Here is a 230,686-nt window from a genome sequence, read left to right as displayed (position 1 = left end):
GGTTGAGGTCGTCTCCGTCACGAAGACGAATGTCGGCGACTTCACCAAGTGAATGACATTGCCGGCACGGTCGTCGTCGTCGGGTCGATCAACGTCGACCAGCTGATCACCATCGAACGCCACCCGCTGCCCGGTGAGACCCTCATCGGAACGTCGATGGAGTTCCTCCCCGGAGGGAAAGGGGCCAACCAAGCCGTCGCGGCCGCCCAGCTGGGCGCCACGGTGCGCATGGTCGGCCTCGTGGGCCGGGACCCGCAGGCCGAGGTCGCGACCGCGATCCTCACCCGCGCCGGAGTGGACCTCTCGCACGTGCACGCGGTGGACGGCCCGACCGGGCTGGCACTGGTCACCGTGGACGCCGGCGGGGAGAACACCATCGTGATCATCCCCGGCGCCAACGCCCAGCTGGGCGCGGAGGCCGTTGAGGCCGGCGCGTCCGTCATCGCCGAAGCCGCCGTCGTGGTGCTGCAGGGTGAGATCCCCGCAGCCGGCATCGTGGCGGCCATGCGGCTGGCCACGGGCCGCGTGGTGCTGAACCTGGCACCCGTGATCGAACTGGATGCCGCGAGCATCCGTCGTGCCGACCCGCTGGTCGTCAACGAGCACGAGGCTGCCCTCGTGCTCGCCCAGCTGACCCCGAACACCGTCATCCCCACCGAGGACGCCGAGCTCGTCGCCCGGCTCCTCGAAGCGGGGATTCCCTCCGTCGTGCTCACCCGCGGCGCGAAGGGCGCCATCTGCGCCGACCGGGACGGCACGCACAGCGTGGCGTCGCCCCGGGTCGTCGCGGTGGACAGCTCGGGGGCCGGGGACGCGTTCGTCGGTGCCCTCAGCGCGCAGCTGGCGGCCGGGTCGAGCCTTTCCGAGGCCGTGCGCCGAGCCGTGCGCGTCGGCGCCTTCGCGGTGCAGGGGCGTGGAACGCAGACGTCGTATCCGTCCCTGGCCGACGAACTGCCGCAGGTGCACGCATGAAGCGCCGCGGCATCCTGAACGCCGACCTCTCCGGCGCTCTGGCCCGCCTCGGGCACACGGATGTCGTTCTCCTCGCGGATTGCGGCATGCCGATCCCGGCCGGCGTGCCCGTGATCGACCTGGCGCTGGTGCACGGTGTGCCGCGCTTCGAGCAGGTGCTCGACGCCCTGCTCGAGGAGATGGTGTTCCAGCATTGCGTGGCCGCGGAGGAGGCGAAGACCGCCCCCGCGGGCACGTGGCTGGCCGACCGGTTCGACGCGATCGAATACATCAGCCACTCCGAACTGAAACAGCTCTCGGCCTCGGCCAAGCTGTTCATCCGCTCGGGTGAGGCGACGCCGTTCGCGAACGCGGCGCTGGTCTGCGGCGTTTCGTTCTAGTCGCCTGGTTCTCGAACGGACCCGGCGCCGCTAGGGGTGACGGATGCCGTTGCCCGCCAACACGGCCCGGTAGCCTTCGCGGTAGGTCGGGTAGCGGAACGTGAACCCCGTGTCGAGTAACAGCCGGTTGCGGAGGCGCTTGTCGCCTCCGCGCCGGCTTTCGCGCGTTGCGGCGGATGCTCCCGCGGCCGCCGCGGCCTCCTCCGCCGGTGTCGCCTCCGCCGCCGGGGCCGGCAGGCCGAGCTCCCCGGCCAGGAAGACCAGCACCTCGTTGCTGCGCACTGGAGCGCTGTCGACGCCCAGATAGAGGGGAGCGGGCTCCTCCGCGCGCAGCATCAGGTGCACGATCGCCGCCGCGGCGTCGTCACGGTGGATTCGGTTCGTGTGCCGGGCCGAGGCTGACAGGGTGGCGCGGCCGCCCCGCACCTGGGCGATCAGCCGCTCCCGGCCGGGGCCGTAGATGCCCGACAGCCGGAAAATGACGGCCTGGGGGAGTCGGGCGTGCAGCAGCTGTTCGGCTTCGAGCAGGATGGCGTCGGTGCCCGGCTTCGGGTTCGCCGTCGTCTGCTCGTCGACCCAGCTTGCGTCGGACACGTCGTAGACGGCGGTCGATGACACCAGGAGCACCCGGCGGGGGGTGACGCGGGCCTCGTCGAGGGCGTCGAGGAGGTTCCGGAGGCCGTCGACGTAGGCCGCCCGGTAAGCCGCGGGGTCAGGGTTGCCGGGCGCGATGGCCACGACCACGATCTCGGTGTCGACCGGCACGGCCGGTTTCTGCGCGCTGAGGTCGACGGACTGCCCCTCGATTTCGGCGGGGAGCACGGCCGCGTTGCGGCGCAGTCCCACCACGTGGTGGCCGAGTGCCGCGAAGCGCAGGCCGACTTCCGTGCCGAGGTCGCCGCATCCTGCAATGAGTACCGTCATCTCGCTCCTTCGTTTGCCTGCAACGCTAGCGGCCCTCACTGAATGCGAGCAGCGTCGCCCGGTAGGCTCACACCGTGAGCGAAACATTCCGCAGCATGCTGCGTTCCCTGCCGGATTTCCCCGCGGATCTTCCGGTTTTCGACCCGGCCTCGGCCCCGGAAGACCCGGCCGAGTTGTTCCGGGTCTGGCTCGACGAGGCCCTCGCGGCCGGAGTCCCCCAGCCGCACTCCTTCAGTCTCGCGACCGTTGGCGCCGAGGGAATGCCGTCGTCGCGCATGCTCATCCTCAAGAACCTCGACGCCGAGGGCTGGCACTTCGCCTCCTCACGGCTGTCACGCAAGGGCCGGGAGCTGACGGAGCATCCGGTGGCCGCGATGAATTTCTTTTGGTCGGCGCTCGGCCGTCAGGTTCGCGTGGTCGGCCCGGTCGTCGAATTGTCGGCGGATGCCTCGGCAGCCGACTGGTCCGAGCGGCCCAGCACCGACGGAACACCCAACCCCACCTGGCAGCTCTACGCCCTGCGCCCGGTCGAGGTCGAGTTCTGGCAGGCCGACCCCGGCCGTAAGCACGTGCGGCACCGCTACCTGATTCCCGCCGAGGGCTGAACCCCGGCGTCGGCGCGCGCCTACTTCCAGCGGCGCGCGGATCCGGCGAGGAACTGCACGTAGCCGACCAGCGAGGCGTAGGAGCACAGCACCTGGTAACCGAGCAGGAACGTCAGATAGCCGAATCGGTTGCGGCGCACGTGCAGTCCGAGCGGGCCGAACACGCGATTGCTCTGGAAAGCGCGCAGGCTTCCGTAGATCACCAGCGTGATCGGGAGCACGGCCAGCGCCCAGACCGAGACGACGGCCGTGTTGCCGACGGCGACGAACAGCACCAGGCCGGGCGCCCAGATCAGCCCGTAGCCGATGTCGAGCAGCGGGATCAGGTAGTCGATGCCGCTGATGGTTCCGGCCAGACGGTGCTTCTGACGCCACGGCGGCACCGCGCGCAGACCCTCGAACATGCCGCGAGCCCAGCGGGCGCGCTGCCGCATGAAGTGCAGGACGGTGGTCGGCGCCTCGGTGAACGCCACAGCGGTAGGTTCGAACAGCACCCGTCCGCCCTGCTCCAGCAGCTTCCAGGTCACCACGATGTCCTCGCCGATGGCATCCGGCCAGCCGCCGATGGCCGTGACATTCGCGGTGCGGTAGACCGAGAATGCGCCCTGGGCCACGAGGGTGGACCGGTACAGCCCCTGCATCCGCTTCACCGCGGCGATGCCGAGGTAGTAGTCCCACTCCTGCATGCGGGTGAGCAGATTGACACGGGAGTTGCGCACGAGCACCGCGCCGGCCACGGCCACCGTATCGGCCGGTGACGATTCGAGCCGGGAGATCAGGCGACGCAGAGCCTCACGGTGCAGCAGCGTGTCCGCGTCGACGGTGATCACATACGGCGTGGTGACCTGGCGGAGTGCCGTGTTCAGCGCATGTGACTTGCCGGGTGCCGGTTCCCGCGCGACCAGCAGTGCCACGTCGGCTTCGGCTGCTGCGAGCTCGGCGAACCGGGCCGTGGCGTCCTCGGAGCCGTTGTCGGCGAGGATCACCGTCACGGGCCCGGCGTAGTCGCTGCCTCCGATGCAGCGGATGGTCTCGCGGATGCCGTCCTGTTCGTTGCGGGCCGCCACAATGATGGTCAGCGGGGTGACCGGGTTGCTCACCCGGAACGGCGGCTGGCGATCCAGCAGCAGCGACAGGCTCAACAGCGCGACCACGAAGCCCGGCAGGAAGGCGACCAGGGAGACGATGATCCACGCCGCCGGGTCGCCGGTCAGGCGAGACAAATCCGTGATCCACGGCAACGAGATCCAAACGGATGCACCGGTCCAGCTGAGTGCGAACAGAACGGACAGCACGAATTTCACGGTGACGGACAGGTAGAACCGGTGTCCAGGCGCTCGGTGCGGCGAGGGCGAGGTTCGTGGTGTCGGCGGTGGCGCCGGGTCGTCGCCCCGGCGCGGGTGGAGCGCGGTCATGTGTGCCCCAGGTGCGGGACGTGTGAGTCACGGCTGCTGCACCTGGCCCCCAGGTGGTTAGGTCAAATCTACGCCGCGGCGGGTGCGGCGCGGAGGCTCCGAAGACACCAGTTCAGGGGTGATCGAGTCGGCTTAGAAGTCCTCGTAGGTGAAGGCCTCATCGGAGAGGAGCTGCGTCCAGGGCTCCGGTCGTGGTTCCGGGAGATGGACCCGCTGCACTGTGACGGTCGAGTTCGGAGTGATCAGCAGGGAAGTCAGGAATCCGGCGGAATTGGTCACATCGATGAATCCGCCGCCGCGCTGCACGGCGGCGGCGACGGAGGTCTTCCATGCCGCCAGGTCATCGATTGTGTCGACCACGTAGCGGTCGCCATTCACGGTCAGACGGTACTCGTTCATCGATGCAGACCTGTCTCTCAGCGAACACCGAGGCGCTACGGGTGGCCCGGCAGAGTTCGGATGATGCCGTAGGGAATTGGCGTCGGGGCTTAATCTATAGCCATTAGTTTGGATTTCAAACTATTCCAAGTTCGTGATATTCCATGTTGGAAGAACAGTGCAGTCATCGCTAGGGTAGAGGCGGATTCGCCGGGGCTCCGGTTGTATTCGCGTCGTCGCTGTCGGGAGAAACCATGTTCAAGGAAAGCGGCTCCGTCCAGGTGCTCGAGGGTGTCACCGCCGCGGTGATAGTCCTGCTCCGGGCGTTGGACAAGACCCGTGCGGGGATGGCGGCGGAAGCCGGCTTGACGGGGTCGGAGATTCGAGTGCTCTTTCGGATTTCGGAGGCAGGCCGGGTGACACCGAAGACGTTGGCTGGGTCCACAGGCCTGTCAATGGGCGCGGTCACGGCGATCTGTGACCGACTGGTTGCCCGGAACGTGGTGCGTCGAGTTGCCAACCCGGCAGACCGGCGCAGCCTGTTTCTGGAACTGACGCTGGCGGGCGAGACGCTGATGGACAGCATTTACGGCGATTTTCGTGCACGGGTCGGCACAGTCCAGGGCCAAATGTCGGACGAAGAGCAGTCGCTGCTCGCGGCGCAGTTGCTCAGTATCGCTGCGGCGCTCGGCTACGACCTGGAGGACGGCCTTGCCGGAACGCAGATTCCAGCAGTCAGGAGCGCCTGACGGATGGTGCAGAATCTTCCGATTCGCCATCGGCGGAGTACGTTCGGACTATGACGTGGGCAGGTCTCAATCGAAGCAGAAATCGGAAGCGCAGGTACGAGTGCCATGCGTGATCGATTTGAAGCCACCGAAGGCGCGTTGACCGCATTGGCGGGAGATGAGTCGCGGCTGTATGAGCCCTTGCTGGGGGTGCTGCCGGTGGACGGGTTGTCCATTTCGACGTTCGGCGACTTCCTGCCTGCCGAAACGGTCTCGGCCAGCGACGCGCAATCGATACGACTGGACGAGTTGCAATTGGATCTGGGCGAAGGCCCCTGTTGGGATGCGCTGGCGACCCGGGCCCCGATTCTCGAGCCCGACATCCGTCACAGGCCGACACGGGTGTGGCCGGTCTTCTCGGAGGCCATCATCGATGACGACCTGGGTGCCCTGTTCGCCTTTCCCCTGCTGCTGGGGCCCCTGCGAATCGGGGCGATCGACCTGTACACGACCAGGCCGGGACACCTCAGCGATCTGAACATCCGGCAGACCTCCGGGCTCGCGACCGTTGTCAGCCGCCTCGTGCTCGCTCGAGCCATCCGGCTGGCCGAGGGCGACATCGAGGGCGGTGCAGAATCCAGCCGACAGTTCTCCCGGCGCGAGGTGCATCAGGCCACGGGCATGGTGCTGGCGCAACTGGGGATTGCCGCCACAGACGCTCTGCTGGTCATCCAGGGCCATGCATTCGCCGCCGGCCGGCCGATGCAGGAGATCGCGCAGGAGATCATCGACCGGCGACTGAGTTTTGCGGTGAATGAGAATCAGATCGAGGGCTCTCATGATTGAGGCAACGAGAGAAGACCGCCTGATCGAGACGTTCGCGACCCTGGCGGACACCCTGGTCGCCGGTTACGACGTGGTGGATCTCCTGCAAACCCTGGTGGAAAGCTGCGCCGACCTCCTGGACATTGCGGCGGCGGGCATCCTCCTGGCCGACGCAGACGGTGAGCTCGAGGTCGTCGCCTCGACCAGCGAAGCCAGCCGGCTGGTCGAGGTCATGCAGCTGAGCGCCCGGGCAGGTCCGTGCGTGCAGTGCTTCACCACGGGCACGGTCGTGTCGCTTCCGGATGTGGAGGACAGCCCGCCGGCGTGGCTGCGCTTTCGGGACAGCGCCAGGGAGCAGGGTTTCGCTGCGGTCACGGCGATTCCGTTGCGGTTGCGGGAGACGACGATCGGCGCTCTCAACCTGCTGTCCACGGTTCCCGGGGCCCTGCGGCAGCAGGATGTGCGGGCAGCCCAGGCGTTGGCCGATGTGGCCACGATCGGGATTCTGCAGGAACGCACGCTCCGAGAGAGCAATTCGGTGCGGGAGCAACTGACGAGCGCGTTGACGTCCCGAGTCGTGATCGAACAAGCCAAAGGTGTGATTTCGCATTCGCGCGGAGTCTCGATGGAGGAAGCGTTCGTTCTGCTCCGCACCTACGCTCGCAGCAACCGCGTGATGCTGTCCCAGGTTGCCCAGGGGCTCGTGGATCAGACGCTCGTCATCTGACCCCGGGGTGGGTGTTCTTCTCTTGAGAACACTCGATCCGGCGCGTACGATTGATGTTCAAATCTTTGGACAGGTCCTTATGTTTGATAGTGACGAATCCTCATGTCAATGCGGACGTGTTGGCGTGACCGTGACCGAGGTCAGCTCGTGAGCTCGCCGGATCAGGAATCCCCAACCGAAGAATCGGAGCAACCCGAGTCCGATCCGGCTCATCCCTGGCTGACCGCAGCTCCGACCATCGTGCCGCCTGCCACGACGGCACGATTCAGTCGGGGACCGACGGACACCTTCGGCTACTATCTGCGGAAAATCGGCAGAGTGGCCCTTCTCACCGCGGAGGAAGAGGTCGACCTGGCCCGGCGGATGGAGGTCGGCCTGTTCGCGGCAGAGAGACTCTCCCGGGGTGCCACGGAACCGGATCTGACCCGGGAGTTGGAGTGGCTGGCCCGAGACGGTGACCGGGCGAAGTGCCGGTTCATCGAGGCGAACCTGCGTCTGGTGGTCAGCGTTGCCAAGCACTACTCCGGCCACGGGATTCCCATTATGGATCTCGTTCAGGACGGCAACATCGGGCTGCTGCGGGCGGTGGAGAAATTCGATTTCACCACCGGATACAAGTTTTCCACCTACGGAATCTGGTGGATCCGGCAGTCCATTCACCGCGGCATGGTCGGCACCGCCCGAACGATTCGGATCCCGGTGCACACCGTGGAAAAGCTCAACAGGCTCAAGCGCCTTCGCCGTGACCTCACCGGCATCCTGCGTCGCGAGCCCACCCTGGCGGAGTTGGCCGAGGAGAGCCGGATTCCCGTGGCCGACGTGCGCGCCTTGCTCGACTGGGACAGTGAGCCGATCTCGTATCAGACCCCGCTCGGCGAGGGTCTGGCCGATATCTCCGAGCTGATCATGGACGGCGACCTGCCGCAGCCCGACGAATACGCAGAACTGGCTCTGCGCCGGTCTGATATCACCTTCCATCTCGATGCGCTGCCGACCCGGGAGCGCATGATCCTGGAAGCCCGCTTCGGGTTCAACGGCGATCAACCCCGAACGCTCGACCAAATCGCCGCCCGGGAGGGCGTGACCCGGGAACGAATCCGGCAGATCGAGAAGCGGGCCCTGGCGATGATGCGGGTACCGGCACTCGAGCTCTATCTCAGAGAGTAGAACTCGTCGGCGAACCCGCACCCCGTTGCCGGGAATCTGCTTACGACCCCGAAATTCCTTGCCTGATCCTGTGACGAACGTCGTCCGAGATACGACTACGTCATAAGAGATCAGTAGAGGAGCACTCACCATGGCGACACACGACTCATCCGGTTCACCGATCAATTCCGGTTCACCGATCAATTCCGATTCACATATCAATGGCGGCACACCGATCAATCGAAACGTCGATGACCACGGTTCCGGCGCTGCGGTGTCCGCGGGCGCCGGGGCGACCACCCGCGACGAGGTCGGTGGCCGCGAACAGGTCGTCGTCCGCGACGAGACCCGCTTCGGCGGGATCCAGTGGGGATCGGCCTTCTTCGGTTGGCTGACAGCCACCGGGACCGCAGTCATCCTGACCGCCCTGTTCGCCGCAGCCGGAGCCGCAGTCGGCCTGGGTGGGTCGGATTCCGCTGACCAGGCAGCCGGAAACGTTGCCGAGAACGCCGATACCATCGCACTGGTCGGTGCCATTGTGCTGGCCGTCGTGGTGTTCGTGGCCTACCTGTGCGGCGGCTACGTTGCCGGTCGCATGGCCCGCTTCAGCGGCGTCAAGCAGGGAATCGCGGTCTGGGTGTGGGCGATCGTGATCGCTGCCGTGGCCGGAATCATCGGTGTCATCGCCGGGGGTGAGCTCAACGTTCTCGGGAATCTGAACAGCCTGCCGAGCATCCCGCTCAATTCGGGAGACCTCACCGCGGGCAGCATCATCACCGCGCTCGTCATCGTTCTGGTCAGCCTCCTCGGCGCGATCGTCGGCGGACTCGCCGGGATGCGTTTCCACCGTCGCGTGGACCGCGCAGTCCTCGGCCGCTGACTCCAGGATGGGCGGGCTGCTCGGCCACGCCGCTTCCGCACGTTCGCTCGCACATCATCAAACGAAAAGAGATCGTCATGGCACGACTGCTCAAGTACATCCCCGTTGTTCTGACCCTGGTCGTCAAGTATCTGCGCAGCCCGCAGGGGAAAGCGGCGATTCAGAAGGCGCGGTCGTCGCGGCGCCGACCGAGGACCGCCGGCGCCACCCGTCCGAGGTCCTGAGAAAGTCGCCGAGGGCGCGGAGTAGTGGGCTCTTCCAAGGATGGGCGCGTAATGTCGTTTAAGGAGTTCGGTGAATCGGGGCTCGCCACACCCGCCGATGTCGCTTCGACGTCGCAAGGCATCCCGAACTCGTCATCACCTAAGGACGCACCACAATGACATCCACCCTTTCCCTCGACTCCGCATCGTCCCTCGACGCCGCCACTGTCGCCCGATACATCGACCACACTCTTCTGAAGCCCGAGGCCACCGACGCCGACGTGGCGGCGCTGATCGCCGAGGCCGCCGAGCTCGGAACCTACTCGATCTGTGTCTCCCCTTCGATGCTGCCGCTCCGCATCCCCGCCGGCGCCGACGTCAAGGTCGCGGTTGTCTGCGGTTTCCCCAGCGGTAAGCACCACAGCGTCATCAAGGCCGCCGAGGCCGCCCTGGCCATTGAGCAGGGCGCGGACGAGGTCGACATGGTCATCGACATCGGCGCGGCCAAGGCCGGCCGGTTCGACGACGTGCAGGCCGACATCGCGGCCGTGCGGGCCGCGATCCCGGCTCCGCTGGTGCTCAAGGTGATCATCGAGTCCGCAGCGCTGACGGATGCCGAGATCGTCGGCGTGTGCCAGGCATCCGTTGCTGCCGGTGCCGACTTCGTCAAGACCTCCACCGGCTTCCACCCGGCCGGCGGCGCGACCGTGCACGCCGTGCGTCTGATGAAGCAGACCGTAGGCGACCGGGCAGAGGTCAAGGCATCCGGCGGAGTTCGCAGCTTCGACGACGCACTGGCCCTGATCGAGGCCGGCGCAACCCGACTCGGCGTCTCCGGTAGCGCAGCACTGCTCTCCGGTGCCACTCCGGCCGGCGCGGCCGGCAGCTACTAACCGCCTCGGACCACCGGTGCCGCGCCCGCGTTCGCATGCGGGCGCTGACACTGGCACGCTTGACCCATGACTCACACCATGACTGCGGCCGTTCTGACGAAGTTCGGTGGCCCCGAGGTGCTGGAGCTGCACCACGAGTGGCCCCGTCCACAGCCCTTGGATCACCAGGTTCTGGTCAGGGTGAGCGCGGCCGCGGTCAACAACACCGACATCTGGACCCGCCAGGGAGCCTACGGCCTGCCGGAGGACCCCGCCGCGCAGGCCGGCTGGCTGGGGTCGTTCGACTTCCCGCGCATCCAGGGTGGGGATATCACCGGTGTCGTCGTCGAGGTCGGGCGGAATGTCACGGGGGAGCTGATCGGCCGCCGGGTTCTTGTGGACCCTGCCCTCTACGGATCCGAGGACGAGAACGCGTCACCGGTGGGATACCTGGGCAGCGAGGCCGATGGCGGGTTCGCGCAGTATGTCGCCGTGGACGCGTCCCACGCCCATGACGTGCAGGAGTCCCCGCTGTCTGACGAGCAGCTGGCGTGCCTGCCCGTGGCCTTTGGCACGGCGATCGGCATGCTTGAACGCGCGCACGTGCAGGGTGGCGAGACCGTGCTGGTGACGGGAGCGTCCGGGGGTGTCGGTCTCGCTCTCGTTCAGCTCGCAGCGGCCCGGGGCGCGCGCGTTCTGGCGATCACCAGTGGGTCCAAGGGGACGGCGGTGCTCGCGAACGGGGCAACCCAGGTGTTCAACCGGGATGCACCGGACATGCTCGCCGAGATCGCCGCCGCCGCTCCGGCGGGGTTGGACGTGGTCGCGGACATCGCCGGCGGCCCGGGGCTCTCGGCCCTGATGCCGCTGCTTCGGGACAACGGGCGATGGGTGATCGCGGGGGCCGTGGCCGGGCCGGTGATCGAGTTCGACCTTCGTCGCCTCTACCTGCACAACGTGCAGTTGATCGGCTCCTCCATGCACACCCGGGTTCACTTCCGCCGGCTGGTCGAGCTCGCCCGGGCCGGGGATGTCCGCCCCCAGGTCAGCAGCACGTTCGCCCTGACCGAGATAGCAGACGCCCAGCGGGAGTTCTCCGCCCGGCGCCACATCGGCAAGATCGTCATCCTCCCGACCCACCCCTCGTAGAGCCGCCCGCGGCGGGTTGGCCGCAGCCCCGGGACAGGTCAGGCCTCGGTCACCTGGCCGTTGTCGACCTGCCAGTGCCGGTCCGTGTGCACGTTGGCCAGCATCCGTCGGTCGTGGGTGACCAGCAGCAGTGTGCCCTCGTAGGACTCGAGGGCCTGCTCGAGCTGCTCGATGGCGGCCAGGTCCAGGTGGTTCGTGGGCTCGTCGAGCACGAGCAGGTTGATGCCGCGGGCCTGCAACAGCGCCAGGCCGGCGCGGGTGCGCTCGCCGGGGGAGAGGTCGGCGGCGGGGCGGTTGACGTGGTCGGCTTTGAGCCCGAACTTCGCGAGCAGGGTGCGCACCTCGGCCGTGGACAGGTCGGGCACAAGCTCCTCGAAACTGATGGCGAGGGGCCGGGTGCCGCCCAGCTGGGCCCGGGCCTGGTCGATTTCGCCGATACTCACGCTGGCCCCGAGGTCGGCCGTGCCCTCATCCGGAACCTGCCGCCCCAGCAGCGCGCGCAGCAGTGTGGACTTTCCGGCGCCGTTGGGGCCGGTGATGCCGATGCGCTCGCCCGCGTTGACCTGCAGGGACACCGGGCCGAGGGTGAAATCGCCCTGGCGGAGAACCGCGTTGCTCAGCGTGGACACCACCGAGCTCGACCGCGGCGCTGCGCCGATCGTGAATTCGAGCTGCCACTCCTTGCGCGGCTCGTCGACCTCCTCGAGGCGCGCGATGCGGCTCTCCATCTGCCGCACCTTCTGCGCCTGCTTCTCACTGGACTCGGCGGATGCCTTGCGCCGGATCTTGTCGTTGTCGGGTGCCTTCTTCAGGGCGTTCCGCACGCCCTGGCTCGACCATTCCCGCTGGGTGCGGGCCCGGCCCACGAGGTCGGCCTTCTTCTCCGCGAACTCGTCGTAGTGCTCGCGCTTGTGCCGGCGGTCCGTCTCGCGCTCCTCCAGGTAGGAGTCGTAACCGCCGCCGAACACCCGGTTCGCGCCCTGCGCGAGGTCGAGTTCGAGCACGCGCGTCACGCACCGGGCCAGGAACTCACGGTCATGGCTGACGAGCACGACCCCGCCGCGCAGGCCCGTGACGAAGGACTCCAGCCGTGCCAGGCCGTCGAGGTCGAGGTCGTTGGTGGGCTCGTCGAGCAGCACGACGTCGAAGCGGGACAGCAGCAGGGCAGCGAGCCCGACCCGCGCGGCCTGACCGCCGGAAAGGGACGTCATCAGGGTGGCGTCGGCGGCGCCGAGGGTGAGGCCGAGCTCGGCGAGCACCACGGGCATCCGCTCATCAAGGTCGGCGGCGCCGCTGGCCAGCCACCGTTCCAGGGCGGCGGAGTAGACGTCGGCGGGATCGAGGCCGTCCGGGCGCGGGGCAGGCGAGAGATCACCGAGAGCGGATGCCGCGGCATCCATCTCGAGGGTCGCCTGGGCGCAGCCGGTGCGCCGGGCCACGTAGCCGGCCACGGTCTCGCCGGGAACACGCTCGTGCTCCTGCGGCAGCCAGCCGACGAAGGCGTCGGCCGGCGCGAGGCTCACGGTGCCGGCCTGAGGCTCGGCCAGGCCCGCGAGCAGGCTCAGCAGGGTGGACTTGCCCGATCCGTTCACGCCGACGACGCCGACGACGTCGCCGGGCGCCACGGTGAGGTCGAGCGACTCGAAGAGTGTGCGGTGCGCGTACCCGCCGGCCAGGCCCTTGGCCACGAGTGTTGCGGTCATCCGTCTATTTTCTCAGACTCCCGCCGTGCCCGCGTGCCCGCGTGCCCGCCGTGTCGTCCGCCGGGGGTTCGAGGTCGCGGCGCACCCTGTGGAAGTGGGCGCATGCTCTATCGTGCGCCAGCCTCCACAACCTGCGCCGCGAGCCCCGGTCAGGCAGGCACCGGTTGCGCCTGCCGGCGTGCGCGCGTGGGGGCCGGTCCGCGGGGACTGAGGGCAGGAGCGGGCACGGGGCTTGCAGCAGGAGCCGCAGCAGGGTCGGACGCCCGAGCGGGTGCAGCAACGGACCGGCGTGCGGGCGTTGGCAGCGCGAGGGTGAGGATGCGCTCCAGGAGCACGGGGGCCGCGTTGCGCCGGAAGGACAGCACGACCCGGGCCTCGTGCGGGTTCTGCCCGGCACGCCCGGCAAGGTGTGCCGCGCCAGCGGCCCGAACCTGCCCGGCCGCCGGGCGACCAGCGCCACCCACCGGGCCGTCCGGCTCCGCCAGCTTGGCGAAGTGGGTCTGGCCGCGGCGCGGTCCGGCGCTCAGGTCCACGCAGACGCGCAGGGTCGGCGCGCGCTCCGAGTCGAGATCGCCGGTCGCGAACGCGACGGCGAGCGAGTTGGGCAGGGCGAAGTGCCGGGTGCTGAACTGCTTGCCGCACTGCGTCAGGCAGGTTCCGAGCATGGCGGCCAGCGCCTGCTGGGTCAGTCCCGACGACGAGGCCAATTCGCGGCGGTGGGTTTCGTCGAAGGAGTGCGGGGCGGTCGCGTCGAGCGGAACGAGGGTGACCGGCCAGCTGGCCGCGAACACGTCAGCGGCGGCCGTGGGATCGGCGGCGATGTTGGCCTCCGCGAACTTGCCCGCGTTGCCGGGAGCGAAGACGGCGCCGCCCATGATGGTCACCCGGCGCACGAGCCGGGGCAGTTCCGGGTCGAGGTAGAGCGCTTCGGCGAGGTTCGTCAGCGGGCCGACCGTGATGACCTCGAGCCGCCCCGCGTGCTCGTGCGCCAGCCGGATCAGCAGTTCCGTCGCCGATTCCTCCACCGGACTCCGCCGTGACCGGGGCAGCAGGACGTCTCCGATTCCGTTGCGGCCGTGCATGTGGGTGGCCCCGCGCCGGGACACCCCGCTCACCGGCTCGTACGCTCCGATCGCCACCGGAACGTCATCGCGTCCGGCGGTCGCGAGCAGGCTCAGGGTGTTCGCCGCGGCGACGGCCGGGTTGACGCATCCGTTCACCGTGCCGATTCCGACCAGACGGATGCCCGGCGTCGCGAGCAGGAAAGCGAGCGCCAGCGCGTCGTCGATCCCGGTGTCGCAATCGAGGTAGATCGGGCGGGGCTGGGGAGCCAGTGTGGGAGTCATCGTCGACCATCCGTCTCATCGTTCGTGTGCGGGAGAGAAGTGCAGGGGTTCATGCGCCGATCCTCGCGGCAGGGCGCAGAACGAGGGAGGCCAGGAACGAGGCCAGCGTGAGGCCCACGGAGATCCACAGGGCCGTCCGGAATCCGGTGACGGTTCCCGCAGCCACGACCGGGGCGACGAGGGCGATGCCGACCCCGATCCCGATTCCGAAGCAGGCGCCGTTCAGGCCCGGGAGGGCCCCCCGGGCCTCGGCCGGGGAGTTGAGCACGGAGACACCGTTGACCGAACTCTGGAACAGGCCGAGGTAGAAGACGCCCATCACGATCAGCAGGCCGAAGATCGCCCAGCGATCCATCGCGAACACGGCGATGGCCACCGAGATCAGCGCGATGACGCCGCTGCTCAGTCGCAGGGACGTGATCCAGCCGATCCGCACGGCGACCCAGCCGGAGAAGATCGCCGCGGTGACGCCGAAGAAGGCGGTGGGGGTGAGGTAGAGCAGGGCCGACATCGACGCGGACAGCCCGTAGCCGACCTGCGTGTTCTGGCTGAGCAGGACCAGGGTGAAGTTGACCGCGGAGTAGACGCCGGCGAGGGTGAAGACGGTGGAGAGCAGGAGCGGCCACACCTGGCGCGAGCGCAGCGCGTGCACGGGGATGAGCGGGTGCCGGGTGCGGGCTTCGATCATCACGAAGACGACGGCGCTCACCATCGCCCCGAGGAGGTACGCGATCGTCAGCGGGTCGGACCAGCCGGCGGCGGAGATCTGCGCGATCAGGCTCGTCAGCAGGACCAGGAAGAGGGACAGGATGCCGGCGCCCCACCAGTCCATCGACCCCTGCTGGGTGCGCGGCTCATCCTGCGGCACGAAGAAGGCGACGCAGCTGATCGCGACCAGCCCGAGGGTGAGGGTGATCACGAACAGGAACCGCCAGCCGATGGTGTCGGTCACGAACCCGCCGACGAACCCGTCGACGCCGAACAGTCCGCCGTTGACGGAGGTGATGATGCCCACCGAGATTCCGAACAGGCGGCTGTTCAGCCGTTCCGACAGCAGGAGGAAGGAAATGGTGAAGGTGGCGTTGGCGGCACCCTGCAGCACCCGGCCGATCAGCAACATCGGCAGGCTTGGGGCGAGGGCGCAGATCACCGTGCCGATCAGCACCATCGTCAGCACGATCACGAGACTGCGCTTGCGACCGAGGAAGTCGCTCCAGCGGGAGAAGACCATGCTGAAGACCGCGCCGGCGAGGAAGAACACCGACTGCACGCGGGCGATGTCCTGCATGCTCTCGCCCAGCTGCCGACCGACGGCCGGCAGCGCGGCGGAGAGCAGCGTGGCGTTCAGCTGGAAGGTCAGGATCGCCAGGACCAGGGTGCCGATCAAGACCCCGGCAGACCGGGGAGCCCGCGCACGCACCGCGACCGGAGCTACTTCGGGGGAACGTACGAGCATGAAAAGACTCCTTCATTGGAGCAACCACAAGGTCGACACGCTCAGTGTACATGCTTGTTATACAAGATCGTGAGATGGCGCGATATGCTCGGAGAAACGACCGGGGGAGACACATGGATCGACGCACCGAGGCGGCCCTGGCGGGTCCGCTTGAGACCGCTGGAAGCCTGCCGCTGCGGGTGGCCGTGTACTCCCGCATCACCGAGGCGATCCGCGACGGATCCCTCCCGGTTGCCTCCCTGCTTCCCTCGGAGTCCGAGCTCGGCACGGCCATGGGGGTCAGCCGCACCGTCGTGCGGGAAGCCCTCATGCTGCTGGAGGAGGACCGCTTCGTGCGCTCGCGCCGGGGGATCGGGCGCTTCGTCGCCGACCGGATGCCGCACCTCGGGTTGCAGAAGATCCGCCCGATCGAGGAACTCCTGCGCGAGACCGGCCCGGCCGTTCTCGTGCGCCGCACCCAGAACGCGCTGCAGTCCGAGTCGCCCGCGTTCACCGCCGACGCCATCGGCATCCGTCCCGACGAGCCGTCGTGGTTCCTGGAGAGCGTCATCTCACGGGACGGCGCCCCCATCGCTCTGATCCAGGAGCACGTTCCGGCCGCACGGCTGACCGAACTCGGCGAGGCCGCGGTGGCGGCGATCGCCCAGGGAGGCGCCGATGCGGGGGTCGGCGGCGCGGCCGATGCGGGAGTCGATGACGGAACAGCGGATGAGGTGAGCGCCGAGCGCAGCGCGCTCGCCGCGCTCATCGCGGTGCTCGGCCCCACCTTCGGACCCGGCGAGACCGACATCACACTCGGCGTGCCCGGCAGCACCCGGGGCAAGCTCCTCGGACTGCCAGCCGGCAGCCCCGTGCTCATCCTCACCCAGACCCTCGAACTGCACGGCCAGCCGTTCTACCTCTCCAAGGCCCTGATCAATCCCGACTTCGTGCAGCTCACGATCAGCCACACCGCACAGTCCTGAGCCGACGGCCGGAATCCGGTGCCGGCCCGCGCCGGTGCTACCGTAGCGCCGACACGTTCAGCGCGATCGCCTTGAAGTTCGCGATCCGCTGCTCGTAGCGGGCGGCGAGAACGATCAGCAGGATCCCCCCGGCACCCAGCCACAGCCACCACGGCACAGCGCCGTAGGCGAGCGAGATCCACGGCCACAGCTGCGCCACGCCGTGGATCAGGAGCACCACGGCCCCGATCACGAACGGCGCCTGCAGCTTGCGCACCAGCCCGACCACGATCACGACGGTGGCGACCACGCCCAGCAGAACGATCCGCCAGAGTGCGCTCTCGGTGACGTCCTGCAGCATCGAGGGCACCAGGAGCACCAGCAGGCCGGGGGCGAGCCAGGGCCAGCTGCGGGCGCGCGGCACCGCGTCGAGGTGCAGCCATCCGCTGGTCAGCAGGGCGATCGCGAGCGGCACGGTCACGATTTCGATCGTGTCCGGTGTGCTCCAGGCCGCGCCGGCAACCACGGCCGCCGCGCCGGCCCCGATGGACACCCAGGCCACCACGCGGCCGGGCCGGCTGTCGTCGAACCAGAAGGCCGCGACGTGCAGGGCGGAGAAGGTGAAGACGAGCAGGATCACCCGGATGGTCGCCAGCGGCGCGAAGCCGAGCGCGACCACCTCGGCCGCGAGGGTGGCCACGATCGCCAGAACGATCAGGCCGTAGCCGCAGCGGAGGGCGGCATCCGTCGACGGTGCGGGGTCGTCGTGCTCGGCGCGGCGTGCGGCGGTCACCAGGCAGGCGGCCGCGGCGACCACGATGAGCAGGGTGGGAAGCAGCCAGGCCTCGAGGCGGGCATCCGGGCCACGGGGCGACTCCTGCAGCAGCGGCAGGATGCGGGCCGCAGCCGTGATGCCCACGGCGGCCAGTCCCATCCCGACGGCCGGCCAGGCGGCGGCGTTCCAGCGCGGTTGCCGCACCAGGACGGCGCCGGCCACGGCCAGGGCGCCGCCGAGACCGAGCACGAGGATCGGCCGGAGCAGGTCGGAGCTCGTGCCGCCGGCTGTGGCGATCGCGCTCGGCAGCAGGGCGAGGGCGAGTCCGGCGGTGACCCAGAGCGAGGCCGTCCGTCCGGTTGCCACGGACGCCGCGCTCGCAGGCCCGCTCGCCTGCGCGCCCGGCTTCGCTGGCGCGGGAAGCAGTCGCCCGAGCACGAGCGCCACGCCCACCGGCACGGTCGCCAGCTCGAAGGGGTCAGGCGCGGACAGGGTCCAGCCCGCGAGGACGGTCAGACCGGCGGCGCCGATGCAGACCCAGCCGAGCATCCGGCCCCCTGGGCTCAGGTCCGAGCGCAGCACAACCAGGTGCAGAGCGGCGAAGACCGAGGCGAGAACGGTCACCCGGATCGCGGCGAGCGGTTCGTGGCCGAGGGCGGACACCTCGGTCAGGAGGACGCCGCCGATCGCGAGGATCAGCAGCCCGTAGCCGAGGCGGGTGGCGGCGGCATCCGTCGGCTGGTCCGGCGCTCGGTCGGCCGCTCGGCGGGTGACGACCGTGAGGGACGTGCCGACGGCGGCGACGAGCAGGGCGGCGGGCAGCAGCCAGGCCTCGAGCAGCAGGGTCGGGCCGGCGGGCACCTGGCCGAGCAGGACCAGGATGCGCGTGGCGGTAACGATGGCCACCGCGGCCAGACCCACGAGCACGGTCGGCCGCGCCACCAGGCTCCACCGCGGGTGCTGCACCAGGAGCGCCCCCGCCACGGCGAGGGCGCCGCCGAGGCCGATCACGAGGATCGGCCGGAGCAGGTCGCCGGCAGCCGTCCCGGTGCCGACGCTGACCGCGCTCGGCAGCAGGCCCAGGGCCAGACCCAGGGCGATCCACCACGAACCAGGCTGAACGCCGGCGACGGATGCCCCGGCCGCCCGGTCGCGCACGGCCAGCAGTCGGCCGAGCACGAGGGCGACGCCGACCGGCACGGTGACGAGTTCGATCGGCTCGGGGCCGACCGCGGCCAGCGCGGCGAGCACGGCGACACCGGCGGCGCCGATGGCGACCCAGCCGAGGGCGCGGCCCTCGACGCTCCGGTCGAAGCGCACCACGGCGACGTGCACGGCGGCGAAGATCCAGGCCAGCAGGATCACGCGGGGCTCGGCCAGCGGTGCGTAGTCGAGGGCGAGCAGCTCGGTGAGGAGGCCCGCGACGAGGGCGAACATGAGCACGCCGTAACCGAATCGGCGCCCGCGGGCTGCGGTTGTTCCGGGTGCCGGCGGTGCGGGTGCCGGTGCAGGTGCACGTGCCGCCGTCGCTGCCTCCTTCGCCACCGCCGCGATGGCGCCCGCGCCGATGCCGAGCAGCAGCAACACGGCGGGAAGCAGCCAGGCCTCGAGCCGGGTGTCCGGGCCGAGCGGGCCCGTTCCGAACAGCGACGTGAGGCGCGCCCCGGCAGCGAGCACGACCGTGAGCGAGCCCACGCCGAGCGCGGGCCAGGCCAGGCGGGCCCTCTTCGGGCGGGACAGCAGGAATGCTCCGCCGAGGCCCAGGGCCCCGCCGAGGGTCAGGGTGAGGATCGGACGCAGGAGGTCCTCGTTCGTTCCGCCGACGAGCGCGCTGGGCAGCAGGGCGAGGGCGAGCCCGGCGGTGATGCGCCGCGCCGCCGCGGAGCCCCGGTGTTCTCCGGGCACGGCAGGGGCACCGGGCACGGCAGGGGCGCCGGGCAGGGCGGGGGTGCCGGGCGCAGGCCGCCCGGCAAGCACCTGGCCGACGACCACAGCGAGGGCGAGCGGAACGGTCACGAGCTCGAACGGCTCGGTGGCCCCAGTCAGAACCGAGCTCAGCGCGGCCACGGCGGCGAGGCCGGCGGCGGCCCAGCCGACGCCCGCCGTGAGCGGGGCACGCGGTCGCCAGAGGGCGAGCACGTGCGTCAGGGACAGCGCCAGCACGAGCACGGATGCCCGCACGCCGGTCACGCCGTCGACACCGTTCCCGGCCCCGGCGAGGGCGCTGATCTCGGCGATGGTCACCAGCGTGAGGGCGAGAACCAGCAGGGCGCCCGTGGCGAGCCGCCGGGGTCGCCGGGTGGCGGCATCCGTCTGCCGGGCCAGCAGGAATGACCCGGCGATGACCGTCGCGAGCGGCAGGAGCCAGGCTTCCAGCCCGGCGTCGGGCACGCCGGGGTCGCCGAGCACGGTGGCGGCCTGCACGATGCTGGACAGCACGAGTCCGGTGGCGCCGGCTGCGGCAGCGGCGGCAAGGTAGGCCGAGCGCGGCGGCGTCCAGCGCAGCAGGCCGGCCCCGAGCAGCAGGACGGCGGAGATCGACGCCACCGATACCGCGCGGAGGGGTGCTTCGGTTGCCGCGGCCAGCGCGAGCGGCGCGATCGCCACGAGGAGACCGGCCAGGGTGAGCAGCGCGGCCACCGGGCTGGCTGCCGCAGTGCGGTCGACCCGGCCGTACCGGCGGATCAGCACGGCCAGCAGCAGGAGCATGCCCGCGACCGGCAGTACGAACGGTTCCGGTGCCTGGGTTCCGGCCCGGGCCAGGCCCAGCCAGAGACCGGCGATGCCGAGCGTGAGGGCCACCCAGCCCAGATGGCGGCGGGGAGACCGGGAACCGAACAGGCCGTCCGGGGCGATGGCGGTGAGGAGGGCGGTCACGCCGGCCAGGAGCAGCATCAACCAGCCGAGCGGATGCGCCACCCCGAGTGCCCACATCGTGCCGGGCACGAGAATGAGCGCGGCTCCGGACTCCAGCCCGATGCGGTCGCGGTTCCGGCCGCTGAGCACGCCCAGCGCGAGGGCGAGGCCGCAGCCGAAGAGCGCGGCCGTGGGAACGAGGAGGAGGGGGGCATCCGTCGTCGTCGTGAGGGCACGGGCGATGCTCCAAAGCAGGAGCAGCAGCACCGGAGCCACACCGACGGCGGCAAACATGCGCGGGACGGCCAGGATCTCGCGGGTGGTGGTGGTGGTGGTGGGTGTGTCGGCCGTGGCCGTGGCCGTGAAAACCGCGCCGGTCGCGCGGTTGCCGCGCAGCAGCAGCCAGAGCAGGAGTGCGGCGAACAGCACGGCCGTGTGCACGATGCCGGCCGTCGGCGCACCCTGGAGCAGCGTGGCGCGCTCGGCCGCGGACAGGTCCTCGGCGATCGCCGTGATCGGCAGGCTGAACGCCACCACGGTCGGGGCGAGCAGGGTGAAGAAGGCCCAGTGGCGGTCGGGCCGGGTGAACAGGCGGAGCGGGAGTGCCACGAGCAACTGCAACAGGCCGGTGGCCAGGGTGAGGGCACGTGCACCGTCCACCAGAACGCCGGAGACGGAGCGCGCCTCACCCCGGGTCAGCATGTCGGGCAGGGCGACGGCCGCGATCAGGGTGAGTACGATCGCCCCGGCCAGGAGGAGGCCGCGGGCAGAGGTCGCGTCGGCAGCGGTGGTGCGGGCGATGAGCAGCCGGGATCCCAGGAGCACGGCGATCGCCGCCACGGACCCGATCCACCAGATGCTGCTGCTCTGCCAGCTGATCAGGTAGCCGAGGCCGATGGCGACCACCAGGAACGATCGCACCACCACTCGGAACCGGCCGAGCGAGACTCGGCCGCGATGCTCGAGCAGGAGCACCCCGAGCGAGAGGAACCCGAGCAGAACGTAGATCAGGGTGACCGGCAGCGTCGCGCCGGCGAACGGCACGGCGAGCACCGCGATGGCCAGGAACAGCCAGGCCAGAACCCGGCGGCGTGCGGGCAGGATGCCGCCGACCTTCCAGGCGAGTCCCAGCAGGAGTCCGACGGCGGACAGGGTGCCGATCGCCCAGGCGCTGGTCGCCTCGACCGGGGGCAGCGCTGCCTCGCTTGCGATACCGCGGGCGAGCGAGACGAGAAGAGGGAGGGCGGCGAAGGAGACGACGAACATGCCGAGGACGGCGGCGCTGAGCGCGGCGGTGCCGCCGCCCACGATGAGCGCGGTGCGCGCCGGGCCGGCGCTGCGGCGCCGGGCGAGGAACTCCGCGCCGAGAGGGACCAGGGTCGCGACCACGAGCGGAACGGTGATCATCAGAGTCAGATCGCCGGCGCGGGAGGCCACCAGGGGAACGATCGCGGTGACGGTCAGGGCGGCGAGGCTGGCAGAGAAGTACGCGAAGGCAGCGTAGGCCGGACCGGTGTCCGCGCGGCGCAGCACGAGGAGCAGGTGCACCACGGCCGTGACCGTGACGGTACCGAGGGTGAGGAACGGGGCGACGGTCGAGTCCGGGCTGACGAACGCGCTCGTGAGGGTGGCGAGCACGAGTGAGACACCGCCGAGGCTGAGCACGGTGACGCGTTCGGGCACGCGGTCGGCCGATGGCCAGAAGCGGCGCGCGGTGGGGTCGCCGGCGGGTGTGGGTGCGGTTGGGGTAGCGGTAGCGGATGCGGTCGGGGTAGCCGGCGCCGGAGCGGCGTTCGCCGCGGTCGGAAGGGGGTCGGCGGCATCCGTAACGGCGGAGTTTTTCGCGACCGGCGGCATCCACTGCCCCGGGATGCGGCGTGTCGCCGAATTCTCCTCAGTTGCGTCGTCCGCGGGGCCGCTGGCGGCACCGGCGGGGGTGCTCGCGGAGGGGCCGGAACCCGGCCTTGCCAGGGTGAGCGGATGCAGCAGCGCTCCAACGGCGGCGCCGAGGAAGCCGACGAAGAGGCGCAGCGGCTCGTCCTGACCGGAGGCAAGCCCGGCGGCCAGCAGTCCGAGGCCCGGTGCCGCGGCGGCGAACCCGGCGACGCTGGCGACCCGCAGCCCGGACAGGGCGTGCCAGAGGAGGAACAGAGCCGTGCAGGCCACCAGAGTCGTGCCCCAGTAGATGGGCCAGTCGGCGGAACCGAGGCCGAACAGATCGTTCTGCCGCAGGGCCCAGGCGTCGAGAAGCACGAGCACCACGGCCAGCACGCCGATGCCCTCGGCGGTGGCGACGAGGCGTTTGCGGCGCAGCACGCCGCCTGTGATGAGCGCGGCGATGGTGGCTGCGGCGATGATCGCCGAGCGCACCTCGAGTCCGGCGAAGATCCAGGTCACCGTGAGGAAGAAGATCGCCGCCACGGAAACCAGGGTGACGCCGACGAGAAGGAGCAGCACCTGCACGCTCGACCGCCTGGGTGCTCCGGGAACGGATGCCGCAGCCGCCGGCCGCGCAGCCGCCGGAGGCTGCGCAGGCGGGAACCCGGGCCGGGACGCTGCGGGCACGGTGGCCGGTATCGCAGCCGGCGCGGCCGGCGGCCAGGCTGCTGTCGACCGGGGAGGAGCGGGTGGCAGTGGTGCTGCGGTCGACGTTGGGGACACTGCTGGAGCTGGAGCTGGAGCTGGAGCTGCAGCCGCAGCCGGAGTCGGAGTCGGAGCCGGACTCGGTGCGGCAACCGCGGTGGGCGCAGGCGCTGCCGGCGCCGTCATCGCAGGCGGCGCTGCGGGTGCCTCGACCGGAGGTGTCACACGCCGCGCCGCCATCTGAGCTTCGGCGACGTCGAAACGGATGCGCCCGATCAGCTCCCGGCGGCGGTCGAGGGAGGCGGCGGCATCCGTGGACGCGGTCAGCAGAAGCGCCGAGGCCGGGTGTCGCAGGTCGAGCCCGCACGTCGAGCAGACGGCGGAGCGCAGCAGGGCGCGGCAGGCAGGGCACCGCGTGGTGTCGGTGAGCTCGGCGGCGCTGCGCGGCCAGATGACGTTGCCGGCGAACTCCGCATAGGAATCGCCTGAATCGCCTGAATCTGTTCGTGACATCGTGGCCCCTCGCTGGATGTGAACGTCCCCAAGGCTACTGGGTAGTCGTCCATTCCCTGCCCGCAGGGTCAGTCGGCGGAATACGCGGCCGCACGTGCCCGCGCACAAGCCGGCCGGCCTGCCTCCGCGGGGCCCGTGCCTGCCTCAGTCAGAGCCGGTGCTCAGCCAGCCAGTCCACGAGCACGCGCTCGAACTCCTTCGGTCGTTCGAGGTTCGGCAGGTGCGCAGTGTCGCGGAATGTGCAGCCAGTGACGGACGGGAGCGTCGACAGAAGGTACTCGTATTCGGCCAGGTGCGGGGTGAGGTCGAACTCGCCGACCGTGGCGAGCACCGGCACCTCGATATCGCTGACCTGGTCGAAGGCGGGCGGCTCGAGCGGAATCGGCGTCGGGGACTCCTCCGAGTGCGAGGCGTTGACGCGGCCCAGCGCATAGGCCGTGGCCGTGAATTCGGCGTCGAGGTCGGCCTCCTTGCGCAGCGGGCCGAACGCCCAGAGCGCCACCTCGAGGCGTGCGAGCTTGTGCCAGTCCTGGGCGTCGAACGCGGCATCCATCTCGTCGAACCGGGTGTCTTCGAGGTCGGTCAGTTCGATTTCGGGGAACCCGCTGGGCCCTGCTCCCACGGTCACCAGGCCGTTCACGCGGTCGGGACTCTCCGTCGCCAGGTCGATGGCGGTGCATCCACCCCGCGAGCATCCGATCAGCGTCGCCGATGCCACTCCGAGGTGGTCGAGAACCGCGCGGGCGTCATCGCGGGCGGAGAATTCCACGTCCTCGCTGGTCGTCTGGCCGCATCCGCGGCTATCGAAACGGATGACGAAGTGGCCGGCGGCCAGCGCGTCGATCTGCGGGTCCCACATCCGCAGGTTCGCGATGCCGGCGTGCAGCAGAAGGAGAGCTGGTGACGATACGTGGCCTGCCGTCTCGTAGTAGAGCGACGCGCCGGGAACGGTGAGGTGAGGCATGCTTCAGCGTAGGCGTGCGGTGGGTGCCGCGGCAAGGGAATGCTGCGTCCGGCAGCCCTGGGTCACGTCGTCACGTCCGCGAGCATCCTTTCACGTCTGCAGCGGGCCGGAACGGATGCGGGGCGAGGCACAGTTTTGCCGAGACTGCGTGGATCCGATTGCCTAGGGTTCATGGGACTTGAGTGGTCGACACGACCGAGCAGCGGATCAGACGCCGGTTGGATGGCCGAGCTCCGAGCCAGGGTCATGCGACCGGACCTCGAACGGCTGGGGCTCTGGGACACCGGACGGGTGCGAACACGTTTCCTGGATGCGTTCGCCCCGGCGCACACGGTTGTCATCCAAGTCAACGGTGACGATGTCGGATTGATCGCCGTCCGGCCCGAAATCGACGCGCACTGGATTGAGCATTTCTACCTGGAGCCTGAGCATCAGGGGCAGGGGATCGGCGGCGCCGTTCTCCGTCAGGTGATGGACCGGCACCGGGACCACCGCCCCTTCCGATTGAACGTGTTGCAGGCCAGCCCGGCGCGAGTCCTCTATGAACGGCACGGTTTCGTCTTCGACCACGAGGATGCGGTCGACGTCTTCTTGGTGGCACCGGGTTCACGGTGAGGGAACAGCACTGATCCCGGTCAGAACGGCGCGGGTTCGGATGCAGCGTCGGAGTCGGGCTCCGTGGGTGGTGGCGCCGGAGCCGGCGTCGGGTTCGCGGCCGTCGATGCCGAGTGGATGATCGTGGCCGGCTCGCTCACGAACGTGCGGCCGGTCGGCGATGTCCACTCCAGCAGCCCGTCGCCGAGATGCTTCACCCGCCACCCGGTCTCGCTCTTGAGCGCATGACACGCCCGGCACAGGTGCGCGAGGTTGTCGTGCGCGGTCACACCGTCGAACTGCCAATCCACGGAATGGTCTAAATCGCAGTGCGCGGCCGATTTGTTGCAGCCCGGGAACCGACACGTTTTGTCGCGCACCCGCAGCAACCGTTTCAGGTCTTTCGGCACCTTGTACCGGTCCCGGCCGACGGAGAGCACGGCGCCTGTCTCGGGGTGCACCAGGATGCGGGTGAAGCTCGGCGCCCCGGCCGCGATCTGCCGGGCCGTGTCCGGGTCGATCGGCCCATAGCCCTCCAGGAACCCCGGCTCGTCACTGAGCCCCATCAACGTGAGCATCGGAACGGTCACATTCACCGCGCCCCGGATGCCCTTGCCGATTCCGGACGGGGTGACCCCGTCGAGGATCACGTCGGCGAACACATCGGCCGTCAACTGCGTCAGCGTGCGTTCCTCGCCCGCGCCCTGCAGGCTCAACGCGGCCAGCGTGACCCGTTCGAACGCCCCGGCGACCTTCTCCGCACTGTCATAGAGCGTCAGTGACGCCATGCCGTCGGGTTCGGGCTCGAAGAACACCGCCCGGTCCCGCACCGACTTCTGGTGCCGGGCCCTGATCGTCTCCGGGTGCAGTCGTTCCCGCAGCAACCTCGCCCGGTACTTCAGCTTCGACGCCGTCACCGTGCCCGCCGCACGCAGCACCGCCGCCTCGAACGCCGGCTTCGCCTCCTCGGGCACCGACCAGGCCTGATTGATCACCGCCCGCGCATGCTGATAACTGATCTCCCCGGCAGCCAACGCGACCCGGGTCGCGGGGAGCTCGACGGCCAGGGCCCGGCTCTCCGCGATCAGGTTCTCCGCCGTGCGCCGCGGCACCCGGATCGTGCACGCCAACTCACTCACGAACTCCCGCTCCGCGACCTCCGCCGCGTCCCACCGCGACCCCGGCAGCCGCACGGCCGCGTTCGCCCGCGACTGCCCGAACCGCCGGCCTGCCTCGACCAGCTCCGCCCGCCGCGCAAAGGCCTGCGCGATGGCCCGCTCGGCCTCCGCGATCGCTTCGAAATGCGCCGCGAGAGCCTCCTGCTCGGCAATGAATGTGGGCTTCATGAGACACACGCTACGGGCACCCACCGACATTCCCCGCGGCATCCGCCCGGCTCCGAGCGCACTGTGGATAACCCGATCAGACCCGCATTGTGGAGGAAGGGCCGGGCGCTGAATCGCGCCGAGAGACGGTGCCGGGCACGCGTCTCAGGAGCGAACGCCCTGAGCCAGAGCCGGTTGCGCCCAGGCTCCTGTGTCGAGGGTGCGGGCGATGGCGTGGATGGCCTCAGGCACGACGCGGTAGTGCACGCTCATCCCGTGACGCTCCTTGGTGAGGATGCCGCTGGCCTGCAGTTTCTTGAGGTGGTGACTGACGGTGGGCTCCGACAGTTTCACGACCGGGGCCAGGTCGCAGGTACAGGCCTCCTGGTTCGGCTGGGCCAGGAGGTAGGCCAGCAGCTGCAGGCGCACCGGGTCGGCCAGGGCCTTCAGGCGCACCGCGAGGGCGATCGCATCATCCAGGTCGAGGGTGGCACTGTTCCCCAGCGTGCCGCAAGAGATCGGCGTTACGTCATCGAGCAGCGGAAGCGTTTTGGGCATAAGAACAGTCTGGCACCTTCTTGACAGATATCAAAGAGGTCGCCATACTTTGAATTAGATGAACGTCGAATGATTCAAGGAGCAGTTGTGAGTATCGCCGAACGGATACCGGTCACCACGCGTGGCCGGGTCGGAATCCTGGCCGCAGGGGCGGGCCTGTGGGCACTGGCCTACTGGGTCAACGAATGGCTCTGGGACGTGGTGCTCTACGACGCGTTCGGTATGGATCCCGAGAGCCGGATCACCGAGACCATCCACTTCTTCATCTACGACTCGCTGAAGATCCTGCTGCTGCTGGCCATCATCATCTTCGCCTCCACCGTGCTCCGCTCCTTCATGAGCGTCGAGCGCACCCGCACCTTCCTCGGCGGCAAACGCGAAGGGGTCGGCAACATCCTCGCCGCGGGCCTCGGCGTGATCACCCCGTTCTGCTCCTGCAGCGCCGTGCCGGCCTTCATCGGGTTCGTCGCCGCCGGCGTGCCGATCGGCGTCACGATGAGCTTCCTGATCGCCAGCCCCCTGGTCAACGAGATCGCCATCGGCCTGCTGCTGACCCTCTTCGGCTGGCAGATCACCGCCCTCTATGTGGTGTCGGGCCTCACGATCGCGATCGTGTCCGGCTGGATCCTCGGCCGCCTGCACGTCGAAAAATGGGTGGAACCCTTCGTCTTCGACGTGAAACTCGGCGGCGAGCTGATCGACCCCTCCCTCGGTCTCACTTTCGGGCAGCGGATGCAAATGGGCGTCGAAGAGGTCAAATCCATCATCAGGAAGATCTGGATCTACCTGCTGGTCGGCATCGGCCTCGGCGCCCTCATCCATGGCTGGGCGCCCGCCGAGTTCTTCACCACCTACGCCGGCCCCGACAACCCCTTCGGCGTTCTGATCGCGGTCTTCATCGGCATCCCGCTCTACTCCAACGCCGCCGGCATCATGCCGCTCGTCGCCGCCCTCTACGACAAGGGCCTCCCGATGGGAACCCTGCTCGCCTTCATGATGGCCGTCGTCGCCCTGTCACTGCCGGAAATGATCCTGCTGCGCCGAGTGCTCAAGCCCCAACTGCTCGCGATCTTCATCACGACCACCGGCCTCGGCATCATCGCCGTCGGCTACCTCTTCAACGCCATCCTCGCCTGACCCACCACCCCTGAAAGGAACCAATCCCATGATCATCAAGATCCTCGGCCCCGGCTGCGCCAACTGCATCAACCTCACCAAAGCCGCCACCACCGCCGTCACAGAACTCGGCCTCGACGCCACCATCGAAAAGGTCGAAGACTACGCAACCATCGTCGGCTACGGCGTGATGAGCACCCCCGCCCTCGTGATCAACGAGAAGGTCGTCGTCTCCGGCCGTGTACCGAACGTGGCCGAGGTGCGCACCCTCCTCACCGCAGCGAGCCGGTAGCACCACCGAGAACTCCTCCGGGGCAGGATGCGCATCGCACCCTGCCTCGGCACCACCAGTCCTCAAACTCCCCTTGGAGGCGATCAGAAGCTGTACATGTATTGACAGGGTCACGTTAACCGTTGTTCACCGCGCGTTCATACAGGCCGACTTCTATGAGTGAAGTCGTCCGACGGTCGGCAATCACACAGTTCACGTTCGGCGGCACGAGCCGCTAAGGAAAGGACCACGAAAGTGTCCCTGCTTTCTTTCAAGACCGCGAGTATCAGCGCAAGTGTTCTTGCCGCAACCCTGCTCCTCACCGCCTGTGGCGGCCAGTCCGCCGAAACCGGAACCGACTCGGGAGCCGGCCTGTCCGGCTCCGTCACCATCGACGGCTCCTCGACGGTTGCACCACTGAGTGAAGCCGCCGCGACCCTGTTCCGTGAGGTCGAGCCCGACGTCAACGTCACCGTCGCCACCTCCGGCACCGGCGGCGGCTTCAAGGCGTTCTGCGCCGGCGAAACCGACATCTCCGATGCCTCCCGCCCGATCAAGGACGAGGAAATCGCCGCTTGTGAAGAGGCCGGTATCGAGTACACCGAGATCGTCATCGCCAACGACGGCCTGTCCGTCGTCGTCAACCCGGAGAACGACTGGGCCAAGTGCCTGACCGTCGAGCAGCTCAAGACCATCTGGGGCCCCGACTCCGAAGGCAAGATCACCAACTGGAACCAGGTTGACCCGGCATTCCCCGACGAGAAGCTGTCCCTCTTCGGTGCTGGCACCGACTCGGGCACCTTCGACTACTTCACTGAGGCCATCAACGGCGAAGAGGGTGCCATTCGCACCGACTACAGCCCGTCCGAGGACGACAACATCACCGTGCAGGGCGTTTCGGGCAGCGCGGGAGCCATGGGCTTCTTCGGTCTGAGCTATGTCGAAGAGAATGAAGGCGTCATCCAGGCTGTTGAGATCGACGGCGGCGAAGGCTGCGTTTCCGCGACGCCCGAGACCGTGCAGGACGGCAGCTACCAGCCGCTCGGCCGCGAGCTGTTCATCTACGTGAACAACGCCGCTTACTCGGAGAAGGAGCAGCTGCGCACCTTCGTCGACTTCTACCTGGAGAACGAAGCAGACGTCGCTGAGGCGGCCCTCTTCGTCGGCCTGACCGATGAGCAGCGGACCACGGCACAGGACGAGCTCGCCTCACTCGGCTAGTCACACCCGCACATCAGCCATATCTGATCAATAGATTCAAGAAGGAGAGAGTGCGTTCATGAGCACACTCACCCCCGTTGGCGGCCCGGCTATCCAGCCGGGCCGCCCCGCGGTGTCCCTGCAGACCACTCGCCCCCGCTACGGCGAAGCTGTCGTTCGCGTGCTGCTGCGCGTCGCCGCGATCCTGACCGTTCTGGTCACGGCCGGCATCCTCGTAGCCCTCCTGGTTCCCTCGCTCGAGTTCTTCCGCTCGGTTTCCGTGACTGACTTCCTCTTCGGAGACCGGTGGGCACCTCGGTTCGCGGATGCCTCGTTCGGTGTGCTCCCGCTGGTCTCCGCAACCCTGTGGACCTCCGGCATCGCATTGCTCGTCGCCATCCCGCTCGGCCTCGGTGCGGCGGTCTTCCTCTCTGAGTATGCTCGACCGAGTCTTCGAAAGACGCTCAAGCCCATCCTGGAGATCCTTGCCGGTATCCCCACGGTCGTCTTCGGCCTGTTCGCCCTGCAGTTCGTTCAGGCGACAGTGTTCCGCGAGTGGTTCGACCTCAACACCGGCGCGTTCAGTGTGCTTGCCGCCGGGCTGGTGATGGGGGTGATGATCGTCCCGACTATCGCCTCGATCAGCGAGGACGCCATGTCCGCCGTTCCACTGGGAATGCGCCAGGGGTCCGCAGCACTCGGCGCGAACCGCATGCAGACCACCGTCCGGGTCGTCTTCCCCGCCGCTCTGTCCGGCATCATCGCGGCCATCGTTCTCGGCGTGTCCCGTGCCGTTGGAGAGACGATGATCGTCGCGATCGCCGCCGGCGGCCAGGCGCGAATGGTGACCGGCCCGCTCGAACAGGGTCAGACCATGACGGGGTTCATCGCCAACGCGGCACTGGGAGATTCCCGGGTCGGTTCCCTCGAGTACGACACGCTCTTCGCCGTCGGCCTCCTCCTGTTCCTCGTCACGCTGCTGTTCAACTTCATCAGTATTCGTTTCGTCAGTCGCTTCCGGGAGATCTACTAATGACGCTTTTGACAACCGGTCTCGGTGCGCACATCCGCAGCGCCAGCATCAAGGGCAAGGTCAAAGGCGGCGAGAACAGTGCCCGCTCGATTCTGTTTCTGATCGTCTTGTGGCTGAGCCTGTTCGTCTCGTTCGGTGTGCTCCTGACCCTGATTATCACCACGCTCATCGACGGTGCCGGCCGGATCGATTCTCGGTTGCTCACTGAGTACCCCTCCTCCACACCGGACAAAGCGGGTCTTCGCCCGGCGATCCTCGGCTCGATCTGGGTCATCGGGGTGACCGCCCTGCTCACCATTCCCCTCGGAGTGGCCGCGGCTATCCACCTGGAAGAATTCGCGGACCGCAAGAAGTGGTTCAACCGCATGATCGAGCTCAACGTGCAGAACCTCGCGGCTGTTCCGTCGATTGTCTACGGTCTCCTCGCCCTGGGGTTCCTTGCCCTGCTGGGTGTGCAGAACAAGAACATCGTCATCGGTGGCGCCCTCGCCCTGGGGCTGCTCGTGCTCCCCGTCATCATCATCTCCACCCGTGAGGCGCTCCGGTCCGTGCCGGTCGAGATCCGTCAGGGGTCGCTGGCACTGGGCGCGACACCCCTGCAAACCGTGTGGCGGCAGACCCTGCCCGCTTCCGTGCCGGGCATTGCGACCGGAGCCATCCTCGGCCTCTCCCGCGCGCTCGGCGAGGCAGCCCCGCTTCTTGTTCTGGGGGCTCTGGTCTTCGTCAGCTTCGACCCCAACGGTCTGCTCAGCGGCTACACGACGATGCCCATCCAGATCTTCAACTGGACCTCGCGCCCGCAGGTCGAGTTCCACGAACTGGCTTCCGCAGCGAGCATCCTGCTGTTGGGAATCCTGATCGCCATGAACGGCCTCGCCATCTTTATTCGTAACCGCTACCAGCAGCGCTGGTAATCGCCAGACAGGACCCAGTGATGACCAGCAACTCCCGCTCCGCGAGCTACTCGACCAACGCCGACGACAAGCCGGCTATCCACCTCACCCCGCAGAATGGGCGCCGTGGTGGGCTCCTGCCCGATGTTCCGACCCCGATCCTGGAATGCAAGGACGTGAACGTGTTCTACGGCGACTTCCGTGCCGTGACCGGAGTCAACCTGGCCTTCGGCCAGAACGAGATCACCGCCATGATCGGCCCGTCGGGCTGCGGCAAGTCCACCCTGCTGCGATCCCTGAACCGGATGAACGACCTCATTGTCGGTGCCCGCGTTGAAGGCTCCGTCACCTTTCAGAGCGAAGATATCTATGCCAAGGATGTCGACGCCATCGAGGTCCGTCGCCGCATCGGAATGGTCTTCCAGAAGCCCAATCCCTTTCCGAAGTCCATCTACGACAACATCGCCTACGGGCCGCGTGTGATCGGCATGAAGGCATCGAACATGGACGACCTGGTCGAGGAGGCCCTGACCCGGGCAGCCCTGTGGAACGAAGTCAAGGACAAGCTGAAACAGTCCGCTTTCGGGCTCTCCGGCGGACAGCAGCAGCGTCTGTGCATTGCTCGCACGATCGCCGTGAAACCTGACGTGATCCTGATGGACGAGCCGTGCTCGTCGCTCGACCCGATCGCCACGAACAAGATCGAAGACCTCATGTTCGAGCTACGTGAGGACTACACCATCGTCATCGTGACTCACAACATGCAACAGGCCGCGAGAGTCGCCGACCGCACGGCATTCTTCACCGCCCTTGCCAGTGAGGAAACCGGCGACCGAACCGGATTACTGGTTGAGTTCGACAGGACCGAGAAGATCTTCGAGTCCCCGTCGGACCAGCGCACCGAGGACTACATCTCCGGTCGGTTCGGGTGATTCTCATCAGGCCGGAAAAAGCCAGTGACAAGGCCGCGCCGCTGCAACGGGCCGCAGCCCGGCAGGTGCCCAGCGCCGTTCGCTGGCCCATCCGTGTCCTGATGATCGGCTCCGACGCGAACCTGGGCCAGGAATCCAGCGCCGATCTACTGCGACAGGGCATTGAACTGCATCCCTACTCGGAGGGTGCGGCCGCGCTGCTCGGCCTGAGCCAGGAGGAGCCGGCAGCGATCATCGCGCCGACCGATATGCGCGGCGTGGAGATCCTCCGTTTCATCGATGCCGTCAGCGCCTGGGCGGATGTGCCGGTCATCGTGGGCGTGGCCGGCGGAACAGAGTCTTACGAAGTGGCGTTTCACGCCCTCGAACATGGCGCCCGCGCCCTGCTTGCCCTGCCCTTCAGCGCCCAGAGCCTGGCCGACACGCTCCACCAGTTGGGTGCGTACGGTCCGCGTTTGGGGGATCCGGCGCTCACCCTGACGGTTGGGCCCATCATTCTGGAACCCCAAGCATTTCGTGTCAAAGTCGACGGCAAATTCGTTGCGCTCACCCCCCGGGAGTTCCAGCTCCTGAAATATCTGATGAATGAGACGCCGCGGGTCGTGACCGCCGAAGAACTCACCGCGGGCCATGGGATCTACGATGACGGCAGCGTGGCGGGCACCCGGGTCGCTCTGGGACGGCTGCGCAAGAAACTTCTGACGGCGTCGCCTGAGGCCGCTGCCGTACTGGAAACCGTTCGAGGGCTCGGCTATCGGGTCGCCGAAACGTCCTAACTCTCCGAAGCGACGATGCCGAGGCTGCGCATCAGCGTCTCGACACGCTCCTGGATCTCGTCACGGATGATCCTGACCTCTTCGATTGAACGGCCGGCGGGGTCAGGGATGGGCCAATCCATGTAGCGGCGGCCCGGATAGATCGGACAGGCGTCGCCGCAACCCATCGTGATGACGATGTCGGCTGCCTGCACCACCTCATCGGTGAGCGGTTTGGGAAACTCCGCCAGTGTCGGCACACCGATCTCGTCCAGCGCGGTGACGACCATGTCGTCCAGGACCGGTGCCGGCTGGGATCCGGCCGTGCGCACATGGACCCGAGGTCCAGCGATATGGCGAAGCAGGCCGGCAGCCATCTGTGAGCGACCGGCGTTCTGCACGCACACGAAAAGCACCTTGGGCGTCCCGGACAGGTGAGGCCCTTGCGATGCCGCCAGAGCAGATAGCCGGTCGGTAACGATGCGGCTCGTCATCGAGGGCAAGTGACGGGTGACTTTGGCGCGTTCCTGGACGAGCGCGTAGCTTTCGGCCACATAGCGCTGAACGGTCTCCTTGGAGAAGTACGAGCTGAATCGGTACGCCAGACGATTAGAGATCTGTTGGATCACGGGAGGCAGGCTGGTCTCGGCAACCGCAGCCATTGTGGTCATCGCGGAGGGAGACCGCACGAGAGCAGGAACCAGCAACCGACCAAACCGGATCCACGCATCCGGCGACGGAATGTAGGCCGGGCCGTCCTGGGCCGGATTCGTCGTGGCGAGCCCGGCGTCGAGAAGAACCTGCAGGTGCGCGGTAGCGTCCGGACGATCGATTCCCAGCGTCAACCCGACGGAGCCGGCCGTGTGCACCCCATCCGGGTCGCTGACCAGGGCGCTGAGGACGCGCAGCCGCGCCGGGTCCACGAGGGCTGCAACCTGGCGTGCGCGTTCAGCCGCGGCGGCCGGGTCCAACGGCGGGAAAGCGGGACGGTGAGTCATGCCGACCTGGCTCAGCAGGACCGCGAACGCCGACCGGCGATCCGGGGAAATGGCGTACCCGACATTGCGACCGCTCTGGCCAGGACCTCGGCGGCATCTCGATCCAGAACCGATCGGGCAGGCTCGGGGGCGTTCTGCCCGAAACGCGTTGCCACCATACTGACAAGCCTATTCGACGGTCGGCCGGGACTTGATGCTCGGAGCACCTACACGGTGGTGGCGTCGTCGACCTGGCCGACGAGTTCCTCGATGATGTCCTCGAGGAACAGAACGCCGGTGGCGACGCCCTCGGAGTCGTACGACGTGGCGACATGCGCGCCGAGGCGACGCATCGAGGCCAGGGCGTCTTCGAGCTCGCTGTCCCGGAACACGGTCGCCAGGCGGCGGATGCGCTTGGCCGGCACCGGCTGCGTGAACCTGTTCCCCGAGGTGAGGTCCATCACATCCTTCAGGTGCAGGTAGCCGGTCGGCTCGCCATCCCTGTCGGTGAGAATGTAGCGGGAGTACCCGTGGCGGGCGACCGCCTGCTGGATGTCGGCGGGCGACGCGGACGCCGGCAGGCAGACCATGTCGGTTATCGGCACCTCCACGTCGGACACTCGCTTCGAGGTGAACTCGAATGCGGCGGAGAGGGTGCCCGAGGCATCCGACAGCATGCCCTCGCGGGTGGACTGCTCCACGATGCCGGCCACCTCGTCGAGGGTGAATGCGCTGGTCGCCTCATTCTTCGGCTGCACCTTGAACAGGCGCAGCACCCCGTTCGCAAGCCAGTTCAGGCTGACGATCACGGGGCTGAAGATGCGGGCCACGAGCACGAGCGGCGGCGCCAGGATGAGCGCGGCCCGGTCGGGCACGGAGAAGGAGATGTTTTTGGGCACCATCTCGCCGAACACCACGTGCAGGAATGTCACCAGGGCGAGGGCGATTCCGAAGGCGACCACGCTGATCGCGCCCTCGGACAGCCCGGTCAGGGCGAGCGGGTACTCCAGCAGCCCGTGGATGGCCGGTTCGGAGACGTTCAGGATGAGCAGCGAACACACGGTGATGCCCAGCTGGCTGGTCGCCAGCATCAGGGTCGCGTGTTCCATCGCCCAGAGGGTCGTTTTCGCGGCCTTGCTGCCGCGCTCGGCGAGCGGCTCGATCTGGGACCGGCGGGCCGAGATCACGGCGAACTCTGCGCCGACGAAGAACGCGTTGACGATCAACAGCACGACGAGCCAGATCAGGCCCGGCCAGTACTCACTCATGGATCAGGTCCTTCTGGATTCGGGTGACGATTCGGTCGTGCCTGGTGGCCAGGCTCGGGTCATGCTCCGGGTCTGAGGGGGTGTAGCGCACGCGCTGAACCTGCACGCCATCGACCCGGTCGATGCGCAGGATGCCCCCGTCGACGGGCACCTCGTCGCCCAGTTCGGGAATGCGGTCGAGTTGGTCGGCGATGAAACCGCCGACGCTCTCGTAGTCGCCGTCCTCGGGCACGGTGACACCCGTGCGATCGAAGAGTTCGTCCGGACGCCATGCAGCGTCGAACACCACGGAACGACCCGTTCGGATGGCTCCGGCCCTGGCCCGGTCGTGCTCGTCTTCCAGTTCACCCACAAGTTCCTCGACGAGGTCCTCGAGAGTGACGATGCCGGCCGTTCCGCCGTATTCGTCGGCGACGACCGCGATCTGATAGCCCTGCTTACGCAACATCCCGAGGAGCGTGTCGACGGCCATCGACTCGGGCACGCGCAGCGCCTCCACCTTCAGCTCGTCCGCCGTGACCCGGTCACGTTCGGCAAGCGCGACAGCGAAGGCCGCCTTGACGTGCAGCACCCCGACGATGTCGTCGGAATCCCTGTCGATCACCGGGAAACGCGAGTAGCCGGTGGCCGTGGACAGCGCCACGATGCTTGCGGCGGTGTCGGTGATCTTGACCGACGACATCCGCACCCGGGGGGTCATCACGTCGTCGACGGTGTGGTCGGCGAACCGGAGGGTGCGGTGCAGCATCGCCGCGTGGTCGTTGTCGAGCACGCCCTCGAGGGCCGATCGGCGCACGAGGAAGCTGAGCTCCTCGGCGCTGCGGGCGCCGGAGAGCTCCTCCTTCGGCTCGATACCGACCAGACGGATCAGGGCGTTGGCGGTGTTGTTGAAGAGCAGGATGACGGGCTTGAACACCGTGGTGAACGCCGCTTGCAGTGGCACGACGAGTTTGGCGGTGGCCAGGGGAACGGCCAGGGCGAAGTTCTTCGGCACGAGCTCACCGATCACCATGGAGAACAGTGTCGCCACCGAAATCGCGATGACGGCGCCGAGCACCGGAACGAGGCCCTCGGGCACGCCGGCGCCCTCGAGGGGCCCGGTCAGCAACGAGGTGATGGCGGGCTCGAAGGTGAACCCGGTCAGCAGGGTGGTCAGGGTGATGCCGAGCTGCGCGCTGGACAGGTGCGTCGAGGTGATCTTCAGCGCCTTGATGGTCGGGCCGAGTCGTTTCTCGCCGCGCTCCCGCCGGGCCTCGAGCTCGTTGCGGTCGAGGGTGACCAGGGAGAACTCGGCGGCGACGAAGATGCCCGTGCCGACGGTGAGGAGCAGGCCGACCCCCACCATGGCCCACTCAAACAGCATGGGGCCCTCTCAGATTCGGGGGCAGGATGTCGAGGTGGGGCTGGATGGGCGAGGGTTTATCAGGGTCCATTGTGCTTTCAGAGTATCGGGCGGCCCGTGACCGTGGCTGGGAAACCGTCGGTGCCGGTCGCGCCGCCGGTCGTCGTCAGGTGGCCGTGATGCCGGTGGTTGCCGGCTGCGTGCCTGTGCCCGAGCCCCGAGCGGCGTTACTCTGTCGGCATGAACGAGGACACTGGTGCCCACGGGCATGGCCTGGGCGCCCGCTATGTGCACTTCATCGAGTGGATGAACGGCAAGCTGGTGCGCGCGATGGGCCCGGCGAATCTGGGGCCGTACAACGACGTCGTGACGAGTATCGGGGCGGCGGTGTGCCCGGTGTGCGGTCGGCCGATGGCCGAGCACAGCATCGATCACACCACCCCGAACGCGATTCTGCACTGCCCGGCAGGGCATCAGCCGGAGCCGCGGGAGGAGCCGGTCAACGAGCTCGGGATGTCCAAACCGCCCGGCTGATGCCCCAGCGCGCTACCGGGTGCGCGTTGCCCCGCTCTCCGCTGCCTGGGGTGCCTCGGGCGCCCGGTAATCGTCATGGGCCTGGGCCACGGCGGCGTCGAATTCGGCGTCGATCTCAGTGGACGGCTTGTGGGTGAGCAGGGAGACGACCACGGCGACCAGCAGGCTGGCGATGAAGCCCGGGACGATCTCGTACAGGGTGGCGCTCAGCGGCGAGTTGCCCCACGCGAAGACGACGACGGCGCCGGTGACCATGGAGGCCAGGGCGCCCCACGTGGAAAGCTTCTTCCAGTACAGGGAGAGCAGCACCACGGGACCGAAAGCCGCGCCGAACCCGGCCCAGGCGAAGCCGACCAGCTCGAGGATGGTCGCATCCCGGCCCAGGGCGATCAGACCGGCGACGAGCGCGACGAGCAGCACGCCGAGGCGCCCGAGCATGATCAGCTGCTTCGGCGAGGCGTCTTTCTTGCCGACGATCTTGTACAGGTCCTCCACCAGTGCCGAGGAGCAGACGATCAGCTGCGACGAGATCGTGCTCATGATGGCGGCGAGCACGGCGGCCAGCACGAGACCGGCGACGAACGGGTGGAACAGGATCTGCGAGAGCAGAAGGAAGACCGTTTCCGGGTTCTCCAGGGTCAGCTCGGGGTTCTGCTGGAAGTAGGCGATGCCGATCAGCCCGGTGGCGACGGCACCGAGGGCGGTCAGGATCATCCAACCGATGCCGATCCGGCGCCCGGCCTTGGCGTCCTGCGGGCTGCGCAGCGCCATGAAGCGCACGATGATGTGCGGCTGGCCGACGTAGCCGAGGCCCCAGGCCGCGGCGGAGATGACGCCCAGGACGGAGCCACCGGCGGTCAGGGAGAGCAGGTCGGGGTTGACGACGCGGAGGGAGTCGAGGGTGGCCGTCACGCCGCCGGTGGCGCCCAGGGCAACCAGAGGCACGACGACGAGCGCGACGAGCATCAGGATGCCCTGGGCGACATCGGTGAGAGTGGCGCCGAGGAACCCGCCGAACAGCGTGTAGAGCAGCGTGACCCCGGCGACGATCAGCATGCCGGTCAGGAAGGTGGAGCCGAAGGAGTTCTCAAAGAACACACCGCCGGCCACCATGCCGGAGGACACGTAGAACGTGAAGAACACCAGGATGATCACGCCGGAGACCGAGCGCAGCAGGCGCGAGGTGTCCTTGAGCCGGTTCTCGAAGAAGCTCGGGATGGTGATGGAGTTGTTGGCAACGTGCGTGTACGAACGCAGCCGTGGGGCCACGAACTTCCAGTTCAGCCAGGCACCGATGGTCAGGCCGATGGCGATCCACGCCTCCACCAGACCGGACACGTAGATGGCGCCCGGGAGGCCGAGGAGGAGCCAGCCGGACATGTCCGACGCGCCCGCGCTCAGCGCCGCGGTTCCGGGCTTCAGGCCGCGGCCCGCGAGCATGTAGTCGTCGAGATCCTTGGTCTGCCGGAAGGCGAACCATCCGATCGCGATCATGGCGGCGAGATACAAAGTAATCGCTACGAGCTGGAAGGTCTGATCCGTCATTGGAGTCCTTTATTCGGATGCCCGGGGTGCGGGCATACGGATGCCCGGAGTGCGGGCGGGGCAGTGGCCAAGTATCACAGACAAATGCACCCCCCTTAAACGGGGCGTCAGGGTCGGGAGGCGGGCCGCCGCATCAGCCAGGGGCGCAGCATCCGGGTGATCTGGGGCATCACCAGGAAGGTCATGGCCGGCGCCATCACGAACGTGGTGACCAGGATCTTGGGCAGGATGTCCACGTCGTGCCAGCCCGGGATGAGCCACGTTGCGAGCAGGGTGAAGGTCAGGTTGGCGGGGAAGAAGCCCATCCCGATGCTCACGGCCTGCTTCCAGCGCGGCACCTGGAACGACGGTGTGGCATTGACGTCGTCATCGTCGGAGGCGGGGGCGTCGAACCAGCCCTCGATGCCGGTGCGCTTCTCCACCCGGGCGTCGAGGATGAGGTCGTGGCCATCGATCAGCCAGTGGGCGCGTTCCTCGGAGCCCTCCCAGGTATCCAGCTGCTCGGAGGTCGCAAAGCGGTAGAGCATGTGCCAGCTGAGGGAATCGGCGGTGGCGCGCACCCAGCCCGAGCCGAGAAAACCCGGGAATTCGCTGGCCATGTCCATGCCCCGCTGGGCCCAGCGGGTGGCTTCGGGGATGCGGGTCGGTTCGACGCGGCGGGTGACGGAGACGGTGACGGAGGTCGCCGGGCGCGCTTGTGGCGTTCCTTTGGCGTTCCCCGGGGGTACGGAAGACATTCTGCAAGTATCGCGGCTGCACCCGCGCGGGAAGTTGCCGGGACGTTTCGGGCAGGTTAGAAGATCATCGGACGGTCGTCGTCCTCGCCCTCGAGGGTCAGCTCCACGACCACGGGCACGTGGTCGCTCGGAGCATCCCCCTTGCGCTCGGCGCGGTGGATGCTCGCGGCGGTCACCAGGTCCGCGAAGGCGGGGGAGCCGAGGATGAAGTCGATCCGCATGCCCTCGTTGCGGGGGAAGGCGAGCTGCTTGTAGTCCCAGTACGTGAACCCCTCCGGAACGAGCGGGCGCACCACGTCGGTGAACCCCTCGGTCTCGAAGGCGTGGAAGGCCTCCCGCTCCGGCGGGGAGATGTGGGTGGACAGCCCGGGGATGAGCCCGGGGACGTTCTGGTCGGAGTCCAGCGGCGCCACGTTCCAGTCGCCCATCAGGGCGAGGGCCAGGTGCGGATCGGCGGTGATTTCGGCGGCGGCATGCTCTCGGAGGCGGGCCAGCCAGTCGAGTTTGTAGGCGTAGTGCGGGTCGGCGAGGGCGCGTCCGTTCGGCACGTACAGGCTCCACAAGCGCAGCTCTTCCACCGTGACGCCGAGTGCCCGGGCCTCGAGCGGCAGGCCGGGACCCTCCTGACCTTTCAGGAAGCCGGGCATGCCGGGGAAGCCGGTGGCGACATCCGTCATCTCGTGGCGACTGGCGAAGGCCACGCCGTTCCACTGGCTGAGGCCGTGGATGGCAAGTTCGTAGCCGGCGTCCTCGAAGGCCTGCGCCGGGAACTGCTCGGGCTTGCACTTGATCTCCTGCATCGCGAGCACGTCGATGTCCTCGCGCACCATCCAGTCCACCACCCGGCCGACTCGGGCGCGGATGGAGTTCACGTTCCAGGTGGCGATGCGCATTCGTCCAGCCTATTTGACGGATGTCCCGCAACGGATGTCTCACAACGCCGCACTCGGCCGGGAACGCTCCGGCACGCCGCACGCGCAGCCCGCGGGTGCGTCGCTAGACTGACGAGGATCGCGCCCCGGCGCGGATGGGGGGACGCTGTGGGGGCGACAGTTGAGGCGCGCACGTCTGACGCCCTGTTCACTCAGATTCTTGCTGATCGACTGATCAGCACCAGGTTCCAACCCGTTGTCGAGCTCGACTCCGGCACCGTCGTGGCCTACGAGGCCCTCAGCCGGGGGCCGGTCGACACCGTGTTCCACAATCCGGCCGCACTCTTCGATCGCGCGCATGAGCTCGGCCTCGTCAACGATCTCGACCTGGCCTGTTGGCTGACAAGCATCCGCACCGCCACGGAACTGGGCTTCACCGCCGCGCACTCGCTGCTCGTCAATGTGGAGCCCGCATCGCTGCGCCGAGCCGACCTCGCCGACACGCCCCATCCGCAGGCCGCCGCTGTTCTCGAGGTCACCGAACGTGCCCTGATGAATGACCCGTCCGGACTGCTGTACGCCATCGACCGAGCGCGGTCGATGGGCTACCGCATCGCCATCGACGATCTCGGCGCCGACCCGGCCTCGCTGGCCCTGCTGCCCCTGCTGGCTCCCGACCTGATCAAGCTCGACATGGCGCTCATCCGCGAGCGCCCCGACCAGGATGCAGCCCGGGTGATGAGCGCCGTCGCCGCTCACGCCGAGCGCACCGGTGCCGTGGTGCTCGCCGAGGGCATCGAGACCGACGAGCACCGGGTCACCGCTCTCGCTCTCGGGGCCACGTACGGGCAGGGCTGGCTCTTCGGCCGCCCTGAGGCTGATGTGCCGAACGCGGCCGCCCTCGCCGGCATCGTCTTCCCTGCCGGCCCCTCGGTCTCACTGCCGACGAGCGGCACCCCGTTCGAGGTTGTGGCGCCGAGGCGCACCCCGCGGCTGTCGAATCGAGCGCTGCTGGTGGAGATGAGCATCTTCCTGGAGTCCCGGGCGCTGGCCAGCGGCGACTCCGCCGTGGTGCTGTCGACCTTCCAGAACCACCAGAACCTCACCCCCGCCACCCGGCGCCGCTACGACGCGCTCGCCGAGACGGCCGGGCTGGTGGCGGTGTACATGGCCGGGGATGCTGCGCTCGAGCGCGGCCGGGGCATCCGCGTGGCCCAGATCGATGCGAACGACCCTCTGCTCGACGAGTGGGACATCGTGGTGCTCACCGCGGATTTCGCCGCCGTCCTGGCCGCCCGCGAGGTCGACCCCTCCAACCACGCCGCGGGCTCGTACGAGTTCGTCGTCACGCATGACCGCGAGCTCGCCACAGCCGCCGCCCTCACCCTGATCAACCGCCTTCCCGCCTGACGCGTCGGTCGCCGCGCGGATGACGCCGAGCGGATGCCGCACGCCGCCTGCCCCGCGACCTAGTGCCCGTTCCGGTCGAGAGTGCCCGCTACGGCGGTCACTCTCGACCGGAACGGGAACAGTGGGCACCGGGTTTCTGGGTGGGGAGGGGCGTTCTCGGAGGCTGAAGTGACAGGATTGAGGCTCACGACGACAAGGGCAGGGGCGGTTCCGATGACGGATTTGCAGATCGGCTATGCGGCAATGCTGGAGCAGTTCGCCCCCGCGGAGGCGGTGGCCCTCTCGGCCTACGCCGAGGAACACGGGTTCACCGGGGTGATGGCGGCTGATCACTTCCAGCCGTGGGTGCCCGCCCAGGGGGAATCCTCCTTCGTCTGGAGCGTGCTCGCCGCGATCGGTGAGCGAACCAGGGGCGACCTCGGCCCCGGCGTCACCGCGCCCACCTTCCGCTGGCACCCGGCCATGGTCGCCCAGGCCTCCGCGACCCTCGCTGCGATGTACCCCGGACGGCACTGGCTGGGCCTGGGCTCCGGTGAGGCGCTCAACGAGCACATCGTCGGCCAGTACTGGCCGGAAGCCCCGGAGCGGATCAACCGCATGTTCGAGGCCATCGAGATCATCTCGAAGCTGTTCACCGCCTCCATCGCCGGCAAAGACGTCAAGCACTCCGGCCAGTTCTACAAGCTCGAGTCGACCCGGCTCTGGACCATGCCCGAGGTGGCCCCGGAGATCCTCGTCGCCACGGCCGGCCCGGTCACCGCGAAACGCGCCGGCCGTCACGCCGACGGATTGATCACGGTCGGCGCCCCGCTGGAGAAGATCTCGATGCTGTTCGGCAAGTTCGACGACGGTGCCCGCGACGCCGGCAAGGACCCGGCCGCCATGCCCAAGGTGCTGCAGCTGCACATGAGCTGGGCCGAAACCGACGAGGAAGCCATGCGGAACGCCCTGGTCGAATGGCCGAACGGCGGAATGAAGTTCCCGAAGGCGGACATCCGTTCACCGTTCGAATTCGAGCAGATCGCCAAGCTCGTGCGCCCCGAGGACTTCGAGGGCCGCATGATCATCTCGGCCGACCCCGACGACCACCGGGCGTACATTCAGAAGTTCGTCGACCTCGGCTTCGACCGCATCTACCTGCACAACGTGGGACGCAACCAGCGCCAGTGGATCGACGTGTTCGGCCGCGACGTGCTGCCGAAACTCGTGCGCTAGCCGTGACGGAACCGGTGTCCGCCGAGCGGCCTGCCACCACCGCGGTGAGCGTTTTCGTGCTCGAGGGCATCGGCGAGATCGTCGCCGGCGACGATCTCGCCGCGCTCATCGCGGGTGCGGCCGGGTCCCGGCTCGAGCATGGCGACATCCTGGCGGTGACCAGCAAGATCATTTCCAAGGCCGAGGGCCGGCAGGTTGCCGCCGCCGACCGGGAGCAGGCGATCACCGACGAGACCGTGCGGGTGGTGGCCACCCGTGCATTCCCGGGCGGGGTCACGCGCATCGTCGAGAACCGGCAGGGTCTCGTCATGGCCGCAGCCGGCGTCGACGCGAGCAACACCCCCGACGGCACGGTGCTGTTGCTGCCCGTCGACCCCGACGCCTCCGCGCGCGCGCTCTGCACCGCCCTGTGCGAGCGCACGGGCCTGCGCCTCGGCGTGATCATCACCGACACCGTCGGCCGCCCCTGGCGGGAGGGCCAGACCGACATCGCGATCGGCGCGGCCGGCGTGGCGGTGCTCGATGACCTCCGGGGCACGGATGACGCGTTCGGCCGCCGCCTCTTCGTCACCGTCGCGGCCGTGGCCGACGAGATCGCCGGCGCCGCCGACCTCGTGAAGGGCAAGACCAGTGGCAACCCCGTGGCCGTGGTGCGCGGGCTGGGGCGCCTCGTGCTCGAGCCGAGCGCCGGGCCGGGCGAGGCGGATGCCCCCGGCGCGACCCGGCTGCTGCGCCCGAGCGAGAACGACATGTTCCGGCTGGGGAGCGCTGAGGCTCACGCGGAGGGTTTCGCGGACGGTCGCGCGGAAGGTTTCGCGGACGGGTACGCGGCAGGTCTGGCTGCAGCAGGGCTGGCCGCGGCCTCGGCCGGAGCCGCGGCGGGCGCTGCCGTCGGCGACCCGGCATCCGTCACCGAATGAGCTGGGTGGCGATCGTGCCGGTGAAGGGCAACCCCGGGGCGAAGAGCCGGCTCGGCGACCGGCCCGACCGGGCCGGACTGGCGGATGCCTTCGCCCTCGACACGGTCGCGGCTCTGCTCGCGGCACGCGGGGTGGACCGGGTGCTGGTGGTCACCGCCGATGACGCACTCGCCACCCGGCTCGCGGCTCTCGGCGCGGAGATCGTGCCGGAGCAGCGGTGGACCGGTGACGGCGGGCCGGTAGCGTCGGTCTCCGAGGAAGGCCGCGAGGGTGCAGGCCCGATGAACGCGGCGATCCGCACCGGGCTTGCGGCGGCACGCGCACGACTCCCGCTGGCGAACCTGATGGTGCTGACCGGGGACCTCCCGGCCCTGACCCCCGCGGACGTCGAGCGCACCCTGCACCTCGCCGCCGCGCGGGAGCGCAGCCTGGTGCCCGACGCGGCCGGAACCGGAACCACGACCCTGCTCGCGCTCGCCGGGATCCCGATCGAGCCTCGGTTCGGGGAGGGATCCCGGGCTGCCCATGAGGCCGCCGGCCATGTGGTGCTCGGGCTGGAGGCATCCGTTTCGATCCGATGCGACGTCGACACCACCGCCGATCTCGCCGTGGCGCAGCGCCTCGGCCTCGGCGAGCACACCCGACTCCTCGTCGACGGTCCCGGGGCGGCTTCCGCCGGTTGACCGGCGCGCTGCCCGCGCTGCGACGCTAAAGCAGGAGATATTCCGGACACGCCGGCTGAGCAGGCGCTGCGACCGGCGTGTCGCGAAAATCTCCGACCTTCCGTGCATGCCGATTGCGGCATGACGTCGAAGAGGCCCTGGCGCTACCGCCGCCGCGGGCGCTCCCTGTGGCCCGCCGCCGCAGTTCAGACCACCGCGAGGGTGCCGCGGGCAAGGTCCAGCGTGTCGGCTGCGAGCCGTTTCGTCGTGGGCGCATCGCGCATCCAGAGCGGCACGGCGACCGCACGGATGCCGGCAGCCGCCAGCGCCGGCAGCGCGCCGGCATCCGTCTCGTCCACCAGCCACGCGTCGAGCACGCCGTTCGCGGCCCGGGAGCCGTAGTGCAGGCCCACGGCCTCGGCCGAAGTCTGCACACCGATGGTGTGCAGGCAGGCGTCGGCCATGCCGCGCACGGCGAAGCCCGCGATGATCGGCGAGACGCCGACCACGGCGGCGTTCGTGTGGCGCAGGGCGTCGCGGATGCCCGGAACGGCCAGGATCGTGCCCACCGAGACGACCGGATTCGACGGCGGCAGGATGACCAGGTCGGCAGTCAGGATGGCGTCGACGACCCCGGGCGCGGGCACCGCGGACTCGAGCCCGACCTGCACGAACTCGGTCACCGGCACGCCTGCGCGGTAGCGCACCCACCACTCCTCGAAGTGGATCAGCTCGCCCGCCCGGTGCTCATCCGCATCCATAGCCAGTCGGGCATGTGTCTCGACGGGGGTGTCGCTCATCGGCAGCAGCCGGGCCCCCGGCTGCCAGCGGCGGCAGAGGAACTCGGTGGCCTCGCTCAGAGTGGCCCCGTTCCGGAGCAGGTCGCTGCGCACGATGTGCGTGGCCAGATCCAGGTCGCCGAGCGTGAACCAGGACCAGCCGCGCCCGTAGGCGGCGATCTCTGCGGAGGCGCGGCGGGACTCCTCCGGCCGCCCCCAGCCCTGCTCCTCGTTGATGCCGCCGCCCAGGGTGTACATCACGGTGTCGAGGTCGGGGCAGATGCGCAGCCCGTCGAGCCACATGTCGTCTCCCGTGTTCACGATCACGGTCACCGTCGCATCCGGTTCGGTGTCCGCTAGGTGCTGCAGCAGCCCGCGGGTGAACCGGGCGCCGCCGATGCCTCCGGCCAGAACCGTGATGGTCGTCATGCTTGTCCTCTTCCGCGCCGGTGGTATGTCAGGGCAGGCGCAAGCGCCGGGGCCGCGGTCACGGGTGCGAACCCGGGCGCCGCCGCCGGCGAGAACACGATCACCGGATGTCCGCCGCGCGGATGCGGGATCACATCACAGTCCACGCCGTAGACCTCTGCGATGGTGGCGGGCCGCAGCACCTCCTCGGGGGTGCCGGCGGCGACGAGCCGGCCGCGATGGAGCAGCAGGATCTGGTCGCAGAACGCGGCCGCCAGGTTCAGATCGTGCAGAGCCATGATGGCGGTCAGGCCTGTGCCTGTGCCTGTGCCGGCAGCGGGATCGGCGCACAGCCCGCGCACCTGCCCGAGCAGCCCGAGCTGGGCGCTCACGTCGAGGTGGTTGTTGGGTTCGTCCAGCAGGAGCAGGCTCGGGCGCTGAGCGAGCGCCCGGGCGATCTGCGCGCGCTGCTGCTCACCGCCGCTGAGCGTGTGCCAGGCCCGGTCGGCCAGGTCGCTGCCGCCGACCATGGCCAGCGATTCCTCGGCGACCCGGTGGTCGTCGTCGCCGCCGAAGCTGCCGAGCACCCGGCTGCGATGCGGGATCCTTCCGAGCAGCACGACCTCGCGCACCGTGAGGTCGATGCTGGGGGCGGCGTTCTGCTCGAGCAGCGCCACCCGCCGGGCGGTTTCCCGCCGCGACAGCGCCGACACTCCCCGGGCGCGAACCCCGCCGACGTGCTCTCCGTCGAGTTCTACGCCGCCGGCATCCGCTGTCTCCAGCCCCGCGATCAGGCGCAGCAGCGTGGATTTGCCGGCCCCGTTGGGCCCGAGCAGGCCGGTGACCGCGCCCGTGGGGACGACGGCCGACACGTCGGTCAGAATCGGGGTGCCGCCCATCCGGAATGACACCCGGTCGAGGATCACGACCATGCGGCGGCCTTCCTGCTCTTGATCAGCACGATGAAGACGGGCACGCCGATCAGCGCGGTGATGATGCCCACGGGCAGTTCGCGCGGGTCGAACACCGTGCGGGCGAGCGTGTCGGCCAGGATCAGGAACAGGGCGCCGAGCACGACGGTCAGCGGCAGCAGGCGGCGGTGTCCCGGCCCGCTCAGGCCGCGCACGAGGTGCGGCAGGATCAGGCCGACGAAGCCGATGGCCCCGCTCACGGCCACCATCGCGCCGGTCAGCAGCGCCACCGCGCCGAGCAGCATCCACCGGGTGCGGTTGACGTTGATGCCGAGGGATGCCGCGGCCGTGTCCCCGAAGGTGAACGCGTCCAGGCGGGTGGCCGAGAGCAGGATTCCGCTGCCGACCAGCACCAGCGCGGTGCCCGAGATCACGACGCTGGACCACGAACTGCCGGCCAGCGAGCCCAGCAGCCAGTTCAGGATCTCCCGGTAGGAGTCGCCCTTGGCGGCCCAGAAGATGATGAACGAGGTGCCGGCTCCCCCGAGCTGGGCGATCGCCAGCCCGGAGAGCACCGCGCGACCGGGGGTGATGGTGCCGCCGACCCGGGCGATGCTGAGTGTGGCGACGAGGGCGGCCAGCGCGCCGAGGAACGCGGCGGCGGGCAGGGCCACGGCCACGCCGAGGATGATGACGCAGACCGCGCCGAGGGAGGCTCCGCTGGACAGCCCGAGCAGGTAGGGATCCGCCAGCGGGTTACGGGTCACCGACTGCATGACCGCGCCGCTGAGCGCGAGGCCTGCCCCCACCGCGGCCGCGGTCAGCACGCGCGGGAGGCGCAGCTGCCACACGATCGAGTCGGTCAGCGGGGCCACCTCGGCCACGGCGGGCAGGCCGAGGTGCCCGGCCAGGCTCGCGGCGACATCCGTCAGTCTCACGTCGGCCGGGCCGATCGTCACGGCGATCCCCGCCGTGAGCACGAGCGCCAGCACCGACAGGGCCAGCCAGCCCAGATAGCGGGCGCGCGAGGTGTCACGACGGCGCTGGGCCGCCGTTCGCTCCGCCTGCTGCACCTCCATGTGAATCACCTGCCTTGTCTGCCTGTCGGTCGTGCCCTGTCGGTCGGGTGCCGGTGTGCTCGGCTCGGCCGCGGGTCGGCCCTAGCCGACCGTCGACGGCTCGAGCGCCGCGAACTGCTCGATGGTCGACGCGGCGGCCTCCACATTGCGGATTCCGGCCTCGGTGGCCGCGAACGGCAGCACGATGTAGTGCTTCGCCTTCACGGCGTCGAGCTGCTGCGTGGCCGGGTTGGCCTCGAGGTTCGCGATCTTCGACGCCGCGGTGTTCCAGGTGGCGTCGACGAGCACGATCACGCTCGGGTTCGCCTCGACGACCGATTCCCAGCCCACCGAGGTCCAGGTGTCCTTCACGTCAGCGAACACGTTGGTCAGGCCCGCGGCCTCCAGGATCATGTTGGGCGAGCCGATGCCGGCACCCACGTAGGGGGTGTCGGTGCCGCTCGAGTACCAGAGCGCGGTGGTGTCGTCGTCGGTCGGTTGCAGGGCCGCGAGGGTTTCCTGCTGGTCGGCGACCAGCTCGGCCGCGGCCTCCTCGGCGCCGAAGATCGCGCCGGCCTCGGTGATCTCGTCGAACACGGAGTCGAAGGTGAGCGGGTCGGGCATATACCCCTCGCCCTTACAGGCCGCGGGGGAGACGTAGCTGCCGATGCCGAGGTCGCTGAGGCCCGCGCGTTCGCCCACGCCCTCGGCCGAGAAGTTGGACTCCCAACCGGCGTAGACGAAGTCGGGCGTGAGGCCGAGGACGGCCTCCTGGCCGGGTACGAAGTCGCTGACCACATTCAGGTCGGCGCCGGCCTTGTCGAGGGATGCCGGCAGCGGCCCGTCGAGGAACGCCGAGCCCACGATGCGGTCGGCCAGGCCGAGTGCGAGCAGCAGCTCGGTGGTCGAAGACTTGATCGTCACGATGCGCTCGGGCGCGGCCTCCACGGTCACGTCGGTGCCGCAGTTGTCGATCGTGACCGGATAGCCCGCGCCCGCGCCCGCGCCCGTGCCGGCGCCCGGCTCAGCGGTGGGCTCGGCAGCGGGACTCGCCCCGGCGCATCCGCTCAGCAGCAGCGCGGACGCGGCAGCGCCCACCGCCATGAGGTACATCGGCTGAAGTTTCACAGAACCACCTAGATTCGGTCCCACCCTCGGCCGCGAGAGCGCAGAATGCGCCCTTATGGCGTCGCGGAAGGGGCAGATTTTGCGCTTTCGCGAGCGGAGAGGCTGGGAGAAGAAGAAATGGGAACCGAGGGAGTGTCGGCGACCCGTCGCTCAAGTCAGAGGCGACGCAACCGGTCAGAGCCAACCGGCGGTCTGCTTTCAGCCTAGGCCAGAACGTCGGCGGGGCCCATCCTGCGGGCGCCGCGAGCGCCTCCGGCGCCGCGGGCACAGGAGGGCATGGGGGTGACGGATGATCGGACCACCCGCGTGTGCCGGACCCTCCGTGGGGATAAACCCTTGCCACCGGCTGATTCGCTCGACAGGATGAGGAACGCACGTGTCGCGAAAGAAGAACCACTACGGACAATGTCGTTCGGCTTGACGTTGTTCCATCACCGGCGAATGTGGAGACAAGATGACTGTAGTTCGGGCAGCAATCACCCAGACCGCGTGGACGGGTGACCAGGAGTCGATGATTCGCAAGCACGAGGGGTTCGTGCGCACGGCCGCCGAAGCGGGAGTGCAGGTGATCTGCTTCCAGGAGTTGTTCCACGGCCCGTACTTCGGCATCGTGCAGGATCCCAAGTATTACGCGTACGCGCAGAGCGTGCCGGGCCCGCTCACGGAGCGGTTCCAGAAGCTTGCCGCCGAATACGAGATGGTGATCGTGCTTCCCGTCTATGAGGAGGAGCAGCCCGGTGTGCTCTACAACACGGCTGCCGTGATCGACGCCGACGGCAGCTACCTCGGCAAGTACCGCAAGCACCACCTGCCCCACCTGCCCCAGTTCTGGGAGAAGTTCTACTTCCGTCCCGGCAACGCCGACTTTCCCGTCTTCGACACCAGGGTCGGCAAGATCGGCGTCTACATCTGTTACGACCGGCACTTCCCGGAGGGTTGGCGGGTGCTCGGCCTGAACGGCGCCGAGATCGTCTTCAACCCCTCGGCCACCAAGCCCGGCCTGTCCAACCGGCTCTGGGAGCTCGAGCAGCCGGCCGCCGCCGTCGCCAACCAGTACTACATCGGCGCCAACAACCGCATCGGCACCGAGACCGAGGAATTCGGCGACGAGGCTGTCACGTTCTACGGCAGCTCCTACTTCGTCGACCCGCGCGGCAACTACGTCGGCGAGGTGGCCTCCACCGACACCGAGGAGATCGTCATCCGCGACCTCGACCTGGGCGTCATCCGCGAGGTGCGCAACTCGTGGCAGTTCTACCGGGACCGCCGTCCCGACTCCTACGGCCCGATCGTCGCACCGTAGGCCGGGGCCCGCCATGAAGACCCTGATCCAGAACGGCACCGTGGTCAGCGCGACCGGCCGGGTGCAGGCGGATGTCCTCATCGACGGCGAGATCATCGTCGCCGTGCTTGCACCCGGCTCCGCCCTCCTCGGAAACGACCTCGCCGCATCCGTCGACCGCGTGATCGACGCCACCGGCAAGTACGTGATCCCCGGCGGCGTCGACGCGCACACGCATATGCAGCTGCCGTTCGGCGGAACCGCCGCCAGCGACACCTTCGAGACCGGCACCCGGGCCGCGGCCTGGGGCGGCACCACCACCATCGTCGACTTCGCGGTGCAGAGCTACGGCCAGCGCGTCTTCGACGGTCTGGCGGCCTGGCACGAGAAGGCCGCCGGGAACTGCGCCATCGACTACGGCTTCCACCAGATCATCGGCGACCTGAACGAGGACTCGCTGCAGGCGATGGACGGGCTGCTCGACGAGGGTGTGTCCAGCTTCAAGCTGTTCATGGCCTACCCCGGAGTCTTCTACTCGGATGACGCGCAGATCCTGCGCGCCATGCAGAAGTCGGCCGAGACCGGGCTGATGACCATGATGCACGCCGAGAACGGCCCGGCCATCGACGTGCTCGTCGCGCAGCTGCTCGCACAGGGCAAGACCGACCCCTACTACCACGGCGTCGCGCGCGCCTGGCAGCTGGAGGAGGAGGCCACGCACCGTGCGATCATGCTCGCCAACCTCACCGGGGCGCCGCTCTATGTGGTGCATGTGAGCGCCAAACAGGCCGTCGAGCAGATCGCCGCCGCCCGCGACCTGGGCCAGAACGTGTTCGGTGAGACCTGCCCGCAATACCTCTATCTGTCGCTCGAGGAGAATCTCGGGGCACCCGGTTTCGAGGGGGCGAAGTGGGTCTGCTCCACCCCGCTGCGCTCACGGGCCGAGGGCCACCAGGACCACCTGTGGCAGAGCCTGCGCACCAACGACATCCAGATGGTCTCCACCGATCACTGCCCGTTCTGCATGAAGGGCCAGAAAGAGCTGGGCCTGGGCGACTTCTCGAAGATCCCCAACGGCATCGGCTCGGTCGAGCACCGCCTGGACCTGCTCTACCAGGGCGTCGTGAACGGCCGCATCTCACTCGAACGCTGGGTGGAGATCACCTCGACCACGCCGGCCCGGATGTTCGGCCTCTACGGCAGGAAAGGGGTCATCCAGCCCGGGGCGGACGGCGACATCGTGATCTACGACCCGAACGGCCACACCTCGATCGGCCTGCCCGTCAACGGGAACGGCAAGACCCACCACATGAACATGGACTATTCGGCCTGGGAAGGCTACGAGATCGACGGCCACGTCGACACCGTGCTCTCCCGCGGCAAGATCGTCATCGACGACAACGCCTACCTCGGGGCCAAGGGCGACGGTCGGTTCGTCAAGCGCGGCCTGAGCCAGTACCTGATCTAGACGGGACACCAGATGGATTTCGGAGCAGTACTGCAGACCAACCCGCCGGCCGCCCGCACGGTGCAACTGGCCAAGCTGGCCGAGGCGCACGGCTTCAGCCACGTCTGGACGTTCGACTCGCACCTGCTCTGGCAGGAGCCCTACGTCATCTACAGCCGCATCCTCGCGGAGACGAACACGATCATCGTCGGTCCCATGGTCACCAACCCCGGCACCCGCGACTGGACGGTGACGGCGTCGACCTACGCGACCCTGAACGAGATGTACGGCAACCGCACCATCTGCGGCATCGGCCGCGGCGACTCGGCGGTGCGCGTGATCAACGGGGCGCCCACCACCCTGAAGACGCTGCGCGAGTCGGTGCACGTCATCCGTGAACTCGCCAACTCCCGGTCGGTCGAGTACAACGGTGCGACCCTGCAATTCCCATGGAGCCGCGGGTCGACCCTCGACGTGTGGGTGGCCGCCTACGGTCCGCTGGCCCTGAAACTGGCGGGCGAGGTCGGCGACGGCTTCATCCTGCAGATGGCCGACCTCGACGTGGCCGCGTGGATGATCCAGACCGTGCGGGAGGCGGCGGCGAATGTCGGCCGCGACCCGTTGTCGATCAAGTTCTGCGTGGCTGCGCCGATGTACATCGGCGATAACTGGGGCCATATGCGCAACCAGTGCCGCTGGTTCGGCGGCATGGTCGGCAACCACGTGGCCGACATCGTCGCCAAGTACGGCACCGAATCGAAGGTGCCGAAGGCGCTGACCGACTACATCACCGGCCGGCAGGACTACGACTACAACCAGCACGGCCGGGCCGGCAATGTACACGCGGACTTCGTGCCCGACGAGATCATCGACCGGTTCTGCCTGCTCGGCCCCGCGAAGGACCACATCGAGAAGCTCGAGGCCCTGCGCGCCATCGGCGTCGACCAGTTCGCCGGCTACCTGCAGCACGACAACAAAGAAGAGACGATGCGCGTCTACGGGGAGACCGTGATCCCGGCGATGGCCGACACCATCGTCGCGAAGACATGACGGGGTCTGCCCGAATAGGGCAGACTTCGAGCCGATTGAGGTCACACTGAGAGAGGATGATCCACGACCTCACCATCTCAACGCAGAGAGAAAGAACTCGATATCCGTGAATGACATCACACCATCAAGCGCCACGGCGAGCCGTAACGAGCTCGCCTACGACCTCGACCGGGCACACGTCTTCCACTCCTGGTCGGCCCAGGGTTCCCTGAAGCCGCTGGTGATCGCCGGCGGGCAGGGTTCCCGGGTCTGGGATTATGACGGGCGCAGCTACCTGGACTTCTCCAGCCAGCTCGTCAATGTGAACATCGGCCACCAGCATCCGGCCGTCACCGCGGCCATCATCGAGCAGGCCGGCCTGCTCGCCACCGTCGCACCCTCCACGGCGACGCTCTCCCGCGGCGAGGCCGCCAGGCGCATCGTCGAACGGGCGCCGGAGGGCTTCAACAAGGTCTTCTTCACCAACGGTGGGGCGGATGCGATCGAGAACGCGATCCGGATGGCGCGCCTGCACACGGGCCGCGACAAGGTGCTCTCCACCTACCGCTCGTACCACGGCAACACGGGCGCGGCCATCGTCGCCACCGGCGACTGGCGTCGCATCCCGAACGAGTTCGCCCGCGGGCACGTTCACTTCTTCGGCCCGTGGCTCTACCGCAGCGAGTTCTGGGCGACCAGCCCCGAGCAGGAGTCGGAGCGCGCCCTGCGCCACCTCGAGCGCGTGATCCAGAGCGAGGGTCCCGCGGGCATCGCGGCCGTACTGCTGGAATCCATCCCCGGCACCGCCGGCGTGCTCGTGCCGCCGCCCGGCTACCTCGAAGGCGTGCGCGCCCTGTGCGACCGCTACGACATCATGCTGATCCTCGACGAGGTGATGGCCGGCTTCGGCCGCACCGGCACCTGGTTCGCGTTCGACGGCTTCGACGTGGTGCCCGACCTGATCACCTTCGCGAAGGGCGTCAACTCCGGCTACGTCCCCACCGGCGGGGTGATCATCTCCGACTCCATCGCGCACGACTTCGACACCACGGTCTATCCCGGCGGACTCACCTACAGCGGGCATCCGCTGGCGATGGCGTCGATCGTGGCCGCCCTCGACGCCATGGAGACCGAGGGCATCGTGGAGAACGCCGCCCGGATCGGGCGCGACGTGCTCGCGCCGGGGCTCGCCGAGCTGCAGGCCAAGCACAAGGTCATCGGCGAGGTGCGCGGGCTCGGCGTGTTCTGGGCGCTGGAACTCGTCGCCGACCGGGAGACCCGCCAGCCGCTCAGCGGCGCCGTGATGGGCCGGATCAAGTCGGAACTGCTGGCCCGCAACCTGCTGCCGTTCCTGGCCGAGAACCGGATCCACGTGGTGCCGCCGTGCGTCGTCACCGACGCCGAGGTCGCCGAGGCGCTCGCGATCTACGACGAGGTGCTCAGCCTCGACCTGCTCGACTGACCGCCCCACCCCCTTCCGCCGGAGGTTGAGCTTGTCGAAACCGCTCGTCGAGGCCGGATCTCGACGGGCTCGATCACCGCATTTCCGGAGGTTGAGCTTGTCGAAACCGCTCGTCGAGGCCGGATCTCGACAGGCTCGATCACCGGGCCGCCGGAGGTTGAGCTTGTCGAAACCGCTCGTCGAGGCCGGATCTCGACGGGCTCGATCACCGCACTTCCGGAGGTTGAGCTTGTCGAAACCGCTCGTCGAGGCCGGATCTCGACGGGCGCGATCACCGCACCTCACCGCAACTCGATGACGAGAATGAAGAGAGACCAATGACCATGACCGAACTGCCCGCAATCACCCACTGGATCGACGGGGCTCCCGCCCTCGGCGTCTCGACCCGCACCGCGCCCGTCTTCAACCCTGCCCTCGGGACCGTCGCGAAGAATGTGCTCCTCGCCGACAGCACCGACGTCGACACCGCGGTCGCCTCCGCGCAGGCCGCCTACCCGCTCTGGCGCGACAGCTCCCAGGCGAAGCGCCAGGGGGTCATGTTCAACTTCCGCGAGCTGCTGAACGCGCGCAAGGGCGAGCTGGCCGACATCCTCACCGCCGAACACGGCAAGGTGACCTCCGACGCGCTCGGCGAGATCGCGCGCGGCCTCGAGGTCGTCGAGTTCGCGCTCGGCATGCCGCACCTGAGCAAGGGCGAGTACTCCGAGAACGTGTCCACGGGCGTCGACGTCTACACGCTGCGCCAGCCGCTCGGCGTGGTGGGCATCATCAGCCCGTTCAACTTCCCCGCCATGGTGCCGCTCTGGTTCTTCCCGATCGCCATCGCGGCCGGCAACACGGTCGTGCTCAAGCCGAGCGAGAAGGACCCGTCCGCGTCGAACTGGATGGCCGCACTGATGACCGAGGCGGGCCTGCCCGCCGGTGTGCTCAACGTCGTGCACGGCGACAAGGAAGCCGTCGACGCCCTGCTCGTGCACCCCGACGTGCAGGCGATCTCGTTCGTCGGCTCCACGCCGATCGCGAAGTACATCTACGAGACGGCCGCCCGTAACGGCAAGCGCGTGCAGGCCCTCGGCGGGGCGAAGAATCACATGCTCGTGCTACCCGACGCCGACCTGGACCTGGCCGCGGATGCCGCGGTCAACGCCGGTTTCGGCTCGGCGGGGGAGCGTTGCATGGCGATCAGCGTGGTGGTGGCCGTGGAACCGGTCGCCGACGAGCTGGTCGCCAAGATCACCGAGCGCCTCACGGGCCTCCGGGTGGGCGACGGCATGCGCGGATGCGACATGGGGCCGTTGATCACGAAGGTGCACCGCGACAAGGTGGCGTCCTACATCGACCTGGCCCACTCCGACGGCGCCGAGGTCGTCGTGGACGGCCGCGGCATCGAGGTGGACGGCGACGCGAACGGCTTCTGGCTCGGTCCGACCCTCTTCGACCGGGTCGGCATGGATTCGGACGTCTACCTCGACGAGATCTTCGGCCCGGTGCTCTCCATCGTGCGGGTCGCCAGCTACGCCGAGGGGCTCGCGCTGATCAACAAGAGCCGCTACGGCAACGGAACGGCCATCTTCACCAACGACGGCGGGGCCGCCCGAAGGTTCCAGAACGAGGTGCAGGTGGGCATGATCGGCATCAACGTGCCGATCCCCGTCCCGGTGGCCTACCACTCCTTCGGCGGCTGGAAGGACTCCCTGTTCGGCGACGCCAAGGCCTACGGCCCGGCCGGGATCGCCTTCTACACCCGGGAGAAGGCAATCACGAGCCGGTGGCTGGACCCCAGCCACGGCGGCATCAACCTGGGCTTCCCGCAGAACGCCTAGCTCCGGTTCGAGCACGTCCGCGGCCCCGAGAGGGAAGAAAGGAGGAGCTAGGTGATGAGGGCGTGCTGGGCCTGCACGCGGGCGGCCTCGGTGCGCAGCACCTCCAGGACCGTGCGCACGGCCAGGCGCTCAGCCCGGTCGGGGCGCATCAGCGCCACGATCTGCCGCTCGGCGTCCACGCCGCGCAGCGGCTTGAGCAGCAGCTTGCCCGGCTGGTCGCCACCCCAGGTGTAGCGGGGAACCAGGGCGATGCCGAGGCCCGCCACCACGAACGCCTCGATCACCCGCAGGTCCGCGAACTGCTGGGCGACGGTGATCTGGCTGCCGGCCGTCTGCTCGATCTGGTGCAGGATGCGCTCGAACGGGTAGCCGGCCGGCGCGCCGATCCAGGTCTCGCCGATCACGTCCGCGGGGGTGATCCACGACCGGGAGGCCAGCCGGTGGTCGGCCGGCAGTCCCACGTCCAGCGGCTCGGTCATCAGCGGAACGACCGTGAGGCCGCGGCCGCCCCAGGGGAGCTGTCCGCGCAGGCTGTAGGCGAGCACGATGTCGTACTCCGCGGTGAGCGCGGGGAAGTCGCTCAGCTCCGGGTCTTTGTCGGTGCAGTTGACGGCGAGTCCGGGCACCTCGGCGAGGTGTTTCAGGGCTCCCGGCAGCAGCATTTCGCCCGCGGTCGGAAACGTGACCAGGCTGACCACGCCGGTCGCGTCGTTGCGGAATTCGTCCCAGACCGCGCGGGCGCGGGCGAGGGCGACCGCGACATCCGTTGCGCTGCGGGCCAGAGCGCGGCCGGCATCCGTCAGGATCAGGCCGCGTCCGCTGCGCTCGGTCAGAGGCAGGCCGGCCTCGCGCTCGAGCACCTTCAGCTGCTGCGAGACAGCGGATGGCGTGCGGTGCGTCGCGCGGGCGACCTCGGTGATGCTGTGGCGTTCGGCCAGTTCGCGGAGGAGTTCGAGTCGTTGGACATCCATGTAGTAACGCTACACACTTCGTGCAGAACTATGCGATTGTGCTGCAAAGTCAAAGATGGTGGAATGAATACGTCGAACTCGTGCAATGGTGCCTCCGTCTCCCCGACATCAACCCTCCATTTCCCGAAAGGTACGACCGTGTTTGTTCTCCTCGCCGTTCTCGTTCTCATTGTGATCGCCTCCATCGTTGCCGTCGTGGTCGACGTGCACAAAGACGGATTCCGTCGCGTCCCCGAACGCAAGCTCGTTCGCATCTTCTAGAACACCTCAGCTCGAGACTCGCCTGCTTCAAGTTCCGCGCCGGTCGATGGCCTAAAGTTGATCCCGTGACGGATACACGCCAGCAGCTCATCGCCCACATCGCGGCCGAAGCCGTTTTCCACGGGGATTTCACCCTGACCAGCGGCAAGAAGGCGACGTACTACGTCGACCTTCGCAAGGTCAGCCTCGACCACCGCGTCGCCCCGTTGATCGGCCAGGTCATGCTCGACCTGATCGCCGATATCCCGGATGTCGCGGCGGTCGGCGGCATGACCATGGGCGCCGACCCCGTCGCCGCGGCCATCCTCCACCAGGGTGTGGCGCGCGGTGCCGCGTACGACGCCTTCGTCGTGCGCAAGGAGCCCAAGGACCACGGTCGTGGCAAGCAGGTCGAAGGGCCTGACCTGGCAGGCAAGCGCGTCATCGTGCTGGAAGACACGTCCACGACGGGCGGATCCCCGCTGGCGGCCATTGACGCGCTCCTCAAGGTGGGTGCCGTCATCGCCGGCGTCGCCGTCGTCGTCGACCGCAACACCGGTGCCCGCGAAGTCATCGAAGCCGCCGGCTACCCCTACTTCGCCGCCATCGGCCTTGAGGACCTGGGGCTGAACTAGTGCCCAAGGACGAGGTGCCCGGCGAAGATGGGATGGCCTGGCTGGCATCGCAGCTCGGCGACGGCGCACGCCCGGCCCTGCCGGACGAGTACTCGCCCCGCCAGTCGCCGCGGTGGCCGAAAACCTCGCGCATCGTTCCGCCGGAACCCGTCGTCGAACCGTCGACGCACACCGGCGTCTTCCTCTGGGGGCTGAAGCCCACCACCCAGCCCGACCCACGTCTCGCCAGGGCCGCTGCGGCCCGGGCCGCGGCGGTGTCTGCAACCGCGTCGGCTGCCGCATCGGCTGCCGCTCCCCATCCGGGTGCGTCTGAAGCCGGCGCCGGCACTGCCTCTGCGTCCTCTGCTTCTTCTGCGTCGACGGGCGCGGTGCCCACGACGACCGCTGCCCTGTTCGTCGTCACGCCCGCGATCTTCCCGGCGCGCCCGGTCCGGCCGGTTGCCGTGGACGAAACGGATGCCACGTCGGCTGCCGACCTGACGCCCGCCGGTGTGCAGCCCGCGCCGGCCCCGGCGCTCACGGCGTCCGGCGACACAGCCGCCCCTGCTGTCGAGCCTGCTCCCGCTCCCGCTCCCACGCCCCGGGAGGTGCCGGCCGGCGCCGGTGCGGACGAGCCGCTCGGGGGCATCCGTTCGACGGATGCCGCCCTCGAGCCGGCACCCTGGTGGGCCACTCTGACGCAGTCGCCTCTCGTGCTGACGGCCGAGGAGATCGCCGCCGCCGACCGTCTGGCCGGCCGCACGCCGCCGGCTTCCGCCCCGCTTCCGGCCCCGCTTCCAGCGCCCCTGTCTGCCCGCGGGCGTCTGCGCGCGCGTCTGGCGGCCACCATGTCTGCCGCTGAGACCGTGGCGCTGTCCGCTCTTCCCGCGGCCGCTGCCCCTGGCGCTGCCGCGACGAGCCCGGCACCGTCCGCGGTGACCCCCGTGCCGTCTTCGGCGACCCCGGCACCTTCCTCGGCGATCCAGGCTGCCGCGGCGTCGGAAACGGTTGCCGGCGCAGTCGTGACCGACGCCTCGGGTTCTGCCGCTGCCGGTGGTGACGGCTCCGGAGCCGACCCCGGAGCGGGCTCGGCCGGGTCTCCGGCAGCCGATTCCGCGCGGGTCGCGGTCCCGGCGGTATCCGTTTCCCCGCAGCCGGCCGCCGCCCCGCGGCCCGCTGCATCCGCCGCCCCGCGGCCCGCTGCCGCTATGCCGGCCCCACGGCCCGCTGCCGCGACTCCGGGCCCTCGGCCCGCGGGCGGCACCAAACCCGCCTCCTCAACCCGGATCCCGCCCACCGCTCCCGGCGCTGACCGCCCCGGGTCGTCCGGACGCCCGCCCGGCGGTGGTCGTCCTGCTGGTCGTCGCCTTGTCGCCTGGATCGCGGGCGGTCTCGCGCTCGTGGTCGTGCTCGCGGCGCTCTTCTTCCTCGGGCAGAGCCTGGTCGGCGGGGGCGATCCCGCTCCGGTCGCGGTGGGCACCTCCAGCGCTACCCCCACCCCGAGTGCCACCCCGACTGAAGCACCGCCGGCCCCGGTCGAGGCCACCGGTCCCCAGCCGGCCGGCGAACACGCGTGGGACACCCTGTTCGGCGGCGAGTGCCTGCAGCCCTACGTGAGCCCGTGGGAGGAGAAGTTCACGGTCGCCGACTGTGCCACCCCGCACGCGGCGCAGCTCGTCTACCGCGGAGTCTTCGCCGGCGATGCCGCCACCGCGTTCCCGGGCGAGGCGGAGCTGGCCGGTCAGATCAACGCACTCTGCAGCGCGCCCGGCGTGATCGATCCGGCCGCCGCCGCGGCGTACTCCGACCTGCAGGTTCAGGGCAGCTACCCGGTGACCGAAGAGCAGTGGACCGATGGCGCCCGCTACTACTACTGCTTCGTCAGCCTGGCTTCCGGCGAGCCGCTCACGGCGACCGTCGCGGGCGCCGGGCCGGCCGCCTAGGCTCCCCGCGCATCCGTCGCCCCGCGATCACGGGCGCGACAACTGTCGCCGGAGCGGACAAGTGTTGCCCGCACAACAGCGACAGTTGTCCGCTTGGGCAACAGTCAGACGCTAGATCGCGTCGGACTCGATCGGCTCCTGGGCGACGAGCTCATGCACGCCGGAGAGGATCTCGTCGGGGCGGAACGGGTAGCGGCTCACTTCGGCCTCGTCGCTGATGCCGGTCATCACCAGGATGGTGTGCAGCCCGGCTTCGATCCCGGCGATGATGTCGGTGTCCATCCGGTCGCCGATCATGGCCGTGTTCTCCGAGTGCGCGCCGATCTTGTTCATCGCCGAGCGGAACATCATCGGATTCGGCTTGCCCACCACGTAGGGCTCCATGCCGGTGGCCTTGGTGATGAGGGCGGCGATGGCGCCCGTGGCCGGCAGCGGGCCGTCCGCGCTGGGGCCGGTCGCATCCGGGTTGGTTGAAATGAAGCGGGCGCCGTTCAACAGCAGACGGATGGCCTTGGTGATGGCCTCGAACGAATAGTTGCGGGTTTCTCCGACCACCACGTAATCGGGGTTGGTCTCGGTCATGATGAAACCGGCCTCGTGCAGGGCGGTCGTGAGCCCGACCTCGCCGATCACGAAGGCGGTGCCGCCCGGCGCTTGAGAACGCAGGAAGTCGGCGGTCGCCAGCGCGGAGGTCCAGATGCGGTCCTCCGGCACGTTCAGGCCCGAGGCGCGCAGGCGCGCGCTGAGGTCCCGCGGGGTGAAGATCGAGTTATTGGTGAGCACCAGGAACGGGGTGCCGGTGTCACTCCACTGCTGCAACAGCTCCGCGGCGCCCGGGAGCGGGCTGTTCTCGTGCACCAGCACACCATCCATGTCGGTGAGCCAGCATTCGATCTCGTCGCGACGTGTCATGTGGTGGTACTCCTTTTGTTCACCACCAAGCCTAGCGGCGCAAGGTTTCCGGACGGTTACGCGGTGAGCCAGATCGACCGGGCCGCAGCGGTCGACAGCCGACGGATGTCCCCGTCCGGCAGGCGAACGGCGCCGGGTTCCAGCACCGTGAGCCGCGTGCCGGGGCCGACCAGATCCGCGGCGAGATCGCGCAGGATCGCCGGGTCGCGATCGCTGATGCGCACCACCTCCCCGACATGGCCGACAGCCGCATCCGCCAGCAGCACGGCGTCGGGCCGGATCAGGGTGCCGTCTGCGGCCGGGATCGGGTCGCCGTGCGGGTCCGCCGACGGATGCCCGAGCCGGTCCTCGATCGCCGCCAGCAGCCGGTCGGAGATGGAGTGCTCGAGGATCTCGGCCTCGTCGTGCACCTCGTGCCAGTGGTAGCCCATCTCCCGCACCAGCCAGGTCTCGATCAACCGGTGCCGGCGCACCACGGCCGTCGCGCGCAGGAAACCGGCCGGAGTCAGGGTGAGCGGCCCGTACGGCACATGCTCGATCAGGCCGCCGGCCGCGAGTTTCTTCACCATCTCGGTGACGGATGACGGCGCCACCCCGAGCCGTGCGGCCAGTGCCGAGGGCGTGATCGGCTGCGGCTGCCACTCGGTGTGCGCATAGATGGTCTTGAGGTAGTCCTCGGCCGCGGGCGTGGTGAGTTTCATGACGCCTTCAGGCTAGCGGGCGCCCGCACGGAGCAAGCCGGCACGACCCGGAGCCAACTCGGCACGACCCGTCACGCCCCGGTGAACACGAGCACGAGCAGCACCACGTTCAGGGCCACCAGCAGCAGCGCGAAAATCGCTCCGGCCAGCGTCGTGAACCAGCGGTTGGCGTGCTCGCCGAGCACGCCGCGCTGCCGGGTGAGCCAGACCAGGGGGATCAGCGCGAACGGGATGCCGAACGACAGCACCACCTGACTGAGCACCAGGGCCTCGGTCGGGTCGAAACCCACGCCGAGGATCAGCAGCGCCGGGATGAGCGTCACGACGCGCCGCACGAGCAGCGGCACCCGCACGCGCAGCAGGCCGTGCATGATCTCCGCGCCCGCGTACGCCCCGACCGAGGTCGACGCCAGCCCGGAGGCGAGCAGCCCGACCGCGAACACCGTCGCGATCACGGGCCCGAGGGTCGCCTCCAGGGCCGCGTGGGCACCTTCGAGCGTGTCGGTTCCCGCGACGCCCTGCAGAGCGGATGCCGCGAGCAGCAGGATCGACAGGTTCACCGTTCCGGCGATCACCATGGCGATCGTGACGTCCCATTTGGTGGCCCAGAGCAGCCGGCGGGTCGCCGCCGCATCCGTCATCAGGGGGAACCGGTCCCGGGTGAGCGCGGAGTGCGCGTAGATGGCGTGCGGCATGATCGTGGCGCCGAGGATGGACGCGGCCAGGAGCACCGAGTTCGCGCCCTCGAACCGCGGCACGAGGCCGGCGACGACGCTGCCGGCGTCCGGCGGCGCGAAGAACACGCCGGCCATGAAGCCCACCGTGATGATCAGCAGCAGCGCCACGATGACGCGCTCGAATGTGCGCGGGCCGCGGCGGGTCTGCACCGTGAGCACGATCATCGAGATGACGCCGGTGATCACGCCGCCGGCGAGCAGGGGGAGACCGAAGAGCAGATTCAGCGCGACCGCGCCGCCGATGATCTCGGCCAGGTCGGTGGCCATGGCCACCAGCTCCGCCTGCACCCAGTAGAGGCGCCGGGCCAGCGGCCGCCGCATCCGCACCCCGAGGATCTCCGGCAGGCTCGTGCCGGTCACGATGCCGAGCTTGGCCGACAGGTACTGGATCAGCCAGGCCATCACGTTGCCGGCCACGACCACCCAGACGAGCAGGTAGCCGTAGCGGGCGCCCGCCGTCATATTGCTGGCGACGTTGCCGGGGTCGAGGTAGGCCACCCCCGCCACGAGGGCAGGGCCGAGCAACCAGAGCAGGCGAGTGGATGCCACGGTGGTCGTCACCGGGGCCGGACCCCTCGCATCCGTGCGTACGTCGTTTTTAGCCACACCGAAAGAATAGGGGAGATTTAGGTGGGCCGAAAGATCACCCGGCGGTTACTCGTCGCGGAGGTCCTCGGGAATCGTGGCGACGGGCACGGGGGACTTGCCGCGGGTGCGCAGCTGCTCGCGGCCGGCTTTGTAGAGCTCGGACAGGATGGGCACGCCCGAGAGCAGCACGATGCCGATGATGAAGTACTCGGAGTACTTCGCCACGAACTCGATCTGTCCGAGCAGGTAGCCCATCAGGGTGAGGCCGACGCCCCAGGCGAAGGCGCCGATCAGGTTGAAGAGCACGAAGGTGCGGTAGTGCATGCGCCCGACGCCGGCGGCGACCGGTACGAAGGCGCGGAACACGGGCAGGAAACGGGCGATGATGACGGCCTTGCCGCCGTGCTTGGCGAAGAAGGCATTGGTGCGTTCCACGTTCTTCGGGTTGAACAGGCGGTTCTGCTCGCGGGCGAAGACGGCCGGGCCGGCCTTCCGGCCGATGTAGTAGGCCAGCTGGTCACCGGAGAACGCGGCGATGAAGATGACCAGGCAGGTCACCCAGATCGGGAACGGCACATCTCCGGTGGCGGTGAGCAGCCCCACGGTGAAGAGGAGGGAGTCGCCCGGCAGGAACGACAGCACGATGAAGCCGGTCTCGACGAACACGATCGTGGCCACGCCGAGGAGCACGAACGACCCGAACCAGCCGATCAGCCACTCGGAGTCGAGAAAGTCGAGGCCGAAAAGTGTGGGATGCAATGTATTCCTTCAGTCGGGGACGAGCCGGCGTAACGCAAACCCTGCAGGACAGAATAGCCGACGGCGCCGTGGCGGAGCCCGGCGGGATACGGTGGATCAGTGCAAGAGCCGCTGAACCCCACGCCCGAACTGTCCACCCACGGCGTCGGACCCTGGGCCGGCGAGTGGCCCGAGGAGTCCTTCTACGACCGGGAACTGCTCGAGCGCGGCGACACCCGCAACGTGATCGACCGCTACCGGTACTGGACCATGGCGGCGATCGTCGCCGACCTCGACGAGAAGCGGCATCCGTTCCATGTCGCCATCGAGAACTGGCAGCACGACATGAACATCGGCTCGATCGTGCGCAGCGCCAACGCGTTCGCCGCCGACACGGTGCACATCATCGGGCGCAAGCGCTGGAACAAGCGCGGCGCCATGGTCACCGACCGCTACCAGCACGTTTTGCACCACCCGGATGTCGCGACTTTCGTCGAGTGGGCCGCGGCCGAGACCCTGCCGATCATCGCCATCGACAACGTGCCGGGCAGCGTGATCATCGAAACTTTTCGCTTTCCCGAGCGCTGCGTGCTCCTGTTCGGGCAGGAGGGGCCGGGCCTCTCGCCCGAGGCGATCGAGGCAGCGGATGCCGTCGTGGAGATCAGCCAGTTCGGCTCCACCCGCTCGCTCAACGCCTCGGCCGCCGCGGCCGTCACCATGCACAACTGGGTGTTGCAGCACCGGTTCTGAGGTCCGCCGCTGCCGCCCCCAGAAATGGGGGCACCCCGGGGCTGCCACCCGGATCGGGGAACCGATACATTCTCAGTAGATGTTTGTCCGGGGGGCAAATTCTCGGGACATGACGCCATGGGACGAGGGGCTACTGCATCGTATTGTCCGATGCCGCATGCCCCAGGAGCCCCACCGTGCCACAGCACCGCGCCCGCACCAGTAGCCGTACCGTTCGTGAAAAGCCCCTCACCCTGTTCGCAACGGGATTCCTCGCACCAGTCCGCGCGCACATCCGCATCACCGCCGGCGGCCTGGCCGCCCTGCTCGTCGCCGTCGGCCTGACCCTCGGCGCCGTCGCCCCGGCCAACGCCGATGCCCTGATCACGCTGTCCGCCGACTCGTCCGGCACCATCCTCGCCGGCGAGGACGCGACCGTGACGCTCACCGCCAGCGGCCCGAGCGGTTCCACCGCCGACTATTACAACCTGGCCTTCCGCTATGAGCTCCCGACCGGGGTGAGCTACGTCGCCGGCAGTGCGGCGAGCGACACCGTGCCGGCCCTGCCTGACCCCACCATCGTGGTGATCACCGACTCGGCCGGGCCGCCCGCCGTCACCCACCAGGTGCTGATCTGGACGAACCTCGCTGATCTCCCGCGCGGCACCACCCCCGGATTCACCTTCAAGATCCGGCCGGATGCCGACGTCTACCCGGTCGGGGCGCCGATCCCCGGCAACGCCGCCGTCTATGCGCAGACCAACCCGCGTCTGCTCGCCAAGTTCGCCACGGACACCGGCGTCGTCGTGCCCGGCACTTTCGCCGCCTCGGATGCCGTCAGCCCGGCCGCCACCAAGGTCACCGCGATCGAGGTGACCAAGTCGGAACCGAGCCCCGAGCATGAGCTCATGCGCGGCGTTCACACCGAAGCCCGGGTCTACTCGATCGCGACCCGCAATACCGGTGTCGCCCCCACCACCGGCGTCGTCCTCGTCGACTACCTGCCCGCCGGACTCGAGTTCCTCGGCTGCGGTCTGGCCGACAACAGCGCCGCCGAGGAATACCCGGGCTCCGGGCCCGTGCGCGCCACCCTCACCGGCGACGAGCTGGCCGCCTGCCAGGCCCCGGTCAGCATCGAGACCGTGAACGACCGGCCCGGTTTCGCCGGCCAGGTCTTCACCAGGGTCACCTGGAACCTCGGCGTGCTCGCCGCCGGCTCCACCCGCACCATCAGCTATGCCGCCGGGATCCCGCTCCGCGCCAACACCCTCGCCTGGCCGGCCGGCACCCCCGCCGCGGCCTCCCTGCTCCAGGGTGCGAACCTCGACAACAACACCGGGGCATCCACCCGCCAGGAAGACGCCGCCGCCGCCGGCCGGTCCCTGACCAACACGGCAACGGCCTCCGGCACGTACACCGGCAAGGTCGCCACCCCGGCGGATGCCGCCGTCTCCTCCAGCGACTCCGTCACCGTGAAGGCCATGGACCTGTCCATCGTCAAGTCCGGCCCCGGCCTGTTCAGCGCAGGCGACACGGCCGACTTCTCCCTGCTGGTGCGCGCCGGCGAGTACACCGACGACACCGCCATGACCATCGTCGACACCATCCCCAACGGCCTCTGCCCCATCCTGCCGGCCTCCGTGCTGTTCACCCGCAGCGCAGGCTGCCCCGGTGACGGCACCGTCACCAATGCCACCGTGACCGGCGCCGTCGCCAACAGCGACGGCACATTCACCGTCACCATGACGCCCGCGCCCGACGCGATCGCGCATGGCGACAGCGTCACCATCGAATACAGCGCCTACATGAACGAGACCTACCAGGGCACGTCCAGCGCCGGAACCGGCGCCGGGGTGCCCACCGCGGCCGGGGACTCCTTCCGCAACACGGTCACCATCGCCGGCACCACGACCGGGCTCACCCCCGGCGACCTGGCCGTCAAGGCGGTCACCGACGACTCCTCCGCAGCGCTCGGCTCGGACGGACCGGAAATCAGCAAGAAGGTGCTGCAGCGCCCGACCCCCGGTGCCACCCCGGTGGACTGCGCGGCCGCCGACCCGACCCAGTACGTCGATGAAGAATCGATCCCGCCCGTGATGCCGGCCTATCAGGTCGGCGACAGGGTCTGCTTCGAACTCACCGTCACGTTCTCCACCTCGACGAAGACCCGAAACGCCCAGATCACCGACTTCGTGCCGGTCGGCACCCGCTACGACGCCTATGCCCTCGCCCCCGGCGGCACCGTCGCGGTCACCCCCGTCGCCGGCACCCAGTCCGCGACGCCCCTGGTCGCCGACCCGCTCCCCGCGGCCTGGGACCTCGGCGTCACCGAAGGCGGCACCGACCGCTTCGTGCCCAAGGGTTCGACCCTCACCCTGTACGTGAGCGCCATCATCGATTCGCGCACCGACGGAGCGGCGGTCGACATCACCGCCAACCTGATGAAGTACCGCCAGGAGACGACCAGCGGCGGCGTGCTCGCCCTGCGCGATCAGGTCGACTACAGGGTCGCCCCGACACCGGCGGTCGTGCTCGCCAAGAGCATCGCCCAGGTCAACGGCGCCGCCCCCGCGGCCCCGAATGACAACGTCGTGGTCAAGGAGGGCGACGTCGTCACCTACTCCGTCGACGTGAGCGGCGCCCCCGCGAACTTCTTCGACGTGGAGAACGTCACCGTCTGGGACGCGCTCCCAGCCGGCTACGACTGTGCGACCTGGACCGTCACCGCCATCACCGCGGGCGGGGTCTGCCGCAACCCGGGCGACGCCGGCTACCCGGCGAACTCCGCCACTCCGACAGGGCGCAGCGTGATCGAGTGGACCATCGTCGGGCCGCTCGGTGCCGCCGTTCTCGCCAACCTCGCCTACACCGTGACGGTTCCCGCCGGCGTGAGCGTGTCCCGGGTCTTCGTCAACACGGCATCCGTCGTCGCGTTCACCACTCCGACCACCAACGGCACCGACCAGACCTACTTCCCGAAGGGCTCGCTCAACCCTTCCCACGACACCGACGGCAACGCCGCCCCGGCGAACGACAACGCCCAGGTGCGTCTTCCTGATGCCGTTCCGGGCAAGTCCGGCGTGACACGTATCAACGACGTCAACAACAACGCGGCCAGCCAGGCCGTCGCCGGTGAACTCGTCGACTACACCTTCTCCGTCACGGTCCCGCCCCGCACCACGGTCTTCAACGGCGTGCTCTCCGACGCCCTCCCGGCCGGCCTGACCACGACCGGCGCGACCGCCACGGCGACGCTCGACGGCGGGGCACTCCCGGCCGGATTCGGGCTGGACACGACCACGGGCAAGCTGACCTTCCCGGCGACACACGACAACACGACCGCGATCGGCCAGGTCTTCACCGTGACCCTGCCCGGCGTGCTCGTGGGCGTCGGATTATCCTCCGGCAGCCTCCGGAACACCGCGACGTTCGCCAGCACGGCCACCCTGACCGGCGCCGCGCTGCCTGCCCGCACCGCCCAGAAAACCGTGACGGTCGTGACGCCTCTGCCGACCCTGACCAAGACCGTCGACACGCCCACCGCCCGCGGCGGTGACCTGGTGGTCTTCACACTGACTGCCGGCAACACCAGCGGCCGCCCGGCCGCCTACGACTCCGTCATCACGGACTGCCTGCCCGCGGGCCTGGCCTTCGACCCCTCGACCGGGTTCCTCACGTCTCCCTCCGGCACCACGGTCGCCTCCGAGGCCGGCACCGGAACCGGCGCGGGCGGAAACGGCTGCGCCGTCGGCACCACCCGGATCACCTGGGCGCTGCCCGGAACGGGTGCCCTCCTGCACCCCGCGACAGCCACTGTCACGTTCCAGGCCCGGGTGACGCCGACCTCCGCCGGTCTCGAGACGTACACCAACACCGCGTTCGTCACCGGATCGACCCTGGACAGCTCCGGCGTCACCCCGGTGAACGACCCGGCCATCGAACGGGTCGTCACGGCGTCCTCCTCCGCCGTCGTGACGGTGCAGGGCGCCGTGACCGTGAAGACGGTGCTGCCGGCCACCGCCACCATCGGCGGCACGATCGACTACACCGTGACGGTCACCCTGCCGCAGAACGTCAACTTCTATGACGCCGCGATCATCGACACCCTGCCCGTCGGCCTCACCGCCGGAACCGCGACCGTGACCTGCCTCACCGCCGCCGCCGTGGACTGCGCGGCGGACCTGCCCGGAGCCGGGGCGCCCCTCACGGCCTCCGGCCAGAAAATCGGCTGGTCGCTCGGCGACGTCACGGCGAAAGCCGAGACCCGCACCCTCACGGTCACCTTCACCGGTACCGTCACCTCGGCGCCCAGCAACGCGGCAGGCGTGATCCTGAAGAACGGCGCGTTGCTCGGCTGGAACGTGCTGAACGGAACCAACCCCACGGCGGCGAACGCGTCCTTCGCGCGCACCGCGGCATCCGCCACCGCCGACGTGACGGTTCTCGAACCGTCTCTCTCGATCGCCAAGGCCGTCTCCGACACCACGCCGGAACCCGGCCAGACCTTCACCTATACGGTCACGGCGCGGAACGCGAACACCGCCACTACGAGCGACGCCTACGCGGTGAGCATCGTCGACACCATCCCGGCCGGCATCGACCCGGCGAGCATCGTGAACATCTCGAACGGCGGCGTGCGCTCCGGCAGCACGATCACCTGGACCGTCGCGAGCATCGCCAAGAATGCCACCGCGGTGCTGACCTATGACGCCACGCTCGCGGCCTCCGGCACCCTCGGCACCGGCGCGATCATCAACACGGTGACCATCCCCACCTACCGGTCGCTGCCCGCAGCAACGCCCGATGAGCGCGAGTACACGGTCAACCCGCCCCGGGCCACCGCCTCCGTCACACCGGACTTCCCCCGTATCGTGCTGACCAAGGCGCCGTCCAACGGCACCACCGCCTACCCGAACACCCCCTTCGGCTGGACCCTGGGCCTGACGAACACGGGCTCCGGAACCGCCGCCACCGTGACGGCGACGGATGTCCTCCCCGCCAACTGGGAGTATCTGGCCGGCACCGGCACGGTGTCGGTCAACGGCGCCCCGGCCGTTGCCCTTGCCGACCCGGCGGTCAGCACTGCCTCTGGCGTGCAGACCCTGGTCTGGCCGGCCTTCACGGGCGTCGGCCCCACCGGCACGATCGTCATCCGCTACTCGGCCCAGCCGGCCCTGGCGGCGGCGACCACCACCCCGGGCGCCGGCGCGGGCATCCTGCACACCAACACGCTGTCCGCGTCGACGACGGATGCGACCGGCGCCACCGGCCGCTCCGGCCCGACCTCCTACACCGGGGCGCCGGCCACTGCGGCTGCGCAGCTGGACTCCGCCGACGTGGTGATCGTCAAGGCCGCCGGCAGCGCGCTCGTCGCCGGCGCCACGACCGTCGACGCCTGGACCCTGACCGTGAGCAACAGGGGGCCGGACACCGCGGTCGGCGTGGTCGGCGGTCACAACTTCCGGGTCACCGACACCCCGGCCCAGCCGCTTCCGGCCGGGCTGACGGTCTCCGCCGCCTCCGGCGCCGGCTGGTCCTGCACCGTCCCCGATGTGTCCACCGGCGCCTTCACCTGCGACCGCCTGAACAGTGCTGAAACCCTGGCATCGGGCAGCGCCTGGCCGCCGATCACGGTGGCCGTCGCGGTCGCCGCCGACGTCGCATCCGGCACCGACGTGGCCAACACGGCCTCGGTCGCCAGCCGCACCTTCGACCCGGCCCCCGGCAACAACGCCGACGCCGAGACCATCGCGGTCGGCACCAGCGCCGACCTCCGGGTCGCGAAGGCGTCCCAGGGCGACTTCACGGCCGGGCAGGTCGCCACCTGGACCATCGACGTCACCAACGACGGACCCTCGCTCTCCCGGGCCCCGATCGAGGTCGCCGACACCCTGCCGGCCGGACTCTCCGAGGTCTCGGCCACCGGAACCGACTGGACCTGCGACACCGCAGCGACCCCGGTGAGCTGCACGACCGACACCGACCTCGCGCTGGGTGCCACCTCCCGCATCACCGTGACCGCCCTGATCGACTCGGGCTTCACCGGCAGCCTGACCAACACGGCGACCGTGTCCGGCACCACGCCTGACCCGGATCCGAGCAACAACGAGTCCCGCACCACCGACGACGTCGGCACCGGAACGACCCTGTCGATCGAGAAGACGCTCCTGGACGCGGCGCTGGTGCCCGGCGCCGAGGCCACCTACCGCTTCGTCGTCACCAACACCGGCACCGCCGACGCCCGCACGGTCACCATCGCCGACGAGCTCCCGGCCGGGTTGACCTTCGTCGACACGGCCGCCGCCGGCCCGGGAACGTGGGCCTGCACCGAGACGTCCACCGGCCCCTCCACCGTCGGCTGCGCCCTGACCGGCACCCTCGAGCCCGGCGCAGCCGCCGCCCAGACCGTCGACCTGACGGTGCGCGTGGCCAGCAGCCTGCTCGGCGACGTCGTGAACGCCGCGACCGTCACGGCAGACAACGCCGATCCCGCCACCGACGACACGAACACCGCCCTCACCGGGGTCTCCGACCTGGGCATCGTCAAGTCCCACCCGGACGCCCCCGTCTCAGCCGGAACCGACGTGGTCTACACCCTCGAGGTGGAGAACCACGGGCCCTCGGATGCCCCGATCGGCACGGTCGTGACCGACCGCGTTCCGGCCGGGCTCACCCCGGTTTCCGCCGACGGCGGCTCCGAGTGGACCTGTGACCCGCCGGCCGGCCAGGAGCTGACCTGCACGAGCACGGGCATCCTCGTCGCCGGCGCCACGGCGCAGCCGATCCTGGTCACCGTCACCGTTCCGGCCGACGCCGGCGCGGCGACGTTCACCAACGTCGCCGAGGTCACCGGTGTCCTCGACGAACCGACGCCCGACGCCAACCCGAACACGGCGAGCGACCCGACGGTCGTGACCGCCCTGGCCGAGGTCGGCATCGTGAAAACCGTCACGTCCGACAAGCGATCCGTCGTCGCCGGAGGCTCGATCAGCTACACGCTGACCGTGACCAACGCCGGCCCCTCCTTCGCGGACGCCCTCACCGTCTCCGACACCCTCCCGGCCGGCTTCACCGCCACCGCGATCACCGGAGACGGCTGGACCTGCGCACTCGCCACCGTGAGCTGCAGCCGGGACACCCTCGGGCTGACCACCGTCGTCATCACCGTCACCGCGACCGTCTCCTCCGCGGTGTCCGACGGCACGGTGGCCACCAACTCGGCCACCGTCGTCTGGACCGACAGTCGCCCGGAGCCGCACTCCGACACCGACACGTTTCCCGTGACGGTCGACGCCGTCGCCGATCTGGTTCTGGTCAAGACGGCGCGCACGAGCACGGTCAACGCCGGCGAGGCCGTCGACTTCGACCTTCGGTTGACGAACGCCGGCCTCTCCGACGCCGTCGGCCCGGTCACCGTGGTCGACACGCTGCCGGTCGGCATCCGGTTCCAGACGAGCGAGCCCGGCTGGACCTGCGCGGCAGACGCCGCCGCGGCCGACGCGGAACAGACCGTGACCTGCACCCTCGGCGACGGAACCGTGGGTCTGGCGGCCGGCGGCACCGCAACCCTGCTGACGCTCACGACCGGCACCGACCCCGCGCTCGGCCCGGTCACGCTGACGAACACGGCCGTCGCCGCGACGCCGACCACCGAAACCGACCTCGTCAACAACGAGAGCTCGGCCCCGGTCACCTTCACCCGGCTCGCCGACCTCGCCATCGCCAAGTCGCATGTGGGTGACGGTGCCATCGGCGCAGTGACGGCATTCCCCATCGTCGTCACCAACGCCGGTCCGTCCACGGCGGTCGTCGTGACCGTGGTCGACTCCCTGCCCGCGGGGCTCACCTGGGTCGACGCCGCCGGCAGCGATCCGGCCTGGACCTGCACGGCCGGGGCGACCGACGCCGACACCGGGGTCACCCCGGTGACCTGTGCGCTGGCGGGGGAGCTGGCACCAGCCGCGACGGCACCGACCCTGATCGTCAACGCCACGGTGGACGCCCGCGCCTACCCGCTCGTGACCAACCGGGCCGTGGTGTCCTCCGACACCCCTGACCACGACCCGGCCGACAACTCCGCGACGGACCCGCTGACGGTGACGCCACTGGTGACCCTTCAGGTCACCAAGGCGCATGTCGGGCAGGCCGCCACGGGCGAGAAGCTCGACTACCTCATCTCGGTGACCAACGTGGGCGTGACGAACGATCCCGGCGGGTTCTCGATCGTCGACGACCTCCCGTCCGGTCTGGCCTATGTCGGCAGCGAGGGTGAGGATGTCACCTGTGCCGCCGTGCGGGCAGCCGTCACCTGCGTTTTCGACGGCGAACTGGCGATCGGTGCGACCCGCACGGTGACACTGACCACCACGGTGCTCGCGGCGGCCTCCAGCCAGGTCGTGAACACCGTCGTTGCCCGGAGCCTCTTCGCCGACCCGGCTGCGCCCACGGCCACGGCCACCGACACGGCCACCGTGCAGGAGGCGCTCGCCGACACCGGTGTCACGCGGTTCGCTCCGCTGCTGGCCCTGGCCCTGATGGTGCTGCTGCTCGGCGCGGGAATGCTGGTTTACGGACGTCGCCGAGGCGACGGCAGCCGGGGTTAGGGGCTAGCGTTGGATCATGACTGCGATCACTGACGATCTGCCCGCCCGCCTCCTGCACGAAGAGCACGAGGGGTGGCAGGCGATTGTCGCCGGCCACGGCGGGGACTACTACCGGCGAACGATGACCGGGGACGGACTCCTGATCCTGCCGGGCAGAATCGTCACCCGCGACGAGGCGATCGCCTTCTTCAAGGGGATGCCCGCGGTCACCAGCTATCAGCTGCGCGCCCCGGCCGTGGTGCGCCTCAACGATCACGCCGCAGTGCTCGTCTACCGGCTCCTGGCGCACCGCGGCGACGAGGTGATCGAGGCGAACGCGGCCACGACCTTCGTGTTCGCCGACGGCGGCTGGTGCGTCGCGACGCACCAGCAGACTGCCCTCTAGCAGCACCTCCGGCAGTCGGGAGAGGGCCCTGCCGGGTCCTCTCCCGACGCCGTTCCGCGAGGGTTGTGAACGCTCGAACCCGGGGATACCGTGGCCGTCAAATTGTCACAGAAGGGACTCCGGCCATGGCTGATTTCGGTAATGAGGGGCTCGCGGACCTGTACCGTCGGCCCGGTTCGGTGTCGAGCGTCTACGTGGACGTGACGCAGGATGCCCGGAACCCCCGGCGCACCTCAACCCTGCGCCAGCGCACGCTGCGGGAGGCCCTGACCGAGGCCGGCGCCCCCGAGATCGACGCGAGCACCATCATCGAACTGGTTGAAGAGCCGCCCGGGGTCGGCGGCCCGATGGGTCGGCTGATGGTCGTGCGGGAGGGCGAGGTCGAGCTCAACGAGGTGCTCACGGGGGAGCCGCTCGGCGAACTCCTGGTTGCCTACGGCCCCGTGCCCAGCCTGCTCCCGCTGCTGATCCACCGGCCGCGTGATTTCAGCTATGTGGTGGCCGAGGCCGGGCGTGACGGCGGCGAGATCACCCTGTTCCAGCTGAGCCGGTCCCAGCCCGTTTCCCGGGTGCGGGTGGAGGGCGACACGGAGTTTCTCACCAAGGTGGGGTCCGAAGACGACTTTCTCGCGAACGGGCGCTACCAGCACCACACCGAGGAGGTGTGGAAGCGCAACGAGGGCCAGATCGCCGCGGCGATCGACGAGATCGTGCGTGACAGCAGGGCCGAACTGCTGATGCTGACCGGAGATGTTCGCGCGCGCCAGCTCCTGGTCGACCAGCTGTCCCCGACCAGCCGGGAGGTGTTGCACGTCGTGCCCACGAACACCCGCCCGGGCGGGGCCACCCAGGAGGAACTCGAGGCAGACCTGCACCGGCACGTCGCGGCGATCCTCGCGCAGGACGAGTACGACGCTCTCGAGCGGTTGGGCACGGGGAAGGGCAACGGCCTCTCCGAGATCGACTTCGCGGCCGTGGTGCGTGCCCTGCAGCAGAGCCAGGTCGACGTGCTGCTGCTGGCCCCCGACCGGCTGCCGGGTGAGACCCTGATCGCCCTGGACCGCGGCCCGTGGCTGGCGGCCACCTCGGCCGACGCCCTCGGCGCGGGCGAACTCGGCTCGGTTCCGGCCGTCGACGCACTGATCCGCGCGGCTATTCTGACGGATGCGCGGGTGCTGGTGGTGTCTCCCGGCGAGCTTCCGGCGGAGGTGAGCGCCGCCGCGCTGCTGCGCTGGTCGACCGTCCCGGTGGCGGCCGAAGCCCCGACGCCGGCGGAGGCCGAACTGGCCGGTCTCCCCAGCCGCGGCGACGCGGTGACGTTCCCGCGTCGTCGCGCCACGTCCGGCGCCCCGAACGGAGCACCGGACGGCGGACCGGACCGGCCGGAGCGGTAGCGCCCCGCGGCGACGGATGCGCCGGACGCGCCGGGCTCAGCCCACGTTCGCCCGGCGCCGGCGGTCGTTGCCGCCGCGGAGGTCGCGGTTCAGCCGGCGGTCACCGAAGTACAGCACGGAGGCCCAGTCGACCTCTTCCGGGGTCTTGGGCACGATCACCGGCTCCACCGCCTTGGGCTTCTTCGGCGCGACGTAGAGCCAGCTCACCATTCCGAGGGTGATGTCCACGATCGAGTTGCGGATGCCGATGTACGACTTGATGGCCGACGCGGCCAGAATGGCGTTGAGCGTGGCGAAGGCGACGTTGCCCCAGCTCTGGTCCAGATAGTTGCGCCAGATCGTGAGCAGCGAGAACGCGACGATCAGGTAAGGCACGACCACGTACAGGGCCGGCGCGGCCGTGCGGTTCTTCACCTTCGGCGTGCGCACGAAGGGGATCTTCTCCCCGGTGATGGCCTGCTGCATGGACTTGAGCACGCCCGCCAGGTTGACGGGCAGGAGCACGAGGTTGAACCCGTAGATGCGGAAGATGTCGCTGAAGCGGTGCCCGGAGTCCCGGAGGTCGCTGCCCATGGCCAGGAAGTACGGCAGCGCCGCGATGAAGACGACGGGGCTGAGCAGGCGGCTGTCGTAGGGGTAGCCGAGCAGGAACAGCAGGCCGAAGCTGGCCCAGGCGATGGACGCCATGTAGTTCACCCGCAGCAGCACCTCACGGAAGAGGATCTTCTCGCGCTGGTGACGACGGTGGGTCAGCTGGGTCCAGAGCTTGGGCAGGATGAGCAGGCCGCCGTTGGCCCAGCGTCGACGCTGCACGACGAGCGAGCCGAAGTCCGGGGGCGTGGCGCTGTAGCTGAGACGTTCCGGGTAGTTGGCGAGCGTCCAGCCGTGCGTGCCGAGGTCGACGCTCGACTCGGTGTCCTCGATCACCGTGCGGTCCTGGATGTAGGTGCGGATCTCGAACCCGCCCACGGTCTCCACCTCGACGATGTCCTCGATGGCCTTCTTGCGGATGATGGCGTTGGCCCCTACCCAGAAGGTCGCACCGTAGTAGGTCATGCCCTGGTGCAGGATGTGCTGGATGTCGGTGGTGGCGCCGGCCAGGCGCTCGATCCGGGTCGGGGCTCCGCGGAAGGAGGAGTAGGGCGTCTGCGTGACGGCGACTCGTTCATTTCCGGCCGACTCCAGGAAGTAGACCAGGCGCAGGCAGTAGTCCCGCAGGAGCAGCGAGTCGGCGTCGAGCGTGAGGATGTAGGTGGTGTCCGGTACGACCAGGTCGTCGGGGTGAGGCTCGGCGTCGGACTCCCGCAGCACCACGGAACCGGCGGTGACCTCGCTCTGCCAGCGGTGTCCCATCAGGGAGATGTACGAGTTGAGGTTCATCGCCTTGTTGGCCTCGTGCGACAGGTTGCCGTACTTCTTGCGCTCGAACGTCTCGGTGCGCACGGTGAAGATCCAGGTCAGCCGCTGGTACAGCTGGCTGATCCGGCTGGTGTCCGGCGACGTGCCCTGCGCCGCGGCGGAGGTGAGGGCCAGAATGGTCAGCCGCAGTTCGCGGGCGAGCCCCATCACGACCAGGTCAACGAAGAACTCGTCGACGTGGTCCTCGATGCGCTCCGTCTCGGCCATGTGCTCGAGCCAGGCGGCGGCAGCCTCGTACTCGGCGATGAGGAGGAGGAGTTCCGCCCGGGAACCGGCCTCGTCGGTGCGGGCCCGGCTGCGGAAGCCGTCCAGGGCCGCGGTGAACCGGGCCGCGGGAACGCTCAGAACTGCGGCGATGTCATCCGTCAGTGCCCGGGTCTCCTCGAGACGGGCCATGATGGCCGGATCGGTCGGGAAGGGTGGATCGTCGACGAGCAGCACGATCTTCAGGTCGGGGAATTCCTGCAACGCCGCGGACCACAGCGTGGCCCGCACGACGTGGGGCTCCTCCGCATAGGACGGCACGAGAACGGTGATGCCCTCGGTGTAGTGCGCGTAGTGCCGGTCGAGTTCGCCGCGGGGAACGCGCTGGTGGTCCTTGAACCGGTACAGCGCACCCTGGCGGGCCAGGAGGTACATCAGGGCCGAGAAGGTCAGGAAGGTGACCACGATGACATAGGAGATCGTCTCGACCTGGAACCGGAAGCCCGCGTCCGGGTTGTTCGCCAGCTGTTTGAAGATGGTCGAGAACAGGTAATAGGCCCAGGCCACGATCGTGGTCACGATGGCCAGCCGGCCGAGGGTCAGTTTGCGCTGGGACGGCACCGGATGCACGATCGAGAGCGGCTCGGAGCGTTTCTCCGACCCCCACTGCCGCTTGCGGGCCGCGGCGACGCGTGGAGCCGTTTCGATGTCGAGGTCGGTCAAGCCCAGCGACTCGTCCGAAAAAACTGCCTGATCTGTCATTGTTCTCCGAGCGCTGGCCGAACGGGAACTCAGTCGCCCGTGGAACTGTCGGACCGCGTACCCCCAACCGGGCACGCTGTCATCCGAGAATTGCCTTCATAATAGGCGATGGAGAAACGTCGCGCCGTTCGGCCGGCAACATCGTGGGGAGATTTTCTTGTCAAAGCGCTTTCCTGGTCGCAAATTGTCGTTGGTGAGGGTGCTGGCCCTCGGAGTCGCGGCCGGAGTCGTCGTCGTCGGGGCCGGATACGGCTGGAGCGGATTCGAGGATTCCCGCGCCGCCGCAGCCGGGTCATCCGGGTTCGCCGGCTACGTCGACGTCACCGCCACACCGACCTACGCGTTCGAGCAGCCCGTCTCGGACGAGGCGGCGAACGTCGTGCTGTCGTTCATCGTGGCTGATCCGGACGAGGAGTGCACGCCCACCTGGGGTGCCAGCCAGAGCCTCGGCGAGGCCGAGATCAATCTGGATCTGGACCGGCGCATCGCCCGGCTGGTCGGTGACGGCGGCGAGGTCTCCGTGTCGTTCGGCGGCCTGGCCAACGACGAGCTGGCCACGGTGTGCACGGATGCCGGCAAGCTCACCCGGGCCTACGCGGCCGTCGTCGACCGCTACAACCTCACGTCGATCGACCTGGACGTCGAGGGAGACAACCTCTCCGATACGGCCGCCGGCAAGCGCCGGGCCGAGGCGATGGCCGCCCTGCAGAAGAAGCGGCACGCCGCCGGCGAGGACCTCACGGTCTGGCTCACCCTCCCCGTCGCCCAGACCGGCCTGACCGAGGACGGCCTCACCGCGGTGCAGCAGATGCTCGACGCGGACGTGGACCTGGCCGGAGTGAACGTGATGACGATGGACTTCGGCGGAAAACGGCCGGCCTCCATGCTCGACGCGTCGATCGCGGCGGCCGAAGCCACCCACTCGCAGCTGCAGGACCTCTATCAGCGCAACGACCTGGCGGTCGGTTCGCAGACACTCTGGCGCCAGATCGGCGTGACGCCGATGATCGGGCAGAACGACGTTCCGGGGGAGATCTTCACGCTGGACGACGCCGCGGGGCTGAACACGTTCGCGCGCGCCAAGGGTCTCGGCCGGGTGTCGCTGTGGTCACTCAACCGCGACTCGACCTGCGCGCCCAACTACCCGGACGTGACCCGGGTGTCCGACGGCTGCAGCGGCGTCAAGCAGGGTGACGCGCTGTTCGTGGACGTTCTCGGCCAGGGCATCACCGGCCAGCTCGACGCGGACGTCGTCCCGGAGGAGCCCACCGCGAAAGCCGAAGTGGTCGACGATCCGGCCACGAGCCCGTACCCGATCTGGGACGAGGAGGTCGCCTACGTCAAGGGAGACCGCATCGTCTGGCACGGCAACGTCTATGCCGCCAAGTGGTGGACCAACGGAGACCTGCCGGACGACCCGTCCGCCGCGGCCTCCGATGTCGCCTGGGACCTGATCGGCCCGGTCCTCCCGGGCGACAAGCCCGTTCCCACGCTGACCGTGCCGGCGGGAACCTACCCGGAGTGGTCCACCGACACCGTCTATCAGCAGGATGACCTGATCCTGTTCAGTGGCCGGGTGCTCATCGCCAAGTGGTGGAACCAGAGCGACAGCCCGCAGGCCGCGCTCGAGGGCGCGACCGCCTCGCCCTGGCGACTGCTGAAAAACGACGAGGTGCAGGACATCCTCTCGGAGCTGGCCGCGGCCGAGCCGACGGCGGCGCCGACCACTGAGGCGACGGCGGCCCCCCGGGAGTAGAGCGTCCGGGCAGAGCCCGGAGCGCACCATCGGGACCGTCCCGCACTGCACGTCGATCTTTCGTTCTATACTGACTAGTCAGTACAAACGAAAGGATCGACGTGCAGTCGACAGTGAGGGCGCATGATCTCGCCCTGCGGTTCCAGAGGGGCGCGGTCTACGGGCCCCTGAGCTTCGAGGCCGGCGCCGGTCTCACGGTGCTCTGCGGCCCCACCGGCAGCGGGCGCACCAGCCTGATGCTCACCCTGGCGGGGCGGATGAGGCCGAGCGAGGGAACGCTCGAGGTGCTCGGGCACGAGCTGCCCAAACGGGCCCGCCGGGTGCAGAAGAGCACCGGCATCTCCGGTTTCCACGACATCGACGCCCTCGAGGAGTCCGTCACCGTCGGAGCGGCGATCCGCGAGCGCACGGCCTGGATCTCGCCCTGGTGGGCGTTCATCCGCTCCGTCGACGACACCGAGGTGCGCCGCGTGTGCGCCCCCGTGTTCGGCGACGTGCCGATCCCGGCCGCCGACACCGTGATCTGGGACCTCGACGAGGTGCAGACGGTGCTGTTGCGGGCCGCGCTCGCGCTCATGAACGAGCCGAGAATCCTCTTCTTCGACCAGGTCGAGCAGGTGCACGAGCCGGAGTCCCGGCGCATCCTCTGGCAACGCCTGGCCGCACTCGCCGAGGCGGGCACCATCGTGATCGCCTCCGCGACCGCGCCCGAGACCGACATCTGGGGCGAGCTCGGCATCGAGCCGACCGTCGTGATGATGACCAAGGCCGTTCCCATGAATCAGGAGACCCGCTAGATGTTCGCCTTCCTCTCCTCGGGCACCGAGCTGCACCGCTTCGGCAAGGGCAAGATGCCCAAGATCGCCCTCGTCGTGCTGATGTTCATCCCGCTCATCTACGGGGCGCTCTACCTCTGGGCCTTCTGGGCGCCCGACCACCAACTCGACAACCTCCCCGTGGCGCTCGTGAACGTGGACGCCGGCGCCAGCCGCGACGGCGCACCGGTCACCGCCGGCCAGGACCTGGTCGACGAGCTGGTCGACGGCCACGAACTCGGCTGGACCGTGACGAATGCGACGGATGCCGCCGCGGGCGTCAAGGACGGCGACTACTACTTCTCCGTCACCATTCCGAGCGACTTCTCGGCCAGCGCCGTGTCCGCCGGCACGGATTCCCCGCTGTCGGCCACCGTGCAGGTCGACTACAACGACAGCAACAGTTTCATCGCCACCACCATGGGCAAACAGGCCATGGTGCAGCTGCGCGACGCGGTCGCCACCGAGATCGGCGACCAGACCGTGAACGCCCTCCTGGTGGGAGTGGACGAGGCCGGCGACGGCATCCGCTCCGCAGCGGATGGCGCGGGCCGGCTGTTCGACGGGCTCACCACGGCGTCGGGCGGGACCGGCTCCCTGCTGGTCGGCCTCGACACCCTTGCCGATGGCGCGGTCACCCTCGACGACGGCGCAGCACGCCTCGCCGACGGCGCCGGCACCCTGGCCACCGGGCTGGACACGCTGTCCGCGGGCGCGACGACGCTCGCCGAATCCTCCGTGACGCTCGCCGACGGTACCGGCCAGGTGTCCGCGGGGATGCAGGCCGCCGCGACGGGATCCGCGACCCTCTCCGAGAAGTCGGCACAACTCTCCGACGGCGCCGCGGCGATCGCCACCGGAACCGGCGCCATCGCCGCCGGCACCGCGTCGGTCAGCACGGGCGTGACCGACCTCCTCACGGCCATGCAGGCGGCGCCGGAAGGAACCCCGGTCTCGGCGTTCCTTCCCGCCGTCGAGAAGCTCGGCACCGGCGCCGCCGCGGTCGACACGGGCGCCCAGGGTGCCCTCACCCAAACCCAGGCCTACGCCGGACTCAGCGAGCAGTTCAGCGCCGGCGTCGGGGAACTCTCCACCAAGCTGGCCGCCGGGACCACCGGCGCCGCCCAGGTGGCAGCCGGGGCCGGGCAGCTCTCCGCCGGCGCGGCCTCGCTGGCGGAGGGAGCCGGCACCGCGGCATCCGGAGCGGACACCCTCGCCGTGGGCAGCGAACAGCTCGGCGCGGGCACCGGGTCACTCGTCACCGGCACCGGCGAACTCGTCGCGGGCGGGACGACGCTGAACAGCGGCGCCGCCGAACTCACCACCGGCAGTGGCACCCTCGCCGACGCCCTCAGCACGGGCGGAGAGAGCGCCCCCGACCTGTCCCCCGACCAGATCGCGCAGAAGACGGCGGTGATCGCCAGCCCGGTCACCCTCGTACAGAAGTGGGAGAACGCCTCCGGCAGCTTCGGTGAGGGGTTCGCACCCTTCTTCCTCGCCCTGGCCACCTTCGTGGGCGGACTGATCACCTGGCTGATCCTGCGCGCGCTGCCCACCCGGGCCCTCGCCAGTGCCGCCTCCGGGCTGCGGGCGACCATGACCGGCTTCCTCCCGGCGATGGCCATCGGGCTCGCCCAGGTCGTGATCATGGTGCTCGTGCTGGTCTACGGAATCGGGCTGGAGCCCGAGTACTGGCTCGGCATGACCGCCTTCCTCTACCTGACGACGCTCGCCTTCCTGGCCCTGCAGCAGATGTTCATCATCCTGCTCGGAACCGCGGCCGGCCGGGTGGTCAGCCTGGTGCTGCTCATGGTGCAGCTGAGTTCGTCGGGCGGAACCTACCCGGTGGAGACCACGCCCGTGTTCTTCCAGGTGATGCATCCGTTGATGCCGGCGTCGTACGTCGTGACCGGGCTGCGCGAGCTGATCACGGGCGGCATCGACTCTAGACTGTGGGTTTCGGTCGCCGTTCTCGTCGTCATGCTGGTCGGCTCGATCGCGATCAGTGCGTGGAGCGCCGGACGCCAGCGGATTTGGACCGTGGGCCGGCTGCACCCCGAACTGACGATCTAGCCCCGAGCCCCGCCGGGACGACACCGCACCACATCCCGCACGACCTCCCGCACCACGTCCCGCACCGGGAAAGGAACTCTCATGGCACGTGCCATCGGCACGAAGCGCGCCATCCTGGACGCGACGCTGGAACTGGCCGCGACCAAGGGCATCAGCGGCACGACGATGGACGAGGTGGCCGAGCGGGCCGGGGTGGCCAAAGGCAGCCTGTATTACAACTTCAGTTCCAAGGACCGGCTCTTCGAAGAGCTGCTGCAGGAGGGTGTCGGCGCGCTCGCCGACACCCTCCGGGCCGCATCCGCCGGGCTGCACGGGCGCGCGGCCCTCGAAGCCCTGGTGCGAGCGCTGCTCGACGGGATTGCGGCGAACACGGCCCTGTCCAAGCTGATGGCGGCGGAGATCTTCCGCACCGACCGCACCTGGCAGAAGACACTGTTCGCGCTGCGGCATGAGGCGCTCGCGGTGTTCGCCGACGCGATCGCGGAAGCGAAGCCGGGCAGTCGCGCCGACGGAACCTGCGGCCTGATGGCGTCGAGCGTCTTCGGCGCCGTGCTCATGTCAGGCCTGGAATGGCTGGTCTTCGAGCCCGAACGGCCGCGCGACGAGGTGGCTGCGGCCATCGTCGGTTCCCTCTCCGGCGGACTGTTCGGCGAGGTGCGGCCCACGTCGCGTTAGGATCGAGTGTGACCGGCGACAATTTGATCGAGCAGCCCGAGACCCTTCTTCCCGCGGAACCGGAGGTGATCGAGGCCCTGCGGCATACCACCAGCGACGAGTTGGCAAGTATCGTGGCGCAGCATCCGAAGTCCTCCCTGGCCTGGGCCGTGCTCGCAGACGCCGCCCACCTGGAAGGCCGCACGCTCGAGGCCTACGCCTACGCCCGCGTCGGATACCACCGCGGGCTCGACGCGCTCCGCAAGGCCGGCTGGCACGGCCACGGCCCGGTGCGCTGGACCCATGAACCCAACCGCGGAGTCCTCCGCGCCCTGTACGCCCTGCGCCGCGCCGCCGGCGAGATCGGCGAGCAGGACGAGTTCGACCGCCTCACCACCTTCCTGAACGACGCCGATCCCACCGCGATCAGCCGCATCGACCAGCAGACCATCACGCCGGACGGCTACCGTGCCACCGACCCGGCCCCGCCCACCGAGGCGTTCTTTATCCGAGGAGAAAACTAAATGCCAGCGATCGTTCTGATCGGAGCCCAGTGGGGCGACGAGGGCAAGGGCAAGGCAACCGACCTCCTCGGCAGCCGGGTTGACTATGTGGTCAAGTTCAACGGCGGAAACAACGCCGGCCACACCGTGGTCATCGGCACCGAGAAGTACGCGCTGCACCTGCTGCCGTCGGGCATCCTCACCGCCGGTGTCACCCCGATCATCGCCAACGGCGTGGTCGTCGACATCGAGGTGCTCTTCGAAGAACTCGACGCGCTGATCTCCCGCGGCGTCGACGTCTCCCGCCTCAAGGTGAGCGCCAACGCACACATCATCACCCAGTACCACCGCACGGTCGACAAGGTCACCGAGCGTTTCCTCGGCAAACGCCAGATCGGAACCACCGGCCGCGGCATCGGTCCGACCTACGCCGACAAGATCAACCGCGTCGGCATCCGCGTGCAGGACCTGTTCGACGAGAACATCCTGCGCCAGAAGGTCGAGGGTGCCCTCGCCCAGAAGAACCACCTGCTGGTCAAGGTCTACAACCGCCGCGCGATCTCGGTCGACGAGATCGTGGACGACCTGCTCAGCTACGCCGAGCGCCTGCGCCCGATGGTCGCCGACACCGCCCTGCTCCTGCACGAGGCCCTCACCAAGGGCAAGACCGTGCTGTTCGAGGGCGGCCAGGCCACCATGCTGGACGTCGATCACGGCACCTACCCGTTCGTCACCTCCTCGAACGCGACCTCCGGCGGCGCCGTGACGGGCTCGGGCATCGGCCCGAACCGGATCGACCGCATCATCGCCGTCGTGAAGGCGTACACGACCCGTGTCGGCGCCGGCCCGTTCCCGACCGAGCTGTTCGACGAGTCCGGCGAGTTCCTGCGCGCCAACGGCTTCGAATTCGGCACCACCACGGGGCGCCCGCGGCGCTGCGGCTGGTACGACGCGCCCGTCGCCCGCTACACGGCCCGCATCAACGGGGTCACCGACTTCGTGCTGACCAAGCTCGACGTGCTCACCGGCCTCGACGTCATCCCGGTCTGCGTCGCCTACAGCGTCGACGGCGTGCGCTTCGACGAGGTGCCGGTCTCGCAGTCCGACTTCCACCACGCCAAGCCCATCTTCGAGGACTTCCCCGGCTGGACCGAGGACATCACCGGTGCTCGCACCTTCGAGGACCTGCCCCGCGCCGCCCAGGAGTACGTGCTCGCCATCGAGAAGATGAGCGGCGCCCGCATCTCGGCGATCGGCGTCGGCCCCGGCCGTGAGGCGATCATCTCGCGTCACGATCTCGTCGACTAGGCACCTCGCCCCACCTCGCCCCACCTTCTGTGGCCGTTCCGGTCGAGAGTGACCGCTGCAGCGGTCACTCTCGACCGGAACGGCCACTGTCGTTGCCGCGGGTGGCGAGCCCGCGCTCGCGCCGACCTGACCGCCGCCGTTCATTCGGCGGCAACCTGGCGCTGCCACAGTTCTCGCATGAACGCCGAACGACCTCAGAACATCGCCATCGTGGGCCACTATGTGCGGCTCGAACCCCTCACCGGTGCGCTGCTGCCGGAGCTGCACGGCGCGATCGCGCATCCGCTGGTCTTCGACGGAGGTTTCGGCGGTGGTCCGGGCGGGCTGCGCACCAACCTGGCCGAGTTCACCGAGTGGGCGGATGCCTACGTGCACTGGGCGGGACTGCCCTACGCGGTTCGCCTCGTCGGCGGCCCGCACGACGGAGACCTCGTGGGCATGTCCACCCTCGGCGACCTGCACCTGGAGCACGAGTCGGCGCACGTCGGCTGGACCGCCTACGACCCCCGGGTCTGGGGCACCGCCGTCAACGCGGAGACGAAGCTGCTGCTGCTCGGGCTGGCCTTCGACCACGGGTTCGGGCGGGTGAAGATCCAGGCGGACGTGATGAACGTGCGGTCCTGCGCGGCCATCGCGGGCCTCGGCGCCACCTATGAGGGGATCATCCGCCGGGAGCGGCGCCGTGCCGACGGCAGCTGGCGCGACACCGTGATCTACTCGGTCCTGGACAGCGAATGGCCTCGGGTGCGCGCCGGGCTGCGGGCGAGGCTCGACGGGCGCGGTGCGGAGCCGGTGCGGTACCGCATCCGGCAGTCGCGCTGAACGAATTCGACGGAGATTCTGCCGCTGGAGGGTGAAAACCGGCCCGCGGCATCCGTTTTCGCAAGAATCTCCGTCGGATTCGTTCGCGGGCGGCGGCGGGTTTCGGCCGTAGCGGTCGGCACGAGCCCGGCACCAATGCGGGCCGGCGGCGGGGCGCGGTACAGTCGGCTGGTGAGAGACGCTCCAGACGCCGGCCGCACCCTGGTCATCCTCCAGTTCCTGGGCATGGGCCTGGTCTGGGGTGCCAGTTTCCTGTTCATGAAGATCGCCCTCGACGGGGTGACGTTCGGCCAGGTCGCGTGGTCCCGGCTGGTGCTCGGCGGGCTCACCCTCGGCCTGATCGTGCTGGTGACGCGCCCGCGGGTTCTCGATGGGCCGGTGCTGCCGCGGGAGACGATCGTCTGGCTGCACTTCCTGGTGATCGCGATCACCGGATGCGTCGTGCCGCACCTGCTGTTCGCGTGGGCGGAGCAATACGTGTCCTCGAGTCTGGCCAGCATCTACAACGCCGTGACGCCGATCATGACCGCGGTGATGGCGACGCTCGCGTTCCGGGTGGAGCGGCTCGTGCGCGGGCAGGTGGCGGGCATCCTCGTGGGCATCGCCGGCGTGGTCGTGATCATCGGGCCGTGGCGCTACGCGGCCCTGACCGGCGACCTCTGGGGCCAGCTCGCCTGTCTGGGTGCGGCGGTCTGCTACGGCTTCACGTTCGGGTACACCCGGCGGTTCCTGAGCGGGCGGCCGATCGCCCCCGCGACCTTCGCGTTCCTGAACATCGGCATCGCCGGGGCGATCATGCTCGTGGCGACCCCGGTGCTGGCGTGGCATCCGGTGGCGCTGACCGTGCCGATCGTGGCGGGCCTGCTCGTGCTCGGCGCGCTCGGCACGGGCGTGGCCTACATCTGGAACATCAACGTGTTGCGCGCCTGGGGGCCGACGAACGCCTCCACCGTGACGTACGTCACCCCCGTGGTCGGCGTGGTCCTGGGGGTGCTCGTGCTCGCGGAGACCTTCTCCTGGAACGAGCCGGCCGGGGCGGCGCTGGTGCTGCTCGGCATTCTGCTGACTCAGCGGCGGCTGCGGTTGCCGGGGTGGGCGAGGCGGGCGGGTCGGCCGGCGCCGGCAGCGGCACCGGTGGCGGCACCGTAACGGTCATCGGGGTAGCCGCGACCGGGATCCCGCCCACCTCGGCGGGGAATGCGAGCAGCGTGCGCGAAACGGTATCGTCGAACCATGGCCGCACACGAGGAATTGCCCGCCGGCGCGGGTCAGGAAGCGATCGACGAGCTGGGCAGCATCCGTCAGAGCATCGACAACATCGATGCCGCGCTGATCCACCTGCTCGCGGAGCGGTTCAAGTTCACCCAGCAGGTCGGGCGCCTCAAGGCCACACACGGTCTGCCGCCCGCCGACCCCGAGCGGGAGCTGCTGCAGATCCGGCGGCTGCGCGGTCTCGCCGAGGATGCGCGGCTCGACCCGGCGTTCGCCGAGAAGTTCCTGAACTTCATCATCGCCGAGGTCATCCACCACCACGAGCAGATCGCCGGCACCGAGTCGGCGCACGGGTCCGCGCCGCGGGCTGCGGGCGCGCCGGCGGATGCTGTGGGCACGGGCACGGGCACGGGCACAGGGACCGGCCCCGCCACGTCTCCGGCCGTCTCATGACCGCCCAGACCTCCGTCCTTCCCGGGGCGGCGCGGCCCCTCCCGGCCCAGTTCGGCAAGACCTTCGTCGTCACCGGCGCCAACGCGGGCCTCGGATATTTCACCGCCGAGCAACTCGCCGCGGCGGGCGCCCACGTCGTGCTGGCCTGCCGCAATCCGGCCAAAACGGAGGCCGCGCTGGCGGCCATCCGCGGCCGGGTGCCCGGGGCATCCGTGTCGTCGGTGCCCCTGGACCTGGCCGACCTCGGCGAGGTGCACCGCGCCGCGGACTCGCTGTTGGAGTTGCCGCGGATCGACGGGCTGATCCTGAACGCGGGCATCGTGCACCCGCCACGCACGCGCGACACGAGCCCCGACGGGCACGAACTCGTCTTCGCGACCAACTACCTCGGCCACTTCGCGCTCACCGCGCGGGTTCTGCCGGCCCTGCGGCGCACGCCGGGCAGCCGGGTCGTGGCGCTCGGGTCGATGATCTCCCGGCTGCTGGATTCCCCGCTGCTCGACCTGCAGCTGGAGTCCGGCTACAACCGGTGGAAGGCCTACGCGCAGTCGAAGATCGCCATGCAGGTGTTCGGCTTCGAGCTCGATCGACGGCTGCGGGCGGCCGGAGCCGGCGGCACTGACGGGGTGCAAAGCCTCGTTGCACACCCCGGCTACTCGATTTCGGGGCTGACGCCGGGCATCCGCGGTGTCAATGCGCCGTCGCGGGCCAAGCGGTTCTCCGACAACCTGATGTCGTTCGGTGCGCAGGGCAAGGACGTCGGCGCCTGGGCCATCGTGAGCGCGGCCGTCGACCCGGATGCCCGAGGCGGCGATTTCTACGGCCCGCGCCACCTCACGCGCGGCCTTCCGACGCTGCAGGAGCCCACCCGCACCTCGCTCGACCCCGCGGTCGCGGAATCGCTCTGGAGCCGCTCCGAGCTGCTCCTCGGCGCCCCCTTCCCCATCTAGCGCGCGCCGCGCGCCCTCCGCGCTCCCGTCACCCTCGTCACTCCCGTCACTCGCATCACCTCACGCGAGAGCGCAAAATATGCCCCTTCGTTCGCGGTTTAAGGGCAGATTCTGCGCTCTCGCGGGCCAGTTCGCGGTTCAGGGGCGCCAGCCGGCGGCACGCAGCGCCGTCTCGACCTTGCGGAGCACGGAGGCCGGCTTGCTCCGCAGATGGGATTTGTTGATGCGGATGACGCGCCATCCTTCCTCCATGATCCGGTCGAGACGGTCGACGTCCCAGTGGTACTGCTCCTCGTCGGTGCGGTGCTGCTCGCCGTCGTATTCGACCAGCACCCGGTAGCGGCGGTAGACCAGATCCCCGGTGGCGATCTTCACCCCGAGACGGTCGGTGACGGCGCAGTTCACCTCCGGCTCGGGCAGCCCGGCCCGTACCAGTAGCAGCCGCAACTCGGTCTCTTTCGGGGAGTCGACACCGGGCCGCACCCACTCGAAGGCCTCGCGAAGCTTTCTCGCACCCCGATGCCCCGCATAGCGCAGCACCCCGGTGCGCAGCTCGTTCATCGTCGCCACCGGGTTCTTGCGGCGAACCAGCGCATCGCCGACCTTGATCAGGTCGTCCAGGCGGAGCACGGATGCGAGCTGGCACCAGGTGTCGACCGGGGAGGTCACGCGCAGCCCCCGTACGTCCACGATTCGAACGGTGCCCGGCTCGACATGGTGGCCGACGATGCCGCGCACCCGGTGCCGGGTCGCCGGGTGCTCCGTGCACACGTGCAGGGTGCAGTCACGCTCCAGGATCAGGGGCAGCGGAAGGCCGTGGATGATCGCGGCGGTGACCTGACTGAAGAACTGGTCCGGCGACATCCGTCGGCTGTACGTCTCGATGCGTGTGCGTGGGGAGTCATCGCCGCCCCGCGGGGAACGGATGCCGGAGAAAGGCTGAACGAGATCGGTGCCCCGCATCCGTTTGAGTGAGACGCCCGAGGCGGAGCCTTCAGCGGTCGTGAATGCCCGCCCGGACAGCGACGGCGGCAGTTTCTCAGCCCGTTTCATCCCCAGATGATGCACGACTCACTCGCCGAGCCGCAGAATCCATCCACACCCTCGCGTTCCCCTCCCGCCCTGAACCCGCGAGAGCGCATTATCTGCCCTCTCAATTGCGCTGAAAGGGCAGATAGTGCGCTCTCGCGACCGTTTGGGGGCGGAGGAGGAGGCGGGGGCGGAGGAGGGCGGGAAACCGCTACTGCGCGAAGCGGGACGGGAGGGTGCTGCGGTGGCGCGACTGCAGGTCGGCGAGCGACACCGTGAAGTAGTCCTGGATCTCCAGGGTCGCCGAGGTCGAGTCCGTCACTCCGATGCGCAGCACCGGGTAGCCCCGCCCCTCGCACAGGCCGAGGAACTTCACGTCGTCTTCGCGGGGAACCGACACGATCACGCGGCCGGCCGACTCCGAGAACAGGGCGACGGATGCGTCGATCCCGTCGCGCTCGCAGATGTCGCCGAGCCACACGCGTGCTCCGACCCCGAACCGGAGCACAGCTTCGGCGAGGGTCTGGGCGAGCCCGCCCGAGCTGAGGTCGTGCGCGCTGTCGACGAGCGCCTCGATCGACGCCGCGTGCAGCAGCCCGGCGAGGGCCGCCTCGCCGGCGAGGTCGACGACGGGCGGCATTCCGCCGAGGTGGTCGTGGATGACGCCGGCCCAGGCCGAGCCGTCCAGCTCCTCGCGGGTGACGCCGAGCAGGTAGATGTTGTGTCCGTCGTCCTGCCAGCCGCTGGGCACGCGGCGGGCGACGTCGTCGATCACGCCGAGCACGGCGACCACGGGGGTCGGGAAGATCGGCTGGTCGCCGGTCTGGTTGTAGAACGACACGTTGCCGCCGGTGACGGGGATCTCGAGCGCCAGGCATCCGTCGGCCAGACCGTCGACGGTCTTCGAGAACTGCCACATGACCTCGGGGTTCTCCGGCGAACCGAAGTTGAGGCAGTCGCTGATGCCGACCGGCACCGCGCCGGTGACGGCCACGTTGCGGTAGGCCTCGGCGAGGGCGAGCTGCGCGCCGCGGTAGGGGTCGAGCTGGCAGTAGCGGCCGTTCGCGTCGGTGGCGATCACGAAGCCGAGGCCGGACTCCTCGTCGATGCGGATCATGCCCGCGTCGTCGGGGAAGGAGAGGGCCGTGTTGCCCATCACGTAGCGGTCGTACTGGTCGGTGATCCAGCTCGGGTCGGCCAGGTTCGGCGAGCCGAGCAGGGCCAGGAACTGCTCGCGCAGCACCTCCGGCGAGACCGGGCGCGGCAGCGCGGAGGCGGTGTCGGCCTGCAGCGCGTCGAGCCAGGTGGGGTAGGCGACCGGGCGGTCGTAGACCGGGCCGTCGACGGCGACGGTGCGCGGGTCGACGTTGACGATCTCCTCACCGTGCCAGTCGATGATCAGGCGGCCGGAGTCGGTGACCTCGCCCAGCACACTGGTCTCGACATCCCACTTGGCGGTCACCGCGAGGAAGCCGGCGAGCTTCTCGGGGGTGACGACGGCCATCATGCGCTCCTGGCTCTCGCTCATCAGGATCTCTTCGGCCGTCAGGGTGGGGTCGCGCAGCAGCACCTTGTCGAGCTCGATGAACATGCCGCCGTCGCCGTTGGAGGCGAGCTCGCTGGTGGCGCAGGAGATGCCCGCGGCGCCCAGGTCCTGGATGCCCTCGACCAGCTTCTCGCGGTAGAGCTCGAGGCAGCACTCGATCAGCACCTTCTCGGCGAACGGGTCGCCGACCTGCACTGCGGGGCGCTTGGTGGGGCCGCCTTCGGAGAAGGTGTCCGACGCGAGAATGGATGCTCCGCCGATGCCGTCGCCGCCGGTGCGGGCTCCGAAGAGCACGACCTGGTTGCCGGCGCCGGTGGCGTTGGCGAGGTGCAGGTCCTCGTGGCGCAGCACTCCCACGGAGAGCGCGTTGACGAGCGGGTTGCCCTGGTAGACCTTGTCGAACCAGGTTTCCCCGCCGATGTTGGGCAGGCCGAGGCAGTTGCCGTAGAAGGAGATGCCGGACACGACGCCGTGCACGACGCGGGCGGTGTCGGGGTCGTCGATGTCGCCGAAGCGGAGGGCGTCCATCACGGCGACCGGGCGCGCGCCCATCGAGATGATGTCGCGCACGATGCCGCCGACGCCGGTCGCGGCACCCTGGAACGGCTCGATGTAGGAGGGGTGGTTGTGCGACTCGATCTTGAACGTGACCGCCCAGCCCTCGCCGACATCCAGCACGCCGGCGTTCTCGCCCATGCCGACCATGAGGTTCTTCTTCATGGCGGGGGAGACCTTCTCGCCGAACGAACGCAGGTATTTCTTCGAGCTCTTGTAGGAGCAGTGCTCGCTCCACATCACCGAATACATGGCGAGCTCGCCGCTCGTGGGGCGGCGGCCGAGGATCTGGCGGATCTCCGCGTACTCGCCCGGGGTCAGCCCCAGCGCATCGAACGGCTGCTCTTTCTCAGGCGTCGCAATCGCGTTCGCAACGGTGTCGGCAATGCCGCGGGAGGGTGTGGTGGTAACAGCGGTCACGAGGCGTTCTCCCAGGGATAGCGGATGCTTGACGCGCTCAGTCTACCCGCCCGGGTCATCGCCGGTCCGGGCCGGGTGAGTCGGCGCTGAGCTGTCAGGACGGCGACACCGCGTCAGTCAGCTCAACGGCGACACGGCGATGGTGCCGTCAGGCACCGCCGCCGGGCGGGCCCAGCGTCAGCAGCACCGTGAACACGGTGACCAGACCGACCACGAGAACGGATGCCAGCAGCACCGGCCGCGCCAGGCCGACGCGCAGCAGCCGGCTCACCAGCGTGTGGTCGCGGGGGTCGTCGGTGGCCTCCCGGCGCCAGTCGCCGGCGAGCAGGGTGCGCCGCTCGAGCCAGCGGTCGAACGGGATCGTGGCATAGGGCACCACCGCGGTTCCCACGGCCAGCATCATCAGCCGGAGACGCCAGTGCTGGTTCACGCCCACGAGCACCGCCGTGATCCCGTAGGCCAGGAACACCAGCCCGTGCACGAAGCCGCCCACCCGAACCGCTCCGTCGCCGAACTCGCCGGGCACGAACACGTACTTGAGCAGCATCGCGGTGATCAGGATGGTCCAGGTGATCGCCTCGGCGATGGACAGGATGCGGTAGAGCAGACGGGGTGACACGGGGACAACACTCCAAAGGGTGGGGAACACGGCAGAAGGGGGAGCTTCGATCTTCGCAGGATGCCGGGGCCGAACGCATCCGCCGAAAGGATGACTCGGTCAATCGGCAGGTCAGGGGCAGCGGCGGCCCCTCGAGGGGCCACCGGACGAGGCCTTCGCCCCCGGGATGACCGACAGTCTGACGAAGCTCCGCCGGGAGATCGAAGCGGATGGCTGGGTCGAGACCGGCCGCGGAGCCGAGCCGTCTGCGTACATTTTCGCGCGGCCCGACGAGACGACCAGGGCACCGTGACCCTGCGCGACCCGGGGTTCCGCTGACGTTCGCGGGGCCGACCACCCAGCCGACTGTGCCAGTCTGAAGGGATGACGTACCTTCCCGCAGACATCCGTTACGACTCCATGCCCTACCGCCGCACCGGTCGCAGCGGCCTCAAACTGCCCGCGATCTCACTGGGCCTCTGGCAGAACTTCGGCGGCACCGCGACGATGGAGACGCAGCGCGCCATCCTGCGCCGCGCCTTCGACCTGGGCGTCACCCACTTCGACCTGGCCAACAACTACGGTCCGCCCAAGGGCAGCGCCGAGAGCAACTTCGGCGTGCACCTGGCGCAGGACTTCGCCCCGCACCGCGACGAGCTGGTCATCTCGACCAAGGCCGGCTACGACATGTGGTCGGGCCCCTACGGCAACTTCGGCTCGCGCAAGTACCTGCTCTCGAGCCTCGACCAGTCGCTCGGCCGGATGGGCCTGGACTACGTCGACATCTTCTACTCGCACCGGGCCGACCCGGACACCCCGCTCGAGGAGACCATGGGCGCGCTGCACACGGCCGTCACGAGCGGCCGGGCGCTGTACGCCGGCATCTCGTCATACTCGCCCGAGCGCACCCGGCAGGCGGCCGCGATCCTCGCCGAGATGGGCACGCCGCTGCTGATCCACCAGCCCTCGTACTCGATGTTCAACCGCTGGGTCGAAGACGGTCTGCTCGACACCCTCGACGACATCGGCGTCGGCTGCATCGCCTTCTCCCCGCTCGCGCAGGGCCTCCTCACCGACCGCTACCTGAACGGGGTGCCCGAGGGCTCCCGCGCCTCGCAGGCCGGTTCGATGAGCCGTGACATGGTGAACGATCAGACGGTGGGGCGCATCCGTGCCCTGACCGAGATCGCGGATGCTCGTGGCCAGTCACTCGCGCAGCTCGCCCTGTCCTGGGTGCTGCGGCGGGACACCGTCACCTCGGCGCTCGTGGGTGCCTCCTCGGTCAAGCAGCTGGAGACGAACATCGCCGCGATCGACAACCTCGCGTTCACCGCGGAGGAGATCACCGCGATCGACGAGCACGCCGTGGACATGGGCATCAACCTCTGGGAGCCGTCCAGCGCCGTCTGATCTGACCGGCGCCCGCGCGGCCCCTGCGCGGTACAGTGGCTCCCTGGCCTCGAGAATCGTCGTTTGCACCGAGAATCGCCGCCGGATCGGCGACACTCGGCGCAAACAGCGACTCTCGGCGGGCGAGGCGGGCTTCGGCGCAGCACGAACACGAAACCCGCGGCGAGCGGATGCTGCTACGCGCTGACGAGCATCCGTTCGATCACCGAGGTGAAGAAGGTGATCCCGTCGGTGCCGCTGCGCATGGCGTCGGTGGTGTCGGGGCCGAAACCGGGCTCGACCGCATGCTCGGGGTGCGGCATCAGGCCGACGACGTTGCCACGCATGTTGCTGATGCCGGCGATGTCGTTCAGCGAACCGTTCGGGTTCATGCCGACGTAGCGCACGACCACGCGGCCCTCGCCCTCGAGGCGCTCGAGGGTGTCGGCGGAGGCGATGAAGCCGCCCTCGCCGTTCTTCAGCGGGATGGTGATCTCCTGGCCGGCCGCGAAACCGCCGGTCCAGTCGGTGAGGGCGTTCTCGACGCGCAACCCCTGGTCGCGGCAGATGAACAGGCCGTGGTCGTTGCGGATCAGGCCGCCCTCGAGCAGGTGCGCCTCGGCGAGCATCTGGAAGCCGTTGCAGATGCCGAGCACGGGCATGCCGCTGTTGGCGGCGTCGATGACCTCGGCCATGATCGGCGAGAGGCTCGCGATGGCGCCGCAGCGCAGGTAATCCCCGTAGCTGAAACCACCGGGCAGAACGAGCGCGTCCACTCCGTGCAGGTCGTGCTCGCCGTGCCAGAGGGCGACGGGCTCGGCGCCGGCCAGGCGGATCGCGCGCGCGGCGTCGCGATCGTCGAGCGAACCGGGGAACGTGACGACGCCGATGCGCATCAGTGCGTCTCTCCGGCGGGTGCCTCCAGCACGTGGATGCCGACGACATCCTCGATCACCGAGTTGGACAGCACGGTGTCGGCGAGTTCCTGCACCTCGGCCAGCACGGCGTCATCGACGTGGCCGTCGACGGTGAGCTCGAACCGCTTGCCCAGGCGCACGCTGGTGAAACGGGTCTTGCCGAGGCGACCCAGGGCGCCGGCGACGGCCTTTCCCTGCGGGTCGAGCAGCTCGGCCTTGGGCATAACTTCTACGACGATTGTTGGCATAGCTCACTCCGGAGACGTCGGCGGGTGGATTCCACGATTCTACAGGCCGCCTCCCGGGCCGCCGAGCGCACCGGCCAGACCCGTGCCGGCACCGCCGAGCGCCACGCCATTCCCGCCCGCGAGCCCGCTCTGCCCGAGCAGCACGCCACGCAGCACGTCCCGGATCGCCGCGACCCCCTCGAAGGTCTCGACGAAGCTCGTGCTCAGCGGGGACAGGCCGATGCGCAGGGCGTCGGGGCCGCGAAAATCGGGGATCACATCGTGCTCCCACAGGATCTGCGTCACCTGCCGCATGGCCGGGTGGTTCACGGTCAGGTGCCCGCCGCGGTGCGTGGGCTCCCGCGGCGACGACACGGTCACGCCCATCGGCGCGAGCCAGGCGTCCACCAGGGTCAACGCGAACTCGGTCAGCGCCACCGACTTGGCCCGCACCTGGTCGATGCCGGCCTCCTCGATCATCGCGATCGAATCCTGCATGGCCAGCATCCCCACGATCGGCGGGGTGCCGCTCATGAAACGACGGATGCCGTCGGCCGGCACATACCCCGGGCCCATCATGAAGACATCCTTCGTTCCCATCCAGCCCTGAATCGGCTGGGTGAGAACGTCCTGCAGGTCGCTGCGTACATAGGCGAACGCGGGGGCGCCGGGGCCGCCGTTCAGGTACTTGTAGGAGCAGCCGACGGCCAGGTCGACGTCGCACAGGTCGAGTTCGACCACCACGGAGCCGACCGAGTGGCTGAGGTCCCAGAGCACGAGGCCGCCCGCGGCGTGCACCACCGCGGTGATCTCGCGCATGTCGGCGAGGAAGCCGGAGCGGTAGGCCACGTGGCTGAGCAGCACGAGCGCGGTCTGCGGGCCCACCGCCTGCCGCACCTGTTCCACCGTGACGCCGTTCGCGGGGTCGGAGTGGATCCAGCGCAGCGTCATGCCGCGCTCGGCCGCGATGCCCTCGAGCAGGTAGCGGTCGGTCGGGAAGTTGTCGGTGTCGAGCACGATCTCGGTGCGCATCGGTTCCGTGTCGACGCGGAGGTAGTCGACGGCCGCGCGGGCCAGTTTGTAGAGCAGCACGGTGGTCGAGTCGCCCACGAAGACCTGGCCGGGCCCGGCGCCGAGGGCGGCGCGGCCGATGTCGTCGCCGATCTTCAGCGGCAGGTCCAGCCAGGCCTCGTCCCAGCCGCGGATCAGGCGGGTGCCCCAGTCGTGGGTGAGGAACTCGGTGATGCGGGCCACGCTGGCCCGGAGGGGCCGGCCGAGGGAGTTGCCGTCGAGGTAGGCGACGGGGTTCGGGGTGTGCCCGGTCGAGCCGCCGGTCGAGCCGCCGGTCGCGCTGTCCGGCTCGATGCCGACGAACTGCCGGCGGTAGTGCCCGAGCCCGTCGATGCGGTCCATCCGGCGGGCGAAGGCCAGGTGGGCATCCTGACTGCCGTTGCCGGCGGAGCTGATGTCGGTGCTGGGGGTCATCTGGATTCCTCGAGGTCGAACGGATGATGGGCAGCGCTCTCGCAGCGATGCGCGCTTCCCGGGGGCTCGCCGACACCGTGCCGCGCTGGAAGTATCCCACTCACGCGGGTGGCTGCGCGACTGCGGCCGGGCTGATCGCGCGGGCGGTGCCGAGCCAGGCGCTGAACGCGGCCGGCTCGGCCGGGCGCTCGCCGCGCAGCACGGTGACCAGTCGCCCTGCGGCGTGCGCGGGGTCACAGCCCGCGTTCCCCGCGGGCCCGCGCAGCACCGTGCGGAAGCCGCCGAGGTGCTCCATGGTCAGGCTGCGCAGCACGTCGTCGCCCGTCAGTCCGGCGGCCAGCAGCGCGTCGATCTCCCGCACGTTCAGCCCGACTGGAAGCGGACCGTTGCCGAGGTCCGTGCCGTAGAGCACCTGCCCGCCGGCACGGTGGAAGCGGTGCAGGTTATCGACGGCGCGGTCGAAATCGTCGGTCGGTTCGCCCCAGCCGTGGATGTCGAGGGTGCTGATCCACGCCATCCGCCCGGCCATGGCCGCGATCAGTTCGTCGGTCAGCCGCTCGGTGAACGGCGTGTGCGCCAGGGCGTCCACCCCGCCCTCGAAGGCGCGCCGGGACTGGCCGGCCCCCTCGGCGTGGGCGACAACGGGGGCCCCTCGGGCATGGGCGTGCCCGACGATCGCCGCGAGCACCTCGCCCGGCAGCACCGGGCCGGCGTCGCTGTTCAGCGTCACCTTGATCACGGATGCCCCGAGCCCCAGCTGGTCATCGACCGCGGCCGCGGCATCCGTTGCCCGGGCCACGAAGCGCACGCTTCCCTCCGGCGCCCAGGACCGCTCGCTCGGGTAGCCGCCCGGCGCGGCGAGGAATTGCCTCGCGAACACGGCCTCCGGCAGTCCCGCTCCCGCATCGCCCACATCTGCAACCGCCGAACTCGGCGACTCCGGCGACTCCGGCGCCTCCGGCGTCCACCCGCCGAGGTCGAGCACGCGGGCGATCCCGCGGGCGGTGAGCGGCGCCGGGTCGATCAGCGCGAAGTGCACATGCGCGTCGAGGAAGCCCGGCAGCACGGTCAGGCCGTCCGCGCCATCCGCCCTGCCCCTGCTCATCCGCGCCTCAGGTCCCGAGTTCGGTGCGCACGGCGAACAGTTCGGGGAAGAAGGTCAGCTCGAGCGCCTTCTGCAGGAAGGCGGCGCCGCTCGACCCGCCCGTGCCGGTCTTCATGCCGATGATGCGCTGCACGGTCTTGAGGTGCCGGAACCGCCAGAGCTGGAAGTTGTCCTCCAGATCGACGAGTTCCTCGCAGGCCTCGTAGGCACCCCAGTGCTCGCCCGCGTTCTCATAGATGCCGCGGAAGGTGGCCACGAGTTCCGGATGCAGCACCCACGCCTCGGTCACGTCCCGCTCCAGCACGGATGCCGGAATCGAGAACCCCTGCCGGTGCAGGTACCGCAGGAACTCGTCGTAGATGCTGGGGGCCGCGAGCATCTCGGAGAGGAGCGCAAGGGCATCCGGGTCGCTCTCGAACACGCTCAGCATGCGCCGGTTCTTGTTGCCGAGTGCGAATTCGACGGCCCGGTACTGGTACGACTGGAATCCGGACGAGTTTCCCAGGAAGTGCCGGAACTCGGCGTACTCGCTGGGCGTGAGCGTGGCCAGAACCGACCACTGCTCGGTCAGGGTGCGCTGGATGTGCTTGACCCGGGCGATGCATTTGAGGGCCGGGGCGATCTGGTCCTGGCGCAGGAACGCGGTCGCGGCGCGCAGCTCGTGCAGCACGAGCTTCAGCCAGAGCTCGGTGGTCTGGTGCTGGATGATGAACAGAAGCTCGTCGTGGTGCTCGGGTGAGCTGACCGGCTTCTGCGCACCGAGCAGGGTGTCCAGATCGAGGTAGGAGCCGTAGCTCATCCGTTCCCGAAAATCGGTGACGATCTCGGGATCGAACTCTCGGGTGTTGTGTTCGACCGACATGGTGCTCCGTTTCATTCGGGTGCTGACTGCATTCTGCGACACGGCCCCGGCCCGGCGCAACCGGCCGTCACCCGCCTGGGGGTCGTGGAGGTCAGCCTCCGCGATGCCAAGGTTCGGGACCTAGAATCGACTCCATGACTTCGCCCGAATCGACCCCGCAGGACGGGGCGCAGCCCCGGCGGCGTGACGCCCGGCAGAACCGTGAGCGTCTCCTCGTCGAGGCGCGGGCCCTGATCGCGGTGCATGGTGTGGATGCCTCGCTCGAGGAGATCGCCCGCCGCGCCGACGTGGGCGTGGCCACGCTGTACCGCAACTTCGCCACCCGGGACGACCTCGTTCGGGCCCTGCACGACATCGCCCTCGCCGAGCTGTCCACCGTGCGCGACGAGATCGCCGCGGCCCCCACCGCGTGGGACGGCATCGTCGTCTACACCGAGCGCGTCGCCGAGTGGCTGGTTGCCGACCCGTCGCTGCCGCCCATCCTCAAGCGCATGGAGACCATCGATCCGGCTCGCGGCAAGGTGGCCTCGTTCAAGACGATGCTGTCGGGGCTCGTGATGCAGGCGAAGCGCGACGGCGATCTCCGAGCGGATGTCGACACGGTCGATCTGGCCGTGCTGGTCACCATGGTGGGTTCCCTCGGTACCCTCGGCGGCGGATACACCGGCCAGTGGCGGCGTCAGCTGTCGATCGTGCTTGACGGGCTGCGCACCGTCGACCGGGACCGACCCAAGCTGCCGGGACGTCCGCTGGGCGCCAAGGAATTCCAGGCGGCGGTGCACGGCCTGAGTCGTCGAGCCACCCGGGCCGCCTCCCGTGGCACCGGAGCCGGCAACGGCACCGGCGGCACCGCCGGCACCGGGGGCCGGGCCGGTTCGCCGCCCGAGCCTGGGGTCTGAGTGAAGGCCGCGACCGTTTACGACGTCGCCGCGCACGCGGGGGTGTCGATTGCAACGGTTTCCCGGGTGTTGCGTCGTCCCGACGATGTACGCGCATCCACGAGAGCCCGCGTGCTGTCGTCCGTGCGGGAGCTGGGCTACGTGCCCAGCGCCAGCGCCCGCAGCCTGGCCGCGCGGCGCACGGGGGTGCTCGGCCTGTTCTTCCCGAGCATCGACGATGAGGACGATCGCGCGGAAGCGGTCTTCGAGCAGGACACGCTGGCGCGGATCGTCGTGGACATCCCCGACACCGGCGAGGTGCGACCGCCGAACCTCTACTTCGACGAGGTGCTGCGGGGGAGCGAGCGGGAGGCCTGGCGCCACGGTTTCGCCCTGATGGTCGGGGTCGGTCGCGGCTCGGACCCCGCCACCATGGTCAACGACATCGCCGGCCGGGTCGACGGCATGGCCGTGCTGGCGCGCAGTGTGCCCGACGACCTGCTCGACCATGTCTCCCGGCGTATCCCGGTGGTGCTGATCGCCGGCCCGCGGCGCGGTGACGACTTCGACCACGTCAGCGTGAGCAACACGGAGGGCATGCGCGCCCTGACCGAGCATCTGCTCGACCGGCACCGGGTGACCGCGCCCGTTTATGTCGCGGGTCCGTCGGACTCGCCCGACGACGCGGAGCGCTACCTGGGCTTCCGGCAGGCGCTCGCGGCGGCGGGGATCGACCCGGACGCGCTGCCGGTGCTGCGCGGCAACTTCTCCCGGGTGGACGCGCGCGCCATCGCCGCGGAGCTTGTGACGGCCGGGGATCTGCCGCGGGCCCTGGTCTGTGGCAATGACCAGATGGCCCTGGGCATTCTCGACGTGCTCGGCCCGGCGGGAGTCCGGGTACCGGACGACGTGATCGTGACCGGATTCGACGGGATCGAGGCAGGGCGCCTCTCGAGCCCGCGCCTGACCACCGTGCATCAGCCGATGGCCGACCTGGGGCGCGCGGCGATGCGGGCCATGCTCAGTCGCCTCGAGCACCCGGACCAGCCGCCCATCACCGCCCGCCTGCCCGTGAAGGTGCTGCTGCGGGAGAGCTCCGAGGGGGCGCCCGGGGCCTGAGACCCCCGTGTTGAGCTTTCCTCTTGCATATTGGGAATGTAAGCGCATACAGTAGACGTATCGCCTCACGCATTCCCGTTCGGTAGCGATACCGCCCGCGACTGCCGAACAGGTCAACGACGACACGAAGGATTTCAAGAGCAATGAAGCAATTGAGAGGGCACCTCATCCGAACGGCCTTTGCCGTGGTGGGCGTGACCGCACTGCTGGCCACCAGCGCGTGCAGCATGGATGTCAAGAATCAAGCGAGCGGCCCGAGCGACGGGTCCCTGCTCGTGGCGGCCGACAACGGCTCGCCCACGTTCGAGAAGAACTTCAACCCGTTCTCCACGAGCAAGCGCGTCGCCACGACGTACATGTACGAACCGCTGCAGGTCACCAACACGCTCGACGGCAAAGCGACCCCGTTCCTCGCCACCGGCAACACCCTGCCGGACGCGAAGACGGTCGTGTACGACATTCGCACCGACGTGAAATGGTCCGACGGAACGGCGTTCACCCCGGCGGATGTCGCGTATACCTTCAACCTCGTCAAGGAGATCCCCGCGCTCGACACCTGGGGCGTCTGGCAGCACATCGAGAGCCTCGAGGTCGTCGGCGACACCGTCGTGTTCCGCCTCCTGACCGAGGACGTTCCCGCTGCCGCCATCATCGACCAGCAGCTGATCGTTCCGGAGCACATCTGGAAAGACGTGAAGGACCCGGTCACCTTCAAGAACGAGGAGCCCGTCACCACCGGCCCGTTCGTGCTGGACACCTTCACCGCCAACCAGTACACGCTCACGAAGAACGCGGACTACTGGCAGGCCGACAAGGTCGAGGTGGAGAAGCTCGTGCTTCCGGCCGCGAACAGCCAGCTCGACGTCGTGAAGAACGGCTACGACTGGGCTTACGCCTTCATCACGGATGTCGAAGGCACCTGGGTCAACGCCGACAAGCAGCACAACAAGTACTGGTTCCCCCCGGGCGGCACCATCACCCTGTCCCCGAACCTCACCAAGGCGCCGTACAACGACGTGAACTTCCGCCAGGGCCTGAGCCTCGCTCTCGACCGCGAGAAGATCGCCACGGACGCCGAACAGGGCTACGTGGACGCCGCCGGCCAGAACGGTCTGCTGCTCCCGAACCAGGAGGCCTGGCTGAACGCCGACCTGCCCGATGGTGGTGCCGTGGCCCAGGACGAGGCCGCCGCGCTGGCCGCCTTCGAGAAGGCCGGCTACACCCAGCAGGGCGACAAGATGGTGGACGCTGCGGGAACGCAGCTGAGCATCACCATCCTCACGGCCAACGGCTACACCGACTGGCTGCAGGGACTGCAGACCGTGCAGTCCCAGCTCGGCGAGCTCGGTATCGACGTCAAGCTCAGCCAGCCGCAGCCGGCCGCGTACACGGAGGCGCTCAGCAAGGGTGACTTCGACATCGCGATGAACAGCTTCGGCGGCACCGGCAGTGTCTTCCAGGACATGAACACCCTGCTGAACAGCGAATTCGCCACCCCGATCGGCACCGGCACCACCGGCAACTACGGTCGCTTCAGTGACCCGAAGGTGGATGCCCTGCTGGCCGAGCTCAAGTCCTCGACCGACGAAGCCGACCAGATGGCGATCTCGGCCCAGCTGCAGACCGTGCTCTACGAGCAGCTGCCCGTGATCAGCATGTTCTACGGCGGCCTCTGGGGTCTCTCCAGCGACAAGAACTTCACCAACTGGCCCAGCGAGGACAACGCCTACGCTCCGCCGAACACGTGGAACTCGACCCCGCTTCTGATCCTCACGAATCTGAAGAAGGCGAACTAACCAGCGCCCCGTGAGCGCGGGTGGGTGCCCTTGGGGGGACTCGCCCGCGCTCACCCTCCCCGGTGCATTCCTCCCTCGGGATGCCGACTCAGATTCGAAAGGAACGACCCGTGCGCTACACGCTGAGTAAGATCGGCCTGCTGCTGCTGACCCTGTGGGCGGCCGTCACGCTGAACTTTCTCCTCCCGCGGCTCATGCCCGGCTCCCCAGCGGATGCCGCCATCGCCAAACTCGCCCAGAACGGCCCGGTCAGCCCGTCGACCCGCGCCGCGATCGAAGCCCAGCTGGGTGTGCCCACCGGCAGCGCCTGGAACCAGTACGTCGAGTACCTGAACAACGTCGTGCACTTCGACTTCGGCGTCTCGTACACCTTCTTCCCGCAGAGCGTGGCCAGCCTCGTCGGCACCGCATTGCCGTGGACGCTCGTACTGGTCGGCTTCGTCACCATCGTCGCCTTCATCTTCGGCACCCTGCTGGGAGTGCTCGCCGCGTGGAAGCGCGGCAGCTGGCTCGACACCCTGCCCACCGTCGGCGGCACCTTCGCCAGCGCGTTCCCCTATTTCTGGACCGCCCTTCTGCTGCTCTTCTTCCTCGGCTACGTAGCCGGCTGGTTCCCCACCTCCGGCGCCTACAGCAGCTCGGCGACGCCTGAGCTCTCGGTCCCCTTCCTGCTCGATGCGCTCTACCACTCGATCCTGCCGGCCACCACGATCCTGATCACCTCTCTCGGCGGCTGGATCCTGGGCATGCGCAGCACCATGATCAACACGCTCGGCGATGACTACGTCACATTCGCCGAGGCGAACGGCCTGCACCCGCGCACCGTCGCCATCCGTTACGCCGCCCGCAACGCCATCCTGCCGAACCTCACCTCATTCGGGCTCGCGCTCGGCGGGGTCGTCGGCGGGTCACTGCTCGTCGAGCGGGTATTCAGCTACCCGGGGGTCGGCTACCTGCTCTACACGGCAGTGGTCAACCAGGACTTCCCCCTCATGCAGGCCCTGTTTCTGATCATCACGATCAGTGTGCTGCTGGCCAACTTCATTGTCGACATCCTGTACGGCATTCTCGACCCGAGGACGAGACGATGACCCCCACGAGAACGATTGTTCCGCCCACCTCGGTCGTGAAGACGATGTCACCGGGCACCCACGACGGTGGCGGGGCCAACCCGCTGCTGGTGGTCTGGCGGGCCTTCGCCACCATCTGGAGCGTGCCCAAGGCGCGGATCGGGCTGGCCCTGCTCGGCTTCTTCGTGATCCTCGCCGTCTTCGCCCCGCTGCTGGCGCCCTACGCCGCGACCGACAACACCTTCGGGCGCAGCGAGGACATGAGCCCGGCGCACTGGCTCGGCACCACCGCGGCCGGGCAGGACGTGCTCTCGCAGATCATCTACGGCGCCCGCGTCTCGGTGTTCGTCGGCTTCGTCGCCGGCCTGCTGTCCACCATCATCGCGGTGTTGATCGGCCTGAGCTGGGGCTACCTGCGAGGCCCGGCCGGTGAAGTGATCAACTTCATCGTCAACCTGTTCCTCGTGATCCCCGCCCTGCCCCTGATGATCGTGATCGCCGCCTACCTCCAAAACGGCGGCATCGGCATGATCGTGCTGGTCGTGGTGATCACCGGCTGGGCCTGGGGAGCCCGGGTGCTGCGCTCGCAGACCCAGTCCCTGCGCTCGCGCGACTTCGTCACGGCCGCGATCTTCAGCGGCGAGAGCCCGTCCCGGATCGTGTTCCGGGAGATCCTGCCCAATATGACCTCACTGATCGTCGGCAGCTTCTTCGGTGCCTCGACCGCTGCGATCCTCGCGGAGGCCGGACTCGAGTTCCTCGGCCTGGGTGACTCGACCACGGTCAGCTGGGGCACCATGCTCTTCTGGGCGCAGAACAGCAACGCCCTCCTGACCGGCCAGTGGGTGCTGCTCTTCGCCCCCGGCCTCTGCATCTCTCTGCTGGCCACCTCCATGAGCCTGATCAACTTCGGCGTCGACGGGCTGAGCAATCCGCGCCTCCGAGAAGGAGCAAAACGATGAGTCTCGTCAGCGTGCAGGGCATGTCCGTGGTCTACGAGCCCAAGGGAGCGCTCCCGGTCCCCGCCGTGCGGAACGTCTCCTTCGACCTCGAGCAGGGTGACTTCGTCGGTCTGGTGGGCGAGTCCGGGTCTGGCAAGTCGACCCTGGGCTTCGCCCTGACCGGGCTCTCCAAGCCTCCGGCCCGGGTCAGTGCCGGCAGCATCTTCTTCGACGGCGTCGACATCGCCGGCATGACGCCCAGCCAGTTGCGCGTGCAGCGGCACGGCGGCTTCGCCATGGTGCTGCAGTCGGGGATGAACGCGCTCAACCCGGTGCGCAGCATCCGCGATCACTTCTTCGATATCTTCGCCGCGCACGGGCACGTCTCCAAGCGAGATCGGGAGGCCCGCGCGGTCGAACTGGTCGGCAAGGTGGAACTGCCCGCGAGCGTGCTCGACCGGTTCTCCGGCGAGCTCAGCGGCGGGATGCGCCAGCGCGTCTCGATCGCGCTGGCCCTCTCCCTGGAACCGCGCCTGATGGTCTTCGACGAGCCGACCACGGCCCTCGACGTGCTCGTGCAGCACGCAGTGATGGACACCATCCGGGAACTGCAGAGGTCGGAGAAGTTCACGGCTGTGCTGATCAGCCACGACCTCGGCATGGTGCTCGAGGTCACCGAGCGGGTCATGGTCATGCACGACGGACTGATCGTGGAAGACGCCCTCGCCGCGGAGATCCTGGCCGCGCCGCAGCATCCGTACACCCGCATGCTGCTCAGTCACTACGGCGACCCGCGTGCTGCCGTCGTCGAGGTGCCCGGGCTGGCTGCCCGCGGCGGCCGGCGAGCCGCGGTGGTCGAGCCTGTCGAAACCCCCGCGGTGGTTGAGCCTGTCGAAACCCCTGTCGAAACCCCTGTCGAAACCCACCCGCCGGCCGTGCGCAAGCGCGAGGGTCGCGCCGCCCGCGAAGCGATCGTGGTCACCAACGTCTCGAAGATCTACCAGCGGCCCAGCCGCGGGGAGCAGCCCGTCTGCGCGGTCAACAACGTGTCGTTCACCCTCGAACCCGGGGCGTCGATGGCGCTGGTGGGGGCGAGCGGCAGCGGAAAGAGCACGATCGCCAAGCTGATCACGGGCGTGGAACGTCCGACCAGCGGCAGCATCACCTTCGGCGACCTGCAGATCGACACGATCAAGCGGCGGCAGTTGAAGCGGCTGCACACCGAGGTGCAGATGGTGTTCCAGGACCCGTACGCGGCGCTCAACCCGCTGCACACGGTCGAGTACATCCTGACCCGGCCGATTCTGAACTTCTCGAAGCTGCGCGGACGCGCCGCCCGGCACCGCATGCTCGAGCTGCTCGAGACCGTGGGGCTGACGCCGGTGGAGCAGTTCGCCGCCCGGCTGCCGCACCAGCTCTCCGGCGGACAGCGCCAGCGAGTGGTGATCGCCCGGGCCCTGGCCAGCGACCCGCAGGTGATCATCGCGGACGAGCCGGTCTCGATGCTCGACGTCTCGCTGCGGGCCGGGGTCCTCGCCCTGCTCGACAGCCTGCGGGAGACCTGGGGTGTGAGCATGCTCTACATCACCCACGATCTGCTCAGCGCCCGCCTGGTGACCGACCAGATCATGGTGCTCAACAGCGGCGCCGTCGTCGAGGAGGGCGCCACGGCCGACGTGCTGCAGAACCCGCAGGACGAATACACGATCCGGCTTCTCGAAGCCATCCCGCATCCGACCGTGGGCGGGCTGGTCGACTCGTGAGCGTCGCCGACGTGGCCGGCCTGGCCGCCGGCTGACGCCTCGTTGCGGCTCCACGGCCGTCCGCTTTCTTCGAAATCTCAGTTTTCCGTTCTTTTCAGTGCAAGGAGTTATCGTGCTCAATTTTCCCAAGGGCTTCCTCTGGGGTGCCGCCACGGCCGCCCACCAGATCGAGGGCAACAATGTCAACAACGACTGGTGGGTGAAGGAGCATGCCGTCGGTACGCAGATCGTCGAACCCAGCGGTGACGCCATGGACAGCTATCACCGCTTCGGTGAGGATATGAAACTGCTTGCCGACGCCGGCCTGAACTCCTACCGGTTCAGCATCGAGTGGAGCCGGATCGAACCCGCGCCCGGCTTCGTCTCCCGTGCCGAGATCGACCACTACCGACGGATGGTCGACACCGCCCTCGAGTGCGGGCTCAACCCGGTCGTCACGCTGATGCACTTCACCGTGCCGCAGTGGATGTTCGAGAAGGGCTTCTGGCGCAATCCCGACGCCCCCGAGCTGTTCGCCCGGTTCACCGAGCTGGCCCTTCCGATCGTGTCCGACGGCGTCGACTACGTCTGCACCATCAACGAGCCCAACATCGCTTCCATGCTCGCCGGCGGGGAGAGCGCCGCCAACCTGGTGGCGTTCGGCCTGCCGCGACCCGACCTGCAGGTGGCCGACGCGCTTCTCGCGTCGCACAAGGCCTCCCGCGAGGTGCTTGCCTCGGTGCCCGGGCTGAAGTCCGGCTGGACCGTCGCCACCCAGGCGTTCCATTCCACGGGCGAGCCCGGGGCCGACGAGAAGCTGCGCGAGTACGCCTATCCGAGCGACGACTGGTACCTCGAGAATGCCCGCGGCGACGACTTCATCGGCGTGCAGGCGTACACGCGCACGTTCATCGGACCGGACGGCCCCCTCCCGGTCCGGGATGACGTGGAGACCACGCTGACCGGCTGGGAGTTCTTCCCGCCGGCGCTGGAACTCGGCGTGCGCGCCGCCTGGGAGCTCAGCGGGCACGTGCCCGTCATGGTGACCGAGAACGGCATCGCCACCGCCGACGACACCCGTCGGATCGACTACACGGATGGCGCCCTCCGCGGCCTGCACGCCGCCATGGAGGACGGCGTCGAGGTGCTCGGCTACCTGCACTGGAGCGCCCTGGACAACTACGAGTGGGCGAGCGGGTTCCGGCCCACATTCGGCCTGGTCGCCGTCGACCGGGAGACGTTCGTGCGCACGCCGAAGCCGAGCCTGGCCTGGCTGGGCGAGGTCGCCCAGCGGAACGGGCTCGCCTAGCACCATACGGATGCCGAGTGTCGCCGTTTCTGCCGAGAGTCGCCGTCCTGGCGGGTCACCTCGGCACAAGCGGCGACACTCGGCGGGGCTGGGGGACCTCCGCGCCGTGGTCCTACTTCGTGCGCACCACGATCTGGTTGCCCCACGGGTCGTCGAAGCCGAGGGTCTGCCCGTCGTGACGGGTCTGCACGCCGAAGTGGGACATCCGTTCGTTCAGAGCACCGATGTCGTCGGCACCCGGAAGGATGATGTCGACCTCGCCGAGCCCGAGCGCGAGGCGGCGCTTGCCGGCGCCGGCGCTGTTCCAGGTGTTCATGGCCATGTGGTGGTGGTAGCCGCCGGCAGAGACGAACAGGGCCTGGCCGCCGAGGTTCGCGGTGGCCTCGAAACCGAGCCGGTCCACGTAGAACTCCCGGGCGGTGCCCACATCGCCGACGGACAGGTGCACGTGCCCGACGATCGCGTTGCCGACCGACGGATGCGCCTGGCCGTCACGGGTCAGATGCTCGCCGATGAAGGTGTTCGGGTCGAGGTAGAGGGTGTCCATTTCGACCTGGCCGTGGCTCCAACTCCACTCGGTGCGGTCGCGGTCCCAGTAGAGCTCGATGCCGTTTCCCTCCGGGTCGGTGAAGTAGAAGGCCTGGCTGACGAGGTGATCGGCGCTGCCGGTGAACGATCCCGGATGCCTCGTGCCCACCGAGTACACGGCCGCGGCGAGCTGCGCCTGCGTGTCGAAGAGGATGGCGGTGTGGAACAGTCCGCTCGAGCGGGGCTCGGCGGCGGCCAGCTCCGGGGCGTGCTGCAGGATCACGATCGGCACGGTCCCGCGGCCGAGCACGGCGACCGGCCCGTCGTGGCTCTGCAGCTCGAGGGTCACCGCGTCGCGGTAGTACGTGATCATGGCGTCGAGGTCACCCACGCGCAGGGTCACCGCGCCCATGCCGGTGGACGCGGGCAGCAGGTCGTTCGCAGATCGATTCACACTGGCCTCAACGGAGGACGCGCCCTCGGTATTCCGGCGGAGCGAGCGCGCTACGCCGGCCGGGCGCCGCTACTGCTCGTCTTCGTGGAGCTGGATCAGGTTGCCGCAGGTGTCGTCGAAGAGCACCGAGGTGCCATCGGCATCCGTGCTGGGGGGGCCGGCGAACTGGACGCCCAGGGTGCGGAGCCGCTCATATTCGGCGTGCACGTCCGGGGTGCCGAACACGATGGCCGGCAGCCCGAGGCTGCGGATGCCCTGCGCGTACTTCTGGGACACCTTGTTGTCGGTCGGCTCGAGGAGCAGGCCGACCCCGTCGGGGTCCTGCGGGGACTTGACGATGTACAGCTGGTGCTCCGGCATGGCCAGCAGCTTCTCGAATCCGAGCACGGACGTGTAGAAGTCGAACGCGGCCGCGGGATCGTTCACGTGGACACTGCACATCTTGATTCGCATGGCCGGAGCGTATCATTGTGCGGCTTGTGGCCGCCGGACCGTGACGCCCCACGACGGTGCGACCGGCGGCCCGGACGCCTGCGCCGAGCCGGCCCCGGAAACGCCTACGCGGAGCCGGCCCCGGACGCCGCGCTCGTCAGCCGCTCCAACAGTTCCCGGTAGCGGGCCGCGGTCTGCTCGATGATGTCCGCCGGGAGCGCCGGCGGCGTGCCGGTCATATCCCAGTGGGCCGCGAGCCAGTCGCGCACGATCTGCTTGTCGAAGCTGGCCATCCGCTGCTCCGGGGTGGTGCCGGACTGCCAGCGGGAGGCGTCCCAGTATCGGCTCGAGTCGCTCGTGAGCACCTCGTCGGCGAGCGTGATGGCACCCGTGACACGGTCGGCGCCGAACTCGAATTTCGTGTCCGCCAGGATCACCCCGGCCCTTTCGGCGATCACCGAGGCGCGTCCGAAGATCTCCAGCGACAGGCGGCGCAGATCGTCGGCGACGGATGCCCCGACCAGCTCCACCGTGCGCTCGAACGAAATATTCTCGTCGTGTTCGCCCATCGGGGCCTTCCAGGCGGGCGTGTAAATGGGCTCCGGCAGACGGTCCCCGTTCTGCAGGCCGGCCGGCAGCGGGATGCCGCAGACCGTCTGGTCGGACTGATATTCCTTCCAACCCGAACCGGTCAGGTACCCGCGCACGACGCACTCGATCGGGAACATGTCGAGGGTTTTGCAGAGCATGGCCCGCCCGGCGACGGCGTCCGGGATCAGGCTGGTCACGGACCCGTTGACGGTGTGGTCGGGCACGAGATGGTTAGGCACGCCCGCGAGCTGGTCGAACCACCACAGGCTGAGCGTGGTGAGCAGTTCACCCTTGCCGGGGATGCCGGGCTCCAGCACGTGGTCGAACGCGCTGACGCGGTCGCTGGCGACCACGAGCACGCGCGCGGCGGTTGCGAGGTCGGCCGCGGCATCCGTGCCCGCGGTGTCGTCGGGGCCCGACGGCAGCGAGGTGGGCGACGTCGGGACGTAGAGGTCGCGCACCTTGCCCGAGTAGGCGTGGCGCCACCCCGGCAGGTCGAGCGGGGCGGATGCGGCGGGCTGGTCGAGTGCGGTCACGGCTACATTCTTGCAGGCGAAGGGGCTTACTCAGGAGAATCGCGGTGCGGGCATCCCCAGGCTGGTGTTTTCTGGCGGATCCAGCCCGTGCCGCGATTCTCCAGCGTTGGCCACAGAGAAGTGGCTGACACCGGGGCCGACTGTGCGCCGACTGGTGCATAACTCCTGCAATTTCCGGGCCGGACGTCGACCCGCCGCGTGATTCCGGGGGTCCTGCCGAGCCCGTGCGAGAAATTGCAGGAGTTATGCACGCCGCAGGCCGGGTGGCTCAGTCGGCCGGGCGGCTCAGTCGGCCGGGCGGCTCCGGCAGCCGGGTGGCTCAGTCGGCGACGCGGGCGGCGATGTCGGTGCGGTACTGCGAGCCCTCGAGCGAGATGAGGGTGAGCGCCTCGTAGGCGCGGGCGCGGGCATCCGTGAAGCCGTCGCCGACCGCCACGACGCTGAGCACACGTCCGCCGGTGGAGACGAGCACGTCGTCGATCACGGCGGTCGCCGCGTGGGCGATGCTGACGCCGGGCACGGCGGATGCCGCGTCGAGGCCGGCCAGCGCACGCCCGGTGACCGGCGCATCCGGATAGTTCTCGCTCGCGAGCACGACCGTGACGCAGGCCTCGGGGGAGAAGACCGGGCGGGCCAGGCCGCCGAGGCCGCCGGTGGACGCCGCCAGCAGCAGACCCGACAGCGGCGTGACCAGCCGCGGCAGCACGACCTGGGTTTCCGGGTCGCCGAACCGCGCATTGAATTCGATCACCCGGATGCCGTCGGCCGTGAGAATGAGCCCGCAATAGAGCAGCCCGATGAAGGGGGTGTCCTCGTCGGCGAGCCGGCGCACCGTGGGCAGCGCGATCGTTTCGATGACCTCGTCGACGAAGGCCTGCTCACTGCCGAACTCGGCATCGAGCCAGGGCAGCGGCGAGTAGGCACCCATGCCACCGGTGTTCGGGCCGAGGTCGCCGTCGCCGAGGCGCTTGTAGTCCTGGGCAGGGGAGAGGGGCAGCACACTGTGGCCGTCGCTGAGGAGGAAGAGGGAGACTTCCTGGCCGTCGAGGAACTCCTCGATCAGCACGCTGCCGTGCTGCAACCAGTGCGTGGCGTGGGCGAGTGCGGCGTCGCGGTCGGGGGTGACGAGCACGCCTTTGCCGGCGGCGAGACCGTCCGCCTTGACCACGTACGGGGCTCCGAAATCGTCGAGCGCGGCCGTGGCTTCGGCGAGCGAGCCGGCACGCTCGGCGCGTCCGGTGGGCACATGGGCAGCATCCATGATGCGTTTGGCGAAGGTTTTGCTGCCTTCAAGGGCGGCCGCGGCCTGACCCGGGCCGAAGACCGGGATGCCCCGCGTGCGCAGGGCGTCGGCGACTCCGGCAACCAACGGCGCCTCCGGACCCACCACGACGAGCTCGATGCCGTTGAGGTTGGCATAGTTCGTGACCTGCTCGGGGTCCGCCGGGTCGAGCGGCACCACCGGTACGTCCCGGGCGATGCCGGCGTTACCGGGCGCCGCCACGATGTCGTGGCGCGGCTCCTCTCGGAGCAGCGCGGTGATGATGGCGTGCTCGCGGGCACCGGAACCGAGGACCAGAATTCTCACCCCGTCAGGTTAGCGGATGCCGCCCCGACCCGCGCGGGCCAGCGCTGAGGCGGCAACGGTGTGAGAGAGCCCGTTCCGGTCGAGAGTGACCCGCGCAATGGGCACTCTCGACCGCAATGGGCACTCTCGACTGCAACGGGCACTGCGACGCACGGGTGAGGCCGACAGCCGACCGAGAGCAGGCGGCGCGGGAGGCACGTCCGGCGGGAGGCGCGTCCGGCGGCAGCCGCGGCCGACGCACAGGAGGCAGACTGGACACATGGCACGAGCGAGGATCGACGACGGCGTGGGACGCGCGGCGGTACACGAGCACGCGGCACAGCAGGGGGAGGTGAGCCGGGACATCCGTGCCCTGGCGGTCCGGTACACGCTGCAGCTGCTCGCCGAGAAGGCCACCGGCAACACGCTCGAGGTGCGCGTGCCGCCGTTCGGGGCCGTGCAGTGCATCGCCGGCCCGCGCCACACCCGCGGCACACCGCCGAACGTCGTCGAGACGGATGCGCCCACCTGGCTCGCCCTCGCCACCGGAACCCTCTCCTGGGCCGACGGCATCGCATCCGGTCGCATCGCCGCCTCCGGTCAGCGCGCCGACCTCGTCGGCCACCTGCCGCTGCTCTGAACCGGCCTCTCCCGGCTCAGCGGCGTTTTGCCGCGCGGGCGGCGGCCGCGTGGCTCGGCGACCCTCCCTCCGGCTGGGGTTCGTCGGTTCCGGTCGAGTTCGACCTGTGTGCCACGCGAAGTCGACCGAAAGTGTCGAACTCGGCGGGACGAGGGCCGGCCGTCAGATCAGGATCGCGGTGACCTCGGCGAGGGTGGGCATCGAGGTGATGGCACCCGGGCGGGTGACCGAGACGGATGCCGCGACCGTCGCCCAGCGCACCGCGTCGATCATCTCCGCTTCGGTGACGCCGGCAGGCCCGGCAGCGGCAGGCCCGGCAGGCTCTTCTGCCGTCCGCTCGCGACGAGCCCCGGTCGCCAGTCGCGCCACCAACGCCCCCACGAACGTGTCGCCGGCTGCGGTTGTGTCGACCATGCCCACCGGGCGGGCCGGCGCGAGGCCGAGTGCGGAGCCGTCGAACGCGACGACGGCTCCCTCCTCACCCAGAGTGACGATCGCCCACCGGCTGCCGCGGCTCAGCACCTCGGCCGCGCGCACCGGGTCGTTCTCACCGCTGAGCTCGGCGGCCACGGGCCGGCCGGGCACGATCAGGTCGACCAGGTCGAGGAATCCGGCGGGCAGCGCCATCGCGGATGCCGGTGTGAGCACCGTGAAGACTCCGGCGTCCCGGGCGATGGCCAGTCCTTCCGTCAGTGCCGCCACGGGCAGCTCGCACTGCAGCACCAGGAACGCCGCCGCGGTGATCATCGAACGCTGCACCTCCGTGAGCTCGGCCAGGTCGGCATTGGCCCCCGGCACCACGACGATCGCCTTCTCGCCCGAGTCGACGACCGCGGTGTGCGTGGTGCCGGTCGGCGTCGGGGACCACTCGAGACCGGCGCCATGGATGCCCTCCGTCACCAGCACCCCGCGCAGCTGTTCCCCGTGCGGGTCCGCGCCGACCATGCCGAGGAAGTCCACCGCGGCACCCATCCGGGCCGCGGCGACGGCCTGGTTCAGGCCTGTGCCGCCCGGGCCGACGCTGAACCCGGAGCCGACCATCGTCTCACCCGGGCGGGGCAGCCCCGGCTGCCGCACCACGTGGTCCATGTTCGCGCCGCCGAGTACCGCAATCCTGTTCATCCGCACAGTCTGTCATCCGCTCAGTCCGGCATCCGCTCGGCCGGGCCGGCACCTGCCGCAGGACCGCTCTCGCGTGCGAGAATAGGGGAGTGACTTCAGACCAGCAGCCCGAGCAGTCAGCAGCGTCCGGCCCCGGAGAGAGCGCCGGCGAGTCGGTTGTGGACAAGTCCACCGTCACCGTGCGACGATCGCCCCGCTACTTCAACTTCATGATTCTCGGCGCCCTGACCGGTGCCATCACTGCCCTGATTCTCACGGTCGTGTTCCCGGAGAACGCCGAGTTCGGGGCCACCCAGGTCTTCGGATTCCTGTTGCTCGCTTTCGTCGCCCTGGGCGTCACACTGGGCGGCGTCGTGGCGATCATCATCGACCGGTTGATCTCTCGCCGCGGAACGACGGTCATCGTCGATAGAATGGCACCGCTCGAGTCGAGTGATCCCGAGGCTCCGGATGCCGCGGCCACCCCCACGGATTCCGACCAGAACTAGCCCACCGGCACTCCCGGTCACCCCACAACTCTCAGCACACATTCCCCCGAGCACTGATAGTAGAAGAGGCACCGATTTGGCTGGCGGCGACGGACTATTAGGTCACGATCTACTTCCCGGAGAGAAGGGGCCGCAGGATGCCTGCGGCGTCTTCGGCGTCTGGGCTCCCGGCGAGGAGGTGGCCAAGCTCAGCTACTTCGGCCTCTACGCCCTGCAGCACCGCGGCCAGGAATCGGCCGGGATCGCCACCAGTGACGGTTCGAAGATCCTGATCTACAAGGACATGGGCCTGGTCTCCCAGGTCTTCAACGAGGCCGCGCTGAGCACCCTGATCGGCCACATCGCCGTCGGGCACACGCGCTACTCGACCACCGGGTCCTCGAGCTGGCAGAACGCCCAGCCCACCCTGGGTCGCACCTCGGGTGGCACGGTCGCCCTCGGCCACAACGGCAACCTCACCAACACGGCCGAGCTGCTGCAGCTCGTGCACGAGCGTTACCCGAAGGTGGAGGGTGAGCTCGCCCGCGGCAACACCACCGACACCGCCGTGATCACGGCCCTGTTCACCGGCGACGTCGACCACACCCTCGAGGTCACCGCACTCGAGGTGCTGCCGCGCCTGCGCGGCGCCTTCTGCCTCGTCTTCATGGACGAGACCACCCTGTACGCCGCCCGCGACCCGCAGGGGGTGCGCCCACTGGTGCTCGGCCGTCTCGAGCGCGGCTGGGTCGTCGCCTCCGAAACCGCCGCCCTCGACATCGTGGGGGCGAGCTTCGTGCGCGAGGTCGAGCCGGGGGAGCTGATCACGATCGACGAGGACGGCCTGCGCACGCAGCGCTTCGCCGAGGCGAAGCCCGCCGGCTGCGTGTTCGAATACGTCTACCTGGCCCGGCCCGACACCACCATCGCCGGCCGCGGCGTGCACGAGGCGCGGGTCGAGATGGGCCGCCGCCTCGCCCAGGAGTACCCCGTCGAGGCCGACCTCGTCATTCCTACCCCCGAGTCCGGCACCCCGGCGGCGATCGGCTACGCGCAGGCATCCGGCATTCCGTTCGGCCAGGGCCTGGTGAAGAACTCCTACGTGGGACGCACGTTCATCCAGCCGTCGGAGACCATCCGGCAACGCGGGATCAAGCTCAAGCTCAACCCGCTCAAGGCCGTGATCAAGGGCAAGCGGTTGATCGTCGTCGACGACTCGATCGTGCGCGGCAACACGCAGCGCGCCCTGGTCAGCATGCTGAGGGAGGCCGGCGCCGCCGAGGTGCATGTGCGCATCTCGAGCCCGCCGATCACCTGGCCGTGTTTCTACGGCATCGACTTCGCCTCCCGTGCCGAACTCATCGCGACCGGCCTCGGCGTCGACGAGGTACGCCAGGCCATCGGCGCGGACTCGCTCGGCTACCTCTCGCCGGAAGGCATGATCGCCGCCACCGAGCAGCCGCCCGAACGCCTGTGCACGGCCTGCTTCACCGGGGTCTACCCGATCCCGCTGCCCGACTCCGCGCACCTGGGCAAGAACCTGCTCGAGCGCCCGGCCGCCGCCTCCAACGGATGCGACCCGGGCCCCGACGCAGAGTTCGAGCCTCTGCTCGACCCCGCGACCTCCCTGCGCCCAGAGACGGCGCGCGAAGAAGCCCTGACCAAACAGGGGAAACCCCCGATCGGCGATCCAGGAAGACAAGAATGAGCAACGCGTCCTATGCGGCAGCCGGAGTCGACACCACGGCCGGCGATCTCGCCGTCTCCCTGATGAAGGAGGCCGTGTCGAACACGCACGGCCCCGAGGTCCTCGGCGGGTTCGGCGGCTTCGCCGGGCTCTACGACGTCTCCTTTCTCACCAGCTTCAAGCGCCCGCTGCTGGCCACGTCAACGGATGGCGTGGGCACCAAGGTCGCGATCGCCCAGGCCATCGACAAGCACGACACGATCGGCCAGGACCTCGTGGGCATGGTCGTCGACGACATCATCGTGGTCGGGGCCCGCCCGCTCTTCATGACGGACTACATCGCGTGCGGCAAGGTCGTTCCCGAGCGCATCGCGGACATCGTCGCAGGTATCGCCCGCGCCTGCGCAGCCACCGGCACCGCCCTCGTCGGCGGAGAGACCGCCGAGCACCCCGGCCTGCTCGGCGTGGACGACTACGACGTGGCCGGCGCCGCCACCGGCGTGGTGGAAGCCGACCAGGTCCTCGGCGCGGAGAAGGTGCGCCACGGCGACGTCGTCGTGGCGATGGCGTCGTCCGGCCTGCACTCTAACGGCTACTCGCTCGTGCGGCACATCCTCGCCACGCGCGGCATCGGCTACACCGACACCTCCGCCGAACTCGGCGGCGTGGTCGGCGAGGTGCTGCTCGAGCCGACCCGGCTGTACACCGGGCCGCTGCTCAGCGTGCTCGCCGACCCGGAGCTCGCCGGCGTCGTGCACTCGCTCAGCCACGTCACCGGCGGCGGCATCGCGGCGAACCTCGCCCGCGTGCTCCCGCTCGGCGCCTGGGTGGAGGTCGACCGGTCCACCTGGTCGCCGTCCCCGGTCTTCCGGGTTCTCAGCGAACTGGCCGGATCTTCGCTCGAGAGCTCGGAGGGCACCTGGAACCTGGGCGTCGGCATGTTCGCCGTCGTCGCGGCCGAGTCGGCGTCATCCGTGATCGCGCGCCTTGCCGCCGACGGCGTCCCCGCGTGGGTGGCCGGCCGCGTGTCGACGGCCCCGCACGATTTCACGGGCTTCGAGCAGGGTGCCAAGGGCGTGAACGGCGGCGCCGTGCGCCTGGTCGGCGGCTACGCGGCGTAGCCCGTTCGGCGGTCGGCCCGGCTCGCCCGCCCCGCCCCGCCCCGCCCTGCACGGCTCGGGGATGGCGGTCGAGCGTCGCCGTTCGTGCCGAGAGTCGCCGTCGGTGCGGCGACTCTCGGCACAATCGGCGACTCTCAGCAAGGGAGGGCGCGTGGGCGAGGCCCGCGGGCGAGGCGCGCGGGCGAGGCGCGCGGGCACGGCGCGCGGGCACGGCGCGCGGGCGCGACGGCAGGCACGCCGACGGGGGCGGCCGTCAGGCTCGGGGCCTAGGCGCGCTTCTGCTCGTCTTCGGTGGCGTAGTGGTCGACGTACTGGTCGTCGTCGTCATCGTCGGTTTCCGCGGTCTTGCCCGGCTTACCGGCCTCGTACTCCGGCCACTTCGCGAGGTCTTCGTCGAGGCGAGGGTCGCTGGCCGGATGCCCGGTGAGTTCGCGTTCGAGCGCGTTGTAGTTGGTGTCCGGGCTGAAGTACTTCAGTTCCCGGGCAACTTTGGTGTGTTTTGCTTTTTGACGGCCGCGCCCCATGCGAGACCCCCTAACGATGCCAGGCCGGGTGAGAGAAACGTCTCCCGGGAGTTGCCGAATATGGTGAAAACTAGCCGTCAGTTTAGCATGACGGGCCGAACGGACCGCGGGTGCAGATCACGAGCAGCGGCAGCCAGGCACGTTCGCAGGCAGCGTTATCTCACTGTACCTCAGCGGGAGAGAACGTACCCGGCCCCGCAGACCAGGAACCCGAGAAAAAGAGTAGCGGTCAGATTGAGGATGCCCGCCCGCCAGCGCCCGGTCAGCGCCAACTCGACCGTCTCAACGCTCCAGGTGCTGAAGGTGGTCAGGCCGCCGCAGACGCCCGTCAGCAGGATCAGCCGCACGTCGTCGGAGACCGCGGCGCGCTCCGCCAGCCCGAGAACCACGCCACCGATCAGCGACCCGGCCACGTTCACGATCAGCACGCCGAACGGCAGCCGCCCGGGGCCCACGGGAAGGGCGCGGGAGACGAGGAAGCGCACGACCGCCGCTGCGCCGCCGGCGGCGAGTACACCGAGAACCAGCCAGGCGCTCACAGGGTGCTCCCGGCATCCGGGATATCCGCCAGTGTGCGATGCCGAAGCAGCGCGCCCAGCCGCAGGCCGAGGGCCGCGGCGCCGAAACCGAGCAGGAGCGTCGCGGCGAGGTAGACCCAGCCCAGCGCCGAGGCGCCGGCCGCGACAAGAGCGACCAGGGAGACCATCACGGCGGAGTAGGTCGTGAACGATCCGAGCAGGCCCGTGCCAAGGGCTGCCTTGACCCAGGCAGGCAGGCCCGGTCGGGTCCACACGCCGGCCACCAGCCAGCCGAGTGCGAGAGCACCGAGTGTGTTGGCGATCAGCGTGCTCACCGGGAAGGCGGTGTCGGTGTGCGGGAGCGCCTGGTCGATGCCGAGGCGGAGGCCCGTGCCGACCAGGCCGCCGAGGAAGACGGGAAGCGCCAGGCGCATCCGTTACTTCCTCTTGCGGCGGCGGGCGGCCGAGGGCCGGGACGTCGCCGGAACCGTGCCGACGACGACCGGAGGCTTGACCGGCGCGTCCTTGGTTGCCGGCGCCAGCGGTCGGCGGGGGATCGGACGGGGGCGCACGGGTTCGCCGCGGCGGTCCTGGCCGGGCACGGGCCGGGACCGCCGGCCGTAGATCAGCTCGGAGGAATCAAGCAGCCACGGCACCAGAGCGATGGTGACGCCGTGCACCATCATGAGCTTCTGGCGCAACCGGCGGGCCTTGTGGTTGTGCAGGAGACCCTCCCACCAGTGGCCCACGATGTAGATCGGGGTGTACACCGTGACGACCTCGGAGCCGTGGTCTTCGCGCCGGTCCTTGATGTAGCAGATCAGCGGCCAGCTGATATCCCGGTACGGCGACTGCACGATGCGCAACGGCACCTGGATGTTCTGCTGCACCCAGGCGCGTTTGAGATCCTTGGTCTCGTCGTAGTCGACCGAGATGTGCACGGCTTCGATGCTCTCGTGGCGGGCGGCGATGGCGTAGTCCAGCGCCTTGAGCACGGGCTTCTGCATCTTGCCCACCAGCACGATGGCGTGGTCGCCCTGGGAGCCGAAGGTGGTGTGGGCATCCACTTCGATTTCCTTGGCCACATCCCGGTAATACCGGTTCACGCCGAGCATCAGGGTGAACAGCACGGGCATCAGAACGAAGACGAGCCAGGCGCCGTGGGTGAACTTGGTGATCGTGACCACGATCAGCACCACGCCGGTGAGCAGCGCGCCGAAACCGTTGATCGAGAGGCTGGCGATGATGGATGCCCGGTTCGGCGGGTTGGTCTTGAGCAGCTTGAGCCAGTGCCGCACCATGCCCGTCTGGCCGAGCGTGAAGGAGACGAAGACGCCGATGATGTAGAGCTGGATCAGCACGGTCAGGTTGGCCTGGTAGATCACCAGGATGACGCACGCGAAGAAGGCCAGCAGCAGCACGCCGTTGGAGTAGATCAGGCGGTCTCCGCGGGTGCTGAGCGATTTCGGTGCGTAGGAGTCCTTGGCGAGCACCGAGCCGAGCAGCGGGAACCCGTTGAACGCCGTGTTGGCGGCCAGCAACAGCACGGCCGCGGTCGCGGCCTGCAGAACGAAGAACATGATCGAGTTGTTGCCGAAGGTGGCGGCCGCGATCTGGGCGATCAGGCTGCGTTGCGGGGAGGTCGCGCACTCCTCCCAGCCGATCAGGTCGCAGGGGTTCTCCGCGTAGTGCACCTTGGCGAACAGGGCGAGGGCCGTCAGCCCGATGAAGAGCGTGATGGCGATGCCACCCATGAGCACCAGGGTGCGCTGGGCGTTCTTGACCTTCGGCCGCTTGAACGCGGGAACCCCGTTGGCGATCGCCTCGACCCCGGTGAGCGCGCTGCACCCGCTGGCGAAGGAGCGCAGCAGCAACAGGATGAAGGCTGACTGGGCCAGGTTCTGGGCCTCGACCTCGTAGTTGGCCGATTCGGCCATCGGGGTGTCGCCGAGGGCCACCCGGGTCAGACCCACCACGACCATCAACGCCACGGTGCCGATGAAGAGGTAGGTGGGGATGGCGAAGGCCTTGCTGGACTCGTGCACGCCGCGCAGGTTCACCGCCGCGAGCATGATCACGAAGAAGACCGCGAATTCCACTCGGAACGGGGCGAGCGCCGGGAGCGCGGAGATGATGTTGTCGACACCGCTGGCCACCGACACGACCACGGTCATCACGTAGTCGACGAGGAGGGCGGACGCGACGATGAGGCCGGCCTTCTCGCCGAGGTTTTTGTGGGCGACCTCGTAGTCGCCGCCGCCGGACGGGTAGGCCTTGATCAGCTGGCGGTAGGACGCGACGACCACGACGAGCAGAAGCACGACGCACGCCGCGACCCAGGGCGCGAAGCTGAGGAAGGCGAGCCCACCGAGCGTCAGGATCATCAGGAGCTCTTGCGGTGCGTAGGCGACGCTCGAGAGTGGGTCGCTCGCGAAGATGGGGAGGGCGAGGTGCTTGGGCAGCAACTGGCCGTCGAGCTTTTCGGTCGACAGCGGGTCACCGATGATCCACCGTTTCGGTGAACGTGTTTCCGGTACTGGGGGGCTTCCCTCTGGTATCACGAGGGTCGACACTACTCCCTTGGATTCCACTGTCAAATCCGTGGGAGTCGGGTGTTCCGTGGGCGTGTCGTGGGCGTGTCGTCAGGTGGTGTGCGAGGCCTCGATGACCCGCCACAGGGAACGGCGCAGGAGCTCGAGCTCGTCGTGGCTCATTCCCAATTTGTCGATGATGCGGGGAGGGATCGTGCGGGCCTCGTTGCGGAGGCTTCGTCCGATGTCGGTGAGCGAGACGTCGAGCACGCGTTCGTCCTGCTCGTTGCGGTGCCGGGCGATAAGTCCGGATGCCTCCAGTCTCTTGAGCAGAGGGGAGAGGGTGGCCGGTTCGAGCCGGAGCTCCTCGGCCAGATCCTTGACCCGGCAGGGCTCGCGCCCCCAGAGGGCAAGCATCACGAGGTATTGCGGATGGGTGAGCCCGTAGGGCTCGAGGACCGGGCGGTAGATCGAGATCACGCTGCGCGACGCGATGGCGAGGGCGAAGCAGACCTGATCCTCCAGGCGGAGGAGGTCGGGGACATCCGTCACGGGCTTCCTCCGGTTCTGGGTATTAGTTAGTACACTAATGATTATGACACGCACGAGAAAAGAACCGAGTGACGAGCGTGGCCTGGTCGGCGTCATCGCCCGCCTCAACCGCCGGCTGCTGCCCTGGATCGGCCCGCCACCCCTCGGGCCCTACGACACGGTGACCCCCGCCGAAGTCGAGCAGACGCGGGCGCGCTCGGTGTGCCCGATCTGCGGCGCCCTGATGTCCCTGCACGAGATCGACCGGTCGGGCGAGCGCACCCAGATGCGTCACCCCACACCGGAAGAGATCGCGGCTCGTACCGTGTGACCCTTTCCCGAAGACAAACGGAGAACCCCCTCGCCGAGCGGCGAGGGGGTTCTCCGTTTCGGGTCGTGTGCTCGGGACTTGTCAGCGACCGACCGAGTCGAGGATGCCCGCTCGCACCTCAACCAGGCGAGCCCGCAGTTCCGGCACGATGGAGGCCGGCACGCCGGAGCGCGTGGCTGCCTGGCGCAGGTCGGCTCGCAGCTGCTGGCGGAATTCGTTCAGCACCAGATCGGCCTCGTGCAGCGCTCGGTTGGACTCGAGGCGCGGGTCGGGTGCCCGTGCAGCAGTGGATTCCGGCTCGCCCTCGGTGGTGCCGGCGCGGGCGCCCGTCCCCTCGCCCGCGGTCGTCGGTGCGCCGTCGGGCACCGTCTGCTCTGCGGTGTCGCGGGTTCCCGTTTCGGACGCCGTGCCGGTCGGATGTCCCGGTGTGGTCGCTGCGGCTGCGGCGGCTGCCGCACCTGCTCGCGCCCCGGCGGCGGCACCGGCTGCCGCGCCGGCGGCGGCTCCGGCCGCGGTTCGCGCCGCGTTGCCGGCCGCGGTCGCAGCGTACGTGCCCGCCTTGCGTGCGCTGCGGGCATCGCCGGCCTGGCGCTTGGCGGAGGCCAGGTCGAGGCGCAGACTGCGCATCGCGGCACTGACCCCCGTGCGCACCTCGTCGGCCAGTCGCCGCACGGAGTCGGCAACCTCGGTCTCGAGGTCGTGCAGATCTGCCTGGCGGGCCTGGAGTTCGGCGCGTCCGGCGTCGGTGATCTCGTAGACGGTCTTGCGGCCATCCGTCGACTTCGTGACGAGTCCTTCTTCTTCGAGCTTGGCCAGTCGGGGGTAGATCGTGCCGGCACTCGGGATGTAGGTGCCGCCGAAGCGGTCGCTGAGCGCCTGGATCAGCTCGTAGCCGTGCCGGGGCTGGTCGGCGAGCAGGCTGAGCAGGTAGAGGCGGAGACTGCCGTGGGCGAAGACGGGGGTCATTCCCAGACCTCCCCGTGAGCGTGGGCGTCGCCGGGTTCGGCGTCGGCCTGGCCGGCGGCTGCGGCCGCGGTCTCGACGTGCTGACGCACCACCGTGATGTCGCCCGAAACCGAGTTGGCCTGCAGTTCGAGCCAGTGGCCCTCGAGGGTGCCGGTGCTGGACTCGTAGCCCTTGCCGAAGGTGCCGCGGATGGTCTGGTCGTCGAGTTGCAGGGTGCCCGAGACGGTGTTCAGGCGGTAGCGGGTGGCCACGTCGGCGCCGAGGCGCACCGTGAGGTTGCCGCTGACCGTGTTGGTGTTGATGGAGTCGGGGGTGCCCTCGATGTCGAGGAACACCTCGCTGTTCACCCCGTCGAGACTGAACCGGGTGATGGCCCCGCTCGCCGTGCAATCACCGGACACCGTGTGCACGATGATGCCGCCCACGTGGTCGCGCACGCTCATCTCGCCGTTCACGGCATTGAGCTCCAGGTCGCCGGTGACGCCGTCGACCACGATCTCACCCGACACCGTGCTGAGGCGCACGCCGGTCGTGAGGCCGGAGATGAGGGCCTCAGCCGAGATGACGCCGAGCTTCAGAGCGACATCGCGAGGAACCATGATGCTGACGTCGGCCTTCGCGGTGCCGCGGAACGAGGCGAACACGTCGAGGAAGTTGTCCCAGCGAAGTTGCGGGTGGTCGATCTCCAGGGTGTCGCCGTCGATCGAGATCTTGAGGTCCTTGCCGGTCACACTGTGCACCTCGATGCGCGTGCCGGGTTCGTCGTGGCCGATCACGTCGATCGTTCCGCCGATCATGCCCACCTTGAGCGTGCGCACGGTCTCGACATCGATCACCTTGGCCTGCCCGGGGGTCACGAGCCATTTTTCCAAAGCCATGGAATTCTCCTTAGTGGTGCGGCCTCCGGCTACGGATGCCCACCTCATTTTCACGATATATCGCGTCTTGGTGACATTCACGATATATCGCGTGTCACGCGGGGGCAAGTGTCCACCGGCACTCTGGGCCGCATTCTCAGGCGAGGCTCAGCGTGCGAGCGCCGCCCGCATCAGGGCTCGGGATCGGGGCTCAGCCCGCGGCCGGCGGCACGCTCGGCCGTTTCGATGGATTCGACCGGCGCAGCCCGTACGGTCAGCAGCGGGATCGAGGACTTGTTGGCGATCTCCCGGGCGACGCTGCCCAGAAAACGGGAGCGGCGCTGCCGGTGCGCGCCGAGCGCGAGGAGGTCGTAGGCGCCTGAGCCGGCCCGACGCAGGATCTGGTCCGCGGCGCTGCCCGTGGCCCGCGTGCTGTAGGGGTGCACGGCCAGTTCGGCGAGCCGGGTCACGGCACCGGACTGGATGCCGGCCGCGATGCGGTCGAGCTTCTCCGGGGCGGTGTCAAGGGCCGTGTCAAAGTCCAGAACCGTGAGCAGGGTCACCGTCTGGAGTCGGGCCCCGAGGAGCAGCACGGTCGTGACGGCGGCATGGTCGGCCGCCTCCGAGCCGTCGATGCAGACCAGAACGCGCACGTCTCCCTCGAGGGACTCGCCGGGCACCACGGCGGCCTCGGCCAGCTCCTCCCGCTCGAGGAAGACGGCCAGCCCGGCCAGCGCGATGGCGAACGGACCCGCGGCCAGACCGAGTGCCAGCCAGATCAGAGCGTCGTGGCCGCGTCGGATCATCACGAACGCTGCCGCGAGTCCCACCAGGACCCAGCCGATGACCACCAGGAGCGGTGTCACCCAGACGCCTTCTGCCCACATGCCTTCAGCATTGGCGGCCTGTGCCGAACCCGCAAGGGTGGCGGGCGGGCATCCGTGTGCCTGCTCACTCGCCGAGGGGGCTCCGGCTCCCTTCCCTTAGTACAGGAAGATCGGCAGCCACTCGCGGGTGTGCGCGTGCACGATCACGAGGAAGACCACCGCGTCGAAGAGCAGGTGCACCACCACGACGTAGGTGAGCGAGTTGGTGAGCTTGAATGTGTAGCCCTGCAGCAGCGCGAAGGGGAACGTCATCAGCGGCCCCCAGCTCTGATAGCCCAGTTCCCACAGGAACGAGGTGAAGATCACGGCCTGCAGCAGGTTGGCCTGCCAGTCGGGAAAATGCCGCCTGAGCAGGGCGAAGGCTGTGCAGATGAAGAAGAGTTCGTCCCAGATGCCGACGAAGCCGACGCCCACGAACAGCCGGGCGATCTCGTCCGGGGCGGTCACGGTGGGCCAGTTCAGGTAGGCGCCGGAGCGGATGAAATAGGTCGGCAGGATCAGGTAGCCCAGCAGCAGCACGAGCGGCAGGTACCACTTCTCCACGGTGGTCCAGCGCTGGCCGGTGCGGATCGGGAACCGGATGGCATGGTCGCCGAACACGTAGCGGGACAGCAGGTAGGGAACGAGCACCGCGAGGGTCAGCACGGTGCCCATCAGCACCATGTTCGGGTAGCTGATGTCGGCCTCGACCGAGATGGTGCTGACGATCAGCAGCCCGATCGCGAGCAGCAGCAGGTCCTTGAACAGGGGACGGTCCAGCACGAACGCGAGCCCGAGGGCGGCGGCAAGGAGCGCGTAGCCGGGGACCGGTTCGCGCAGGCCGAACAGCACCACGGCCGACGCGGCGAGCAGCGCCGCGGGCACGAGTCCCCAGGAGGCGCGGGGGCGCATCCGTTCGCCTGGTGTAGCCGGCCCGGCGCTCGCGTCCGAGCCGGTGCCGGTTTCCCGTTTCGCGCCATCATCCATGGAATATGGTACCCAACCGCCCTGGCGTCGCCGCTAGGTTGGGGGTGTGAAAGCGCAGAGCGAAGCGGTGGGGGTGCTGCAGGCGCTCGTCGGCATCGATTCGGTCAACCCCGACCTGGTTCCGGGGGCCGCCGGCGAACGGATGATCGCAGCCTGGTGCGCCGAGTGGCTCACCCGGCGCGGGTTCGAGGTGCACCGACTCGAGGAGCACCCGGGGCGCCCCACGATCGTCGGCATCCGGCGCGGCACCGGGGGAGGACGCTCCCTGATGCTCAACGGGCACCTCGACACCGTGGGCGTCGGCGGATATGCAGGCGACCCGTTCTCGGGCGAGCTCCGGGACGGGCGCGTCTCCGGCCGGGGAACCTTCGACATGAAGGGTGGCGTCGCGGCGATCCTGGTCGCGGCGGCCCGGGCGACCGGGGTCGGGGCTCCGGTGCCCGACACCGCGGCGGCGACCGGCGCATCCGTTCTCGCCGGCGACGTCATCGTGACCCTGGTCGCCGACGAGGAGTTCGGCAGCCTCGGCACCATGGAGGTGCTGCGCCGCTTCCGCGCCGACGCGGCGATCGTGGCCGAGCCGAGCGAGCTGGCCCTCACGCTCGCGCACCGCGGTTTCGCCTGGTTCGAGGTGGAGCTCACCGGGCTGGCCGCCCACGGGTCCCAGCCCGAGCGCGGTGTCGACGCCATCGCGCACGCCGGCCTGGTGCTGCGCGCCCTCGACGAACTGCGGGCCGGGATCCAGGCGGCGCCGGCGCATCCGCTGCTCGGGCACGGCACCGTGCGCGTCTCGACCATCGCCGGGGGCACGGATGCCGCCACCGTCGCCGCCGCCTGCACGCTCACGATCGAGCGGCGCATGCTGCCCGGACAGAGCCCCGATCAGGTCGAGGCCGAACTCCGGGCGCTGCTGGAGCGGCTCGCCGGGAGCGTCGCCGGGTTCCGCTTCCGGCTGAGGCGGCTCGTGGCGCGCGGGGCGTTCGAGGCCGATCCCGAGTGGCCGATCGTGCGCGCCGTCAGCGCCCACGCCACCCACGTGCTCGGGCGCTCGCCGGAGATCCGCGGCGAGCCGTTCTGGACCGATGCCGGACTGCTGCACGAGGCCGGCATCCCCTGCCTGGTCGTGGGCGTCGACGGGGGCGGGGCGCACGCCGACACGGAGTGGGCGGACGCGGCATCCGTCGATGCCCTCACTGACATCCTGACCCGCACGATCGCCGACTTCTGCGCGTAGCCGCGGCGTCTCTCGCCGGCGTCGTCTTCCTGCGCACTGGCCGCGGAGACGAGCGGATTTGAACGCGGCGGCCCCGGCCGGTAATCTTTGCATTGAACTTATGGTTCGACCGGTGCCGGTCCTGGCTGGCGGTCCGGGTGGGAGAGACAGGTTTTGGCCGCATCCGTACACATCGGGAAGGCCGGGCCAATGAGAGACACCTCTGAGGGTCGTTCGACGTCGTGACCCATCATTGGCCCGCCCGCGCGCGCATGTCAGTTGCGTCCGAGTCCGGCCTGCGAGCCACCTTCCCCGACCTGCCGCCGGTCGGCCCGGCCGGGAACGAGACCGGGGGAGTGTTGGTTCGGGCGTTTGCCGCCACGTCCCAGGCCTCCCTGATCACCGATCCGCAGCAGAGAATTCTTCACGTCAGCGCGTCCTTCACCGCCATCACGGGCTATGGCGAAACCGAGCTCCTCGGCCGCGACTGCCGTGTGCTGCAAGGGCCAGGGTCGGACCCGGCGGTCACGGCGGCAATCCGGCGGGCGCTGAACTGCGGGGAGCCGTACGAGGGCGAGGTTCTCAACTACCGAAAGGACGGTTCCCCCTTCTGGAATAGCCTGAGCATCAGGCCGCTTCGTGACGATGACGGAACCATCACCCACTTTGTCAGCGTCCAGCGTGACATCACCGCACGCATGGCACACCAGGAGGAATTGCGGTTCCAGGCCAGCCACGATCCGGTGACCACCCTGCCGAACCGCCGCGCTTTGGATCTGCATCTGTCCGAGCGCGGAGCGCGTCCGGGGGCAGCCCTGGCCATGGTCGACATCATCTCGCTCCGATCGATCAACGGCGCTTTCGGGTACGAGGCGGGCGACAGCCTGCTCAAACAACTCGGGCGCCGGATGCGGGATCGGCTGGCGGATGGGGACTTCCTGGCGTGTCTCGGCGGTGATCGGTTCGCCGTCGTCCTCGAGAACATCGACGGAGGGACCCGGTTAGCGGACTCTCTGGCGCGCCTGCACGGGGCCGTGGAGGCGCCTTTCTCGATCGCGCATCGGGGCCGGGGCCAGGACTGCGCCATCGACGTGAGCATGGGATTGGCCCGCATCCCGAGAGACGGCCCGGCCGGTTCCCTCCTCCATCGAGCCGACGCCGCGCTCCGTCAGACCCGTGCGTCCCGGCCCGCGGGCCTCTGGTGGTCGCTGGCCCCGGACCCTCCCGAGGCTGCGATACACCGGCACGTCGACACTGTCGCGGAAACGACCGATGCGCCTGCCGCCCGGTCCCTTCGGGATCGGCTGTTCGCCGGGGGGCTGTCCATGTTCATGCAACCGGTGCTGGACCTGCGCACCGGCGGGCTCCACCGGGTCGAGGCACTGGCCCGGTTGACGTTGGCGGACGGCACGGTGCTGGTGCCGGCACGGTTCCTTCCCGCCCTGGATGAGGCCGATCTCGACGAGCTGTTCCGGCGGGGCCTGGACCAGGCTCTCGCCTGCCTCACCCAGTGGGACCATGAGGGCCTCTCAACCGGGGTGTCGGTGAATCTCTCGCCGTCGACACTCCGGCATCCGGACTGTGCACGATGGGTCGGCGACGCGATCCGGCGCCATGGCATCGAGCCTGGCCGGCTCGGCCTGGAGCTGCTGGAGACGCTGGCGATGGATGCTGATGTGCAGATCGAGGCGATCGACCGACTCCTCCACCTTGGCGTGGGGCTCTCCCTCGACGATCTGGGCTCGGGCTACAGCACTCTCCAGCGCCTCTTCGCGCTTCCTTTCGATGCGATCAAACTCGACCGTGGCCTGCTCGACGAGATCCGGTCCAGGCCGGTGGAGACGCTGCGTGTCATCTCGGCACTGACCCAGATGGGTCGCGACTTCGGCGTCGGCGTCGTGATCGAAGGACTTGAGGACGTCGGGATGGCGGAGGCCGCGAGCATTCTCGGAGTGCCGCTGGGGCAGGGGTATGTCTTCGCCCGTCCCATGCCGGCAGCGGAGGTACCTGGCTGGGTGGCCGCGTTCGTCGTCCCGTTGCAACCCAACACGGTGCGGAGCGCTCTCGGCGCCCTCGCGTACCACTGGCAGTTTCTGTGCTTGGCATCGCCGCACCCGACCGGGCTCGACGGCTGTCCGCTGACCGACTTCATCTCGCGCCATTCGACGACCTCCGCGGATGCGCGGCGCTGGCACGCATATCAGCACGACCGGGCCGCTGACCCGGTGTACGGACGGATGCTGGCGGATTGGCTGGTCGATCTCGTCCGGGATGAACCCCTGGTCGAGTAGGTCAAGCGCGAATGGTGCGGGTGGAACCCCAATTTCGCGCCCGGGTCAGTTCGCCGGGCTGTCGATCGACGGGTCCGAGGGATGCACCGAACCCTCGAGGGTCTCTTCGAGCCGGGCGTCTTCAGCTGTGGGCCGGGTGATCGCGAAGAACGGGATGGTCCAGTGGCAGAGCGGGCCGACCAGCAGTGCGAACAGCACCGTGCCGATGCCCACGTTGCCACCGAGCGCCCAGCCGATGCTGAGCACGGTCACCTCGATGCCCGTGCGCACGATCCAGATGCGCCAGCCCGTGCGCTTGTGCAGACCCGTCATCAATCCGTCGCGCGGGCCGGGACCGAAATGAGCGCCGATATAGAGGCCCGTGGCGATCGCCAGAACCAGCAGCCCCGCCGCGAACAGGATGATGCGTACCCAGAGATCGAGACCCGTCGGGATCAGCCAGAGGCCGACATCCGCAGCCGGCCCGACGAGGAGGGCGTTCAGCACGGTGCCCACGCCGGGTTTCTGACGCAGCGGGATCCAGAGCAGCAGCACGACGCCACTGATCAGGACTGTGACCAGCCCGAAGCCGAGGCCGGTGCGGCCCGAAATGCCCTGGGTGAGGACGTCCCACGGGGCAACGCCGATCTCTCCGCGCACGATCAGCGCGATCCCCAGGCCGTAGAGGAAGAGGCCGATGAGGAGTTGGGCGAGGCGACGGGTCATGGAAGTCCACACTATTGGTCCGCCACCACGCAACGGTCTGACCTGACGTTGCCGGGCCGACCGTGCCCGGCGTCGCGGATGCCGCCCCCGCGACGCCCGCGACCTGTCGGGCCGGCTGCTCGGGCGCTGCCCGGGCTCAGTCGTCGAGCACGAACGTGACCTCGATCACGACGTCGAACGAGGTGATCTCGCCGTCGGTCACCTCCACCTTCTGCTCCTTGACCCAGGCGCCGGAGACCCCACGCAGGGTCTTGCTCGCCCGGGCGATGCCGGCGGCGACGGCGTGCTCGAAGGATTCGTCGGACCGGACGCTGAGCGTGGTTACGCGTGCAACAGACATGGTTTCTCCTTGTCGTTCGGGTTGATGGGGCTTCTTGCGGGTGAGGGTACGCTCCTCCGCCGTCCTCGGCAGCAACGGCTGCCCCGGCCGGGAAGTCTGCACTCTCTGCAATGAGATACTGAACGAGTGCATTTTCTCGCTGTCTTGAGCATGAAGAACCGGGCGCTGATCGCGCTGATCACCATCGTCGTTGCCATTTTCGGCAGCCTCGCCCTGACCAGCCTCAAGCAGGAGCTGATTCCTTCCCTGCAGCTGCCGCAGCTGGTGGTTTCCACGAGCTATCCGGGCGCATCTCCCGAGGTGGTCAACGACGACGTGTCGACGCCGATCGAGACGGCGATCCAGGGCATCCCCGGCCTCGAATCCACCTCGACGACCAGCAGCACCAACGCGTCTCTGGTGAGCGCCACCTTCACCTACGGCACCGACCTGGTCAAGGCCGAATCGCGCATCAGCCAGGCCGTCAACCGCATCAAGTCGACCCTGCCGGAGAACCTCGACCCGCAGGTCCTCTCCGGCAGCATCGACGACTTCCCGGTGCTGTCCCTCGCCGTGTCCGGCGACTCCGAGACCCTCGCCGACGACCTCAAGCGCAGCGTGCTCGGCGACATCCGTGACGTGGAGGGCGTGCGCGAGGCGGCCCTCGTCGGTGACGCCGGCCGCCGGGTGACCATCACACCGGATGCCGCGCAGCTGGCCCAGCGCGGCCTCACCAGCCAGGACATCCGCAGTGCGCTGCAGCAGAACGGGTCGCTGGTCCCGGCCGGGTCCTTGACCGAAGGCGACACGACCCTGTCGGTGCAGACCGGCGCGAAGCTGAACCAGGCCGAGGACATCGCCGCGCTGCCGATCATCGCCCCGGTACCCGGCGGGGGACCCACCACCATCGGTGACGTCGCGGGCGTCGCACTCGGAGACAACCCGGTCGCCAGCATCTCCCGCGTCGACGGAAAATCGGCCCTGACCATCGCGGTCACCAAGGTTCCCGCGGCGAACACGGTCGACGTGTCCGAGGCCGTCCGGGCGATCCTGCCCGACCTGGAGGCTGCCGTCTCCGGGGCGACCTTCACGGTGGTCTTCGACCAGGCGCCGTTCATCCAGGAATCCATCGACGCGCTCACCGAGGAGGGCCTGCTCGGGCTCATCTTCGCCGTGCTCGTGATCCTCGTCTTCCTGCTCTCGGTGCGGGCCACCCTGGTCACCGCGATCTCCATCCCGACCTCGGTGCTGATCACCTTCATCGGGCTGCAGAGCGTGGGCTATTCGCTGAACATCCTCACCCTCGGCGCCCTGACCATCGCGATCGGCCGTGTCGTCGACGACTCCATCGTGGTGATCGAGAACATCACCCGCAACCTGGTCGAGGGTGCCGATCGCGCCGCGACCATCGTGCGAGCGGTGCGCGAGGTGGCCGGGGCGATCACGGCCTCCACCATCACCACCGTCACCGTCTTCCTGCCGATCGCGTTCGTCGGCGGCTCGACCGGGGAGCTGTTCCGCCCGTTCGCGCTCACGGTCTCGATCGCCCTGCTCGCGTCGCTGCTGGTGTCGCTGACCATCGTGCCCGTGCTCGCGTACTGGTTCCTGCGGCCGGCCAAGGCTGTCGCTCCCGCTGCCGTCGTGCCGGCCGTCGAGGCTGCACCGGTGGTCGAGCCTGCCGAGACCCCCCGCGCACTGGCTTCACCGGTCTCGACAAGCTCGCCGGTCTCGACAAGCTCGCCGGTCTCGACAAGCTCGCCGGTCTCGACAAGCTCGACCACCGGATCGCGCCGCACCCGCCACAACGGCGTCGCCGCGGCCGCAGTCGCTGAGCGCCCGAGCCGACTGCAGACCGGCTACCTCCCGGTCATCCGCTGGACCCTGAACCACGCCGTCGCGACGCTCCTGGTCGCGGTGCTCGTGCTCGGTGGCACGGTGGCCCTGATTCCCTTTATGAAGATCAACTTCCTCGGCTCGAGCGGGCAGACCACCTTCCGGGTCACCCAGACGCTGCCGGTGGGAACCAGCCTCGCCGCGCAGGACGAAGCCTCCACGGCAGCCGAGAAGACCCTGCGCGGCACCGACGGCGTCGACATCGTGCAGGTCTCCATCGGCGGCGGCAACGCCCTGGCTGCTTTCGGGGGCGGTGTCTCCTCGAGCACCGTGACCTACTCGATCACGACCGACGGGGAGGCCAACCCCGATGAGGTGCAGGATGTCGTGCGCGACCAGCTCACGGTCCTGGACGGTACCGGAGAATTCTCCGTCTCGTCCGGCGGCGGGTTCGGCGGGTCATCCGATATCGCCGTGGACGTAACCGCCGCCTCGAACGCCGACCTGCAGACGGCCACCGACGCGGTGCTCGCCTCCGTGAAGGACCTCGACTCGATCAAGGAGAGCTCGAGCAACCTCGCAGCCTCGCGTCCGTACATCGCGGTGACCGTCGACCGGGGTGCCGCAGGCGCCGCGGGCCTGAGCGAGCTCGCCCTCGGCACGCTGGTGTCGCAGGCGATGCAGCCCAGTGTGATCGGATCCATCGTGATCGACGAGACGACCCTGTCGGTGTACCTGCAGACGGATGCGCCGCCGACCACGACGGCCGAGCTGTCCGCCCTGCAGATCCCGACTCTGGCCGGACCCGTGGCCCTCGACACGCTGGCCACCGTCGCGCAGACCGAGGGTCCGTCGACCCTCACGACGACGAAGGGGCTGCGCACGGCGACCGTGTCCGCCACCCCCAACATCGACGACCTGGGCGCGGCCAACGCAGAGATGACCGCAGCCCTGGCCGACACCGACCTGCCGGAGGGGGCGACCGCCACACTCGGCGGCGTCACGGCCGACCAGACCGAGGCGTTCGCGCAGCTCGGGCTGGCCCTGCTGATCGCCATCCTGATCGTCTACATCGTGATGGTGGCGACGTTCCGCTCGCTGCTGCAACCGTTGCTGCTACTCGTGTCGGTGCCGTTCGCGGCGACCGGCGCGATCGCCCTGCAGGTGATCACCGGCATCCCGCTGGGTGTGCCCTCGCTGATCGGCGTGCTGATGCTGATCGGCATCGTCGTGACCAACGCCATCGTGCTGATCGACCTGGTCAACCAGTACCGGCGCAGTGGGCAGTCGGTGCGCGATGCGCTCGTCAACGGCTCGTCCCGTCGTCTGCGGCCGATCCTGATGACGGCGCTCGCCACCATCTTCGCGCTGCTGCCGATGGCGGCCGGGCTCACCGGAACGGGCGGCTTCATCTCGCAGCCGCTGGCGCTCGTGGTCATCGGCGGGCTGGTGTCCTCGACCGTGCTGACCCTGGTGGTGCTGCCCGTGCTGTACTTCCTGGTCGAGGGCGGCCGGGAGCGCCGGGCCGAGCGGCGCGAGCTGCGGGCATCCGCCGGCGCCATCTCGGACGTCTCCCGGGCCTGACCCGCGCCGGGGCTGGCGCCGGTTGCTCGTCCCCGGCGTGCATAACTCCTGCAAATCCTGAGTCGCGGGTCTGACTGCCGCGGTTTTCCGGGGCAATGGCCGAGGCTGCAGCGAAATTGCAGGAGTTATGCGGCGCTAGAACGTGACCGGGGCCGGCGCCAGCGGGCCGGTGCGCACGATCTCCGTGCTGTCGTCGTCGCAGCCGTCGATGGGGTTCGGCGTGGCCACCCGGCTCGCGGTGTCCCAGCCGGGCAGCGTCACGTCGAGAGCGTCCACCGGAACGAGGGGGCAACCGTACGCGCCGGCCTGGCCGAGGTGCAGCAGGCTGTAAGCGGATGTCCCGGGCTCCAGTGCGACGACCGTCACCGTGTACCAGCGTCCCGGCTCGGTGCCGGAGACGGCCCCGACCGGCTCGCCCGTGGCCGCGCTGACCAGAGTCGTCACCGGGTAGCCCTCGACCGTGCACGCCGCTTCGCCGGTGTTCGTCAGTCGCAGGTCCCAGAAGAAGTTGCCGGCGCCGCTGTCCTGCGGCCGCGACTGCAGGGACGCCTCCAGATCGGCTCGACCGCACGGGACCGGGCCGGCAGCAGAGTCGGGGGCAGGGGTCGTGGTGGTGGCCGCGGACGGAGCCGCGGACGGCGAAACGGTTGCGGAAGGAGTGGCCGTCGTTCCGGTGCCGGGCGGGGGCGAACTCGGCCCCGCGCATCCGGTCAGAAGCACGGCAACCACGGCGAGTGCCGCTGGTGATCGCCCCCTCGATGCAGGCCCCCGACTCCCACTCCGCGTCTTCGACATGACGCCAGTTTCACACGCTTTGGGCGCGCTCGCCGGGCGGGACGCCGTCGCACAGAAACCGGCAGTGGACCCAACCGATCCTGACCTAGACTCAATCCCAAAGGGGGGGTCTGTTGAGCACGCAATTTCCGAAGTTCCTGAACGCACGCTACCGGGTGAAAGACCTGATCGGGCGTGGCGGAATGGCCTCCGTCTACCGTGCCACCGACGAACGCCTCGGGCGGGACGTGGCAATCAAGATCTTTGAACTCCGCGCCACCGACGAACCCGACATCCAGCGCCAGCAATCCGAGATCAACGTGCTGGCGAGCCTGAACCACCACAGCCTCGTCACCCTGTTCGACGTCGGCGTTGATCGGACGGAGGCGAAGCATCCGCAGATCTACCTCGTGATGGAGCTCGTGGACGGCGTCGACCTGCGCCGGAGACTCGATGGGCCTCCGATGTCGACCCGGCATATCGCCCAAATCGGCTATGACCTGGCCGAAGGGCTCGACTACATCCACGGGCGCGGCGTCATTCACCGCGATATCAAACCGGCGAACATCCTCCTCGCGGAATACAGCTCGGATTCTCGGGCGCGCGCCAGGTTGACCGACTTCGGCATCGCACTGTTCCCGGATAGTGCGCGGGTGACCAGCCAGGGGATGACCACGGGAACGGCCGCCTATCTCAGCCCGGAGCAGGCACGGGGAGAGGACGTCGGTGCGGCGAGCGACATCTACGCCTTGGGGCTCGTTCTGCTGGAATGTTTCACCGGCGAGGCGGCGTTCCCCGGGGAACCGATCCCGTCGGCCCTGGCCAGGCTCCACCGCGACCCGACCATCCCGGAGGAACTCGCCCCGGAGTGGCGGCACCTCCTGTCGACCATGCTGGCCCGCGAGCCGGAGCAGCGGCCGCCGACCGCCGAGGTTGTGCTCGCCCTGCACCAGGCCGTCATCGCGGAAACCGGTCGTCACCGCAGTGCCGCAGATCACCACCTCGCCAGTGACGAACGAGAGCGGCTGCAGGAAATCACCCGCCTCGATATTCTCGACACGCCCTCCGACGGCACATTCGACCGGATCACGTCACTGGCCGCCCGGCTGTTCTCCGTACCGATCGCGATCGTCAGCATCGTCGATACCGATCGCATCTGGTTCAAATCGCATCACGGCCTCGACATCGAGGAGATCCCACGCGATCCGGGCCTCTGCGCCTCGGCGATCATGTCTGATGGCCCCTGGATCGTTGAAAACGCCCGCGCCGACCCGCGTGCGCTGGCGAACCCTCTCGTGGCCGAGCAATTCGGTCTGCAGTTCTACGCCGGGGTTCCCCTGACGACCCGGAACGGCTACAACCTCGGCACGCTGTGTGTTCTCGACTTCGAACCGCGCCTCATCACCGAGGCGGAAATCCGCACCCTCACGGATCTCGCCGCCCTGGTAGTCAGCGAACTCGAACTGCGCCTGGAAAGCCGGCGCCTCGCCCTCTCTGATGACTGAGCGGTCAGGCTGAGTCCTCTTTCGGCCGGGCACCGACCTCAATGCTGCTGATGCGTAACCCGTCGAGGGCGGCGACCCGCAGCTGGTAGTCCCCGGTCATAACGGTGTCGCCCACCTGGGGCAGGCGTCCGAGCAGGTAGGTGACGAAGCCGGCCGCGGTCTCGTACGGGCCGTCCTCGAGTTCGACTCCCGTGGCATCCGTGAAGTCTTCGATGTTCAGGTCGCCATCGGCCAGCCGGGCATGACCGAACTCGGCTGCAGGATGTTCCTGGGCCGGTAGGTCGTACTCGTCGTGGATCTCACCGACGAGCTCCTCGACGAGGTCCTCGAGCGTGACGATGCCGTCGGTGCCGCCGTACTCGTCGACGACGATTGCGATGTGCACGCCGGCGCGGCGCAGCTGGGTCATGGCCGGCAGGATGCGATTGGTACCGGGCAGGAAGACAATCGAACGCGCCACTTCGGCGACCGTCGTCGCACCGGGGTGGGCGTCGGGGTCCAGGAGGTCGCGCACGTGCACGAAACCCAGCACTTCGTCGACGGAGCGGCCGATCACCGGGTAACGGGAGTGTGGCAGCGAGCGGATCTCCTCCAGGGCGGCGGGGATCGACTGGCTGCCGACCAGAAAGTCAACGTCCCCACGATGGCGCATCACCTCTTGGACCAGGCGGTTGGTCGCGTCGAGCACCTCGCTCAGGATGTGCCGTTCCTCGATCGCGAGGCCCTCGTGCGCGTCGACCAGATCGCGCAGCTCCTCATCGGTCATGAGTTCACTCCGGGCGTGCGGGTCTCCGCCCAGCAGCCGCACGACGGCGTTCGTGGAGACGGACAGCAGCCAGATCACGGGGCGCATCAGGGTTGCGAATACCTGGAGCGGCGGTGCGAGCGTGAGCGCGAAGCTGCTGGCTTTCTGCAGCGCGAATCGCTTCGGCACGAGTTCCCCGAGCACCAGGGAGAGGTAGGCGACGACAAGGGTCATGCCGATCACGGCGACCGTGTCCGCAGCCCCTGGCGAGAGCCCGAGCCGCTCGAGCAGCGGGGCGATATCGGGTGCCAGGGTGGACGCGCCGTAGGCGGCAGACAGGAACCCGGCGACGGTGACGCCGATCTGCACCGCCGCCAGAAACCGGTTCGGGTCCCGGGCCAGGCGGGAGACGGTCGCACCGCGCCGACCCTCTCGTTCCAAGGCGTGCAGCTGGCTCGCGCGCAGCGACACCAGAGCGATCTCGGTCGCGGCGAACACGCCTCCGATGAGCACGAACAGCAGCACGAGCCCCAGGTTCAACAGAGTGTACCCGTCCATCAGGCGACCGTTCCCGGCTGGCCGCTTCGGCTGGTCGGGTGGGGATTTCGGGAATGCTCCACCTGATCAGTCTAAAGCCGGGTCCGCGCTACTGCCGCTTATGGTCTTCCGGGCCGGGCACGCCGGGCAGGATGTCGGAGATCCCGGTGTCGCGTGACCAGGGCCGGCCGATGCGGCTCCACATCGGTACTCGGCGGATGAACCCCGGGGTACCCGGTGGCGAAGCCGGCCAATCTCCTGAGTGAGCCACGGCCAGGCGGGCTACCGGCCGCCCGCCAGCGGATCCCGTGCATAACTCCTGCAAAATCTGTGACCCGCTCCGGACATCCGCGGAATTCCGCGGGAGACTGGCCGGCAGCTGAGCAATTTGCAGGAGTTATGCACCATGGGCTCGGGTGAGTCGGAATTGGAGACGCTCAGAGTTGGGCGCAGGTCAGCCGGCGAGCGGCGACGGGCTGCGACCGACACCGGAGCGAACGCCCTGCCGCCAGACCGCCCAGGTCAGCGGCACGCCGGGGCGGTAGGCGAGATGGGCGACGGATGGCGCGTCGAGCACCTGCAGGTCTGCCCGCCCGCCCACGCGGAGGGCTCCGACCGCGTCCGAACCCGTGTCGCGGTTCAGCGCCCGGGCGCCGCCGCGGGTCGCCGCCCACACCGCCTCCTCGATCGTCAGGCCCATCTGCAGCACGGCGGTGGCCACGCAGAACCCCATCGACGTCGTGTAGGAGCTGCCCGGATTGCAGTTGGTGGCCAGGGCGATGCTCGCGCCGGCGTCGAGGAGTCGCCGCGCCGGCGGGAACGGCTGCCGGGTGGACAGGTCGCAGGCCGGGAGCAGGGTCGCCACGGTGGCCGAGCCGGCGAGGGCGTCGATGTCCGCCGACTCCAGGTGATTGCAGTGGTCGACGCTGGCCGCGCCGAGTTCCACCGCGAGCCGTACCCCGCCGCTGAATCCCAGCTGGTTGCCGTGCAGTCGCAGGCCGAGCCCGGCGGCGCGGCCGGCCAGCAGCATCTCCCGGCTCTCCTCCACATCGAACGCGCCCACCTCGCAGAACGCGTCGACGAACTGCACGTGCGGCGCCACGGCGGCGAGCATCGGCGCGGTGACGAGGTCGAGGTAGTCGCGCCGGTCGATGCCTGGGGGCACTATATGCGCGCCAAGGAATGTGACCACATCGGCGACGGATGCCGCCACGCGCGCCGACCGCACCTCGCTCGCCAGATCGAGGCCGTAGCCGGTTTTGCTCTCGAGGAACGTGGTGCCCTGCGCCTCGGCCTCCTGCCTGAGCCGGGCCGCCGAGGCCTCGAGCTGATCCTCGGTCGCGGCGCGGGTGGCGGCCACGGTGGTCAGGATTCCGCCGGCCGCATACGGCTGCCCGGCCATCCGGGCCTCGAATTCGGCGGCCCGGTCGCCCGCGAACACCAGGTGGGTGTGGCTGTCGACCCAGCCGGGCAGGGCGGCCCGGCCGCCGACATCCGTGCGGAGGTCGGCCGCCGGCGCCGCTGACGCCGGACCGATCCAGGCGATGCGGCCGTCCGCGATCACGAGGGCGGCGTCGGCGAGGCGCGGGGTGTCATCCGCCTGGGTGGTCAGCTCCCGGATGCCGGTGATCAGCTCGGTCGGTTCGGTGGTCACGGTCGTTCTCCTGACGCGGGTGTGGTGGGTTCGCCCAGCATGGCGAGGGCGTCGCGCAGCAGAATCTCGGGTCTCAGCGCGCCCGGCGGATGTCCGTCGAGCACGCCCGAGCCGCCTGCCACCAGCACCCCGGAGTCGGCGACGACCCGTCCGCCCACGATCACCCGGCGCACGTCGGCGGCCGTCGCCGTCAGCGGCAGCTGCTCCGGCAGTGATCCGGCCGTGCGGATGCTGTCGCCCGCCACCTCCACCAGGTCGCACAGGTCACCGGGCGCGAGGCGCTGCCGGCCGAGTCCGAGCGCCGCGTAGCCGTTGTCCGATGCCGCCGCGAGCAGTTCGGCGGGAGCGAACCGGCCGCGACGGCCCGAGGCCAGGCGTTCGCCGGCCTCCAGGCCGCGCATCTCGAGCAGCGGGTCGATGACGGCGTTCTGGTCCGAGCCGAGGGCGATCCGCGCGCCCGCCCGTTGCAGAGCAAGGGCCGGCCCGATCCCGTCGCCGAGGTCGGCTTCCGTGGTCGGGCAGATCACGACCGTCGCACCGGATGTCCCGATCAACGTCACATCCTCATCGGTGAGGTGCGTGGCGTGCACGACGCTCAGCCGCGGAGCGAGCGCCCCGAGCCCGGCCAGCACCTCGGTCGGGGTGCGCCCGTATGCGGCCCGGCAGTCCGCGTTCTCCTGCGGTTGTTCCGACAGGTGGATGTGCAGCGGCACGGCATCGGGCAGCCCGGCGAGCGCCTCCTCCATTGCGGCCTCGGTCACCGCCCGCACGGAGTGGATGGCGGCGCCCAGGGTGACGCGGGAATCCGTGCCGCCGGCGACCGGGCCGTCGTCAGACCCGCCGAACGCCGCACGCAGCGCGTGCCACCGGGCCAGCCAGGCTGCTGCCGACCCGTCGCTGAAGGCCCGTTGCTCGGGAGCAAGGGGCACGCCGATCCCGCCGTCGAGGTAGAGCGTGTCGAGCAGCACCAGGCGGATGCCTACCTCGCGTGCCGCGGCCGCCAGCGCCAGTTCCATGGCGTGCTCGGCCGGGTACCGGGAGCCGTCCGGCCGGTGGTGCAGATAGTGGAATTCGCCGACCGCGGTGTAGCCGCACATCAGCATCTCGGCGAAAACGGCCCGCGCCAGCAGGAAATACCGTTCCGGATCAAGGTGCCCCGCCACGGCGTACATCGCCTGCCGCCACTGCCAGAAGTCGCCTGCGGCGTCGTGGGTGCGGCCCCGCAGTGCGCGGTGGAAGGCGTGCGAGTGCGCGTTGGCCAGCCCCGGCAACACGGTGCCGAGGCGCACGTCGCCGGGCTGCGGTGCGGCGTGCGGGGTGACGGCGATGAGCCGTCCGTCACCGCCCACCTCGAGGCGCACGCCCGGCAAGGCCACCCCGTCAAGCAGCGCCAGTTCGCACCAGAAGGCGACAGCCGGCAGCCGAGCCGCAGCCGGCAGTCGAGCCGCAGCCGGCAGCCGAGCCGCAGCCGGTGGTCGAGCCTGTCGAGACCCGCCCCCGCTCACAGCAGGCTCCGCAGCAGGCTCGCCAGGGCGTCGATCCCGGCCACGCAATCATCCACCTCGGCGAATTCCTCCGGAGAGTGCGAGACCCCCGTGGGATTGCGCACGAAAAGCATGGCGCTCGGCACACTCGCCGCGAGCACGCCCGCGTCGTGTCCCGCGCCGGTCGGCAGGGCCGGAACGAGTGCCCCGCCGCCCAGCACCGCCCGGAACCGCCCCACGAGCACCGCGTCGAACGTGACCGTGCCGGTCCAGGATTCCTCGGTGACGGCCACGGAACATCCGTTCACCGTCACGGCCTCGCCGACGGCAGCCTCGATCGCGGCCACGAGACTGCGGGTCTCGGCGTCGGTGGGTGCCCGGGCGTCGAGCCAGGCGTGCACGGATGACGCGATCACGTTGGTTCCGCCGGGCACCACCTCGAGGCGGCCGACCGTGGCGCGCGCGCCGGGGTGGTTCAGGGCTTCATCCTGCACGGCGACGACCGCGCGGGCGGCGGCCAGCAGCGGGTCGCGGCGGTCGCCCATGAGGGTGGCGCCGGCGTGGTTGCCCTGGCCGGTCACGGTGAGGCGCCAGCGTCCGTGCGCGAGGATCGACGACGCCACGGCCACCGGCCGTCCCAGGTCGATCAGGCCGCGGCCCTGCTCCACGTGCAGTTCGATGAAGAGTCCGATTCGGGCCAGGGCCTCGCGGTCGATGCCGAGGTGCGCCGGGTCGAGCCCCGCCCGGTGGGCGGCCTCCGCGAGGGTCACGCCGTCGGCGTCGACGAGCGCCCGGGCCCGGCCGGCGTCGATCCCGCCGGTCAGTAGCCGCGAGCCCAGGCAGGCGATGCCGAAACGCGAGCCCTCCTCCTCGGCGAAGACGAGCACCGCCAGCGGGCGAGACGGTGTGAAACCGGATGCCCGCAGCCGCGCCACGGCCTCGAGCGCACTGACCACACCGAGGGGTCCGTCGTAGGCGCCGCCGCCGGGAACGGAATCCAGGTGGCTGCCGGTGACCACGGCATCCGGCCCCGGCTCGCCCCACCAGGCCCAGAGGTTGCCGTTGCGGTCTGTCTCGACGCCGAGGCCGAGTCGTTCGGCGCGCTCGGTGAACCAGGCGCGCAGCTCGAGGTCGGGGCCCTGCCAGAGGTGCCGGGAGTAGCCGCCGCGGCGGGCATCCCGGCCGGTGTCCGCGATCTCGGCGAGCCCGGCGAGCGTGCCGTGGGCGAGCTCGCTCATGCGCGGGCCCCGCTCACTGCGACCCCTGCTCACTGCGACCCCTCACACAGTAAACGGGGGCGTTGGAGCGGCAGGCCCGACATGCCACGACTCCCGCTCATTCAAACTCCCACATGGGCACGCGCAGGCCGCGTTCGCGGGCCACCTCCTCGGCCCGCTCATACCCGGCGTCGACGTGTCGCATCACGCCGGTGCCGGGGTCGTTGGTGAGCACCCGCGCGATCTTCTCGGCCGCGAGGGGGGTGCCGTCGGCCACGATCACCTGGCCGGCGTGGATGCTGCGGCCAATCCCGACACCGCCGCCGTGGTGGATCGACACCCAGGTGGCGCCCGACGCGGTGTTCAGCAGTGCGTTCAGCAACGGCCAGTCGGCGATCGCATCCGACCCGTCCTTCATCCCCTCGGTCTCCCGGTAGGGCGACGCGACCGAGCCGGAGTCGAGGTGGTCGCGGCCGATCACGATCGGGGCGCTGAGCTCGCCCGACGCCACCATCTCGTTGAATTTCAGGCCGGCCCGGTGCCGTTCCTGGTAGCCGAGCCAGCAGATCCGGGCCGGCAGACCCTCGAAGTGCACCGTGTCCTGCGCCTTCGTGATCCAGCGGCGCAGGTGCTCGTCGCCGGGGAACAGCTCCACGATGGCCGTGTCGGTGGCCGCGATGTCCGCCGGGTCACCCGAGAGCGCCACCCAGCGGAACGGCCCCTTGCCCTCGGCGAACAGGGGGCGGATGTACGCGGGCACGAACCCGGGGAAGTCGAACGCCCGGGTGCAGCCGCCGAGCTCCGCCTCCGCCCGGATCGAGTTACCGTAGTCGAAGACCTCCGCGCCGGCATCCTGGAATCCCACCATCGCCGTGACCTGCCGGGCCATGGATGCCCGGGCCCGCTCGGTGAACTCCGCCGGGTCCGCGTCGGCGAGGGCATGCCACTCCGCCACGGTGACCCCCTCCGGCAGGTAGGCCAGCGGGTCGTGCGCGCTGGTCTGGTCGGTGACGATGTCGATCGGCACCCGGCGCTCCAACAGCTCGGTGAACACGGTCGCCGCGTTGCCGACCACGCCCACCGAGAGGGCACGCCTCTCGGTCTTCGCCTGGATCACCCGGGCGACGGCGGCGTCGAGGTCGGGCGCCAGCTCGTCCAGGTAGCCGTGCTCGACCCGGCGCCGCAGCCGGGACTCGTCGACGTCGACGATCAACACGGCGCCGTCGTTCATCGTCACGGCCAGCGGCTGCGCGCCGCCCATGCCGCCGGCCCCGCCGGTCAGGGTGAGGGTGCCGGCCAGGGTGCCGCCGAACCGTTTGGCCGCCACGGCGGCGAAGGTCTCATACGTGCCCTGCAGGATGCCCTGGGTACCGATGTAGATCCACGAGCCCGCCGTCATCTGGCCGTACATCGTGAGGCCCAGGGCCTCGAGCCGCCGGAACTCCGGCCAGGTGGCCCAGTCGCCGACCAGGTTGGAGTTGGCGATCAGCACGCGCGGCGCCCACTCGTGGGTGCGGAACACGCCGACCGGCTTGCCGGACTGCACCAGCAGCGTCTCGTCCTTCTCCAGCGTGGTGAGCGTGCGCACGATCGCGTCGTAGGCCTCCCAGTTGCGGGCGGCCTTGCCCGTTCCGCCGTAGACCACGAGGTTCTCCGGGTGCTCGGCCACCTCCGGGTCGAGGTTGTTCATCAGCATCCGCAGCGGCCCCTCGGTCTGCCAGCTCTTCGCGGTCAACGTGCTGCCGCGGGCGGCACGCACGGGGCGGGATTCGGACATCTTTGTCTCCTTGCGGGTTCGAGCGATTCGGATGCGGGCGTTCGGGGTCGATCACTTCGTGGGGAGGGCAGGACCGGCGCGGCCGAGGCCGGCGGACACCTGCGCGGCGGCTTCCGCGAGCAGCGGGCCGTAGCGACGGATGTCCGCGGGCTCCACCCGGTAGCTCGGGATGACCAGGCTCAGGGCGGCGACCGTTCTCGCTTCCGAGCGGATCGGCGCGGCCAGGGCCGTGACATCCGTTTCGACGCCGCGCTCGACGACCAGGTAGCCGGCGTCGGGGGTGTGGCCGGTGAGAACCTGCCCGGCCGCCGAGCGCTCCAACGGCACGGTGCGGCCGACCCAGCTCGCGTGCCGCACCGAGTGGGTGCCCTCGACGATGGCGATGTACAGCCCGGTGGCGCCGTGGCCCTCGATGCTGAGGTAGACGGATTCGCCGGTCTCGGCCACCAGCCTTTCCATCGCCGGGCGTGCGAGGGTGACCAGCGACTCGCTGCTGAGCGACTGCGCGCCGAGTTGGATGATGCGGCTGCCCGGCCGATAGGCGCCGTCGTCGGCCTTCTGCACGAAGCCGCGGGTCTCGAGGGTGCGCAGCAGGCGCAGCGCGGTACTCGGGGCAAGGTCGACCGCGCGGGAGCTCTCCGAGAGCGTGAGGCCGTCGGCGTCGCAGATCACGGCGAGCAGGTCGAGGGCACGCTCCACGGTGCGGGTGGATGACTCGGCCATGGCTGCGCTCCCGGTGTTCGTTCTGGTGTCACCTAGTAAAACGCACTTGCCATCTAATGGCAAGAATCAGCAGGAAAATCCCTGCGCATCGCTCTTCGTCGGTCAACCGACGAGTTTGGGGGGTGCGCGTGCCGTCGCACCCCTCAAAGCTGTCGGTTCACGGCCGGTGCCGGGGTGCGCGCGGGATAATCAGGGATGACATCTGCGCTGCTGGCCCTCGGGGCCGAGGAGTACGTTCTCCTGACCACGTTCCGCAAGACCGGCGACCCGGTGAAGACCCCGGTCTGGATCGTGCCGGGTTCCGACCGGCTGCTCGTCTCGACGGGTGGCGCGAGCGGCAAGGTCAAGCGGCTCCGGCATACCGCCCGGATCGAGCTGACCCCTTGCCATGCGCGGGGCGCCGTCCGGGCGGGAGCCGTGACGGTCGCCGCCCAGGCGCTGGTGCACAGCGACGCCGACACGCTCGCCGCCCTGGACGCGGCGCTGCTGGCGAAGTACGGCCTGAAGTATCGGGCCTTCCGTGCGGTTCAGCGCCTGCGCCGCTCGACGGACGATTCGGTGGCGCTGGTCATCACGGTGTCCTAGCCGCCTTGGGTGTGGGTGACGGATGCCGCGGCATCCGTCACCGGATGGCTCACTCGAACCGTACGCCGCGCTGCAGCAGGAACGGCTGCGGGTCGACGGCGGCGCCGTTCACCCGCACCTCGAAGTGCAGGTGACAGCCGGTGGAGGCGCCGGTGCTGCCGACGCTTGCGATGACCTGCCCGGCGATGACGCTCTCGCCCACGCTGACGACGGTCTGGCCCTCGGCCAGGTGTGCATAGCCGGTGGCGGCTCCGTTGCCGTGGTCGATCAGGATCCAGTTGCCGTAGGTGCCCAGCCGTTCGGCGGCGGCCACGACCCCGGCGCTCGCCGCGTAGACGGCCGCCCCACACTCCGCTGCGATGTCGGTGCCACCGTGGAACTCGTTCACTCCCGGCAGCGGGCGATCGGGTCGGGGGCCGAAGCCATCCGACAGGGAGCCGTGAGCGGGTGCGGCCCAGCCCTGGTTGCCGGGCTGACCGCGGGGCAGGTCGCCGTCGTCGTCGCTGCCGGCAACGACCGTCGGTTCCGGTTCCGGTTCCGGCAGCGGCGTGAGGGAGAGGGCGACCGGTGTGCTCGCGGCGAGATCGGCCACCTCGGCGATGGCCGCATCCAGTTGCTGCTGAGCCTCTTCCATGGCGAGGCGGGTGTCGGCGAGCGGGATGGCCTCGATCGTCGACCGCAGTGCGGCATCCTGGTCCTGCAGGGTCTTCTCGCGCCTGGTATCGGCGTCGACGCGGGCCTTCACCTCGTCGAGGCTGTTCGTGAGCCGGTCAAGAGTGTCGATTGTGGCCAGTCCGGCGAGCAGGTCGTTGCCCGTGCGGTCGCCGGCGAGCAACACGTCCATGGCGTCGGGGGCCGACTGCTGCAGGGTTGCGCGCACAAGTGTGGCCAGTGCCCGGCGCGATGCCTCGGCCCTGGCCGCCGCGGCCGCGCCGAGGCCGCGCACGAGGTCTGCCTGCACCACCGTGGCGTCGTAGTCGGCTCTGGTCGTGGCGTAGATGAGTTTCGCGGCGTCGTAGGTGTCCTGGGCACGACTTTGCAGAGTCAGCGCGGCGCTGTAGGCGGCAGCGTGTTGGGCTCGGGCCTGGTCGGCGGCGGTTTGTTCAGCCGCACGAAGGCGGTCAGCAGTGGCAGCGGCCTTCGCGGCGGCAGCCCGTGCGGCGGCAGCCTGCGCGGCGGGCGCCTCGGCTGAGGTGTCCCGCTGCGCGACGGGCGGCTCGGCGGTCGGCGCCGGCCCTTTCGTCGCGGGAGGGACTGCCGGCGCCGGCGGGGGAGCGGTCGTGGGCGGTGCCGGGGGAGTCGAGGGGCCGGGTGTCGGCGTGGCGTCCGGGGTCGGCGTCGGAGTAAGAGTCGGAGCCGGAGTGGGAGTGGGCGTCGGCGTGGGCTCCAGCGTCGGAACCGGCGTGGGCTCCAGCGTCGGAACCGGCGTGGGCTCCAAAGTCGGAACCGGCGTGGGCGTCGGCTCCAGAGTGGGAGCCGGAGTGGGGGCTGGAAGCTGTGTCGGCTCCGGAGAGGGGGCAAGTTCAGGTGGCGCCGGGGTGGGCGCGGCCGACGGGGCTGGGCCGATTTCGGGGCCGGTCGGCGTTGCCGGACCCTCTGGGGGATTCGTATCCGTCACGACCTCGACCCCCGGGACCGACGACGTATCGTCGGCCAGGGCCGGTTGCGGCACTCCGACGAGTGCAAGGGCGACGATCAGGATCGACGCCAGGGCGAGCGTCGGACGACGACCGGCAGGCGCAATCAGTCGACGGGTGGGTCGATGAGCTCTCAGGGTGAAGTTCATGAGCCAGAACGATCCGTTTTCAAGGGGTGGACGAACAGGTCGACGGCGTCGGCGGGTGACATCATGACATGGGCTCCGAGGGTCGACAAGCGGTGGCAGCGTCGCCCGCTCGGGATGGCGGAAAGCATGTCAGGCTTCGATCCGGACACGGCGCAGGAAGGCGTCGAGAACGTGTTCTGCTTCCCGGAGAGACGCTTGCACCAGCCGGTCCGCGTGCGGGTACGAGGCTCCGAATGGCGTGGCACGACGATGCTGATCGTGCAGCATCAGCAGGGCCGCGAGCACAGTGGAGAACTCGCCGTCGGCCGTGGCCTGAAGGAGCCTGACCTGCGCGGCGCGCAGAACGTCACCTGGTGCGCAACCGAGCTCTCGATCGAGGGCCAGGCGGAAGCTCTCGTAGGCCTGCAGCCCCTCGGCGGGCCGGCCGGCCTGTTCCAGCCCCAGAATCAGGGCTGTCCAGGCGTGCTCGTTGAGTGGGTCGTCGCCCAGCGCCAGCTGCGCCCAGCCCACAGCCTCCTCAGCCAGGTTGAGCTCGGCAGCCGATTCGGCGGCCATGATCCGGGCTGCTGTCACGCGGGCGGAATGCAGGGCGCGCTCCTCGGCGGCCCAGAGCGGGAGCAGCTCGTCCCCGAGCAGCGGGGCGGTCGCCAGCGCCAGTGCCTGGCGCAGCATCGGCAGTCTTTCCGCGGCAGCGGACTGCTGCGCGTGCCGATACAGGGTGTCGAACCGGTCCAGGTCGAGTTCGACGAATGACCGCTCGATCACGTAGCCGCCGTTCACGGTTTGCAACGGACCGGTTCTGCCGCTTCCGGGTTGAAGGTGCCGGCGCAACACGCAGACGTAGCTCTCCAGGGTCGGCAGGGCTTCAGCCGGCGGATGTCCCTCCCAGATGATTGCGATCAGGCGCTCCTTGGAGACGGGGCGCCCGAGTCGGAGGAGGAGGATCTCCAGGACCTGACGGGGCTTGGGGCCGCCCAGGTCGTGGGCGCCGAGGACGGTGCCGTTTCGGTCCACGCGGAGGGTGCCGAGCAGGCGAATCGTGAGGGGTGTGGTGGCGAGCAGTTGCATGGGGAGCGGTTCGTCTGATGGCCCGGGTGAGCCGTGGGTTTGTTCCATGACGGCCTCCAGCTGATGGATTGACCTTCATCGTCATCACACCGACGGGGGGCGGTAAGCCGCAGTTGGGGGGACCGCCATTCCCCAAAATTAGGGGGTGTCGGATTCGCGCACCCACGCCGTCTGGCGACAGTCGAGCCGGCCGCGGAGTTCTCAAGAAATCCACAAGGTGGCCGCCACATCCTGCAACTCCCATCACTTTCAAGAGGCAGGTGTGTCATGAAACTTCCCGAGAGCCAGAACGGCGCCGCCAACAATCGATCCACTGGGTTCCTGCGTCGAGAACGAGCGTCGGGCCAGGTTCCCGCCGCATCCGCAGCCCGCACCTTCTCCCGATCCGTCCGGGCGCTGGCGGCAGGAACAGCAATGGCGCTGTTCGCCACCCTCGGACTGTCCACGACGGCGATGACCGCCGCCGCGGCCCCGGTCGGCCAGGGATTCACGGTCACCGCGGCCGACCTGGCCTACATTCTCAAGCAGATCAAGATTTCCGAGGCCCACGTCGCCAACACCACGTCGGCCACCGGTCCCTGCGGTGCTCTCGTCGGCACGGGGGCCAACCAGGTTCCGGATGCCCTGACGTCCTACGGGCTCCGCACCGTGGACGGTTCCTGCAACAACCTGCTCCCCGGGCGGGAGACCTACGGTGCCGCGGACGAGGTGTTCACCCGGCTGACCACCCCGGTCTTCAGCGCGGCGGAGGCCAACCCGCCCCTCTTCGGGCCCCCGGCAGCGTCGTCCTACCAATCGACGTCCGGAAATGTCTTCGACAGCCAGCCGCGTTCGATCAGCAACCTGATCGTTGACCAGACCTCGACCAACCCGGCGGCGGTCGCCGCGGCCGGCACGCCCGTGCGCACCCAGGGCAACCTCGGGATCGTGCCGTGCACCACCGACCCCCAGCCGCTGGCCGACCCTGCCGTCGACGGCGTCCCGGCGGGGTGCGTGCCGTCCGGGGACACCCTGTTCATCCCCAACGTCACCACCGACGTCGGCCTCTCGCCGCCGTACAACTCCCTGTTCACCCTCTTCGGCCAGTTCTTCGACCACGGTGTCGACCAGACCGTCAAGGGCGGTGGAACGGTCTTCGTGCCACTCAACGAGGATGACCCGCTGCGGACCAAGGGTCCGGACGGCATCGCCGGAAACGGCGACGAGGTGCCGGCCAACCAGGCCTTCATGGTCCTGACCCGCGGCCAGAACCAGCCCGGCGCTGACGGCGTCCTGGGCACCGGCGACGATGTGCGCGACGCGGACAACACCGACTCGCCCTTCGTCGACCAATCTCAGACCTACACGTCCCACGCCTCCCACCAGGTATTCCTGCGGGAATACACCAACAACGTCGACGGCTTGCCGGTGTCCACCGGGAAGCTCCTCGGCGGGCCGGCCGGTCCCACCGCGGGCGGCATGGCCACGTGGGCCACGGTCAAGGCGCAGGCCCGGAATCTCCTCGGACTGGACCTTGCGGACCAGGACGTCACCAACATCCCCCTGATGGCGGTCGACCCCTACGGCAAGTTCATTCCCGGCCCGGTCAGCGGACTCCCGCAGTATGCGACCGAGACAGGTCTGGTCGAGGGCAACCTCGCGGCCCCGGTGCCTGTGCCCGCCAACGCGCTGCACTTCAACACCCCGTTCCTGACCGACATCGCGCACAACGCTGAGCCCAAGGCGGGCCTCGTGCCCGACGGGGACTCCACGGCCTCGGCCGACTTCGCCAGCCAGCCGGCCGGCACCTACGACAACGAGATGCTGGATGCGCACTTCGCGGCCGGTGATGGACGCGTGAACGAGAACATCGGGCTCACCGCCATTCACCAGGTTTTCCACTCCGAGCACGACCGCCTGGCCGAGGAGTTCAAGACCACCCTCACCAACGACACGTCCACCAAGGGTGTTGCGGCGCTGGCCGAATGGAAGCTGGCCGCGGGCGCGAACGGCTGGAACGGTGAACGACTGTTCCAGGCTGCTCGGTTCGTGACCGAGATGGAGTACCAGCACCTGGTGTTCGAGGAATTCGGACGCAAGATTCAGCCGGCCATCCAACCCTTCCTCTCGTACAACACCGACGTCAACCCGGCCGTCACGGCGGAGTTCGCCCACGCGGTCTACCGCTTCGGTCACTCGATGCTGACCGAGACGATTTCCCGCACCAACTCGGACGGAACCGACAACTCCATCTCCCTGCTGGAGGGCTTCCTGAATCCGCCGTCCTACACCGACGGCGGCAGCGCAGGCTCCCTCACCTCCGAACAGGCGGCCGGCAGTGTGATCATGGGCATGAGCGACCAGGTCGGCAACGAACTCGATGAGTTCGTGACCGACACCCTCCGCAGCAACCTGCTCGGTCTGCCCCTGGACCTCGCGGCGATCAACATGACCCGTGCCCGGTCGGAGGGCGTCCCCCCGCTGAACGAGGTGCGGCGCCAGATCAACGAGGTCACGAGCGACGGCCAGCTGGCCCCGTATACCAGCTGGGCCGACTTCGGGCAGAACCTCAAGCACCCGGAATCGCTGACCAACTTCGTGGCGGCCTACGGCACCTACCCGACCGTCACCGCCGAATCGACGCTGGCCGGCAAACGGGCGGCAGCCACGGCGATCGTCGACCCAGGCCCGGGCATCTCACCCACCGCCGACGCGCTGGACTTCATGAACAGTGCGGGGCCCTGGGCCGGCCAGGAGACCGGCCTGAACAAAGTCGATCTCTGGGTCGGTGGACTCGCCGAGAAGACGAACCTCTTCGGCGGCCTCCTCGGCAGCACGTTCAACTACGTGTTCGAGAACCAGATGACCGACCTGCAGAACGGTGACCGTTTCTACTACCTGGTGCGCACCCCCGGCATGAACCTGCGGGCCGCACTCGAGGGCAACTCGTTCGCCGAGATGATCATGCGCAACACCGACGCGCACACCTTGAAAGCGGATGCGTTCGCAACGGCCGACTGCAAGTTCCAGCTGGGAAATCTGGCCGGGACCGAAGCGGGATATCTCGCCTCCGGGCCGGCCGTGACCGATGACCCGGCCTCAGAATGCAACGAGGGCGCGCTGCTCCTGCGCAAGCCGGACGGCACGATCCAGTACCGGGCCATCAACTCTGAGGACCCGTCCGGCATCAACGGCCAGGGCGTCTACAACGGCACCGCTGGAGTCGACCGGGTCGCCGGCGGCAACGACAACGACACCGTCCTCGGCAACGAGGGCGACGACGTGATCGACGGCCAGGGCGGCGATGACGTCGTTCTCGGCGGCGAGGGCAACGACCGGATCACCGACTCCGCCGGTGACGACGTGCCGAAGGGCGGTCCGGGCAACGACTACATCAACGCCGGTATCGGCCTCGATATCCTGATGCCCGGTGACGGCAAGGACTTCACCCTCGGTGGCGGCAACGACAACGAGACCTTCGCCGGCGAGGGCGACGACTTCGCTCATGCGGGTGACGGTAACGACGTCGTGTTCGGCGACGGCGGCGACGACTGGATCCAGGGCGGATCGGGCATCGACCTGCTGATCGGTGACCACGGGGCGCCGTTCTTCGACGACCCGGCCCAGACCAAGCCCGGCAACGACGTTTTCGTCGGCCAGTCCGGCGCGAACGATTACGACGGTGAGGGCGGCGACGACATCATGTCGTCGAACGCGACCATCGACCGGTACGCTGCGGCCGCCGGGTTCGACTGGGTCATCCACCAGTACGACACGGTGGCGGCCGACGACGACATGATGATCAACAACAACCTGGTGGGCGTCCCGCTCCCGGTCGTGGTCAACCGCGACCGGTGGCAGGAGACGGAGGCCAACTCCGGCTCCCGGTTCAACGACGTCATCCGCGGTGACGACGCAGTGCCCAGCACCGTCGGTGGTGCCGGCTTCAGCGGCTGCGACGTGCTCGACCAGGCCGGCATCGACCGCATCAGCGGTCTGGGAGCCATCCTCCCAGTGCCGAGCACACCGCTCGGACCCGTGGAAGCGGCATCCGCGATGGGTGCCTGCCCGCTCGAGGGCCCCGTCTGGGGCGATGGCAACATCCTCCTCGGCGGTCTCGGCGGCGACACTCTTGAGGGTCGCGGCGGCGACGACGTCATCGACGGTGACCGGTACCTGCGGGTGCGGATCAGTGTTCGAGACGGCGCCGGCACCGAGATCGGCAGCACCGAGCTGATGGAACGTCCCTACCAGGCCGGCAACACGCGCACCCTGGCAGCGGATGTCGCATCCGGCGTCATCGACCCCGGCAATCTGGTCGTGATGCGCGAGATCGTCTCCCCGACCGCGGCCGAGACCGCCGGCCAGATCGACTCGGCCGTGTTCTCCGATGTGGCCGCGAACTACACCGTGACGACCGTCGGAGGAGCCCTCGGCTCTCCCGGAGCCGTCACGACCGTGGTGCACAACGGGGCTGGCCAGAACGGCACCGACACCCTGCGCAACGTGGAACGACTGCTGTTCTCCGACAGTGTGGTCCCCGGTGTTCCCACCATCGGCCCCGCGGTCGCCGGCAACGCGCAGGCCACAGTGAACTGGACCGCATCCGCTGTCGGCGTTCCCACCGGCTTCCTGGTGCGGGTGCTCGACGCGGCCGGGGCCCCGGTCGGTGTCGACCGGGTGGTCGTGGCCGGTCAGACCAGCCTGATCGTGACCGGTCTGACCAACGGCTCCAGCTACACCTTCCAGGTGGCGGCGACCAACGAATTGGGCACGAGCGCATTCTCGGCTCCGTCCAACGCGGTGACACCGCTCGTGCCGCCGGCCGTAGCCGGAGCACCCACCATAGGAACCCCGACAGCCGGCGTCGCCTCGGCGACCGTCAACTGGACCGCCCCTGCCGCCAACGGCGGATCGGCGATCACCGGATACTCGGTGCGGGTGTTCTCCGGAACCACACTGGTTCGCACCCAGGCGGTCACCGGAAACGTCGGAACGGTCGTGGTGACCGGTCTCACCAACGGAACGGCGTACACGTTCGACGTGGCGGCGGTCAACGCGGCGGGAACGAGCGCCTTCTCGGCTCGATCCGTGGCGGTGACTCCGCGAACGGAGTTCGTCGCACCCACCGTGACGGCTCGGACGCCGGCCTCCGGCGCCCGTGCGGTTAGCCAGACCGCGAATCTGAGTGCAACATTCAGTGAACCGGTCACGGGAGTCAACGGCACGAGGTTCGTGCTGCGGCTCGGCGCCACGGTGATCCCCGCCGTGGTGACCTACAACGCGGCGACCCGGGTGGCGACTCTGAACCCGAACGCGACGCTGGCGGCCGACACGACCTATACGGCCACCCTCTCGGGCGTGACCGACACGGCGGGCAATACGATGACGGCCAGCTCCTGGACCTTCATCACCGGCCCGGCACCGACCATCACCTCGATGAATCCCGCACCGGGAGCCACCGGGATCGCGCGCGACCGGAACGTGGTTGTGGGCTTCAGTGAAGCCATCACCGGCGTCACCGCGACGACGGTGCGGATCACCCGGGTCTCGAACGGATCCGTGGTCGCAGGCACGATCACGCTGACGAACGCGAACCGACGCCTGACGATCAACCCGAACGCCACGCTGCTGGCCAACACCCGGTACCGCGTCACCATCACCGGTGGCACGGGCGCTGTGCGGGACCTGGCCGGCAACCCGCTCGCCACCCGCACCTGGGTGTTCACGACCCGCTAGGCACCACCCCCTCAACCGGCCGGCGGCGCATCCACTGGTCGCCGGCCGGTTGTCCCCCTCTCACCCAACTCGCGTAGCCGCAGGGAGAGATCATGACCACACGCAGGGAAGTTCTTCAACTGGGAGCCCTCGGCGCTCTCGGAATCGTCGGCACGAAAGGTGGCGACGACACACCGGACCCGGCTGTGCCGCTTCAGACCACGAGCCTGCTGGCTGCGCAGAACATGCCCGTTCCCTACGCGGGCGTCTTTCGCCGGCCGCCGGAGCTGGTGCCCTATGAAACCGGCTTCGATGATGGGGACCCGGCACGGCCCTACGAACGCTTCGCTCTCACCCAGAAACTCGGTCAGGCCCAGCTGGTACCCGGCCTGTTGACGACGATCGCCGGTTACAACGGGATCTTTCCCGGCCCGACCATCCGTGCGCGTCAGGGAACGCGCACCGAGGTGCGCATTCGCAACGGCCTCCCGCAGGCCGGCCTGCTGCATCCGGGCGCCTTCCGCACGGTCACGCACCTGCACGGTTCCGCCTCGCTGCCGCAGTACGACGGCTACGCCAGCGACTTCACCGCGCCCGGCAACGTCAAGAACTATCACTATCCCAACTGGCAGACCGCCCGCACGCTCTGGTACCACGACCACAACCAGCACGTCACGGCCCAGAACGTGTATGCGGGCCTCGCCGGCTTCTATCCGCTGGCCGATCGCTTCGAGCAGGCCCAACTCCCGCAGGGGGAATACGACGTGCCGCTGATGGTGTCGGATGCCCTGTTCAAGGCCGACGGGTCGCTCGGCTACAACGACAACGGCCGTAAGGGTCTGTGGGGCGATGTCATCCTGGTCAACGGGGTGCCCTGGCCGACGATGAAGGTCAAGCCACGGATCTACCGGTTCCGGATGCTGGTCGCGTCTATAGCCCGCTCCTATCGCCCCACCCTGTCAACCCGCGACCCGGTGTACATCGTCGGAACGGATGCGGGCATGGTGCCCGTCGTCCAGGCTGTCCAGTCCTGGCGGCAGGGCACGGCCGAACGGTATGAGGTGCTGATCGACTTCCGCAAGTACCGCGCGGGACAGCTGATCGAACTCCGCAACCTGAGCAACAAGAACAACATCGACTTCGCCAACACCAACAAGATCATGCGATTCGAGGTCGTGGCGGATTCCGGCCCTGCGTCGCTGAACCGTATCCCCAGCACGCTGGACGACGGTGGCGCCTTGAACCCGGCTCGCGGTGGAGTGGCGACCATGAGCCTTCAGCCGGCAATGGCCAAGGCCAAGCGGAGCCTCACGGTGGATCGAACCGGAGGTGAATGGTCGATCAATGGCGTGACCTGGGCCGATGTCGAAAAGTCCGGCTACTCCAGGTTGTTCGGCAACCCGCAGCCCTACGACATCGAGGAGTGGACGCTGATCAATGCGTCGGGTGGTTGGTTCCATCCGCTTCATGTGCACCTGGTCGACGCGAAAATCATCGGCCGCAACACGAATCGTGGGAAACCGTTCGCGTGGGAGAACGGACCCAAGGACGTCGTCTACCTCGGAGAGAACGAATCAGCGACAATTCTGACGCAATTCGACACCGGCCCCGGCGCGGGCGGCCGCTACATGATTCACTGCCACAATCTGGTCCACGAGGACCACGACATGATGGTGCAGTTCGCGGTCGGCGACTGGCGGGTCAACGATCCCGTCACCACGGACCCGCCCGTGCCGGACACCACCCCTCTCGGCTCCTTCCCGCCGGCCTACCGGCCTGGCTATCCGGCGGGATATTGACATGTCTGCGGTTTTGAGGCCGGTCGCGGTCGTGCTGCTGGTCATCGGGTTGACCGGCTGCTCGACCGTTGCCCAACCTGGCCTCAAATCGGAGCCGCCGGCCGGCACCGCGGTGCTGGCCGGCGAGCCGGGAGCGGACCTCGGAAACGGACGCCCCGCGGTGACCTTCGACGGCTTGATGGTGCGTCGACGGGTCGTGGTCGCCATCCGCCCCCGGGAGAGCGCAGATCTGGTGTCGCTCCGCGGGCAGCTGGATCAGGCGGCGCACCGCCTTGGGCTGTCCCTGGCGGATATCTCACCCACGGTGCTCGACGCCGACGTGCTGGAAGAGCTGGGGCCGCAGTTGGTCGTCGCGCTTCCCGAGGGCGGCACCGTCGACGATGCCGGACGCCTGATCGACCTGACCCCGTCGTTCGGCGGAGCGTTTCCGGATGCCGTCCAATTCCAGATCGGTCCAGTGCTGGTCCATGACCTCCGATTCGCGGTGCGCACGGCTGATCCGCGGACGCTTAGAGAGGCGATCGACCGGGAAGGGATCCTCGCGGACGCGCTCGGCACCTATTCCAGCACCACGGGAACCGAGGAACTGCGGATCGACTACACCGGTCCGCTGCTCAGCGACGACCTGATCCAGTCGATCCGGGCGGGGATCGCGGGTCCGGCGCGGTCCGAGCCGGGCGACGTCTCCGTGTCACCGCGATCGACCGAGGGGGACGGTGTGCAGATGGAGTCGGAGCCGCCACCCGGTTCCGCACCGCCGCTGACGCCCCATGGCCACACCGGAGGTTAGGCGCGATCGACTGCAGCGACAATGCGGGTTCCGTGACCGACCCGCGACGCGATCTCCAGGGTGCCGCCGGTCACGAGGATGGTGTCCCGGATGATCCGCAGACCGACATGCCCGTCCGGGGGGTCGGCCTCCGGATCGAAACCGCAGCCATCGTCTCGGATGGACAGCTCGATGCGGTCGGCATCCTGCTCCACAGAGAGTTCAAGGCTCTGTGCCCCGGCATGCGTCATCGCGTTGGTGAGCGCTTCCCGGGCGACCCGGTACAGGATGGCCGATCGATCTCGGTCGAGGTCCAGGCGATCCGGAAGGTGGAGCCGCACCTCGATTCCGCGCTCCGTCAGTGGGTCGGCAAGGCGCCGTAACCCTTCGATCAGGCCGAGTTGCTCCAGGCCGGGTGGGTAGAGTTCTCCGGTCATAGCTCGCAGGGTGCTCACATTGCGTTGCAGGATCACGCGGGCTCGAATGATCAGAGAACGTCGTGCGCCGGATTCGAGCTTGTCCTCCGCTTCCAGTGCATAGGAGAGCCCCGCCAGGTCCTGGATGACCTCGTCGTGCAGGTCGCGCGCGATGCGCCGGCGTTCCAGATCCGAGGCCCGGATCGCGTGCTGGAGCAGCTGCCGCCTGGACGCCTGGTCCACCTGGATTCTGCGGGCGAGTCGGATCGCGGGCGGCAGTTGCGCCAGTTGCAGCACCATGAGGGCCAGCAGGAAGGCCGGGGTCATGCTGAGGAGCAGGCTGGCCTGCTCGTCGTGCACCGTCTGGTCATCGAAGTAGGCCTCGAACATCAGCGGGCGACCGGCGGCGTCCACAGCCCGCACATAGATCTCCACCAGCTCGCCCGAATCAGCCTCGTGGTCATTGTCCAGGCCATCCTGGAGTTCGAGGGAGGCACGCTCGGCCCCGCCGGCCAACAGGGGGCCGCTCCAGCGAGGAATGTCAAAGGTGCGCCCGATCAGGGACGGGACGTCGGAGTAGAGCACGCGGCCCTGCGGATTCCACACCTTGATGCGCACGATCGATTTGTCGGCCAGCCAGGGGGCCACCCGGCTGTCGATTAATTTCAGCGCCGCCGGGTCTCCGGCGATGACCTCGTCCGTGATCAGCGGTCCCACGGTGTAGTCGGCCAGGTGATGGGTGATCACGGTGGCGTCGTCGAGGGTATGGTTCTCCGCCTGCGCCCGAATCCAGAGCGCAACCGGGACGGACACGGAGATCAGAACGAGCAGGCCGATCATCAGAAAGCGGGAGACGGCGGAACGTACCTCGGACTTCTCCGCCGCAGTGGCGCCGTCGGGGTGGCGGAAATCCCAGGCACGGGCGGCCGGCCTCGGCATCCGTGCCCGGCTACGCACGGTCCCGAACCATCACAAGCCCGAGTCGCGACGCGGTGACGACCGCCTCGAGCTGGGTATGAGCCTCCAGCTTCGCGAGGATGGTCTTCACGTAGCCGCGGCAGGTGTTCTCGGAGATGCCGAGTGCGAGCGCATTGGCCTTCACGTCACTGCCCGCGGCCATCAACTGGAGCACGTCCAGTTCACGCCGGGTCAGCGACGCGGCGGCCAGGGCATTTTCGTGCAGCCGACGCCGGGCGCTGAGCTGTGCCACGAGGGAGGGGTGCACCAGGAAGGTGCCGTTGCGGGCGTGCCGGAGAGTGTCCAGCAGGCCGGCGAGAGACCCGTCCTTGGGGAGGAAAGCGCAGACTCCGATGGCGGCGGCCTGCTCGATCGTTTCGGGGGTCGGGTCACCGGTCAGCATCACGATTCGGGTGGACGGTGTCCGGGCCAGGATGCGTGCCGCGGCGGAAAGGCCGCTGCCGTCAGGCAGGTGGAAGTCCATCACGACAAGGTCGGGAGACAGGCTTTCGGTCAGCTCGATTGCGCTCCGCGCGCTACGGGTCGTGCCGACCGTGCACAGGTCCGGTTCCCGGTCGAGGGCGCCGAGCAGGAGTTCGGTGAAGGTGGTGTGGTCGTCGACGATGAGGACGCGGATCATGGTTCTCCGATGAGTTCCAAAGCTGACATCTGCGTCGACAGGTGCTCGGGTGCCCCGCCTGTGCAGGTGATCAGGCTTTCAGTATGCTCGCGACCGCGACTGCCGTCCAGCCTCATTCGGGGGGTAGCCGGTATCGTGATTGCGTGCCGCGGCCGCCTGCCCGGGCCGAGGGCCGTGGGCGGATGCCCGCGCGGCAGCTCAGGCGAGAGGCCCCGTGACACCCGCCGCCGCATCCCGCACGGCACCCGTTGCCACGAGATCCACGATCGCCTCGATCTCGGGGGAGAGGAACCGGTCGTGGCCGGGGCCGGCGGCAACCGTGCGCACGAGGTTCCGCACCGCATCGGTGGCCGGGCCGGGAACCAGCGGCATGCGCAGGTCGAGCGAGCGTGCGGCCGTCATCACCTCGATCGCGAGCACCCGGCCGAGCCCGTCGATCGAACGCCGCAGCTTTCGGGCGGCCGCCCAGCCCATGGACACGTGGTCCTCCTGCATGGCCGACGACGGGATCGAGTCGACGGATGCCGGCACCGCCAGCCGCTTGAGCTCCGACACGATCCCGGCGGCGGTGTACTGGGCGATCATCAGCCCCGAATCGACGCCGACCTCGTGGGCCAGGAACGGCGGAAGCCCCTTGTTGCGGGTGGCGTCGAGGTGCCGGTCGGTGCGCCGCTCGCTCATGCCGGCGACATCCGCAGCACTGATGGCGAGGAAGTCGAGCACGTAGCCCAACGGGGAACCGTGGAAGTTGCCGTTGGAGCGCACCCGGCCGTCGAGCGTGACCACGGGGTTGTCCACCGCGCTGGCCAGTTCCCGACCGGCGATCAGGGCGGCGTGGTCCATCGTGTCGCGGGCCGCGCCGTGCACCTGCGGGGCGCAGCGCAGTGAGTAGGCGTCCTGCACGGTGGGGTCGTCGGGGCCGGCATGGCTGGCGAGCAGGGGAGAGCCGGCCAGCAGTGCGCGCAGATTGGCCGCGCTCCGGGCCTGGCCGAGCTGGGGACGAAGAGCCTGCAGGTCGGCGGCGAAGGCGGCATCCGTGCCGAGGAGGGCCTCGACGCTCATGGCGGCGGCGACGTCGGCGGTCGTGAGCAGGCTGGACAGGTCGGCGAGGGCGAGCACGAGCATGCCGAGCATGCCGTCGGTGCCGTTGATCAGGGCGAGTCCCTCCTTCTCGGCGAGCACGACGGGCTCGATGCCGGCCGCTGCCAGGGCTTCGCCGCCGCCCAGCAGGGTGCCGGACGCATCCCGCACCCGACCCTCACCCATCACCGCGAGCGCGCAGTGTGCCAGCGGCGCGAGGTCGCCCGAGCAGCCGAGCGAGCCGTATTCGTGCACGACGGGGGTGATGCCGGCGTTGAGCAGAGCCGCGTAGGTCTCGGCGACGACGGGCCGCACGCCGGTGCGCCCGGTCATCAGGGTTGAGAGGCGCAGCAGCATCAGCGCGCGCACCACCTCGCGCTCGACCTCGGGGCCGCTGCCGGCGGCGTGCGAGCGCACCAGGCTCGCCTGCAGTTGGGCGCGGCGGTCGCTTTCGATGAACGTCGTCGCGAGCGCGCCGAAGCCGGTCGAGATGCCGTAGTGCGGGTGCACGTCCTGCGCGAGCCCGTCGATGATGCGGCGGGTTGCGGCGACGCCGTCGAGGGCGTCCCTGGCCAGAATGACGGGGGCGTCATGCCGGGCCACCGCGATGACGTCGGCGAACTCGAGTGGGCCGGTGCCCACGGTGACGGATGCTCTGACGATGTTCATACCTTTGATTCGACACCAGCCGGGTGGTGCGCACGACGGGTTTAGGCTGGGTGCTGTCCGGGATACCGGACAGTTACGGGCCGACGTGGGCCCGCATTGACCACCAGGGGAGCGAGGCGAGCGGATGACCCGGTCGAAGGTTCCGGCGGCGCACGGAACGCTGCGCATCCTCTCGCATCTGGCCACGCAACGCGGCCCGGTACCGGCGTCCCAGATCGCCACGGCCCTCGGCCTGGCCCGCTCGACCGTCTACGACCTTCTCGCCGTGCTCGCCGACCAGGGCTTCGTGGTGCACTTGCCGGAGGAGCGGCGCTACGGGCTGGGCGTGGCCGCCTTCGAGCTGAGCTCGGGCTTCTCCCGGCAGCAGCCGTTGTCGCAGCTCGGCCGTCCACTGGTCGCCGCGCTCGTCGACCGGCTCGGCGAGAGTGCCCACCTCGTGGTGTTGCACGGGCGCGACGTGATCTACCTCGTCGAGGAGCGTGCGCCCCGGCGTCCGTCCCTGGTGACGGATGTCGGCGTGCGCCTCCCGAGCCACCTCACCGCGAGCGGGCGCGCCCTGCTCGCCGCGCTGCCGGCCTCCCAGCTGCGGGCGCTCTACCCCAATGCCGCAGCCTTCGCCGCACGTGACGGCCGGGGACCCCGCACCGGCACCGAGCTGCGGCGTCTGCTCGAGCAGGTGCGCCGGGACGGGTACGCCCTGGAAGACGGCGAGATCACCGAGGGGATGGCATCCGTCGCCGTGGCCGTGCGCGACCACGCGGGCTGGCCGGCCGCGGGCGTGGCCGTCACCTTTCCGCGGGAGCGCATCCCCGAGGCGGAGTGGCCGGCGCTCGCCGCCCAGCTCGGCGGCACCGCCGCCGAACTCTCCCGACGCATCCGGGGCACGTAGCCCGGCGCTGCAGCGCGCTCGCGGCGGGAAGCGGGCGCGGGTTAGAATGTGCGCCCGCTTCCGTAACCTGCGCCGCGAGGCAGGGCCGCCGCGGCAGGGGGGGGGCGCGCTAGGGTTCTGCCATGGCTGTCACCTATCGCACGGTCGCGGAGTTCCTCGTCGCCCAACCGCCCGATCGCCGCGCGGAAATCGAGGTGCTGCGGCAGATCGTGCTCGGGACCAACGGCGAGCTCTCGGAGCACATCAAATGGAATTCGCCGAGCTACGTGTTGAACGGAGTCGACCGGGTGACCGTGAACGCGCACGGAAAGGGCGTGCGCCTGATCCTGCACTGGGGCACCCGGATCGCCGAGGACAGGAGGGCTGCGCACACCTTCGACGGTGATCCGTTCGGGCTTCTGACCTGGCACTCGAACATCCGGGCCAGCGTCAGCGTCGCCGACCTGGCTGACCTTCTGGAGAAGCAGGACCAGATCAGCGACGTCGTGCGCCGCTGGCTCGACGCCGCACGCTAGCTGCCCCGAACCTCCGCGGCGGTGCCCGTCAGCGACATCCCAAGCGCACTCGCCGGCAGCACCAACGGGGGACCGCGCAGGTCGACGGCGCTCGCGGCGCACCCTGTGGAAGCGGGCGCGGGTTAGAACGTGCGCCCGCTTCCGTAACCTGCGCCGCGAGGCGGAACCGAGAGCCCGGGCTGCCGGCGGCTACTCGCCGAGCGCGCCGTGCAGGAAGGCGGACACCTTCTCGCGCATGGCGGCGTCGAGGATGCCGATCGAGTGCAGGGTGCCCGGCACCGTGACCAGCTCGTGGTCGATGCCCGTGCGCTCGAGCGCCGCCGCGTACCCGGTGGCCTGCGCCAGCGGAATGTACTCCTCGGTCGACGTGCCGAGGAAGACCGGCGGATCGCTGCTGTCGAGGGTGTTCGCCGGCGAGGCTGCCGCGGCTTTCGCGCAGTTCCGCAGCGTGTCGCAGCCGAGGTAGTCGAGCACGATGTTCTGCAAGCCGGCCGGTGCCCGGCCCCTGACCAGGGCCTGGTGGCTGAGGTCGAGGGGCGCGGAGAGTTCGGCGACCGCGGCCACCCGGGCGCCGTCGGTCAGTGACCCCGAGCCGCGGGTGCCGAGCAGCGCGGCGAGGTTGCCGCCGGCGGAACCGCCGAAGACGCCGATCCGGTCGGGGTCGATGCCATAGGTCTGGGCGTTGGCGGCAGCGCGGGCCCACTCGACGGCGAGGGCGACGTCGTCGAGGGCGGCGGGGAACACGGCATCCGGAACCAGCCGGTAGTTCACCGAGTAGGCGACGAAACCCTCGGAGGCAAGCCAGGTGCAGACCATTCGCCAGTCCCTGTTGCCCTTGTCGCCCCGGGCCCAGCTGCCGCCGTGGATGGAGATGACGGCCGGGCGCAGCGCTGCCGCCGTTTCCGTCGCTGAGGCCGTTCCCGTCGGCGCCGGATCAGCCGGATCGGCGAGATCGGTCGGAGCCGTCGCGATCGGCGGCGAACACACGTCGAGGGTGAGGACGGCGCCGTCCGCCTGGGTGCCGTATTCGACATCTTCGTCGACCGTGATTCCCTCCGGCCGCTCGAACGTGCGGATGCCGACGATCTGGGTCGTGACCAGCTCGCTGCGCTGGTCGCCGGGTTCGTCGGGCGTCACGGAATACAGTTGCGGGCGGAAGCCGCCGAGGAGGGCCGTCGCGGCGACGGCGATGCCGACTGCGCCGGCAACAGTCACCAAGCGGATGCGACGAGAGCCGAATCGAGGATGGCCTGGGCCGGTGTTCACGTGTGCTCCGAGCTGCGGGGTAGGGCTTCGAGCCTAATTCCTGTCGCGCGCCGCACCGAATCCTCCGGGGGAGGGGTCTCGCCTGGGTCAGTGCGCCGCCGCAGCCGAAGCGGCGTCGGCCTCCTCGGTCTCCGGCAGAATCCGCGGCCGGAGGGCCGCGAGAATGCGGGTGACGTCCATTGCAACCGTCGAGGCAACGCCGAGTGACGTGGCCGGCGCCGAGCCTCGGCGCTCGTCCAATTCGGCCATCAGGTCCTTCAGGGCGGCATCCGCTTCGGCGAAAGCGGTCTGCTCACCATCGTCCGGGTCCCAGTCCTTCAGCAGCGCGGCCAGCGTCAGCAGCGTGCGGCTGAGCGCGGGCCGCATCTCCGGGCGCAACTCGAGCTGGATCGGCAGCCCCCAGACTGCCCCGGCCAGCACCTCGGTCAGGTCGCGCACGTGGAACGTCACATTCTCGAGGGCCGCCAGATCGTCGTAATCCGAACGGAGGTTGCGCTGGTTCGTGCGGGCGCGCGGGTTTCCCTTGCGGCTGTCGTCGGCGTGGCTGACGGCAGCGCGCACGGCGCGGCCGACCGCCACGAGGTCCTGGCTGCGGGAGGCCCAGCCGTCCTGTTCGGGCGGCCAGCTGTCGGCCAGGGCCTCGGCCACCTCCGAGAGGTGGTCGGCCAGGGTGCAGCGAAACCGGGTCAGCTGATGGCCGACGGCTTCCAGCGCCAACGGCGGGAAGAAGACCAGATTCACGGCGAGGCCGACCAGGATCCCCAGCGTCATCTGCACCAGGTACCCGATCGAATAACCGTCCGCATTCGGCCCGCCGACGATCAGCACGAACAGGGCGGTGACCGGGATGTACTCCCGGTTCGCCCCGAACCACCCGGTGGCCGCGATCACGGCGCCGACGCCTACCGCGAGCGAGATGGTGAACACGTTCGGCTCGCTCAGGATGATGACCAGTCCGGCGAGCACGATGCCGACGGTGAGGCCGCCGAGGGTCTGCAGGGCGTTCCGTACCGAACTCATCAGAGTCGGGTACATGCTCACCAGCGCGCCCAGCGGGGCGTAATACGGATAGTCATCCGCGACCCCGGGCAGCAGCGGCGCGATCGTCCACGCGATGGCGACGGCGACGGCGGCCTTGAGCGCCTGGACGATGCGCGGGCTGGTCGCGGTCACGCCCAGCCAGGACGCGGTCGATCGTGCGTGCCGCACACTCGCCTGTGCTGATCTGTGGGCAGTGGCCCGGGCCCGGGTCATTGCGCGTCAGCCGGCAGGACCTTGGCGAAGCAGACGCTGAATTCTTCGCCGACGTACTGTCCGAACAGGGGAACCTCCCGGTAGCCGACGCTCCGATAGAAGGCGAGCGCCGCATGGCTCGCCGGCCCGGTCTCCAGTACGATTTCACGGATGCCGCGGGTCGCCGCATCCGCTTCCATCTCGATCAGCAGGTGGCCGGCCACGCCGTGGCCCCGGGCGTCCGGGTGCACGAACATGCGCTTCAGCTCCGCTGCACCGGGAGGGCCGGCCGCATCGGCCCCGCCCACCAGGGCGGCGATCCCCAGGGCGTGGCCCGCCGCATCCCGCGCCACGTACACGGCGACGCCGGGCTGCTCAAGTTCCTCGACGCTGAGCAGGAAGTTGCTCTCCGGCGGGTACAGGGACTGGGCGTACTCGCCGCTCAGGCGCAGTAATTCGGCGAGTTCCGGCTGCCGCGGGGACTCGATTGAGATGGTGGTCAGCATCAGAACAGAGTAGACGGTGAAGATAAGCCCGTGACATTTCGGCATCAATCAGGTAACGTGGATAAGTCGGCTCTTGACACCGTGTGTTTTTTTGTGTGCGCGGATGGGTTTGTAAGTCAGGATGGGCCGGTTTCCCAGTAATCCGCTGGTGAAAAATCACTGTATGTGAACGGCCCCGGCCATAGACTGCCCGGGTTCTCAGGTTGCGTCGCTGTGCGGCGTTGTTCTGCCATGTACCCAATACAACCCAGGAACACTTCCATGCCTAAGAACTTCGATCCCAAGTACTCCGCCAAGGGCGGACCGTCCAAGGGCGGCAGCAAGAGCCCCGGACACCGCGGCCACAACGCTGCCGAGGGTGCACCCAAGAAGGCCCGTTGGAACGCCGGAGAGCGTGCCGACCGTGCCGCCGGCCGCCCCGCCGGCAATGACCGCCCGGCCTACGGCCAGCGTTCCGAGCGTCCCGCCTACGGCGACCGCCCGAACCGCACCGATCGCCCCTCCACCGGTGGCGCCCCGCGCGGCGACCGCCCCTCCTACAACAGCGACCGTCCCCGCACGGACCGTCCGTCGTACAACAGCGACCGTCCTCGCACGGACCGTCCGTCGTACGGCAACGACCGTCCCCGCACGGATCGTCCCGCCTACAACAATGACCGCGCCCCGCGCACCGATCGCCCGTCGTACAACAGCGACCGTCCTCGCACCGACCGTCCGGCGTACAACAATGACCGTCCGTCTTACGGCAGCGACCGTCCCCGCACGGACCGTCCGGCGTACAACAACGACCGTCCGTCCTACGGTGACCGCGCTCCGCGCACGGACCGACCGTCGTACAACAGCGACCGTCCCCGCACCGACCGCCCCGCGTACAACAACGACCGTGCCCCGCGCACCGACCGCCCCTCGTACGGCAACGACCGTCCCCGCACGGACCGTCCGGCGTACAACAACGACCGTCCGTCCTACGGTGACCGCGCTCCGCGCACGGACCGACCGTCGTACAACAGCGACCGTCCCCGCACGGACCGTCCGGCGTACAACAATGACCGCCCGGCGCGCACCGACCGTCCTGCCTACAACAACGACCGTCCCTCGTATGGCGATCGTCCCGCCCGCCCCGAGCGCGGCGGCTACGACCGTTCCGAGCGGGCGAACTCCGACCGTCCGTCGCGTCCTGCCCGCTCGGCGTCCGACGGCGGCCACTCCAGCAATTTCTACCCCGACCGCGACACCAAGGCGCACTTCGCCGCCGGTGACGACGTCGTGCTCGAGCGCCTCGAAGCCATCGCGACGACGGCTGCCGAAGTCGTCGGCGTGACCTTCGGCGACCTGGGGCTCGGCGAGAACATCGTGCGTGAGCTCGCCACCCTCGGTGCCGCAACGCCGTTCCCGATCCAGGCTGCGACCATCCCGGACGTGCTGGCCGGGCGCGACGTGCTCGGCCGTGGCAAGACCGGTTCGGGCAAGACCATCGCCTTCGGTGCTCCCCTTGTGGAGAAGCTGCTCGAGAACAACGGGGCCAAGGACCGCAAGATGGCCCGCAAGCCGCGCGCGCTCATCCTGGCGCCGACCCGTGAGCTGGCCCTGCAGATCGACCGCACCATCCAGCCCATCGCTCGCAGCGTCGGCCTCTTCACCACCCAGATCTACGGCGGCGTTCCGCAGTACCGACAGGTCAGCGCCCTCCAGCGCGGCGTGGACATCATCATCGGCACCGCCGGCCGCATCGAAGACCTGATCGAGCAGGGTCGTCTCGACCTCAGCGAGGTCGTCGTCACCGTCCTCGACGAGGCCGACTACATGTGCGACCTGGGCTTCCTCGAGCCGGTTCAGCGCATCCTGCGTCAGACCAAGAAGGGCGGCCAGAAGCTGCTCTTCTCGGCCACCCTCGACAAGGGCGTTGCCTCGCTGGTCAAGGAATTCCTGATCAACCCGGCCGTGCACGAGGTTGCCGGCGAAGACCAGGCCTCCTCCACGATCGACCACCGCGTGCTCGTGATCGAGCACCGCGACAAGAGCGCCATCATCGGCCAGCTTGTCGACCGCCAGGGCAAGACGCTGATCTTCTCCCGCACCCGTGCCTACGCCGAGCAGCTCGCCGAGCAGCTCGAAGATGCCGGCGTGAAGGCCACGAGCCTGCACGGCGACCTGAACCAGGCCCGCCGTACCCGCAACCTGCAGATGCTGACCAGCGGTCGCGTCAACGTGCTGGTGGCAACGGATGTCGCCGCTCGCGGCATCCACGTGGACGACATCGACCTGGTCATCCAGGCCGATGCCCCCGACGAGTACAAGACCTACCTGCACCGCTCCGGTCGCACCGGTCGCGCCGGCAAGTCCGGTACCGTCGTCACGCTCATCCCGAAGCAGCGTCGACGCCGTATGGACGACCTGCTCGAGCGCGCCGAGATCGAGGCCTCGTTCACGAACGCGGCCCCCGGCGACACGTCGGTCCGTGACCTCGCCGGTATGTAGTCAGCAGCACCCGCACTAACGCGAGAAAAGGGCATCCACCGTCACGGTGGATGCCCTTTCTCGCGTTCCGGGGCAGGACGGCCTCAGCGGCGAGCGGCGCGCCGCCCGGTTGCCCGCACGATCGCCTTCCGAATCTCCTCGATCCAGAGCACGGACGACCCGACCAGCACGCAGAGGCCCCACTGGCTCCCCGTGAGCGCGGTGGTGTCGAAGAGTCCCTGGAGCATGTCGATCTGCACCACGAGAACCTGCAGGATGATCACGGCGGCGAGTGCCAGCCAGATGCTGCGGTTGGTGAACGTCTGGAGTGAGAAGACGGAGTGGGTGTCCGAGCGCACGTTGAGCAGGTTGAACACCTGGAAGAAGACGAAGGACGTGAACGCGAGGGTCGTCGCGAAGGCGGCGTCCCCGGCACTCTCCGGGAACAGGGCGGGCGCCTGGGTCAACACCGTCAGGGTTCCCGCGGCCATGACCAGGCCGAGCCCGAGAATCCGCAGCATCCGGTCCCGGGTGAGCAGAGGCTCGTCGGACGGGCGCGGAGGCCGGCTCATCGTTCCGGGTTCGGCCGGATCCAGACCGAGGGCCAGGGCGGGAGGGCCGTCCATGATGATATTGACCCAGAGGATCTGCAGCGCCGTGAACGGTGCACCCGCCGCCCAACCGGTGACGCCCGCGATCAGGAAGATGAGCACGAAACCCCACGCCGTGGTCAGCTGGAACCTGACGAACTTCAGGATGTTGGCATAGATGCCGCGTCCCTCCCGCACCGCGGCGACGATCGTCGAGAAGTTGTCGTCGGTGAGGATCATGTTCGCGGCGCCCTTGGAGACATCCGTGCCGGTGATCCCCATGGCGATCCCGATGTCGGCCTGCTTCAACGCCGGCGCGTCGTTGACGCCGTCACCGGTCATGGCCACGACGTTGCCGCCGGACTGCAGCGCCCGGACCACCCGGATCTTGTGGGCCGGGGTGACCCGGGCGAGCACCCCGTAGTCGGCGGCGCGGGCGGCGAGTTCGTTGTCGTCGAGCTCGTCGAGCGTGGGACCGGCGGCAGCCTCGCCCGGCAGGCCCAGGTTGCCGGCGATGGCCGAGGCCGTCACGAGATGGTCGCCCGTGATCATGTGCACGCGGATGCCTGCACCGAGCGCCACCGAGATGGCCTCAGCAGCCTCGACGCGGGGTGGGTCGACTATTCCGACGATGGCGTAGAGCGTCAGTCCGGTGACCAGCGAGCGACCCGAGTCGTCGTCCGGAACGGTCTCGGCGTCGAGGGTGCGTCCGGCGATCATGATCGTGCGCAGGCCCTCCCCGGCCAGCTCCTGGATGGTGTCGTGGATTCGTTGCTGCAGCGTGTCGTCCAGAGAGCGGATGCCGTCGTCGGTGAGTACCGAATCCGTCAGGGGCAGCAGGGCGCCCGGTGCGCCCTTGGCGAAGCAGCGGTGACCGGATGGTCGCGGTCCTCCGGTCGTCGGCTCTGCCGGTCGGTGGAACGTGGCCATGAATTTGTAGTCGGAGTCGAAGGGCACTTCGGCCACCCGGGGGTAGGTCCGTCGTGCCCCCGCGACGTCGATGCCACCCTTCTCGGCGAGCACGGCGAGGGCCCCTTCGGTGGGGTCGCCGACCAGCACGCCGTTGTTCAGCACTGCGTCGTTGCACAGGGCCATGGTCAGGAACGCCTCGGTGAGGTCGGGCATCGAACGGTCGTCTCCGGTGAGGATCCGGCCCTCGGTGGAGTAGCCCTCGCCGGTGATGCGGAAATCGCGGCCGTGGGTGTGCAGGCGTCGGGCCGTCATCTCGTTCATGGTCAGCGTGCCGGTTTTGTCGGTGGCGATGTGGCTGACGCTGCCGAGCGTTTCCACCGCCGAGAGTTGCTTGATGATCGCGCCCTGGGCGGCCAGCCGCGAGGCACCCATCGCCAGGGTGAACGCGACGACCGCGGTGAGACCCTCCGGAATGGTCGCGACGGCCAGCGAGACGGCGGTGATCAGCAGCTCGGTCCAGGACTCGCCGCGCAGGAGCCCCAACACGAAGACGATCGCCACCACGACCAGCGCCGCGACGGTGAGCAGCTGGGCGAGCTGGTCGATCCTGCGCTGCAGGGGTGTCTTCTCGGTCGTCACTTCGTTCAGCAGCCCTGCGATACCGCCGACGGCCGTGCCCATGCCGGTGTCGGTGACGACCATGGTGGCCCGGCCGCGGGTGACCAGGGTGTTCATGAAGAGCATGTTGGTACGGTCGGCGAGCGGCAGTCCGGCATCGTCCAGCGCGGGGATCGTCTTGCCGACCGGCTCGGATTCCCCGGTCAGGGTTGCCTCGGCCACCTGAAGCCCGGAATGCTCGATGAGGCGACCGTCGGCGGGAACGGAGTCGCCGGCGTCGAGCAGCACGATGTCGCCCGGCACCAGCTCGGAGAACTGAACCTCTACTTCGGTGCCCCCCCGGCGAACGACGGCCTTGCCTTCCGACAGTTTTTGCAGCGCCTGGAGACTGCTCTCGGCGCGTCGCTCCTGCACATAGTTCAGAACGGTGTTGAGGATGATCACGGCCAGGATCACGATCGGAGTCTCCAGCTCCCGCGAGACGACGGCACTGACGACCGCGGCCACCATCAGCACGATGGTCATCTTCTCGCCCAGAAGGCGCACGATCTTGCGCCAGGTCGGCACGCGGTTGGGCTTCTGCAGCAGGTTCGGTCCGGACTGCCTCCGGCGGTCGTCGACCGCGGCCGCGCCGAGCCCGGTCCGAACGTCGACGTCCTGCGTCGCGAGGGCCTCAGCGGCCGAGAGTGTGTGCCAGGCGGTGCGCTCGGTGGTTGCCGCTACGGGAGAGGGGATAGGCATCCGGCTGAATCAGCGTTTCGCTGGTTTGCGCGTGACCAGAACCGGGCAGACCGCGAGCCGGGTGCATTGGTCGCTGACCGAGCCCAACAAAAGGCCGGCCAGGTTGCCGCGGCCGCGGGAACCGACCACGAGCATGCGTGCCTCCCGGGACACCTCGATCAGGCTCCGGGCGGGCCCCGCGTGCACCGCCCGGTAGTCGGCGCGGACGTGCGGGAAGGCGTGCACGATCGCAGCGGTGTCTTCGATCAGAGCGCCCCGGACCGCTTCAGAGTATTCCTCGAACGATGACACGAAGCCGAACTCCCAGTTCGCGGGCCGGGGGGCGGTGTCGATCGACCAGGCCCGCACGATCACGATCGGGGCGTGCAACTGGTCGGCGAGCCCGAAGGCCGTGCTGAGCGCGTAGTCCGCAAAGGGTGATCCGTCGTGGCCGACGACGATGCTGCCGGCCGGCGCCGGCTCAGGGCTGGAGCCCTCGGCGGTCTCGAGGGGTGTGCCTGCGGGGGTTGTGCCTTCGGTGTTCACGGCGGACTCTCCGAACTGAGGGACGAGTGGGGCAGAACGATCAGAACACTCCCAGATTACCGAACTGCAGTTCAGGTGTCCAGCGGGTGGGGCGGGATCGGCACGAGCACGGCCAGCAGCTCGTCGAGTTCGTGGCCGTCCGCCACGGGATGCCGGAACGGTCGTCCGGTGGCGATCTCGTAACTGTTGCGCCGCCCGATCCTGGTTCTCGTGATGTAACCGTCCGCCACGAGGTCGGCGATGATCTTCTGGGCTCCGCGTTCGGTGACGCCCACCCGGGAGGCCACGTCACGCATCCGGCACTGGGGGTCGCGCGCGATCGTGACGAGAACGTGCGCGTGGTTGGTCAGGAAGGTCCAGCGGGCATCGCTCCCGGCGGTGGGCCCAGGCTCCTGGTCGGCGTCCGATGCGTTCATCTAAGCGAGATTAGTCCACCGGAGTCGTTCTGTCCCGGCCGTCTCGCGCCGGGCGGGGGAGCCTATGCGCGATCGGGCGCGTCGATGATCAGGTTGGTGATGCGCGCGGTGCACAGCCGGCGGCCCTGGTCGTCGCTGATCACGATCTCGTGGCAGGCGATCGTGCGCCCGAGACGGATGGCCGTGGCCACACCGGTCACGATCCCTGAGCGGGCGGCGAGGTGGTGCGTGGCATTGATGTCCAGCCCCACGGCGCTGCGCCCCGGGCCGGCGTGGATCACGGCCGCCCAGGAACCGAGCGCTTCGGCGAAGGCGACGGATGCCCCGCCGTGCAGCAGCCCGAACGACTGCCGGTTGCCCTCCACCGGCATCGTCGCGACGACCCGCTCCGCGGACTGCTCGACGATGGTCACGCCCATCTTCTCGTCGAGTTCGCCGAGGGTGATCTTCCAGTTCCCGTTCACGCGTCTCCTATCGGTGGTCGAGCTTGCCGAGACCCGGTGGTCGAGCTTGTCGAGACCCGGTCGAGCTTGCCGAGACCGGTCGAGCCGGCCCGGTGGTCGAGCTTGTCGAGACCGGTCGAGCCGGCCCCGACCGGCACCCGCAGTCCGTCGAGTGCCACCGCGAGCACATCGCTGGCCAGCTGCCCGGCGTCTTCCGGGCCCTCCGGCCGGTACCACTCCACGATCGAGTTGACCATGCCGAACAGAAGCCGGGTCACGATGCGCGGGTCGATGTCGCCGCGCAGCGAGCCCTCGTCGCGGGCCTCCACCACGAGGGCGGACACGGACCGGTCGAAGGCGCGGCGGCGGGCGAGCGCTGCGCGCTCGACATCCGTGTTGCCGCGCACCCGCAGCAGCAGTGTCACGTAGGGCAGCCGGGAGGTGAGCACTTCCACGGCGCCGCGCAGTACCGCGGCGAGCCGATCGATGGCCGGGCCGACCTGGGCGCTCTGCTCGAGCAACACGCCTTCGAGTCCGCCGAGAGCCTCGTCGAGAGCCTGTTCCAGCAACTCCTCCTTCGAACTGAAGTGGTGGTAGATCGCCGATTTGGACAGGCCGAGGCGGGTCGCGAGCACCCCCATCGACGTGGCGTCGTAACCGAACTCGTTGAAGGCGCCGACCGCGACCTCGAGAATGGCGCGCTGGTCGTAACCGGGGCGGCCGCGTTTGGTGAGGGCTGGTTCAGACATAATCGAGAAGTCTCTCACGGGCCGGGTTCCCGGGGGAACGACCGGCCCGTGACGGCTGGGTTGTGGCAGGCTCAGCGCAGGTCGTAGACACGCTTGTGCTTGCCCGTGCTGCGCTCGAGCGTGCCGGGTTCGACGATCAGCACGCTGACGCTTGACCCGATCAGGTCCTTGATCCGGTGGATCAGCAGTGCCGAGGCGATGTCGGAGGCGACATCCGTGGCGTGCTCGTGCCGTTCGATCCGCACGGTGAGCTCGTCCATCCGGTTCGGCCGGGTCAGCTCGATCACGAAGTGCGGGGAGAGGCTCGGGATACTCAGCACGATCTCCTCGATCTGGGTCGGGAACAGGTTGACGCCGCGCAGGATGATCATGTCGTCGTTGCGGCCGGTGATCTTCTCCATCCGGCGCATGCCGGGGCGCGCCGAGCCGGGCAGCAGGCGGGTCAGGTCCCTGGTGCGGTACCGGATGACCGGGAACGCCTCCTTGGTCAGCGACGTGAACACGAGCTCACCCTGGGTGCCGTCAGGCAGCACCAGGCCGCTGTCGCCGTCGATGATCTCGGGCAGGAAGTTGTCCTCCCAGAGGTGCGGACCGTCCTTCGTCTCGATGCACTCGTTGCCCACGCCCGGGCCCATCACCTCGCTGAGCCCGTAGATGTCCAGGGCGTCGAAGTCGAGGCGGTCTTCCAGTTCGAGCCGCATCTGGTTGGTCCACGGCTCCGCGCCGAGCACGCCGGCCTTCAGGCTGGAGGAGCGCGGGTCCATGCCGGCCGCGACCATGGCATCCGTGATCGTCAGGAGGTAGCTGGGTGTGGCCATGATGACGTCGGGCTCGAAGTCCTGGATCATCTTGACCTGCTTGTTCGTCTGGCCGCCGGACATCGGGATCGCTGTGGCCCCGAGCGCCTCGATGCCCGCGTGCGCACCGAGGCCGCCGGTGAACAGGCCGTAGCCGTAGGCGTTGTGCACGCGCATGCCGGGACGCACGCCCGAGGCTCGCAGGCTGCGGGCCACCAGGCCCGCCCACATCGCGAGGTCGTTCTTCGTGTAGCCGACGACGGTCGGCAGCCCGGTGGTGCCGGAGGAGGTGTGGATGCGCGCAACCTGGTCCATCGGCACCGCGAACATACCGAACGGGTAGGAGACCCGCAGGTCGTCCTTGGTCGTGAACGGCAGGAGGGCCACGTCCTCCAGGGTGCGGATGTCGTCCGGGTGCACACCGACCTCGTCGAACTTGCGTGTATATAGAGGTACGTTCTGGTACGCGAGCCGAACGGTCTTCTGCAGGCGCCGCAGCTGCAGGGCCTGCAGCTCATCGCGGGACATCCGCTCTTCGGGGTCGAGTTCGTCCTGCGCCGGCGCGTGCAAGCGGGTCTTGGTCATCGTTGACATGAGGCCTCCTGGTGAAGTGCGGGTTAGAGTGCGGGTGCGGCCGGGGCGGGCAGGGGGAAGTTGGTGGTGCGGCTGCGCCCGCGGAACTCGGCGACCGGCACGCTGTGTTCATTGGTGACGCGCACGTCGTAGAGGCCCGAGCGCCCGCTCTTGGTGCGGAGCACGGCCGTGGCCGTGAGGGTCTGCCCGGCAGCGGTCGGCTTCAAGAAGGTGATGTCGGCCCCGGAGGCGAGCGTGACATGGTGGTCGTCGTTGCAGGCGATCGCGAACGCGGTGTCGGCCAGGGCGAAGACGATCCCGCCGTGGGTCACGTCGAAGCCGTTCATCATGTCGTCGCGCAGGAGCATGGAGACCACGGCACGGCCCGGTTCCGAGGAGCGCACGACCATGCCGAGTGAGGCGGAGGCCCGGTCGTTCTGCATCATGGCCCCATTGGAGGGCGGTAAAGCATCCGTCATGTGGTTCTCCTCATTGAGTTCCGCTGGCTGCAACGCATGGTTGCCGGGGTAGTAGGGAAACCATATACTAACTGAACGATCGGTTGGTAAAAGTTCGCCAAACCCAGGAGTCAACGATGACAATCCCGCCAGTTCCCTACGCTATCGCCCCGGAGAACGCCGCAACGGTGTCCGCCGAGGAGCAGCAGTTCAACGACCTGATTGCCGCCGATTCTCGAATCGAACCGCGCGACTGGATGCCGGACGGCTACCGCAAGACCCTCATTCGCCAGATTTCCCAGCATGCGCACTCCGAGATCATCGGCATGCAGCCGGAGGGCAACTGGATCACCCGGGCGCCCAGCCTCAAGCGCAAGGCGATCCTGCTGGCCAAGGTGCAGGACGAAGCCGGCCACGGCCTCTACCTCTATTCCGCCGCGCAGACGCTCGGCGTCAGCCGTGACCTGATGACGGACCAGCTCATCGCCGGCAAGGCGCGCTACTCCTCGATCTTCAACTACCCGAGCCCGACCTGGGCCGACATGGGCTCGATCGGCTGGCTCGTCGACGGCGCCGCGATCTGCAACCAGGTGCCACTCTGCCGGGCGTCCTACGGTCCCTACGGCCGCGCCATGGTGCGCATCTGCAAGGAGGAGTCGTTCCACCAGCGGCAGGGTTTCGAAATCCTGCTCGAACTGATGAACGGCACGCCCGCCCAGCGCGAGATGGCCCAGGACTCGGTCAACCGCTGGTACTGGCCGGCCCTGCAGATGTTCGGCCCGCCCGACGACGACTCGCCCAACTCGGCGCAGTCGATGGCCTGGAACATCAAGCGGTTCTCCAACGACGACCTGCGCCAGCGGTTCGTCGGAATGCTCGTGCCGCAGGCCGAGGTCCTCGGCGTCACGCTGCCGGACCCGGACCTGCGCTGGAACGAAGAAAAGGGTGCCTACGACATGGGTGAAATCGACTGGACCGAATTCCACGAGGTGCTCGCGGGCCGTGGCCCGGCGAACGCGAGGCGCCTCCAGCGCCGCCGCGACGCGCACAACGAGGGTCAGTGGGTGCGTGAGGCTGCTGCCGCGTACGCCGCGAAGCAGGCCGTGAAGGCGGTCGCATAATGAGCGCTCCCGGTGCATCCGAGAAGGAGATCTGGCCCCTCTGGGAAGTTTTCGTGCGCTCCAGCCGCGGAATCAGCCACACGCACGTGGGCTCATTGCACGCCCCCGACGCCACCCTCGCGGTGCGCAACGCGCGTGACCTGTATACCCGCCGCAACGAGGGCGTCTCGATCTGGGTCGTTCCCGCCGACGCGATCACCACGAGCGACCCGGATGCGAAGGGCGCCTTCTTCGAATCGCCCGCCGGCAAGAACTACCGCCACGCCAGCTACTACACGAAGAGCGAAGGGGTGAAGCACCTGTGATGGATCACGGACAGGCCCCGGTCGCCACCGAGCCCGACGCTCACGGCCACGTCGACGTCGACACGGTCCAGCTCTCCGCGGAACTGGTCGAAGCGGCATCCGTCGCCTCGCACGACGTGGCGGAGTATGCGCTCTGGCTCGGCGACGACTCGCTCGTGCTGGCCCAGCACCTGGGCTGGTGGATCTCCCGCGCCCCGGAGCTGGAAGAGGACATCGCCCTCGGCAACATCGCCCTCGACCTGATCGGGCACGCCCGCTCCCTGTTGCACTACGCCGGGGCCGAGTCCGGCCGCACCGAGGACGACCTGGCCTACTGGCGGGACGAACCCCAGTGGCGGTCCGCGCACCTGTTCGAACAGCCCAACGGGGACTTCGCGCACACGATCGCCCGCCAGTTCATCGCCGCGCACTACCTGTTCGAGCTCTACAGCGCCCTGATGGAGTCGACGGATGCGACGCTCGCCGCGATCGCGGCCAAGGCCGTGAAAGAGGTCGACTACCACCGCGACCACTCCATCCAGTGGGTGCTGCGCCTCGCTCAGGGCACCGACGAATCCCGCCGGCGCATGATCACGGGCCTCTCCGACCTGTGGCCGTTCGTCGACGAGCTCTTCGTCGACGAACCGCTGATCGACCGGCTCGAGGGAGTCGCCGTGCGACCGTCATCGCTCCGTGCCACGGTCGAAGCCGCCATGATTCCCGTTCTCGCTGAAGCTGAGCTCGAGGTTCCCCGCGGCTTCATCTCCTCCGGGGGCGGACGCCGCGGCGACCACTCCGAGAATCTCGGGCCGCTGCTCGCCGAGCTGCAGGTGCTGGCCCGGGCCCACCCGGGCGCGAAATGGTGACCGTGGCATCCGTTGCCCGCCCGCGCCCGAGCGACGCGGCCTCCCAGCAGGCCTGGGACATCGCCGCCGAGGTCTGCGACCCGGAGGTCCCCGTGCTCACGATCGAAGACCTGGGTGTGCTCCGGTCGGTCACCGTCACGGACGCCGGAACCCACGTCATCCTCACGCCGACGTACAGCGGATGCCCTGCCATGGAGGCCATGCGCGACGACGTCACGGCGGCCCTGACCGGGGCCGGCTACCGAAACGTCACCGTCGAACTCGTGCTCGCTCCGGCCTGGACCACCGACTGGATGAGCGAGGAGGGCAAGGCGAAGCTGGTCAGCTACGGCATTGCCGCCCCCACCGGCCACTCCGGCGTGCGCCCCACCGGCGCCGTCCGGCTCCAGCTCGCGGTCAAGTGCCCGCGCTGCTCCTCACTGAACACGCGGGAACTCGCCCGCTTCGGTTCGACGTCGTGCAAGGCGCTCTACGAGTGCCGGGACTGCCTCGAACCGTTCGACTACTTCAAGGTGTTGTAACCATGGCCGCACTCAATCTGGGCAGTACCGATTCCGCCGTTCTCGACCCTGCCGACTCGGTCGCCGATTCCTCCGCTACCGACCCCGCCGCGCCCGCGAAGCGCCGCGCCCGGTTTCACACGCTCACCGTCGGCGAGGTGCGCCAGCTCACCCAGGACAGCGTCGAGGTGACCTTCCTGGTTCCCGACGAGCTGCACGGGGAATTCGACTACGACCCCGGGCAGCACCTCGCCCTCCGCGCCACGATCGACGGACGGGAGCTGCGGCGCAGCTATTCCATCTGCCGCCCCCGCACGGTCGGCTCGGTCAGCGTCGCCATCAAGCGTGACCTCGGCGGCGTCTTCTCCAGCTGGGCGAACAGCGAGCTGCGCGCCGGCGACCAACTCGACGTGATGAGCCCGCAGGGCACCTTCACCACCGCTCTGGAGACCCTCGACGACACGCACATCGTCGGCATCGCCGCGGGCAGCGGAATCACGCCGCTGATGTCGCTCGCGCACACCGTGCTCGAACGCTCGGACACCTCCCGTTTCACGCTCGTCTACACGAACCGCACCGCGCTCGACGTGATGTTCCTCGACGAGCTCGCCGACCTGAAGGACCGGTACCCGGCCCGTCTCGCGCTGCACCACGTGCTCTCCCGCCAGTCCCGCTCCTCCGCGCTGCTCTCCGGCCGCATCGACGAGGAGAAGCTGCGCCTGATGCTGGCCAGCATCATCCGCCCCGCCTCCGTCGACGAATGGTTCCTCTGCGGGCCATTCGAGCTGGTGCAACTGTGCCGCGACACGCTGGAGAGCGTGCAGGTCGACCCGCGTCACATCCGCTTCGAGTTGTTCACGACGGGCGAGCCCACGCATGCCGCCGGTGACACCGGGCGGCCCGTGGTCGTCGGGATCGGCGACAAGACCTTCGAGATCGAGTTCACCCTCGACGGCGAGAGCGCCACGGTGACCACGCCGGTCAACGCGAAGGAGAGCATCCTGAACGCCGCGCTGCGCGTTCGGCCGGACGTGCCGTTCGCCTGCGCCGGGGGAGTGTGCGGAACCTGCCGCGCCAAGCTCGTCAGCGGCGACGTCACGATGACCGAGAACTACGCCCTGGAACCCGACGAGATCGCCCGCGGCTACGTGCTCACCTGCCAGTCGCACCCCACGACCGACAAGGTCGTCGTCGACTACGACGTGTAGCGCGTGTTGAAGCGCTGATCATGTTGACGCGCTAATAAAAAGGTACGGCGCGCAAGCGCGGAAAGTGGTTCCCGTGATCGATCTGACCATCATGGACGACGTGGCCTACGTCGTCCTGAACGCCCCGGACAAACTGAACGCCCTCGACGAGGCGGCCCTGGCCGAGCTCGACGCCGCCTACGAGACCGCGGAAGCGGCCGGCGTGCGCGCCCTCGTGCTGCGCGGCGAGGGACGGGCGTTCTGCGCCGGCCGCGACATCTCGGGTGTCGACCCGCGGGACGACGATGTGATGGGTTTCCTGGGGGGACTCGTCACGCCGTTGCTGCAGCGCATGAGCGCCTTCCCGGCCCCCACCTTCGCCGCCGCGCACGGAGCCTGCCTCGGGGTGGGCCTCGGCCTGCTGATCGCCACGGATGTCGTCTACGTCGCCGACACCGCGAAGATCGGGTCCCCGTTCGCGAATCTCGGTGCCACGCTCGATTCCGGCGGCCATGCCCTGTTCGTCGACCGACTCGGCGCGCACCGCACCCTCGACCTGATCTACTCCGGCCGGCTCATGTCGGGAGCGGAGGCCGTGGCCTCCGGTCTGTTCAGCCAGGTCTTCCCGGCCGCCGAGGTGACGGATGCCACGGTCCAGGCCGCCGAGCGGGCCGCACACGGTGCGACGCAGGCGTTCCTCGCCAGCAAGGAGCTCGTGCGCGCCCTCCGCGACGACCGCCTCGGCCTCTGGCAGAGCGTCGCCGCGGAGAACCGGGCCCAGGCGGCCCTCTGCGACACTGCGGATTACCGCGAGGGCTTCGCCGCCTTCCAGCAGAAACGCCAGCCCGCCTTCACCGGCCGCGGCTGACCTGGCCCGCGCGCGTGCTCCGCGCGCGTGCCGCGCCGAACACCCCGTTCCGGTCGAGAGTGCCCGTTCCGCCGGTCACTCTCGACCGGAACGGACACTCTCGACCGGTGCAATACCCGCGTGCCGCTTCGGGCGTACGCAACGGATGCCGCGCGCACGACGGAAGGAGGGGCGCGCACCCGCAGGTGCGCGCCCCTCCTTCGCGTATGGTGCCGCCGCGTGCCGCGGTTACGCGGCCGCGCCGCCCAGGTAGGCGTTATGCACCTCGGGCAGTTCCACGAGTTCGGCCGGCGTTCCCGTGAGCGCCACTCGGCCGCGGTGCATGACCACAGCCCGGTGCGCGATCTTGAACGAGGCGCGCACGTTCTGTTCCACCAGCAGCACCGCGAGTTGCTTCTCGACGCAGAGCCGGGAGAGCACCTCCATGATCTCGGCGACCACCTTCGGGGCCAGGCCGATCGACGGCTCGTCCAGCATGATCGCCGTCGGGTCCGCCATCAGGCCGCGGCCGATGGCCACCATCTGCTGCTCGCCGCCGGAGAGGGTTCCCGCGGCCTGGCCCATCCGGGTGCGCAGCCGGGGGAACAGATCGAGGATCGACTCCACGTCGCCGTGGCCGTTCTTCGTCCAGGCGCCCAGCATGAGGTTGTCGCGCACGGAGAGGGTCGGGAAGCACAACCGGTTCTCGGGCACATGGGTCAGGCCGAAACCGGCCATCTTCTCCGCGGGCTTCGCGGTGATCGTGCGACCCTCCAGGGTCACGCTGCCCGCGGTCGGCCGGATCAGGCCGCTGACGGCCCGGAGCAGGGTTGTCTTTCCGGCTCCGTTCGATCCGACCACGGCGACGATTTCCCCGCGGGCCACCTCGAAGCTGACCTCGTGCAGCACCGCGAGCTTGCCATAGCCGGCGTCCAGCCCGGAAACGATCAGTGTCATGCGTGCTCCTCCAACTCGGTCAGTTCGGCTTCGGCCTCGTCGAGGTCCGTGCCCAGGTAGGCCACCACCACGGCCGGGTCGTTACGCACCGACTCCGGGTCGCCGTGCGCGATAAGCACGCCGTCGTCGAGCACCGCGACATGGTCGGCGAGAGACATGACCTGCGCCACATCGTGCTCGACGAGCACGATCGTGAGCCCGGACGCACGCAGCCGCCGCAGTAGTTCGGCCATCACCTCGCGTTCAGTGCTGGACAGGCCGGCCATCGGCTCGTCGAGGAGAAGCAGGGCCGGCTCGGCGGCCAGGGCCCGGCAGACCTCCATGATCCGCTGCTTGCCGAAGGAGAGGTCCGAGGCCGAGTCGTCGGCGGCATCCGTGAGCCTCATCGATTGCAGGATCTCGTAGGCCGCCGCGCGGTGGGCGCTCTGCTCACCCGATTGCAGCCCCAGCATCCCGCGGAGCACCCCCGCGCTGCCCTTGCGGTACCGCCCCATGTAGACGTTGCCCACGACATCCGTCGACGAGAACACCTGCAGGTTCTGGAACGTGCGGGTGAGCCCGTGCGCGGCGGCGACGTGCGGCTTTCTGCCGGAGATGACCTGCCCGAGGAACGTGACGGTGCCCTCAGTCGGGGCCAGGGCCCCGGAGATCATGTTGAAGCAGGTCGTCTTGCCGGCGCCGTTGGGCCCGATCAATCCCAGGATGCTGCCGGCCGGCACGGTGAGGCTCACGTCGTTGACGGCGACGACGCCGCCGTACCGCTTGGTCAGCCCCTCGAGGACCAGGATCGGCTCGCCGGCCGCGACCGGCGTGCTCACCGCCGGGAGGAGCGGGATCGTCGTGTCGTCCTCGGCGGCGTGCGCATGTGCGTCGACGGGCGGGCGTTTCCCGGCGAACGGCAGTTTCTGCCACAGGGTGGTCGCCGCCTGGTGGAGGCCGCCGGGGAGCAGCAGGATCACCAGGATCAACACGATGCCGTAGCCGAGCAGCTGCACCTCGCCGGTGGCACCGGGGAAGATGGCCGGGATGACGTCGCGCATGCCCTCGCCGAGGAACTGCACCAGGAAGGCGCCCGCCACGGCGCCCCAGACCGATCCGAGGCCGCCGATGACGACCATCAGCAGGATCGAGACCGACAGGTGGAATTCGGCGGTGGTCGGGCTCACGATCGCGACCTGGTAGGCGTAGAACACGCCGCCCAGGCCGGCGAACCCGGCGGAGAGCACGAAGACCTTGAGCCGCAGAGCATAGGTGTTCACACCGAGACTCTCCGCTGCGAGTTCGGAGTCGTTGACCGCCGAGAGGGCGCGGCCGGCACGGCTGCGGGTGAGGTTGAGGGCCAGGATCAGCCCGATCACCACGAACGGCGTGACGAACCAGAGGAAGAATCCGCTGTTGTCGATCGGGACCCCGAAGACCGTGGGCCGCGAGATGCCGTAGATGCCCGTGGTGCGTCCGGTGACGTCCCATTCGCGCACGCCGATCATCACGATGAAGCCGAGTCCCAGTGTCGCCAGCGCGAGGTAGTGGCCGCGCAGGCGCATGAGCGGAAGGCCCACGAGCAGGGCGACCAGCATGGCGGCGAGCACGCCGACGGTGGCCGCGACCGGTCCGGGCAGATCGAGCTTGGTCAGCAGGATCGCGTGGGTGTACGCGCCGATCGCGAAGAACGCGGCCTGCCCGAGGCTGACCTGCCCGGCCAGACCCATCAGCAGGTTGAGCCCGATGGCCGGCAGGGCGAAGATCATCGCGAACACGACGATGTTCATGACCGAGGAATTGGCTGTGAAGGGAACCACGATCATCAGCGCGACGAGGATGCCGCAGCCGATCAGCGTGCTCTTGTTGTCCGTCCAGAACCGCGCCCGGCGAGAGCTGATCCCGGCGGGGGCTGGTGTGGTTGCATGTGTCATATCGCTACACCCTGACCGCTGTGGGCTTGAGAACGAGGCCCTGAGGACGGACGACGAGCACAAGGATGAGGATGAGGAAGGCGGCGCCGTCCCTCAGGCCCGACGAGACGTAGCCGGCCACATACGCCTCGATCATGCCGAGCAGGAGCGCCCCGACGATCGCGGCCCGGAAGGAGACGAAGCCGCCCAGGACGGCGGCGACGAAGCCCTTGAGGCCGAGCAGCACGCCCCCCGACCAGAGCGAGAGATAGATCGGGGAGGCCACCACGCCGGCGACGCCCCCGACGAAACCCGCAATCGCGAAGGCCAGCACGGATGCCGCGACGGGGCTGATGCCCACGATGCGCGCCGCAACGGGTTGTTCCGCGCAGGCCCTCAACGCTTTGCCCCAGCGGGACTTCTCGTAGAAGAGCACGATCCCGCCGCCGACGACGACGAGCGCGCCGATCATCCAGAATTCCTGAGAACGGATGCTCACCCCGCCGATCAGGATGTTCGTCCCCGGGAACAGGGGCACGCCCTTGGCCTCGGGGCCCCACGCCAGCAGCATGATCGCCTGCAGCAGAGTCGAGACGCCCAGGGTCAGGATGATGGAGATGAGCGGAGTCAGCTTCTTCACCCGCGCGATGATCAGCCGGTCCATCGCGATGGCCACGAGGGTCACCGAGAGGATGGCGACCAGGATGGCCAGTAGGAGAGGCATGCCGGCGGCGGTCAGCCAGACGCTCCCCAGTCCGGCCAGCATCGCGAACTCGCCCTGGGCGATGTTGATGACGTGGCGGACCGTGTAGACGGCGATCAGGCCGACGGCGAGCAGGGCGTACACAGATCCCTGTGAGAGCCCTGCCACCGTCAGCTGCAGGAAATCGGTGAGCACAATCAGTCCTTGAGGAGGTTCCAGCGACCATCCTCGGCCTCAGCCAGGATGAGGGCGGAGGCGTCGAGGCCGGAGTGGTTCTTCGCGGTCATCTTGAAGACTCCCGAGATCCCGGTCCACTCGGCGCTCTCGAGTTCGTCGCGCAGGGCGTCCGCGTCGGTTCCGGCGGCGTCGATCGCGTTGACGGCGATGTGCCAGGCGTCGAAAGCGTGGCCGGCGAAGCCGGACGGCTGCTCACCGTAGGCCGCGTTGTAGTCTGCCTGGAACTGCTCGATCACCTTGCGCTGCGTGTTGTCGGCAGCCAGCTGGTCGGCGACGAGCAGGCGGCCCATCGGGGCGATGACGCCGTTGGCGGACTCACCGGCCGCGTCGAAGAACGCCTGGTTGGAGATGCCGTGAGAGTGGTAGACCGGCTTGTTCACGGCGAGCTGCATGTAAGCCTTCTGGGCCAGGCCGGCCGAGGGGTTGATGCCCCAGATGATGACGGCGTCGGCGTCGGAGCCGCGCACGTTGGTCATCTGCGGGGTGAAGTCGGTGGCGCTCGGCTCGAAGGCCTCCGTCGTCACCAGTGTGATGCCGCGCTCGGCGCCGAGCTCGGTGATGTAGTCGGCGACCCCTTCGCCGAACCCGGTCGCATCGCGCACGAGGGCCAGCTTGGTGTAACCCTTGGCCTCGGCGTCATCGAGGATGCGCTCCAGCACGACCACGTCGTTCTGCGCGGTCTTGAAGACCCACTCGGAGCCCTCGACGATGGCCACGTTGGCTGCGACGGAGATCATCGGGATCTTCGCGGCCTCGGCGATGGGGCGCATCGCCAGGCTGGGGCCGGTGCGGGACGCGCCGATGATGATGTCGACCTGGTCGCTCTCGATCAGCTTGCTGGTTGCCTTGGCCGCGCCGTCCTCGGTCGACTGGTTGTCGATGATGATGAGCTCCACGTCGCGCCCACCGATGCCGCCGTCGTCGTTGAGCTGCTTGGCCAGCATGTTGAGCGTGTTCTGTTCCGGCACGCCGAGGCTGGCGCCCACGCCGGTGACGTCGAGGACGGCACCGATCTTGATCGGGCCTGCCTCCGCGGCAGGGTCGGCCTCGGCCGTTCCTCCCAGGTTCGAGGTGCTGCATCCGGCCAGCACAAGGGCTGTGACCACGGCAATCGGCGCGATGAAACGCAGACGAGACTTCTTCATTGGAATCTCCTTCAGAGGAACAGATAATTAGTGACCGACCAGTCGTTCACTAATTCAGGTGTGGGCCTGACAGTACCGTGGCACCGTCGCGCGCGGCAAGACCCTTGCGGCGGCCCAACGTAACGAGTGGGTGACGGTGTCGGCGACGACCGGATGCGCGCCGGCGGCCGGTTTCTCAGGCCAGCGCGAGCATTCCGGCCGCGGCGAGGGCGAGCGCGAGGCCCAGCCACTGCACCGGCGCGATGCGTTCCCGCAGCACCACGGCGGCCAGCAGGATCGTCCCGGCCGGGTACATGGCCGTGAGCACGCTCATCACACTCAGGTCTCCCGCGCGCATGCCGAGCAGCAGGAGCACGTTGGCCACGACGTCGACCACGCCGCAGGCCACGGCCAGGCGGAGCCCGATGGCGAGCGTCGAGCGGCCGTGCGCGGCGGCATCCGTGGCCACCGTCGCCGGCGTCGTGGCCGGCGCAGCCTGCGTGGTCGCCGCTGCCGCCACCACGGCCCGGCGCCGGCGCAGCGTGACCAGCGCGATCACGCCGACGACGGAGAACATGATGCTCGCATTCACGGCGCGGTTCATCACCAGTGGCACGAGCCCGCTGTCTGCCGGGGTGAGGTCGATCATGACCATGAAGGCGCCGATCATGGCGCCGGAGCCGAGGGCCATCAGCACGCCGAGCAGGCTCGGCCGCACGGCGCCGCGCTCAGGCACGAAACCCACCAGCACCACCGCCACGAGGGCCAGGCCCAGCGCCCAAGAGCCGATCGGGGCGAGCCGGTCGCCACCGGCCAGCCCCACGGTCATCGGCACCACCGCCGACACCACGGCGGTGAGGGGCGAGAGGATGCTCATCGGACCGATCGCCAGGCAGGCGTACAGCAGCGAGATGGCGATGGCGCCGCTGATCCCCGACACCGCACCCCAGAGCACCGCCGATTGAGACCAGACCCCGGCCACGAACGGCAGGGCCAGCAGCAGAGCCACGAGCCCGGACGCCGCGGCCACGGCCGTCACGAGCAGCGAACTCAGGCGCTTGGCGGCGAGCCCGCCGAGGAAGTCGGCGCTGCCGAAGATGAGTGCGCCGGTGAGGCCGAGGACCGCGGTAAGCATAGAACCCGAGCCTAGCCAGAGGTCGGCACCAATCCCCAAAGTGAGCTATTCTCCGACCTAGCGCGAGTGCACGCACAAACACGTCAGGCGGCGGGCCCTTCTCGAAGGGCTGCTCGCACCGCGCAGGCCGGCAGTGGGACTCATCAGATCATTCTGGGGGGAATTCATGACAGGGACGACGGATGGCACGGGCGAGCGATCAGTTGAGCGAGTTGCCTGGGTTTCGGGCGCGTACGGCTATAACGGAGAACTGGTCTACTTCCAGGACATCTTCGCCGAGTTCCTCAGGCGCTTCCCGAACGGGATCATCCCAGTGGCGAAGGACTTCCCGGTCGGGCGGTATCCCGGGCTGGCACTCTCGCCCATTCTTGCGTTCCACCGCCTGGGGCGAACACGCCGAAACGTCGGCGACATCACCTATATCGGTGTCAGGCGGCTGCCGACCGCCGCAACGTGGGTCAGGCTGATTCGGCTCAGGGCAGACGTGTTCATTCTGATCGAGTTCAGTCCGACCTCGCTGGTCGGGTTCCTCATCGCGCGTGCAACCCGGCGCCGCATCGTGCTCCTGATCGAATCGGATCCCTCGTATCGCGGAGCTCCCAGCGGTCGCCTGAGCCTCGCGATCAAGAAATTCGTGGCCGAGCGGGTGGATGCCGTCCTCGTCAGTAACGAGATCGGGGCGAACTTCGTGCGCGACACACTCCGGGTGAGCGAGGCCAAGACGGTCGTCGGCCCCTATCTGACCTCCTGCCCGGCTCCGTTGACCGCGGGCGCTCCCGCCGAACGGCCGCCCGGGGTCGTGCGGATCCTCTTCCTCAACTCCCTGACCGCCCGCAAGGGACTCGCCGAACTGATTCAGGCGCTCGCCGCGGTGGCCGGCGCGCGGACGCGCTGGGTCCTTGATGTCGTCGGAACCGGCATCGAACTCGAAGCGATTCGCCGCCAGGTCGACGCGCTCGGGCTCGGTGACAACGTCGTCTTCCACGGCCGGGTGGCCTATACCGAGATCGGACCCTTCTACTCGTCAGCGGACCTCGTTGTCTGCCCGACGCTGGCCGACTACCGCTCGCTGGGCGGATTCGAGGCTGTCAACGCCGGAAAGCCCGTGCTCGTGTCCTGTTATGACGGTGCCCACCAGGAAATCCTCCGTTACGCTCCCGCCGCGCGGCTCATCGACCCCCGAGACACCGCCTCATTCACCAGTGTGCTCGAGCAATTCATCCTGGACGAGCCGGCACTCGAGGCGGCCCGACGGGCGGCCGGTTCGCCGCCTGAGCAGTTCTCGATGACCAGCGTCGGCGGCAACCTGCAATCCGCCGTGTTGTTGGCTTTGCGCACGAAGACCCTGATTGGAGCCCAACGTTGACCGGGACCACTTTTCCACGGGGTGGCCGACATGCACGGGCAGGACGTAGCCGGGGGCGCGGCGATTCGGACCGGTTCGTCCACGAACCCGGCCCTGACGATGGTGGCCATGGCGTTTCGTCTGTCCGCCCATCTCACCGGTGCCTGGCGTCATGACCTGCGCTGATCCCCGGTCCCTCCGGAGCAGGTCATGATCCGGAGGGTCTGGACCGGCGCGGTCCGGGTGGGCGGGTTCACGTCGAGCATGGTGCTGCTCGCGGTCGCATCCCTGCTGATGATTCCGGCAATGATCCGATCGGGCGGCGTTGACGCGTGGGGCTCGATTGTGATCGGGCAGGCCATCGGTGCGATCGCCGCTACCGTTATCGGGTATGGCTATGGTGTGACGGGTCCGTCAGCGGTGGCCCGCGCGGACGTTCCGGAGGCGCGGTCGGAGTTCCTCGGCTCGCTCCTCACCCGTTCCGTCATTCTCGGTCCGGGCCTCGCGATCGTGTGGGTGCTCAGCATGATCATTCCAAGCCCGGACCGGCCACTGGCCTTCGTGGCGTCGTTGCCCATCGTCTTCGGTGGCATCACGGCAAGCTTTTTCTACATCGGCCGCAGCTCGCCGGTGCAGTTGCTCCTTCTCGAGACCATGCCCCGATTCCTCTTCACGTTGCTCGCCGTCTGGGTGATGGTCTCCGGAGGGTCCGTCTTCTCGGGGCTGCTCCTCCAGCTTGTCGGGGTTGTGGTGGGGCTGTTGGCTTCGATGGCGTGGATTCTTCGTTTCTGGAGCAGGAATGATCGGCGCAGGGTGCGAATCAGGCCCCTGCGACAGATGCTCCGTGAACAGCTGCAGGCGCTGACGACCACCCTGCTCACTGCGCTCTACGGGGGTCTCCCCGTGATCATCGTCGGGTTCGTGTCCCCGGTGGGCCTGGCGTCGTTCGGAGTCTTCCACAAACTGCAGCGACAGCTGGCCGTCGCCGTATCGCCGGTGAGCACGGTCTTCCAGGGCTGGGTTCCACGCCGCTTGAAGGCGGGGTATTCGCCCGTGAAAGCCATCTCCACCGCGCTGGGCGGAACAGCGGTCGTGGCGGCGATGATCGTACTGGTCATGGGAGTCGCCGGGCAGGCCATCTTCGACTGGCTGAGCGCCGGACAGCTGCATGCGGAACAGGGGCAGGTGCTCCTCTCCGGTCTGATCGTTGCAGGGGGCCTGATCCAGGCAGCGCTGTCCTATGCGTGCCTGGTCCCCCTCGGTGGCATCCGGGACGTCATGCTATCCAACGTCGTGGGTATCGCTGTGGGCCTGGGGCTGCTGCCGCTGCTGGCCGGCAACGCGGGGACGACCGGCGCCCTCGCGGCGCTCCTGATCGGGGTGCTCACCCAGATCCTGATCCAGGCCGTGGCACTGGCACGCCGGATTCGCACCGAAGGCGCCTCCGATGCACTCCCGCGGCGAGCGGAACCACTTCGTGAGCAGCAGTAGCATGAGCGCCGCGTTGATCGCGTATCGCTCCAACGGCACGCCATGCCCTTGTGCGCTCGGCTCGGTGCCAATACGGTGCGTGCCAGTTGCGTTCTTCCCGCGTCGGAGATCACCCGATTCCCCCGACGTTCGAGGTTCGTGACGAGTTCTGTTTACCCGCCGCCTTCCACGGACCCTAACGTGATCGGTCGCCTACCCGAGGGATAAATAGCTATGCGAAAATCAATAAGTGTCGTGGCGGCCGTGGCCGTTGTGGCGGGTATGATTCTGGCGGCTCCGACCGCGCTCCCGGCCTCGGCCACCTCCGCCGACGTGCATTTCAGCGCGGACAACCTGCCCACCTGGCAGGCCAACGGCGTCGTGTACGCCGTCGCCCACTCGAACGGGAGGGTCGTCGCCGGCGGAACGTTCTCCCAGGTGCGGCCTCCGACGGGGGGCGCCGGCGAGGCGCGAAACCTGAACGCGCTGGCCATCTTCGACGCGGAAACGGGGGCGCCGGACAACTGCCAGCTGCCGGCCGCCCTCACAGGTGGAACGGCCACCATCCGCGCCGTGGTGGCCTCACCCGACGGCAATACGATCTACGTCGGCGGCAACTTCAGTAGCATCGGCGGCGTCAACGTCAACCGTATAGCCGCCATCGACCCGGTGACCTGCACGGTCAGGCCCTTCCGGGTCAGCGCCGTATCCTCGTTCGTCTACGGCCTCGCCGTGACAGAGAACACGGTGTACCTGGCCGGGGCATTCACGACCGTTGCGTCCGCGCCCCGCGAACGATTCGCCGCGGTCAACGCTACGACCGGGGCCCTCCTGCCCTGGGTGGCGAACGCGGAACTGGCCGGTCGCGCCGTCACGGTGTCGCCCGACCGCACAAAGGTCGCCCTCGGCGGTGACTTCTTCACCGTCAACGGTGCCGACTCACATGCCCTCGCAGTGGTCGACGCCGTCACCGGAGCCAACGTTCGCACCTACCCCGTCGGATTCATCCACCGCAACTCCGTCACCCGTGCCCTCGCCTCTGACGACACAGCGTTCTACGCCGGTGCCGAGGGAACCGGCGGCGGCGTCTTCGACGGCGCGTTGTCGATTGACTGGACCACACTCGACCAACGTTGGCGTAACACCTGCCTCGGCGCCACCCAGGCCGTGTTGCCCTACCAGGGCACGCTTTACCAGGCGAGCCACCGCCACGACTGCTCCAGCATGAACGAGTTCCAGGATGGCCTGCGGTACTATTTCAACGCATCGCGGACCGACAACCCGACCCATTTGGGCTGGTTTCCCGCGGCGAACGACGGCATCGGTGAAGGCATCGGGCCGCGGGCGCTGACGGTGGCGATCGGTCGAACGACCGGCCAAACCTATCTCTGGTCCGGCGGCGAGTTCACCTCGATCAATGGTGCAGCGCAGCAGAGCCTGACCCGGTTCGGAACGACCGACTCCGGCGCTCCGCCCATTGCGCCGGTCGCGGCCGAGGCTCTGACCTCTGGAGCTATTCAGGTGCGGGTGCGCTCCGTGGTCGACCCTGACGACAGCCTGCTCACCTACCGTATCTTCCGTAACAACGGCGCGACCCCGGTCTGGACCGGGACGGCATCGTCGCTCTGGTGGACCCGCCCGCAGATCACCTTCGTCGACAACGCCGTGACCCCTGGAACGAATTACACCTACCGGGTCACCGTCAGCGACGGTGTCAACACCAGTGGCCTCTCCGCCACGGCGTCTGCCCGGGCGGTGACCAAGCCGGTGGACTACGCCGGCCAGGTCATCGCCGATGGCCCGAAACTCTACTGGCGTTACGACGAGGCGACCGGGGTGTGGGCGCAGGACAAGTCCGGCGACAGCACGACCGGTCTGAACGGCCTCTACGAGAACGACGTCCGCCGCGACACGGTGGGAGCGATTCCCGGAGACGCGAGCACGGCTGGGCAATTCGACGGATCGAATGACTACGTCTGGAGCGACCAGATGAAACCGGCCCCCGGTACGTACTCGATCGAGACCTGGTTCAAGACGAATACCACCCGCGGTGGAAAACTCGTCGGCTACGGGAACGGCCGGCCACGCACCAACACGGGCGGTATCCAGACGAGTTCCAGCTACGACCGGCATGTCTACATGGAGAACTCCGGACGCATCCGGTTCGGCGTCTACACCGGCACGACGCAGACAATCCGCACAGCCACCTCCTACAACGACAATGCGTGGCACCACCTCGTGGCCACGCAGGGACCCAACGGCATGGTGCTCTACGTAGACGGTGTCGCTGTCGGCCAGAACTCCATCGCGACGGCGCAGACCTACTACGGCACCTGGCGGGTCGGCGGTGACAATCTGAGCTCCTGGCCCGGCGCGCCGAGCAGTCGGTACTTCGCCGGAGCCATCGACGACACCGCGATCTACGACTTCCCGTTGACGCACCAGCAGGTGGTCAAGCACTACTCACTTGCCGGTGGCGCCGTCACCGTCAATGAAACGCCGGCGGACTCCTACGGTGCTGCTGTCTTTACCGACGGAGCCGATATGTACTGGCGCCTCGAAGAGACGGCCGGGACGGTCGCGAATGACTCGTCGTTCCTGGGTCAACGCGATGGAGCCTACGGCGCCCTCGTGGAGAAGCAGCAGGCAGGTCTCGTCAACGGTGGGTCCGCCGTGCGCGCCACGGGCTCGCCCCTGAGCGTTGTTGCATCTGCGCAAACCGGGGCGCCGACGTCGTTCTCGGCCGAAGGCTGGTTCAGGACCGGCACCACGAGCGGGGGGAAGCTGATCGGCTTCGAAAACACCGCCACCGGGACCGGCAGCAGCTACGACAAGCAGGTCTACATGACCGACAACGGCAGCCTGATCTTCGGCGTCTACAACAACGGGTACCAGACGGTCCAGACACCCGGCAGCTACAACGACAATCTGTGGCACCACGTCGTCGCCTCCCAGGGACCCGCCGGCATGACCCTGCACGTCGACGGTGTCCTCACCGGGACCAATGTCACCTCGGTCAACCAGGCGTTCGCTGGATACTGGAGGGCGGGCGGCGGTAACCTCACCGCGTGGCCGCAGCGGCCGTCGAGCGACTACTTCGCCGGCGACCTCGATGAGATCGCGATTTACCCGCGGAGTCTGACCGGAGCGCAGGTCGCGTCGCATTACACCCTGGGCGTCAATGACACCGAGGCTCCGACGGTGCCACAATCCGTTGAAGCTGCACTGGTCGACGGCGGCGCCCACGTGACCTGGGCGGCATCCAGCGACAACATCGCCGTCACGGGCTACCGAGTTCACCGCGGGAGCGCAGCCGACTTCACCGTCGGCGACGCAAACAAGGTCTACGAGGGGCCGACGACCGAGTGGACCGACCCGGCATTGGGCACAGGCACCTATTTCTACAAGGTGGTGGCGATCGACGCGGTCGGCAACACCAGCGGCCCCAGCGAGCCCGCCCAGGTCATTGTGGCCGACACCGAGGCCCCGTCAACCCCGCAGGGAGTGAGCGCAACCGCGTCCGGCGGTACCGTGACACTGAACTGGACGACCTCGTCCGACAACGTGGCCGTCACGGGGTATGAGGTGCATCGCGATGCATCAGCGGACTTCGTCGCCGGCCCGTCGACCCGGATCGCCGAGACGACTTCGGCGAGCTACGCCGACTCCGGCCTGGATGTCGGTACCTACCATTACAGGGTGCTGGCGATGGATGCGGCGGGCAACCTGAGCGAGGCGTCCGCGTCGGCCTCGGCCACGGTCGCCGCCGCTCCGGTGGACCCGGTGGTCATCTCCGTGCCGGTGAGTGAGGATGCCATGGTGGCCCAGGTGAATCCGAACTTCGCCTACGGCAGTTCCAACCAGCTGTCTGCCCGAGGAGGCACGTCTGCTATCGAGTCGTACCTGAAGTTCGCGCTCCCTGCCGCGCCGGCGGGCATGACGCTCACCGGCGCGACACTTCAGGTGCGAACGTCGACGGACAGCACCGCAGCATCGACTGATGCCCACACCTTCAGGATCCTGCTTGGCGAGTGGAGCCAGGGCACGGTGACATGGGGCAACCGGCCAACGGGCCGCGGACCGGACCTGGGGATCCTGACGGGAGCGACGGCCCTGAACGCGAACTACTCGGTGGACCTGAACGCCGCGGAACTGAGCGGGATGACCGGCACCACAGTCTCGTTCGCCATGGTGTCCGGGGGCGGCGACAACGTGAGGCTGTGGTCGAATGAGGCACCCGCCGCCGCCGCCCGCCCGCTGCTGACGCTCACCTACACGCAATAGCAGCGCCGACCTGAGCAGGGACCTGCCGGCGAACCATCGCACCGCGATGAATCGCCGGCAGGTCCCTGGCTTCGGCGGCTAACCCGTCCGCCCCGCCCATCCGTGGGGCGCGGCCGTGTCGGAGGGCGCAGGTAGAGTTGCCGGGTGAGTTGGAACGCCGAAATGCCGTGGGACCCTGACGAGATCGAGCCACCCGACGAGTTCGACGCCCCGCCGCCACCCGACGGTTATTCCGGGGGAGCCACGGCGTGGGAGTCCGCTCCGGCAGGTCAGCCAGGCCCGGCCGGTCGCACCGGCGCATCCGCGCTGCGCACGCCCGCAGCCCCGCCCGCAACCGCCACCGCGAAGTTCGCGACCGCCGCCGAGGCCCTGCGCACGGTCTTCGGCTACGACTCCTTCCGCGGTGAGCAGGCCGCCATCATCGATCAGGTCATCGGCGGAAACGACGCGGTCGTGTTGATGCCCACCGGAGGCGGTAAGAGCCTCTGCTATCAGATCCCCTCGCTCGTGCGCGAGGGCACCGGTATCGTCATCTCGCCGCTGATCGCCCTCATGCAAGACCAGGTCGACGCGCTCACCGCCGTGGGCGTGCGTGCCGCGTTCCTCAACTCCAGCCAGGACTCCGCCGCCCGCGGCCAGGTCGAGCGCGACTACCTCGCCGGCAACCTCGACCTGCTCTACGTGGCGCCCGAGCGACTCTCCTCCGAGGCCACCAAGCGCTTCCTCGACCGGGGCACCATCGCCCTGTTCGCCATCGACGAAGCCCACTGCGTGTCGCAGTGGGGGCACGACTTCCGGCCCGACTACCTGGCCCTGTCCGAACTGGCCGACCGCTGGCCCGACGTGCCCCGCATCGCGCTCACGGCCACGGCCACCGACGCCACCCACAAAGAAATCACCACCCGACTGCAGATGGGCGACGCCCGGCACTTCGTCGCCAGCTTCGACCGGCCCAACATCCAGTACCGCATCGTCGGCAAGGCCGAGCCGCGCAAGCAGCTGCTGGCCTTCATCAAAGCCGAGCACCCCACGGATGCCGGCATCGTCTACGCCCTCAGCCGCAAGACCGTCGAGGCGACCGCCGACTTCCTGCGCCAGAACGGGCTGAACGCGCTGCCCTACCACGCGGGCCTCGACCAGGGCCTGCGCGCCCGCACCCAGTCCCGGTTCCTCCGCGAGGAGGGCGTCATCATCGTCGCCACGATCGCGTTCGGCATGGGCATCGACAAACCGGATGTACGCTTCGTCGCCCACATCGACCTGCCCAAATCCGTCGAGGGCTACTACCAGGAGACCGGCCGCGCTGGCCGTGACGGCCTGCCCTCCACCGGCTGGCTCACCTACGGTCTGCAGGACGTCGTGCAGCAGCGCCGCATGATCGACGAGTCGCCCGGCGACCTCGGCCACCGGCGCAAACTCTCCGCCCACCTCGACGCCATGCTTGCGCTCTGCGAGACCGTCAGTTGCCGCCGGGTCAACCTGCTGCGCTACTTCGGACAGGCGAGCGAGCCCTGCGGCAACTGCGATACCTGCCTCGAGCCGCCCGTCGGCTGGGACGGCACCGTCCCCGCCCAGAAACTGCTCTCCACCGTGGTGCGCCTGCTGCGCGAACGCAACCAGCGGTTCGGCGCGGGCCAGCTCATCGACATCCTGCGCGGCAAGGTCACCCCGCGCACCACCCAGCACAGTCACGACCAGCTGGCCACCTGGGGCATCGGCGCCGACCTCAGCGACCAGCAGTGGCGCGGCGTCGTGCGGCAGCTGCTGGCCCAGGGTTTCCTGGCCACCTCCGGCGAGTACGGCACTCTGGTGCTCACGGATGCCGCGGCGGAGGTTCTCGCGGGCCGCCGCACCGTCGAGCTCCGCACCGAGCCCGAGCGTGCCGCCCGCCCGGCGGCAGGGGCTCGCAAGAGCGCGGCGAAGGCCGCCGCGGCCGACCTCAGCCCGGAGCAGGAGACCCTCTTCGAGGCACTGCGGGTTTGGCGGTCCGCCCAATCGAAGGAGCAGGGCGTTCCCGCCTACATCATCTTCGGCGACGCGACCCTGCTGGCCATCGCCGCGACGAAGCCGGCCACCCTGGCCGACCTCGACTGCATCTCCGGCGTCGGCGCCAAGAAGCTCGATGCCTACGGCTCCGCACTACTCGAGGTCGTCGCCGCCGGCACGGCCGGGTAGCGACGCATGGACTGGACTGAGTTCTACGACAACCAGGCCGGGCGAGCCGCGCGGCCGGTCCTGCTGCAGGCCCTTGAGTTGTGCGGAGTCGATCAGCCCGGAACCGCACTCGACCTGGGCTGCGGCGAGGGAACCGAGTCCCGCCATCTGCTGGTGAACGGATGGCGTGTGCACGCGTTCGACGCCGACCCCGCAGCCGAGGCGCGCGTCAAGGCAGGTCTCGACGAAGACCAGCTCGGTCGGCTGGCCTTCCTCCAGGCCCGGTTCGAGGGGCTCGGAGAACTCCCCGCGGCTGATCTCGTCTACTCCGGATTCGCCCTGCCATTCTGTGACCCGGCGGCCTTTCCTGGCGTGTGGGCCGGCATCCGTTCAGCACTGAAGCCCGGCGCCGTGATAGCTGGCGAGCTCTTCGGCCCGCACGACTCATGGGCAGACCGCGCAGACATGAATTTTCACGACCGAGCGGCCGTCGAGGTGCTGCTCTCGGGGCTCGACGTGCGCAGCCTCGTCGAAGACGACCGCCCCGGCCAGTCCGGCCTTGGCCCCAAGCACTGGCACGTCTTCCACATCATTGCCCGCAACCCCGACTGACGCGTTCACGCCTGCCCGCCGGTCAGTGAGCCGACACCGACCGCCGACGCCGTCCGCCGGCGCGACCAGCGGCGCACGAACTTCTCCACTTCGACGATGACCAGCACGGTGGATCCCACCGCGGCGCAGATCGCCCATTCGCCGGCCGACAGCGCGGTCAGGCCCAGCACGTTTGCGGACGCAGACCAGGTCATCGCGCCCCAGTGCAACAGCAGTGTGCCCAGCGAGGCGACAATCAGCGGTTTGTTCGCCAGGAAGCTTAATTGGAATAGGGATTTCAGCTCCGCGCGGGAACTGAACACTTGGAAGAAGTTGAAGAGCACGAGCATGGTGAGGGAGAACGTGCGGGCATGCTCGAGGCTGTAGCCGGCGCGCAGATTGAGGATGAAGGCGAGGAGAGCGCCGACGGCCATCCACAGCCCCGTGATCGCGGCCCGGAACCAGAGGGTGCGGGACAGCAGGCCCTCCGTACGCGCTCGTGGCGGCCGGGTGAGTTCGTCGCCTTCGCCCGGTTCCAGGGCGAGTCCGATGTCCTGCACACCCTTGGTGACCAGGTTCAGCCACACCATCTGCACGGGGATGAACAGCAACGGGATGGCGGCGAAGACACTCAACGACACCGCGATCATCGCCGCTATTCCCGTGGATACCAGAAAATATGTGACTTTGCGGATGGCGGCGAACGTCACCCTGCCCTCTTCCACCGCGTGCACGATCGTGACGAAGTTGTCATCGGTGAGCACCACATCAGAGGCTTCGCGGGCCACATCCGTTCCGGACCGGCCCATGGCCACTCCGATCGTTGCCGCTTTGAGCGCCGGGGCGTCGTTGACCCCGTCGCCCGTGACGGCCACGATCCGGTCACCCCGTTTCAGCGCTTGCACGATGCGCAGCTTGTCCTTGGGGGAGACCCGGGCAGCCACGCTGGTCTGATCGAGTCGCGCCGTGAGCATATCGTCGTCGAGCTGGGCCATTTCGCTGCCTGTCAACGCGGGCTTGTCCGTCGGCAGCCCCAGCCGGGCGGCGATGGCCAGCGCCGTCACCGGGTGGTCCCCGGTGATCATTTTCACGGTGATCCCGGCCTGCTGGCACTGCTTGATCGCGTCGGCGACACCGTCGCGAGGAGGGTCGGTCATCCCCTCCATTCCCAGGAAGGTCAGCCTCGACGGTGGAGGCAAGGGCTCGCTCAGCGTCTCGTCGTCGGTGAGTGTCCTGCTCCCGGTGGCGAGTACCCGCAATCCGGCCCGGCCCATCTCCTCATTCGCCTCATGGATGTGACGCTCAACCAGGGACTCGGCTCCGTGAGCGTGTGCAACGTGGGTCGACGCCTCAAGCAGAGCCTCCGGGGAGCCTTTGACGTACAGGACGCGTTCTCCCCGGTCGTTCTCGCGCACCGTCTGTGAGCACCGCAGCTCGGGCTCATACGGCTGGTGGGCGACCGTCCGGCACGAACGCTCGCCTTCGGTGACGGCCCCGCGGCGCACCGCGACGGCGGCCATGGCCGCGTCGACCGCGTCCCCGGTGTGCTCGCCGGTCTCGAGGGAGAGGGTGGCCTCATTGGTGAGTGCTCCAGCCCGCAGCACGGCGCGCACCAGAGGAGTGTCCTGGCCCGCCTCCGCCGTGTTCCTGACCACGTCCAGCACTCCGTCGGACGTCCAGATCTTTTCAACCGTCAGGCGGTTCTCGGTCAGGGTGCCCGTCTTGTCCGAGCCGATGATGGTCGTCGACCCCAGGGTCTCCACGGCAGGCAGGGTCCGAACAATCGCGTTTCGCCGCGCCATGCGGGACACTCCGGCGCTCAGGGCGACGGTCAACACGATGGGAAGGGATTCGGGAATGGTGGCCACGGCGAGGGCGACCGACGTGCGGAACATGATCGATGCGTCGGTGCCCAGAAGGATGCCGGTGATGAAGATGAGCACGAGTGCGACCAGGACAACGACGCCGATGAGTCGTTCCAAGTCGTGGATCAGGACTTGCAGGGGCGACTTCGAGCTCGGTCCCTGCACGAGTTTGTTGATCGTGCCGAGCGCCGTGTCCTCGCCGGTGGCAATGGCCACGCCGGCGCCCCGTCCGCTGGCCACGAAGGTGCCGCTGAACGCGATGTTGGTCTTGTCCGCGTCGACGAGTTCCTCGGCCAGCGGCTGGGTCTGCTTGGTGGCGGGCATCGATTCACCGGTCAGCATGGATTCGTCCAGTAGCAGGCCGTTGGCGTCGGTGAGTCGCATGTCCGCGACCACCCGCTCGCCGCTTTCAAGCAGCAGCAGATCGCCCGGAACAACAGTTCCGGTGTCGACGACCTGCTCGACGCCGTCGCGGCGAACCCGGCAGGTCGGCGTCGCCAGTGACCGCAGGGCCCGAACATCCCGCTCCGCCTTGCGCTCCTGAACGAAGCCCAGTGCGGCGTTGATGATGAGAACCAGGAAGATCGCAGCCGAGTCGATCCAGTGCTGTTGCACGGCCGTGATCACGGCGGCGACGAGCAGGATATAGATCAGCGGGCTTCTGAATTGCCGCAGCAGGGTGAGCCACCAGGGGGTGCTGGTGGCGAAATCGAGTTCGTTCGGCCCATGATGGCGCAACCGTTCGGCTGCCTCGTCGGAACTGAGGCCACCCGGACCGCTCCCCAACGCCTCCGAGACATCAGCGGCGCTCCGGCTGTGCCACGAGTTCTCCTGGTCGGTGACGTCACTCAGCCTGCTCGTCATTGCCGGTCCTCCACTCACACTCGATGCCATCAACTTATGCCTGATCGACCTCGGGCTATCGATCTCGGTCAAATCGGTCATATCCCGGCGGGAGGACCGCCCCGTTTGTGGGTAAGGGTGGCCCTCAGCGCGCTACCGCTGTGGAAACCTACAAATCGAATGCCGGGCGACGCATGCTTCGTTGTAGGCCCGTCACGCACTATTTCCCTGCTTCGGGAGAGCCACCTAACGTGTAAGAAAATTTCGAGTTTCGCGCGAAGACGAAGGACCAATAATGGTTGACACTGCCCAGCGCTCCAACAGCAAGAAGCCCGCCCGCACTCCGGGCAGGACCTCTGCCAAAACGACGAAGACCCCGGCCCCGACCGCCGTCACGCCTCCCGTGGTTCCCGGCGTCGACACCGGCCCGGTCATGATCGCCGGTCAGTCCGGCGCCCCCACGGTCAACATCGAGTCGCTGCACCGCCAGCTGCTCGGTACCTGGGCCGACGTGCGCCTGCGTGCCCGTGAGCTCACGGCCCAGCCTGCGTTGCAGCGCATCGAGGGTCAGTCCATGGCCGAGCACCGTGAGCGCGTGCTCGGCCAGCTCCACATCCTGGCCGAAAACGGGCACGTGCACCGCGCGTTCCCCAAGGATCTCGGCGGCGAGGACGACCACGGCGGAAACATCGCCGGGTTCGAGGAACTCGTCACGGCCGACCCCAGCCTGCAGATCAAGGCGGGCGTGCAGTGGGGCCTGTTCGGTGCGGCGGTGCTGCACCTCGGCACGAAGAAGCACCACGACGCCTACCTGCCGGGCATCATGACCATGCAGGTCCCGGGTGTCTTCGCGATGACCGAGACCGGGCACGGCTCGGATGTCGCGGCCATCGGCACCACGGCGACCTACGACCCTGCCACGCAGGAATTCGTCATCGACACCCCGTTCCGCGCGGCGTGGAAGGACTACCTCGGCAACGCCGCGAAAGACGGCATCGCCGCCGTGCTCTTCGCCCAGCTGATCACCGCCGGCGTCAACCATGGCGTGCACGCCTTCTGGCTGCCGCTCCGCGACGAATCCGGGGCCTTCCTGCCCGGCATTGGCGGCGAGGACGACGGTCTCAAGGGTGGCCTCAACGGTATCGACAACGGCCGGCTCCACTTCGACGGGGTGCGCATCCCGCGCGAGAACCTGCTCAACCGGTACGGCGACGTCTCCGAGGACGGCACCTACTCCAGCCCGATCTCCAGCCCCGGCCGCCGCTTCTTCACCATGCTCGGCACCCTCGTGCAGGGCCGCGTGTCGCTCGACGGTGCCGCCACCCAGGCCTCTGCGATGGCCCTCACGATCGCCATCACCTACGGCAGCCAGCGCCGGCAGTTCAACGCGGGCAGCGACACCGACGAGGAGGTCATCCTCGACTACCAGCGCCATCAGCGACGCCTGCTGCCGCGCCTGGCCACGACCTATGCGCACACGTTCGCCCACGACGAGTTCCTGGTCAAGTTCGACCAGGTCTTCAGCGGCCAGGCCGACACGGATGCCGACCGGCAGGACCTCGAAACCCTCGCCGCCGCCCTCAAGCCGCTCTCGACCTGGCACGCTCTCGACACCCTGCAGGAGGCTCGCGAGGCCTGCGGCGGCGCCGGGTTCCTGGCCGAGAACCGGCTGGTCGGCCTCCGCGCCGACCTGGACGTCTTCGCCACCTTCGAGGGTGACAACAACGTGCTGCTCCAGCTCGTCGCCAAGCGTCTGCTCACCGACTACAGCCGCAAGTTCGCCTCGGCCGGCCCCGGCGTGCTCGCCCGCTACGTCGTGCAGCAGGCCGCCGGCCGCGCCTACCACGGCACCGGGCTCCGCACCCTCGGCCAGTCGGTCGCCGACTTCGGCTCCACCGCTCGCTCGGTGGGCCACCTCCGCGACACCGCGGTGCAGCGGGAACTGCTCACCGACCGGGTTGAGACGATGATCGCGGAGATCGCCGGCAAGCTCCGCTCGGCCGGCAAGCTGCCGGTGAAGGATGCCGCGGCCCTCTTCAACGCGAACCAGAACCAGCTGATCGAGGCTGCCCGTTCGCACGGGGAGCTTCTGCAGTGGGAGGCGTTCACCCGGGCGGTCGAGACCACCGAGGACGCCGGCACGAAGCAGGTCCTGACCTGGCTGCGCGATCTGTTCGGCCTCGGGCTGGTGGAGAAGCACCTGGCCTGGTACCTGGTCCACGGGCGCATGTCGGCGCAGCGGGCGCAGTCGGTCACGGCCTACATCGACCGCATCATCGCCCGGCTCCGTCCGCACGCCGTCGACCTGGTCGACGCGTTCGGCTACAGCCAGGACCACCTCCGGTCGGCAATCGCCAGCGGTGCCGAACAGGAGCGCCAGAACGAGGCCAGGGACTACTACGCCACCCAGCGCGCCAGCGGAACCGCCCCTCGCGCCGAGAAGGCCCCGGCCAGAAAATAGCCCCGTTCCGGTCGAGAGTGCCCGTTCCGCGGGTCACTCTCGACCGGAACGGGCACTCTCGCAGGGAACCCGGTTCCGGCCGATTCCGCGCCGGTGCACCCGGCGAATAGGCTCGGGGTATGCGCACCTTCTATCCCGAGATCGAACCGTACGAAACCGGACTGCTCGAGGTCGGTGACGGGCAGACCATCTATTGGGAGGCATCCGGCAATCCCGACGGCAAGCCGGCGGTTTATCTGCACGGAGGCCCGGGCGGCGGGTCGAGCCCCAAGCAGCGGCGCGTTTTCGACCCGGAGAAGTACCGCATCATCCTCTTCGACCAGCGTGGCTGCGGTCAGAGCACGCCGCACGCAAGCGCGGCGGATGCCGACCTCAGCACCAACACCACCTGGCACCTGGTCGCCGACCTGGAAAAACTGCGCGAGCACCTCGGCATCGACCGCTGGCTGGTCTGCGGCGGCTCGTGGGGCAGCACCCTCAGCCTCGCCTACGCCGAAAGACACCCCGACCGCGTCACCGAACTCGTGTTGCGCGGCATCTTCACGCTGCGGCCGATGGAGCTCGACTGGTTCTACGAGGGTGGCGCCGCGGCGATCTACCCGGATCTCTGGGAGAGCTTCATCGCGCCGGTTCCGGTGGCCGAGCGCGGTCATCTGATCAAGGCCTACGGGCGCCTGCTGCATGACCCCGACCAGTACGTGCGGGAGCGTGCCGGCGTGGCCTGGTCCACGTGGGAGTCGTCGACCATCACGCTCCTGCAGCAGCCCGACACCATCGCGCGCTTCACCGAGCCCGCGTTCGCGGTGGCCTTTGCGCGTATCGAGAACCACTACTTCACCAACCTGGGCTGGTTCGAGCCGAACCAGCTCATCCGCGACGCGGACCGCCTGAAGGACATCCCCGGCGTCATCGTGCAGGGCCGCTATGACATGTGCACCCCGGCATTCACCGCCTGGGACCTGCACCAGAACTGGCCGGAAGCGGATTTCAAGCTGATTCCGGATGCCGGTCACTCCTTCGACGAGCCCGGGAACCTGGATGCCATCATCGAGGCCACGGATCGCTTCGCCGGTTGAGCCCTGCTTGGACAGGCCCGACAGTGACACGGTCAACCGAGGGCCACGTTCAAAGCTGAGGATTACCCCCGAATAGGGGGCGCGAAATTGTGAATCGATATAAGCTCACCATTCTGGGTCGCTCGCCGGCGACGAGGAATGGAAAGAGATATTTTGAACTTCAAGAGTCACGGTCGACCGCCCAGAGGGCACGGAACAGCGACCAGGACCGGTGATCGTCCGGGGCTCCGGGTCGCTCTCGCGTCAATCGCCGGCCTGGCGATGGTTTTCGCACTCATCGTCCCCGGCGCAGCGACCGCCGCACCCGCACCTGCACCCGCGCAAGCGGCAGCAGACGCTGCGGTGGTCTTGAACCCGACCGAGGCCAGTTTCACGACCGTTCGTCAGCCGGGCACTGCACACGCCCAGTATCCCTACTTGAGCGCAACGAACACGGCGGACCGGACGTACCTGAAGTTCAAAACCGACGCTCTCGGCCCCGACAAGAAGATCGTTTCCGCAACGCTGGAATTCACGGTCGCCAGTACCGGTGCGACCCGGCCCGGCGTTCAGGTCTACCCGACGTCCTCGGCGTGGACGTCCAATCGGCTCACCCGCAACAATCAGCCGGCCCTTCAGAATGCCCCGCTCAGTGACGGGTCGATCCGGGCGGTAGCCGGAAAAACCATCCGCGTTCCGCTCGGCAATCTGGCCACGATCAGTACAACCGGACCCACCTCATTCGCGGTCGGATACACGCAGGTGGGGGTCGGCACCACATTCAAAAAGGGTGCCTCCGGCCCCCGGCTTCATCTCGTGGTGAAGGATGTCAGGGAGGCTTCCCCGGTCACTTCCCCTACGCCCCCTCCGGTCGCTGCCCCTACCGCTCCCGTCAATTCTGGCGCGCTCCCGATAGCGGTCGCACCCATCGGAACGACGGCTAAGAAAGTCTTCGCGCATTACTTTCCGCCGTACCCGGTGTCGTTCGACAACAAGCCGCCGGCGTCTGACTACTACGCCGTCAACTACCTTCAGCCGGGCGGGGAGAGTGGCAAACACGCTTCCTATGGGGGGCTGCTCCGTGACCGACCCGAAAAGCGCGATCCGCTGACGGGGGACTGGCAGGCGAGGGATTTCCTGGATGAGGTGAACGATGCGGCTGATGCGGGCATCGACGGCTTCACCGTGGATATCATGAGCTTGTCGGGTCAGAATTGGACCCGTACCGTCGGAGTCATGCAGGCGGCGGCGGCGGCCAACCGCAATTTCGTTGTCGTGCCGAACATCGATGCCAGCGCAAGCGTCGCCACAGCCACACCCACCGACGTGGCGATGAAGCTGTCCCAGCTGTTCGCGTCGCCGGCCGCGTACCGACTGAGCACCGGTGAATACGTGCTGTCCTCGTTCAAGGCCGAGGCGCAGTCGCCCCAGTGGTGGTCAGACATCGCGACCGTGCTCAAGACGAAGTATGGAATCAAGGTGGCCTTCATCGCCGTCTTCAACAACGCGAGTGACGCAAACATGAAAAGCTTCGCTCCGATCAGCTATGCCCTGGGGAACTGGGGCTCACGGACACCGGTGACGGTCGCCTCGGGCGCGAACAACGCAGCCAAGGCCCGGGCACTCGGCGTGAAATGGATGTCCCCTGTCGCCGTACAGGATGTTCGGCCCAACGGTGGCAAGTACGCGGAGGCCGGGAACACGGAGACCCTGCGCGCGAGTTGGAACCGCGCGATCACCGACGGCGCCGACTTCGTGCAGATGGTGACGTGGAATGACTACAGCGAATCGACATCCTTCGCGCCGTCGGAAGCGCACGGTGAGGCTTTCCTGGATATCAGCGCCTATTTCGTGCGCCAGTTCAAGATGGGGTCTCCGCCCGCCGTCACCGGTGACGCGTTGTATGTGACGCACCGCATTCAGCCGTTCGCCGCACAACCATCGACTCCGAGCCGGCTGATGGTGCCGACTCTGGATGGGACCGCCATGGCACCTCGTGACACCGTCGAAGTTCTCACTCTGCTCCGCGCGCCGGCCAGCGTCACAGTCAACATCGGTGGCACCAAGCGCACCTTTGATGCTCCCGCCGGCTTGTCTGCCGTGACCTTTCCGCTGCTGCTGGGATCGGTCTCGGCCACCGCGAGCCGAAGCGGCACACCGATTGCGACCGTGAATTCCCCCTTCCGGGTCGTCAGCACTCCCAATGTGCAGGACCTCCAGTACTACGCGGTCAGCAGTTTAGGTCGGTAATGGCGGTCACGGCCGACTGGTCAGATCGGCCAGGGACGCAACGATGGTCCGCACCGGATCGTGCATACCGTCCAGGGCGCGCCGATAGACAGCTCGCGATCCGTTCCAGGGATCTTCCACATCGTCGGTCGCACCTCCGGCTGGCTGAGTGGTGCCGCGCAGCCCTGCGACGTGTTGGACCAAATCCCGGAGGGGTCGTCCGTCCGGCATCTCCGGGGGGGCGATCGCAGTGAGCCGGGCGAATTGGCGCAGGGTGAAGACCCTCCGGAGAGCGGGCGGGAAAAGTCGGGCGACCTCGGACCTGTGCGACGCCTCCGCTGTCAGGATGACGTCAGCGTGTTCGACGAGTGCACGCGTGAGGATCTGAGCGCGAAACCGGCTCCCGTCGATGCCGTCCTCTGCCAGTGCCTCCAGAATCGGATCGGCCATGGGATGCCCGATCAGGGCTTGGGTCCCGGCGGACACCACCTCTACATGGGAGATCCCCTGTGCGGCCAGCCCATGCCGGATGGCGTATTCCATGTACGGTGATCGGCACACGTTTCCCGTGCAGACGACGAGAATCGTTTCTCGGTTGCCCCGATAAGCTGCTTGATCGACCATGGCTCCTGCCCGCAACGCGTTGGATTGATGCAGTGGTGATGTGGTTGTCCCCCCTGCGCAGCCGTGTGGCGACGCGTGCCCGTGTCTCAGCCGGGCAGGCTCGGCACGACTTCCCGGTCCTTCGTCCGATGTTCCGGTTTTCTGGTCCGGCGCTCAGATTGAGCGTGCCCGGAAGTCTGCCCGTATGTCTGGTATCGGCCTCGAGTGCCGGCCGGGACGAAGTTGGCGATCACGCCGAGAATCGGTGCGCCACTCGTGGTCAACGCGTCCATCGCCATTTTGAGCTCTCGCGTCTCGACGCGGTCCACCCCGACGACGAGGATCGCTCCTCCGAACGCCCGGGCGACCACGGCCGCATCGGTCACCGGCATGAGCGGAGGGCAATCAATGATGACGACGTCGAAACGAGCCTTGAGGGTTCTCAGGAGGTTCTGGGCCTGGTTGGACTCAAGCAACTCGCTGGGGTTGGGAGGCACCTGTCCCGAGAGCAACACCTGGAGCTGGTGCGGGCCCCAGGACTGAAGGGCTTCGTCGAGAGTCGCGTCACCAGCGAGAATCGTGGTCAGGCCGACACCCCCTTCAAGGTCAAGGTAGTCACCCAGGGCCGGCTTCCTGAGGTCGGCCTCAACGAGACAGGTTGCGATTCCTGACGCGGCCAAGGTGACAGCGAGGTTGGCCGAGGTCGTACTCTTGCCCTCTCCGGGAATGGACGACGTGACGACGAAAACCTTATGGCTCTCATCCGGATGCAGAAAATGGACGTTCGTCCTGATCTGACGGTATTCCTCCGACCGGAGCGATTGGCTGTTCGACTGAGAGAAGAGTGGACTCGTCACGGCGGCCTTGTCGTCCGAGACCGTGCCGAGGATCGTCAGGTTCGTGATCTCTTTCAGGTGATCGACTGACCGGACCTTGGCACTGATCAGCTCCGCGATCGCCGTGAAGCCGAGGCCGGCCAACAGGCCCAGGATCCCGGCGAATGCCAGCACGACGCGAGGGTTGGGCGCCGACGGCGACGTGGGCACCCGAGCGGGCTGCACGACCTGCAGATTAACCGGCGAAGACCCGTCACTGCGCTTGGGTACGAGCCGGATCACCGTATTGGCCAGACTGGTGCCGACGGCGTCTGCTGTGGCTGCGGCGCGGGCGGGAGACGAGTCGGTCACGGAGATGGAGATCATCGACGAGTTAAGAGGAACAGAGGCTGAAATCCGGTCACTCAGTTCGTCCGGTGTCGTTTTGAGTCCGAGGGCTGTGATCACGGGGACGAGCACAATGTCCCGCTGGGCGACGATGCTGTAGTTGCGAGCCTGTTGCTGCGCAAAATTACTGCCCTGAGCGAGGTCGGCGGTGTTGTCCCCGCTCACGGTGGATACGAAAAGCTCAGTTTTCGCGGTGTATTCGGGGGGCGTCACGACCACGTACGCAGAGCCGATGACGACACCGAGCAGGGACAACGCAGCGATCACGAACCATCGTTTGCGCACCAAAATCCAGAATCCACTGTGAGTCACCCGGCCGCCTCCGTTTCGATGCCCGTCAGATTTGCTGCGGCATTCAAGTGCAGGATACCCACATGGGTGCCCGAAAACGTCACGACGTGTCATTATGAGCGAATGGCAGTGCGTGGGCGCGGTTTGCATTCGTCTCGGTGGAAGCTTTTCTTCCTCGGTCTCTTTGCTGTGGGTGCGATCACGATGGCCACACTTGCTCTGCAGGGGCAGACGCCGGAAGCCGCAGAGGGTTCCGCGCAGTCCTGGCCGGTCTTGACACTGGATGAGGATCGTCCAGTCGCCGTCTTCCTCGGGGGGTCTTCCGCTGCCGGTGGTGGATCGAGTGACGAGGTCAACCGGTGGTCGTCGATTCTCTCCGAGGCTCGCGGCTGGGAGGAGGCCAACCTCGCCCGGAACGGCACGGGCTACCTCATCGGCGCCCAGCCGGACGAGTGCGGACAGCCGACCTGCCCGAACATTCGGGACGCTCTGGCCGAAGCCGTGGAAGCTGGCCCGGGCATTGTGGTCATCTCGGGTGGCGAGTTCGATCAAGCGGAAGACTTCGAGACTGTCAATGATGCTGTCAGGACGACGTACCAGGGACTTCGGGTCGGATTGCCGAACGCGAGCATCATTGCCGTCGGCCCAGTATCGACGGTGTCAGAGCCGACGGCGCCGATTGTCGCCATCGATGCGGCCGTGCAGCGGGAGGCAGCTGCGATCGGGGCCACCTACGTCAGCCTTCTGGCGCCCAATGTGCTGAGCCGGGCCATGCTGTCCGCGGACGGCGCCGTCATCAATGATGCAGGCCATGCTGCCATCGCCGCACGCATCGCAGCGGCACTTAATTGACACCCACCGGTATCCGATACGGGAGCGCTTTCGGCTATCTCGTCATCGGCGCTGTGCTTGCCGGCGGCATTCCCCTGCTGCTTATCACGGAGATCGCCGATGTCGGCCGCAGCGACGGTTGGCCGCTGACGCTGGCCCTTGTCGTGTGGGCCGGCGTGCGATTGACCGCCGTGATCGCAGCGGGGCAGCCCACCCTCTTCAACTTCTTCTTCTGGCTGTTCGTTTACATTTTCATGGGTATCGCCCCCACGGTGCAGATGCGCAGCGGCCTCCTCTCGCCGACCACCGCAGGTGTTGATCAGGGCTTCGACGTGCCAACGGCCCTGCTGGTCTGGCTGGGGGTGTTGTGTTACGAGGCCGGGCGCTATGCGGCTTGGCTGAAAGCTCGATCCACGCGCAGGCGCACGGGTGCGTCAGCGGTCGCGATTCCCGGTCCGGAATCTGTACGCGGTGTCAACTCGTCGGCGACGTTCCTCCTGGTCGGCGCGGGTGCACTCGCCAGCGCCTGGTTCATCTACAAGGTTGGTATCGGCTCGCTCTTCGGCAGTCGGGACCAGGGATTCGCGGCTCGCAACGCTGCGTGGCCGGATCCCGCGATTCGGTCCATCATGTACGCTCTGGCGATCTACCCGCTGCTGGTGGGTATCGGTGCTCTGGCCCAGCTTCGACGGCGGTCCGAACGGACCGCTGCACGGCGCTACACCGCCCTGATCATCGCCGCAGCAGCCGTGCTTCTGGTCGTTGTCAATCCGGTCAGCAGCGCCCGCTACAGCCTGGGTACCGTTCTCTTCGCGCTCGCGGCATTCGCGGGAGCCCTCGCCACGCCGAGGCGCCTTCGGACCTCGCTGCTCGGGGCGCTCTTCGGGCTCATGTTCTTGTTCCCGATCGCCGACGCATTTCGACGGCCGGACCCGAATTTCGTCCGGAACGGTTTCTTCGGTGAGTATCGCGGAAATTCTGACTACGACGCATTCTGGCAAATCGCCAACGCCTATTCCTACGTCGTCGACGGCCTCGTTGAACCTGGACGGCAGGCGCTCGGGGTGATCTTCTCCTGGGTGCCCCGCGCCCTCTGGTCCGATAAGCCGGTTGACACGGGCATCCTCCTGGCCAATTACCGCGGATACAACTTCGACAACCTGTCTTCCCCCTTGTGGGCCGAGTTCTTGGTGAACGGAGGGATACCTGCTTTGATCGCGGGTTTTATTTTCGTCGGTTACGCCGTCAAACGGCTGGATATCAAGCTGGCGCCGGCCTTCGCCGCCGGCGGGGCGTGGGCGATCGTCGGTTCGATTTTCCCGGTGTACATGACCATCCTGCTTCGCGGTTCGCTGCTGCAGGCTGCCGGCGTGGTGTGGGTCGCACTGCTGTGCCTGCTGGTCGTGACGGCACGAACTCCCTCTGGGCAGGCATCGACGGAATCGGGACTGAGACCGCCGAAACCCCTGAGCGCGGAGGGTCTACCGCGAAAGATCGGCTAGCGTCCTCTTTCCCGGCGGGCGCTCACGCCAGGTACGCGGCCTCCAGAGCCTCAGCGATCATGGGCATTCCAAAGTGCTCCCTGGCCGCGTGAGCCCCCGCTCGTCCCATGGATCGAGCCAGGGCGGAGTCGCCCAGCAGCAGACGCACTGCTGCGGTGAGTGAATCCAGTGAATTGTCGACGACGATTCCGCAACCGGTTGAGCGAACGATGGGAGCCAGGCCGCAGGAGTCGGTGATGACGACCGGAAGACCGAGCGCCATCGCTTCCAGTACGGACATCGGGTACGGCTCGTCAACCGACGGCAAGACGAAAATTCCTGCGCGCTCCATGCGCGCCGCTGTCAGCCCCGGTTCCAGAGGCCCCTCCCACGCGATGTCGACGGTTCCAGTCGATGCGGAGATCCGCCGGGTGATGGCATCCCCTTCTCCCTCATCGGGCCCGACGAGCCGGAATGATGCCTGAGGGAACGCGCGTGCGAGCCGTTCGGCCATCTCCACGAACATCATGGGTCGCTTGCGAGCGGCGAGGCGTGCCAGATACAACACCTCGGCACCGGTCCGTTCGGACGTTCTGGCCAGTTGGGGCACACCGTTTGGCAGCTCGCGCAGCCGGAGCCCTGATCCGCCCACTGCGATCAAATCGCTTCGTTCGCGCGGAGTCAGATAGAAGACGTGCCGGGCCGCGCGTAACACGGGGCGGGTCATCACGGCATCCAGCGGCACAGCCAACACGTTGCGGCTCGCGTCGATCATGCCGTGAGTCTGCAGCACGTACGGCACGTTGTGGCGCCGGAGCCAATCTGCGGCACGGAGACTCACAAGATCTCGGGCTGCGTGCACATGCACAATATCCACGCCTGCCACGGCGGATGAGAGCCAGCGGTGCAAGGCCGGGGACGCGAGTCCTGCGAACCCGGTGCCCGCCAGGGCCGTTCGCACAGGAAAGAGCGCCATCGGCACCGTGTCCATGACCGTGGGCACATGCGCGCCATAGCCCCGTTGGCCCCCCGCGAGAGTGACCTCATGTCCCCGGGCGTTCAGGGCTTTGGCCTGGTTCAGGGCCACCCGTAGCGGACCGCCGTAGGCGCCGTCGGGGCTCACGAGGGTCACGAGAGAAAGGACCCGCACGACGTCTAACCCTTTTCCGTGGCTAGAGGACCCGCGACGAGAGAACCGGGAGCGACGTTCCCGGCGACGAGCGCTGTCGCACCGACCACGCTGTTCCGCCCGATCCGGCTGCCACGAAGCACCGTGGCGCGCGCGGCTACCCACGCCCCGTCCTCCACGACGATCGGAGCGTTGTCGAACTCGAAAGTGGGCGATTCGCGGTCATGGCTTCCAGTGCAGAGGAAGACACCTTGAGAGATGCAGACGTCCTGGCCGATAGTGACCTGTTCGAGGTTCAGAATCCAGGCGTCCTCACCGATCCAGGAGTTGTCGCCCACCGTCAGCTTCCAGGGCCAATGAATTCGAACTCGATGGCGAATGAGAACGTCCTGCCCGATTCGGGCTCCGAAAGCACGCAGGATAATCACTCGGAGGGTCGGCGGGCACCACCAGCGCACCACGATGAGGCCAGAAATGAAGAACCAGGCGGCCTGCCACAGCCGGCCGCGCCCTTTGTCATAGCCGCGTCCCGTGAACCCGGACAAGCTGCGATGTGCCGGCAGGGCGCCGTCCGGCCTCGCCGTGGGGACGTCCGGCACTTCGCCCGTGGGAACACCATTCTCCGACATAGGCATGAGTGTACGCACAAACTGAATGTGCACGACTGTCTGCTCGACGCTTCCTCCTTGCCGCGGAATTCGGGGTGACGGGCGCATTCGTTGCGATCCTGGCTGGTGTCATCCTCCAAATTGTCACGCTGATGGTGTCCGTGGAACTTCGGCTTCGGGTGTGGGAGGGCAGTGCGAGACCTCACGCAGCGCGCGGAACCACCTGTTGAGCAGGAGCACCATGATCACCAGATTCGCGGCAAAGAGGAGGCCGTACCCGGTCAGGAAAAGGGTTGGCCATCCCCAGAGAACGAAGCTCGCGGCGAGTATCCCGTAGTCCGCCGGCAAGAGGCCAACGGCGCGCAGCGTCGACGGTGAACGCTCCTGATCCACGGCGGCTGGGCTACGCCTCAGCAGCTCGACGAGCAGCCCTCCGACAAAGGTGACAATGCCTACCACCTGGAAAGCCAGCGGAACCAGATACCAGCCGTCTGCGGCATCAGTGGAGCGGAAGACTGCAATGAGCACAGCGCTGTGCACAGCGACGATCTTCCCGGCGTCGACGACGTGGTCGAGCCACTCCCCGGCCGGCGACCGCAGGCCGGTCAGGCGTGCGAGTTGGCCGTCGGCGGAGTCAAGGGCGAACCCGAGCATGAGGAGGAGGGCCACACCCAACCCGCTGGCCGGAGTCGGCGTGGCTGTGACCAGGAGCGTCAAACCCAGCACGGTTGCGACGGCCGAACCGAGGGTCACCTGGTTGGGGGTCATTCTCAACACGAAACACGCGGCGGCTAGCAATCGCCCGATCGGACGATTGACGAATCTGCTGTAGATCGATACTCCGCGCTTACTTTTCTGTGCTGTTGACAACCTGTCGAGGGCTTGCCCGAACGAGCTCATGGTGCTGCCTTCCGCTTGGAGGTGGCCGGGAGAACCCGTACGGGATCGTGCCGAGCGTATCCCTGACCGGGAATCTTGGCATGCCTCCCGTGGAGGGGGTGAATTACCGGTTCTTGGCATTGTGGTTACCGAACAGGGCGGAGTACGGTGCGGGCAGATTCTTTTCTTGTGCACGTCTGAAAATCAGTTTTTCGATCCGCAGGCAGCCCCGTCCGATATTTAACCCGCAGCATTCGCGAACCCTAGCGCGGAGCGCTGATTACCCGAGGGATAAATTGGCTATGCGTAAACTTGTCAGTGTTTTGGCGACCGTTGGTGTCGTATCCGGGATGCTCCTGGCGACACCCATCGTCACCGCATCTGCGATTTCCAGTGGAGTCCAGTTCAGCGCAGATAATCTCCCCGCCTGGCAGACGAACGGTTTGGTTTACGCCGTCGGTCAGGCCAATGGGCGGGTGGTCGCCGGTGGTGAATTCTCGCAGCTCCGGCCACCGAACGGCGGAACCGGCACGGTGAGGAACGTCAGGTCCCTTGCGATCTTTGATGCGGAGACAGGGGCACCTGACAGCTGTCAGCTGCAGGCCCTCCTTGCGGGAGGTACGCCGAGCGTAAGGGCCATCACGACGTCACCAGATGGAAACACGGTGTACGTCGGCGGCAGCTTCAGCAGCATCGGCGGTGTCAGCGTCAATCGGATCGCAGCGATCGACCCGGTTGCCTGCACGGTCAAGCCCTTCCGGGTCGCTGCCGTGTCCGGCCCCGTTTACGCCATTGCCGTGACGGAGAACACCGTGTATTTCGGAGGCCAGTTCACGACGGTCGCCTCCCAGCCGCGGCAGCGTTTTGCGGCGGTCAATTCCACCACAGGCGCTCTGCTGCCCTGGGTGGCAGACGTCGAACTGCCCGGACGTGCCGTCACGGTGTCCCCGGACCGCACCAAGGTTGCCATCGGAGGCGACTTCTTCACCGTCAACGGGCAGGCCTCACACTCCATCGGTGTCGTTGACGCTGTCACCGGCACGAACGTCAGGAACTACCCGGTCGGATTCATCCACCGGAACTCAGTGACAAAATCGCTCAGCAGCGACGCAACGAGCTTCTACGGAGGCAACGAAGGCACAGGCGGCGGTGTCTTCGACGGCACGTTCTCCATCGACTGGAACACGCTCAACGAGCGCTGGCGCAACACCTGCCTCGGCGCAACGCAGGCGGTCCTCCCGTATGAGGGGACTCTGTATTCGGCAAATCACCATCACGACTGCGCGAGCAACAACAATGCGTTCGCTGACGGGAAGCGGATTTACTTCACCGCCAACAAGACCGACAATCCCACTCTCCTCGGCTGGTTCCCCGCCGCCAACGACGGAACCGGCGAGGGAATCGGACCGCGCGCGTTGGTCGTCGCCACCGGAAAGACCACCGGCAAGAAGTACCTCTGGGCCGGCGGCGAGTTCACGGTTATCAACGGAGCAGCGCAACAGGGCCTGACTCGGTTCAGCACGACCGACACGGGTGCTCCTCCCGTACCGGAAGTTGCCGCGGAGGCGTTGACTTCCGGCGCCGTTCAGGTGAGGTTCCGCACGGTCGTCGATCCCGATGACAGTCTTCTCACCTATAACGTCTACCGAAACGGTGCGGCTACTCCGATCTGGACCGGTACGGCTTCTTCGATGTGGTGGGTGCGGCCGCAGGTGACATTCATCGACACCACGGCGGTGCCCGGAACCAACTATACGTACCGGGTAAGCGCTAGCGACGGAATCAACGTGAGTGGGCTTTCGGGCACAGCGTCGGCGCGAGCCGTGACGAAGACGATCGACTACGCAGGTCAGGTTGTAGCCGATGGCCCTTCGCTCTATTGGCGGTACGACGAGCAAACCGGTGTCTGGGCTCAGGATAAGTCCGGGCCGACCACGACCGGACTCAACGGGCTCTACCAGAACGGCATGCTGCGCAATGCCGCCGGTGCTGTTCCCGGTGCGAGTACCGCAGCCCAGCTGGACGGAGTGAATGACTACGCGTTGAGCGACCAGATGCGACCAGGCCCGACCAGCTACACGATTGAGACGTGGTTCAACACGAACACAACGAGAGGCGGCAAGATCATCGGCTACGGCAACGGCCGCCCGAAGACGCATACAGGCGCCTATGTTGCGAGTTCCAGCTATGACCGCCACGTCTATATGGAGGACAGCGGGCGCATCAACTTCGGCGTGTACGTCGGCAATGCTCAGACCATCCGCACCCCCTTGGCGTACAACGACAGCAAGTGGCACCACCTTGTCGCCACGCAGGGCCCGGCCGGTCTCGCGCTGTACATTGACGGGGTTCAGGTCGGAACCAACTCGACAACAACAGCCCAGCCCTACCAGGGAACCTGGCGGGTCGGCGGTGACAATCTCAATGGCTGGCCCAACCGGCCGAGCAGTTCCTTCTTCGCCGGCGCGATCGATGAGACGGCCGTTTACGATCGCGCTCTGACACTCAACCAGGTTGCCAGGCACTATCAGCTCGGTGGCGGCACGGTCGTGACACAGGAGCCGCCAGCGGATGCCTACGGTGCTGCGGTGTTCAACTCCAACCCTGACCTGTACTGGCGCCTCGACGAGGCATCGGGAGCAGTCGCAGCGGATTCCTCGTTCCTGGGGCAGCGCAAGGGCAGCATCGGCAGTCAGGTTCAGCTACAACAGCCGGCCGTCGTGAACGGGGGATTCGCGGTGCGGACCACCGGGTCCGCGGACAGTGTCGTCGCCTCGCCGGAGGGCGGTTCGACCGCAGCGTTCTCGACTGAGGCGTGGTTCAAGACCGACACCACCGCAGGCGGAAAACTCACGGGTTATGAGAACGCAGCCACCGGATCGGGAAGCAATTACGACAAGCAGGTGTACATGACCAATGCTGGCAACCTGATCTTCGGCGTCTATGCCGGCGGCTTCCAAACGGTGACTACGCCGGGCACGTACAACGACAATGTCTGGCACCACGTGGTCGCTGTGCAGGATTCCAGTGGCATGAAACTCTATGTCGATGCTGTGCTCACCGGCACGAACGCCACCGCAGTGAATCAGGCCTTCACCGGTTACTGGAGGGCGGGCGGGGGAAACCTGAACTCGTGGCCCCAGCAACCGTCAAACGGTTACTTCACCGGCGACCTGGACGAGGTGGCAATCTACCCCAACGGGTTGTCCGCCGGTGAGGTGTCCAGCCACTACTCACTTGGCATCAACGACACCACCCCGCCGACGGTTCCGCAGGAAGTCCAGGCGACGCTGGTCGCCGGGGACGCCCAAGTGAACTGGGCCGCGTCCACGGACAACAACGCGGTGGCCGGCTATCAGGTGCATCGGGGTGCGGCCGAGTCCTTCCCGGTCAGCGCGGCAACCAAGGTCGCCGACGTGACCGCTACCACCTGGACCGATCCGGCGGTTCCCGCGGGCACCTGGTACTACAAGCTCGTCGCTGTGGACACGGCGGGTAACGCCAGTGCTGCTTCCGCGGCAGCCTCGGTGACGGTGGCGGCGCCCCCGGATGCCGAGGCACCGAGTGTGCCGGCAGGTCTCACCGCGTCGGCGTCCGGAACGTCTGTGGCGCTGACCTGGTCGGCGGCGACCGACAATGTGGCGGTCACTGGCTATCAGGTCTATCGAGGCTCGTCGGCTGGGTTCGTGGCCGAGCCGTCGTCGAAGATCGCCGATGCGACCGGCACGAACTACTCAGATTCCGGTTTGGCCCCCGGTACCTGGTATTACCGAGTAGCATCCCGCGACGCGGCGGGGAACGTGAGTGGTGCATCGGAGTCCGTCGAAGCCACGGTCTCGCCAACCCCAGTGGAGCCGGTGGTGCTGACGGCCTATCCAACCGGTGATGCGATGGTGTATCGGACATCACCGACGACCAACTACGGCTCAGACAGTCAACTTTCCTCGCGTGGCGCCGGCGGGAATTCTCCAATCGAGTCCTATCTGGCGTTCAACCTTCCGGCCGCTCCGGCGGGCATGGTGCTGTCCGGAGCGACGATCCGGCTGCGGACTTCGGGAGATCCGTCGGCAGGGTCGGTCGACTCGCACACCCTCAGGCTTGTCGCGGGTGCGTGGACCGAGAGCACAGTGAACTGGAACAACCGGCCGACCGGTGACGGGGCGGCGCTGGGCACCGTGACCGGGGCGACGGCGACGCACACGTCGTACACAATCACCCTGAACGCTGCGGAGCTCAGCGGGTTGGCGGGCTCCACGCAGTCCATTGCACTGTTCTCCAGTGGTTTGGACAACTTGCGCCTGTGGTCGAACAACGCTCCGAGCGCGACGTACCGACCGTTGCTGACGCTCACCTACACCGCTCCATGACGAGGGCTGGCAGGGCGGGGGTCCCGTTCAACCGACGGACTTTGTTCGTCATGGGCGGCTCCGCCCTCCTGCTCAGCGCTTGTCAGGCAGATCCGCGGCGGGCCACCCCTGTCCCCGGCCCCGCGAAATCGCCAGCTATCTCTGGCCAGGTTGCCTCCACTGTGGACACCCTCTTCTCGGCCAAACCGTTCTATATCGGGCACCGCGGGTCGGGCGACAACTGGCCCGAGCACACCCGGGAGGCATACTCGAAGGCGGTCGAGCTCGGAGCCCAAGCCATAGAGATTTCAGTGAACGCGACCTCGGACGGCGTTTTGGTGTGTCATCACGACAAGTCCACCCTGCGCTCCACTGGTCAGGACCTCATCATCTCCGAAACAACCTGGGCGGAACTCTCGACGCTGAGAGTCGATGCGCGAGACTGGCTCGGGCCTGCCGCCGAACCGCAGCCCATCCCCCGGCTGGACGATGTCCTGGACCTGTTCGCCGCGACGCACGTGATATTCATCGAAGACAAGCAGGGAACCAACGCCGTCGCGCTCCTCGACCTGATGGACACGTATCCGGACGCCACCTCGCATTTCGTCTGGAAGCAGTGGGGGGGTGCCGGACAATACGCCCTCGCCGCGGAGAGAGGGTACAAGTGCTGGGGTTACTTCGGACCGGAGCTCTTCGGCGACCTGGACAGGCTCGCCGGGCGTTTCGACTACCTGGGTGTTCCGCACACGGCATCAGACGCAGAAATTGCCCGCGTCGTGGCATTCGGGAAACCGGTCATCGCCTGGGAAATACATTATCGGTGGATGAAGGATCGAATGGGCGCACTCGGTGTTGCCGGTTTGATGTGTTCGAACTTGCCCTATGTCACTGAGATCGCCCAGCCGGAGACGGTCGACCACTTCGCCTCAGGGTTGCGGACCGCCGGGGACCTCCCCTGGACAACGGACAAGGGCTGGGGCGTTCAGCCGGCCTTCATTGAGAAGAACGAATCCATCTCGCTGTCTCACCAGGATATTCAGAGCTATCTCATGGGTTCGATGAGTCCCTCGGGGGCGGACACCTATCGCATCCAGTGTGAACTGTGCTGGCCGGACACGCTACCGCAGGCACGTGAGCACGCCGGAATCGCGTTCTGCGCCGACGACGACCGACCGTACCGTGTTCGCATCGCCGGCGAAGTCTCGGCCTACCATGTCATCCTGCGCCCGACCGGATCCCTCGAGCTCTTTCGGCGAGCCGCCGGAGACGTGGATGGGACGTTGCTCGGCTCTGTGGACACAACGGCTGCCCGTGCCGGTCAATGGGTCCAGCTCGAGGTCGCGGTGACTCCCGTCGGGATCACCGTCTACCGTCTGGATGGCCGGGGATGGTCGTTTGAAGCGAAGGACGCCGCCTATCGGGGGAGCTACTTCTGGCTCTGCAAGAACTATCGGGGTGCCCCGCCAGTGGAATTCCGCGCAGTCAAAATCCTCTGACGGGTGGCGGCGGCACTATTGGAGCTCGGTCGTCACGTTCTTCGCGCTGGCGGGGGGCAAGCCGCTCCAGGATGGCCTGGAACCGTGTGATTGCCGGTCCCACCCCGAGAATATCGGCCGCGAAGCGACGACCTGCAACGCCGTAGGCGTGAGAGGCTTTCGCGTCGAGCGCGAGCCTTTCAGCCGCCTCTACGAGGGCGTCGGGGGCGGCGGCATCCACTCGTAACCCCGCGCCCGCGACTGCAAGCTCCTCGGCTGTGATGCTCGATCTGTCGGTCGCTGCGATGACCGGCAGGCCGGATTGGAAATACGACGTCAGTTTGCTGGGAACCGACATTTCGGTCAGGCCCGGTCGCTCGTTCAACAGCAGAACGTCCGCCGCCGCCAGAGTGGCTCGGAATTCGTCCTCAGGGAGCGGGCGGAGAAACTCGAGGTGGCTGTTCCCACCTTCGGCCTGAAGAGCCGGCCGCTGGTTTCCATCGCCTAGAAGGACGAATCGAACCCGCGACCCACGAGACTCAGCGATCCTGGACGCAGCCACAACATTCTCCAGGCCCTGCTTCATGCCCATGTTGCCCGCATGAAGCACGATGATGTCGTCCGGGCCCCAGCCCCGTGCGCGTCGCGTCTCTACCCGGTTGCCGGGGGCGTCTTCGATGTGACACCAGTTGCGAACGACTTCCACCCGGTCTGCTTCGATCCCCAGTTCCGCAACGAGGTAGCGCTTGAAACGTTCGTGGATCACAACGATGGTCGACGCCGACCCCAGCACCGCCCGCTCCACGCGTCTCAGCGCCAGCGCGGCGATCCGCCCGCCGGCGCCGCTCTCGGAGACTCCCAGAGAATAGATGTCCTGGACCCAGATGCACGTCCTGGTGCCCACGAGGCGGGCACGGAGGGAAACGATCGCGGCGGAGAACAACGCGGGAGTGACGAGGAGAAGGACCTCGGGTCGGTCCCACGAGCTGAATGCGGCCCGAAGCCCGAACTGGATCTCCATCGCGAGGCGGTTGATGAGGCGCGGCCTCGATGGAATGTAATGCCTCAGCCGTTTCACCGTGACGCCGGCCGACTCGTCCGTCCGGCTCAGTCCGGTGAATCCTGCGTGGACTCGCCACTCCGGGTAGTGCGGGTACCCGGCGATGACATGGACTGAGTTCCCACGATCAGAGGCGAGTCTCTCAGCCAGGCCCGTGGTGTACACCGCGATGCCCGTGAGCTCGGGGCGATAGTTGAGTCCTATGACGGTGAGCCGCATGCGCCCTCCAGGATCCGGCCACGGAAGTCGCCCTGGTGGACGAGGAACCAGTGATAGGCATCGCTCAGACCGTCTTCCAGGCTGATGGTCGACTGCCATCCGAGCGAGCGCAGGCGTGACACGTCCAGCAGCTTGCGCGGGGTCCCATCCGGTTTGGTGGAATCGAAGGTCAGGCGGCCCGTGAAACCGGTCACGGATGCCACCAGTCCAGCAAGCTCTGCGATGCTGCATTCGACGCCTGTTCCCACGTTCACGTGCGAGAGCATCGGCTGGGTTTTCGCGCCATAGTCACTGCGCTCCAGCTCCATGACGTGCGCGGCAGCCGCTGCCAGATCATCAACATGCATGAACTCACGTTTCGGGGTGCCGCTGCCCCAGATGACAACCTCATCGAGCCCGTTCGCGGCGGCCTCGTGGAAGCGCCTCAGCAGTCCGGGAATGACGTGACTGTTCACAGGGTGGTAGTTGTCTCCGGGGCCGTAGAGATTTGTCGGCATCACACTTCGATAGTCGCGCCCGTATTCACGATTGAAGCTCTCGCACAGCTTGATTCCCGCGATCTTTGCCACGGCGTACGGCTCGTTCGTCGATTCCAGTGCGCCGGTCATCAGGGCCTCTTCACGTATCGGCTGGTCGGCGAGCCGGGGATAGATGCAGGACGAGCCGAGGAAAAGGAGCCTCGGAACGCCGAAGTCGTGTGAGGACTTGATGATGTTGGCCTCGATCAGGAGGTTGTCGTAGATGAAATCCGCCGGCGAGGAGTTGTTGGCTTCGATCCCGCCGACTTTGGCGGCAGCGAGATAGACCTGATCGATGCGATTGGCCTCGAAGAAGGCCCGAACGGCTCGCTGGTCCACAAGGTCGAGTTCCGAATGACTGGCGGTCACGATGTTGACGTAACCCAACGACGTGAGTCGGCGCACGATCGCCGATCCCACCATTCCGTTGTGTCCCGCGACATAGACAGCAGCGTCGGTGTTTCGGTTCACCAGGTATCCCAAGACACGAGGGACGGGAAACCGTGACTCTCCAGGAGGACGCTCTTCTGGGCGATCACGAGGTCTGAGGCAACCATTTCCGCGCACATCTCTCGCACGCTGATCTCCGGCAGCCAGCCCAGCTTGAGACGGGCCCGTGTCGAGTCGCCGAGCAGGGTCTCCACTTCGGCCGGCCTGAAGTAACGGGGATCGACTCTCACTATGACGTCACCGGGGTGAACAGCCGGCGCGAGGTCCCCGACGACGCTGTCGACGATGCCGATCTCGTTCAGACCTTCACCCTCGAATCGCAGGGTGATTCCAGCCTCATTCGCCGACCATTCGACGAATTCGCGCACCGAGTACTGGACTCCCGTGGCAATCACGAAGTCCTCCGGCGAATCCTGCTGCAGCATCATCCACTGGAGGCGAACATAGTCGCGTGCATGGCCCCAGTCTCGAAGCGAGTTCATATTTCCGAGGAACAGGCAGGACTCGAGACCCTGGGCCATGTTGGCGATGGCCCGGGTGATCTTCCTCGTCACGAACGTCTCACCGCGGCGCGGGGATTCGTGATTGAACAGAATCCCGTTGCAGGCGTACATCCCGTAGGACTCTCGGTAATTCACGGTCATCCAATAGGCGTACAGCTTGGCGACCGCATACGGAGAACGTGGATAAAAGGGAGTGATTTCGCTTTGCGGTGTCTCCCGGACCAACCCGTACAGCTCTGATGTCGAGGCCTGGTAGAACCTGACCCTGTCCGTCATCCCCAGCAATCTCACCGCTTCGAGGAGACGCAGAGTTCCCAGGGCGTCGATGTCAGCGGTGTATTCGGGCATTTCGAAGCTGACAGCCACATGGGACTGTGCACCCAGGTTGTAGATCTCATCCGGCTGCACCTCCTGAATGATGCGGGTGAGGTTCGACGAATCGGACAGATCTCCGAAGTGCAGGAAGAAACGCGCGTCGTGCTCGTGCGGGTCCTGATAGATGTGATCGATTCGCTGGGTGTTGAGCTGCGACGACCGGCGCTTGAGGCCGTGAACCTCATAGCCCATGGACAGGAGGAACTCGGCCAGATATGAGCCGTCCTGGCCGGTTACCCCGGTGATCAACGCCCTTTTCGGCACCATGGTCGTCCTATCGCTCGCTGTTGCTGTAGTCATGAACCGGTCGATGGCCGGCGGCGTTCGGGGCCAGAGCCTTCAGCGCAAGCCGGAGGGCCGTGCTCGAGGTCGAAACGGTGTACGGAAAATAGACGACGTCCACGCCGACCTCGGCGAACTGGCGCTCAAGAAGGCGACCTCTCTCGGTGCCCTTCCAATCGTCGCCCTTGAAGTAGACGTCGAAGCGAAGCGTGCGCCAGGTGTCCATCTTGTCTTCGGCCACTTCCGCTATCGCTTCATCGACGAAGGCGATGTGACGAACGATCTCAAGCCTCTCGGCCAGTGGCACAACGGGTACGGCGCCCTTGGTCACCAGGAGCATTTCGTCAGACAGCACGCCGGCGATCAAATAGTCGCACTGGCTCTTCGCGTGTTTGAGGATGTTGAGGTGACCGATGTGGAACAGGTCGAAAGCCCCGCCAGCGTAGCCGACTGTTCGTGTCAAGATGTACCTCCCTTGATCGATGCTGTTTCGTGGGTCATCAGTACGCACCCACTGGTCGTATGACCGTTTTGAAGGTGCGCCAGATGATGATGAGGTCACCGGCCAACGACCAGTTCTCGACGTAGTAGAGGTCCAGTCGCACACTGTCCTCCCAGCTCAGGTTCGACCGACCGTTGACCTGCCACATCCCTGTCAGGCCCGGTTTGATGTACAGGCGCCGATGCACGTGGGTCTCGTAGGCTTCGACCTCCACCGGAAGCGGCGGGCGCGGGCCGACGAGGCTCATGTTCCCGACCAGGATGTTCCAGAGCTGAGGCAATTCGTCCAGCGAGTACTTGCGGAGCACACGACCCACCCGAGTGATGCGCGGGTCATTGCGAATCTTGAAGAGGGCCCCGGATGCCTCGTTCTGGTCGAGCAGCCCTGCGAGGTCGTCTTCTGCCGTCTGAACCATGGAGCGGAACTTGACCATTTGAAAGGTGCGCTCATTGCGCCCGCATCGCTCCTGGTGGAAGAGGACGGGGCCGGGTGAGTCGAGCTTCACGGCAATCGCGATGGCCAGCAGGAGCGGCCAGAAGAAAAGGAGTGAAATTCCGGACACCCCGATGTCGAGAACGCGCTTGAGCACATGCTTCGCTCCCTCGAATTGCGGTATCTCCACGTGGATCAGGGGCAGCCCCTCGACCGGGCGGAAATGGATGCGGGGACCGGCGACATCCGTGAGCTGGTTGGACAGCACCAGGTCAGCGGAGGTCCCCTCCAACTGCCAGCCGAGCGTGCGGATGTATTCGCTGCCTCCAGCCGGCTGGCCCGCGACGATCACCGTGTCGACGGCAAGATCGGAGGCCGCGATCGCAACGTGCGCGGGGTCGGAAACCACTGGGATCGTGCGGCTCTCGCTTTTCACAGCGGTCGTCGAACCGTTCGCGAGTGCGACCCCCACCACGTAATAGGTGGCGCCGGCCTTCTCGATCTGGCCGACCACGTATTCGACATCGGCACGATTGCCGACCACGATGACGCGCGCGAGGTAGTGGCCGAACAGCCGCTGGCGCAGCAACCACCGCCGCCACAGCCAACGTTCCAGGACGAGGCCGCAAATGCCGAGGGGGAGTGCGAGCACGAAGAAGCCGCGTGCAACGTCGACCTGGAACGCCAGGAAGCCGATGGCGAGGAGGCCGAAAGCGATCGCGCTCGCGTTGATCACCTGCTTGTACTCGGTCGCCCCGATTCCGATGACGCGCGAGTCTCTGGTGTGGAAGACGCCCAGGGTGGCGATCCAGCTCAGTGCGATGAGCAGCGCGACCAGCCAGTAGTCGGCCTGATATCCGCCGATGGATGCCCGGGCATCCTCCCCGCGGAATCTGACCAGCAGGGCGGTCGTGACCGCGACCATGACGATGCCCACGTCGCTCAACAAGAGTTTCGCGCGAAACTGTCGGGCCCAGACCAGACCGGACGACCTCGCGTCGACGCTGACCGGGTTCGTGACTGCCGGTGCCGGCACCAGGGCAAGCTTCGGCTGGGTTCTGGGGAGACGCCCGGCGTAAGGCAGGCGCGGTCGTGGATCCGTCACCGTGTGCTCACCCCGCCACCGAAGATTCGCGGGCGGGCGCAGTGCAGCGCTGGGGACGCGGCCGGGGTGGGGCCGTCAAAAATGGGTCGACGAACACGTCGACACGTAGCAAACGTGTTCACGGAATCCTCTGCATTTCGGGTTTACAGAGCGGGTGGGATTCGCGCGGGGGACCCGTCTAGGGAACGGGCCACCCGGGCGAACCAATAAGTGATGGATTTTCAACTGCTTGCGAGGAGACCATACCCCGGAACGCGCAGGAAGGCTGGTGCCCCGAACGGGGGGACGCAGAAACCGTGTGCAGTGGTCCGGTCATCGGCCTGAGCGCACTGCGCAGACCGCGCCGGAAAAGACGCCCCGTTTCACCGGGTAGCTTTTTCTCATGACGTTCAACGACAACGCGAATATCGGCGGCGGCCGGGTCAGCAAGCGGGGCCGCAATACGGGGATCGCCGTGGGCGGCGGCGGAGTGGGTGTGATCGTCCTGTTCCTGCTCTCCCAGGTCCTGGGAGTGGATCTGAGCGGCCTGGCCGGCGGTGGCACGCAGCCCGCCGACGCCGGCAGTGTGTCCAATCTGTCCGAGTGCACGACCGGGGCCCAGGCGAACGACGACGTCGAATGCCGGATCAAGGGCGCCGCGGCATCCCTTGACGTGTTCTGGGGCGAGGAACTGCCTGCCCGCGGAATCGAGTACCAGCAACCGCCGGTCGCACTGTTCACCGACAGCGTCGGCACGGCGTGCGGCGGGGCCACGAGTGCAACCGGGCCGTTCTACTGCCCGCCAGATGCGACCATCTACATCGACACCGCATTCTTCGGCGACCTGCGCACCCGCTTCGGTGCCTCCGGCGGTCCCCTCGCCGAGATGTATGTCGTGGCGCACGAATGGGGTCACCACATCCAGAATCTGGAAGGCACCCTCGCGGCCGCCCAGGACGGACAGACCGGGGACGGCTCCAACGCGGTGCGGGTCGAACTGCAGGCAGACTGTTTTGCCGGCGCGTGGGCCGGTGCCGCCTCTGACACCCGCGACACCGGGGGAGTGCCCTTCCTGAAGCCCATCACGGCGGCACAGATCCAGGATGCGCTCAGCGCGGCATCCGCGATCGGAGACGACCGCATCCAGGAGTCCATGCAGGGCCAGGTCAACCCGGAGGCCTGGACCCACGGCTCCAGCGAGCAACGCCAGCGGTGGTTCCAGACCGGTTTCAGCGACGGTGTCGGCAGCTGCGACACGTTCGCCCCTTCTGACGCGGAGCTATAGCGCCGGCCGATCAGTCGCGCGTGAGCAGGCCGTCGTGCTCGGTGTACTCCTCGCCGGTGACCGGGCAGACGAGGCTGCCGTCGGCGCCCGCCCGGAGCGGCATCCCGCTCCGCCCGACCCAGCCGATGCGCTGGGCGGGCACGCCGGCCACCAAGGCGTAATCGGGGACGTCCTCGGTGACCACCGCGCCCGCTGCCACCATGGCCCAGCGCCCGATCGTGAGCGGCGCGATGCACACAGCATTGGCCCCGATCGACGCCCCGGTGCGCACGGTCACCCCGACCAGGTCCCGCTCATCGATCGCCTTGCGCGTTCCGTCGGGACTGATGGCCCGCGGATGCGCGTCGTTCGTGAAGACCGCCGCCGCGCCGACGAAGACTCCATCTTCGAGCAGAGACGGCTGATAGACGACCGCGTAGTCCTGAATAACGCAGTGCCGTCCGACGACGACACCGGGACCGATGTAGGCGCCGCGCCCGAGGATGCAGTCCGGTCCGAGCCGCGCGTATTCGCCCACCTGCACCAGGGTGCGAATCTGGCAGCCGGGGCCGATCACGGCGCTCGGGTCGATCTCGGCCGATGTGGCGATGCCCATCAGGTTGCCTCGGGCGGCGGGAGGATGACGCGCCGCATCGTGGAGTGGCGGCAGGAAGGTCGACACGTTCGAATCGGATTCACGGTGATTCCCTGCAGTTCGGGTTACAGGTCGGTGGGGCGCCGCGCAGGCCGATTCCGGTTGCCCGGGCGTCAATGGTGATCTGACGTTTTCTCAGCGTGTGACAAAACGGAACCTACCGTGGTTCCCGCCGGAGTCGCTAGCGCCCCAAAGTGGGGACGGAGCTGAGCGAACTTGCGGAGGGGCGTGGCCCGGGGGAGCGGGCCATCGGATGCCGAAACAGGCAAAAAAAGAAGGCCACCCCAGTAGAAGCCTGGGAATGACCTTCAGTGGCCCCGACCGGCGTCGATCCGGTGACCTTTCGATTTTCAGTCGAACGCTCTACCAACTGAGCTACAGGGCCAGAAGAAGCTTCGAGAAGCCGCTCCAAGGAAAAAAACCCTCTCTTTCGAAAGGGCTTGTTGCCTGTGCGACCCTGACCGGACTTGAACCGGCGACCTCCGCCGTGACAGGGCGGCGCGCTAACCAACTGCGCTACAGGGCCTCGTGATGAGAACTGAAAAACTCTTCAGGTCTTCATTCTGAGTGGTAATGCTATGAATCTTTTGCGGTGATCATGATGCTGTGAATCCGTGTTGCGATTTCGTACTTGTTTATTCTTGCACATCCCAGACCTTCAGGATGCGTAGCCCCAACGGGATTCGAACCCGTGTTAACGCCGTGAAAGGGCGCCGTCCTAGGCCGCTAAACGATGGGGCCAAGACGCCATAAACCGCATGGCTTCCGACGCATAAGCATACGGTGAACCTGCTGACATTCCCAAATCGACATCGGAATATGTGCCGCCCGGGGGTGTCGAAACCGCCGAGCCTGTGAATTCCCGGGGTTTTGCTTGACGTGCGGCTAGATTCGAGGGGGGCAATTTTGCCCTCATGTTGTTATTGTGAACCGTTCTTTCCGCAGTAGCGGATGTGTGAAATGAACCCGATCGGGGAGTAATGAAGCGCACGGCAGTTCGATTCGGCCGCGAAGCACGAACTCGGCAGGACGACGATGGCACCACGCGAGACCCGCGCATCCGTCGTCACCGCGTCAGCACGGCGACCGGTTTCGTCGCCGCGCTCTCCCTCTTCGTCGCCCTGGTGGGCCCGGCCGGCCCAGCCCAGGCGATCGACTACCCGTCCTGGGAAGACCTGCAGAACGCCAAGTCGAACACGGCCGCCGCGTCCGAGCAGGTCAGCGCGATCCAGGATCTGATCGCCAATCTGCAGACTCAGGTCGCGCAGACCCAGGCGGAATCCGAGGCCCGCGGAGCGGAGTTGCAGAGCGCCCAGGAGAAATTCGACGAGGCGAGCCGCCGCGCCGATGACCTGGAGGCGCAGGCCACGGCCAGCACCATCGTCGCCGAGACCGCGACCCGCCAGGCCGGTCAGCTCGCCGCGCAGCTGTACCGCACCGGCGGGACCGACCTCAGCGTCAATCTCTTCCTCGACGGTGAGGCCAGCGGCGAGAACGCCGATGCGCTGCTGTCGAAGCTGGGCAGCATGAGCAAGCTCGTCGAGCGAAGCAGCAGCGTGTACGAGCAGGCTCAGACAGCCACGAACGTGGCCAAGTCGCTCGGCGACCAGGCCAAGGTCGCCCGGACCGAGCGCGAGAAGCTGCGCGTCGCCGCCGAGGACGCCCTCGCCGCCGCGCAGGCTGCCGCGCAGGCCGCCGCCGCCGCCCTGACCGAGTCCGAGGAGAAAAGCGTCGAACTCGACGCCCAGCTCAGGTTCATGCAGGACGCCCAGGCCACCACGACGGCCGGCTACGAGGCGGGTGTGGCCGAACGGGCCCGCCTGGCCGCGATCGAAGCCGAGCGGGTGCGCGCGGAGCGTGCCGCCGCAAACGCACGGGCTGCCGCTGCTGCGGCGGCTGCAGCAGCAGCCCAGTCGAGTGGCGGCGGTGGCGGCGGCGGCGGAGGCTCGAGCAGCTCCGGCGGCGGCGGTTCCGTCGGCGGCGGTGGCTGGGCAGTACCGGCCAGCGGGCGCATCACCGACGGCTACGGACCGCGGGCCGTGATCTGCGGCAACAGCGGCTGCAGCAAGGGCTTCCACAGCGGCACCGACCTGGGTACCGGCTGCGGCGCCGGACTCTACGCGGCCAGCAGCGGGACCGTCATCTATGCGGGCACCTACGGCACCTACGGCAACTTCGTCCTGATCCAGCACGCCAACGGCGTCTCCACCGGCTACGCTCACATCCGGCCGGGCGGCATCTACGTCTCCAACGGCCAGAGCGTGTCCGCGGGGCAGAACATCGCCAGTTCCGGTGAGACCGGGGCGGCCAGCGGCTGTCACCTGCACTTCGAGGTGCGCACCAACGGCAGCCAGATCAACCCGGCTCCGTTCATGGCGGATCGCGGTGCGGCTCTTGGCTAAGGCCACCGGGCCCACGGGCACCGAGCCTCAGCACGCTGAACAGCACGCTGAACAGCAGCGCACCGAGCGACGGGGCTGGCGCAAAAAACCGTCCCGGCTGTTCGCCGCGGTCGCGCTCGGGGCGGTTGCGGCATCCGTCGGCGCCGTTGCCCCCGCGGCGTTCGCCGAACCCGGCTACCCCAGCTGGGACGACGTGCAGAAGGCCAAGCTCAGCGAGGCCACCAAGCAGGCCGAGATCGAATCGATCACCAAGCTGCTCGTCGGCCTGCAGACCTCGGCGGCCGCGTCCACCAAAGCCTCCCTGATCGCCGCGGAGACCTACCGGGTCGCCCTGGATGACCTCGACGCGGCAACAACCCGCGAGGCGAGCCTGACCGAGAAGGCTGCGGCAGCGGATGCCCGCGCTGCGGTTTCGAAGATGCGGGCCGGCCTGATCGCCGCGCACCTGGCGAAGGCCGGATCCCAGGATCTGTCGCTGACTTTGTTCCTCGATGGCGACAACGCTGACGAGCTGCTGGAGCAGCTCGGAACCGCGAGCAAGCTGAGCGAGCAGTCCGACACGATCTACCGCGAGGCGCTGCAGGACAAGAACACTGCCGAGTCGCTCGGCGAGCAGGCGGCATCCGCTGCCGACGAGCGCACCCGGCTCAGCGCGGAGTCCCTGACCAAGTATGAGGCGGCGAATGTGGCCGCCCAGGCCGCTGAGGCGGCCTACGAGACCGAGCGGCAGCGCTCCACCGAGCTGTTCGAGCAGCTCGCCCTGCTCAAAGACACGACCGTCGAGGCGGAGCGGGCCTATCAGGCCGGACAGGCTGCCGAAGCGGCGACTCTGGCCCTCGCCCGTGCGCAGGCGGCGGCCGACAAGCAGGCGGCAGCAGACGCGAAGGCGGTAGCGGCCGGAAAGCCGGCCGGCGGCCAGGCGGCGCCCGGCAAGCCTGCCCCCCGGCCCGCGCAACCGGCCGCGCCCGCAGCCCCGGCGCCCGCAGCCCCGGCACCCGCAGCCCCGGCACCCGCAGCCCCGGCACCCGCTCCCGCGGCGCCGGCCCCGGCAGCACCGGCAGCCGCGGCCCCCGCCCCTGCAGCTCCCGCTGCGCCCGCCCCTCGGGCGCCGGCTGCACCTGCTGCACCGAGCGCCAGTGCGGTCGACACGGCCCTGTCGTTCGCCACCCAGCAGCTCGGCGATCGGTATGTGCTGGGCGGCTCCGGGCCGAACCAGTGGGACTGTTCCGGGCTGACCAAGGCCGCCTACGCGGCGGCGGGCATCTACATCGGGTCGCATTCGGCCACCAACCAGTACCGCACCATGGCCAACCAGGGTCGGCTGGTGCCTTTCAGCCAGGCGCAGCGTGGCGACCTCGTCTTCTGGGGTGGCGGCGGCGACTACTACCACGTGGCGCTCTACGTGGGCGGCGGCAAGATCCTCGAGGCCCCGAACCCGTCCGCGCCCGTGCGCATCCACAGCATCTGGTCTGCCGGAGACGTTGCGCCCTACGTGGGTCGCCCCTCCGGCTGACCTCGGTCTGCGAAATCGGTCGCCGAACCGTGAGAAAAGCCCCTTCCCGGACTCCGGGAAGGGGCTTTTCTCACGGCCCGGGGATGTGGATCGCCGGACCGGGGGGTGAGAGAGCCTAGTGGCCCTCCTCCGCCAGTTTCGTGATGCCGTCACGCACGATCTGGTCGGCCTCAGCGACGTCGCCCCAGCCCTCGGTCTTGACCCACTTGCCGGGTTCGAGGTCTTTGTAGTGCTCGAAGAAGTGCTCGATCTCCTTGCGGGTGTACTCCGGGATGTCGGTGACGTCCTGGATGTAGTCCCAGCGCGGGTCGCCCGCGGGAACGGCGATGACCTTGGCGTCTGAGCCGCCGTCATCCGTCATGTTGAACACGCCGACCGGGCGGACCGACAGGCCGACACCGGGGAACAGCGGGAATTCGATCAGGACGAGCACGTCGACGGGATCACCGTCGAGCCCGAGGGTGTTCTCGAAGAAGCCGTAGTCGGTCGGGTATACGAAACTCGTGTAGAGCACCCGGTCCAGGTACACCCGCCCGGTCTCGTGATCGACTTCGTACTTGTTGCGGCTCCCGCGAGGGATTTCAATTACTGCGTCGTATGCGGCCATGGCCTGGTCTCTCCCTTGTTCACAGTCTGCGGATAACGTTACTGGATGGAGTCCCCACGCCGCCCGAGGCTAACCCCGGCCATTGCCGATGTGCGCCGGCACGTGCGTTCCCTGCTGCCCGGGGCAGGACCGCTCACGCCCGGCGTGCAGCCGGGCGTGCTGGTACTCGTCGGTCTCAGTGGGGGAGCGGACTCGCTCGCCCTGGCTGCCGCCACGGCTTTCGAGGCGCCGCGCGCCGGGCTCCGTGCCGGGGCGGTCATCGTCGACCACGCGCTGCAGGACGGCTCGGCGCGGGTCGCGGCCGAGGCGGCCCGGCAAGCGGCCGAGCTCGGCCTCGACCCGGTGCTGGTGCTGCGCGTCACGGTTGAGCACGGCACGGATGCCGGCGGTCCGGAGGCCTCCGCCCGCACCGCCCGCTATGCCGCCTTCGACCGGGCGCAGAGCGAAACCGGCGCGAGCCACATCCTGCTCGGTCACACCCTTGACGACCAGGCCGAGACCGTGCTGCTCGGCCTCGCCCGAGGATCGGGGCCCACGAGCCTGCAGGGCATGTCGCCGGCCGGGGGGCCGATCCTGCGGCCGTTGCTGGGCATCCGTCGCTCCCAGACCCGGCAGTTCTGCGTCGACGCCGGCCTGCACCCGTGGCAGGACCCGCACAACGACGACCCGCGATTCGCCCGGGTGCGGGTGCGCCAGACCGTGCTGCCCGTGCTCGAGCGGGAGCTCGGCCCGGGCGTCGCCGACGCGCTCGTGCGCACGGCCGCGCAGCTGCGGGAGGACTCGAGCGCCCTCGACGACCTGGCCCGAGACCTGAGTGAGCAGCTCACCGAGCACCTCCATGATCACCGGGGCGAACCTGCGGGACCCGGTATCCGGTTGGAAGCGAACCGGCTCGCGGGGAAACCGCCCGCGGTGCGTCAACGGATCGTTCGGTTCGCGCTCGAGCGCGAGTTCGGGGTGACCCTGGAACGGGTGCACACGCTCGCGGTGCTGCGACTGGTCAGCGACTGGCACGGGCAGAAGCCGCTCGACCTGCCAGGCGTTAGAGTTGTACGGCAGGACGGCTGGTTGATTTTCACCGCGCCCGGACCTGCCCCGAGCAAAGGACCCTCCCGCTCCCATGGAACCCCGCGACATTGAAGGCGACCTCACCGAGATTCTGATCGAGGAGGAGCAGATCCGCACCCGGCTCGCCGAGCTGTGCCGCCTGATCGAGGCAGACTACGCCGGCAAGGACCTGCTCCTGGTGGGCGTGCTCAAGGGCGCGGTCATGGTCATGGCCGATCTGGCGCGAGAGCTCGTGCACCCGATCACGATGGACTGGATGGCGGTCAGCTCCTACGGCTCCGGCACGCAGTCCAGTGGTGTCGTGCGCATCCTGAAGGACCTCGACACCGACCTGCACGGCCGCAACGTGCTCATCGTCGAGGACATCATCGATTCCGGCCTGACCCTCTCCTGGCTCCTGTCGAACCTGAAGTCGCGCGGGCCGGAATCCGTTGAAATCTGCGCCCTGCTCCGCAAGCCGGATGCCGCGCGCGTCGACATCGACGTGAAGTACCTCGGTTTCGACATCCCGAACCAGTTCGTGGTCGGCTACGGCCTCGACTTCGACGAGCGCTACCGCAACCTGCGCTCGGTCGGCGTACTCGCCCCGCACATTTACAGCTGACCTTCGTAGCGCTTTGGGCGAACACACGGTCTTCCTGCAGCGGCGTCACGATAACCTGTCACCACGATGAAGGTCAAGAAACTACTGCGCGGACCGCTCCTCTACATTCTCCTGGCCATTGTGGCCGTGTGGGTAGGGTCGAGTCTCATAACCATGTCGGGATTCAAAGAGATTCCCACCCAACAGGGGCTCGAGTTCCTCAAGGACGGCAAGGTCTCCGAGGCCAAGATCGTCGACGGCGAGCAACGCGTCGACCTCACGTTGATCAAGGCGGATGAAGAACTCGGCAAGCAGGTGCAGTTCTTCTACGTCGCACCGCGTGGCGAAGAGGTCATCACGGCCGTCACCAACGCGAGCCCGAAGGACGGCTTCACCGACGAGGTGCCGCAGTCGAGCTGGTTCCTGTCGCTCCTCGGCATCCTGCTGCCGCTCCTTCTGATCGGCGCGTTCTTCTGGTTCATGCTGGCCGGCATGCAGGGCGGCGGCAACAAGGTCATGCAGTTCGGCAAATCCAAGGCCAAGCTGGTCTCCAAGGAAAGCCCCCAGGTGACATTCGCGGATGTCGCGGGCTCCGACGAGGCCATCGAGGAGCTCGAGGAGATCAAGGACTTCCTCAAGGAACCGGCGAAGTTCCAGGCTGTCGGCGCGCGCATCCCGAAGGGTGTGCTGCTGTACGGCCCTCCCGGAACCGGAAAGACGCTCCTCGCCCGTGCCGTGGCCGGCGAGGCCAATGTGCCCTTCTACGCCATCTCGGGTTCCGACTTCGTTGAAATGTTCGTGGGTGTGGGCGCGAGCCGCGTGCGCGACCTGTTCCAGCAGGCCAAGGAAAACGCCCCGGCCATCATCTTCATCGATGAGATCGATGCCGTCGGCCGTCACCGTGGCGCCGGCATGGGCGGTGGGCATGACGAACGCGAGCAGACCCTCAACCAGCTGCTGGTCGAGATGGACGGCTTCGACGTCAAGGCCAACGTGATCCTGATCGCAGCCACCAACCGTCCCGACATCCTCGACCCGGCGCTGCTGCGCCCGGGTCGCTTTGACCGCCAGATCGGCGTGGACGCTCCCGATATGCTCGGCCGCAAGCGCATCCTCGAGGTGCACTCCAAGGGCAAGCCCATGGCCGCCGGCGTCGACCTCGAGGTTCTGGCGCGCAAGACGCCGGGCTTCACCGGAGCCGACCTGGCCAACGTGCTCAACGAGGCCGCCCTGCTCACCGCACGCTCCAACGCGCAGCTGATCGACAACCGCGCACTCGACGAGGCTGTCGATCGGGTGATGGCCGGACCGCAGCGCCGAAGCCGCGTCATGCGTGACAAGGAAAAGCTCATCACCGCCTACCACGAGGGTGGGCACGCGCTCGTGGCGACCGCGATGCGCAACACCGACCCGGTGACCAAGATCACGATCCTTCCGCGTGGCCGCGCCCTCGGGTACACGATGGTCATGCCTGTCGAGGACCGTTACTCGGTCACCCGCAACGAGCTGCTCGACCAACTCGCCTATGCCATGGGCGGCCGGGTGGCGGAGGAGATCATTTTCCACGACCCCACCACCGGCGCCTCGAACGACATCGAGAAGGCCACGTCCACGGCTCGCAAGATGGTCACCGAATTCGGCATGAGTTCGGCCGTCGGCCCGCTCAAGCTCGGCCAGGGTTCCGGCGAGGTCTTCCTCGGCCGTGACATGGGCCACCAGCGCGACTACTCCGAGCGGGTCGCCGAGAGCGTCGACGCCGAGGTGCGCCAGTTGCTCGAAGACGCGCACGATGAGGCCTACCAGGTGCTGAATGCGAACCGGGGCATTCTCGACGAACTCGCCGCCGCCCTCCTCGAGCACGAGACGCTCGACCAGCACGCGCTGGCCGAACTGTTCACGAGGGTCGTCAAGCTGCCCGTGCGGCCGCAGTGGCTGTCCAGCGACAAGCGTCCGGTCTCCGACCTGCCGCCCATCGCAATGCCGGCCCCCAAGCCGTCGATCGAGAGCGGAGTGGCCGACGGCGACTCCGCCGGGGCACCGGCGAGCGCGCCGACCCACGCGCCGGCGCGCACTCCTCGTCCCGCCACCGCGTAGGGCAGGGCACGGGGTGGCAGTTGACAGGCCGCGGATCGAAGCCGCGGTCGCCGAGATCCTCGCCGCGATCGGCGAGGATCCCGCCCGTCCGGGTCTCAAGGGCACGGGACGCCGGGTGGCCGAGGCCTACGCCGAATTCTTCGCCGGGGTGCACGTCGACCCCGTCGACCACCTGCGCGACACCATCCCGGTGGGCCCGCACACGGGCGAGCTGGTGCTGCTGCGCGACGTCGCCTTCCGCTCCGTCTGCGAACACCACCTGCTGCCCTTCCTCGGCGTCGCCCATCTGGCCTACGTGCCGGGCGAGCGGGTCGTGGGCCTCGGCAAGCTTCCGGCCGTCGTCGACACCGTCGCCGCCCGGCCACAGCTGCAGGAACGACTGACCGAGGAGATCGCCGAGGCGCTGCAGACCGGTCTTCAACCGCTCGGGGTTCTGGTCGTGCTGGATGCCGTTCACGGTTGCGTGACCGCCCGCGGGCCGCGCCAGACCGGCAGCTCCACCGTGACCGTGGCCAGCCGAGGCACCCTCTCGGAGCCGCTCATGCGCGCCGAGATCATGGCCCTGATCGGCTCCGGCCGGTGAAGCGGCCGCAGACCCTGATCATGGGGGTGCTCAACGTCACCCCGGATTCCTTCAGCGACGGCGGCAAGTGGGCGTCCACGGATGCCGCCATCGGCCACGCCCTCGACCTGTACGCCCAGGGCGCGGATCTGATCGACGTGGGCGGGGAGTCCACGCGCCCGGGCGCCGGCCGGGTCGCACCCGCCGAGGAGGCGTCCCGGGTGATCCCGGTGATCACCGAGCTCGCCCGGCAGGGCCTCACGATCAGTGTCGACACCCTCAACGCGAGCACGGCGGCCGCCGCCGCCGCCGCCGGGGCCCGCATCATCAACGACGTCTCCGGTGGTCTGGCCGACCCTCTGATGGCATCCGTCGCCGCCCGGAGCGGGCTGACCTACGTGGCCATGCACTGGCGTGCGCACGCGAAGGAGATGGACGACCTCGCCGTCTACGGCGACGTCGTCGCCGAGGTGCGGGACGAGCTGTCCGCGCGGGTTGACGCGCTCGCGGCGGCCGGACTGCCGCGGGAACGAATCGTGCTCGATCCGGGGCTCGGCTTCTCCAAGCTGCCCGAGCACAATTGGGCCCTGCTGGCCCACCTGGCGGCATTCACGGACCTCGGGCTGCCGGTCATGGTGGGGGCCTCCCGCAAGCGGTTCCTCGCTGAGGCGCTTCCGACCGACGCGCCGCTCGCCGACCGTGACCTGCCCAGTGCCGTGGTCAGCGTGCTGGCCGCCCAGGCCGGCGCCTGGGCGGTGCGCGTGCACGACGTAGCGGCGACGCGCACGGCCCTCAACGTGCTGGCGTTGGCGGACTCCGCCAGAATGGGACCATGAGAAGCGACTCGATCACGCTCACCGGCCTGCGCGTCAACGCCCATCACGGCGTCTACGACTTCGAGCGGGAGAACGGTCAGGACTTCGTGATCGACGTCACGGTCTGGCTCGACCTGCAGCGCGCCGCCGCGAGCGATGACGTCGCCCAGACCATCCACTACGGCGAGCTCGCCGTCGAGGTGACGGATGCCGCCCGGCACAACCCGGTCGACCTGATCGAAACCGTGGCCGAGCGCATCGCCGCCGTGGTGCTCGCGCACGACGCGGCCGAGAAGGTGCAGGTGACCGTGCACAAGCCGCAGGCGCCGATCTCCGTGCCGTTCACGGATGTCGCGGTGCAGATCGTGCGGACGCGCGCATGACCAGCCCGACCCCTCAGCCGGCGGTGCTCGCCCTCGGCAGCAACCTCGGCGACCGCCTGGTCATCCTGGCCGCGGCGATCACCGCGCTGGAGCAGGTACCCGGGCTGGAACTGACCGGGGTCTCCCCGGTCTACGAGTCCGCCGCGGTGAAGCTCGGCGGCGTCGACGACGACGCGCCCCGGTATCTGAACCTGGTGGTGGGCATCCGGTACACCGGCGACCCG

Annotated in this window: 188 protein-coding genes, 3 tRNA genes and 3 pseudogenes (2 of these 194 running past the window's edge); 101 read left to right on the top strand and 93 right to left on the bottom strand. The window is 68.5% G+C overall.

Annotated elements, in window-relative coordinates:
* The 3 genes in view from AC0J5J_RS09695 to rbsD are tightly spaced (each overlapping or abutting the next) and all read left to right on the top strand, a layout consistent with a single transcriptional unit that may run on beyond the window.
* A protein-coding gene (locus tag AC0J5J_RS09695; protein WP_134425889.1) for a substrate-binding domain-containing protein crosses the window boundary here: on the top strand, positions 1 to 52 show its final stretch. 893 nt of this gene lie to the left of the window's left edge; only the last 52 of its 945 coding nucleotides appear in the window; its start codon lies beyond the left edge, outside the window; the stop codon is at positions 50 to 52.
* Positions 49 to 972: a ribokinase gene (locus tag AC0J5J_RS09690; RefSeq protein WP_474897757.1), complete on the top strand. Its 924-nt coding sequence runs from the start codon at positions 49 to 51 to the stop codon at positions 970 to 972. The genes AC0J5J_RS09695 and AC0J5J_RS09690 overlap by 4 nt, the downstream gene beginning before the upstream one ends.
* Positions 969 to 1,352: a D-ribose pyranase gene (rbsD, locus tag AC0J5J_RS09685; protein WP_134425890.1), complete on the top strand. Its 384-nt coding sequence runs from the start codon at positions 969 to 971 to the stop codon at positions 1,350 to 1,352. Before AC0J5J_RS09690 ends, rbsD begins: the two co-directional genes overlap by 4 nt.
* 30 nt (positions 1,353 to 1,382) lie before the next feature.
* Here rbsD and AC0J5J_RS09680 read toward each other — a convergent pair whose 3' ends face one another.
* Complete coding sequence (locus AC0J5J_RS09680) at positions 1,383 to 2,276, bottom strand: NAD-dependent epimerase/dehydratase family protein (protein WP_134425891.1); 894 nt, start codon at positions 2,274 to 2,276, stop codon at positions 1,383 to 1,385.
* A 74-nt stretch (positions 2,277 to 2,350) separates the two neighbouring features.
* On the opposite strand from AC0J5J_RS09680, the gene AC0J5J_RS09675 reads away from it, so the two are divergent.
* Entirely contained in the window at positions 2,351 to 2,881 is a 531-nt protein-coding gene (locus AC0J5J_RS09675) for a pyridoxine/pyridoxamine 5'-phosphate oxidase (protein WP_134425892.1), read from the top strand.
* Between the two features lie 20 nt (positions 2,882 to 2,901).
* Here the strand turns inward: AC0J5J_RS09675 and AC0J5J_RS09670 are convergent, their stop codons facing one another.
* A complete protein-coding gene (locus AC0J5J_RS09670) occupies positions 2,902 to 4,176 on the bottom strand; it encodes a glycosyltransferase family 2 protein (protein WP_474897755.1) in 1,275 nt (424 codons plus the stop codon).
* Positions 4,177 to 4,428: 252 nt separating this feature from the next.
* Positions 4,429 to 4,695, bottom strand: coding sequence for a hypothetical protein (locus AC0J5J_RS09665; RefSeq protein ID WP_134425894.1), 267 nt, complete (start codon positions 4,693 to 4,695; stop codon positions 4,429 to 4,431).
* A 233-nt stretch (positions 4,696 to 4,928) separates the two neighbouring features.
* On the opposite strand from AC0J5J_RS09665, the gene AC0J5J_RS09660 reads away from it, so the two are divergent.
* From AC0J5J_RS09660 to AC0J5J_RS09625, 8 genes are all read left to right on the top strand, one after another.
* A complete protein-coding gene (locus AC0J5J_RS09660) occupies positions 4,929 to 5,423 on the top strand; it encodes a MarR family winged helix-turn-helix transcriptional regulator (RefSeq protein ID WP_474897753.1) in 495 nt (164 codons plus the stop codon).
* 105 nt (positions 5,424 to 5,528) lie between these two features.
* Positions 5,529 to 6,248 carry a GAF and ANTAR domain-containing protein gene (locus tag AC0J5J_RS09655; RefSeq protein ID WP_134425896.1) on the top strand — a complete coding sequence of 240 codons (720 nt, stop codon included), beginning with the start codon at positions 5,529 to 5,531 and terminating at the stop codon, positions 6,246 to 6,248.
* The gene (locus AC0J5J_RS09650) at positions 6,241 to 6,954 is read left to right on the top strand and encodes a GAF and ANTAR domain-containing protein (protein WP_134425897.1); all 714 of its coding nucleotides are present in this window, start codon (positions 6,241 to 6,243) and stop codon (positions 6,952 to 6,954) included. The genes AC0J5J_RS09655 and AC0J5J_RS09650 overlap by 8 nt, the downstream gene beginning before the upstream one ends.
* Before the next feature lie 102 nt (positions 6,955 to 7,056).
* Positions 7,057 to 8,121 carry a sigma-70 family RNA polymerase sigma factor gene (locus tag AC0J5J_RS09645; RefSeq protein WP_474897751.1) on the top strand — a complete coding sequence of 355 codons (1,065 nt, stop codon included), beginning with the start codon at positions 7,057 to 7,059 and terminating at the stop codon, positions 8,119 to 8,121.
* A 130-nt stretch (positions 8,122 to 8,251) separates the two neighbouring features.
* The gene (locus tag AC0J5J_RS09640; protein ID WP_474897749.1) at positions 8,252 to 8,980 is read left to right on the top strand and encodes a hypothetical protein; all 729 of its coding nucleotides are present in this window, start codon (positions 8,252 to 8,254) and stop codon (positions 8,978 to 8,980) included.
* A 77-nt stretch (positions 8,981 to 9,057) separates the two neighbouring features.
* Entirely contained in the window at positions 9,058 to 9,204 is a 147-nt protein-coding gene (locus AC0J5J_RS09635; RefSeq protein WP_166785592.1) for a hypothetical protein, read from the top strand.
* A gap of 155 nt (positions 9,205 to 9,359) precedes the next feature.
* The gene (gene deoC, locus AC0J5J_RS09630; RefSeq protein ID WP_474897747.1) at positions 9,360 to 10,076 is read left to right on the top strand and encodes a deoxyribose-phosphate aldolase; all 717 of its coding nucleotides are present in this window, start codon (positions 9,360 to 9,362) and stop codon (positions 10,074 to 10,076) included.
* Between the two features lie 66 nt (positions 10,077 to 10,142).
* The gene (locus AC0J5J_RS09625; RefSeq protein WP_474897746.1) at positions 10,143 to 11,204 is read left to right on the top strand and encodes a zinc-binding dehydrogenase; all 1,062 of its coding nucleotides are present in this window, start codon (positions 10,143 to 10,145) and stop codon (positions 11,202 to 11,204) included.
* A 38-nt stretch (positions 11,205 to 11,242) separates the two neighbouring features.
* Here the strand turns inward: AC0J5J_RS09625 and AC0J5J_RS09620 are convergent, their stop codons facing one another.
* The 3 genes from AC0J5J_RS09620 to AC0J5J_RS09610 form a co-directional block, all read right to left on the bottom strand.
* A complete protein-coding gene (locus AC0J5J_RS09620) occupies positions 11,243 to 12,907 on the bottom strand; it encodes an ABC-F family ATP-binding cassette domain-containing protein (RefSeq protein ID WP_474897744.1) in 1,665 nt (554 codons plus the stop codon).
* A gap of 149 nt (positions 12,908 to 13,056) precedes the next feature.
* Positions 13,057 to 14,253, bottom strand: a complete 1,197-nt coding sequence (locus AC0J5J_RS09615; RefSeq protein ID WP_474897742.1) for a nucleoside hydrolase — start codon at positions 14,251 to 14,253, stop codon at positions 13,057 to 13,059.
* Positions 14,254 to 14,302: 49 nt separating this feature from the next.
* Positions 14,303 to 15,709 carry an MFS transporter gene (locus AC0J5J_RS09610; RefSeq protein WP_474897740.1) on the bottom strand — a complete coding sequence of 469 codons (1,407 nt, stop codon included), beginning with the start codon at positions 15,707 to 15,709 and terminating at the stop codon, positions 14,303 to 14,305.
* Between the two features lie 113 nt (positions 15,710 to 15,822).
* Here AC0J5J_RS09610 and AC0J5J_RS09605 point away from each other — a divergent pair, with 113 nt between their 5' ends.
* Positions 15,823 to 16,674 (top strand): GntR family transcriptional regulator, encoded by an 852-nt coding sequence (locus AC0J5J_RS09605; RefSeq protein ID WP_134425902.1) that lies wholly within the window; start codon positions 15,823 to 15,825, stop codon positions 16,672 to 16,674.
* 37 nt (positions 16,675 to 16,711) lie between these two features.
* On the opposite strand, the gene AC0J5J_RS09600 is transcribed toward AC0J5J_RS09605, so the two are convergent.
* Together AC0J5J_RS09600 and AC0J5J_RS09595 are read right to left on the bottom strand one after the other, a co-directional pair.
* On the bottom strand, positions 16,712 to 23,380 hold the full coding sequence (locus tag AC0J5J_RS09600; protein ID WP_474897738.1) for an SCO7613 C-terminal domain-containing membrane protein: 6,669 nt from the start codon (positions 23,378 to 23,380) through the stop codon (positions 16,712 to 16,714).
* A 148-nt stretch (positions 23,381 to 23,528) separates the two neighbouring features.
* Positions 23,529 to 24,344, bottom strand: coding sequence for an alpha/beta fold hydrolase (locus tag AC0J5J_RS09595; protein WP_474897736.1), 816 nt, complete (start codon positions 24,342 to 24,344; stop codon positions 23,529 to 23,531).
* A 222-nt stretch (positions 24,345 to 24,566) separates the two neighbouring features.
* On the opposite strand from AC0J5J_RS09595, the gene AC0J5J_RS09590 reads away from it, so the two are divergent.
* Positions 24,567 to 24,959: a GNAT family N-acetyltransferase gene (locus AC0J5J_RS09590; RefSeq protein ID WP_474897734.1), complete on the top strand. Its 393-nt coding sequence runs from the start codon at positions 24,567 to 24,569 to the stop codon at positions 24,957 to 24,959.
* 20 nt (positions 24,960 to 24,979) lie between these two features.
* Here AC0J5J_RS09590 and AC0J5J_RS09585 read toward each other — a convergent pair whose 3' ends face one another.
* Both AC0J5J_RS09585 and AC0J5J_RS09580 read right to left on the bottom strand, forming a co-directional pair.
* Entirely contained in the window at positions 24,980 to 26,284 is a 1,305-nt protein-coding gene (locus tag AC0J5J_RS09585) for an HNH endonuclease signature motif containing protein (protein WP_474897732.1), read from the bottom strand.
* A 144-nt stretch (positions 26,285 to 26,428) separates the two neighbouring features.
* Positions 26,429 to 26,821, bottom strand: a complete 393-nt coding sequence (locus AC0J5J_RS09580) for a metalloregulator ArsR/SmtB family transcription factor (RefSeq protein ID WP_474897731.1) — start codon at positions 26,819 to 26,821, stop codon at positions 26,429 to 26,431.
* A gap of 87 nt (positions 26,822 to 26,908) precedes the next feature.
* Here AC0J5J_RS09580 and AC0J5J_RS09575 point away from each other — a divergent pair, with 87 nt between their 5' ends.
* The 7 genes from AC0J5J_RS09575 to AC0J5J_RS09545 all read left to right on the top strand — a co-directional run bounded on the left by AC0J5J_RS09575 (position 26,909) and on the right by AC0J5J_RS09545 (position 33,042).
* Entirely contained in the window at positions 26,909 to 27,958 is a 1,050-nt protein-coding gene (locus tag AC0J5J_RS09575) for a permease (protein ID WP_474897729.1), read from the top strand.
* 28 nt (positions 27,959 to 27,986) lie between these two features.
* Positions 27,987 to 28,229, top strand: a complete 243-nt coding sequence (locus AC0J5J_RS09570; RefSeq protein ID WP_474897727.1) for a thioredoxin family protein — start codon at positions 27,987 to 27,989, stop codon at positions 28,227 to 28,229.
* Positions 28,230 to 28,463: 234 nt separating this feature from the next.
* Positions 28,464 to 29,429, top strand: a complete 966-nt coding sequence (locus tag AC0J5J_RS09565; protein ID WP_474897725.1) for a PstS family phosphate ABC transporter substrate-binding protein — start codon at positions 28,464 to 28,466, stop codon at positions 29,427 to 29,429.
* Positions 29,430 to 29,487: 58 nt separating this feature from the next.
* A complete protein-coding gene (gene pstC / locus AC0J5J_RS09560; RefSeq protein WP_134423934.1) occupies positions 29,488 to 30,441 on the top strand; it encodes a phosphate ABC transporter permease subunit PstC in 954 nt (317 codons plus the stop codon).
* On the top strand, positions 30,441 to 31,355 hold the full coding sequence (gene pstA, locus AC0J5J_RS09555; protein WP_134423935.1) for a phosphate ABC transporter permease PstA: 915 nt from the start codon (positions 30,441 to 30,443) through the stop codon (positions 31,353 to 31,355). The genes pstC and pstA overlap by 1 nt, the downstream gene beginning before the upstream one ends.
* 137 nt (positions 31,356 to 31,492) lie before the next feature.
* The gene (gene pstB / locus AC0J5J_RS09550; protein ID WP_474900211.1) at positions 31,493 to 32,266 is read left to right on the top strand and encodes a phosphate ABC transporter ATP-binding protein PstB; all 774 of its coding nucleotides are present in this window, start codon (positions 31,493 to 31,495) and stop codon (positions 32,264 to 32,266) included.
* Between the two features lie 101 nt (positions 32,267 to 32,367).
* Positions 32,368 to 33,042, top strand: a complete 675-nt coding sequence (locus tag AC0J5J_RS09545; protein ID WP_474897723.1) for a response regulator transcription factor — start codon at positions 32,368 to 32,370, stop codon at positions 33,040 to 33,042.
* Here the strand turns inward: AC0J5J_RS09545 and AC0J5J_RS09540 are convergent.
* The 3 genes from AC0J5J_RS09540 to AC0J5J_RS09530 form a co-directional block, all read right to left on the bottom strand.
* Complete coding sequence (locus AC0J5J_RS09540; protein ID WP_474897721.1) at positions 33,039 to 33,944, bottom strand: arsenate reductase/protein-tyrosine-phosphatase family protein; 906 nt, start codon at positions 33,942 to 33,944, stop codon at positions 33,039 to 33,041. The genes AC0J5J_RS09545 and AC0J5J_RS09540 overlap by 4 nt on opposite strands.
* A gap of 281 nt (positions 33,945 to 34,225) precedes the next feature.
* Positions 34,226 to 35,266 carry a hemolysin family protein gene (locus AC0J5J_RS09535; RefSeq protein ID WP_474897719.1) on the bottom strand — a complete coding sequence of 347 codons (1,041 nt, stop codon included), beginning with the start codon at positions 35,264 to 35,266 and terminating at the stop codon, positions 34,226 to 34,228.
* Positions 35,259 to 36,626, bottom strand: a complete 1,368-nt coding sequence (locus AC0J5J_RS09530; RefSeq protein ID WP_474900210.1) for a hemolysin family protein — start codon at positions 36,624 to 36,626, stop codon at positions 35,259 to 35,261. The genes AC0J5J_RS09535 and AC0J5J_RS09530 overlap by 8 nt, the downstream gene beginning before the upstream one ends.
* A gap of 222 nt (positions 36,627 to 36,848) precedes the next feature.
* Between AC0J5J_RS09530 and AC0J5J_RS09525 the strand changes: the two genes are divergently transcribed.
* Positions 36,849 to 37,142 carry a hypothetical protein gene (locus tag AC0J5J_RS09525; RefSeq protein ID WP_474897718.1) on the top strand — a complete coding sequence of 98 codons (294 nt, stop codon included), beginning with the start codon at positions 36,849 to 36,851 and terminating at the stop codon, positions 37,140 to 37,142.
* Positions 37,143 to 37,154: 12 nt separating this feature from the next.
* Here the strand turns inward: AC0J5J_RS09525 and putP are convergent, their stop codons facing one another.
* The 3 genes from putP to AC0J5J_RS09510 form a co-directional block, all read right to left on the bottom strand.
* On the bottom strand, positions 37,155 to 38,687 hold the full coding sequence (putP, locus tag AC0J5J_RS09520; RefSeq protein WP_474897716.1) for a sodium/proline symporter PutP: 1,533 nt from the start codon (positions 38,685 to 38,687) through the stop codon (positions 37,155 to 37,157).
* Positions 38,688 to 38,794: 107 nt separating this feature from the next.
* Positions 38,795 to 39,424 carry an antibiotic biosynthesis monooxygenase gene (locus AC0J5J_RS09515; protein ID WP_474897714.1) on the bottom strand — a complete coding sequence of 210 codons (630 nt, stop codon included), beginning with the start codon at positions 39,422 to 39,424 and terminating at the stop codon, positions 38,795 to 38,797.
* Between the two features lie 56 nt (positions 39,425 to 39,480).
* Positions 39,481 to 40,317 (bottom strand): exodeoxyribonuclease III, encoded by an 837-nt coding sequence (locus AC0J5J_RS09510; protein ID WP_134423944.1) that lies wholly within the window; start codon positions 40,315 to 40,317, stop codon positions 39,481 to 39,483.
* Positions 40,318 to 40,464: 147 nt separating this feature from the next.
* On the opposite strand from AC0J5J_RS09510, the gene AC0J5J_RS09505 reads away from it, so the two are divergent.
* From AC0J5J_RS09505 to cofC, 4 genes are all read left to right on the top strand, one after another.
* Positions 40,465 to 41,706, top strand: a complete 1,242-nt coding sequence (locus AC0J5J_RS09505) for a sensor domain-containing phosphodiesterase (RefSeq protein WP_474897712.1) — start codon at positions 40,465 to 40,467, stop codon at positions 41,704 to 41,706.
* 213 nt (positions 41,707 to 41,919) lie between these two features.
* On the top strand, positions 41,920 to 42,921 hold the full coding sequence (locus AC0J5J_RS09500; RefSeq protein ID WP_134423946.1) for a TIGR03557 family F420-dependent LLM class oxidoreductase: 1,002 nt from the start codon (positions 41,920 to 41,922) through the stop codon (positions 42,919 to 42,921).
* A gap of 2 nt (positions 42,922 to 42,923) precedes the next feature.
* On the top strand, positions 42,924 to 43,841 hold the full coding sequence (gene cofE / locus AC0J5J_RS09495) for a coenzyme F420-0:L-glutamate ligase (RefSeq protein ID WP_474897710.1): 918 nt from the start codon (positions 42,924 to 42,926) through the stop codon (positions 43,839 to 43,841).
* Complete coding sequence (cofC, locus tag AC0J5J_RS09490; protein ID WP_474897708.1) at positions 43,838 to 44,524, top strand: 2-phospho-L-lactate guanylyltransferase; 687 nt, start codon at positions 43,838 to 43,840, stop codon at positions 44,522 to 44,524. Before cofE ends, cofC begins: the two co-directional genes overlap by 4 nt.
* A gap of 185 nt (positions 44,525 to 44,709) precedes the next feature.
* Here the strand turns inward: cofC and cofD are convergent, their stop codons facing one another.
* The 4 genes from cofD to AC0J5J_RS09470 form a co-directional block, all read right to left on the bottom strand.
* Complete coding sequence (gene cofD / locus AC0J5J_RS09485) at positions 44,710 to 45,711, bottom strand: 2-phospho-L-lactate transferase (RefSeq protein ID WP_474897706.1); 1,002 nt, start codon at positions 45,709 to 45,711, stop codon at positions 44,710 to 44,712.
* The gene (locus tag AC0J5J_RS09480; protein WP_474897704.1) at positions 45,708 to 46,622 is read right to left on the bottom strand and encodes an ABC transporter ATP-binding protein; all 915 of its coding nucleotides are present in this window, start codon (positions 46,620 to 46,622) and stop codon (positions 45,708 to 45,710) included. Before AC0J5J_RS09480 ends, cofD begins: the two co-directional genes overlap by 4 nt.
* The gene (locus AC0J5J_RS09475; protein WP_474897702.1) at positions 46,613 to 47,680 is read right to left on the bottom strand and encodes a putative F420-0 ABC transporter permease subunit; all 1,068 of its coding nucleotides are present in this window, start codon (positions 47,678 to 47,680) and stop codon (positions 46,613 to 46,615) included. Before AC0J5J_RS09475 ends, AC0J5J_RS09480 begins: the two co-directional genes overlap by 10 nt.
* 81 nt (positions 47,681 to 47,761) lie before the next feature.
* A complete protein-coding gene (locus AC0J5J_RS09470; RefSeq protein ID WP_474897700.1) occupies positions 47,762 to 48,787 on the bottom strand; it encodes a putative F420-0 ABC transporter substrate-binding protein in 1,026 nt (341 codons plus the stop codon).
* Positions 48,788 to 49,241: 454 nt separating this feature from the next.
* On the opposite strand from AC0J5J_RS09470, the gene AC0J5J_RS09465 reads away from it, so the two are divergent.
* The 5 genes from AC0J5J_RS09465 (at position 49,242) to AC0J5J_RS09445 (ending at position 55,830) form a co-directional block, all read left to right on the top strand.
* Positions 49,242 to 50,090: a nitrilase-related carbon-nitrogen hydrolase gene (locus AC0J5J_RS09465; protein ID WP_474897698.1), complete on the top strand. Its 849-nt coding sequence runs from the start codon at positions 49,242 to 49,244 to the stop codon at positions 50,088 to 50,090.
* A 13-nt stretch (positions 50,091 to 50,103) separates the two neighbouring features.
* Complete coding sequence (hydA, locus tag AC0J5J_RS09460; RefSeq protein WP_474897696.1) at positions 50,104 to 51,537, top strand: dihydropyrimidinase; 1,434 nt, start codon at positions 50,104 to 50,106, stop codon at positions 51,535 to 51,537.
* Between the two features lie 12 nt (positions 51,538 to 51,549).
* Positions 51,550 to 52,566 carry a TIGR03842 family LLM class F420-dependent oxidoreductase gene (locus AC0J5J_RS09455; RefSeq protein ID WP_134423951.1) on the top strand — a complete coding sequence of 339 codons (1,017 nt, stop codon included), beginning with the start codon at positions 51,550 to 51,552 and terminating at the stop codon, positions 52,564 to 52,566.
* Between the two features lie 115 nt (positions 52,567 to 52,681).
* On the top strand, positions 52,682 to 54,007 hold the full coding sequence (locus AC0J5J_RS09450; RefSeq protein ID WP_134423960.1) for an aspartate aminotransferase family protein: 1,326 nt from the start codon (positions 52,682 to 52,684) through the stop codon (positions 54,005 to 54,007).
* A 317-nt stretch (positions 54,008 to 54,324) separates the two neighbouring features.
* Positions 54,325 to 55,830, top strand: coding sequence for a CoA-acylating methylmalonate-semialdehyde dehydrogenase (locus AC0J5J_RS09445; RefSeq protein WP_474897694.1), 1,506 nt, complete (start codon positions 54,325 to 54,327; stop codon positions 55,828 to 55,830).
* A gap of 47 nt (positions 55,831 to 55,877) precedes the next feature.
* On the opposite strand, the gene AC0J5J_RS09440 is transcribed toward AC0J5J_RS09445, so the two are convergent.
* Positions 55,878 to 56,801 (bottom strand): LysR family transcriptional regulator, encoded by a 924-nt coding sequence (locus tag AC0J5J_RS09440; RefSeq protein WP_134423953.1) that lies wholly within the window; start codon positions 56,799 to 56,801, stop codon positions 55,878 to 55,880.
* 138 nt (positions 56,802 to 56,939) lie between these two features.
* On the opposite strand from AC0J5J_RS09440, the gene AC0J5J_RS09435 reads away from it, so the two are divergent.
* From AC0J5J_RS09435 to AC0J5J_RS09425, 3 genes are all read left to right on the top strand, one after another.
* Positions 56,940 to 57,062, top strand: coding sequence for a hypothetical protein (locus AC0J5J_RS09435; protein WP_277613086.1), 123 nt, complete (start codon positions 56,940 to 56,942; stop codon positions 57,060 to 57,062).
* A 65-nt stretch (positions 57,063 to 57,127) separates the two neighbouring features.
* Positions 57,128 to 57,676 (top strand): orotate phosphoribosyltransferase, encoded by a 549-nt coding sequence (gene pyrE, locus AC0J5J_RS09430; protein WP_474897693.1) that lies wholly within the window; start codon positions 57,128 to 57,130, stop codon positions 57,674 to 57,676.
* Positions 57,676 to 59,598: a hypothetical protein gene (locus tag AC0J5J_RS09425; RefSeq protein WP_474897692.1), complete on the top strand. Its 1,923-nt coding sequence runs from the start codon at positions 57,676 to 57,678 to the stop codon at positions 59,596 to 59,598. The genes pyrE and AC0J5J_RS09425 overlap by 1 nt, the downstream gene beginning before the upstream one ends.
* Before the next feature lie 111 nt (positions 59,599 to 59,709).
* Here AC0J5J_RS09425 and AC0J5J_RS09420 read toward each other — a convergent pair whose 3' ends face one another.
* From AC0J5J_RS09420 to AC0J5J_RS09405, 4 genes are all read right to left on the bottom strand, one after another.
* On the bottom strand, positions 59,710 to 60,510 hold the full coding sequence (locus tag AC0J5J_RS09420; protein WP_134423878.1) for an HAD-IIA family hydrolase: 801 nt from the start codon (positions 60,508 to 60,510) through the stop codon (positions 59,710 to 59,712).
* Positions 60,511 to 60,566: 56 nt separating this feature from the next.
* Entirely contained in the window at positions 60,567 to 61,211 is a 645-nt protein-coding gene (locus AC0J5J_RS09415; protein ID WP_134423879.1) for a metal-dependent transcriptional regulator, read from the bottom strand.
* Positions 61,212 to 61,282: 71 nt separating this feature from the next.
* A complete protein-coding gene (locus AC0J5J_RS09410) occupies positions 61,283 to 62,509 on the bottom strand; it encodes an Nramp family divalent metal transporter (RefSeq protein ID WP_241972661.1) in 1,227 nt (408 codons plus the stop codon).
* A gap of 93 nt (positions 62,510 to 62,602) precedes the next feature.
* On the bottom strand, positions 62,603 to 63,295 hold the full coding sequence (locus AC0J5J_RS09405; protein ID WP_134423881.1) for a DedA family protein: 693 nt from the start codon (positions 63,293 to 63,295) through the stop codon (positions 62,603 to 62,605).
* Positions 63,296 to 63,394: 99 nt separating this feature from the next.
* On the opposite strand from AC0J5J_RS09405, the gene AC0J5J_RS09400 reads away from it, so the two are divergent.
* The 4 genes from AC0J5J_RS09400 (at position 63,395) to AC0J5J_RS09385 (ending at position 74,385) form a co-directional block, all read left to right on the top strand.
* On the top strand, positions 63,395 to 64,024 hold the full coding sequence (locus tag AC0J5J_RS09400) for a TrmH family RNA methyltransferase (protein WP_134423882.1): 630 nt from the start codon (positions 63,395 to 63,397) through the stop codon (positions 64,022 to 64,024).
* Positions 64,025 to 64,200: 176 nt separating this feature from the next.
* Positions 64,201 to 72,606: an isopeptide-forming domain-containing fimbrial protein gene (locus AC0J5J_RS09395; RefSeq protein ID WP_474897691.1), complete on the top strand. Its 8,406-nt coding sequence runs from the start codon at positions 64,201 to 64,203 to the stop codon at positions 72,604 to 72,606.
* A gap of 16 nt (positions 72,607 to 72,622) precedes the next feature.
* On the top strand, positions 72,623 to 72,991 hold the full coding sequence (locus AC0J5J_RS09390) for a DUF4440 domain-containing protein (protein WP_134423884.1): 369 nt from the start codon (positions 72,623 to 72,625) through the stop codon (positions 72,989 to 72,991).
* A gap of 125 nt (positions 72,992 to 73,116) precedes the next feature.
* Positions 73,117 to 74,385 (top strand): baeRF2 domain-containing protein, encoded by a 1,269-nt coding sequence (locus AC0J5J_RS09385; RefSeq protein ID WP_134423885.1) that lies wholly within the window; start codon positions 73,117 to 73,119, stop codon positions 74,383 to 74,385.
* Positions 74,386 to 74,421: 36 nt separating this feature from the next.
* On the opposite strand, the gene AC0J5J_RS09380 is transcribed toward AC0J5J_RS09385, so the two are convergent.
* Positions 74,422 to 76,770 (bottom strand): glycosyltransferase family 2 protein, encoded by a 2,349-nt coding sequence (locus AC0J5J_RS09380; RefSeq protein WP_474897689.1) that lies wholly within the window; start codon positions 76,768 to 76,770, stop codon positions 74,422 to 74,424.
* A 193-nt stretch (positions 76,771 to 76,963) separates the two neighbouring features.
* Here AC0J5J_RS09380 and AC0J5J_RS09375 point away from each other — a divergent pair, with 193 nt between their 5' ends.
* From AC0J5J_RS09375 to AC0J5J_RS09330, 10 genes and pseudogenes are all read left to right on the top strand, one after another.
* A complete protein-coding gene (locus AC0J5J_RS09375; RefSeq protein WP_474900209.1) occupies positions 76,964 to 78,526 on the top strand; it encodes a chitinase in 1,563 nt (520 codons plus the stop codon).
* A gap of 101 nt (positions 78,527 to 78,627) precedes the next feature.
* Entirely contained in the window at positions 78,628 to 79,323 is a 696-nt protein-coding gene (locus AC0J5J_RS09370; RefSeq protein WP_134423888.1) for an ATP-binding cassette domain-containing protein, read from the top strand.
* On the top strand, positions 79,324 to 81,414 hold the full coding sequence (locus tag AC0J5J_RS09365) for a YhgE/Pip family protein (protein WP_474897687.1): 2,091 nt from the start codon (positions 79,324 to 79,326) through the stop codon (positions 81,412 to 81,414).
* A gap of 81 nt (positions 81,415 to 81,495) precedes the next feature.
* Entirely contained in the window at positions 81,496 to 82,089 is a 594-nt protein-coding gene (locus AC0J5J_RS09360; protein WP_474897685.1) for a TetR/AcrR family transcriptional regulator, read from the top strand.
* Positions 82,090 to 82,097: 8 nt separating this feature from the next.
* Positions 82,098 to 82,592 (top strand): DUF3151 domain-containing protein, encoded by a 495-nt coding sequence (locus AC0J5J_RS09355; RefSeq protein WP_474897684.1) that lies wholly within the window; start codon positions 82,098 to 82,100, stop codon positions 82,590 to 82,592.
* Entirely contained in the window at positions 82,593 to 83,879 is a 1,287-nt protein-coding gene (locus AC0J5J_RS09350; protein ID WP_474897682.1) for an adenylosuccinate synthase, read from the top strand.
* Between the two features lie 177 nt (positions 83,880 to 84,056).
* Positions 84,057 to 84,701 (top strand): GNAT family N-acetyltransferase, encoded by a 645-nt coding sequence (locus AC0J5J_RS09345; protein ID WP_474897680.1) that lies wholly within the window; start codon positions 84,057 to 84,059, stop codon positions 84,699 to 84,701.
* A 171-nt stretch (positions 84,702 to 84,872) separates the two neighbouring features.
* Positions 84,873 to 85,850, top strand: a complete 978-nt coding sequence (locus AC0J5J_RS09340; protein WP_474897678.1) for a DMT family transporter — start codon at positions 84,873 to 84,875, stop codon at positions 85,848 to 85,850.
* Between the two features lie 84 nt (positions 85,851 to 85,934).
* Positions 85,935 to 86,261: pseudogene (locus AC0J5J_RS09335) on the top strand (chorismate mutase); the annotation flags it as partial.
* A 101-nt stretch (positions 86,262 to 86,362) separates the two neighbouring features.
* Positions 86,363 to 87,316, top strand: a complete 954-nt coding sequence (locus tag AC0J5J_RS09330; RefSeq protein WP_474897676.1) for an SDR family NAD(P)-dependent oxidoreductase — start codon at positions 86,363 to 86,365, stop codon at positions 87,314 to 87,316.
* A gap of 138 nt (positions 87,317 to 87,454) precedes the next feature.
* Here the strand turns inward: AC0J5J_RS09330 and AC0J5J_RS09325 are convergent, their stop codons facing one another.
* The 3 genes from AC0J5J_RS09325 to AC0J5J_RS09315 form a co-directional block, all read right to left on the bottom strand.
* Complete coding sequence (locus AC0J5J_RS09325; RefSeq protein WP_474897675.1) at positions 87,455 to 88,369, bottom strand: endonuclease domain-containing protein; 915 nt, start codon at positions 88,367 to 88,369, stop codon at positions 87,455 to 87,457.
* A 187-nt stretch (positions 88,370 to 88,556) separates the two neighbouring features.
* Complete coding sequence (purL, locus tag AC0J5J_RS09320) at positions 88,557 to 90,866, bottom strand: phosphoribosylformylglycinamidine synthase subunit PurL (protein ID WP_134423898.1); 2,310 nt, start codon at positions 90,864 to 90,866, stop codon at positions 88,557 to 88,559.
* A 148-nt stretch (positions 90,867 to 91,014) separates the two neighbouring features.
* Positions 91,015 to 91,485, bottom strand: a complete 471-nt coding sequence (locus tag AC0J5J_RS09315) for a DUF3817 domain-containing protein (RefSeq protein WP_134423901.1) — start codon at positions 91,483 to 91,485, stop codon at positions 91,015 to 91,017.
* Positions 91,486 to 91,651: 166 nt separating this feature from the next.
* On the opposite strand from AC0J5J_RS09315, the gene AC0J5J_RS09310 reads away from it, so the two are divergent.
* Both AC0J5J_RS09310 and mgrA read left to right on the top strand, forming a co-directional pair.
* The gene (locus AC0J5J_RS09310; protein ID WP_474897673.1) at positions 91,652 to 91,777 is read left to right on the top strand and encodes a hypothetical protein; all 126 of its coding nucleotides are present in this window, start codon (positions 91,652 to 91,654) and stop codon (positions 91,775 to 91,777) included.
* A gap of 71 nt (positions 91,778 to 91,848) precedes the next feature.
* Positions 91,849 to 92,874, top strand: coding sequence for an L-glyceraldehyde 3-phosphate reductase (mgrA, locus tag AC0J5J_RS09305; RefSeq protein WP_134423902.1), 1,026 nt, complete (start codon positions 91,849 to 91,851; stop codon positions 92,872 to 92,874).
* 176 nt (positions 92,875 to 93,050) lie between these two features.
* Here the strand turns inward: mgrA and purQ are convergent, their stop codons facing one another.
* From purQ to kynA, 5 genes are all read right to left on the bottom strand, one after another.
* Positions 93,051 to 93,749 carry a phosphoribosylformylglycinamidine synthase subunit PurQ gene (gene purQ, locus AC0J5J_RS09300; RefSeq protein ID WP_134423903.1) on the bottom strand — a complete coding sequence of 233 codons (699 nt, stop codon included), beginning with the start codon at positions 93,747 to 93,749 and terminating at the stop codon, positions 93,051 to 93,053.
* A complete protein-coding gene (purS, locus tag AC0J5J_RS09295; protein ID WP_134423904.1) occupies positions 93,749 to 94,018 on the bottom strand; it encodes a phosphoribosylformylglycinamidine synthase subunit PurS in 270 nt (89 codons plus the stop codon). The genes purQ and purS overlap by 1 nt, the downstream gene beginning before the upstream one ends.
* Positions 94,019 to 94,057: 39 nt before the next feature.
* Positions 94,058 to 95,482, bottom strand: coding sequence for a kynureninase (locus tag AC0J5J_RS09290; protein ID WP_474897671.1), 1,425 nt, complete (start codon positions 95,480 to 95,482; stop codon positions 94,058 to 94,060).
* A gap of 100 nt (positions 95,483 to 95,582) precedes the next feature.
* Positions 95,583 to 96,587, bottom strand: a complete 1,005-nt coding sequence (locus tag AC0J5J_RS09285; RefSeq protein ID WP_474897669.1) for an amidohydrolase family protein — start codon at positions 96,585 to 96,587, stop codon at positions 95,583 to 95,585.
* 7 nt (positions 96,588 to 96,594) lie between these two features.
* A complete protein-coding gene (gene kynA, locus AC0J5J_RS09280; protein ID WP_134423907.1) occupies positions 96,595 to 97,449 on the bottom strand; it encodes a tryptophan 2,3-dioxygenase in 855 nt (284 codons plus the stop codon).
* Positions 97,450 to 97,583: 134 nt separating this feature from the next.
* On the opposite strand from kynA, the gene AC0J5J_RS09275 reads away from it, so the two are divergent.
* From AC0J5J_RS09275 to AC0J5J_RS09245, 7 genes are all read left to right on the top strand, one after another.
* Positions 97,584 to 98,348: a TetR/AcrR family transcriptional regulator gene (locus AC0J5J_RS09275; protein ID WP_474897667.1), complete on the top strand. Its 765-nt coding sequence runs from the start codon at positions 97,584 to 97,586 to the stop codon at positions 98,346 to 98,348.
* Positions 98,349 to 99,446: a LacI family DNA-binding transcriptional regulator gene (locus AC0J5J_RS09270; protein ID WP_134423909.1), complete on the top strand. Its 1,098-nt coding sequence runs from the start codon at positions 98,349 to 98,351 to the stop codon at positions 99,444 to 99,446.
* Between the two features lie 143 nt (positions 99,447 to 99,589).
* Positions 99,590 to 101,242, top strand: coding sequence for an ABC transporter substrate-binding protein (locus tag AC0J5J_RS09265; protein WP_134423910.1), 1,653 nt, complete (start codon positions 99,590 to 99,592; stop codon positions 101,240 to 101,242).
* A 110-nt stretch (positions 101,243 to 101,352) separates the two neighbouring features.
* A complete protein-coding gene (locus AC0J5J_RS09260; protein WP_134423911.1) occupies positions 101,353 to 102,333 on the top strand; it encodes an ABC transporter permease in 981 nt (326 codons plus the stop codon).
* Positions 102,330 to 103,274, top strand: a complete 945-nt coding sequence (locus tag AC0J5J_RS09255) for an ABC transporter permease (RefSeq protein WP_241972659.1) — start codon at positions 102,330 to 102,332, stop codon at positions 103,272 to 103,274. Before AC0J5J_RS09260 ends, AC0J5J_RS09255 begins: the two co-directional genes overlap by 4 nt.
* Positions 103,271 to 105,016, top strand: coding sequence for an ABC transporter ATP-binding protein (locus tag AC0J5J_RS09250; RefSeq protein WP_474897665.1), 1,746 nt, complete (start codon positions 103,271 to 103,273; stop codon positions 105,014 to 105,016). The genes AC0J5J_RS09255 and AC0J5J_RS09250 overlap by 4 nt, the downstream gene beginning before the upstream one ends.
* Positions 105,017 to 105,128: 112 nt before the next feature.
* Positions 105,129 to 106,304 carry a glycoside hydrolase family 1 protein gene (locus AC0J5J_RS09245; RefSeq protein ID WP_474897663.1) on the top strand — a complete coding sequence of 392 codons (1,176 nt, stop codon included), beginning with the start codon at positions 105,129 to 105,131 and terminating at the stop codon, positions 106,302 to 106,304.
* Positions 106,305 to 106,416: 112 nt separating this feature from the next.
* On the opposite strand, the gene AC0J5J_RS09240 is transcribed toward AC0J5J_RS09245, so the two are convergent.
* The 4 genes from AC0J5J_RS09240 to purD form a co-directional block, all read right to left on the bottom strand.
* A complete protein-coding gene (locus AC0J5J_RS09240; protein ID WP_134423927.1) occupies positions 106,417 to 107,244 on the bottom strand; it encodes a VOC family protein in 828 nt (275 codons plus the stop codon).
* 111 nt (positions 107,245 to 107,355) lie between these two features.
* Complete coding sequence (locus tag AC0J5J_RS09235) at positions 107,356 to 107,739, bottom strand: VOC family protein (protein ID WP_474897661.1); 384 nt, start codon at positions 107,737 to 107,739, stop codon at positions 107,356 to 107,358.
* 104 nt (positions 107,740 to 107,843) lie between these two features.
* The gene (locus AC0J5J_RS09230) at positions 107,844 to 108,845 is read right to left on the bottom strand and encodes a phosphoribosylaminoimidazolesuccinocarboxamide synthase (protein ID WP_474897659.1); all 1,002 of its coding nucleotides are present in this window, start codon (positions 108,843 to 108,845) and stop codon (positions 107,844 to 107,846) included.
* A 319-nt stretch (positions 108,846 to 109,164) separates the two neighbouring features.
* Positions 109,165 to 110,433 carry a phosphoribosylamine--glycine ligase gene (gene purD, locus AC0J5J_RS09225; RefSeq protein ID WP_474897657.1) on the bottom strand — a complete coding sequence of 423 codons (1,269 nt, stop codon included), beginning with the start codon at positions 110,431 to 110,433 and terminating at the stop codon, positions 109,165 to 109,167.
* 259 nt (positions 110,434 to 110,692) lie between these two features.
* On the opposite strand from purD, the gene AC0J5J_RS09220 reads away from it, so the two are divergent.
* Complete coding sequence (locus AC0J5J_RS09220; RefSeq protein ID WP_134423917.1) at positions 110,693 to 111,052, top strand: sterol carrier family protein; 360 nt, start codon at positions 110,693 to 110,695, stop codon at positions 111,050 to 111,052.
* Positions 111,053 to 111,214: 162 nt separating this feature from the next.
* On the opposite strand, the gene AC0J5J_RS09215 is transcribed toward AC0J5J_RS09220, so the two are convergent.
* Positions 111,215 to 112,174 (bottom strand): ribokinase, encoded by a 960-nt coding sequence (locus AC0J5J_RS09215; RefSeq protein ID WP_474897656.1) that lies wholly within the window; start codon positions 112,172 to 112,174, stop codon positions 111,215 to 111,217.
* An 89-nt stretch (positions 112,175 to 112,263) separates the two neighbouring features.
* On the opposite strand from AC0J5J_RS09215, the gene AC0J5J_RS09210 reads away from it, so the two are divergent.
* The 3 genes from AC0J5J_RS09210 (at position 112,264) to purM (ending at position 115,449) form a co-directional block, all read left to right on the top strand.
* The gene (locus tag AC0J5J_RS09210; protein WP_134423919.1) at positions 112,264 to 112,662 is read left to right on the top strand and encodes a hypothetical protein; all 399 of its coding nucleotides are present in this window, start codon (positions 112,264 to 112,266) and stop codon (positions 112,660 to 112,662) included.
* A 76-nt stretch (positions 112,663 to 112,738) separates the two neighbouring features.
* Positions 112,739 to 114,349: an amidophosphoribosyltransferase gene (gene purF, locus AC0J5J_RS09205; protein WP_134423920.1), complete on the top strand. Its 1,611-nt coding sequence runs from the start codon at positions 112,739 to 112,741 to the stop codon at positions 114,347 to 114,349.
* Positions 114,346 to 115,449 (top strand): phosphoribosylformylglycinamidine cyclo-ligase, encoded by a 1,104-nt coding sequence (purM, locus tag AC0J5J_RS09200; RefSeq protein ID WP_134423921.1) that lies wholly within the window; start codon positions 114,346 to 114,348, stop codon positions 115,447 to 115,449. Before purF ends, purM begins: the two co-directional genes overlap by 4 nt.
* Positions 115,450 to 115,715: 266 nt before the next feature.
* Here the strand turns inward: purM and AC0J5J_RS09195 are convergent, their stop codons facing one another.
* From AC0J5J_RS09195 to AC0J5J_RS09175, 5 genes are all read right to left on the bottom strand, one after another.
* Positions 115,716 to 115,973, bottom strand: a complete 258-nt coding sequence (locus AC0J5J_RS09195; RefSeq protein ID WP_134423922.1) for a DUF3073 domain-containing protein — start codon at positions 115,971 to 115,973, stop codon at positions 115,716 to 115,718.
* 170 nt (positions 115,974 to 116,143) lie between these two features.
* Positions 116,144 to 116,512 (bottom strand): fluoride efflux transporter FluC, encoded by a 369-nt coding sequence (locus AC0J5J_RS09190; RefSeq protein WP_198414216.1) that lies wholly within the window; start codon positions 116,510 to 116,512, stop codon positions 116,144 to 116,146.
* Positions 116,509 to 116,925, bottom strand: coding sequence for a fluoride efflux transporter FluC (locus tag AC0J5J_RS09185; protein ID WP_474897654.1), 417 nt, complete (start codon positions 116,923 to 116,925; stop codon positions 116,509 to 116,511). Before AC0J5J_RS09185 ends, AC0J5J_RS09190 begins: the two co-directional genes overlap by 4 nt.
* Positions 116,926 to 116,928: 3 nt before the next feature.
* On the bottom strand, positions 116,929 to 118,998 hold the full coding sequence (locus tag AC0J5J_RS09180; RefSeq protein WP_474900208.1) for an APC family permease: 2,070 nt from the start codon (positions 118,996 to 118,998) through the stop codon (positions 116,929 to 116,931).
* 135 nt (positions 118,999 to 119,133) lie between these two features.
* On the bottom strand, positions 119,134 to 119,574 hold the full coding sequence (locus tag AC0J5J_RS09175) for a MarR family winged helix-turn-helix transcriptional regulator (protein WP_134423924.1): 441 nt from the start codon (positions 119,572 to 119,574) through the stop codon (positions 119,134 to 119,136).
* A 43-nt stretch (positions 119,575 to 119,617) separates the two neighbouring features.
* Between AC0J5J_RS09175 and AC0J5J_RS09170 the strand changes: the two genes are divergently transcribed.
* A complete protein-coding gene (locus tag AC0J5J_RS09170; RefSeq protein WP_241972660.1) occupies positions 119,618 to 119,884 on the top strand; it encodes a hypothetical protein in 267 nt (88 codons plus the stop codon).
* A 558-nt stretch (positions 119,885 to 120,442) separates the two neighbouring features.
* Here AC0J5J_RS09170 and AC0J5J_RS09165 read toward each other — a convergent pair.
* The 4 genes and pseudogenes from AC0J5J_RS09165 to AC0J5J_RS09150 all read right to left on the bottom strand — a co-directional run.
* Positions 120,443 to 120,850: pseudogene (locus AC0J5J_RS09165) on the bottom strand (PadR family transcriptional regulator); the annotation flags it as partial.
* Positions 120,847 to 121,728, bottom strand: coding sequence for a DUF4097 family beta strand repeat-containing protein (locus tag AC0J5J_RS09160; protein WP_474897652.1), 882 nt, complete (start codon positions 121,726 to 121,728; stop codon positions 120,847 to 120,849). The gene AC0J5J_RS09160 and the pseudogene AC0J5J_RS09165, both read right to left, overlap by 4 nt.
* A gap of 170 nt (positions 121,729 to 121,898) precedes the next feature.
* Complete coding sequence (locus AC0J5J_RS09155) at positions 121,899 to 122,594, bottom strand: universal stress protein (protein WP_134424550.1); 696 nt, start codon at positions 122,592 to 122,594, stop codon at positions 121,899 to 121,901.
* A 96-nt stretch (positions 122,595 to 122,690) separates the two neighbouring features.
* Positions 122,691 to 123,560 (bottom strand): CPBP family intramembrane glutamic endopeptidase, encoded by an 870-nt coding sequence (locus AC0J5J_RS09150; protein ID WP_474897650.1) that lies wholly within the window; start codon positions 123,558 to 123,560, stop codon positions 122,691 to 122,693.
* Between the two features lie 46 nt (positions 123,561 to 123,606).
* Between AC0J5J_RS09150 and AC0J5J_RS09145 the strand changes: the two genes are divergently transcribed.
* Entirely contained in the window at positions 123,607 to 124,794 is a 1,188-nt protein-coding gene (locus AC0J5J_RS09145) for a M20/M25/M40 family metallo-hydrolase (protein ID WP_474897649.1), read from the top strand.
* A 251-nt stretch (positions 124,795 to 125,045) separates the two neighbouring features.
* Positions 125,046 to 127,064 (top strand): EAL domain-containing protein, encoded by a 2,019-nt coding sequence (locus AC0J5J_RS09140; RefSeq protein WP_474897647.1) that lies wholly within the window; start codon positions 125,046 to 125,048, stop codon positions 127,062 to 127,064.
* A 45-nt stretch (positions 127,065 to 127,109) separates the two neighbouring features.
* On the opposite strand, the gene yczE is transcribed toward AC0J5J_RS09140, so the two are convergent.
* Both yczE and AC0J5J_RS09130 read right to left on the bottom strand, forming a co-directional pair.
* Positions 127,110 to 127,769: a membrane protein YczE gene (gene yczE, locus AC0J5J_RS09135; protein ID WP_474897645.1), complete on the bottom strand. Its 660-nt coding sequence runs from the start codon at positions 127,767 to 127,769 to the stop codon at positions 127,110 to 127,112.
* A 136-nt stretch (positions 127,770 to 127,905) separates the two neighbouring features.
* Positions 127,906 to 128,109 carry a dodecin family protein gene (locus AC0J5J_RS09130; RefSeq protein WP_134424552.1) on the bottom strand — a complete coding sequence of 68 codons (204 nt, stop codon included), beginning with the start codon at positions 128,107 to 128,109 and terminating at the stop codon, positions 127,906 to 127,908.
* Positions 128,110 to 128,235: 126 nt separating this feature from the next.
* Here AC0J5J_RS09130 and AC0J5J_RS09125 point away from each other — a divergent pair, with 126 nt between their 5' ends.
* The gene (locus AC0J5J_RS09125; RefSeq protein ID WP_474897643.1) at positions 128,236 to 131,505 is read left to right on the top strand and encodes an efflux RND transporter permease subunit; all 3,270 of its coding nucleotides are present in this window, start codon (positions 128,236 to 128,238) and stop codon (positions 131,503 to 131,505) included.
* Between the two features lie 135 nt (positions 131,506 to 131,640).
* On the opposite strand, the gene AC0J5J_RS09120 is transcribed toward AC0J5J_RS09125, so the two are convergent.
* Positions 131,641 to 132,234, bottom strand: a complete 594-nt coding sequence (locus AC0J5J_RS09120; RefSeq protein WP_166785505.1) for a DUF4232 domain-containing protein — start codon at positions 132,232 to 132,234, stop codon at positions 131,641 to 131,643.
* Positions 132,235 to 132,413: 179 nt separating this feature from the next.
* On the opposite strand from AC0J5J_RS09120, the gene AC0J5J_RS09115 reads away from it, so the two are divergent.
* Positions 132,414 to 133,784 carry a protein kinase domain-containing protein gene (locus tag AC0J5J_RS09115; RefSeq protein WP_474897641.1) on the top strand — a complete coding sequence of 457 codons (1,371 nt, stop codon included), beginning with the start codon at positions 132,414 to 132,416 and terminating at the stop codon, positions 133,782 to 133,784.
* Positions 133,785 to 133,788: 4 nt separating this feature from the next.
* On the opposite strand, the gene AC0J5J_RS09110 is transcribed toward AC0J5J_RS09115, so the two are convergent.
* From AC0J5J_RS09110 to AC0J5J_RS09085, 6 genes are all read right to left on the bottom strand, one after another.
* Positions 133,789 to 135,087, bottom strand: coding sequence for a hemolysin family protein (locus AC0J5J_RS09110; RefSeq protein WP_474897639.1), 1,299 nt, complete (start codon positions 135,085 to 135,087; stop codon positions 133,789 to 133,791).
* A 433-nt stretch (positions 135,088 to 135,520) separates the two neighbouring features.
* Complete coding sequence (gene hutI / locus AC0J5J_RS09105; protein ID WP_474897637.1) at positions 135,521 to 136,720, bottom strand: imidazolonepropionase; 1,200 nt, start codon at positions 136,718 to 136,720, stop codon at positions 135,521 to 135,523.
* On the bottom strand, positions 136,717 to 138,225 hold the full coding sequence (locus AC0J5J_RS09100; RefSeq protein WP_474897635.1) for a formimidoylglutamate deiminase: 1,509 nt from the start codon (positions 138,223 to 138,225) through the stop codon (positions 136,717 to 136,719). The genes hutI and AC0J5J_RS09100 overlap by 4 nt, the downstream gene beginning before the upstream one ends.
* Positions 138,222 to 139,442, bottom strand: coding sequence for an allantoate amidohydrolase (locus tag AC0J5J_RS09095; protein WP_474897633.1), 1,221 nt, complete (start codon positions 139,440 to 139,442; stop codon positions 138,222 to 138,224). Before AC0J5J_RS09095 ends, AC0J5J_RS09100 begins: the two co-directional genes overlap by 4 nt.
* A gap of 97 nt (positions 139,443 to 139,539) precedes the next feature.
* Complete coding sequence (gene hutU / locus AC0J5J_RS09090) at positions 139,540 to 141,198, bottom strand: urocanate hydratase (RefSeq protein ID WP_474897631.1); 1,659 nt, start codon at positions 141,196 to 141,198, stop codon at positions 139,540 to 139,542.
* Positions 141,199 to 141,249: 51 nt separating this feature from the next.
* Positions 141,250 to 141,921, bottom strand: coding sequence for an IclR family transcriptional regulator (locus AC0J5J_RS09085; protein ID WP_474897630.1), 672 nt, complete (start codon positions 141,919 to 141,921; stop codon positions 141,250 to 141,252).
* Between the two features lie 195 nt (positions 141,922 to 142,116).
* Here AC0J5J_RS09085 and AC0J5J_RS09080 point away from each other — a divergent pair, with 195 nt between their 5' ends.
* Entirely contained in the window at positions 142,117 to 142,506 is a 390-nt protein-coding gene (locus tag AC0J5J_RS09080; RefSeq protein ID WP_474897629.1) for a PPOX class F420-dependent oxidoreductase, read from the top strand.
* Positions 142,507 to 142,555: 49 nt separating this feature from the next.
* On the opposite strand, the gene AC0J5J_RS09075 is transcribed toward AC0J5J_RS09080, so the two are convergent.
* The gene (locus tag AC0J5J_RS09075) at positions 142,556 to 144,292 is read right to left on the bottom strand and encodes a peptidoglycan DD-metalloendopeptidase family protein (protein ID WP_474897628.1); all 1,737 of its coding nucleotides are present in this window, start codon (positions 144,290 to 144,292) and stop codon (positions 142,556 to 142,558) included.
* A gap of 129 nt (positions 144,293 to 144,421) precedes the next feature.
* Positions 144,422 to 145,408: an AfsR/SARP family transcriptional regulator gene (locus tag AC0J5J_RS09070; RefSeq protein WP_474897626.1), complete on the bottom strand. Its 987-nt coding sequence runs from the start codon at positions 145,406 to 145,408 to the stop codon at positions 144,422 to 144,424.
* 219 nt (positions 145,409 to 145,627) lie between these two features.
* On the opposite strand from AC0J5J_RS09070, the gene AC0J5J_RS09065 reads away from it, so the two are divergent.
* From AC0J5J_RS09065 to AC0J5J_RS09055, 3 genes are all read left to right on the top strand, one after another.
* Positions 145,628 to 151,078 carry a peroxidase family protein gene (locus tag AC0J5J_RS09065; RefSeq protein WP_474897624.1) on the top strand — a complete coding sequence of 1,817 codons (5,451 nt, stop codon included), beginning with the start codon at positions 145,628 to 145,630 and terminating at the stop codon, positions 151,076 to 151,078.
* A 92-nt stretch (positions 151,079 to 151,170) separates the two neighbouring features.
* Positions 151,171 to 152,856 (top strand): multicopper oxidase family protein, encoded by a 1,686-nt coding sequence (locus AC0J5J_RS09060; protein ID WP_474897623.1) that lies wholly within the window; start codon positions 151,171 to 151,173, stop codon positions 152,854 to 152,856.
* Between the two features lies 1 nt (position 152,857).
* Positions 152,858 to 153,646, top strand: coding sequence for a hypothetical protein (locus AC0J5J_RS09055; protein WP_474897621.1), 789 nt, complete (start codon positions 152,858 to 152,860; stop codon positions 153,644 to 153,646).
* On the opposite strand, the gene AC0J5J_RS09050 is transcribed toward AC0J5J_RS09055, so the two are convergent.
* The 3 genes from AC0J5J_RS09050 to hutH form a co-directional block, all read right to left on the bottom strand.
* Complete coding sequence (locus AC0J5J_RS09050) at positions 153,643 to 154,998, bottom strand: sensor histidine kinase (RefSeq protein ID WP_474897620.1); 1,356 nt, start codon at positions 154,996 to 154,998, stop codon at positions 153,643 to 153,645. The genes AC0J5J_RS09055 and AC0J5J_RS09050 overlap by 4 nt on opposite strands.
* Positions 154,991 to 155,638, bottom strand: coding sequence for a response regulator (locus AC0J5J_RS09045; RefSeq protein ID WP_134424566.1), 648 nt, complete (start codon positions 155,636 to 155,638; stop codon positions 154,991 to 154,993). The genes AC0J5J_RS09050 and AC0J5J_RS09045 overlap by 8 nt, the downstream gene beginning before the upstream one ends.
* 198 nt (positions 155,639 to 155,836) lie before the next feature.
* The gene (gene hutH / locus AC0J5J_RS09040) at positions 155,837 to 157,387 is read right to left on the bottom strand and encodes a histidine ammonia-lyase (protein WP_474897618.1); all 1,551 of its coding nucleotides are present in this window, start codon (positions 157,385 to 157,387) and stop codon (positions 155,837 to 155,839) included.
* 124 nt (positions 157,388 to 157,511) lie between these two features.
* Here hutH and AC0J5J_RS09035 point away from each other — a divergent pair, with 124 nt between their 5' ends.
* Together AC0J5J_RS09035 and AC0J5J_RS09030 are read left to right on the top strand one after the other, a co-directional pair.
* Positions 157,512 to 158,276 (top strand): IclR family transcriptional regulator, encoded by a 765-nt coding sequence (locus AC0J5J_RS09035; RefSeq protein ID WP_474897616.1) that lies wholly within the window; start codon positions 157,512 to 157,514, stop codon positions 158,274 to 158,276.
* Between the two features lie 122 nt (positions 158,277 to 158,398).
* Positions 158,399 to 158,791, top strand: a complete 393-nt coding sequence (locus tag AC0J5J_RS09030; RefSeq protein WP_134424569.1) for a DUF1801 domain-containing protein — start codon at positions 158,399 to 158,401, stop codon at positions 158,789 to 158,791.
* 189 nt (positions 158,792 to 158,980) lie between these two features.
* Here AC0J5J_RS09030 and AC0J5J_RS09025 read toward each other — a convergent pair whose 3' ends face one another.
* The 3 genes from AC0J5J_RS09025 to AC0J5J_RS09015 all read right to left on the bottom strand — a co-directional run bounded on the left by AC0J5J_RS09025 (position 158,981) and on the right by AC0J5J_RS09015 (position 161,796).
* Positions 158,981 to 160,006 carry an alpha/beta hydrolase gene (locus AC0J5J_RS09025; protein ID WP_474897614.1) on the bottom strand — a complete coding sequence of 342 codons (1,026 nt, stop codon included), beginning with the start codon at positions 160,004 to 160,006 and terminating at the stop codon, positions 158,981 to 158,983.
* 138 nt (positions 160,007 to 160,144) lie between these two features.
* Positions 160,145 to 161,266, bottom strand: a complete 1,122-nt coding sequence (locus AC0J5J_RS09020) for an FUSC family protein (protein ID WP_474897613.1) — start codon at positions 161,264 to 161,266, stop codon at positions 160,145 to 160,147.
* 41 nt (positions 161,267 to 161,307) lie between these two features.
* The gene (locus AC0J5J_RS09015; RefSeq protein ID WP_474897611.1) at positions 161,308 to 161,796 is read right to left on the bottom strand and encodes a GNAT family N-acetyltransferase; all 489 of its coding nucleotides are present in this window, start codon (positions 161,794 to 161,796) and stop codon (positions 161,308 to 161,310) included.
* Between the two features lie 261 nt (positions 161,797 to 162,057).
* Between AC0J5J_RS09015 and AC0J5J_RS09010 the strand changes: the two genes are divergently transcribed.
* A complete protein-coding gene (locus AC0J5J_RS09010) occupies positions 162,058 to 164,274 on the top strand; it encodes a DEAD/DEAH box helicase (protein WP_474897609.1) in 2,217 nt (738 codons plus the stop codon).
* 83 nt (positions 164,275 to 164,357) lie between these two features.
* Here the strand turns inward: AC0J5J_RS09010 and AC0J5J_RS09005 are convergent, their stop codons facing one another.
* From AC0J5J_RS09005 to paaI, 7 genes and pseudogenes are all read right to left on the bottom strand, one after another.
* Entirely contained in the window at positions 164,358 to 167,114 is a 2,757-nt protein-coding gene (locus tag AC0J5J_RS09005; protein WP_134423962.1) for a cation-translocating P-type ATPase, read from the bottom strand.
* A 9-nt stretch (positions 167,115 to 167,123) separates the two neighbouring features.
* A complete protein-coding gene (locus tag AC0J5J_RS09000) occupies positions 167,124 to 167,639 on the bottom strand; it encodes a universal stress protein (protein ID WP_474897607.1) in 516 nt (171 codons plus the stop codon).
* Between the two features lie 71 nt (positions 167,640 to 167,710).
* A complete protein-coding gene (locus AC0J5J_RS08995) occupies positions 167,711 to 168,055 on the bottom strand; it encodes a helix-turn-helix transcriptional regulator (protein ID WP_134423964.1) in 345 nt (114 codons plus the stop codon).
* 62 nt (positions 168,056 to 168,117) lie between these two features.
* Entirely contained in the window at positions 168,118 to 168,474 is a 357-nt protein-coding gene (locus tag AC0J5J_RS08990; RefSeq protein ID WP_134423999.1) for a hotdog fold thioesterase, read from the bottom strand.
* Positions 168,475 to 168,659: 185 nt separating this feature from the next.
* Positions 168,660 to 169,247: pseudogene (locus AC0J5J_RS08985) on the bottom strand (TetR/AcrR family transcriptional regulator); the annotation flags it as partial.
* 71 nt (positions 169,248 to 169,318) lie between these two features.
* On the bottom strand, positions 169,319 to 170,629 hold the full coding sequence (gene paaK / locus AC0J5J_RS08980; protein WP_134424000.1) for a phenylacetate--CoA ligase PaaK: 1,311 nt from the start codon (positions 170,627 to 170,629) through the stop codon (positions 169,319 to 169,321).
* A gap of 32 nt (positions 170,630 to 170,661) precedes the next feature.
* Positions 170,662 to 171,096 carry a hydroxyphenylacetyl-CoA thioesterase PaaI gene (gene paaI / locus AC0J5J_RS08975; RefSeq protein ID WP_134423966.1) on the bottom strand — a complete coding sequence of 145 codons (435 nt, stop codon included), beginning with the start codon at positions 171,094 to 171,096 and terminating at the stop codon, positions 170,662 to 170,664.
* 116 nt (positions 171,097 to 171,212) lie between these two features.
* Here paaI and paaA point away from each other — a divergent pair, with 116 nt between their 5' ends.
* From paaA to AC0J5J_RS08945, 6 genes are all read left to right on the top strand, one after another.
* Complete coding sequence (gene paaA / locus AC0J5J_RS08970) at positions 171,213 to 172,196, top strand: 1,2-phenylacetyl-CoA epoxidase subunit PaaA (protein WP_134423967.1); 984 nt, start codon at positions 171,213 to 171,215, stop codon at positions 172,194 to 172,196.
* Positions 172,196 to 172,501 carry a 1,2-phenylacetyl-CoA epoxidase subunit PaaB gene (paaB, locus tag AC0J5J_RS08965; RefSeq protein ID WP_104102564.1) on the top strand — a complete coding sequence of 102 codons (306 nt, stop codon included), beginning with the start codon at positions 172,196 to 172,198 and terminating at the stop codon, positions 172,499 to 172,501. Before paaA ends, paaB begins: the two co-directional genes overlap by 1 nt.
* Positions 172,501 to 173,346, top strand: a complete 846-nt coding sequence (gene paaC / locus AC0J5J_RS08960) for a 1,2-phenylacetyl-CoA epoxidase subunit PaaC (RefSeq protein ID WP_134423968.1) — start codon at positions 172,501 to 172,503, stop codon at positions 173,344 to 173,346. The genes paaB and paaC overlap by 1 nt, the downstream gene beginning before the upstream one ends.
* The gene (paaD, locus tag AC0J5J_RS08955; protein WP_134423969.1) at positions 173,340 to 173,867 is read left to right on the top strand and encodes a 1,2-phenylacetyl-CoA epoxidase subunit PaaD; all 528 of its coding nucleotides are present in this window, start codon (positions 173,340 to 173,342) and stop codon (positions 173,865 to 173,867) included. The genes paaC and paaD overlap by 7 nt, the downstream gene beginning before the upstream one ends.
* Before the next feature lie 2 nt (positions 173,868 to 173,869).
* A complete protein-coding gene (paaE, locus tag AC0J5J_RS08950) occupies positions 173,870 to 175,054 on the top strand; it encodes a 1,2-phenylacetyl-CoA epoxidase subunit PaaE (protein WP_474897605.1) in 1,185 nt (394 codons plus the stop codon).
* Between the two features lie 73 nt (positions 175,055 to 175,127).
* Complete coding sequence (locus AC0J5J_RS08945) at positions 175,128 to 175,901, top strand: enoyl-CoA hydratase/isomerase family protein (protein WP_474897603.1); 774 nt, start codon at positions 175,128 to 175,130, stop codon at positions 175,899 to 175,901.
* A gap of 228 nt (positions 175,902 to 176,129) precedes the next feature.
* Here AC0J5J_RS08945 and AC0J5J_RS08940 read toward each other — a convergent pair whose 3' ends face one another.
* The 5 genes from AC0J5J_RS08940 to AC0J5J_RS08920 form a co-directional block, all read right to left on the bottom strand.
* Positions 176,130 to 176,837 (bottom strand): ABC transporter ATP-binding protein, encoded by a 708-nt coding sequence (locus AC0J5J_RS08940; protein ID WP_134423972.1) that lies wholly within the window; start codon positions 176,835 to 176,837, stop codon positions 176,130 to 176,132.
* Positions 176,834 to 178,750: a branched-chain amino acid ABC transporter ATP-binding protein/permease gene (locus AC0J5J_RS08935; protein ID WP_134423973.1), complete on the bottom strand. Its 1,917-nt coding sequence runs from the start codon at positions 178,748 to 178,750 to the stop codon at positions 176,834 to 176,836. The genes AC0J5J_RS08940 and AC0J5J_RS08935 overlap by 4 nt, the downstream gene beginning before the upstream one ends.
* Before the next feature lie 4 nt (positions 178,751 to 178,754).
* Positions 178,755 to 179,627 (bottom strand): branched-chain amino acid ABC transporter permease, encoded by an 873-nt coding sequence (locus AC0J5J_RS08930; RefSeq protein WP_166785478.1) that lies wholly within the window; start codon positions 179,625 to 179,627, stop codon positions 178,755 to 178,757.
* Between the two features lie 2 nt (positions 179,628 to 179,629).
* Entirely contained in the window at positions 179,630 to 180,814 is a 1,185-nt protein-coding gene (locus AC0J5J_RS08925) for an ABC transporter substrate-binding protein (RefSeq protein ID WP_134423975.1), read from the bottom strand.
* A gap of 175 nt (positions 180,815 to 180,989) precedes the next feature.
* The gene (locus tag AC0J5J_RS08920; protein ID WP_474897601.1) at positions 180,990 to 181,928 is read right to left on the bottom strand and encodes an EamA family transporter; all 939 of its coding nucleotides are present in this window, start codon (positions 181,926 to 181,928) and stop codon (positions 180,990 to 180,992) included.
* Positions 181,929 to 182,094: 166 nt separating this feature from the next.
* On the opposite strand from AC0J5J_RS08920, the gene AC0J5J_RS08915 reads away from it, so the two are divergent.
* The 5 genes from AC0J5J_RS08915 to AC0J5J_RS08895 all read left to right on the top strand — a co-directional run bounded on the left by AC0J5J_RS08915 (position 182,095) and on the right by AC0J5J_RS08895 (position 191,793).
* The gene (locus tag AC0J5J_RS08915; protein ID WP_474897599.1) at positions 182,095 to 183,294 is read left to right on the top strand and encodes a glycosyltransferase family 4 protein; all 1,200 of its coding nucleotides are present in this window, start codon (positions 182,095 to 182,097) and stop codon (positions 183,292 to 183,294) included.
* Positions 183,295 to 183,483: 189 nt separating this feature from the next.
* Positions 183,484 to 184,764 carry a hypothetical protein gene (locus tag AC0J5J_RS08910; RefSeq protein WP_474897597.1) on the top strand — a complete coding sequence of 427 codons (1,281 nt, stop codon included), beginning with the start codon at positions 183,484 to 183,486 and terminating at the stop codon, positions 184,762 to 184,764.
* A gap of 213 nt (positions 184,765 to 184,977) precedes the next feature.
* On the top strand, positions 184,978 to 189,027 hold the full coding sequence (locus AC0J5J_RS08905; protein WP_474897595.1) for a LamG-like jellyroll fold domain-containing protein: 4,050 nt from the start codon (positions 184,978 to 184,980) through the stop codon (positions 189,025 to 189,027).
* A gap of 162 nt (positions 189,028 to 189,189) precedes the next feature.
* Complete coding sequence (gene recQ / locus AC0J5J_RS08900) at positions 189,190 to 191,202, top strand: DNA helicase RecQ (RefSeq protein ID WP_474900207.1); 2,013 nt, start codon at positions 189,190 to 189,192, stop codon at positions 191,200 to 191,202.
* 6 nt (positions 191,203 to 191,208) lie between these two features.
* Positions 191,209 to 191,793: a class I SAM-dependent methyltransferase gene (locus AC0J5J_RS08895; protein ID WP_474897593.1), complete on the top strand. Its 585-nt coding sequence runs from the start codon at positions 191,209 to 191,211 to the stop codon at positions 191,791 to 191,793.
* A gap of 5 nt (positions 191,794 to 191,798) precedes the next feature.
* Here AC0J5J_RS08895 and AC0J5J_RS08890 read toward each other — a convergent pair whose 3' ends face one another.
* Positions 191,799 to 194,501, bottom strand: a complete 2,703-nt coding sequence (locus AC0J5J_RS08890) for a cation-translocating P-type ATPase (RefSeq protein ID WP_474897592.1) — start codon at positions 194,499 to 194,501, stop codon at positions 191,799 to 191,801.
* A gap of 274 nt (positions 194,502 to 194,775) precedes the next feature.
* Between AC0J5J_RS08890 and AC0J5J_RS08885 the strand changes: the two genes are divergently transcribed.
* The 3 genes from AC0J5J_RS08885 (at position 194,776) to AC0J5J_RS08875 (ending at position 200,246) form a co-directional block, all read left to right on the top strand.
* Positions 194,776 to 196,941: an acyl-CoA dehydrogenase family protein gene (locus AC0J5J_RS08885; protein ID WP_474897590.1), complete on the top strand. Its 2,166-nt coding sequence runs from the start codon at positions 194,776 to 194,778 to the stop codon at positions 196,939 to 196,941.
* 119 nt (positions 196,942 to 197,060) lie between these two features.
* Positions 197,061 to 198,017 carry a prolyl aminopeptidase gene (gene pip, locus AC0J5J_RS08880; RefSeq protein WP_134423982.1) on the top strand — a complete coding sequence of 319 codons (957 nt, stop codon included), beginning with the start codon at positions 197,061 to 197,063 and terminating at the stop codon, positions 198,015 to 198,017.
* A gap of 348 nt (positions 198,018 to 198,365) precedes the next feature.
* Entirely contained in the window at positions 198,366 to 200,246 is a 1,881-nt protein-coding gene (locus AC0J5J_RS08875; RefSeq protein WP_166785479.1) for a glycoside hydrolase family 71 protein, read from the top strand.
* Between the two features lie 6 nt (positions 200,247 to 200,252).
* On the opposite strand, the gene AC0J5J_RS08870 is transcribed toward AC0J5J_RS08875, so the two are convergent.
* Together AC0J5J_RS08870 and AC0J5J_RS08865 are read right to left on the bottom strand one after the other, a co-directional pair.
* Positions 200,253 to 200,849, bottom strand: a complete 597-nt coding sequence (locus tag AC0J5J_RS08870) for an arsenate reductase/protein-tyrosine-phosphatase family protein (RefSeq protein WP_134423984.1) — start codon at positions 200,847 to 200,849, stop codon at positions 200,253 to 200,255.
* A gap of 86 nt (positions 200,850 to 200,935) precedes the next feature.
* Entirely contained in the window at positions 200,936 to 202,456 is a 1,521-nt protein-coding gene (locus tag AC0J5J_RS08865; protein ID WP_166785480.1) for a tyrosine-protein kinase domain-containing protein, read from the bottom strand.
* Between the two features lie 9 nt (positions 202,457 to 202,465).
* Between AC0J5J_RS08865 and AC0J5J_RS08860 the strand changes: the two genes are divergently transcribed.
* Both AC0J5J_RS08860 and AC0J5J_RS08855 read left to right on the top strand, forming a co-directional pair.
* The gene (locus AC0J5J_RS08860) at positions 202,466 to 203,194 is read left to right on the top strand and encodes an SGNH/GDSL hydrolase family protein (RefSeq protein ID WP_134423986.1); all 729 of its coding nucleotides are present in this window, start codon (positions 202,466 to 202,468) and stop codon (positions 203,192 to 203,194) included.
* Positions 203,191 to 204,675, top strand: a complete 1,485-nt coding sequence (locus AC0J5J_RS08855; RefSeq protein ID WP_134423987.1) for a hypothetical protein — start codon at positions 203,191 to 203,193, stop codon at positions 204,673 to 204,675. Before AC0J5J_RS08860 ends, AC0J5J_RS08855 begins: the two co-directional genes overlap by 4 nt.
* A gap of 22 nt (positions 204,676 to 204,697) precedes the next feature.
* On the opposite strand, the gene AC0J5J_RS08850 is transcribed toward AC0J5J_RS08855, so the two are convergent.
* The 3 genes from AC0J5J_RS08850 to AC0J5J_RS08840 all read right to left on the bottom strand — a co-directional run bounded on the left by AC0J5J_RS08850 (position 204,698) and on the right by AC0J5J_RS08840 (position 207,159).
* Complete coding sequence (locus tag AC0J5J_RS08850) at positions 204,698 to 205,777, bottom strand: glycosyltransferase (protein WP_277613087.1); 1,080 nt, start codon at positions 205,775 to 205,777, stop codon at positions 204,698 to 204,700.
* 32 nt (positions 205,778 to 205,809) lie between these two features.
* Complete coding sequence (locus tag AC0J5J_RS08845; RefSeq protein WP_134424003.1) at positions 205,810 to 206,412, bottom strand: LbetaH domain-containing protein; 603 nt, start codon at positions 206,410 to 206,412, stop codon at positions 205,810 to 205,812.
* A gap of 123 nt (positions 206,413 to 206,535) precedes the next feature.
* Entirely contained in the window at positions 206,536 to 207,159 is a 624-nt protein-coding gene (locus AC0J5J_RS08840) for a CDP-alcohol phosphatidyltransferase family protein (RefSeq protein WP_474897588.1), read from the bottom strand.
* Between the two features lie 212 nt (positions 207,160 to 207,371).
* Between AC0J5J_RS08840 and AC0J5J_RS08835 the strand changes: the two genes are divergently transcribed.
* On the top strand, positions 207,372 to 211,637 hold the full coding sequence (locus AC0J5J_RS08835; RefSeq protein ID WP_474897587.1) for a LamG-like jellyroll fold domain-containing protein: 4,266 nt from the start codon (positions 207,372 to 207,374) through the stop codon (positions 211,635 to 211,637).
* A gap of 161 nt (positions 211,638 to 211,798) precedes the next feature.
* Positions 211,799 to 213,112, top strand: a complete 1,314-nt coding sequence (locus tag AC0J5J_RS08830) for a glycerophosphodiester phosphodiesterase (RefSeq protein ID WP_474897585.1) — start codon at positions 211,799 to 211,801, stop codon at positions 213,110 to 213,112.
* Here AC0J5J_RS08830 and AC0J5J_RS08825 read toward each other — a convergent pair.
* The 5 genes from AC0J5J_RS08825 to AC0J5J_RS08805 are packed head-to-tail and all read right to left on the bottom strand — an operon-like array spanning position 213,099 to position 218,468.
* Positions 213,099 to 214,370 carry a glycosyltransferase family 4 protein gene (locus AC0J5J_RS08825; RefSeq protein WP_474897583.1) on the bottom strand — a complete coding sequence of 424 codons (1,272 nt, stop codon included), beginning with the start codon at positions 214,368 to 214,370 and terminating at the stop codon, positions 213,099 to 213,101. The two genes, AC0J5J_RS08830 and AC0J5J_RS08825, sit on opposite strands and share 14 nt — an antisense overlap.
* Positions 214,352 to 215,359 carry a GDP-L-fucose synthase gene (gene fcl / locus AC0J5J_RS08820; protein ID WP_474897581.1) on the bottom strand — a complete coding sequence of 336 codons (1,008 nt, stop codon included), beginning with the start codon at positions 215,357 to 215,359 and terminating at the stop codon, positions 214,352 to 214,354. The genes AC0J5J_RS08825 and fcl overlap by 19 nt, the downstream gene beginning before the upstream one ends.
* Positions 215,356 to 216,516 carry a GDP-mannose 4,6-dehydratase gene (gene gmd, locus AC0J5J_RS08815; protein WP_474897579.1) on the bottom strand — a complete coding sequence of 387 codons (1,161 nt, stop codon included), beginning with the start codon at positions 216,514 to 216,516 and terminating at the stop codon, positions 215,356 to 215,358. The genes fcl and gmd overlap by 4 nt, the downstream gene beginning before the upstream one ends.
* Positions 216,491 to 216,961 carry an FAD synthase family protein gene (locus tag AC0J5J_RS08810; protein ID WP_134423995.1) on the bottom strand — a complete coding sequence of 157 codons (471 nt, stop codon included), beginning with the start codon at positions 216,959 to 216,961 and terminating at the stop codon, positions 216,491 to 216,493. Before AC0J5J_RS08810 ends, gmd begins: the two co-directional genes overlap by 26 nt.
* A 37-nt stretch (positions 216,962 to 216,998) precedes the next feature.
* Positions 216,999 to 218,468 carry a sugar transferase gene (locus tag AC0J5J_RS08805; RefSeq protein ID WP_474897577.1) on the bottom strand — a complete coding sequence of 490 codons (1,470 nt, stop codon included), beginning with the start codon at positions 218,466 to 218,468 and terminating at the stop codon, positions 216,999 to 217,001.
* A gap of 451 nt (positions 218,469 to 218,919) precedes the next feature.
* Here AC0J5J_RS08805 and ypfJ point away from each other — a divergent pair, with 451 nt between their 5' ends.
* The gene (ypfJ, locus tag AC0J5J_RS08800) at positions 218,920 to 219,801 is read left to right on the top strand and encodes a KPN_02809 family neutral zinc metallopeptidase (RefSeq protein ID WP_134423996.1); all 882 of its coding nucleotides are present in this window, start codon (positions 218,920 to 218,922) and stop codon (positions 219,799 to 219,801) included.
* Positions 219,802 to 219,811: 10 nt separating this feature from the next.
* Here ypfJ and AC0J5J_RS08795 read toward each other — a convergent pair whose 3' ends face one another.
* The 4 genes from AC0J5J_RS08795 to AC0J5J_RS08780 form a co-directional block, all read right to left on the bottom strand.
* Positions 219,812 to 220,396 carry an acyltransferase gene (locus AC0J5J_RS08795; protein WP_134423997.1) on the bottom strand — a complete coding sequence of 195 codons (585 nt, stop codon included), beginning with the start codon at positions 220,394 to 220,396 and terminating at the stop codon, positions 219,812 to 219,814.
* A gap of 351 nt (positions 220,397 to 220,747) precedes the next feature.
* Positions 220,748 to 220,820: transfer RNA gene (locus AC0J5J_RS08790), tRNA-Phe, on the bottom strand.
* 67 nt (positions 220,821 to 220,887) lie between these two features.
* Positions 220,888 to 220,961: transfer RNA gene (locus tag AC0J5J_RS08785), tRNA-Asp, on the bottom strand.
* Between the two features lie 142 nt (positions 220,962 to 221,103).
* Positions 221,104 to 221,176 (bottom strand) — tRNA-Glu (locus AC0J5J_RS08780).
* A gap of 239 nt (positions 221,177 to 221,415) precedes the next feature.
* Here AC0J5J_RS08780 and AC0J5J_RS08775 point away from each other — a divergent pair.
* A complete protein-coding gene (locus AC0J5J_RS08775) occupies positions 221,416 to 222,837 on the top strand; it encodes a peptidoglycan DD-metalloendopeptidase family protein (RefSeq protein ID WP_474897576.1) in 1,422 nt (473 codons plus the stop codon).
* A complete protein-coding gene (locus AC0J5J_RS08770; protein WP_474897574.1) occupies positions 222,830 to 224,350 on the top strand; it encodes a C40 family peptidase in 1,521 nt (506 codons plus the stop codon). The genes AC0J5J_RS08775 and AC0J5J_RS08770 overlap by 8 nt, the downstream gene beginning before the upstream one ends.
* Positions 224,351 to 224,465: 115 nt before the next feature.
* Here the strand turns inward: AC0J5J_RS08770 and AC0J5J_RS08765 are convergent, their stop codons facing one another.
* Complete coding sequence (locus tag AC0J5J_RS08765) at positions 224,466 to 224,957, bottom strand: inorganic diphosphatase (protein ID WP_474897572.1); 492 nt, start codon at positions 224,955 to 224,957, stop codon at positions 224,466 to 224,468.
* 45 nt (positions 224,958 to 225,002) lie between these two features.
* Here AC0J5J_RS08765 and tilS point away from each other — a divergent pair, with 45 nt between their 5' ends.
* The 7 genes from tilS to folK form a co-directional block, all read left to right on the top strand.
* Complete coding sequence (tilS, locus tag AC0J5J_RS08760) at positions 225,003 to 226,097, top strand: tRNA lysidine(34) synthetase TilS (RefSeq protein ID WP_474897570.1); 1,095 nt, start codon at positions 225,003 to 225,005, stop codon at positions 226,095 to 226,097.
* The gene (gene hpt / locus AC0J5J_RS08755) at positions 226,078 to 226,629 is read left to right on the top strand and encodes a hypoxanthine phosphoribosyltransferase (RefSeq protein WP_104169606.1); all 552 of its coding nucleotides are present in this window, start codon (positions 226,078 to 226,080) and stop codon (positions 226,627 to 226,629) included. Before tilS ends, hpt begins: the two co-directional genes overlap by 20 nt.
* Positions 226,630 to 226,695: 66 nt before the next feature.
* Positions 226,696 to 228,702, top strand: coding sequence for an ATP-dependent zinc metalloprotease FtsH (gene ftsH, locus AC0J5J_RS08750; RefSeq protein ID WP_474897568.1), 2,007 nt, complete (start codon positions 226,696 to 226,698; stop codon positions 228,700 to 228,702).
* Between the two features lie 13 nt (positions 228,703 to 228,715).
* Positions 228,716 to 229,285, top strand: coding sequence for a GTP cyclohydrolase I (gene folE / locus AC0J5J_RS08745; protein ID WP_474897567.1), 570 nt, complete (start codon positions 228,716 to 228,718; stop codon positions 229,283 to 229,285).
* A 20-nt stretch (positions 229,286 to 229,305) separates the two neighbouring features.
* Positions 229,306 to 230,100 carry a dihydropteroate synthase gene (folP, locus tag AC0J5J_RS08740; RefSeq protein ID WP_474900206.1) on the top strand — a complete coding sequence of 265 codons (795 nt, stop codon included), beginning with the start codon at positions 229,306 to 229,308 and terminating at the stop codon, positions 230,098 to 230,100.
* Positions 230,097 to 230,462 (top strand): dihydroneopterin aldolase, encoded by a 366-nt coding sequence (gene folB / locus AC0J5J_RS08735; RefSeq protein WP_134422717.1) that lies wholly within the window; start codon positions 230,097 to 230,099, stop codon positions 230,460 to 230,462. The genes folP and folB overlap by 4 nt, the downstream gene beginning before the upstream one ends.
* Positions 230,459 to 230,686: the start of a 2-amino-4-hydroxy-6-hydroxymethyldihydropteridine diphosphokinase gene (gene folK / locus AC0J5J_RS08730; protein ID WP_474897565.1), read on the top strand. 303 nt of this gene lie beyond the right edge of the window; 228 of the gene's 531 nt are visible here — the first part of the coding sequence; it begins with the start codon at positions 230,459 to 230,461; its stop codon lies off the right edge, out of view. Before folB ends, folK begins: the two co-directional genes overlap by 4 nt.

The organism is Cryobacterium sp. TS_SC_7 (assembly GCF_056156285.1).
This window is presented reverse-complemented; position numbering and strand designations above follow the sequence as displayed.

Bases quoted from the DNA above. Each gene is read 5' to 3' on its own strand.
- rbsD (WP_134425890.1), top strand. From the start codon at position 969: ATGAAGCGCCGCGGCATCCTGAACGCCGACCTCTCCGGCGCTCTGGCC.
- AC0J5J_RS09680 (WP_134425891.1), bottom strand. From the start codon at position 2,276: ATGACGGTACTCATTGCAGGATGCGGCGACCTCGGCACGGAAGTCGGC.
- AC0J5J_RS09665 (WP_134425894.1), bottom strand. From the start codon at position 4,695: ATGAACGAGTACCGTCTGACCGTGAATGGCGACCGCTACGTGGTCGAC.
- AC0J5J_RS09660 (WP_474897753.1), top strand. From the start codon at position 4,929: ATGTTCAAGGAAAGCGGCTCCGTCCAGGTGCTCGAGGGTGTCACCGCC.
- AC0J5J_RS09655 (WP_134425896.1), top strand. From the start codon at position 5,529: ATGCGTGATCGATTTGAAGCCACCGAAGGCGCGTTGACCGCATTGGCG.
- AC0J5J_RS09650 (WP_134425897.1), top strand. From the start codon at position 6,241: ATGATTGAGGCAACGAGAGAAGACCGCCTGATCGAGACGTTCGCGACC.
- AC0J5J_RS09645 (WP_474897751.1), top strand. From the start codon at position 7,057: ATGTCAATGCGGACGTGTTGGCGTGACCGTGACCGAGGTCAGCTCGTG.
- AC0J5J_RS09640 (WP_474897749.1), top strand. From the start codon at position 8,252: ATGGCGACACACGACTCATCCGGTTCACCGATCAATTCCGGTTCACCG.
- AC0J5J_RS09635 (WP_166785592.1), top strand. From the start codon at position 9,058: ATGGCACGACTGCTCAAGTACATCCCCGTTGTTCTGACCCTGGTCGTC.
- deoC (WP_474897747.1), top strand. From the start codon at position 9,360: ATGACATCCACCCTTTCCCTCGACTCCGCATCGTCCCTCGACGCCGCC.
- AC0J5J_RS09625 (WP_474897746.1), top strand. From the start codon at position 10,143: ATGACTCACACCATGACTGCGGCCGTTCTGACGAAGTTCGGTGGCCCC.
- AC0J5J_RS09620 (WP_474897744.1), bottom strand. From the start codon at position 12,907: ATGACCGCAACACTCGTGGCCAAGGGCCTGGCCGGCGGGTACGCGCAC.
- AC0J5J_RS09615 (WP_474897742.1), bottom strand. From the start codon at position 14,253: ATGACTCCCACACTGGCTCCCCAGCCCCGCCCGATCTACCTCGATTGC.
- AC0J5J_RS09610 (WP_474897740.1), bottom strand. From the start codon at position 15,709: ATGCTCGTACGTTCCCCCGAAGTAGCTCCGGTCGCGGTGCGTGCGCGG.
- AC0J5J_RS09605 (WP_134425902.1), top strand. From the start codon at position 15,823: ATGGATCGACGCACCGAGGCGGCCCTGGCGGGTCCGCTTGAGACCGCT.
- AC0J5J_RS09600 (WP_474897738.1), bottom strand. From the start codon at position 23,380: ATGTCACGAACAGATTCAGGCGATTCAGGCGATTCCTATGCGGAGTTC.
- AC0J5J_RS09595 (WP_474897736.1), bottom strand. From the start codon at position 24,344: ATGCCTCACCTCACCGTTCCCGGCGCGTCGCTCTACTACGAGACGGCA.
- AC0J5J_RS09590 (WP_474897734.1), top strand. From the start codon at position 24,567: ATGGCCGAGCTCCGAGCCAGGGTCATGCGACCGGACCTCGAACGGCTG.
- AC0J5J_RS09585 (WP_474897732.1), bottom strand. From the start codon at position 26,284: ATGAAGCCCACATTCATTGCCGAGCAGGAGGCTCTCGCGGCGCATTTC.
- AC0J5J_RS09580 (WP_474897731.1), bottom strand. From the start codon at position 26,821: ATGCCCAAAACGCTTCCGCTGCTCGATGACGTAACGCCGATCTCTTGC.
- AC0J5J_RS09570 (WP_474897727.1), top strand. From the start codon at position 27,987: ATGATCATCAAGATCCTCGGCCCCGGCTGCGCCAACTGCATCAACCTC.
- pstC (WP_134423934.1), top strand. From the start codon at position 29,488: ATGAGCACACTCACCCCCGTTGGCGGCCCGGCTATCCAGCCGGGCCGC.
- pstA (WP_134423935.1), top strand. From the start codon at position 30,441: ATGACGCTTTTGACAACCGGTCTCGGTGCGCACATCCGCAGCGCCAGC.
- AC0J5J_RS09545 (WP_474897723.1), top strand. From the start codon at position 32,368: ATGATCGGCTCCGACGCGAACCTGGGCCAGGAATCCAGCGCCGATCTA.
- AC0J5J_RS09535 (WP_474897719.1), bottom strand. From the start codon at position 35,266: ATGAGTGAGTACTGGCCGGGCCTGATCTGGCTCGTCGTGCTGTTGATC.
- AC0J5J_RS09525 (WP_474897718.1), top strand. From the start codon at position 36,849: ATGAACGAGGACACTGGTGCCCACGGGCATGGCCTGGGCGCCCGCTAT.
- putP (WP_474897716.1), bottom strand. From the start codon at position 38,687: ATGACGGATCAGACCTTCCAGCTCGTAGCGATTACTTTGTATCTCGCC.
- AC0J5J_RS09515 (WP_474897714.1), bottom strand. From the start codon at position 39,424: ATGTCTTCCGTACCCCCGGGGAACGCCAAAGGAACGCCACAAGCGCGC.
- AC0J5J_RS09510 (WP_134423944.1), bottom strand. From the start codon at position 40,317: ATGCGCATCGCCACCTGGAACGTGAACTCCATCCGCGCCCGAGTCGGC.
- AC0J5J_RS09500 (WP_134423946.1), top strand. From the start codon at position 41,920: ATGACGGATTTGCAGATCGGCTATGCGGCAATGCTGGAGCAGTTCGCC.
- cofC (WP_474897708.1), top strand. From the start codon at position 43,838: ATGAGCTGGGTGGCGATCGTGCCGGTGAAGGGCAACCCCGGGGCGAAG.
- cofD (WP_474897706.1), bottom strand. From the start codon at position 45,711: ATGACGACCATCACGGTTCTGGCCGGAGGCATCGGCGGCGCCCGGTTC.
- AC0J5J_RS09480 (WP_474897704.1), bottom strand. From the start codon at position 46,622: ATGGTCGTGATCCTCGACCGGGTGTCATTCCGGATGGGCGGCACCCCG.
- AC0J5J_RS09475 (WP_474897702.1), bottom strand. From the start codon at position 47,680: ATGGAGGTGCAGCAGGCGGAGCGAACGGCGGCCCAGCGCCGTCGTGAC.
- AC0J5J_RS09465 (WP_474897698.1), top strand. From the start codon at position 49,242: ATGACTGTAGTTCGGGCAGCAATCACCCAGACCGCGTGGACGGGTGAC.
- hydA (WP_474897696.1), top strand. From the start codon at position 50,104: ATGAAGACCCTGATCCAGAACGGCACCGTGGTCAGCGCGACCGGCCGG.
- AC0J5J_RS09455 (WP_134423951.1), top strand. From the start codon at position 51,550: ATGGATTTCGGAGCAGTACTGCAGACCAACCCGCCGGCCGCCCGCACG.
- AC0J5J_RS09445 (WP_474897694.1), top strand. From the start codon at position 54,325: ATGACCATGACCGAACTGCCCGCAATCACCCACTGGATCGACGGGGCT.
- AC0J5J_RS09440 (WP_134423953.1), bottom strand. From the start codon at position 56,801: ATGGATGTCCAACGACTCGAACTCCTCCGCGAACTGGCCGAACGCCAC.
- AC0J5J_RS09420 (WP_134423878.1), bottom strand. From the start codon at position 60,510: ATGACACGTCGCGACGAGATCGAATGCTGGCTCACCGACATGGATGGT.
- AC0J5J_RS09415 (WP_134423879.1), bottom strand. From the start codon at position 61,211: ATGAAACTCACCACGCCCGCGGCCGAGGACTACCTCAAGACCATCTAT.
- AC0J5J_RS09390 (WP_134423884.1), top strand. From the start codon at position 72,623: ATGACTGCGATCACTGACGATCTGCCCGCCCGCCTCCTGCACGAAGAG.
- AC0J5J_RS09385 (WP_134423885.1), top strand. From the start codon at position 73,117: ATGGCTGATTTCGGTAATGAGGGGCTCGCGGACCTGTACCGTCGGCCC.
- AC0J5J_RS09380 (WP_474897689.1), bottom strand. From the start codon at position 76,770: ATGACAGATCAGGCAGTTTTTTCGGACGAGTCGCTGGGCTTGACCGAC.
- AC0J5J_RS09365 (WP_474897687.1), top strand. From the start codon at position 79,324: ATGTTCGCCTTCCTCTCCTCGGGCACCGAGCTGCACCGCTTCGGCAAG.
- AC0J5J_RS09360 (WP_474897685.1), top strand. From the start codon at position 81,496: ATGGCACGTGCCATCGGCACGAAGCGCGCCATCCTGGACGCGACGCTG.
- AC0J5J_RS09350 (WP_474897682.1), top strand. From the start codon at position 82,593: ATGCCAGCGATCGTTCTGATCGGAGCCCAGTGGGGCGACGAGGGCAAG.
- AC0J5J_RS09345 (WP_474897680.1), top strand. From the start codon at position 84,057: ATGAACGCCGAACGACCTCAGAACATCGCCATCGTGGGCCACTATGTG.
- AC0J5J_RS09330 (WP_474897676.1), top strand. From the start codon at position 86,363: ATGACCGCCCAGACCTCCGTCCTTCCCGGGGCGGCGCGGCCCCTCCCG.
- AC0J5J_RS09325 (WP_474897675.1), bottom strand. From the start codon at position 88,369: ATGAAACGGGCTGAGAAACTGCCGCCGTCGCTGTCCGGGCGGGCATTC.
- AC0J5J_RS09310 (WP_474897673.1), top strand. From the start codon at position 91,652: ATGACCGACAGTCTGACGAAGCTCCGCCGGGAGATCGAAGCGGATGGC.
- mgrA (WP_134423902.1), top strand. From the start codon at position 91,849: ATGACGTACCTTCCCGCAGACATCCGTTACGACTCCATGCCCTACCGC.
- purQ (WP_134423903.1), bottom strand. From the start codon at position 93,749: ATGCGCATCGGCGTCGTCACGTTCCCCGGTTCGCTCGACGATCGCGAC.
- purS (WP_134423904.1), bottom strand. From the start codon at position 94,018: ATGCCAACAATCGTCGTAGAAGTTATGCCCAAGGCCGAGCTGCTCGAC.
- AC0J5J_RS09290 (WP_474897671.1), bottom strand. From the start codon at position 95,482: ATGACCCCCAGCACCGACATCAGCTCCGCCGGCAACGGCAGTCAGGAT.
- AC0J5J_RS09285 (WP_474897669.1), bottom strand. From the start codon at position 96,587: ATGAGCAGGGGCAGGGCGGATGGCGCGGACGGCCTGACCGTGCTGCCG.
- kynA (WP_134423907.1), bottom strand. From the start codon at position 97,449: ATGTCGGTCGAACACAACACCCGAGAGTTCGATCCCGAGATCGTCACC.
- AC0J5J_RS09275 (WP_474897667.1), top strand. From the start codon at position 97,584: ATGACTTCGCCCGAATCGACCCCGCAGGACGGGGCGCAGCCCCGGCGG.
- AC0J5J_RS09265 (WP_134423910.1), top strand. From the start codon at position 99,590: ATGAAGCAATTGAGAGGGCACCTCATCCGAACGGCCTTTGCCGTGGTG.
- AC0J5J_RS09255 (WP_241972659.1), top strand. From the start codon at position 102,330: ATGACCCCCACGAGAACGATTGTTCCGCCCACCTCGGTCGTGAAGACG.
- AC0J5J_RS09250 (WP_474897665.1), top strand. From the start codon at position 103,271: ATGAGTCTCGTCAGCGTGCAGGGCATGTCCGTGGTCTACGAGCCCAAG.
- AC0J5J_RS09240 (WP_134423927.1), bottom strand. From the start codon at position 107,244: ATGGGCGCGGTGACCCTGCGCGTGGGTGACCTCGACGCCATGATCACG.
- AC0J5J_RS09235 (WP_474897661.1), bottom strand. From the start codon at position 107,739: ATGCGAATCAAGATGTGCAGTGTCCACGTGAACGATCCCGCGGCCGCG.
- AC0J5J_RS09220 (WP_134423917.1), top strand. From the start codon at position 110,693: ATGGCACGAGCGAGGATCGACGACGGCGTGGGACGCGCGGCGGTACAC.
- AC0J5J_RS09215 (WP_474897656.1), bottom strand. From the start codon at position 112,174: ATGAACAGGATTGCGGTACTCGGCGGCGCGAACATGGACCACGTGGTG.
- purM (WP_134423921.1), top strand. From the start codon at position 114,346: ATGAGCAACGCGTCCTATGCGGCAGCCGGAGTCGACACCACGGCCGGC.
- AC0J5J_RS09195 (WP_134423922.1), bottom strand. From the start codon at position 115,973: ATGGGGCGCGGCCGTCAAAAAGCAAAACACACCAAAGTTGCCCGGGAA.
- AC0J5J_RS09185 (WP_474897654.1), bottom strand. From the start codon at position 116,925: ATGCGCCTGGCGCTTCCCGTCTTCCTCGGCGGCCTGGTCGGCACGGGC.
- AC0J5J_RS09170 (WP_241972660.1), top strand. From the start codon at position 119,618: ATGACACGCACGAGAAAAGAACCGAGTGACGAGCGTGGCCTGGTCGGC.
- AC0J5J_RS09160 (WP_474897652.1), bottom strand. From the start codon at position 121,728: ATGGCTTTGGAAAAATGGCTCGTGACCCCCGGGCAGGCCAAGGTGATC.
- AC0J5J_RS09155 (WP_134424550.1), bottom strand. From the start codon at position 122,594: ATGTGGGCAGAAGGCGTCTGGGTGACACCGCTCCTGGTGGTCATCGGC.
- AC0J5J_RS09150 (WP_474897650.1), bottom strand. From the start codon at position 123,560: ATGGATGATGGCGCGAAACGGGAAACCGGCACCGGCTCGGACGCGAGC.
- AC0J5J_RS09140 (WP_474897647.1), top strand. From the start codon at position 125,046: ATGTCAGTTGCGTCCGAGTCCGGCCTGCGAGCCACCTTCCCCGACCTG.
- yczE (WP_474897645.1), bottom strand. From the start codon at position 127,769: ATGACCCGTCGCCTCGCCCAACTCCTCATCGGCCTCTTCCTCTACGGC.
- AC0J5J_RS09130 (WP_134424552.1), bottom strand. From the start codon at position 128,109: ATGTCTGTTGCACGCGTAACCACGCTCAGCGTCCGGTCCGACGAATCC.
- AC0J5J_RS09110 (WP_474897639.1), bottom strand. From the start codon at position 135,087: ATGGACGGGTACACTCTGTTGAACCTGGGGCTCGTGCTGCTGTTCGTG.
- AC0J5J_RS09095 (WP_474897633.1), bottom strand. From the start codon at position 139,442: ATGAGCGAGCTCGCCCACGGCACGCTCGCCGGGCTCGCCGAGATCGCG.
- hutU (WP_474897631.1), bottom strand. From the start codon at position 141,198: ATGTCCGAATCCCGCCCCGTGCGTGCCGCCCGCGGCAGCACGTTGACC.
- AC0J5J_RS09085 (WP_474897630.1), bottom strand. From the start codon at position 141,921: ATGGCCGAGTCATCCACCCGCACCGTGGAGCGTGCCCTCGACCTGCTC.
- AC0J5J_RS09080 (WP_474897629.1), top strand. From the start codon at position 142,117: ATGACATCTGCGCTGCTGGCCCTCGGGGCCGAGGAGTACGTTCTCCTG.
- AC0J5J_RS09075 (WP_474897628.1), bottom strand. From the start codon at position 144,292: ATGAACTTCACCCTGAGAGCTCATCGACCCACCCGTCGACTGATTGCG.
- AC0J5J_RS09070 (WP_474897626.1), bottom strand. From the start codon at position 145,408: ATGGAACAAACCCACGGCTCACCCGGGCCATCAGACGAACCGCTCCCC.
- AC0J5J_RS09065 (WP_474897624.1), top strand. From the start codon at position 145,628: ATGAAACTTCCCGAGAGCCAGAACGGCGCCGCCAACAATCGATCCACT.
- AC0J5J_RS09060 (WP_474897623.1), top strand. From the start codon at position 151,171: ATGACCACACGCAGGGAAGTTCTTCAACTGGGAGCCCTCGGCGCTCTC.
- AC0J5J_RS09055 (WP_474897621.1), top strand. From the start codon at position 152,858: ATGTCTGCGGTTTTGAGGCCGGTCGCGGTCGTGCTGCTGGTCATCGGG.
- AC0J5J_RS09045 (WP_134424566.1), bottom strand. From the start codon at position 155,638: ATGATCCGCGTCCTCATCGTCGACGACCACACCACCTTCACCGAACTC.
- hutH (WP_474897618.1), bottom strand. From the start codon at position 157,387: ATGAACATCGTCAGAGCATCCGTCACCGTGGGCACCGGCCCACTCGAG.
- AC0J5J_RS09035 (WP_474897616.1), top strand. From the start codon at position 157,512: ATGACCCGGTCGAAGGTTCCGGCGGCGCACGGAACGCTGCGCATCCTC.
- AC0J5J_RS09030 (WP_134424569.1), top strand. From the start codon at position 158,399: ATGGCTGTCACCTATCGCACGGTCGCGGAGTTCCTCGTCGCCCAACCG.
- AC0J5J_RS09015 (WP_474897611.1), bottom strand. From the start codon at position 161,796: ATGCTGACCACCATCTCAATCGAGTCCCCGCGGCAGCCGGAACTCGCC.
- AC0J5J_RS09010 (WP_474897609.1), top strand. From the start codon at position 162,058: ATGCCTAAGAACTTCGATCCCAAGTACTCCGCCAAGGGCGGACCGTCC.
- AC0J5J_RS09005 (WP_134423962.1), bottom strand. From the start codon at position 167,114: ATGCCTATCCCCTCTCCCGTAGCGGCAACCACCGAGCGCACCGCCTGG.
- AC0J5J_RS08995 (WP_134423964.1), bottom strand. From the start codon at position 168,055: ATGAACGCATCGGACGCCGACCAGGAGCCTGGGCCCACCGCCGGGAGC.
- AC0J5J_RS08990 (WP_134423999.1), bottom strand. From the start codon at position 168,474: ATGGGCGTGACCATCGTCGAGCAGTCCGCGGAGCGGGTCGTCGCGACG.
- paaK (WP_134424000.1), bottom strand. From the start codon at position 170,629: ATGACCAAGACCCGCTTGCACGCGCCGGCGCAGGACGAACTCGACCCC.
- paaI (WP_134423966.1), bottom strand. From the start codon at position 171,096: ATGACGGATGCTTTACCGCCCTCCAATGGGGCCATGATGCAGAACGAC.
- paaA (WP_134423967.1), top strand. From the start codon at position 171,213: ATGACAATCCCGCCAGTTCCCTACGCTATCGCCCCGGAGAACGCCGCA.
- paaB (WP_104102564.1), top strand. From the start codon at position 172,196: ATGAGCGCTCCCGGTGCATCCGAGAAGGAGATCTGGCCCCTCTGGGAA.
- paaC (WP_134423968.1), top strand. From the start codon at position 172,501: ATGGATCACGGACAGGCCCCGGTCGCCACCGAGCCCGACGCTCACGGC.
- paaD (WP_134423969.1), top strand. From the start codon at position 173,340: ATGGTGACCGTGGCATCCGTTGCCCGCCCGCGCCCGAGCGACGCGGCC.
- paaE (WP_474897605.1), top strand. From the start codon at position 173,870: ATGGCCGCACTCAATCTGGGCAGTACCGATTCCGCCGTTCTCGACCCT.
- AC0J5J_RS08940 (WP_134423972.1), bottom strand. From the start codon at position 176,837: ATGACACTGATCGTTTCCGGGCTGGACGCCGGCTATGGCAAGCTCGCG.
- AC0J5J_RS08935 (WP_134423973.1), bottom strand. From the start codon at position 178,750: ATGACACATGCAACCACACCAGCCCCCGCCGGGATCAGCTCTCGCCGG.
- AC0J5J_RS08925 (WP_134423975.1), bottom strand. From the start codon at position 180,814: ATGAAGAAGTCTCGTCTGCGTTTCATCGCGCCGATTGCCGTGGTCACA.
- AC0J5J_RS08920 (WP_474897601.1), bottom strand. From the start codon at position 181,928: ATGCTTACCGCGGTCCTCGGCCTCACCGGCGCACTCATCTTCGGCAGC.
- AC0J5J_RS08915 (WP_474897599.1), top strand. From the start codon at position 182,095: ATGACAGGGACGACGGATGGCACGGGCGAGCGATCAGTTGAGCGAGTT.
- AC0J5J_RS08910 (WP_474897597.1), top strand. From the start codon at position 183,484: ATGATCCGGAGGGTCTGGACCGGCGCGGTCCGGGTGGGCGGGTTCACG.
- AC0J5J_RS08905 (WP_474897595.1), top strand. From the start codon at position 184,978: ATGCGAAAATCAATAAGTGTCGTGGCGGCCGTGGCCGTTGTGGCGGGT.
- recQ (WP_474900207.1), top strand. From the start codon at position 189,190: ATGCCGTGGGACCCTGACGAGATCGAGCCACCCGACGAGTTCGACGCC.
- AC0J5J_RS08895 (WP_474897593.1), top strand. From the start codon at position 191,209: ATGGACTGGACTGAGTTCTACGACAACCAGGCCGGGCGAGCCGCGCGG.
- AC0J5J_RS08890 (WP_474897592.1), bottom strand. From the start codon at position 194,501: ATGACGAGCAGGCTGAGTGACGTCACCGACCAGGAGAACTCGTGGCAC.
- AC0J5J_RS08885 (WP_474897590.1), top strand. From the start codon at position 194,776: ATGGTTGACACTGCCCAGCGCTCCAACAGCAAGAAGCCCGCCCGCACT.
- pip (WP_134423982.1), top strand. From the start codon at position 197,061: ATGCGCACCTTCTATCCCGAGATCGAACCGTACGAAACCGGACTGCTC.
- AC0J5J_RS08870 (WP_134423984.1), bottom strand. From the start codon at position 200,849: ATGGTCGATCAAGCAGCTTATCGGGGCAACCGAGAAACGATTCTCGTC.
- AC0J5J_RS08865 (WP_166785480.1), bottom strand. From the start codon at position 202,456: ATGACACGTCGTGACGTTTTCGGGCACCCATGTGGGTATCCTGCACTT.
- AC0J5J_RS08860 (WP_134423986.1), top strand. From the start codon at position 202,466: ATGGCAGTGCGTGGGCGCGGTTTGCATTCGTCTCGGTGGAAGCTTTTC.
- AC0J5J_RS08845 (WP_134424003.1), bottom strand. From the start codon at position 206,412: ATGTCGGAGAATGGTGTTCCCACGGGCGAAGTGCCGGACGTCCCCACG.
- AC0J5J_RS08840 (WP_474897588.1), bottom strand. From the start codon at position 207,159: ATGACCCCCAACCAGGTGACCCTCGGTTCGGCCGTCGCAACCGTGCTG.
- AC0J5J_RS08835 (WP_474897587.1), top strand. From the start codon at position 207,372: ATGCCTCCCGTGGAGGGGGTGAATTACCGGTTCTTGGCATTGTGGTTA.
- AC0J5J_RS08825 (WP_474897583.1), bottom strand. From the start codon at position 214,370: ATGCGGCTCACCGTCATAGGACTCAACTATCGCCCCGAGCTCACGGGC.
- gmd (WP_474897579.1), bottom strand. From the start codon at position 216,516: ATGACTACAGCAACAGCGAGCGATAGGACGACCATGGTGCCGAAAAGG.
- ypfJ (WP_134423996.1), top strand. From the start codon at position 218,920: ATGACGTTCAACGACAACGCGAATATCGGCGGCGGCCGGGTCAGCAAG.
- AC0J5J_RS08795 (WP_134423997.1), bottom strand. From the start codon at position 220,396: ATGGGCATCGCCACATCGGCCGAGATCGACCCGAGCGCCGTGATCGGC.
- AC0J5J_RS08775 (WP_474897576.1), top strand. From the start codon at position 221,416: ATGAAGCGCACGGCAGTTCGATTCGGCCGCGAAGCACGAACTCGGCAG.
- AC0J5J_RS08765 (WP_474897572.1), bottom strand. From the start codon at position 224,957: ATGGCCGCATACGACGCAGTAATTGAAATCCCTCGCGGGAGCCGCAAC.
- tilS (WP_474897570.1), top strand. From the start codon at position 225,003: ATGGAGTCCCCACGCCGCCCGAGGCTAACCCCGGCCATTGCCGATGTG.
- hpt (WP_104169606.1), top strand. From the start codon at position 226,078: ATGGAACCCCGCGACATTGAAGGCGACCTCACCGAGATTCTGATCGAG.
- ftsH (WP_474897568.1), top strand. From the start codon at position 226,696: ATGAAGGTCAAGAAACTACTGCGCGGACCGCTCCTCTACATTCTCCTG.
- folP (WP_474900206.1), top strand. From the start codon at position 229,306: ATGGGGGTGCTCAACGTCACCCCGGATTCCTTCAGCGACGGCGGCAAG.
- folB (WP_134422717.1), top strand. From the start codon at position 230,097: ATGAGAAGCGACTCGATCACGCTCACCGGCCTGCGCGTCAACGCCCAT.